We start from the raw sequence: 227,233 nt of genomic DNA, 5'->3' as shown, positions 1-227,233 counted from the left end.
GATGATCTCTTTCGGGATTTCTTTGAAATAGGTGAAGAGCATCCAGATCACGATGGGCAGGTTGATCAGGCACAAGACAAGGATCAGCAGGAAATGCGTGTCAAAGATGCCCAGGAAGTTCTTGGTCAGGAATGTCATCGGATACAACACCGCAGCCGCCGGGAGCATCTTCGTGGACAGCATCCACATCAGGATATCCTTGGTGTGGCGGCTGGGGTTGAACGCCATGGCATAGGCCGCGGGCACGCCGACAAACAGCGCAAACAGTGTCGCAAAGGTCGAGGTGATGACCGAGTTGGTGGCAAAGCGCCAGTAGTCGTAATTTTCGGTCATGTTGGTGTAATTCTCCAGCGTGGGCGTGAAGAAGAACAGGAATTCAGGCTTCACCGCGTCTGCGTCCGTCTTGAAGCTGGTGAAAACCAACCAGAAGATCGGGAAGAAGAAGATGATTGCGATGATCCATGCCAAAGCGGGCCAGAGGATTGCGCCGACGCGGGATTGTTGTGCGATAGTTGCCATTGTTTTTGTCCCTTAATCCATCAAGCTTTTGCCGACCATCCGAAGAAGGAAGATGGCGATGATGTTGGCCAGAATGACGGCGAAGATGCCTGTCGCACTCGCGGCCCCGATGTTGTTGGAGGTGAACTCACCAATCAGATAGGGCAGGTTCTTGTTGCCGTTGCCCCGGCTGACGATTTCGATTTCCGCATAGAGCGAGAGGTGAAAGATCGACTGGATCATCACAACAATCGCGATGGGGCGGGCAAGGTGCGGCACGGTCAGATTGATGAACTGTGACCATGCGCTTGCCCCGTCGAGTGTGGCGGCTTCCTTCTGGCTTTCGTCCTCGGATTGCAGCGAGGTCATGAAAATCAGCACGGCGAAGGGCGTCCACTGCCACGCGACCATCATGATCACGGCATAGGCCGAGGTTTGTGTGGCCCGGAACGAGATCGGCTCAAGCCGCGGCCACAGGTCAAAGAATGCGCCCAGAACGGGGAAGTCGCGCAACCCGTCGATCAGGTTGTTCAGCCCGCCCACGGCGATGCCTTGCAGGCCCAGTACGGGATCAAGGATCATGTTGATCCATAGCACCGCGTTGACCGCCGGCATCACAAAGAAAGGCGAAATAAGCAGAACACGCACAATGCCGCGCCCCGGAAAGCTGCGGTTGATCAGCACCGCAATCCCAAGGCCCAAGACCACCGTGAGGATCAGAATGCTGCTCACGATCAGGACCGAGTTCTGGATCGCGAACCAGAAGTCCTTGGCATTGAGAACATACTCGTAGTTGCCGAAACCGCGCCAGTTGCTCAGCGATGGCGTCATCCACTCGGGACGGCGCGTGCTGGCCAGCACATAGCGGATGAACGAGAAATACAGCGTCATGCTGAGCGGGACCAGCATCCAGATCAGCAGCAATACAACTGCGGGGGTCTGGAGGATGCGGGGGAGCGTTCTTTTGGACATGGCTCGAGTCACCTATGGCTGCGGTTATCTTTGAATTCGAATTCGGGCGGGGCTTCATCACGCGAGGGTCAAGCGACACCATCTAGCGGAATGAGGATAAAAAGAGGGGGGTGTCGGGTCCGACAAAACGATGCCGGACCCAAACGTTAGTCAGTCAAAGCGGTTTAGTAGTAGCCCGCTTCGGACATGATGGCGTCTGCTGCGGATTGAGCCGCTTCCAGAGCTTCATCAACCGATTTCGCACCGGACAAGGCTGCTGCGATTTCTTGTGCAACGGCTGTGCCGACTTCGGGGAATTCGGGGATCGCTGCGAACTGAACACCTACGTATGGCTTGATGTCTGTGGCCGCTGGTGCCGCTGAATCAATCGCTGCTTTCTCGGCTGCTGCAAATTTTGCAACGGCTTGGAATTCAGGGATGTCATATGTGGATGCACGTGTACCTGTTGGAACAGAGCCCCAGCCGAAGTCAGGGTGGTTGCCGACAGCTTGGATGTACTCTTTGGATGTGGCCCACTCGATGAATGCTTTTGCTTCATCTGTGTTGTCTGTGCCTGTTGGTACAGCCATTGCCCACGCCCAGAGCCAGTTCGCGCCAACAGGGTTACCTGCGTTGGGCGACTGTGCGTAGGCTACGCCGTCAACTTCCAGGAAGGACGCCGCGATTGTGGCGTCGATCCACATGCCGCATTTGCCTTCGTTGTACAGAGCGAGGATTTCGTTGAAGGAGTTACCTTCGGAGCCGGGAGGGCCGTATGTGCCCAGCAGATCCACGTAGAAGTTGATCGCAGCTTTCCACTCGTCTGAATCAAGCGCTGGTTTCATGTCTTTGTCGAACCATGCACCACCGAAAGAGTTCACGACAGTTGTCACGAACGCCATGTTGTCGCCCCAGCCCGGCTTGCCGCGCAGGCAGGCACCGTAGACGCCCGCGTCAGGGTCGTGCATCGCAGCCGCTGCGGCCTTGATGTTGTCCCAGCTGTCGTTGTCGGCGATTGTCACGCCGGCCGCGTCTGCCAGATCCTTGCGGTACATAACCATCGAGGATTCACCGTAGAAAGGTGCCGCATACAGCGTACCATCGGCGGACAGACCGTTGCGCATTGCTGGCAGCATGTCGTCGACGTCGTACTCGGCGCCGAACTCAAGCGGTTCGATCCAGCCTGCCGCGCCCCAGATGGGTGCTTCTTGCATGCCGATGTTGATGATGTCGTACTGGCCGCCACCGGTTGCTGTGTCGGATGTGACCTGCTCGCGCAGAACGCCTTCTTCCAGCGATACCCAGTTCAGCTTTACACCGGTTTCTTCGGTATAGGCTTCGGCAACTTTTTGCATGTTGATCATGTGACCGTTGTTCACGATCGCAATTGTCAATTCTTTGGCGTGCCCATCAGCAGACGCAGATGTGACGGCAGCAATGCCGAGTGCAAGGCCCAAAGCCGTGTTACGTAGAGATTTCATTATCTTCCTCCCAGAAGTCACAGAATCATGTTGACTGTGCAATCACACTGCGAAATTCGTACAAGTGTCTCAAATACTATACCGACAAATAAGCGTACGATTTTATCATTTTGGGTGGGTGGGGGCAAAAATAGTGAGGTTATTCGAAGCATTTTGCACAAGCCGCACTGCAATCCGTGATTGATTCCCGTCGCAAATGCCCGCGCAATGCGTGCGTAAGGGTCGTATTCATATCGCTACAAAACAATTTTGGCGCAGCCGGTAAGCGCGGCCAGATCATCGGCAATGGCCCAGACAGGCGTGTCCTTATGCACCAGAATACTGCGCGGCGCGCCAAAGGTGTCAAAGCATGGCTGCCGTGCGGTAGACAGGACCGACCGTGCCACACTGCCCGCCAGATACAGTCCGCCCAACGGCATATAGGCCAGCGATAAATCTTGCAGCAGATGGCCAAGCAAGGCGGCGTATGCGTCGACAGCCTTGGTAACCTTTGGCTGTGCTGGGTCGCTATAGGCGCCGATCGCCTCGGGACCGGTCATATCGGGTTGGCCTGTAAGCTGCTGGCAAAAAGCGGCAAAGCCACGACCTGAAAACAGCGTCTCGATTGTCCCGAAACTCTGCGGGTCGCATCCAAGCCGGGGCAATCTGGTGCTGACGCTGTGGGGCATGCTGATATGGCCTGCCTCAACGGCAGGGCAGATGACTGTGTTCATGTGTTGCAAGACGGGGCTCACGTTAAAGCCGGTGCCGATGCCCACGACCAAAGACTGCTGGACGGGCCCACCTTTGGGCTGGCCTTCCCTCAGAAGGGTCAGCTGGTCTGTGCGCAACTGCGGCACGGCATAGCCAAGGGCGGTCAGATCATTCAACAGATGTACCTTGCCTGCACCAGTCAGGTCAGAGAGCGCCTCGGCGCCGATCTGCCAATCGTAATTTGTCAATTCGGCCCGCGTGCCCTGTACAGGCCCCGCCAAAGCGATCACGACTTCGGTAAGCGCGGGCATCTGCGGCAGTGACAAAAAGTCGTCCACAACCTCATAAAGGCTGCCCCACTTCGCATTGGTATAGCTGCGCGTGCTGCCTGCCACGATCTGCCCCGCCTCGCTCAGCGCGAGGCGTGCGTTCGTGCCGCCAATGTCGGCAATCAGCCGCATCAGCGCAGCCCGTCTAATGCAGTTGAAGGGGAGGCTATCATCACAGGTACCGGTTCACCAGATTTTCCAACCGCTCTTGTCGGCCCGACTGCGGTTGCGGGTCAAGGTCACGGGCCACAACATCATCGTGGATGCTGGTCAGATCGCTGGACAGCAACCCTTTGCCTGCCTCCGTTTCCCAGCCAGCATAACGCGCATCGCGGGCGGCCTCCAGCTTGCCGTCTTGCAGCATCGCGGCGGCGGCCTTCAGTCCTGCGGCGCAGGCGTCCATGCCACCGACATGGGCAAGGATCAGGTCCTCGGCATCCAGCGACTGGCGGCGCAGCTTGGCGTCAAAGTTTGTGCCGCCTGTGGTAAACCCGCCCGCGCGCAGGACCTCGTAGAAGGCCAGTGTCATCTCTGGCACGTTATTTGGGAACTGGTCGGTGTCCCAACCCGATTGATAGTCATTGCGGTTCATGTCGATGGACCCGAAAATCCCCAACTCCCGCGCCAATGCCAGCTCATGCTCGAACGAATGGCCCGCAAGGATCGCGTGGCCCTGCTCGATGTTGACCTGCACTTCGTTCTCCAGCCCAAAGTCCTTGAGGAAGCCGTAAACCGTTGCCACGTCAAAGTCGTACTGGTGTTTGGTCGGCTCCTGCGGCTTTGGCTCGATCAGGATCGCGCCTTTGAAGCCGGTCTTGTGTTTGTAATCGACAACCATTTGCAGCATCCGCCCCGCCTGCGCCCGCTCGCGGCCCATGTCGGTGTTCAGCAGCGTCTCGTAGCCTTCGCGCCCGCCCCACAGCACGTAGTTTTCTCCGCCCAGTTTGATGGTGGCATCCATGCAGGTTTTGATCGTCGCGGCGGAATAGGCAAAGATATCGGGGTCGGGGTTGGTGGCGGCCCCGCCCATGAAGCGGCGATGCGAGAACAGGTTCGCCGTCCCCCACAACAGCTTGGTGCCTGTCTCTTCCATCTTCTCGCCGAAATAGTCGACGATGGTCTCAAGGTTGCGGGTCGTCTCGGCAAAGCTGGCACCTTCGGGGCGCACGTCCGCATCGTGGAAGCAAAAGTATGGCACGCCCAGCAGGCCGAACATCTCAAAGGCGACATCGGCCTTGGCCTTGGCGTGGGCGATGGTGTCGCCGAACCACGGCCGCTCAAACGTCTCGCCGCCGAACGGGTCACCGCCGGGCCATGCGAAGGAGTGCCAATAGGCGGCGGCAAAGCGCAGGTGGTCCTTCATCGGTTTGCCCATCACCATCTCGTCCGCGTCATAGTGGCGGAAGGCGAATTCATTATCGCTGTCCGGACCTTCAAAACGGATTGCGGGGATACCTTTGAAAAATTCGGTCATATTATAGGTCCTTTAGGGCGTGATAGGCAGCGCGGTAGCGCGCATGGGCATCGGTAAATGCGGAGGCAAGCGATGTGTCGGGGTCGATGGTTTCTGCGATAGGGGGAAGGCTGGCCACATCGCGGCCAGCACCCGTTGTGGCCATGATCGCCAGTCGCGCCGCACCCAGTGCCGCGCCAAAGTCACCGCCCGCAGGCCGCATCAGCGGGATGTTCAAAGTGGTGGCGATGACCTGCAGCCAGTAGTCGGATTTTGCACCGCCGCCCAAGGCCACGGCGCGGGTGATCTGGGTACCTGTCGCCTGCAGCGCAGCCTGACAATCGGCAAAGGCAAAAGCGACCCCTTCCAGAACCGCACGCGCTGCGGCGCGGGCATCGGTGCTGTGATCCAGATGCAGGAACTGGCCGCGCATGGCTGTGTTGTTGTGGGGCGTCCGCTCTCCGCCCAGATAGGGCAGGAACAGCGTGCGGTCGGGGGCGCTTAGCTGTCCCAGATCGCGGGTCAGCGCCTCGGCTGTCTGACCGCTCAGACGGCAGAGCCACTCAAGCGCATCTGTCGCGGCGAGGATCACGCCCATCTGGTGCCACGTGTCCGGCAGTGCATGACAGAAAGTATGTACCGCCGTGGCGGGATCAGGCTGATAGGCATCAGAGGCAGCAAACAAAACGCCCGACGTCCCGAGCGAGACAAACGCGTCGCCCTTTGCCACCACGCCCGCGCCGATGGCCGAGGCCGCGTTGTCCCCGCCGCCGCCCGCGACGATCACGCCTTTGGGCAGGCCCCATTCATCGGCCAAAGTGTCGCGCAGGGTGCCGGAGGCGTCCGAGCCTTCAACCAGGCGCGGCATGTGGCTGCGGTCCAACCCCGTTGCGGCCAGCAGGTCGTCCGACCAATCGCGGCGCGCCACATCCAGCCATGCCGTGCCTGCCGCATCCGACATCTCGGCCACATGCTCGCCTGTCAGGGTCAGACGCAGGTAGTCTTTGGGCAAAAGCACTTTGGCGGTTTGATCAAAAATGTCGGGCAAGTGGGTTTTGACCCACGCCAGCTTGGGAGCGGTGAAACCCGCAAAGACGATATTTCCCGTGAGGGCGCGAAACTGCGGGTCTGCGTCCATCTGCGCCGCCTCTTGCGCGGCGCGTGTGTCGTTCCACAAGATGCACGGGGTCAGCACCGCATCCGATTTGTCCAGCAAGGTCGCGCCGTGCATATGGCCCGACAAGCCGATCCCGCGCACGCCCGACAGGTCCGTCTGTTCGCCCAAAGCCCGCATGGCGGTATCAAGGGCGGCGACCCAAGTTGCGGGGTCCTGCTCGGACCACCCCGCGTGCGGGCGCGACACCGTCAGCGGCACGGCATGTTCGGCCAGCACGCGCTGGGCATCGTCCACCGCGATCACCTTCAGCGACGAGGTGCCAAGATCAATGCCAAGGTAACTCACGCGGCTGCATCCTTGGGGTTTTTACCGAGGATAATCATCGACAGGATGTCGTCTTCGGTCACGTCCTCGACCCGCTCACTGCCGACCAGCTGGCCGTTCTTCATCACGGCGACGCGGTCACACAACTCCATCATCTCGCGGGTGTCGTGGCTGATCAGGAAGATGCCGAGGCCTTGTTTCTTCAGCTCGCCAATCAGCTCGGCCACCATTGCGGTTTCGTGCACGCCCAAGGCGGCTGTCGGCTCATCCATGATCAGGATTTTCGCGTTGAAATAGACGGCGCGGGCGATGGCGACAGATTGGCGTTGCCCCCCAGACAGGGCCGCGACAGGCTCTTTGAGTTTTTTGAAGTTCGGGTTGAGGCGCGCCATGATCTTGCGGGTTTCGGCCTCCATCCGGCTGTCATCGACAAAGCCCAAAGGCGTTGTCAATTCGCGTCCCAAAAACAGGTTCGAGGCCGCATCAAGATTATCGGCCAGCGCCAGCGTCTGGTAGATCGTCTCGATGTTATAATCGCGGCTGTCGCGGGGGGAGTTGATGGTGGCGCGCTTGCCTTCGATCCAGATTTCGCCTGAGTCCATTTTGTAGGCCCCTGACAGCATCTTGATCAGCGTCGATTTGCCGGCGCCGTTGTGACCCAGCAGGCCGACGACCTCGCCTGCGTGCAGATTGATGCTCACGTTATCGACGGCGCGGACGCCGCCAAAGGCGATGGAGACGTTTTTCATTTCAACAAGAGGTGCGGTCATGATTTCGCTCCCAATCTTTTACGGTATTGCATGTCGATCCAGACGGCGAGGACAAGGACCGCGCCGACGACGATGTTCTGGTAAGGGGCGTCAACGCCGACCATCGCCATGCCCGATTGCAGCGACTGCATGATAAGCGCCCCGATGATTGCGCCATAGATCGTGCCGACGCCGCCGGATAGCGCCGTGCCACCGATCACAGCGGCGGCGATCACGCGCAGCTCGTCCAGCGTGCCGATGTCATTGGTGTGATAGCCCAGGCGGGCCGACGCGACGACACCACCGATGGCGGACAAAACGCCAACCATGGCAAAAATCTTGACCGTCAGCAGGCGCGTGTTGATGCCCGACAGCTCTGCCGCGTCGGGGTTGCCGCCCGTTGCAAAGATGTAGCGGCCCAGCCGTGTGCGCAGGGCGATCACGGTCATCACAATCGCCACGGCGATCAGAACCAACACCGAGTATGGCAGCCCGTAAGCGGCGACACAGCCCTCGGCTTGCTCACAGCCGAAAAGGGCAGGGTTGCGGGCGATGACGCGGGCCGGCACCGTATAGGCGTTCAGGATCGCGACAAAGCCAAGGATGCTGCCTGCGACAACAGTCATCATGGTAGCCTCTGCCCAGACGGGCTTTACGGGAAACCCGTGGCCTGTTTTGGCGCGGCGGCTGGAGGCCATGGCAAGCACGGCAAGCGCGGCCGCGATGATTCCGACGATCCAGCTGGGGCCCGCGCCCAACGTGCCTGTGATGCCGCCAAACAGAACGAATGTTTTATCCAGCGGGCCAATGGTGGCCCCGTCCGTCAGGTGCCAGCCCACGTTGCGCCAAACCAGCAATCCGCCAAGTGTGACGATAAAGGCGGGGATGGCCTGATACCCGATCAGCCAGCCTTGGGCCGCACCGATGGCGGCACCTGTGATCAGGCCCACAGCGATGGTGATCCACGGGATCATCGGGTGGCCCAGCTCTAGCCCGAAGACCTGCGGCAGCCAGGCGGTTTGGGTCATGCCCATGACCGCCGTACAGGTTGCCAGCAGCGCGCCCACGGACAGGTCGATGTGGCGGGTGACGATCACGAACACCATCCCCGTCGCCATGATCGCAACCGATACGGTCTGGATCGTCAGGTTGAATATATTGCGGGGCGTTAGAAAACGCCCTTCGGTCAGGAAGTTAAAGATCAGACAGATGCACAGAAACGCCCCGACCATGCCCAACAGGCGCAGATCAACCTCGAGCGATTGCAGAAAGCTACGCTTGGGGGGGTGTGAATTGGCGGATTGATCAGACATGGCGTGTCTCCCGTTGAGGGTAGGGCAGGGCCCTTTCTGCGGCCAGAGCCGATGGGGCAGAAAGTGCAAAGTGAAAGGGGGGAGTAAGGCCCCGCCGCAGTGGGCGGAGCCTGTCGTGAGGCCGAACTGGCCTGTTAGCTGTGTTTAGTTACAAGGCGCAGGACCGTCGGTCACGCCTTGGCACAGTGCCTCAACCGTGATCCAGCCCGCGTCTGTCACAACAGTCAGGTTTTCGGCAGTCACGGGAATAGGCGCGAGGAACTGTGACGTCATCTCGGTTCCTGCTGGCGATGTCCATTTGGCAGAGCCTTCGATCATGGTGTTTTCATCCGCAGCCAACGCTACGGCGATTTCGCCTGCGGCCTTGCCCAGCTCGCGTGCGTCTTTCCAGACGGACACGGTTTGAGTACCCAATGCGACGCGGTTCAGCGCGGCGTGATCTCCGTCCTGACCCGATACTGCGATGCCTTCCATGCCTTGCGCTGTCAGTGCTGCAACCACACCACCCGCAGTCCCGTCATTCGAGGCGACAACAGCGTCTACTTTGTTGTCATTTGCGGTCAGGATCTGCTCCATGTTGCGCTGGGCATTCGCGGGCAGCCAGCCATCGGTATAGGCTTCGTCTACGATGGTGATCGCACCGGAATCGATGGCCTCTTGCAGCACTTCTTGCTGGCCGCCGCGCAGGAAGTCGGCGTTTGGATCGGTGGGCGAGCCTTTGATCATCACGTAGTTGCCGGTGGGCTGGGCCGCGAAAACGGCGCGTGCCTGCATGCGGCCAACTTCGACGTTGTCGAAAGTCAGGTAAAAGGCGCGGGCGTCTTCGATCAGGCGGTCATAGGCCACGACCGGAATGCCTTCGGCGTCGGCTGCATCAACGGCGGGGCCGATGGCGGCGGTGTCTTGCGCCAGAATGATCAACGCGTCGGCACCTTGAGCGATCAGGCTTTCAACGTCTGACAACTGCTTGGCCGAAGAAGATTGCGCATCGGACGAGATGTATTTCGCGCCTGCTGCCTCTAGGGCTGCCTTGATCGCGGCTTCGTCTGTTTTCCAGCGCTCTTCCTGAAAGTTTGACCAGCTTACGCCGACTGTGACGCCATGGCCGTCGGCAAATGCGGATGTGCTGAAGCCTGCCGCGGCGATTGCCGCTGCGATAATATACTTGTTCATTTTAGTCCTCCCAAAAGTGGCCCCCGCTTTGATGCGGGGCTGGAGCCTGCTGACTCGAATACTATCGTGCCTTATTTATTTTACTTTGCAAAATAAAAAATGACGTTTTGCGAAAATTTGTGTTCTCAGGTCGTGATTTTCGACCTATAATTTGCTGGATGGCATCGATATGCACGCTTGGGTTTGGATTAATTTTAGATGTTGAAATATATAGAAGACGCCCAGATTCCAAAGGGATGCGGCCCCTTACTGGCGGGTGATCACGTCAGTGGCGCCACGCTCCCCACGCTCCCCCTGCGCCAACAGGTGTTCGAGCATGTGCGGGCCAGCGGGCAGGCTGCGCGGGCCGATATTACCCGTGCGCTGCACATCAGCGCGGGCAGTGCGACCACGCTGGTCGCGGATCTGATTGCTTCGGGGTTGCTTCGCGAGGTGGCGGCCGACCCGCTTGCGCCCGCGCGGGATGTAGGGCGTGGCCGCCCCCGTGTGGCGCTGGAGGTGGTCGGCGAGGCCGCCTTTGTGATCGGCATCAAGCTGGAATTCAAACGCCACAGCGCAGTGCTGTGTGATTTTGCGGGGCAGGTCGTGGGGGCCGTCAGCGTGCCCGCGTCAGAGCGGCGGCGCAGCACAGATCACCTGCTGGACGAGGTGATGAGCCTGATCGACAAAGTTGTCGCCGACAGCGGGCGCACTGCGCAAGAAATCCGTGCTGTTGGTCTGGGTCTTCCGGGTATTGTGGATGCAGATAGTGGGCTGGTCAGGTGGAGCTCGCTTTTGCATGACGGCAACGTCGATCTGGTGGCTGCCTTTGCCAGCCGTTTCCATGCGCCCCTGTTTACCGACAATGACACCAACATGCTGACCTTGGCCGAACTGTGGTTCGGGGGCGGGCGGCAAAAGGCGGATTTCGCGGTGGTCACCATCGAGAACGGTGTGGGCATGGGGTTGGTCGTGAATAACCAGCTGTACCGCGGCACCCACGGCATGGGGCTGGAACTGGGTCACACCAAGGTTCATCTGGACGGCGCGCTGTGCCGCTGTGGCCAGCGCGGCTGTCTTGAGGCGTATCTGGGTGATTATGCCATCAGCCGCGAGGCCGCGACGGCGCTGGATGTCGAAGAGACAGGCCCGCGGGGGCAGGACGCAGTGCTGCACCATTTGCATGACGCCGCAAAGACCGGACATGCGGGCGCACAGGCGGTCTTCCAGCGGGCGGGCCGCTATCTGGCGGTTGGGCTGTCCAACATTATACAGTTGTTTGACCCGCCGCTGATCATCCTGTCAGGCAAGCTGACGCAGTCCGACTATTACTCGGACGAGGTGTTGGCCGAGATGGAAAAGCTGACCCTGTCTGACGGCCGAAGACGCTGCGTGGTTGAATTGCGTCATTGGGACGATCTGGAATGGGCGCGGGGCGCTGCGGTGCCTGCGCTTACCGCGCTCACGGCGCAGATGGCAGGGGCTGCGTGATCCGCCTTCTGTGCGGTGCGATGGCCTTTGCTGCGGGTATCGCGCAGGCCGCGCCGAAGTTTGAGGATATGTCAGACCGCTTGCCGCCTCACGTTTACGGCGGCGGATGGGAGCATTTCGTCGGCGGTGGCGTTGCGGTCTTTGACTGCAACAATGATGCGCTGCCCGACATCTTTGCCGCTGGCGGCGCGAACCCCGCCACCTTGATCCGCAACACAGGTGATTTCGTGTTCGACCCTGTGGCCATTAAACCGATGACGGGGGTTACGGGCGCATACCCGATCGACATAGATGCGGACGGGTTGATCGATCTGTTTGTCATGCGGGCGGGTGCCAATGTCATTCTGCGCGGTACAGGCGCCTGCGGGTTCGAGGACGTGACGCAAGACTGGATGCCTGCACAGGCAAACGCATGGACCACCGCCTTTACCGCGTGGTGGGAAGGGGGCGCACGGCCCGTCTTTGCGCTGGGCAATTATGTGGACCGCGCTGACCCCGATGGCCCGTTTGAAGCCTGTGACGACAACCGCATTCTGCGGTGGGAGGGGGCGGCCTATGTCGCGGAGGACCTGACCCCTGGTTTTTGCCCGCTTTCCATTCTCGCCGCCCGCGATGCACGGGGGCGCATGGCGCTGCGTCTTTCGAACGACCGTCATTACTATGTCAAAGGCGGATACGAGCAGATGTGGAACATCGCCGAGCGTCGGTTTCTAGGGCAGGATGACGGCTGGCCGCGGGTCTCTCTTTGGGGGATGGGCATTGCCAGCCGCGATCTGAACGGAGACGGGCGCGATGACGTCATGCTGACTTCGATGGGAGATCAGGTGCTGCACTTCGGGCAGGCAGATGGCGGATACCGTGCGGCGGATTTCAGTCTTGGCACCTACGCGCAGCGGCCGCATGTGGGGGGCGATGGGCGTCCCTCGACGGGCTGGCATGCGGAATTCGGTGATGTGGACAATGATGGCCGCGCTGATCTGTTTATTGCGAAGGGCAACGTGGACCAGATGCCGGGTATGGCGATGGATGACCCCAACAACCTGTTGATGCAGCGCAGTGATGGCCGCTTTGAAGAAGTGTCAGCGAATGCAGGCGTGGCCAGCTTAACGCGGTCGCGTGGGGCTGCGTTGGTTGATTTTGATCTGGACGGGCGGTTGGATCTGATCGTCTCGAACCGCCGCGCACCCCTGGAGCTTTACCGGAATGTGACGCCCGAAACGGGCAAATGGATCACAGTTGAAGTGCGGCAGGCAGGTGGCAACCGCAACGCCATCGGCGCAGTGATTTCCGTGCAATCAGGCGACAGGTCGCAAAGCATACAGCAGGTCATTGGCGGCGGTCACGCAGGCGGACAATTGCTGCCGCGCCATTTCGGTTTGGGCGACGCAGCCACGGCCCGTATCACAGTCGCATGGCCGGACGGGACCATGACGCAGGTGCAAGCCGCTGCCGGCGCACGGGTGGTGGTTGAAAAACCCTAGTCTACGGTTGCGATTTCTCCGCCGCTGGGAACTGCATTTGGTACGCCAAGCCGCCCCGCGATACTGATCGGATCGGTGAGCGTGTGCAAAAACGCCACGATTGCATCAATTTCATCGTTCTCCAAAGAAACAGCAGGGGTTCGCACAGCATCCGCGATTGCATGGACCTGCGCGGGGTCGTTCAGAACCATGAAGTCATCGGAGGTATAGGGGGGCAGGATTGCTTGGGTACGGTCATATGCGGCCAGCCCCTGCACAGGGTCGGCGTGTGCCGCGACAAAGGCCGCAAGATTGGCATGCCCGCCCGCATGACCGTAAGGCGCGGTAAGCGCCACATTGCGCAAAGACGGCGTGCGAAAGGCGTAAAGATCATCGGCGTTGCCTGTCACGCGAAAGCGGCCTTCGTCACGGGTGTGATCCTGAAATGTGGCCGCTTTGCCAGGTCCGATTTGCGGCGCGGCCATTGCGTGAAACTTGTGATCCGTCTGGAACGGGCCGCTGTGGCAGGCGCTGCATCCAGCGGAGCCATAGAACAGCTGAAGGCCCGATTGCGCAGGCGATGGCAGCGTGCCGCCGCGCAGATAGGCATCAAACGGCGAGGTGTCAGAGCGCCATTCATAGGCAACAAAGGCCGCAATCGCGTTCGAGATGTCGGTGAAGGAGATGTCATCGGGCGTCTGGATGTGCGGGTAAAGGCGTGTGAACTCTTGTGCATAGGCGGGAATGTCGGCAACGCGGCGCGACAGCACATCCCACGCGCCGCCCTTTCCCGTGATGCGCCCCTGACGGACCAACGCTCCTATCGGGTTTTCATTGTACGAGCCCGCCATCTCGTCGCGGCTGAGCACGGGAAACATCGTTTGCGCGGATAGGACCGAGGCAAAGCCCACCTCCATATCTGCGCCCATCGGTGTGCGGATGCCGCTGGGGCGGGTGGGGTCGGCCTCTAGCCTGCCGTCGTGGAACAGCACGGTGAATTCTTCCGCGCCAAGGTTGAACAGCGCGGGCGAGTTTCGGGGGATACGCTTTTCCGGCAGGTTGTCGGGGTCGGCGCTGCGGGCGCGGCCCATCCCGATGCCGCCATCGCCAAACGACAGCGATACCGCGTCCGAGGTGCCAAGCGCGGGATAATGACAGGTGGCGCAGGCCGTCTGTTTGTTGCCTGACAGGATGGGATCATAGAATAGCAACTGCCCCAACTTGGCCTCTTGCAGATCAACAGGAAGAAAGTCGTCATCCGTGACCGCTGTGGGCGTTTGTTGTGCGGCTGTCGCGGTTGCGAACAAAAGGCAAAAGAGGGCTGCGTATTTCATGTTCGCGACAGTAGGCGCGAGACGTATGGCAAACAAGGGACCTTGCGTGCGGGGCGCCCCCCCTCCGCCAATGTGGGCGGAGGGGGGGGGCCGAAAGGGTCAGACCACCAGATCACCGAACAGTTGTGCGGCTGTCATATTCTCGACCACCAGCGTGTCGCCATTGCCAAAATCAAACACCAGATCGTTGCCCGATTGTGTGGCATTGGCCATGGCTGCGGTCTTGTTGTTGAAACCATATGCGCTCAGATCCAGCGTATCGATATCGTCTTCGAAATCCGTGATCACGTCAGTGTCGTAGTTGGGGGCGAAGACAAAAGTATCGGCTGCCGCGCCACCATCAAGGATGTCGTCACCGGACCCGCCGTACAGCGTGTCCTGATTGCCGCCGCCCAGCAGGGTGTCGTCACCCGTGCCGCCGAAAAGCCGGTCATTGCCGCTGTCGCCAAAGATAAAGTCATCATCCCCGCCACCGTTCAGCAAGTCACCCGCGCCACCCCCGTTGAGGGAATCCTGACCTGCCTGACCATAGAGGCTGTCCGCATTCGCGCCGCCCTCCATCACATCGTTGCCGTCATTGCCCCGCAACGTGTCGGAACCGCCGTCGCCTTGCAAAAAGTCGCCGCCTGTCCCGCCCTCAAGCATATCGTTGCCGCCGCCACCGCTGAGCGTATCGCTGCCCGCCCCGCCATTAAGTGTGTCCAAGCCGCTGCTCCCGATCAGGTAGTCTTCGCCACCATCGCCGCTAAGGCTGTCGTTGCCATTGGCACCGTCAAGCAGATCGTTGTCGTTGCCGCCGTTGAGCGTGTCGAATCCGTCACCACCAAGCAGGAAGTCGTTGCCGCTGCCGCCGTTCAGCTCGTCCCCCTGGGCAAGGCCCAACAGCACGTCCGCACCGGCACCGCCATCGAGAGTGTCGGCACCTGTTGCGCCGTTGATTGAATCGTCGCCGCCATCGCCGCTCAGTTCATCGCCGCCCTGACCGCCGGTGATGATGTCATTGCCGAAGCCGCCGAAGATGGTGTCGGCCTGCCCGTTGCCTGTGATGGTGTCGTCATCATTACCGCCATACAAAAGGTCACGGCCCTGACCGCCCAGAATCGAGTCCTCGCCATTCGCGCCGTTGATTGTGTCACCCATGCCGCCGCCGCGCAGGATATCGCCCGATCCGCCGCCAAAGATGCTGTCGCTGCCGCCAAGCCCGTTCAGGACATCTGCGGCGCTGGTGCCATTAAAGGTTTCGTTCGCGGCAGAGCCTGTGGTGTTCTGCCCGTTTGCGTCATCGTTCAGGATAATGGCCACACCCGAAGCATCTGCCGTACTGAACACATTGGCCGCGCCATTCACATTGAGCGAGAAAGTCTCGGCACCTTCAATCAACGTGTCCTCGATGATGTCGACCACCACATGCACCACCGTCTGGCCCGGCCGGAAGGTCGCAAAGCCCGCGTTGGCGACATAATCGGTGCCCGCCGTGGCAGAGCCGTCTGCGGTGCCGTAGAACAGGTTGATCGTGCTGTCCGCAGGTTCCGACAAACGGATTTCGAACACGGCTTGGGTGTTTCCACCGTCCCCCTCGCGGAAGATCGGGTCCGAGACAAAGACGGCGCGGTCTTCCGCAGTGCCATCGTTATCTAGGATCACACCTGTTGCGGTCAGACGCGCCTCGCCTCCGGCCAAGACGGCGTTGGTGGGGTTGCTCAGCTCGATCGTGAAGTTTTCGTCGCCGTCATCAGGGCTATCGCCAAAGGTTGTGTAGCTGATGGTGGCAACGGTCTGTCCTGCGGGGATGGTGAGCGTGCCGCTGCCGCCGCTCATATCGGCGGCACTTGCCGAGCCGTCAAAGATGGATTGGAAGGCGATGGTCACATCGGCCAACGAGGGCTGCGACAGGGTCACGGTAAAGCGCACCGGCTCTCCCTCAAGCGCGTCAGCGGACTGGATCGAGACAACGGGCAGGCCCGTTTCGGAATCGTCGGCAAGGATCGTAGCAGTGCCCGAGGCATCGCGGACACCGTCGACGATGGGAAGGGCGGGTGTGACGACAAGGCCGAAAGTCTCCATCACTTCGGCGCTGGCATCGGGTTCCAGATCGACATGCACATGGGCAACGGTTTGCCCCGGCAAGAAGGTCAATGTGCCCATCGCGGGGATATAGTCAAAGGCCGACAAGGGCGCATCGTTGGGCAGGTTGTTGAAGTTCGTGGCCGAACCATCAAAGGTCGCATAGCTGAGCACGACTTGCGTTGGCGATGCCTCCGACAGGCGCACCTCGAACACCGCTTGCTGTGCGCCGCCATCCGTTTCCAGAATGGTCGGGTCCGAAACAAACAGCGCCAGATCGGAGGTAGAGCCGTCGTTGTCCGAGATAACACCCGTTGCCGTCAGCGTAGGCTGTGCCCCCGCAAGCACCGCGTTAACGGGATCGCTGATTTCGAGCGTGAGGTTCTCGTCGCGGTCATCGGGGCTGTCGTTGTAGGTCGTGACCGCAAGGCGGATGTAGGTCTGGCCCGCCGGAATGGTCGCGTTGGCCAGTACCTCGTCATAGTCGATGTCTGACAGGGCAGAGCCATCGGCCACGGTTCGGTAGGTAAAGGTGATGTCGGCCAAGGACGGCTCGGACAGGGTGACGTCAAAATGAAGGGCTTCGCCTTCTGTCGCTGTTGCCGCTTCGATTGACAGGACGGGCAGGTTCGTTTCGGTGTCGTCATCGCGGATCGTTGCGATGCCTGCGCCGTCACGGATGCCGTTCACGATGGGCGCATCCGAGGCCACAACAAGCGAGAATGTCTCCATCATCTCAACATCTGTGTCGCCCAGGATGTCAACGGCGACAAAGGCTACCGTCTGACCTGCGAGGAAGGTGATCGTGCCGCTTGTCGCGGTATAGTCGCGCCCTGCAAGTGCAGAGCCATCTGCCGTGGTATAGCTGACGGTGATGTCTGTCGGGGAAGGTGCGGACAGGCGCACCTCGAACACGGCTTGGGTTTCGCCGCTGTCTTGTTCCTCAATCGAGGGGTCGGAAACAAACAGCGCGAGGTCTGAATCGGGGCTGTCGTTGTCCAGAATTACGCCCGTCACGCTGAGCGTGGTTTCCCCGCCCGCCAATGTCGCGTTTGTCGGGTTCGCGATCAGCAAGGTCAGGTTTTCATCCCCGTCGCTGGGGCTGTCATTGTATGTGGAAAAGGACAGGAAGCTGACGGTATTGCCAGCCGGAATTGTGTGGGTGAAATACCCTTCGTCATAATCGATGTCTGCTTCGGCTGATCCGCTTTGCACTGTGCGGAAGACGAACGTCACATCGGCAAGCGATAGCTCTGACAGAACAACGGTAAACCGCAGGGATTCACCCTCTAATGTGGTGTCGGGCAGCACGGAAATGATGGGCATCCCGCTGCCTGTATCGTCATCAACGATTGTCGCCATGCCCGTCGAATCCCGTGCACCGTCAAAGATGGTCGCACCCGGTGTCACCACAAGCGAGAAAGTCTCCATCGTCTCGGAGGTGATGTCGCCAAGGATATCGACGGCAACAGACGCAACCGTCTGGCCGGGTCGGAAATTGATCGTGCCTGTGGACGCGGCATAGTCCTGCCCCGCGAGAGCGCTGCCATCTGCGGTGGTGTAGTTCAGAATAAGATTGGTTGCCGACGGAGCGGACAGGCGCACCTCGAACACGGCTTGCACACCGCCGCTGTCGTTTTCAACAACGATCGGATCGCTGACAGACAGCGCACGATCCTGAACCGAGCCGTCATTATCCAGAACAACGCCTGTCGCGGTAAGAGTTGGCCCACCCCCTGCAAGGGTGGCGTTGACAGGATCGCTCAGCTGTACCGAGAAGTTCTCGTCGCCGTCATCAGGAGTGTCGTTGAAAGAATTAAACGACAGTGCCACAACAGTTTGACCTGCCGGTATCGTAAGGGTGCCAAACGATTCATCAACGTCAATATCCAGCAATGCAGACCCATCGGACAAAGTGCGGTAGTAGACCGTAACGTCTGCCAAAGAGGGTTCCGACAGGATCACCTCAAACCTTACCGGCTCTCCCTCCAGCGCCTCTGCGGCGAGGACAGAGATGACAGGCAGGTTGTTGTCCCCGTCGTCCGCGATGATCGTAGCGACACCCGTTGAATCGCCAACTCCGCCTGCGATCCCGATGTTCGGTGTCACAACAAGGTTAAAGGTCTCCATCTGTTCATGATCGAAGTCGCCGATAACATCCACCGCGACCGAGGCCACAGTTTGCGTAGCGCCAAAGGTCACAGTGCCCGAAGTCGCGACATAGTCCTGCCCTGCGATGGCTGTGCCATCGGCGGTGGTGAACGACAAGGTTTGCGAGCTGCCGAAGGCTTCTGACAGGCGGATTTCAAACACCGCCTGGGTGACACCGCTATCGCTTTCGAGGATCTGCGGGTCGGAGACAAACAGCCCGCGATCAAAGGTTGATCCGTCCTGATCAAGGATCACCCCTGTCGCGCTGAGCGTGGGCTGTCCGCCCGAAAACATGCCGTTTACAGGATCGCTCAGTTGAAGTGTCAGGTTCTCGTCACCGTCATTCGGACTGTCGTTGTAGGCCGAGACAAAAATTGTCGCGGTCGTATCATTCGGAGCAATCGTGACCGTGTTGAACACTTCACCATAGTCGACATCGCTGGTGGCCGTGCCGTTTTGCACGGTGCGATAGGTAATTTCGACAGGCGCCAGTGACGGTTGTGAAAGGGTGATTACAAAAGCAAGCGAAGAACCTTCGTTGGCGACGGCAGGCGATAGAGAGATGATAGGAAGCATAATGACCTCGGAAAAAATGTAAAATAAATTAGCCGCAAGGGAACAGGGTCTTTGGTTTTCAGTCAAGTGTCATCATGCGCGGGTGCAATTCAGGGCGTTAGGGGCAGCGAGCTGAAAAAGTAGCGGCCGCGCTGAATGGCGTGGGGTGGACCGACGTCTCGTCTGTATCGTTAAAAATGGAGATTAATTGATGATGCCAGTGAAGGTTTTGATCGGGTCAAACGCTTTTGATTGTGGCGCATTCTAGCGTGGTTTAAAACTTTTGCGCCTCAGATAGGTCGGCTGACATCAAGTTTTAGCAGCCTGTTTATGCTGAGGAAGTTGATTTTGAAGGTTCCATGGGCGGGCTGTCGGCGGTTTTTTCGGGTTCGATCGTGGCATCTGGTATAATTGCCAGTTTGTATTCGTTGCCGTCATTCGAAACGGCGGATGACGGTGTATTAACCTCTGTGTCCGTGCAGGATGGAAGAAGCTTTTGTGAAAATAGGGCTACCTTTTGAATGAATTCCACTTTTCAGGCTTTTCGTCACTCGCTGGGCTAAACGGTTCTATTTGCGAATTCGCTGTGTGCTCTGGTGGGCCGGATGAGTTGAAACCGCTCTTGAAAGAATAAGGTTTCAATATTGTTCACGTAATTTCACGGTCCAAAAATACTATGGCCGCTTGCGGCTATTCTGGTAGCGGATTTTTGAGCGCTGCCAGAATGAAACGGAAGGGCGACTCTCTTCCTCTCGGCTTTTGGTTTCTCTTAAGAACCGATGGCTCCGTGCTTGACGTGGAATCGGGTTTCGGATGTTCATAGGAGTTACAGAGGACACAGCTTTTTCCAGCATCGAATTATGCATTTGCGACGCGGGGTCTACCGGGCAACGGTCTGTGAACGGTAGGACAGGAGCGGGATTACGGTTCCAACACCACTGACTATCTCGACGACACGCTTTATGCGCGGGTCGAGAATGATGTAGGGCCAGACCGCGATGTTGAGGAGGCGCTTTATGCCCACGGTGACGTGATCGAGGCGGCGGTGCGGGTGCGCGAAGGCTCGGTGCTCTCTGGTGCGGTGATGATCGCGCTACGCACACAGAAACTGGGCGCTTTCAAAACGCCTGATCGCATCGACTTCCTGCCCGAACTGCCGAAAGGGCCGTCTGGCAAAATCCGGCGGCTGAAGCTGTTGGAGCTGACCTAACGGCGGCCCTCAAAAGTTTGGACCGCGATGCCTGCGCCCTCCAGCGAAGTGCGGACCGATGCTGCGATTTGCACCGCTGTTGGCGTGTCACCGTGCAAACAGATGGTATCAATCGCGGCGGGGATATGCTTGCCACTCTCGGTTATGATCGCGCCTGCTTTGACCATCTCGACCATCCGTTTGCCCGCCACATCGGGGTCATGGATCACGGCGCCGTCAATGCTACGGTCCACCAATGTGGCGTCGTCGTTATAGGCGCGGTCGGCAAAAATCTCGCCCGCCCAAGCACAGCCCAACTCCTCTACCGCTTGTTGGTGCGCAGTCGCGGCAAGGATCATCACGATCAGGTCAGGGTCAACCGACAGGGCTGCTTCATACAGATCACGGGCCAGTACGGGGTCTTCGGAGGCCATGTTGGACAGGGCACCGTGCAGTTTTAAGTGCCGAACCTTTGCGCCCATGCTACGGGCCATCCCGACGCTGGCGGCGACTTGGAACCGGATCTGGTTTTGCAGCGTGGCGCGTGGCACCGACATGCGGTTGCGGCCAAAGCCTGCAATATCCATAAAGCCCGGGTGCGCGCCGATGCCCACACCGTTGCTATGGGCCAGCGTCATGGTCGCCGCCATCACATCCGCATCGCCCGCATGACCGCCACAGGCGATATTGGCCGAGCTCACGGTTTGCAGCAGCGCGGCATCATCGCCCATGCGCCACGGGCCAAAGCTTTCGCCCATATCGGCATTCAAATCTACACGCATGTCAGCTTCCTTTTGTGAACGGGTCCGAGGTGGCAGAGATCGCGCCGCTGATCAACTGATAGGATAACAGATCGCGGATGTCGCGTGGGTTGCGCAGCAGCGGGACAAGGGCGCTGGCGAGCGTCGCTCGCTCGGACGTTGCGCGGGTCTGAATGGCGCGGGCTTCTTCAAACGGGACGAACTCGAACGTTACGGACGCCCCTGCGGCGGCTTGGGCCACGCGGGGCATGTCGCAGGGCAGGACAGACCCGATACGCGGGTAGCCGCCCGTGGTCTGGCATTCGCACATCAGTACAAAGGGGGCGCCATCGCCCGCGATCTGGATGTCACCGGGCACGATCACATCGGACACAATGGTGAGCTGGTCTGCGGCCACAAAGGGCGCGCCGTCATGATCCATCCGCACGCCCATCCGGTTGCCCCGCGCATCGCGGCGAAAGGCGGTCGCGGTAAAGCGTTCCTGGGTGGCCCCGTCGAACTGCTCGGTTTGCATGGAGGCGGTGATGCGAATGCGCCCGCCCTCAAAGCGGTCCGCGACGGGCAGGGTCATGCCGACAGTGTCGCCTTTGTCTGGACCGATGGGCAGGGTAACGCCCGCGCTGAGCGCAGCGCCCAACCCCGCGCTCAGATGTGCGCCGCGTGCGCCCATCATTACGGGTGTGTCGATCCCGCCGCCGAGATGCAAATAGCCGTATGTCCCTTTGCGCGCTCCGCCGATGTTCAGGGTGGCCCCCGCAGGCAGCAGATGGCTGGCGTTCCACGCAAGCGGCGCGTTGTCCAGCAGGGCGGTCATCGGTGCGCCTGTCAGGGCAATGCGGGTGTCCGTAGTCACACGAAAGCTGCCGCCCATGCCCACCATCTCAAGCGCGGCCAGATCGGGCGACTGTCCCAGCAGGGCAGCCCCCTCATAAAGCGCCAGATCATCGGCGGCACCGCCACGGGTCATCCCTTGGGCCAGAAAGCCCGTGCGCCCGCGGTCTTGTACCGTCACCGCAGGACCGCAGGAGAGGATTTCGATCACGTCGCTCATTTCAACACCACGCGCTGTGCGCCGCCATCGCCGCTGGTATCTTGTGCGGTGATGCGGGTGTATTCAGCCTCGCTCACCGAAGGAAAGCACATCTCGTCTCCGGGTGTCAGGGCGATGGGCGTGGCGCTGTCGGGGCGGAAGTTGCGAAAGGCGGTTTGCCCCACATGCCGCCACCCCGTGGGCGAGGCATTGGTGAAAACGATCAACTGCCGGATCGCCACAACCAAAGCGCCCGAGGGCACGGATTTGGTCAGTGCCTGTTGGCGGGGGATGTCCCAATGGGGCGGCAGTTCTCCGGTGTAGGGTTGTCCGGGGGCGAACCCGATAGTGAGGACGCGGACGCGGGCCTGCGACAGCTCGGCAATGGCGGTGTCGGGATCGACACCTGCGGCGGTGGCAGCTTCCTCCAGTTGCGGTGCGGCGTCGGTGCCATAGAGCGTGGGGATTTCCCACAGCGTGCGGCCTGCGGGCAGGGGCGCGCTGTACCAGTCTTGGGTGTGCAACAGCTCGGTGAGGGCGTCTGTAATCTGCTCGGGCGGGGTTGCGGCCAGATCGACGCTCAGGAAGGTCGAGACAAGCGAGGTCGAGGTCTCGCGCACTTGTGGCCAGTTCTGCGCATCCACGGCGGCGCGAAAGGCGATGGCGGCGCGGTTTGCCGGCTCGGACATGGCATCGCCGAACTGCACCAGCAGACCTTGCAGGCCGACGCGGCGGATGCGGGGTGTGTCAGTCATTGCTCAGTGCCTTTTGGTAGAGGTCGGGCAGCAGCACGGGTGTGAGGTACATGGGCAGCTGCCAGCAGCCAATAAAGATCAGGATGGGGCCCAATGTCTCGGGCGGGAGGGCGACGAGGAAGAGCGCGATGTTGCGGTTGCCCGCGCCAATGGCCAGCGGCCCTGCGACGGGGTGCAGCCGCGTGCGGCGCAGAACCAGCAGCGTGGCCAGTTGCAACCCATAGCTGATCGCGAACGCCAGCAGCGTCCAAAGCAGCACCTGTTCGGGTGTGGTGTGAATGGCGGCGTTCAGCGGGGCCATCAGCCCGATCACGATCACGGAAAAGGCAAGGACGGATGCGCCATCAAGGGTGCTGATCTGGGCAGGCGTGGGTTCGGGAAACAGCTTTTCGCGCAGGAAAAACCCGACCGCTGTGGCCGTCATAATCACGGCAAGCATCAGCGCGGCAGAGGCCGCGACCTGCGGGAACGCGCCGATCTGCGGCATGGCGATCAGAACAGGCAAAACCGTCAGTGGAAAAGCGGCGGTGCCCAGCACCATAATCTGCATCATCCGCCCCGCATCGAGGCCCAGCAGCAGCGCAAGGTTCGTGCTGCCCGATATAGCCGGAGCAGCAGTTGCAAGGACCAGCGCCAGTGCTGCGGGCGTGTCGGCCAGCCCCGCAAAGCTCAGCACTGTGACACAGGCCAGCGGTACCGCCATTTGCAGCACCACAACCGCACCCAATCCCCAAGTCAGGTCGCGCACGGCCCCGCGGGCAGCGCGGTGGCCGATGCGCAGGGCGGTGATGCACAAAAGGCCTGCCACCATAAACGGCAGCCACGGCGCCATGGCCCCCGCCAGCGCTGGCAATAACAGCCCCGCCGCCAACCCCAACATCAGGCAGGCGCGGGAATGACGTGAGACAAGGCGGAGCATCACCCATAACACCGCTGATCAGACTGTTTCATGGCACGCCTCCTGTGTGCCAAACAGACCAGAGCATCACGCCAAAGGCAATGGTTTGCGTCCGTCTGATCGCGCCTTAGGCGGGGTTGTCTTCCAGCACCAGATCGCTGGCCTTTTCGCCGATCATAATTGCAGGGGCGTTGGTGTTGCCCGACACGATTTCGGGCATGATCGAACAATCCGCCACCCGCAGCCCCGCGACGCCATGCACCCGGAGACGCGCATCGACAACCGCGCCCGCATCATCGCCCATCTTGCAGGTGCCCGTCGGGTGATAGATCGAGGCCGTGTTGTTGCGCGCCCAGTCCAGCGTGGCGTCATAGTCTTCCATGTCCAGATCGGGGTGGGGGCGGAACTCGGCCGAGATTTTCGAGGTGAGCGGTGCGTGACGTGCGATGCGCCGCGCGATGTTCACGCCCTCGACGATGGTGTCGCAATCGGTTTTGGTCGACAGGTAGTTGGGGATGATCTTGGGGTAGGCGCGCCCGTTGGCCGAGGCAAGGCGGATCTCGCCCTTACTCTCGGGGCGCAGCTGGCACACGGACATGGTGAAGGCCGAGAATTTGTCCGCCCCTTTGCCGGGGTTCTCGGCCGAGAGCGGCTGGACGTGAAACTGGATGTCCGGTGTCTCAAGATCCTTGCGCGTCTTGAGGAAACCAGTGGCAAGGCTGGCAGCCATGGTCATCGGGCCGCTGCGTTGGGTGATGTATTTCAGGCCTATCTTGGCTTGGCCAAACAGGCTCGAGACTTCGTTGTTCAGGGTCGGCTCATGGGTTTTATAGACCAACCGCGCTTGCAGGTGGTCTTGCATGTTTTTGCCCACGCCCGACAGATCGGTATGCACGTCGATACCGTGCTCTTGCAGCTGCGCCGCCTCGCCGATGCCCGACAGCATCAATAGCTGGGGCGAGTTGATGGAACCGCCGCTCAGGATGATCTCTTTGGTGGCCGCCACCGTGTGCAGGGTGCCTGATCGGTCTTTGTATTGCACGCCCGTGGCGCGCTTGCCGTCCAATACGATCTTTTCGACCTGCGCGTGGGTGATGATTTGAAGGTTGGCGCGTTTGCGTGCAGGGTTCAGATACGCTACCGCAGTTGAACACCGCAGCCCGTTGCGTGCCGTCAGTTGGAAAAAGCTCACGCCTTCTTGGTCGGCGCCATTGTAGTCGGGGTTGAACTTGTAACCCGCCGCCTGCGCCGCCTCGACCCATGCGTTGGTGATGGGGCGCTCAATCCGCATGTTAGAGACGGATAACGGTCCCTGATCGCCGTGAAACGCGTCTGCGCCGCGCTCGTTATTCTCGGCGCGTTTGAACAGGGGCAGCACATCGTCCCAGCCCCATCCGGTGTTCCCCATCTGCCGCCAGCGGTCATAGTCTTGGGATTGCCCGCGTACGTAAAGCAATCCGTTGAGCGATGATGACCCGCCCAGCACCTTGCCACGCGGCCACTCGATCGAGCGGCCATTCAGTCCGGGGTCAGGCTCGGTCTTGTAGCACCAGTCGACCGACGGGTTATGCATCGTTTTGAAATAGCCCACGGGAATGTGAATCCACGGATTCCAGTCGCGCCCGCCCGCTTCTAACAACACAACATTGTTGCGCGGATCAGCGCTCAGACGGTTGGCCAGGACACATCCGGCAGAGCCTGCGCCCACGACGATGAAGTCGGCGTTCATAGTGAATTCTCCCTAGTGGTGAAGAAAACAGTATACAGGTGGCCGGTTTCAAGCTAGCCTTTTTTGAAACAAAAAGTCTCAAAAAACGGCAAACACTTACGGGAGGAACCAAAATGAGTGTACAAAACAAACTTAATGGAATTTCGCGTCGCGATCTTTTCCGAGTAGCGGGTCGCTACGGGATGAGCTCGACTCTGATGGCTGCGGGTGGCTTTGGCGGCGCGATGAGCCTTGCAAACCTGGCTTCTGCGGCCGAGTCGACCTATGACAAGCGTTTCGCAAAAGAAGCAAAGCACACGTTCAAATTCGGTGCTGCGGGCTTTAACGCACGCAACCTTTTGATCGAACGCGCAGGCGCTCTGGAATTCGCCCGCGACCTCGAAGCACGCACCGATGGTGAGATTCGCATCGAGTTTATTGGCGACAACCAGATCTGTGGCCAGACGTCCTGCGTCGAGAAATGTCAGCAGGGCATCGTCGATTTCTACGCCGCTTCCACGCAGAACTCGGCCGGTGGTGCGCCGTACCTCAACGTGCTCGACTATGCGTATATGTTCCGTAACCGTGCGGATCAGTACCACTTCTTGTACTCTCCCGCGTCGGCAAAGCTGCTGCGCGAACCCTATGAAAAGCGTCACGGTCTGAAGCTGCTCTTCTCGCACGCGGAACTGCGCGGCATCCAGTTGGGTCTGGCATGGGAAGACAAAGAGACTGTCACATCTGTTGACCAGTTGGCGGGCACCAAGAACCGCGTCACGGGCACGCAGCTGGGTCGCATCGCGATGGAAGCGTTGAATCTGAACCCCGTTCCCGTTGCATGGGAAGAGACCCTTGATGGTCTGAAGCAGGGCCTGATCGACGGTGCCGAAACATGGGCATCCGCCGTGGCCTACGCCAACATGTCGCCGGTTGTGTCCCAGTCGGTTCACCTGAACTTCTTCTGCGGGACAGAAGCGACATCCATGAACGCCTCCGTCTTCGACAGCCTGTCGGGTGAGCTGCAAGACGCGGTTCTGGAATCGTCCTACTGGGCGCAAACACACGTACAAGCCGCAAACGAGGCCGCATTGGTGAAAACTGTGGGTCAGTCCGATCCGCAACTGCCCGGCACAATCTTTGCCGAGAACAACGTGCGCAACGCGTTCCTGTCGGATGCCGAGATCAAGAAAGCCGAAGAAATGTGCTCGCCCGAGTTCCAACCACAGCTGTGGGAAGAATGGCGCGAGCGTCTGAACAAGTGGCAAGGTGGCGCCGACACGTATCAGGAAATCTACGACGAAGTCCGCACAATCGATGCGAACACGTTGCCTGAAAACGTAGAGCCACGCCGCTGGTGGAAAGGCTAATCCATCCGGATTGACGACTGGCCGATCCGCACCTCGCGGGTCGGCCTTTTCTATTGCATTTGTCTGCGTTGAACGTCTGTAATAAAGACGCGCGCTGCGCTTTTGAGGGGGGATTTTTTGATGTCGATTTGGTCCGAGGCATGGTCGGTGATACCTGCCATTTTGTCCGCCGATCCGTGGGAGATGAAAACCGCTTTTTACTCTGACGGCATGTGGGTCTTTGGCGTCGTGATTACGCTGTTGGGCGGCATTCTGGCGCATCTGCTGTTCAAAGCGGTCCCGTTCATCGAACGGCATCTGGAGCGCGGCGTATCGGTCATCGCCTATCTGATGATTGCGGGTATTATTTTCTGGGGCGTGATCGACCGCTTTGTGTTCTCGAACCAATGGTCCGGCTCTACCACGGTGCCGCCATTCCTGTTTATGATCATGGCGTGGTTCGGCTGTTCGTATAACGTCAAGCTGCGCACGCATCTCAGCTTTAGCGAATTCCGCTCAAAGATGAGCCCGCCGCGCCAGATGGCCGCCCTGACGATGGATACGGTTTTGTGGTTCGGCTTTTGCTTGCTGGCGATCGTGACGTCGCTGCGTTTTACCGCCTATTCCGCCGATAACTTCCAAATGGTCGACGGGGTCGATGATGTGATGAAGTGGTGGTTCTACATCACTGTGCCCATCGCCTTTACGCTGATGGCGGGCCGTGTTGTGGGCAACTGGTTGGAAGACTGGAGCAATTTCAAGTCGGGCAATCCGATTATCAAACAAGCCGTAATCGGGGGGGATGTCTGATGACAGACGCAACATGGATCACGCTGATCTCTATCGGCGTTACGATGTTCTTTATGCTTGGCACGCCCGTGCTGCTGGTGATTTTCTACTGGGTTGTCGGGTGTAGTTTTGTGATCGACCTGCCGCTGAACAACACAGGCAACGAGTTGCTGAACGTCTTTAACAAGGGCTTTGCCCTGCTGGCGATGCCGCTGTTTATTCTGACGGGCGACTTGATTAACCAGTCGGGCATCGCAAGGCGATTATCCGACTTTGCCTATTCATGTCTGGGCTGGCTGCGCGGTGGCTTGTCCATGGCCTCTATCGCGGCGTGCGGGTTGTTCGCGGCGATCTCTGGCTCGAACTCGGCCACAACGGCGACGATTGGGTCAATGCTGCACCCCGAGATGGTCAAGGGCGGCTATGACGAGCGGTTCTCGGCGGCGACTGCGGCTGCGGGTGGTACGGTGGGGATCATCATCCCGCCGTCGATCATCTTTATCGTCTATGGCTTTTTGCTGAACCTGCCGATCTCGGACCTGTTTATCGCTGGTATTGTGCCTGGTGCACTGATGGTTCTGGCGATGATGACGGCGGCGTTCATCATCTGCACGATCAACGGCTGGGGCTATCTGATCCGCCTGTCACCCATGCGTGTCATCAAGACGGCAATCGGTGCGTGGTTGGGTTTCTTTGCCATCGGGCTGGTGCTTTGGGGCATCTACTCGGGCAAATTCTCCCCGACCGAGGCCGCGGGTGTGACCGTTGGGTTCTGTATCATTGTGGGCATGATCAGCTACCCACTGAACAAGATCATGGGCGACAGCACCGAAAAACCTGTTGAGGAAAAATCGGTTGCCTCAATGTTTGTGGTCGAGGGGTTCACCCTGCTTAATCTCCCCAGCATCGTGTCACGTTCGGCACAGATTACGGGCATCCTTGTGCCGCTGATTGCGGTGTCCGTGGCCATGCAGCAAGTCATGTCATCGCTGGGGGCGAAAGACTTTATCGGTGATTTTGTGACGGGAATGGGCGGTTATCATGCGGTTCTGTTCACCTCGATGGCGATTGTGTTCGTGACGGGGATGATCCTTGAATCGCTGCCCGTGACAATCATTCTGGCGCCGATTTTGGCCCCAATCGCCGCCTCTGTCGGGATTGATCCAATCCACTTCTCGGTGATCTTTCTGGTGGGCGCGTCGATCGGGTTTATCACGCCGCCCTACGGGCTGAACCTGTATGTTGCCAGCGGCGTGACGGGTGTGCCGTATTTCCGTCTGCTGCGGTATACTGTACCTTATCTCATCGCTTTGATAAGTGTCTGGTTTATTGTCGCTTTGACGCCTGATTTGGCGCTGATGCTGCTGCCGAACAGATAAGGACCGCCCCGACCTATGCCAGATAAGACCAGCACCGAAGAAAGATCGATCCCGACTAACTTGAGGTTGCTCTTTCTGCTGGAAGAACTGGCAAAGGTCGGGGTCCCTATCACCCCCACCACCGCGAACGAGGTCTTGCGCCTGCCCAAACCCACCATCCACCGCCTGTTCCACACGCTGGAGGAAGAGGGGTTTTTGCAGCGCGACATCGACGGCCGCTCCTATGCGCCGGGGCAGCGGCTGCGGCGGTTGGCGGCGTCGGTTCTGTCAACGTCGCGTATCCGCATGGTGCGCCAGACCGTCCTGACCAAGCTGGCCGAAGAGGTCGGCGAGACCTGCAACATCGCCATGCCAGAGCGGCACTCGATGGTGTATCTCGACCGTGTCGAGACGAAATGGCCGCTGCGCATCCAGCTGCCTGTGGGGACCGAAGTGCCGTTCCATTGCACGGCGAGTGGCAAGATGTACCTAAGCTCGCTCAAGCCGCGGCTGTTTGCCAAATACCTTGGGATCGCCACGCTAGAGGCGCAAACAGATCACACAATCACCGACCCCGCTGCACTGCGGGCCGAAGTGGAGGCAATCCGCGATCGTGGTTTTTCCACCGACAACGAAGAGTTCATGGAGGGTATGGTAGCCGTGGCGGTGCCGTTGCTGGACCCCCAAGGGCGATTGATGTCCACTTTGTCGATCCACGCACCGATGCAGCGGGTCGATCTGAGCGCACTTCAGGCCCATCTGCCCACGCTTCAGGCCGCCGCGATCGAGTTAGCCGAACTCGTGATGGACTGAGGGCCGCAGCCAGTCGTCTTCGAACGCGATTTGGCTGACACCCGCGAGGCGCTTGATCCGGTCCAGTTCAGCCTCGAATGCGGCCTGCCGCCCCTTGCCCCATGCGACGCCCTGTTCCGGCCAAAGGGCGCGGATGCGCAGGGTGTCTTCGTTGCGGTAGGCCTTCATATCGACACGACCCACCAGACGTTCGCCCTGCATCAGGGGGAATACATAGTAGCCGAAGATGCGTTTGGGGGCGGGGACGAACACCTCGATCCGGTAGTCAAAACCGAACAACAGCTTGGCCCGCTTGCGGTCGCGCAATGCGGGGTCAAAGGGGCTGAGCACGCGCAGACGGGCGGGGGCGGCTTGCTGAACCGCGGGGTCGCGTGCGAGGTTCGGGCGGGCAAAGCACCGTTTGATCTGCCCCTGCGCGCCGGTGATCTCGACCTCCTCGATCTCGCCTGCCGCTAGCGCCTGCGCGCACCATGCCCGCGCCTCTGTCGCGCTGACATGCGCCCAGAAGGCCGCGATCTCGCCCGAGGTGGCAAAGCCCAAGCGGTCGAGCGCGCCGTTGCAGCACCAGTTGATCGTCTCACCCTCGGTCGGTTGCGCATTGGCGGCCCATACCTGCGGATCAAGCGCCCGTTCGGTCAGGTCATAGCGCTTGCGAAAGTTGTCGCGCCCCACCACATGCAACGCCCCGCTGCGCCACAGATACTCCAGCGCGGTCTTGGACGGGTGCCAGTCCCACCATCCGCCCGAGCCTTTCTTTTCGCCCTTGCCCACATCGGAGGTTCCGCAGGCACCGTGGTCGCGGATATGATCCAGTACGGTCTGGAACTGCGCCTCGAACCCGTCGCGGCGCCAGTTGCGCCACTGGCCCTTCAGCTTGGCCGCGTCGCGGGTGCGGCGCATGTGCCACTGCGGATAAAACGCCAGCGGGATGACCGCGGCATCGTGGGTCCAGTGTTCAAACAGGGCTTTGTCACGCTCGTACAGGTTTTGCAGATCATGCGGACGATAGCGCGGCCTGCGGGCAAATAGCGTCAGGTCATGCGCACGGGCCAGCGTGTTGATACTGTCGAGTTGCACAAAGCCCAAACGCTCGATCAAGGTCAGTAAATCCGCGCCATCGGGCGCGCCTTGTGGCGTCTCCAACAAGGCATGGCGGTCCAGAAAAATCCGCCGCGCCGCGCTGTTGGTCAGGCGCGGCAGGGTCATCCGCGTTGTCTGCGCCGCAATGTGTCACCCAGCGACAGCGTCGGTTTCATGGTGATTTTCTTCGGGGTGTCTGGCGCTGTTTCGGGGTTGGAGGCTTCCAGAATAATCTTGGCCGCTTCTTGCCCGATTTCGCGGCGGCAGGCATCCGTCGTCGCCAACTGCCGCGGCAGCCCCGCCAACAGCTCAACCCCGTTGAACCCCGCCAATCCGACCTGTCCCGGCACGTCGATGCCCGCATCCAGCAGGTGCAGCAACCCGCCCGCGCCGATCATGTCATTCGAATAATAGAGGAAATCCAGATCAGGCGAGCGTTCCAGCATCTCCTGCGTCATCTCGCGCCCTTTCAGCAGGGCAGAGCCGCCAGAGTAAAACGCGCGGTCCTCGATCTCTATCCCTTCTTTCGCAAGCGCCTCGGTGAACCCCTCAAACCTTTTGCGGGCGCGGTGGTCCAACGGCATCTTTGTGCCCAGAAAGCCGATCCGCTCATAGCCTTCGCGCAGGATCGCCTTGGCCATGTCGCGCCCTGCCTGACGGTGCGATATGCCGACCATCGCATCGACGGGGTTGCCGTCCACATCCATAATCTCGACCACGGGGATGCCGGAATTCATCAGCATGGCCCGCGTCGCTTCCGAATGCTCGAGCCCCGCGATGATCACGCCCGAAGGCCGCCACGAGAGCATCTCGTACAAGACTTGTTCTTCCTTTTCGGGGCGGTAATCGGTGACGCCGACAACGGGCTGAAGCGGCGTGTCGTCGAACGCTTCATTCACCCCGTTCAGGACTTCGGGAAACACCATATTGCTGAGCGAGGGGATGATGACCGCGACCAGATTGACCCGCTGGGACGCCAGCGATCCTGCGATCTGGTTCGGGACATAGCCCAACTCCTTAGCCGCCGCCAAAACCCGCTCCCGCGTGGTGGCCGAGACATCGCCGCTTTTGCGTAAAACGCGGCTCACGGTCATTTCCGACACGCCACACGCCTCAGAGACATCGCGTAGAGTGAGCGGGCGTTTGGGTGTTTGTGACAAGGCGTTTATCCTGCTGGTTCGTAATATGCCTCTAAGACTAGAGGTTCACCGCATTACAGGCAATCAACGATCTGTTTTCACAGGCTGGATCAGCGCGGAAATTTACGGTATTCGATCCGAACGGCCCCGTGGCTCAACTGGATAGAGCAGCCCCCTCCTAAGGGGCAGGTTATTGGTTCGAATCCAATCGGGGTCACCACAAACGGTTTTGCTGAAAAAGCAAAACCTCGCTTTCAGGCTGAGATCGGGATTCGTAAATCCACGAGTTCGCTTGTGAGCTACGGGGGTATGCCGGACGCATCTATTGATCGGAAAATGCATGTCTACGTGCGATTGATTGTTTATCGGACCATTGGCACAGCTTGCCCCTCTGTCGGGCTTGCAGCCTCCGCGATCTTTCAGGCTAGCTACATCACGGTCTCTGAGCGGTTGTGCTATGCGTTGAAGCGAGACGCCTTTGGGGCGCGGCAAAAGCAATTTGGAGCCGTCATCGTGCAGGGGCGGTTTGGGTAGGGCGTTGTTTGCGTCCTTCCTAGCGTGTTGTGCCAACCTTTCTGTTCCATTTGTAACTGTCTGTGGATAGGGCGCGGCTTTGTCAGGATTGCTGCGATATCGATTTTCTAATTTATTGAAATTTAATTCCCAATTTATGAGAAGGTATATTCAAATCTTGTAGAAATACCGAATCTGCTGCTCTGTTCAGTGCATCAATTCATTGGGGGCGAACATGAAATCACGGACGAAGGTTGTGGTCATCGGAGGCGGGATCGCTGGATGCTCGACTCTGTACCATTTGACCCAAGAAGGGTGGTCCGACGTTGTTCTTATTGAGCGCGACGAGCTGACTTCGGGCACCACGTGGCACTCGGCTGCGCAGGTGACGAACTTTGGCATGAACCAGACGATGGTGGGTCTGAAGACCCACTCGATCAACCTGTATAAAAAGCTGCGTGACGATCCCGAGTATCCTGTAGGCTATCACCACGGCGATGGTGGCATCCGCTTGGCCAATACGCCGGAACAGATGCAGGCGTACCGCCACTTTGCCTCTATGGCGCGGGGCATGGGTACAACGTTTGAAGTCATTGATGCCGAGGAATGCGCGCGCCGCCACCCGCTGATCTCGACCGAGAACCTGCTGGGCGGTTTGTGGGACGGTGAAGACGGTGATATTGACCCGGCACAATTGTGTCAGGCGCTGGCGTTTCACGCCCGCAAAGCGGGGGCAGAGGTCTACCGACACACCAATGTGACCTCGCTGACCCAGCACAAAGACGACACATGGACGGTCGAGACGAACAAGGGCAGCATCGACGCGGATATCGTCGTGAACGCCTGCGGGTACCGCGTGAACGAGGTGGGCGGCATGATGGGCGTGCATCATCCCGTCGCCTCGATGGAGCATCAGTATTTCGTCACCGAGGACATCCCCGCCATTGTCGAGGCAGGCCACCGTATGCCGCTGCTGCGCTGCCCGATCAGCGACTACTATTCGCGGCAGGAAAAGAACGGCCTGTTGGTGGGGTTCTACGAGCAGGAATGCAAAACATGGGGCATGGACGGGATCAGCCCCAGCTTTGCAAATGATTTGTGCCCCGACGATCTGGAGCGCGTCATGGACGTGCTGGAAGGCGCGTTTGAACGGATGCCCGCCCTGACCGAGGTTGGCATCAAGCGGGTCGTGAACGGCCCCATCACCTATACCATCGACGGCGCCCCACTGGTTGGCCCGATCCCCGGCAAGCGGAACGCGTTTTGCATCATCGGCCTGCGGGCGGGTGTTGGCGAAGGCGGCGGCCACGGCTGGTTGCTGGCTCAGCAAATCGTGCATGGCGAGGCGCAATATGACACGTGGTGCATCGATCCGCGCCGCTTTACCGGTCATACGAATGTCGAGCTGACGGCGCTGAAAGCCATCGAAGACTACCAGAACGAATTCCGCTTCCACTTCCCGCATGAACACCGCCCCGCGGGGCGCAACGCCAAAACGACGCCCCTGACGCCGATCATGGCCGCAGAGGGTGCCGAGTTCACGGTTGTGAACGGGTGGGAGCGTGTCGACTACATCAAGCCCAGCAGGGATTTCCACCCCACGCTCAGTTTCAACTTCGACGAAGCCTTCGATATCATCGGTGAAGAAGTCCGCAATGTGCGCGAAAACGTCGGCCTGTGTGAGGTCAACGGCTTTAACCGTTTCGAGATTACGGGCGCAGACCGCCACAGTTTCCTTGATCGGATGTTCTGCGGTGCGGTGACAAAAAAGGAAGGATGCGTGGGTCTTGGCTATCTGCTCAACCACCACGGCATGGTGAAGGGCGAGGCGACGGTTGCCAATATCCCCGCCTCTGATCGCGGCCCGGCGCGGGTTTGGTACGGGTCGGCGGCAGCGTCTGAATATCACGACATGGATTGGCTGACACAGCACCTCGGGCCTAACGAAGACGTGCAAATCCGCAGCCTGACCAACGACCAGACGATCCTTGTCCTTGCTGGCCCCAAAGCCCGCGATGTGCTGAGTGCGTGTGCGCGTGGTGATTGGTCCAAGGCCGCGTTCCCGTGGCTGTCTGTGCGCGAATGTTTCATCGGGTTCTCGCCCGTGACAGTGCTGGGTGTCAGCTTCTCTGGCGAGCTGGCCTATGAAATCCACGCGCCGAACGCATCGCTTTATGCGGTCTACCTTGCCCTGCGCGAAGCAGGTGACGCGCACGGCATGAAGCTGTTCGGGGCGCGTGCGGTTGATTCCATGCGTTTGGAAAAAGGGTTCATGCATTGGAAGGCCGATTTGCTGACCGAATTCGACCCGCTTGAGACAGGGTTGGACCGCTTTGTGAAACCTGAAAAGGGAGCGTTCATTGGGCAGGACGCGCTGAAAAAGCGGATGGCAAACGGGCCGACCCGCAAACTGGTCACCCTCAAGATCGACAGCACGACAGCACCCGCACATGGCGGTGCATCGTTGATGCAGGGGGATACGGTTGTTGGCACCATCTCGTCGGGTGAATGGGGGTACCGCGTCGGGATGAATTTGGCCTATGCGTTTGTGATGCCCGAGCTGTCTGATATCGGCACGGTGATGCAGCTGGACCTGTGCGGTGATCTGGTCGCGGCCGAGGTCATTGCGCCCTCACCCTATGATCCTGAATATGCGCGCATGCGGGCGTAAGACGGGATTACCGACCTGATCTAACGAAGCGATGGCAGCTCCTGCGCTCTCGTCGATATGTCGTTAGACGTCCTCGCCTTTGGCGACTTGGGCTTGGACAGCCGCGATGTCGTCAGCGCTTAGGCCGTAGTCTGCGGCGGCTGTCTGTGCCGTGATATACCCGCGTGCAAGGTCGCGTTTGACGGCAGCGGCGTCGCGGTCACTGGCCGCGCCGTAGCCCGCGCCGCCTGGAAAGGCCATCATCACACGCCGCCCGTGCGCCACAAACTGCTTGCCCTTGCCGTTCATAGCGGTGCCGTCATCCTGCACAATTGTGGTGGGCGCACCGGCACCCCCACCGCGCCGCCCTAACGCGGGATGGTTCACGCGGTCGAACATGGCTTGGATGTCGAACTCATGCCCTTCGCGTGCGCCGACTTCCATGAATTGGCCAAGGCCACCGCGTTGCTGGCCTGCACCGCCTGAATCGGGCCGCAGCTCTTTGCGCCAGATGATGACGGGGCCTGCATGTTCGGTCGCCTCGATCGGCATGGTCATCACGCCCGACGGGAAGGCCGTGGCATTCAGCCCGTCATGCGCAGGACGCGCACCGGAACCGCCAGAGTTGAACGTCAGCACTTCGGAGCGCCGCGCATGGGCGGGGGCAGGCGCATCACTGCGCGGGCGTAGCGACACTTGGAAATTGCACAGGCACGCCGCCCCTTCGGCAGGAACAAGGCCCGGCACGATCTGATCAAAGGCGTTGAACACTGCGTCTGGCACGAAGTGGCCAACGATATGGCGCAGCGCCACGGGGGCGGGATGCACGGCGTTCACGATAGTGTTCACGGGCGCCTCAATCTCGAACGGGGCGAGGGATGCTGCGTTGTTGGGAATTTCGGGCGCGATGGCGACTTTGAGCGCGTAGCACGCATAGGCTTTGGCATAGACCAGCGGGCAGTTGATGCCCTTTTTGTCGACGCCGGAGGAGCCTGTGAAATCCGACACGATGCGATCGTCATGCACGCTCACTTTGACGCGCAGGGTGATCGTCGTGTCGAATCCGTCCATCGTAATCTCACCCACGGCCGAGGTGCGCGGCAGGGCCGCAATCCGCTCCAGCGTGGCGCGGCGGGAGTTGTCGAGGATGAAGGTGGCGATGCCGCCAAGGTCGTCGAGGGCGAATTCCTCCATCATCTCGATCAGGCGGCGGTGGCCGATCTCGTTACAGGTGGCCAGCGCGTACATGTCACCGATCAGCTGATCGGGCTCACGCACGTTGCCGCGCACGATACGGATCAGGGTTTGGTCCACGGTGCCGCGTTCCGCGAATTTCATGATGGGGAGGTAGAGACCTTCCTCGTACACGCTCGCCGCGTCGGCCCCAAAACCACGCCCGCCGATGTCGACGATATGCGCGGTGCAGGCGAAGAACCCGACCAGCTTGCCGTTGTGAAAGGACGGCGTGACCATGGTGATGTCATGCAGGTGGCCGGTGCCTTCCCACGGGTCGTTGGTGATGTAGATGTCACCCTCGAATATATTCTCGCGCCCGATACGGCGAATGAAATGCGCCACGGCATCGGCCATTGCGTTGACGTGACCGGGTGTGCCGGTGACCGCTTGGGCCAGCATCTGCCCTTGCAGATCATAGACCCCCGCCGACAGATCGCCCGCTTCGCGCACCGAGGTGGAAAAGGCGGTGCGCACCAAAGCCTGCGCCTGTTCCTCAACGACCGAGATCAGTCGGTTCCACATGACCTGATAGGCGACGTTCATGTCCTTGGCTGTCATGTGCTTGCTCCCTCGCTGCCACGGTATTGTGGTGGTGCTGTTTGTGCGTCGTCGTCGCGCAACACGATGTCGATACAGCCATCGGGCTGGCAGATGGCCGCACGGCTTTGCGGGACGATGATCGTGGTCTCGGCTTCGGTAATTTGCGCGGCGCCTCGGATCACCGTGCCTGTCTTGAACGCGGCGCGGTCATAGCGGTAGCTCGACAGCACCTTGCCTGCGGCGGGATCAAAGATCGCACATTTGCCGCTGATCACGGCGGTCTTGTACGGCGCGGAGATTTCTTTGCTGCGGGCGACCTGCTCGGGCGGGGTGGTGGCATTGACGGACCAGACGGTGATCTCGATGTCCATGCCCTCGACGGCGCGGCCAAAGAGCTTGACGTAGTCCTCGGTGAAGCGTGCCTCAAACGTTGCCACATCGGGGTTCATCGCCTGTTCCTGCGTCAAGGTGATGGGTATTTCCCAACCCTGACCAGAATAGCGCATGTAGACTTTGAACTCGGACAAAATCTCGCTGTTGGCATCGCAATTGCGGACAAAGCCTGTGGCCTCGGCCTGCAACTCGGCCAGCAGGGTCTTGATCCGCTCGGGGTCGAACCCCGCCAGCGTCATATAGACCGAGCGGTTGGCCTCAAAGCTGAACGGCGCCCGCAGGAACCCGATGGCAGAGCCGACACCCGCCCCCGGTGGCACCAACAAACGGTCCACGCCCAGCTTTTCACACAGACGTCCCGCGTGTAGCGGGGCGGCCCCGCCGAAAGCGATCATGGTATACTCCGACAGGTCTTCACCATTCTCGACGGCATGCACGCGGGCGGCATTTGCCATGTTCTCGTCCACCACCTCGGCCAATCCGAAGGCGGCTGTGCGGGCATCCATGTCCAGCACATCGCCCAAAACGGATTTCAGCGCCTTCTTCGAGGCTTCGTGGTCCAGCTGCATCGTGCCACCGGCAAAGTTATCGGGGTCGAGTTTGCCCAGAACCACATCGGCATCGGTCACCGCAGGCTTGTCACCACCGCGTCCGTAACAGGCGGGTCCAGGCTCGGACCCTGCGCTCTCTGGCCCCACGCGGATCTGGCGCATCGCATCCACATGGGCCAGTGACCCGCCGCCTGCGCCAATCTCGACCATGTCGATCACGGGGATCGAGATGGGCATGCCAGAGCCTTTTTTGAAACGGTAGGTGCGGGCAACTTCGAACACGCGGGATGTCTTTGGCGTCTGGTTTTTGATCAGGCAAATCTTGGCCGTGGTGCCGCCCATGTCGAATGACAGCACCTTGTCCAAGCCATAGCGTGCCGCGATGTTGGCGGCGAAAACCGCGCCTCCTGCAGGGCCACTCTCGACCAGTCGCACGGGAAACTCCGCCGCACTCTCGATCGAGATGATGCCCCCGCCCGAGTGCATGAGAAAGATGTTGCAGCGCACGCCTTCGTCGCGCAAGCGCCCCTCAAGACGGCCCAGATAGGACTTCATCAACGGCTTGATATAGGCGTTGGCGACCACGGTGTTGAACCGCTCGTATTCGCGCATCTGTGGCGAGACTTCGCAGGACAGCGACACCATCGCGTCCGGCATCATCTCGGCCAGAACCTCGCCGACTAGCCGCTCGTGCGCGTCGTTGAGATAGGAGTGGATGAGGCCAACTGCGACGCTCTCAAAGCCTGCTGCGATGATCCGCTCGACCACAGGCACGATGTCCTCGCGGGTCAGGGGCAGCAGCTCTGCCCCCGTCGCGTCCATCCGGCCCGGCACGGTAAAACGCATCTGCCGGGGCAGCAAAGGTTCGGGCAGGGTGAGGTTCAGGTCATATTGCTCAAACCGCGATTCGGTCCGCATCTCGATCACATCGCGGAACCCTTCGGTGGTGATGAGCGCGGTCTTCGCGCCCCGCCGCTCGATCAGGGCGTTGGTGGCGAGGGTGGTGCCATGGATGATCTGGTCAATCTCGACGGGTGCGATGCCTGCCTTCTCACAGACCTGCTGCATCCCGTCGATGATCGCATTTTCGGGGGCCACATAGGTGGTCAGAACTTTGGTCGAAAAGGACGTGGTGCCGACCTCCAGAACGACGTCGGTGAACGTCCCGCCGATGTCGACGCCCAAGCGCACGGATTGTTTGGTCATGGTGGCCCCTCAATTCCAGTTTGAGGCACGGTAGCGGAGAGGGGGGCATAGGCACAAATTATTTATCTGTATCTGGGCGATCGCAAATATTTATCCTGCGGGAGTGGCCTGATGAAACTCGGCCACGGCTTGGAGCGCGAGAAGGGCGCATTTGTCCAGATGCAAAGCCGCGGTTTCAGATTGGTAGCGCGCGGCAAAGTGTAATGGTGTGGGAAGCCAGTCGACGTCCACATTGATTAGGGCGCCCCGCGCAACCTCTGGCGCAACCAGCGCCTTTGGCAGCAGCGTCACGCCCATTCCGTCAGCAGCCATCTGCACGCAGGACGCCATGCTGCTGGAGGACATGAAATGCGCCGTGGGCAGGCCGCAGTCTTGCGCGTGTTCAACCAGCTCGACATAGGCTTGGGTGTGTCGTGCATGGGTGAGGATGGAATAGGGCAGCAGGTCGGCAACGGTGACTTTGCCGCGCAAAGCATCCGCAAAGTCGGGTGCTGCGACCCAGACATAGGCGAAATCCCCCAATGCGATGGCTCCGCTTGTCGGTGTGGTAAACGGCGCGGTTTGGATAGCAAGGTCCAGGCGGTTCGCCCGCAATTCGCTGTCCAGATTGCGTGACAGATCAACAGTGAGCTCGACGTTCAGCGCAGGGTAGGCCGCCTTGATGCGGCGCAGGTAGGCGTGCAGCCACGTGCAGGCAACCAGTTCGGTGACGCCAAGACGCAGCTTGTCTGTCACCAGATCACGCCGCTGCGCGATTTCGACGATGCGTTCTGCGGTCCGCAGGGTGTCATGGGCCGTGGCCAGAATTTCGGCTCCCTTGTCGGTCAGCACGACCGACCCCGCGTCCCGCTGCATCAGAACCACATCAAGCGTCTTTTCCAACCCCGCAATGCGCGACGAGATATTTGGCTGGGTTGTTCCCAGATGCTGCGCAGCCTTGCGGAAGCTACCCAGTTCGGCCACCCAAACCAGCGCCTCCAGCTGTTTGAGGGTCAGGACATTGCCGATCACGGGGGCGGCTCAGCTGTACCGCTCGGGGCCGACCCATTGCGCGGCGGAGTAGCGATCACCATGCGCCCACCCTACGGGTAGAACGGCCTCGATGCGGGCGATGTCATCCGCGGTCAGATCAAGGCTGCCGCCGTCGGCCAGCTCTTTCAGGTGGTCGATGTTGCGGGTGCCGGGAATGGCGATGACGCTGTCATCCCTGTGCAGCACCCAGGCGACCGCAAGCGTGGCGGCCGCAACGCCCATGTCAGCGGCCAAGGCGCGGAATTTGGCGTTGTATTGCAGGTTCACGCTCAGGTTCGGTTCCATGAAACGCGGGTTTTCCGTGAGGAACGGCATGTGCAGCACGCTTGCGGCGCTGTGTGGTCTGTCGGTCAGCAGGGCGCGCCCTACGGGCGAGAATGCAACCAGTGATGTCCCCAGCTCTGCGCAGGTTTGCACCAATCCCATCTCGGGTGCGCGGGTGGAAAGGGAGTATTCGGACTGCACGGCGGCGATGGGATGCACCGCATGGGCGCGGCGCAGGGAGGAAGGCGCGATTTCGGAAAAGCCAATCGCCTTGATCTTGCCCGCCTTTACAAAGCCGGCCATTGTTTCGGTCACTTCTTCGATCTCGAAACGCGGATCGCGGCGGTGGATGTAATAGAGGTCAAGCGCCTCAACCCCCAGCCGCGTCAGGCTCTCGTCCAGACATTGCGCCAGATGTTCGGGCGAGTTGTTAAAGCGGTGTTCGGGGTCGCGTGTGATCCCCGCCTTGGAGGCGATAGTGACAGGGCAATCACCGCCACGCGATTTCAGCCAGTTGCCGATCACCGTCTCGGAACGGCCCATGCCATAGACGTTGGACGTGTCGAGGTGATCCAGCCCCATCTCAACGCAGGCGTCCAGCACACGGGGGCCGTGGGCGTCATCGGCGGGCCCGTAAAAATCGGTCAGTGACATGGCACCATAGCCAACGGCGCTGATGGTCGGGCCGCTTTGGCCAAGCGTGCGTGTCTTCATGTCGGATCCCCTTGTCAGATTTAAGCTGTGCCCAAACGCACGTTGAAATCGCCGCGCAGCGCGACCTCCAGCAGCTCGATGTCGTGTGACGGGTTGCGGTATTCGACCACCATATCGGGCGGAATGACAAAGGCGTCACCCGCAGCCAGATCGCGGTCGGGGTGGTCTGCGGTGTGCAGCGTCATGGCGCCTTCCAGCACGAAGGTGAAATAGATGCCCGCGTCGTGGCGGAAAGGTTGCGGCGTTCCCGCGCCTTTGCGGACGACCTGAATGCCGGCGATGCCCTTGGTCCCTGCCGTTATCCCTGTGTCGCGTGCGTCAAACCCCGGGACGCGGAAGGGTGCCCATGTTGCGGTGTCTTTGGTGTGGTGCACAAAGGTCTGCCCGTCCCATTCGCGCAGCGGATCGCCCTTGCCGTTGGGCAAAGTAAAGTCGTGGTCGATCGTAGTGATATGTTCTGCCGGCACGCCGATTTCGATGACTTCGATGTTGGGCGAAGCCTCAACCACGCGGTGGCGGATGCCGGGGGGTTGGGTCACGCAGTCGCCTGCGTGCAGGCGGATCATGTCACCTTGGTCTTCGTACAGGACATCCACCCAGCCGCGGTAGCAATAGATCAGCTGAAACCCGACCGTGTGGTAATGCACCATGTCGGGCACAGGGCCGCCATCGGGGATGCGGATATGGCTGGCGATGATCGACCCTCCAAGGCGCGAGGGGATCAGATCGCGGTAGTGCATGCCCGCACGGCCAATCACCCACGGCGCCTCATCCGCGAGGCGGCGCACGGCGAATTCACGGGTGGGGGTAATATGGTCAACCTGCGGGGTCAGCGGCACGATCGAGATGCGGGTGCCGTTGGGGGCGGTCAGCTCGCGTGCGCCATCTGCGAAACCCTCTATATCGTCGGTAAGGATGCGTAGGTGCCCCGCTGCCACATCCGCCCCTTTTTCGATCCGCACGCGCAGGCCGTGACCTGAAAAGCTGGCCACACTTGGATCATCGGCAGGAAAGATATTCTCGAGCTGCATGCCAAGCGTCTTGGTGAAGAACGGCAGGTCATCGCGCAGCTCGGACGTGGGCAACAGCACTTCGGCAAGGATCGGAGGGGTGGTCATGGTGGCAACATCCTGTGGCAATATCACCGCAGAGCGTGCCAGCTTTTGCACGCAGGCTCAATCCGCAAAGGGCGTCCTTAGTCTTGCCATAATTGTCGCGAAGGCTGCGAGGGGCAAAATGTGAGGCGCTTTATGACCGATGCAGAATTGAAAACTTTCAGCCGCGATCTGATCCGTAAAAACGGCTATCGCGCCCACCGCGTGTTGGCGGTGCGCCCCACCGACCTGCCCGATATCTTTACGGTATCTTGCATGGCCGACGGGGCGATGGATGCGCTTGTTATGTACCGGATGGATGCGCGTACCGGTGAGGTCTCTCGCGGTTGATCAGACGCTTGCATCAAGCGCGGCAAGGATCGCATCGCCCATGTCCGAGGTCGAGATCGGCGTGCCGCCTTCCTCGCCCATCAGGTCGGCTGTGCGGGCACCACCGGCCAGAACGGCTTCGACTGCTTGCTCCAGACGCGTTGCCTCATCACCCTGATCAAACGAATAGCGCAGCGCCATCGCAAAGCTGAGGATACAGGCGATGGGGTTGGCTTTGCCCTGACCTGTGATGTCAGGGGCAGAACCGTGCACGGGCTCATAGAGCGCTTTCGGACGGCCTTCGGCATTCGGCGCACCGAGGCTGGCCGAGGGGAGCATCCCCAGAGAGCCGGTCAGCATCGCTGCGCAATCCGACAGGATATCGCCAAAGAGGTTGTCGGTCAGGATGACGTCAAACTGCTTGGGGGCGCGGACCAGCTGCATCGCACCGTTGTCGGCGTACATGTGCGACAGCTCGACATCAGGGTAATCTTCGTCATGCACCTTTTGCACGACTTCGCGCCACAAGATGCCGCTTTCCATCACGTTGGCTTTTTCCATCGAGCAAACCTTGTTGCCGCGGCGGCGGGCCAGCTCGAACGCAGAGCGGGCAACGCGGTCGATCTCTGACTCTGTGTAACGCTGGGTGTTGATGCCCACACGCTCGTTGCCTTCTTCAAAGATGCCACGCGGCTCTCCGAAATAGACGCCCGAAGTCAGCTCGCGCACGATCATGATGTCGAGGCCCGCAACCAGTTCGGGCTTGAGTGAGGAGAAATCGGCCAGCGCGTCAAAACACTGCGCGGGGCGCAGGTTGGAAAACAGGTCCATTTCCTTGCGCAGGCGCAGCAGGCCGCGCTCTGGCTTTACGCTGAAATCGAGATCGTCGTATTTGGGGCCGCCCACAGCGCCCAGCAGCACCGCGTCTACCTCTAGCGCGCGCGCCATTGTATCGTCATGCAGCGGCGTGCCGTGTTTGTCATAGGCGGCGCCGCCGACCAGATCATGCTCGACATCAAAGGCCAGATCACGCTTGGCACCGAACCAGTCGATGACGCGGGTCACTTGCCCCATAACTTCGGGGCCGATGCCGTCACCGGCGAGGATCAAAAGAGTTGGGTTTGCCATGGGAAATGCTCCTGAAATTGTTACCTGCGGGCGTAGCGTGCAGGCGGTCAGGCGTCAAGGATTGGCGCGGGTAATATCCACCCAGAGCAGGACGTGACGGCTGGCTTCGGGGTCGGCAAGGGTGCCGTGATCCACCACGCGCCAATGGGTCGAGGGCAAAAGGTAGTCCACACGCAAGTCACCTGGCAGGGGGTCCTTAAAGTCTGCCGTCGGGCTGTCGTCAAAGGGGTTTTGCAAAAGCGGGTTGGCCAGCAGTGCGTCGATGGCCTCGCGCCGCCCGCTGCCACGCTCGGGGTCGATATTGGCGGTGCCAAGGATGGCGAAGGGCGTGTTTGTGGTATCGCGTGAAAGGTAGTCGCTCCAAAAGGCGACCTCGTCGTGGTTGCGGCGGCCATTGCGGTCTTCTGGACCGTCATAGACGGGCGGGGTTGCGTGGAATGTCATCAGGCGGATCGGTCCGTCAGGTGTTTCAATCGGGACAACCCAATGACCGCGTGAAGACAGGCGATGGATGTCAAACACCTCTTGGCCGCCGAAGGGGGCACCTTTGGCCGTGGGGTAGATGTGCCCGGGTAGATCCCGCCACAGCAGGGTGGTGTAATCCTCGACCGCCTCAAGGCTGACGGGATAGCGCGACAGGATCGCCATACCGCCGTTGCCATTGAACCTGCCATAGCCATGCGCATCGTCTGCATCCCCGCGCCTGCCATTTCCATTCAGGTCCAGCCCTGTGAATTGCCCTGCATTGGGGGCGGCGGAAAAACGGTGCGGATAGCCGAGGCCAGCCTGCGCTAAATCATCGGCCAACGCGTTGAGCGCGGTCAGCCGCATGTCAAAGTCGATCCCTTGCAGGGCGATGATGTCGGGGCGGGCCTTGATCAACAGGGCGCGGAAGGCGGCGATTTGCGGATCTTTGCCCCGCGTTATATCCCGCAGCAAAAGGCCGGGGCCTTTGCGGATCAGCTCTGCGTTGAAGGTGGCAATGCGCAGGGTGTCGGCGTGGGCACCCGAACAGGCCGCGACCAGAATCGCGGCCAGTAAAACGCGGATCAGGCGGGCTGCATGATGCGCTGTTCTTCGCGCTCGGCCTCGGCATAAGCGCGGCGGCGTTTGTCCTCGATCATGTCGGCGATCTTGCCCATTGCGATGCCGCGCATGATGATGCTTGCCGGAAGGAAGGCCCATGCTGAAATCGTCCAAATCAGGGTTTGCGGATTCTGCAGTGTGATCGGGTCTATCAGATCCGCGGCCATCTTGACCACCGCTGGCACCAAGAAGGGCAGCAGAAAGCCAAGCGCGATGTTGATCCGTGCGTCACGCTGCAACCGTTCAAGCACGTCGCCACCCGCGGTGGGGTCGAACAGCGGCAGGTTCACCCAGACGTTGAACGCGCCGGAACGCGCAGGCCAGTTCAGCACCCGCACCAGCACCAGAAACGCAGTCATCGCGATCAGCGAGATCATATAGGCAAGGCCCGCGGCCGTGCGCACAAAACTTACGGTTTCATAGGTCGCATCGGACGGCAGCATCAGCACCACAAGGCGCACGGGCGAATAGGGGAAATCAATGGCGTTGCCTATAACGGTCCCGATCGCGGTCATCGCGGTTGTCATGGTTGTCGGGGCGGAAATTCCTTTGAGGATCGCGCTAAGCAGGAAAACAGTTGCCAGCAGGGCGGTGAACCGCAGGCGGTTGAAAGGGGCCGCATCGCGGAATTCAACGATGCTTGGAAAAACCGAGTTATATTCGACAAAGGTCAGGACAGCGGCCAGCAGGGCCACAAGCAATACAATCTGCGTTGAATCGCTCGACAGGCCGGGCAGCAAAAGCGCCGGTGTCATAATTAGGGTCGCAACCAAAAGTCCACGCGCCGCAGCGCTGGTCATACGTACTATCAACGTTCTATCCCTTTCAAACTGGCCAGCCGCGTTTTTCGCGTGCTTGTCCCAACTTGATGCCTTCGGGTCGAGAAGGCCTGCCTCATTGTTGTCACAATCGTGCCTTCTTTCGCCTTAGTTCTCAAGACTATTGCGTCAGATAATCGGATGGGTAGGGCGTTTTGAGGGAGCGGGTGGTGCGTTCTTGCATCATTTGCGGGGCGCAAATGTGGCAGGGGCAACATCTTGTGGGCGCGACGGACGCGCCCACAAGTATTTTGGTCTAAATTTGAGCAAAGTTTAAAATGAAGTTAAACCCAAGGACGGCTTTGCGAGGCGGCGGCCTCGAAACTGTCGATGGAGGCTGCTTTCTCCATTGTCAGGCCGATGTCGTCCAAGCCATTCATAAGGCAGTGCTTTTTGAAGGCGTCTACCTCGAATGAGAAGATATCGCCGTCCGAGGATGTGATGCTCTGTTTTTCCAGATCGATCTCGATCCGCGCATTGGCGCCTTTTTCTGCGTCCTTCATCAGCACGTCTACCTGCTCTTGTGGCAGGACGATGGGCAGGATGCCGTTCTTGAAGCAGTTGTTGTAAAAGATGTCCGCAAACGAGGGCGCAATCACGCAGGTGATGCCGAAATCCGCGATGGCCCATGGCGCGTGTTCGCGTGAAGAGCCGCAGCCGAAGTTGTCGCCCGCCACGATGATTTGCGCATCGCGGTACTGGGGTTTGTTCAGCACAAACTCGGGGATCTCGTTGCGGTCGTCGTCATAGCGCATCTCGTCAAACAGGTTCACGCCAAGGCCGGAGCGCTTGATCGTTTTCAAGAACTGTTTGGGGATGATCATGTCGGTGTCGATGTTGATCAGGGGCATGGGGGCTGCGATGCCGCTGAGGGTGGTGAACTTGTTCATTGGGGTGGTCCTTTCGGAAGGTGTCGGACGGGTTGTGCGTTTGGGCGTGCGTGTCGCGGCAGAGGAGCGGCGGGTGGCGCGGTCAAACCCGAACATGTCCGGTTTTGTGATTGTGCTTGTGGCGCGCATCTTTGCGCTGCCCATAACGGGCTTGATGAATTTGGCGTCGATCATTTCGCCCATCATGGCTTCGGCTTGAGGGAGCGATACTTTGAGACGGTGCGCAATGCCCGCGGCACTGATGTCGGTGCGGGTGCGGGCGTGAAAGACGGCAAGTCCATATTGATAGCGGTTGTATGCGGCTGCTTTTGCCACAGGTGCGCCGATGGCCGGCAGAACCGGCGCAAGGGCGGTGGCCCCCATCATGGTCAGGAAATTGCGTCTTTGCATCGTCTTCTCCGCAGGGGCGCTCTTCGGTCCACTTTGGTCCCTCATCGCTACTGTGACGCAAGCGAGGAGGGACCAAAGGAACCGAGGAGCGGCCCGCCTACATCATATCCCGCACGTCGGTCAGCTTGCCTGTGATCGCTGCTGCCGCCGCCATCGCGGGTGACATCAGGTGGGTGCGTCCGCCACGGCCCTGACGGCCCTCAAAGTTGCGGTTGGACGTCGCCGCACAACGCTCGCCGGGGGCCAGCTGATCAGGGTTCATCGCCAGACACATGGAACAACCCGCAAGACGCCACTCAAAACCGGCCTCTTTAAAGATATCGGCAAGGCCTTCTTCCTCGGCCTGCGCCCGCACCAGACCAGAGCCCGGCACGATCATCGCACGCTTCACGGCAATCTTCTTGCCCTTCAGGATCTCTGCTGCGGCCCGCAGGTCCTCGATGCGCCCATTGGTGCAGGATCCGATAAAGACGGTGTCAATCTCGACATCTGCCAGCGGCGTACCCGCGGTCAGACCCATATAGTCGAGCGAGCGTTGGGCCGCGTCGACCTTGCCGCCCTCAAAATCGGTAGGGGCAGGTACGTTTGATGTGATCGGCAGCACGTCCTCGGGCGAGGTGCCCCATGTTACCACAGGTGCGATGTCTTCGCCTTTGAGCGTGATCACTTCGTCCCAATGCGCGTCGTCATCAGAATAAAGCGTCTTCCACCACGCAAGGGCTGCTTCCCACTGTGCGCCCTTCGGTGCGTGAGGGCGGCCCATGCAGTATTCAAACGTCTTCTCGTCCGGTGCGATCAGGCCCGCGCGTGCGCCGCCCTCGATCGCCATGTTGCAGACGGTCATGCGGCCCTCCATCGACAGATCGCGGATCGCTTCGCCGCAATACTCGATCACATAGCCGGTGCCGCCCGCCGTGCCGGTCACACCGATCACCGACAGGGTGATGTCCTTGGCCGTAACGCCGGGGCGCAGTTTGCCCGTGATCTCGACCTTCATGTTTTTCGACTTCTTCTGGATCAGCGTTTGCGTGGCCAGGACATGCTCGACCTCCGATGTGCCGATGCCGTGGGCCAGTGCGCCGAACGCACCGTGGGTCGCGGTGTGGCTGTCGCCACATACCACGGTCATGCCGGGCAGGGTCCAGCCTTGCTCGGGGCCTACGATATGCACGATACCTTGGCGCACGTCCGAGACGGGGTAGTAGTGGATGCCGAAATCTTTGGCGTTCTTATCGAGCGCTTCGACCTGAATGCGGCTGTCTTCGGTCATGGTGGCCGCATCCGCACGGTCCAGCGTGGTGGGTACGTTGTGATCGGGCACCGCGATGGTCTTGTCTGGTGCGCGCACGGTGCGGCCCGTCATGCGCAGCCCTTCAAAGGCCTGCGGGCTGGTCACTTCGTGGACCAGATGGCGGTCGATATACAGAAGGCAGGTGCCGTCGTCGGCTTCATGGGCCAGATGGGCATCCCAGATTTTGTCGTAAAGCGTTTTGGGGGACATTGGGGTCCTCTCCCGTCGGTTGGAGTTGTGAAGGGTAGAATATCAGAAAGCCTGCGCAGCCGTCAGGCGCGCAGAGTTGGCGTCAGCCGTGTAGTCGGGCGACCACCGTGCGGGTGGCCCCGAAAAATCGTTCGCGCAAGCGGTCGCGGTCGCCGATGTTCAGGTGTGCTGTCATGCTCAGGGGGATACACCCCCAGCAGGCGTGCTGCAAGCGTCTCGGAAAGTGGCGCGGGTGGCGGAGGGGCGTTGCGGTTGCACCTATGGGCGCTATCGTGCGACGATTCCGTTGATAAGGACACCCTATGACACCAAACACCGATCCCTTCGCCGACTTTCTAACCTCGCTTGAGGCATTCTGGGCGGGCGCGCTTACCTTTATCGCAGGCGTGCTTCAGCCGGGTTGGCGGCAGAACCAGATTTTCATCATCCTGTTGCTTGCGCTGGTAGCGTGGGCGCTGCACCTGCGTAGCGGTGCCGCGTTGCAAAACTGGGTGCGGTCGCGGGAGGGCTGGGAGAAATGGCAGCTGCGTTTTGTGGTGCAGGTCAAACGGCGCTTGGGGTTGATCTGGTTTTCGGTGCTGGGCGGAATCACCTATCTGGTAATGCAGAACGTCACATGGCCGTCACGCTCTTACCTGATTGGCCTTGCGGTCACGCTGTGCGTGGTGTGGGTCTGTATCGCGCTGGCTGCGCAGTTGGTGCGTAACCGCCCGTTGCGGCGGATCGTGACCTGGGCGCTTTGGGTTTACGCAACACTCTATCTGCTCAATGTTTCGGATGATGTGGCGGCCTTTCTGGATGGTGTCGCGCTCGAGCTGGGCGACTTTCGTCTATCGGTCATGACCCTGATCACGGCAATCGTCGTCATTGGCGTCTTGCTCACGCTGGCGCGGATCGGTGCCCAAGCCACGTCCAGCACGATCCGCCGTAACGAGGATATCAGCCCCTCCATGCAGGTGCTTGCGGTCAAAGGTGTGCAGCTGGCGATGTATGGCTTTGCCTTCTACATGGGCGTGAAGGCTGTCGGAATTGATCTGACGGGGCTGGCGGTGCTGTCGGGGGCGATCGGCGTGGGCCTTGGCTTTGGTCTGCAAAAGGTGGTGTCGAACCTTGTGTCGGGGGTGATCATCCTGCTCGATAAATCGATCAAGCCGGGGGATGTGATCTCGCTCGGTGAGACGTTCGGCTGGATTCAGACGCTGGGCGCGCGCTATGCCTCGGTGGTGACGCGGGACGGTAAGGAGTATCTGATCCCGAACGAGGATTTGATTACGGGGCAGGTGGTCAACTGGTCACACTCCAACGACTTTGTCCGCCTCGATATCTATTTTGGCACGGCCTATAACGACGACCCGCACCTTGTCCGCAAGCTGGCAATTGCGGCAGCATCAAGTGTCGACCGCGTGCTTAGCCACCGTGCGCCTGTGTGTCACGTCGTGGGGTTCGGTGACAGCTCGGTCGATTACATCCTGCGGTTCTGGATCAAAGACCCGACAGGCGGGCTGACCAATATTCGGGGTAATGTCTATCTGGCGCTGTGGGATACGTTCAAGGAAAACGATATTTCGATCCCCTTCCCGCAGCGCGAAGTGCGGATGTTGGGCGAAGATTAACCTACATCTGCCGATAAAATCGCCACAGGGGCGTGGCGCATCGCCGCTTTGATCACGCTGCTCATTGAATTGTGGGGGCGGCGTTGCTAATTTAAGACATTCCCCAGCGTCGGGGGTCCGGCGGCGCGCTTAAAGGAGGACAATGTCCTGTCTACTCAAATTCACGCAGGCTCCCCTGCGCACGGCGGCGCGGTTGTAATGGCGGGCCAAACCAAAGCGACCAGCGATCTGCTGCTGGAAACCGTTCTTTCCTCGTTGGATGACGACAAAGCCGAAGATATCGTGCAGATCGACCTGCGCGGCAAAACCGAGATTGGCGACCATATGGTCATCTGTACCGGACGTTCGACCCGTCAGGTTGCGGCCATTTCAGAGAAGCTGGCGCAGCGGATCAAGGACGAATTCGGCCATGCGGTCCGTACCGAAGGCAAGGAATCAGGCGACTGGGTCCTGATCGACACGGGCGATGTGATCGTACACGTCTTCCGCCCCGAAGTGCGCGAGTTCTACCAGCTTGAGAAAATGTGGCTGCCACAGGCAGACGCCCCCGCTTCCTGAGCGATTAGCCGTGAAGGTACATATCTGTGCCGTGGGTCGGCTGCGTGCCGGCCCGGAAAAGACACTGCTGGATGATTATCTGTCACGTTTCGACAAAACCGGCCGGGGGCTTTCCCTTGCGCCGGTCTCTGTGTTGGAGGTCGATGACCGCAAAAGCGGTGGCATGACAGCCCAGGCGCCGCTGCTGCGGCGGATGATCCCGCAAGGTGCGATTATCTGCGCATTGGACGAGCGTGGCGTGGTCGAAACCTCACCGAAATTCGCCAACCGTATCGCGAATTGGCGCGATGCAGGCACGCGGGACCTCGCCTTTGTGATTGGCGGGGCCGATGGCATCGACAAGTCACTGCGGCAAGAGGCCGATCACCTGCTGTCTTTCGGCGCGATGGTCTGGCCGCATATGATGGTGAGGGTGATGCTGGGCGAACAGCTTTACCGTGCCGCCTCGATCCTGTCGGGCGGGCCGTATCACCGCGTTTAGCGCAGGGATACCTTTGTGTCGCCCGAGGCCCAGCCGTTCACGGTATCATGGGCGTCGACCCATACCGTATCAATGTCAGGCGAAATTTTCACACCCGACAAAGAGCGTGTGAAGGGTTGTTCCTCCACATGGGGATGGGCCAGCTTGCGCTCTCCCAGCACGTTGCCGTCCGCGTCCTTGATGCGCCATGCGTCGGCGTAGTCATCCCAGCCCGTATCGGTGTGCTTCAAGGTCACGGTGAATGTGAACGTGTCGCCGCTTTTCTTAAAGGTGACATGTTCGACCGTGGCCGGATCGGCAAAGACGGGAGCCGCCAGAATAGAGAAAAGCGCAATGGTTCGTTTGATCATATTCTTTGTCCAATAATAGAGTCCAAAGATAGGGGCTCAGCCCTGATCTTCCAAGAGCACCTTGCGCGAGAAGGAAGCGAATTCCCGCCGCCAGATCACACCACATGTAACAAAAGCCGCTATAATAAGCGGTATGGCCCCCGCAAGCCACGCCACAGCGGCCAGCCCGAAATAAATCGCCCGCAGCCCACGGTTAAAGCTGCGCGCGGCTGCGATGTTCAGCTCGGCTGCTTTGCGGGCAAACGACGGGGCGGTGGGGTCTGCAGGGTCGTTCGGCGCGGCACCCACCATGACCGAGCAGTAGCCGAACAAGCGGTTCGACCAGACGAATTTCAAGAATGCGTTGGTCAGGAACCCGACGATCACGAGAAGTTTCATTTCCCAGACAATTGTAGGCGCGGCCTTTTCCGTGAGGTCCTGCGCCACACCGGCAAGCTGGTCGGCATTCCCGATCAGGGCAAGCGTGCCGCCGATCGCGATCACGCAGGTCGAGGCAAAGAACGATGTCCCCTGCCGCAATGTCCCCATGGTCTGTGCATCGAAAATCCGCACTTCGCGGGCGATCATCTGTGTCATCCACTCCCGCCGGTAATTGGCCATGATCGACGAGGTTGACGGCTTGGCCGGGTTGGAATGTTCGATCCGCCAGCCGATTGCACACCATAGCAAGATCAGCACAGCAAAACCTGCAACATCAAGGGGCGTAAAGAACGCAAGATCGCCAAATCTGTTCATGCGTTCTGTTTAAGTCGCCATGGGTGGTTTATCCAGTGCTGTCTATTGCGGGCTCAGATCTTTGAAGACGCCGATAATCTTGGTGACGCGGCCTGTTTCGTCCTGAACGGCGCGGCCATGGCTTTCTACCGGAATCTCGTGGCCATCGGCCGAGATGATCCGCTTTTCGAAGCGGAATTCTCCGCCATTGTCGATGGCGTCCTCTACAATTTTGGCCACGGCTTCGCGGTCGTCAGGGTGGTAAAAGTTGATCGCGTCCCCCAGATTCGGGGTAGGCTGGTTGGCGTCGATACCATGGATGCGGTACACTTCTCTGGACCAATGCACTTCCTCGTTTTCCAGATCAACGCGCCAGTAACCAACGTGCGCCACGTCTTGTAGCAGGGTCAATTGCTGCACCAGCATTTCGGCATCTTGCTTGCCTTTGACCACATCAGAGATGTCGACGCCTACGGAATAAATCGTCGGTTTGTTTTCGCCCTGATGTTCATAGGCGATTTTATCAACGCTCAGCCATACGGGCGGGGCGTCGTCGCGGTCTACCTTATAGGTTGCTTGCACCACGCCGCGGTTGTTGTCGATCAGATCGGCCTCGATGACCTGAATTTGTGCGGTTGTCTCGGGGGAGTAGAGATCAAAGATGCTTTTGCCCAACACGTCTTCACGACTGTACCCCAGCAGTTTGGCCGAACTTTCAGAGGCGCGCAGCAAGGTCCCGTCAAGCGCGTGATGGGTCGCGAACAACATCGAGTTATTGAGCAACAGCTCCATCTCGCGGGCGAGGCCGGGGAATTCGGTGACCACCATCGTGACGCCCAAAATCTGGCCATGCACGTTGAAGTAGGGTGAACACGTCAACAAAACGCGGGTGTCGTTCGAGTTGAACTCGGTCGTGACGGTTTCGCCCACTTTCAAGGCTTCCGAGCACAAGGGCGCAAGGCTGGGGTAGCCTTTGGGCAGCACGCATTGGCTGATGTGCGGGCTAGAGATCGGGCGGCGGATTGCAAAGCGGTTGGCGGCGGCATTGGTCGCCTGCGAGATTTGCAGCGCGTTGTCCATTACGATGATCGCCAGCGGGGTGCTTTCGATGACCGAGGTCAGCTCCCCTGTACGACCCGACAGTTCGGCCGCCGTGACCTGTAGTTCTTCGTTGACGGTGATCAGTTCTTCGTTGGTGGATTGCAGTTCTTCGTTCGAGGTTTCCAGCTCTTCGTTGGTGGCTTGCAGTTCCTCGTTGGTGGATTGCAGCTCTTCGTTCAACGATTGCAGTTCCTCGTTCGAGGTCTCCAGCTCTTCGATGGTTTGTTGTAGCGCCTCGCGGGTGGTTGCGATCTCATGTTCCAGCGCGCGGATTTGTTCTGCATTGCCGCCACTTTCGACCGTGGAAGAAGAGATGACCGCCATTCTCGTGTGGTCGATCTCGAGCGCGTTGAACACAACGAGGGCTGCTTTTTCGCTGATGTCCTTGGCGATGATCGGATAGACATCTATGCGGGTTTCGGTATCCGCGTCATCGGCCAGCAGGTGGCGCACGCCGGCGCGGTGGGCGTTGTTGCGCAAAGCAATCGTGACAAGGCTGCGGGCTTCTTCGCGCAGCGGGCTGCGCAGCAGCTCCAGATGCATTTTGAGCGAGCTTGAAGACTTGATCTCGATATATTTGCTCATGTCGCCGTAGACACGCGCGATCGAGAAATCTTCCGTCACCAGAAGCGAGTTTTCACCCAGCGAGGCGGCCAGCGCCTCAAACAGGTGGCGGTCGGCGGATTGTGCGCGTTCGGCTGGGGCGACGGGGCGGGTGACGTAGGGGTTTCGTTGCCCGATAAAGGTCGGCTTGCTTTGTCCCCGCAAGCGGCGTTTGCGGAAGATATGCGCCGATTGCCGTTCGGGCGTGAACATGTCATCCGCGCCTGCCACGCTTTCTGCGGTGCCAAGGAACAGCAGGCCGTCGCTTGCCAGTGAATAGTGGAAACGGGACATGACTTTGTGCTGTAGCGCATTGCCGAAATAAATCAGCAGGTTGCGGCAGCACAGCAGGTCAATCTTCTGAAATGGCGGATCCTGACAGACGTTGTGATCCGAGAACAGGATGGCCGCACGCAGACTGTCGACAACCCGCACGCCCTCGCTTTGCCGGATCAGGTATTTATCGGCCAGCTTTTTGGGGATTTCGTTCAACGCCGACAGGCTATAGACGCCGCGCCGCGCCACTTGCAATGCGTCCTTGTCGATGTCAGTGGCAAAAATCTGCACAATGTCTTTGAGCGGGCGACCGTCCTCGGCCAAGGCCTCTGACAGCATCATCGCGATGGAATAGGCTTCCTCGCCTGTGGCGCAGCCCGCGATCCAGATTCGCATCGGGGCGCCGTTGCGGCCCTCAACCAGTTGGGGGAGGAGCTCGCTAAGCTGGTTGAACTCGTCTTTGTCGCGGAAAAACCGCGTGACCGAGATCAGCAAGTCTTTGAACAACGCGTCCAGCGCGTGCGGATTGGTGCGGCAGAACTGGGTGTATTCTTCCTGCGTGCCAATCCCCAAGGCGACCATCCGCCGTTCAATCCGGCGGTTGATTGTCGCCTGTTTATATTCGCGGAAATCCACGCGGGTACGGGCCAGCAGAATTTGCAGCAGGTCCGACACAGGGCTTTCATTCAGCGCGCCTTTGCGGAACTCCCCGAAATCACGTTTCGAGGTGAGGATCTTTTGCAGATGCGTGCCGATGTCGCTGGGGGGCAGGATCAGATCAACACATCCTGTCTGCACCGCACTATAGGGCATACCATCGTATTTTGCAGTCTCATTGTCCTGCGCGATGGTGATGCCGCCCGCTTCGCGGATGGCTTGCACGCCATACGACCCGTCACTGCCTGTCCCTGACAAAATGATCGCAACGGACTTTTCACCGTAGGAATCGGCAAGGCTGGTCAGGAAGCGGTCAACAGACGGCTTGGGCGAGGCCAATTCGGGGCTGGGATCGGTCAGGCGCAGCTTGCCGTCTTCAAACAGAATATCCGTTCGCGGCGGCGTGATATGTATCACGTTGCGCTCTGGCACCATGCCATCAACCACATCGCGCACCACCAAAGTGGTCTGGCGTGCGACCAGCTCTGTCATCAGGCTTTTGTGGTGGGGGGACATGTGCTGCACCACGACATAGGAAACAGGCAGATCCAAGGGCAGCGTGTTGACCAATTCGCGAATCGCTTCAAGCCCGCCAGCGGATGAGCCAATGGCAATGAGTGTCAGATCATCCTCAGACATATGTCCCTTTCAGCGCCTCGGCTGCGTGGCGCAGTAATCGTTGTACACGCTTAGGTTATATCGGTTTTTTGCTAAATGATAGGATAGGTTGCACTGTAATACCCGAATTGCAGAAGCCACATCCCCACGCGAAGCAGCGTGACGTTTACCATCCGTAAATAAGTTTTTCCTAACTCTAAATGAAATCACGCAAACTCTACGGGTGTTTAAATGAAAACAGAATGTTTCGACGGTGAACAAAATAGCAACTCGGGGCCGATGCGCTTTTTGATCAATATCTTTGTGCCGCACCGCGGCCCGGCCGAAGTACGTTCGTGCGAAATGGCGGGCAACAAGTGGCGCAATCGGACGTCCTTTACCAATGCGCGAAAAGTCGAAGACGTATTCTCACCCGATATTGCAAACGGGCTGTACCGGTTGCTTGGCAAGATTTCGGCGAAGACGCGGATATTGTCCGTGCCCGATCATCTGGTCGAGGTGACGGGCCTTGTTATGGGTGGCATTCAGTTGGTCACAAACTTTGCCGAAGACGGCAGCGCGGTGGTGATCATGCGGTTCAAGCACATCATCGGCGGTATCCAGAACGCCTTTGTCTCGGCCTTTGGTCTTTCTGATCCTGTGGCTGAACTGCGTGATGATCTTGCGATTGAGGTGCTGGCTGATCTGTCCATGCCCTTGCTTGATATTTGCAGCTACGTTGAGGCCTTGGGCGTGACCGAGGATCAGCTGGAACATCCGGTGCTGTGGAGTGTCGCGAAACACGCGGGCGAAATCCGGTTTCAGGTTGAGTTGATCAAACGCTACCTTGACCGGCTGGAGGCAGAGCCGGTCGCGGTGCCTGTCATGGCGCAGCCTGAACCGCACGCCTTGCGCCTAGTGTTGCGTTAACGGCGGGCGTTCGGAAGTCTCTCTTGTTCTCGGGGCGGAAGATTGGTAATATTATTTTACCAATATTTTCCGCGCCGCTGGGATGGGAGTATTCCTAATGCAAATGCCGACACCGGACCCGACGATTCTTGCCCGTAAGGCACGTATTGTTCAGCGGCTTGGGGCCGTGTTGCCCGAGGATGCGATTATCCATGAGGAGGCGGAGACCCGTGCGTATGAATGTGACGCGCTGACGGCCTATCGCTGTGCGCCGATGCTGGCCGTGCTTCCTGCGACGACGCAAGAGGTCTCGGACGTTCTGCGGATTTGCCATGAGGAAGGCGTGCCCGTTGTCCCGCGTGGGTCGGGGACTTCGCTGGCGGGTGGCGCGTTGCCCACGGCGGATTGCGTTATCCTTGGCGTGGCGCGGATGAATGACGTGCTCGAAACCGACTATGACAACAGGTTTATCCGCGTACAGACGGGTCGCACCAACCTGAGCGTGACCGGCGCTGTTGAGGAGGACGGATTTTTCTACGCGCCCGACCCCTCCAGCCAGTTGGCCTGCGCGATTGCAGGCAATATCGCTATGAACTCTGGCGGGGCGCATTGCCTGAAATACGGCGTGACCACCAACAACCTGATGGGCGTGAAGATGGTTCTGATGGACGGCGAGGTTGTCGATATCGGGGGCACATATCTGGACGCGGGCGGGTTGGACCTGTTGGGGGTGATCTGCGGCTCTGAGGGGCAGCTGGGTGTCGTCACCGAAGCCACTTTGCGTATTCTGCACAAACCCGAAGGTGCGCGGCCTGTCCTGATGGGCTTTGACGACAATGAAATCGCGGGTGCCTGTGTTTCCGACATCATCAAGGCAGGTGTCCTGCCCGTTGCGATCGAGTTCATGGACCGCCCCTGCATCGAGGCGACCGAGGCGTTTGCCAAGGCGGGCTATCCCATGTGCGAGGCGCTGCTGATCGTCGAGGTCGAAGGCTCGGACGCCGAGATTGATCACCAGCTGGATTTGATCATGAAGATCGCCCGCAAGCATAACCCCGTTGAGCTGCGCCAAAGTAAATCCGCCGAAGAAAGCGCTGCCATCTGGCTGGGCCGTAAAAGTGCGTTCGGCGCAATGGGGCAGATCAACGACTACATGTGTCTCGACGGCACGATCCCTGTGTCGAGCCTGCCTTTCGTGCTCCGCCGCATTGGCGAGATGTCGGACGAATATGGTTTGAAAGTCGGCAACGTTTTTCACGCAGGCGACGGCAATATGCATCCGCTGATCCTGTTTGATGCAAACAAGCCCGGTGATCTGGAGCTGTGTGAGGCATTCGGCGCGGACATCCTGAAGCTTTGCGTGGAAGTGGGTGGATGTTTGACAGGCGAGCATGGTGTCGGCATCGAGAAACGTGACCTGATGCATGTGCAATATGCGCCTGCCGATCTTGAGGCGCAGATGGCCGTTAAGGACGTGTTTGACTCAAGTTGGTTGTTGAACCCCGCAAAGGTATTCCCGCTTGATGCTTCTGACGCGCGTCGTCAACTGTCGGTTGCTGCGGAATAGATGTTTGACTTGGGAGGCTAGCCTCCCAAACCCTCCAGAGGATTTATGGCCAGAAAAAATATGCATATGCCAGCGGATGAAGCCGAACTGGCCGAGGTGATTGCTGCGACGGCGGTGCCGCTTGCGGTTGTTGGTGGCGGAACGCGTGGCGTTATCTGTGCGGGCGAGGGACTGAGCACTTCGGCGATTAGCGGGATCACGCTGTATGAGCCGGGGGCGATGACCGTTGTGGCCAAGGCAGGAACGCCGGTAGCCGAGATTGAAGCGGCCTTGGCTGCGGAGAACCAGCGGCTTGCGTTCGAGCCTATGGACCACCGCGTGCTGATGGGAACCACCGGTGCGCCGACGATTGGCGGTGTGATGGCCGCGAACGTGAGCGGGCCGCGGCGGATATCTGTCGGAGCAGCGCGGGACTTCCTGTTGGGTGTGCGGTTTGTTGATGGCGTCGGCACTGTCGTCAAAAACGGCGGGCGGGTGATGAAGAACGTGACCGGCTATGATCTTGTGAAGTTGATGGCGGGGGCGCACGGAACGCTTGGTGTGTTGAGTGAGGTATCGCTGAAGGCGCTGCCGTGTCCCGAGACGCAGGCGACATTGGTTCTGCACGGGTTGGACGATGCGGCTGCGGTCGCGGCTTTGGCATCGGCGCTGGGCAGCCCCTATGAAGTGTCCGCTGCGGCCCATGATCCGCAAACGCGGGAGACATTGTTGCGGGTTGAGGGGTTTGAGGCGTCTGTTGCCTACCGGATCCAATCGCTGCGCGACCTGTTGGGCGGTGAAGCAACAGTCGAGCAAGACCCCACAGCCCGTTGGGATGCGTGGCGCGATGTCGACGGGTTTGCAGAGAATGATCGTGATGTATGGCGGGTGTCATGCAAGCCGTCAGATGCGCCCGATCTGGTGGCGCGGGTGGATGCGGATGCTGTGCGCTATGACTGGGCAGGCGGGTTGATTTGGCTGGCTGTGGCGCGGGGCTATGACCTACGGGCGGCGTTGGGTGCTTATGACGGGCACGCAACGCTGGTGCGGGGCAATGGCTTTGCCCGGTTTGAGCAGGAGGCCGCGGGTGTTGCGCGGTTAACGGCAGGCGTGCGTGCGCGGTTCGATCCGCGTGGCGTGTTGAATGCAGGTCTGATGGGATGACCTATGCTGCGCTTTTTGTGATTGTGTTCGTCGGTGGCCCGTTGGCCTTTCGCGCCTTGACGCAGGGCGGCCCGTCGCCCGCGGCCTTTCGCAGGCTTGCCTTGTTCACCGCGCTGTGTGCCGCGATTGGATTGACGCTGCGCTTTGGGTTTGCGGAGCTTTGGGGGCGCAACCTTTTGGTGACGGGATCGGGCCTTGCGTTTATTTGGGGCGGCTGGATTGGCGTTCTGGCCTATGGCGCACAGGCGTTGCGGCGGATGGATGGCGGGCGGCGCATGCGGCGCTGGACCGCTGTGATAGGAGCAATGGGCACAACGGTGCCGTGGTTCGGTTTGGCGAGCGCCAATTTGCTGGCCACCTGAGGGGATAATATGCAAACGACTTTCACTGACGACCAGCTCAAAGAGCCAGGCACCGCCCGCGCAAACGAGATTTTGCGCGCCTGCGTGCATTGCGGGTTTTGCACGGCGACTTGCCCCACCTATCAAGTGTTGGGGGACGAGTTGGACAGCCCGCGGGGGCGTATCTATCTGATCAAGGACATGCTTGAAAACGAGCGGGTGCCTGATGAGAAAACAGTGAAACACATAGACCGCTGCCTGAGCTGTCTGGCCTGTATGACGACCTGCCCGTCGGGGGTGCATTATATGCATCTGGTGGATCATGCCCGCGACTATATCGAGCAGAAGTACAAGCGCCCCTTTTCGGACCGTGCCTTGCGCTGGGTGCTGGCGCGGATTTTGCCCTATCCGATGCGGTTCCGCGTGGCGCTGTTGGGGGCCAAAATCGGGCGACCGTTTGCGCGGTTCATGCCCGATGACCGCCTGCGGGCGATGCTAGAGATGGCGCCGAAACATATCCCGCCCGTCAGCCGCAATGACGATCCGCAGACTTTCGCCCCGAAAGCTACAAAACGGATGCGCGTGGCGCTGATGACAGGCTGTGCACAAAAGGCGCTGAATACTGATATCAACGATGCAACGATCCGCTTGTTGACCCGATTGGGGGCCGAGGTGGTGGTGGCCGAAGGCGCAGGGTGCTGTGGCGCGCTGACCCATCACATGGGCAAAACCAGTGAGAGCCACGACACAGCGGCCAAGAATATCCGCGCTTGGGCGGCCGAGATGGATGGCGGCGGCTTGGATGCGATTGTGATCAACACTTCCGGCTGCGGCACCACGGTCAAGGACTACGGCCATATGTTCCGCAACGATCCGCTGGCCGACGATGCGGCGCGTGTAGCGGGCATTGCCCGCGATGTCTCGGAGGTGCTGATGAAGCTTACGGGCGGTGACTGGTCCTATTCCGAGGCGCAGCCCACGCGTGAGCTGCCCGAAAAAGGCACCGTTGTCGCCTATCACGCTGCCTGTTCTTTGCAGCATGGCCAACAGATCAAAACGCACCCCAAGACACTGCTGAGGAAGGCGGGCTTTACCATTGTCGAGCCTGCGGATCCGCACCTTTGTTGTGGCTCTGCCGGCACCTATAACCTGATGCAGCCCGAGATTTCGGCGCAGTTAAAAGATCGTAAGGTCAAGACGTTAGAGGCCAAGAACCCCGACATCATCGCGGCAGGGAACATCGGTTGTATGATGCAGATCGGCTCGGCGGCGCAAACGCCGATTGTGCATTCGGTCGAGCTGTTGGATTGGGCGTGGGGCGGGCCAAAGCCGCCTGCGCTGGACGGGGTGGATCGGCAAAAAGACAACATTCCGCGTCTTCGCTGACACACTGCCCTAATTTTGCCGCATCTTGCAGGTACGCGCTGAAGGCTATGGGGTACAGTTGGGGGCTATTCATTTGCGGCGTTGGATTTCTCTGACCGTTATCGGCCTATTCCTCACCTCTGGTGCTATGGCGAAAGACGTGCAGCTCAAACGGCTGGATAACGGGGACGATGCAAAAGCATGGCAGGCCGTCGGGCGGTTGGACATTGAGGGCAAAGGGTTTTGCACAGGAACGCTGATCGCGCCCAAATTGGTGCTGACGGCGGCGCATTGCCTTTTTGATGGTGAAACCGGCACGCGTATCGACGAAGGCCATATCGAATTCCTTGCCGGTTGGCGCAATGGCCGCGCAGGCGCCTACCGTGATGTGGCCCGCGTAGTTGTGCACCCCGAGTATGAATTTCACGAGACGCTATCGTCAGAGCGGGTGCGCAATGATCTGGCGCTGCTAGAGCTGGCCCAACCCATCCGCAACACTTCCATCCCACCGTTCCAGACCGCGGCCCAGCCCCGCACAGGGGACCGCGTAGGCGTTGTCAGCTATGCGCTGGACCGTGCCGAGGCACCGTCATTGCAAGAAGTCTGCGCCGTGCTGGCCCGTCAGGACGGGGTGCTTGTCACGTCATGTTCGGTCGATTTCGGTTCCAGCGGGGCGCCGATTTTTGTGGTCCAAGACGGCAAAGCCCAGATCGTTTCAGTCGTATCGGCCAAGGCCGAGGTCCACGGCGAGGAAGTCTCGCTTGGGACCGCGCTGGGCCAGCCATTGGCCGAGCTTCAGGCAGAGCTGGTTGCGGGGCGCGCCGTTTATCTGGGGGCAAAACCGGGTCAAAAGCGTATCCGGGTAGGCGATGCAAAAACTGGCAATGGTGCAAAGTTCATCAAGCCATAGGGCCAGGCCTCCGCCCCCTCTTGAAATGAGAATTCAGCGCCCCCACATCGGTTGGGTCAGGACGCCTATGCAGGGTTCTGACGGAACCAAAACGGGCCTGTCCGCTGATGGAAGGCCCATATGACAATCGCTCAAGATATGAGGATGACTCTATGCGTAATTATGATTTTGCACCGCTTTACCGCTCCACCGTTGGTTTCGACCAGATCGCCAATATGATGGACCGCGTGCTGACAACCGAGACAAGCACACCCAGCTATCCGCCCTATAACATCGAAAAGCTGAACGATGACGCCTACCGCATTTCCATTGCGGCTGCGGGCTTTTCCGATACCGATCTAAGCGTCGAGGTGCGTGAGAAATCGCTGATCGTCTCTGCACGCAAAGCGGATGAGGCCGAGGACAAGACCTATCTGCACCGTGGCATCGCCACCCGCGCGTTCGAGCGCCGCTTCCATCTGGCCGACCACGTTGTCGTCACAGGGGCGACCCATGCCGACGGTATGCTGCACATCGAGCTGGAGCGTCAGGTGCCCGACGCGCTGAAACCGCGCCAGATCCAGATCACATCGGACAGCGCCGCGCTGACAAAAGATGTGGTTGATGCGAAATCGGTGAACTAACCCTTCACTCGAATGCTTGAAACGAAGGTCCGGCGCATCCCTGCGCCGGACTTTTTTGCATTCGGCCTTCCGCGCATCACCAAATATCAACCTGTCGCTGGCACACTCCTTTTTATCCGACGGAAAAAGGAGTTTCAGGGATGAGCAATTGGTCATGGTGCGCGGGCGCAATCGCAGGGGTCTTCACAGCAACAAGCCTATGCGCAGGGGCGGTGTCCCTGTTTGAGCCAGCCCCTCGTGCCGCGCTGATCCAACCCACCGCTGCATCCCTTGGCCGCACACAGGCCAGCGCCCCCGCCAGCCTGTTCGTCGGCCGCGCAGGGGCAAGCCTGTTCGCCCCCGCCAAACCGCGGGAGGTCATTGGCAAGCATCGCGGCATGACCAGCAATGCCGCACAGGTCATTCGCCAGATCATCCAGCAGGCGGAATCGCGCCGCGATGGCTATGACGCCGTGCAACATGGGGCGCGGATCAAACCGCCACGCAAGCCCACGCAAATGACCGTGGCCGAGATTTACAAATGGATCGCAGACACACCGGGCCAGCCCCACGCGATTGGGCGCTACCAATTCATTCCGCCCACGCTGCGCCATGTGATGCAGCAGGTCGGTGCCTCACCTTCGCAACGCTTCAGTCCCGATTTGCAGGACCAGCTTGCCGATGTGCTGCTGGCCGAGGCAGGGTACCACAAGGCCAAGGCCGGCAAGATGAGCCGCCGCACGTTTATGAATAATCTGGCAAAAATCTGGGCGGGTTTACCCAATGATACAGGCCAATCCCACTATCACGGATATGCGGGCAACAAGGCCTCGATGTCGTGGGCCAAGTTCGACGCGCAAATGGCCCGCGTTTTTGTGAATTGAATGCGCCGCCGCCCAAAGGGAGCCTTGGGCGGCGGCAAAACGATCAGACGCTCATGCAAATGTATTTCATTTCCAGATAGTCTTCGATGCCGTGGTGGCTGCCTTCGCGGCCAAGGCCGGATTGCTTGACGCCGCCAAACGGGGCCACCTCGGTCGAGATGAGGCCGGTGTTCACACCGACGATCCCGTATTCCAGCGCCTCGGCGACTTTGTAGACGCGGCTCAGGTCCTTGGCATAGAAATAGCTGGCCAGACCAAAGATCGTGTCATTCGCCATGCCGATCACATCATCCACAGTGTCGAATTTGAACAAAGGCGCCAGCGGGCCGAATGTCTCTTCCTGCGCCACAACCATGTCCTGCGTCACGCCCGTCAGGATAGTGGGCGCAAGGAAGTTGCCGTCCATCACGCCACCGTCACCCAACAATACGGTCGCCCCTTTGGCGGTCGCATCGTCGATATGCTCTTTGACCTTCTCGCCGGCCTCGGGGTTAATCAGCGGGCCGAGGGCCACGCCGTCCTCGAACCCGTCACCGACTTTCAGCTTTTCAACAGCCGTCTTCAGCTTGGCCGCGAAGGCGTCATAGACACCCGCCTGCACATAGATGCGGTTGGCGCAAACGCAGGTCTGGCCGTTGTTGCGGAACTTGCACAGGATCGCGCCTTCGACCGCCGCATCCAGATCGGCATCGTCAAACACGATGAACGGCGCGTTGCCACCCAACTCCATCGAGCATTTCATGACCTGCTCGGCGGCTTGCTTCATCAGGATGCGACCCACTTCGGTAGAGCCTGTGAAGGTGAGCTTGCGCACGGCTGGGTTCTCGCAGAACTCTTTGCCCACTTCGGACGAGGATGACGAAGGCACAACGTTGAACACGCCCGCAGGAATGCCGGCACGCTCGGCCAGCACGCCCATGACAATGGCAGACAGCGGAGTCTCTGCTGCGGGGCGGGCAACAAAGGAACAGCCAGCGGCCAGCGCGGGCGCGGCCTTGCGGGTGATCATCGCGTTCGGAAAATTCCAAGGCGTGATGGATGCGGCAACGCCGATAGGCTGTTTGATTACCGTGATGCGCTTATCACGCTGGTGGCCGGGGATCGTCTCGCCGTAGATGCGCTTGGCCTCTTCGCCGAAGAACTCGATGAAGGACGCGCCATAGGCGATCTCGCCCTTGGCTTCGGCCAGTGGTTTGCCCTGTTCAGCGGTCAGGATCGTGCCCAGATCGTCCTGGTTCTCCATCATCAGGTCGAACCATTTGCGCAACACGGCTGCGCGTTCCTTGCCCGTCCAAGCGGCCCATTCTTTTTGCGCGGCTTCGGCCTGTGCAACCGCGCCCGCGACCTGAGCGCGACTCAGGTCGGCGACTTTTGCGACCACATCGCCGCGTGCAGGGTTGATCACGTCGAATGTGCCATCTTCGCCCTCGACCCACTTGCCGCCGATAAAGGCGCGTGTTTCCAAAAGGCTAGGGTCTTTGAGCATCGACTTGAGGTCGGTAACAGAAGCGGTCATGCAGCGTCTCCTTGACGGTAAAGGCAAATCGTTCTGGGCACCCAAAGCAAGTCTGGATATGTTTGTCCAGTTCACAAGGAGAGGAACACCACGATGAAGCTAGATGATGCTTATGCCAATGGTGCGCATATTGAGGGTGCCGATGCCTATCCGCCACGCTGGCAGCAACAGGCGCAGGCGTTTCGCGATGAACTTGGTGCGCGGGCGCAATTGGGTGTCAAATACGGGTCCAGCCCGCGACAGGCGTTCGATATGTTCCTGCCCGAAGGCGTGTCACGGGGCACGGTGATCTTTGTGCATGGCGGCTATTGGAAAGCGTTCGATGCGTCCACGTGGTCGCATCTGGCGGCGGGGGCGCTGGCGCGGGGGTGGGCCGTTGCAATGCCCAGCTATGATCTGTGCCCTGACGTGACCATCGATGAGATCACCCGCCAGATCGCAGCCGCCGTGACCCGTGTGGCGGACCGCACTTTCGGCAAACTGGCCTTGGCGGGCCATTCTGCGGGCGGCCATCTGGTGTGCCGCATGACCGACCCGCTTGTCCTGCCGTCGGAAATCCGCGACCGCATCACCGCCGTGATCCCCATCTCTCCCGTGGCCGATCTGGCCCCGTTGATGGAGACGAGCATGAACGAGGTCTTGCAGATCGACGCCGCCACAGCCCAGGCCGAAAGCCCTGTGAACATGCAGCCGCCACACGGTCTGGACGTGACCATTTGGGTCGGCGCCGATGAGCGTCCCGCGTTTCTGGAGCAGGCCGAACAGCTGTCCCGCGCATGGGGTGCGCGCCGCGTGGTTGCCGAAGACGCGCACCACTTTGACGTCATCGACGCGCTGACCGACCCCGAAAGCGCCATGATAAAGGCTTTGCTGAGCCTTAAATAATCCGGCCCGCAGGGGTTAAGGTATCTGTGACTTGACTGTGAAACCCGCTTCCCTTTGAGCTACGGGTTTGCAACACTTCGCAAAACGGGAATGTGGAGGGGATGTAAATCCCCTTAACATTACCTATATAACCGATAAGACGTTTTTGACCGGAGGTATTTATGGCAAATCTTGATGCGCAGGTGCGCGAATCCCAAACGCAGGTGGCCGAGGCCCAAAGCAAAATCGCCGAGCTGACAAGCCGGATTGAAACCGCGCGTGCCAAGCTGAAAACAGGCGACGCGGCCGAGATCGATATCGAGAACGCCTCGCTTGAAGATGTGCATGCCCATACGGATGTGATGAATGCCAATATCGCCGAGCTGATTATGGGCCTCGACGATGTGACCGCGGGCTTCAGCCGCGACTTTGACGAGATGCGCTCCAAGACCGGTTGGGAAAGCGTCATCGGCATCTTCTCGTCGGCCAAGGCCGACAGCATGCGGCAGGAACGCGTGCGCAGCGCCTCGATCGATGACAAGTTGCAGGACCTGATTGCCAAGTCCGATACGATTGTTCAACTTCTCGAAGGGCAGCTGGCTGTTTTGGAAGAGCAGAAGACCAAGGTTGAGGGCAATCTGGTTGAGACGCTTGATGATCGCGAAATGACCGTGGCCGAGCTGGAGGCGCTGCGCGCCGACATCGGCGCGATGGACCCCGAGATTATCAAGCTGGAAAACGCCATTGCCTCCGAGACGGACGCGGCGAAGCGCACTGCGCTTGAGACGCAACTGGCCGACGCAAACAGCCGCTATAACGCGATGGTGCAGGAGGAGCAGGTCAAGCTCGCCAAGTCCCAAACGCTGGAACGCTATATCGACAAAGGCAAGACCTGGGTTGATTCACTGCAAAATCAGGCGGCAACGCAGATGGTGCTGATCAACAAGTTGCAGACCGACACGAAACAACGTGTCGTGCTGTATGATGCGCTGACCAAGTCGTTGAAAACTGCGCAGCAGCAGGACGTGGCCCACCGCATCAACGAGATTGGTGTGAAAACGGACCAAGAGGCACAATCGGCAATGGCGGGGATCGGCTCTGCCACCAATGCGCGTATGGCCGAGATGATGGAGAAGCACGAGGATCATATGGTCTTTGCCCGTGATGTGCTGGAGCAGAAGGCGAAAGCGGATGAACGCTTTGCCCGTCGGTTTGCGGCGATTATCGAAAAGCATGACAGCAATGCGTATGGGGAGTAAGCGGGCGCTCATCGTGCGTTGGGCCTGCGGCCCTGCCGTACTCTTCGCTTGCGGGGGGTGACATGACGGACCCGACCGCCGGCCACTATGACCTGAAGGACACCTTCGCCAGCCGCAGGTATTTCGCCAAGTTCCAAGGCATCATGCAGCACATGCTGCGTGTTGCGGGCGTGATGGAGGCCGAAGGCCAGCTGTCGCGCGACGAGGTGGATATTCTTGCGACTTACGCGACCAAACTGACCTACACGTTTCAGGCGCTCAGCTGGAAGTATCTGCTGGTCGGCCGCGAGACGGGGCGGTTTTTCGGCTCGCTCACGGTGGACGGGCAAGACAGCGGATTTCCCGTTGCCGAAGAGCTGATGACCATGGCCAATGACGCGCAGCAAGCGCAGGTGCATCTGGCCGCGCTGCCCTCGGTTGAGGCGCACAAAGACCAGATGGTACAGGCGATCCTGAGCGATCGGAAAGTGCCGACCAAGCTGCAATTTAGTCTCTCGCAAAGGCTCTATTACGAGGAATTGTTGAAGGGCGATCTGTTTTGGGTGCGCAATGATCCGCAGGCCAAATGGGTGCAGGATGTGGACGGGCGCCGCCGCTATCGGGTGCATTGGGCGACTTATGACAGTCAGGTGAATCTGCCGGTGATCTATTTGATGGATCTTGACGATTCCGGCGATACGCCGTTGCTGCGCGACACCCGCCGTTGGCCAGAAGTGCAGGCCCACCTGAGCGCGCAGGCGCTGGGCGGGCTGCAACTGGTCACAATCGCGCGCGGATTCGACGAAGACTTTGACGACCTGCATCCCAAACGCCTGCGGCGGTTTCATCTGGGGCCGATGTACAGCCACCAATACACCCGCCAGAACGGCCCGCTGCGCGATGTATTGGCCGAGGCGAAAGCCCCCGAAGGACAGGATTGGGCGATGGTCTGGACCGAAGAGGACCTCGTGTCGGACCGCGTGATCGAAGAGAAGGCAGGGTGGTTTTCCACGGTAGAGCGCGAGATATTCTCGATTGATCCGATGGGCCGGCAATCAACAATACTGGGGGCGACCCGCACACAGCGCAGCATCATCTTGCCGCAGCGCCCCTATCAGGTGTTGGAAGAGCACGACCCGCCAGGGTTCAACGGTGTGCGCAAATTTGTTGTCAGCCCTAAGGGGCGTGTTTTGCAGTATTGAACGCAGGCGTTTGCGCGGTTTGTGGCTGTGGGATTGAGTATTTTTGGCCAGAAAAAACAGGGCCGGTATGTATTTAGAGAGGGGTGGAGATGAGCCAGACATCTGATCAGATGGAGCTTCGGGAAGAAGATATTGCCAAGCATGTGGGCGTGGCGCAGGCGTTGATTGAAGGCTTCGATCATGCGCCCCGTATTGGCAAGGCGGCGAATGCGCCTGCGGCGGAGCGGTCCAGCGGGATTGGCACGCGGCGGCGGTTCCGCTCAACCACGCCGGGGTTAGTGACGCAGCGGCGAGTGGCCACGGGTGCGGTGCAGTTGCTGGCGCGGGTTGAGGGGGCGGATGGCGACGATGCCTTGATGTCGCCGTTGCAGGCGACGGTGCTGCATGCTGTTCGGCGCGCCATTGCGATTGCTTTGGCGGTGGCCGAGAATGTGGCGGAGCAGTCGGGGCTGGGCGACCTGAAACGCGCCAATCTGGAGGGGTCTTTGCCCGCCTCGCGCAAGGCGGAGTTTGGCGAGTTGCTGGCGGCGGAGGCTTTGGTGACGCTCTATGTCTTTGGCAATGCCACGGCCTATCTGTTGTCGTCGCATCTGCCCGAGGCGGCTGTTGAGGTCGGCGACGTGGATGAGGTGTTGACCGACAATGGGCAGACCGCGTTGCACGGCGCGTTGTGGGAGCTGGATCAGGACATTGCCGCCCATGCCAGTGATGATGCGCGTCTGGTTACAACGGTCAGTGCGTTTGCCGAGAGCCTGATGGAGAAGGTCGCCTTGCGGGCCGCCACTGCGCCGCGGCTTGAGGCGTTTGCCGCCGCCGCGTGGCATGTGGAGGCGGATGATTTCACGGTGCGCGGGTTCAGTCCTGCGTCGGCGGCGAAATCCACTACGCTGACCATGACGTTCAAGAAACCCAACGAGGTGGTGGGCAACCACATCGCGAAATACCAGTCGATGAAGCTGGCCAAGATGTTGATGGCCTATGACTTTGACCGCAGGCTCAATCCGTTTGCGGAGCTGGGCGGGTTTATCTTTACCTTCATGGGCGACGGCGCGCCGGGGACGGGGAAGACGACGCTGATCCAGATGATGGCGGGGCTGATCTCGGAGTATTGCGGCGTGGCGGGTTATCCCTTCCGCTATCAGAACCTATCGACCGATAACATCGACAGCTATCAGGGTAAGTCGGGGCAGAACGCCAAGGCGTTTATCAACAATGTGATTGATCCATCGGTTATCGGCTTTGGCACCATTGATGACATCGACCAGCTTGCGGGCAAGCGTGGCGATCGGCAGTCCAGCGCGGGCCAGCTGGAAATCACGGCTGTGTTGATGGAGAGTTTTGCGGGCGCTAATACCGTTGTGCGCGGGAATTGCACCTTCGGCATGTTCTCGAACTACCCCGAGAATGTGGACGACGCCCTGCGGCAACGGGCCGGGGCGCGGTTCTTGGTCGACGGGCCGCAGACGCGGGAGGACTACGTTGATATCCTCTATCTGCTGATGGGCAAGAACCACGATATTCCGCTGGGCGATCATACGGTGTTCGAGGCGCAGGCGATCAAAAAGGCAGTTGCCGCCAGTTTCGAGAGCCACGGCAAGCCGCATGAGGCGGGGCTGCTGGAGGTCTATGATGCCGTGCGCGGGCAGGTGGGCGAACTGGATACGATCAACAAGCTGGGCACGTACCTGAAGGGCATCCAAGAGGCCGACCCCCGCTTTACCGGCCGCGCGATCAAGAACATCACCGATGCGGTAAAGGTGCGCGCGATGGATTTCGAGCTGCCGGATGAATGGATGGAGGAGCCCGACCTGTTCCTGTTCAAAGACTACGACACCAAGAAGGCGATGATCGAGGAGATGCGCCAGCCCATCACGGTGGAGATGGTGGTGCAAGAGATCAACCGCTACGCGGATTCAGAGTTCCGCTATGCCGATAAGTCGGATGAGGTGGCGATTGACGCGATGGTGCGGGATATGGGGCGCAATGTTGAGGCGAAGAAGCGGTTTTTGGGGGAGATATAGAAAGCATGGATTTAGTGCTCACCGAACTTGATGAGGTAATTTCAGCCCGAAAGGCATTGCATGGAGGTGGGGTGGGGGCACCAGTCCGGCTATCTGATGGTAGCCATCAGGGAGCAGCATTAAATAAGGCCAGCGTTGTTTTACTTTCAGCTGTCTTACAGGCGTTCGTCGAGGAGGTGTTTTGGGATTGTTCAAGGCACTTATTCGGAACCTTTAATCCTTCACAAAGCAAAAATTACCGTGAATCATGGTCCACATGGGGTAATCCAAATCCGAAAAATATTACTAGATTGTTTAGAAGAATAGGTGTGGATGATATTTTTGAAGGTTTGAGCTGGCGGGGGCAATCGACAATTCAGTTTAAGAACAACCTCAATCAGATTAATGAGGTGCGCAATACTATTGCGCACGGGGCTCCAATAATTATTGACGGAAAGCCTTTCAATTTGACGCTGTCCAAAATTGAAAGTTGGCGTGCTCTTTCAATCACATTTGGGCAGAAATTTCCTGATCATGCGAGGCGTAAAATTATGAGGCAATCGGAAATTCTTTACGGCACACAGGACAGCAAATGAACCGCCTCATCCGCGCCGGTCTGATGTTCGGCAATCTCTTCCACGTCCATTCGCCCGCCTTGGTGGAGCGGTATAACCGTGCGCTGCATCATCTGACGGGCAAGCGGACGGAGCTGGACGATTTCTACATCGACATCTCCGGTTACTCGCCCGAGGTGGGGGATGAGTTGGGTGATCCGCTCTACCTCAACCACAAGGGCGTGAACCGGCAGTTTATCTTGTTGAGTGTGGAGCAGCGGACAGCGCCTTTGTTGGGGGCGAAGTTCTCGACCTCGAAGGGGGTGCTGATTGAGTTTATTCAGCAAAATGAAGCAGCCCTTTTCGCGCTGACCGCCAAGGACGCGGTGGCGGGGGAGTTGGTGAATTCGGTGTTTGATGTGTCGGAGGCCAAGCGCCTGTTCGATATTCGCCGCATCACGATTGAGGCCGATACCACGGGCGGCACGGTGCAGGATGCTGAAAAACTGACGCAGATGGTGGACCAGTTCCGCGATACCGAAGGCGGCTGGTACGACGATGTGCTGATCGCGCAGATGATTGATCTGGCGGGCAAGACCGGCGATGTGGTCCGCAATCCGGTCAAGTTGCAGACCATGAGTTTCGATCAGCGCAACTTCTGGACCGCGCATTTTGGCGGACTGTACGTGTTTCAGGACCTCGCGCACCCTGCGGTGATTGCGCCTGCGGGCAAAGCGGGGCTGGACGATATTCCGATGGACTATGTCTTTGACGCGACACAGCGCAACCGCATCGCGCAGTTCTTTCAGCTCAACGGCCTGACCGAGACCATTCTGGAGGCGCGGGGCATCGCCTCGGCGGCGATCTTGCGGCAGAAGATGGACTTTATCCTGATCGACGCCGTGGCCGCAGAGGCGGGCGATCTGTCGGACCTGTCGCGGGGCGATCTGCGCAGGCTGGCGCGGCGGCACGCGGACCTGCTGCCGCCCGAGTTCCACACGCTGGGGCAGTTGGTGAACTGGGCCGAGAATGGCGGCGCGTTCCCGAACATCGACAGCGCCGATCCTGTGTATTTCTACACGTTGCGGGCTGCGGATACGCCCGATGCGGCGCTGGTGAACATGCTGCTCGCGCAGCTTGCCCCCAAGGATATTCGCCAGCTTTTCATCTGCCACAAAGACCTGTTTTACGATACCTACGCCGCGTGGCCCGAGGCGAAAAAGGCCTATGTTGCGGAGTTTCTTGAGCGCGAGTATCTTAAGGATAAATCCGGTGTGCGCGATGCGCTGTTCGGCCATGCGCCCGAACTGGTTGTCCCGCCCCTGCCACGAAGACGCAAAAAGCCGCCCCCCCTGCCTGATATGATCGAGGCAGTCGGCCCTTGGGGCGCTGTAAAAAGGAGATAGGCCATGGCCGCACTTGCCCGCCTGATGGTGATTGGCTTCATCGTGCTGACGGTGATCTACGTCTGTCTGTCGCTCTATTCGCGTGCCGTGCGCAAGGGAAAGCTGCGCGCGGAATGGCACGAGGGGCCGCAGGATCAGACGCTGGATGCCTTTGTGGACGAGGGGCTGGAGGACTATGACAAGTCGCTGCGCCGCAAATTGATTCTCTCTGTCTATGTTATTCCTGTGATCCTTGTGTCAGTGGTCATTTACCTTACGAATTTTGCCTGAAGCGAGGTCACGCATGTTTGCTCTTATCCGTTGGACGTTCTGGATTGCCGTTTGGGTGCTGGTGGCGGCCGTGTTCCATTATACGCTGCCGCAGACCGATATTGTGCGGATCACGGACACCTACGAAAAGCGGATTGATCCGGGTGAGAATTCGCTGTTCTGGGCGCAGGCCGATGTCGGCTCGGACGGGACGCTGGCGAACCGCGATGTGTTTTTTATCCAGTCGCGGCGCGTGGGCGGCGATGTGATGGTCTACCGCAACGAGGATACGGGATGGGGCTGGCCGCCGTATTTCAAATTCGACACCTCGAACCTTCAGGCAGAGGCTGGTGATCTAAAATCGACCGAGGCTGATCCGCGCTATGTCGCGATCAAGCATTATGGCTGGCGCAACGAATTCCTGACGATCTTTCCCAACGCCATCTCGGTGCGGGCGGTGGACGGGCCAGATGCGTCAAAGGGCATCCCGTGGCTGAATATCATTGTCCTGCTGACCTTTGCCGCGATTGTCTGGGGCGTCTGGGTGCGCTGGCGCAGGTTCCGCATGGCCAAGATCGACCCGACAATGGAAGCGATCGAGGATGATCTGGCCGAGGCATCGGGTGCTGTCACAGGCTGGCTAGGGTCGTGGCGCAAGAAGACCTGAGCGGGACCCGAATTTTTCAAAAATTCGGCCGGAATTTTCGAAAATTCCGCGCCTGTCTCTAGCCTTCGGTCTTTTGAACCATGCGGCCCATGTGACGGCCACCCAGGATGTGGACATGCAGATGGGGCACCTCTTGGACACCGTGCGCGCCTGCGTTGCTGATCATGCGGAAGCCCTCGTTGCCATCAATGGCCACGCCTTCCATGCGGCAGACCTGACCTATAGCGCGGATATAGTCGACAATCTCGGCATCGGACGCCTCTGCTGCGAAGTGGTCATAGCTCACGTAAGCGCCTTTGGGGATCACCAGCACATGGGTCGGCGCCTGCGGGTATAGATCGCGGAAAGCCAGCGCATGTTCGGTCTCCAGAACCGTGGTGTTCGGGATCTCTCCGCGCAGGATTTTGGCAAAAATATTCTGGTCGTCATAGGCATAGGCCATGTCGGTTCTTCCTTAGTCTGCAAACAGATAGTCGGTGCTGGTGATTTCCTGCGCCTTATCGGCGGTAATGCCAAGGAACTTGGCCAGCTCATCGGCGTTTTCCTCGCTTGAGGCAACTTCGCGCATCCGGCAATGGTTTTCGAAATCCGCATCGCGGATCGCGTCGCTTTCAAAAATCATATCGTTGCGGATTGTGGGCAGCAGACGGTCCAGCGTCTCTTGCGAGGTCTGCTCCCCCGCCAGCCCCACGCGCATGGCGTGGCCGATCAGATAGTCTTCGGAGAAGCTACATTCGATCTCAAGTATCCGCGTGACCGAGCGGTCAGAGGCGAAATCCTCCAGCAAGTCCAGATTGCTGGGGTCCATGCAGACGATCAGGCGGTCCGTCTCGAAGTAGTCGAACAGCATCCGCATCAGGGCACGGCGGTGGCGCGTGCGTTTGCCCAAAGTCTTTTCGATCCCGCCAAGCGCGGGCAGGGGCGTGTCTTCTTCGTTAAAGACATATTCAATCGCGGGCACATTGGTCGTCTGGCGGATACGCTCCAGCACACGCTTGGCCACATGCCACTTTTTGCAGACAACAATCAGCAACTCACGCTCACGGCCCAGCGTGCTTTCGGTTTCCCAAAAACGGGTCGAGAACCTGCGCCCGATCCGCCCGCGCCCCGTCAGGAACTTGAACAGGCTGCGCCCCTCGTTGCTGATTTGGAACCGCACCCCCTGCGCAGCATAAAGCAGCCCAAGGCGGCGTTTGAGGTCTTGGGCATCGGGGCTGATCTTGCGGGCAAACAGATAGTCCTGGCTCAGCAACAGATCGTAGTGATCGTTGTAGAACGTCACCGGCATCCCGTAGTCCGTGAACATCAGAAACGTCAGCGTGCGGGCGCGAATTTCATTCTCGGGCACCAGATGGCGTACGAGCGTCTGAAAGAACGTCTCGTCCGGAATCCATGTCGAGCGGAAAAACTTGATCACATCGCGGCGTTCTTTGCAGAAATCCAGCACCCATTCGATGGTTTGTCGCCGCAGGCACCACCACTGGCTGCCGATTTGCACCTGAATATCTGCTGGAATTTCCCGCGTCAGCCCGAACTTTTTCTGAAAGTTGAACATCGCATAAAACAGTTTTTTCTGCGTCCGTTCATTGAACCAGTGGCGATAGATCAGCCGCTCTTCTGTCCAGCCTGTCTTGATCCAGTCGCTCTCGAAGTAGTCAAAGCTTTCGATGAAATCGGCGTCGTTGTTGTCCAGAAAGCGGTGTGTGTATTCGGCGGATTTGATCGCCATGCAATCGCCCGACAGCATGTAGAAATGCGTGGCCCGCGGAAAGGCTTCTACCGCGGCCTCAACCGCATAAAGCGTCGCCTGCACCAACGACCATTCCCCCCAACCACAGCGGATACGCTTGGTCGCGAAACTGACGTTCGGGTTGTCCTTAAGCGCGGTCTTGATCGCTTTGAAATGGGCAGGATCCGCGCTCGCGTCAAAGTGGATCGACATATAGTCGCCCACAGCCGTCAACCGCTCTGCCTGCTTGATGATGGCATCGGGGTCTTTGTGACACAGAAGGATGTAGGCAATTTTTGCCATCTAGAAACAATTCACCAGTTTTTACTCGATTGTTTATATAGATAATGGTGAACACAGATTGAATAAACAGCAATTATTTGCTTTTGTAGATCAAAAGCGGCCCCAAGAGGCTGCAAGCAGTAAATGAGCAGGAGTGGTGCGGTATGGGTTTTCCCGGCACATGGATGACAGAGAGCGAAAGCGTGGTGTATCGGGTTGTGCCCAAATGCGCGTGCTCGACCATCGGACAAATCATGTATTACTCTGATCATGGGGCGTTTTTTGACGGTGATATCCATGATGCAAAGGGCGGTATGCACAAATGGGCCATGGACGAGAGTCAGGATTTGATCACCAAGAACGTGCAAAACCACAGCTCTTATGCCTTCACCTGCGTGCGCAATCCCTACACCAGAATTCTTAGCTCTTTCTTTGATAAAATCTGCGGCATCCAGCGCAATGGTAAAAGATACCGTGGCAATTTGGTCCCACTCTTGGTCCAGAAATACGGGATCGAGGTTGGCGGCGATGACGGCAAGCAGGAATTCGATCAAATCGCCAGCTTCCGCCGCTTTTTGCTGTTCGCCCGCGACACCATCCGCTGGCGCCGCCCGATGGACCCCGACATCCATTGGTCCGCTATGTCCGGCCACGTCAGCACCTTTATCGTCAACGGCGGCACCTACGATAAAATCGTCTGGACCGAGAGCTTTAACGAAGGCATGCAGGACGTCCTGAATGCAATCGAAACGCCCCACGCCGTCGATCTGGCCACAATCCCCCGCTTCAACGAAAGCGAAGGCCACGGCCCCAAACGCGCCCACCCTGTCGAGGACTACTTCGACGATCTGTCGATGCACCTCGTGTACGAGATCTACAAGCGCGATTTCAATCTGTTCAAATATGACTTCGAGAACCCCGGTAACAAGATGCCTGTTGGCGAGATTGACCTTGATGAAGTGCATGCCAAACTTGGCGACTGATCTGCAAACAGCAGGTTAATAAAGTAGATAAAATTCAACTGGTCGTTTCGTGCGCGAAACGCCCGACGCAAAAGGCATAGCCCATGACCTACGTCTTCGACGCCCCACCACAGGCCAGCCTCGCTGTGCAAAACAGCACCGCCCGCTTTCCTGTGCGCCGTATCTTCTGCGTGGGCCGTAATTACGAGGCACACGCCCGCGAGATGGGCAATGACCCCGACCGTGAACCGCCATTCTTCTTCACCAAACCCGCAGATGCGGCAATTGATACGCCTTGCACGATCCCCTATCCGCCCCTCACCAATGACCTCCATCACGAGATCGAGCTGGTCATCGCCATCGGCAAAGGCGGCGCAAACATCGCGCCCGCGAATGTCGCGGATCACATCTGGGGCGCGTCCGTAGGCATCGACTTTACCCGCCGCGACCTGCAGGCCGAGGCCAAGAAAACCCGCCGCCCGTGGGACTGGTCAAAAGCCTTTGATAACTCGGCGCCCATCGCGCCGCTCAAACCCATCGCAGATGTCCCCAGCCTGACAAACGGCCGCATCTGGCTCGCCGTGAACGGTGAGGTTAGGCAGGATGCCGACATCGCCGATCTCATCTGGTCCGTCGCCGATCACATCGCGACTCTCAGTCAGGGGATGACCCTTGCCCCCGGTGATCTGGTCATGACAGGGACCCCCGCAGGTGTCGCCGCCACAGTTCCGGGTGACATCATCACCGGCGGCGTTGACGGCATCGCCGAGCTAAGCGTGACACTCGCCCCGCCCGCCTGATGCCCCTATTTTTTCTGGCCCAAAATCCTCTGGGGAAATTGGCCCCACGGCCCAATGGGGGCTAGCCCCCCAAACATCCTAAAAACAGGGCTCAGCGCCGCGGCGGCGCACCCCATTGGTTCACCGCCTCTTCGCTTTTGGTACATCCAAACACAATAAGAACGATTGACCCAATCAGCGGTACAAGCTGGATCAACACCCACCAGCCCGTGCGCCCGATATCATGCAGCCGCCTGATCGTCACCGCAAGGACAGGCAGCAACAGCACCACAAGAGCAAGCAGCCCAATAGGCCCGTCTTCCCCAAAGCCAAGGGCGCTATCAACGGCCAAGGCTGCAATATTGAAAATCACAGACCACAGCATAAACCACCAGAATTGCGATCTGGTCGACCGCGTCTTGAAGTCCACAAACCGCGCAAACCCGTCTTTCAGAGCGCCCACGAAGGTGTTCGCATCGCTGCGTGCGGGGTCTGCGGTGTCGTTCTGCGGGGCGCGGGGCGGGGCTGCAAATGGCGCGCCGGCGGGTGCTGCACGGCCGTAGGGCAACCAGTCTTCCATGCCGTCCTGCCAAACCAGCGTATCATTGCGGATCGTTCCCGCCGACACCAATGCGTCAAATTCATCTTGGCCTACAGGCCCGACAGAGCTGCCCTCGATTGCATAATACCATTGCGTGTCCATCACGGGGCTCCTCGGTTTCTTGTGTTCATGTACATGCTAGACGCGCGCCGTGCAGGGCGCAACGGGATCAGCCCGATTGCGTGGCCAAAGTACGGGCCGCACGTGCCCGCGCCTCAGATGCAAGGTCCGGCAGGCCAGATGTTTCATAGATATCCCCCAGCAACAGGTTCAGCGGCACACCGTCGGGGTCATAGGTGCGGCGCATCTCCAACACCTGCTGCGCGGCAGAGGCACGGCCGTCCTGCACAAGCGCATCCAGATGGATCTGTTCGAACAGATCACGCTGCGCATGGCTGCCGCCACATTCCGACATCCGCGGCAAAGCACGCGCCATCTGCGCGACCGCGGTGTCCCAATCCCCCGTCGCATGGGCCATGATCCCCTGCGCCGCAGGCAGTGCCACATCGCGCCATGCAACGTGATCGAACTGACTAACATCCAGCGCCCGCGCCTCGATTGCGGCCATCATGGCCTGCGTTTCGGGCCGACCTGTACGGGCCAGCGCATACAGATATTGCAGCGTCAAAAACGGGTTCACCGTGTCGGCTCCGCGCAGGGCCACGTGATCCGCCACATCCGCCCAACGCTCGCCGACATCAACGCCCGCGAACTCCATCCGTGCCAGCAGCGATGCCGCCCCGACCTGATCTTGCGAATACTCTTTGGCCAGCCCCCAGACATGGGTGTCATAGGCATGGCGCACGTCGTCGTGCCGCCCGAGGCTGATGTAGAACAGCGCCAGATGCCACCAGTTGTGGCTACGCATAAAGCTGTTGAGCCCGCTCCACGTCTCGGCCACGCTCTCCAGAAACGCAGCCCCTTCGGCCACGCGGCCTTGGGTTAGCATCACGTGGGCGATGGCGTGATGGGCCCATGCCTCGTCGGGTTGCAGGGACATGGCGTGGCGGGCGGCGTCCTCGGCGCGGGTCAGCAGGTGGCACTGCTCATAGCCGAAGGCGATCATGCCGTGGGCATAGGCGATGTCGCCCGCCTCGGGCAGAGCCTTCAGCGCCATGCGCAGCATCCCCGCAGCGTCGCCCAGGTTGAACAGATGGTATTGCGCCAGTTTCAGCACCGCCATGTCACGCGGGTGGTCGGTTGTGATCTCGTCACACAGGCGCAGCAATTCCGGCACGTCGCCACGGGTCCATGCCGCTGCCGCATCAATGACCAGCGCTTCGCGGGGGGTGACACCGCCCCGCGCCGCCTGCGCACGGGCCACATAAGGCGCGGCCTTTTGCGGGGCGACAGGGGCTTCCAGAAACATCCACAGCAGCGCGGCATAGGCATTGGCCAACCCACATTCAGGGTCCGCATCTGCGGCCTCAATGATCCCCGTTGCTTTAGGTTGATAACTCAGAAAGCCGTGGATGAAGTCGTTGATCCCCTCCAGCGTCGCCTCGGATTGGATGGTGACGGGCAGGCCGTACAGGTCATGGGTCATCGGGGGGGCTCCTCATGCTTGGTGATGAAATCAACAAGGTGGCGGGCCACGGCCTCGGGTGCGTCCCAATGGATGGAATGGCCTGCCCCAGCGATGTGGTGCACGGGCGTATCGCCTAATGTGGGCAGAGCCAATGCGGTTGGCAGCAGCATGTCGCCGTCGGCCAGCAACGCCTGAACGGGGCAGCGCAACGTGGCGATGTCGTCGGGTGTGTAGCTGTCCAAGGCCGCAATCTGGTGGGCCATCGCCTCGGTTGTTTGAGCAAACGGATAGGCAAGTGATGCTGCCGCGGCCATCTCGATCGCGTCTGGCGTGTCATACAGCGTGGGCGAGAACAGCCAAAGGAACAGCGCCCGCAGCCACGCATCAGGGGGCGCATCGCTACGCCGGATCGCCAGAATGGAGTCGAACAGTGCGATGTTGCGCGCCAGTCGCAGCGGGGCAGAGGCCGCAAGCGTTAGTGTCTTCACACAGTCAGGCCGCGCACTGGCCAAATGCATCGCAATCATCCCGCCCAGCGAATGGCCCATCACATGACATGGCCCCAACCCCAGATGATCCACCAGCGCCGCAAGGTCCTGCGCAAAAAGGGGGACCGAGGCAGGCGCGTCCCATGGCACTGTGCGCCCTGTGGTACGGTTGTCGGGGCGGATCACGGTGAAATGCGGCTCTAACAGAGGCAAAAGCGGCGCCCAACTCGCGCTATCGCTCATCATGCCAGCAACCAGTATCAGAGGCGGGCCGCCGCCCGTGACCTCGTAATGCTGCTGGATGCCGCTGTGTTCAAGCGTCGGCATTGGCAGTCCTCCAACAAGGCATGATGTCGCCGTCCGCAGGGGTGGCGGCATAGACAGCGCGGGCAATGGCACGCGACAGGCACAAGGCCGCCGCGTGTCCCGTCAGGAAAACATCGGCGGCAGGTTTCGCACCCGTGGTGAGGGCAAAGACCAGATCACCGTCCATCGGGGTATGGGCAGGCACACAAGCGCGGCCGATCCCGTCATGGGCGGCAGTGGCGACGCGGTGGCATTCGGCCTTGGTTAGGGTCGCATTGGTGGCGACAATGGCGATGGTGGTGTTGGCGCGGGCCGAGGCGGCGTTCATCTTGCGGCTCTCCATGCTCAGGCCGAGACCGCCCGCAGTGTCGGGGCCCAGCCCGCCGAACTCCTCGCCCATCTCGAAGGGGGCGGCATAGAAATGGCGATCCCCCGGCGTGGTCACAGCGCCCACAGGATTGGCCGCCACAAGGGCCGCGACCGTGCTGCCATCGGGCAGTTCCAGCGACGCCGTGCCGATCCCGCCTTTGAGCATCGCCGTCAGCGCGCCCGTGCCTGCACCCACGGTGCCGATCTCGAACTTGGGCGCCGCCGCGTCATACGCCGCACGTCCCAAAGCGCGGTAGGGGTTTTCATCCCAATCCTTGGCCCCGCCATTCAGCAGATCAAACAGGATTGCGCCGGGCACCAGCGGGATTTGCGCATCCCCCACACGGAATCCACGCCCGTCGGCGCGCAATCCGTCCACCACACCCGAACACGCATCCAGCCCGTAGGCAGAGCCGCCCGACAGCACCAGCGCATCGACGGCGGCCACGGATTTGTCAGGGGCCAGCAGGTCCGTCTCCCGCGTGCCGGGGGCACCGCCCATCACGACGACAGAGGCGACAAAGGGCGCATCGCCCACCACGACAGTCGCACCTGATTTAAGGGCATGGTCCTGCGCGTGACCGACCCGCAGGCCGCCCACATCACAAAGGCTGTTTGTCGGGCCGGGCTGCATCATATTTAAATCCTTGGCTTGGCGCTGGCGGTTTCCGCGTCGCCTGTATTGGGGGTGCCTACAGGTTCGATCAGCAGGACATGGCATTCGTCTACCGCACGCGGGCGGTGGGTCACGCCGCGTGGCACGATGAACAGCTCGCCTGCTTTGACGGTGTGAGAGTGTGTATCGATGTCCATCGTCATTTCACCGCTAAGCACGAGAAAGAAGTCGTCTGTGTCTTCGTGTAGGTGATAGGGGAACTCGCCCGCGAATTTGACGACCATCACTTCGTTGTCGTTGTAATCGCCGATCACATGCGGGTCCCAATGGGTTGTGATCTGCGCCAGCTTTTCGGTCAGGTTGATCGTCTTCATGCGGATACCCCTTTGAGGTCAGGTAGCACGGGTGCCGCCTTGATGAGTGATTTTGTGTAAGCGTGGCGCGGGGCGGTAAAGACTTGCTCGGTCTCGCCCTGTTCGACGATCTGGCCCGCCTGCATCACCAGCACACGGTCGGTGATCGTGCGCACAACGCTCAGGTCATGGCTGATAAACAGATAGCTGAGGTCATATGCGCCGCACAGCTCTGCCAGCAGGTCCAGCACTTGGGCGCGGACCGAGACATCGAGCGCGCTGACCGCCTCGTCAAAGATGATCAGATCGGGGCGGATGATAAGGGCGCGGGCGATGGCGATGCGCTGGCGCTGCCCGCCCGAGAATTCGTGGATGTATTTGCCCGCGTCTGACGGGTGCAGGCCCACGGCGGTCAGCGCCTCGTCAATGGCTTCTTGGCGGGCTTTGCCTGTGGGAGGCGCGTCGAGTTGGTGGAACGGCTCGGTTATCTGGCGGGCGACTTTGTGGCGTGGGTTGAAGCTGCCGAAGGGGTCTTGGAACACGACCTGCATGTGGCTGCGGGCGGCTTTGTTCGCGGCGGCGGTGCCATGCACGGACACGCCGTTCAGCATGACACTGCCCGCCTGTATATCCTCCAACCCCAGCAATGCGCGGGTGAGGGTGGATTTCCCGCAACCGCTTTCGCCGACCAGCCCCAGACGCTCGCCCTTATGGAGGGTAAAGCTCACGTCGTTCACGGCGCGGAAGCTGCCCGGTTTGCCAAACAGCGTTTTGCGCGGGGTGCGGTAGTCGCGGCTGACCGATTGCACCTCCAGCAGGGGGGCGGTGGCGGGCGTGTCGGGCAGGGCGACGCGGTGGGCAGAGGCCGCGAACAGCATTTGCGTATAGGGGTGTTGCGGGTTGTGCAGCAGGGCTTGTGTCTCGCCCTGCTCCAGAATCTCGCCGTGGCGCATGACGGTGATGCGGTCGGCCATGTCGGCGACCACGGCCAGATCATGGGTGATCATCATCAGCCCCATCCCGTCCTCGCGAGCAAGCTTGGTCAGCAGGTCAAGGATTTGCGCCTGCGTGGTCACGTCCAGTGCGGTCGTCGGCTCATCCGCGATCAACAGGCGGGGGCGCAGGGCGATGGCCATGGCGATGACAACGCGCTGGCGCTGCCCGCCCGACAGCTCGTGCGGGTAGCGGGTGAGGGGAAAGGCGTCTTGGGGCAGGCCGACGCGGGTGAGGGTTTCGGCCGCGCGGGCCATGGCGTCTGCTTTGCTGGTGTCTTCGTGTACCCTGATCGTTTCGGCCACTTGGTCGCCGATGGTTTTGACGGGGTTCAGCGCGGTCATCGGTTCCTGAAACACCATGCCGATGTCATTGCCGCGCATGGCACATAGCGCGTTCTCGTCCAGTTGTGTCAGGTCCTGGTCCCCCAGCATGATCCGGCCAGAGGTGCGCCCGCCCGCAGGCAACAGCTGCATCGTGGCCAGCGCTGTCATGGACTTGCCCGACCCGCTTTCGCCCGTGATCGCGACAATCTCGCCCGCGTGGATGGTCAGGCTCACGTCCTTGAGGATGTCGAAGCTGTGGATCGACAGGCTCAGGTTCTGGATGCTGAGAAGGCTGCTCATGTGCGCACCCTGCGCAGGCGCGGGTCAAGGTAGTCGCGCAATCCGTCGCCCATGAGGTTGAGGCCAAGCACCGCGAGGATGATCGCACAGCCGGGCATCAGTGCCATATGCGGTGCGATGCTCACCATCGTTTGCGCGTCTGCCAACATGCGCCCCCACGAGGGCAGTGGCGGCTGCGCACCAAGGCCCACATAGCTGAGGCCTGCTTCGGCCAGAATGCCAAGGCTGAACTGGATGGTGCCCTGCACGATCAGCAGATTGGTGAGGTTGGGCAGGATATGCTCGGCCGAGATGCGCAGGCGCGATTTGCCTGCGACACGGGCGGCAAGGATGAACTCCCGCTCCCACAGGCTCAGCGCAGCGCCGCGGGTGATGCGGGCGAAGACGGGGATGTTGAAGATGCCGATGGCGATGATGGCGTTGATGGCGCCTGCGCCGAAGACGGCGGTAATGAGGATCGCGATGACAAGGCTGGGGAAGGCGAAGACCAGATCGTTGCCGCGCATGATCACTTCGTCCAGCAGGCTACCCCTCCGCGCCGCTGCCCAAAGGCCCAGCGGAATGCCCAGCCCCATGCCGATGCCCACCGCCACCAAAGCCACCGCAAGCGAGGTGCGCGCGCCGACCATGATCAGGCTCAGGATGTCGCGGCCAAAGTGGTCGGTGCCCAGCAGGTGGGTCAGGGAGGGGGATTGCAAACGGTCAGGGATGCTGAGCGCGGCGTGATCGAAGGGGGTATAGATGAACGACAGCAAAGCCGCAGCGATGAAGATCGCAGACAGGATTCCGCCAAGGATGAGGTTACGGATCATGCGCGTGCCCTCAGCCTTGGGTCAATGGCCGCATAGGCCAGATCAACCGCAAAGTTCACAAAGATCACGGCAAAGACCAGCAGCATCGTCACACTTTCCACCACGATCAGATCGCGAGCCGAGATGGACTGGAAAATGAGCCGCCCGAGACCGGGGAGGTAGAACACCTGCTCGATAATAATCGCCCCCGCCAGCAGGAAGGAGAATTGCAGCCCGATGATGGTCAGCACAGGGATCATCGCGTTGCGCAGCCCGTGGCGCCACAGTGCTTGGCGTGCGCTTAACCCCTTGGCGCGGGCGGTGCGCATGAAATCCTCGCCCAGTACATCGAGCAGGGAAGAGCGCATGACCCGCGCAAGGATCGCCGCTTGCGGCAGGGCCAGCGCAATCGCGGGCAGGGTGAGGGAGTGGAGCCCCGCAAACAGCCCTTCGTCCCAACCGATAAAACCACCCGCCGAAAACCACCGCAGCTTGATCGCGAACAGCAAGACCAGCATCATCGCGAACCAGAAATTCGGGATCGCTACGCCCAGTTGCGTGGCCCCCATGACGCCAATATCTCCCATGCGCCCACGACGCGAGGCCGCGTAAATTCCTGCGGGAAAGGCAATGAGCGTTGACAGCGTCAGCGCATAAAGCGCCAGCGGCAGCGACACCCACAACCGCTGGGCCACCATATCCGCCACCGGCGTGCGGTAGGTATAGGACGTCCCGAAATCCCCTGTCAGCATACCCGTGACCCACGATACATACCGCTGGGATTTGGTCTGATCCAAGCCAAGCTCGGTGCGCAATGCTGCAAGCGTCTCGGGCTGCGCGTTCATCCCCAGCATAAAGGACGCAGGATCGCCGGGGGCCACCTCGATCACGGTAAAGATCACCAGTGAGGCCACAGCGAGGCTGATCACAAGGGAAAGAAATCTTTTGAGAGTATAACGCAGCATCGGCCACAGGTTAGGCTTTGGTGGAGGGGCGGTCCAGCGGGATTTGCGTCTCTGAGCGGCGCAGCAAACACCTTTGGACGCAAAAAGTTCCCTAAAAATACATTGGCTTTTTGTCGGAACGGTTTCACCGGGCTTTGCATTGATTCCCCATACAAGACAGCGCAAAGGCGCTTAACTGAAAGGGAATAACAAAATGACAACGTTTAAAAAATCCGCAGCTATCACCGCACTGACACTGACCACAGCTTTGGCTGCACCATTCGCCGCCTCTGCCGCGCCGATGTCCGATCTGAATTCCATGACATGCTCGGAGTATAACGATCTGTCTGTTGCCGAGCAGAATGCGGTCGCCATCGCAGCTGTAGCGGAACTAAGTGACAACGCAGCTGCCACAATCGAGGACAACAACGGCGTCGCAAAAGCGACAGATCCGCTGGTGGGTGAAAAGGCCGAGGAAAGCCCATCAGGCTCAGCAAACACCATTGCAGACAGCGATGGCACCGCGACCGCTACAAGCACAGTGCCCGCCGGCAATGATGAGGTGCGCTTTGCCGAAGAGATCAAGATTCTGAACCTCACCTGCGAGCGTAACGGTGATGCAATGATCCTCGAGGCCGCCGCTGGCATGTCAGGTACCCGTTAAGACGTCCGACAATCGCGCCTTAGCGGCGTGACCATGAAGGGGGCCGCATCGCGCGGGCCCCTTTTCTTTTGTGCAGTGACGACTAGCTGGTGGGCAATGGGACACCCTTTATTTATCGGGCACGAAATTTTTCGCGGCTCCAGCTATGGCACACATCACCCGTTGCGGGTGCCAAGAGTGTCAACGGTCATAGACCTGAGCCGCGCGATGGGGTGGTTGCCGGCCGATCAATATATCTCATCGCCGCGCGCCAAGCCCCACGCGCTGCATGCGTGGCATGACCCTGCCTATGTCGCGGCGCTACAGCGGGTCGAGGCGGCGCAAGAGACTGAGGAGGGCGACAAGGAACGCTTTGGCATCGGGACGCATAGCAACCCCGTATTCCCCGAGATTTTCCGCCGTCCCGCCACGGCGGCGGGTGGCTCGATCCTTGCGGGGGAGCTGTTGGCGAAGGGCGGCGTGATCTACAACCCTGCGGGGGGTACGCACCACGGGATGCGGGGCCGCGCTAACGGGTTTTGCTATCTGAACGATCCCGTGCTGGCGATGCTGTCGCTGCGCCACCACGGCGCGCAACGGATCGCCTATGTCGATATTGATGCGCATCATTGTGACGGTGTGGCGACGGGGTTTGCGGGCGATCCCGATTGCCTCATGATCTCGGTCCATGAGGAAGGGCTGTGGCCGCGTACGGGGCAGATTGATGATGATGCGGGCGGCAATGCGGTGAACCTGCCAGTGCCGCGTGGGCTGCGTGACGTAGATATGGCGCATATCGCGCAAGCGCTGATCCTGCCGCTGGTGGCGGATTTCGCGCCCGATGCAATCGTGTTCCTATGTGGCGCGGACGGGGTCGAGGACGATCCGCTGGCGCATCTGAGCCTCAGCAACAACGCGCATTTCGAGGTGCTGCGCGGGATTATGGCGCTGGGCGCGCCGCGTCTGCTGGTGCTGGGCGGCGGCGGCTATAACCCGTGGACCGTAGGGCGGCTTTGGACGGGCGTTTGGGGTATCCTCAACGGTCACACCCCGTCCGAGGAGGTGACGCAGGAAGCCGAGGAGGTGCTGCGCGCGCTTGAGTTTGTAGGGAACAGTCGCGGGCGCAATCCGCCCGGGCATTGGTTCACCGCGCTGCGCGATAGGCCGCAGGAGGCCGCAGAGATATCACCGGTGGTGCGCCAGCGGGTGCGCTTGCTTGCGCAGCGGTCAGGGTTGGGGCGGTAGACGGCGATGCGGCTGGCCAGAGGGCCAGGAAGCCGAGAACCAGAACAACAGTTGCCGTTGTCATCGCGTGCTTGACGCCGATCAGGTTCAGCTGGCTGCGAAAGGGTTCTTTGGAGCTTTTGTGCCGCAGCTTTTGTTGCGCATATTTTGCGCCTGCCCAGCCGCCGATCGCTGCCCACCACAAAAGCGTGGCCTCTGGTGTGCGTTGGTCTTTTGCAATGGCGGCCTGTTTGTCGGACGCAAACTGACGGTACGTCGCGAGGTTCACCAAAACCAGATAGGCAATGAAAGCCAAGAGTATCAAAAATATCGTCACGCTAAAATGTCCGTCAGCTCACTCTTGGAGCTACAATAACGCGAAAAGGCCCCGCTGTGTGGGGCCTTTTCTTGGTCGTATGATGGCAGGTCGTGCAGGGCGGATTAGTCCGCCCAGCTGACCGCTGTAAGGTCGTTGGCTTGGGTCGGCGCATTGGCCCAGAGACCTTGCACATCTGCCTTCGCCACTGACAGGGCCGCCAGCTGGAACAGGTAGCCGTTCACGTAATCCTGCGCGATCATCTCTTGGGCGGTGCCCAACATTTTTGTGCGCATGTCGGGGTCCGTGGTGCTGTTGAGGGTGGTCATCAGTTCTTGGAAACCGGGGTTGTCGTATTGGAAGTAATAGTCGGGGTTGGCGTAGATGCCGATGTCCATCGGCTCTGTGTGGCTGACGATGGTCAGGCCAAAGTTCTTGCCCTTGAAAACCGATTCCAGCCACTGCGCCCATTCGACATTGATGATCTCGGCCTTGATGCCCACCTCGGCCAGTTGCGAGGCGATGATCTCTCCGCCGCGGCGCGCGTAGGAGGGGGGTGGCAGGTAGAGCGTTGTCTCGAACCCGTCGGCAAAGCCTGCTTCGGCCAGAAGGGCGCGGGATTGATCGGGGTTATAGGCGCTGCCCGCAGTCAGATCGACATAGGCCGGATTGTGCGGGGCGAAATGCGTGCCGATGGGCGTGCCATAGCCGAACATTGCGCCGTCGATGATGGCCTGACGGTCAATGGCGTGGGCCAGTGCTTCGCGTACCTTCGGGTTGTCGAAGGGCGGCATTTTGTTGTTGGTCGACAGGATCGTCTCACCCTCGGTCGAGCCTACGAGGACTTGGAACCGCGGGTCGGCCTCGAACTGGGGCAGGTTTTCGGGGGCGGGAAAGCCCGAGAAGACGTCGATGTCTTCCGCCATCATCGCACCCAAAGCTGCCGTAGGGTCGGAGATGAACTTGAACGTGGCAGAGGTCAGCACCGCAGGCGTGCCCCAGTAGTTCTCGTTGCGCGAAAGCTCGATCTTGTCGCCTTGGGTCCAGCTGTCGAATTTGAACGCGCCCGTGCCGATGGGGGTCTGTTTGATGGTGTCGATGCTTTCGGGCGCGACAATCACCGCGTCGCCCCATGCGAGATTGAACAGCATGTTGCCGTTCGGCTCTGACAGATTGATCTCGACCGTGGCGGCGTCGATGACGTTGACCTCTTTGATTGCAGCGTACAGCGCCTTTTGCGCGTTTGTGCTGTCTTCGGCCAAGATACGGTCGAGCGAGAATTTCACGTCTTCCGCATCCATTGTGGTGCCGTCATGGAAGGTGACGTTGTCGTTCAGGATGAAGATATAGTTCAGCCCGTCTTCCGAGATGTCCCAGCTTTTGGCCAAACCGGGGATGACGGCACCGGTGCTGTCAAAGCGGGTCAGACCTTCGAAGACGTTTGAATAGAGCACGCTATCAATGGCTCCGGCGGCGGCGCTGGTCGGGTCCAGATGCGGCGGCTCAAGCTGGATCGCGATGGTGATATCGTCTTTTGCACTGGCGGCACCGGCCAGAAGGGCGGCAGTGCTCACGCCGAGCAGAAATGTGCGGAGGTGGTTCATGGTAGGCTCCCAAAGGGTTTTCGTTGAGCGCAACGTAGGCGACAGGCCCGCTAGGGGGCAAGGAGAAACCTTGCGGCAACTATGGCGGTGGGGTAGGCGGATGACCTTGGATTATTTGGAAAGGCGCAGGGCATGGCGGTATTAGGCGTGGATTTCGGGACGTCGAATTCGGCGGCGGGGGTGGCGCGGGATGGTGCGCCACATCTGATTGCGCTGGAGGCGGGGCAGATGACGCTGCCGACGGCTGTGTTCTTTGATTTCGACCGCAAGAAGATGGTGATCGGCAGTGCGGCGGGTGAGGCGCTTCTTGCGGGGGAAGAGGGGCGCTATATGCGGGCGCTCAAGAGCCTGCTGGGTGCGCCGCTGATGCGCGAGAAGCGCAACCTTCTGGGCGAAAAGCTGGATTTCATTGACATTGTAGCGCGGTTTTTGACGCGGATTAAAAGCGCGGCAGAGGCGCAGAGCGGTCAGGTCTTTGACCGTGCGCTGTCTGGACGTCCTGTGCGGTTTCATCCGGACGAGGCGCGCAATGCGCAGGCGCAGGTCGATCTGCGCGAGGCGTATATGCGCGCAGGATTTAGCGATGTCGCCTTTATGTACGAGCCAGAGGCCGCAGCACTGTCGAACCGTGCTGTGTTGGGCGCAGGCGATCTGGGCTTGATCGTGGATATTGGCGGCGGGACCTCGGATTTTACGCTGTTTCGCAACGGGGCTGCAGGGATAGATATTCTGACCAGCCATGGTGTGCGTCTGGGCGGGACGGACTTTGACCGCGCGTTGAGCCTTGAAACGGTGATGCCATTGCTGGGGCGGGGCAGCCAGATACGCCATGCCTTCGGCTCTGATACCCATGTAGCGCCTGCCACCATATTCAACGATCTGGCGACATGGCAGAAGATTCCGTTTCTTTATGCGCCCGACAGCCGGCGTCTGGCGGCGGATTTGCTGAAATATGCAGCCGAGCCTGACAAGCTGGAGCGGTTGGTTTCAGTATTGGGTGACGAATTGGGGCATGACGTTGCCTTTGCCGTTGAGGCGGGCAAGATCGGGGCCAACACGGGCGGTGCGGGCGAGATTGACCTGCGGGTCGTCGAGCGTAAGTTGGCGGTGTCTTTGGAGGCCGCGCAGGTGGGCGCAATCCTTTCGCCAATGACGGGTGATATGGCGCGGGCTGCCCTGACCACAGTCGCGCAGGCGGGTGTTGAGCCGCAGGCGGTCACGCATCTGGTCTTTGTTGGCGGGTCGAGCCTGATGCAGGTGACGCGGGACGCGTTGTGTGATGTTTTCCCGCAGGCGAAGGTACATGCGGGGTCGGCGTTGACGGCGATTGTGGATGGGCTGGGATTGGCCGCCGAGGATGCTTTTGACTGATATGGCAGAACGGGGGCCAGCCCCCTTGGCCCCGATGGGGCCAATCCCCCCGAAGGATTTAGGGCCAGAAAAACAGGGGTCTAGGATTTGGGCAGGAGAAGTGTCTCTAGCGCGGCGGCCATGACGCAGGCGCTATCGAGCATGTCGTCGACGCCGATCCACTCGTCGGGTTTGTGGGCGAGTTCCAGCACGCCGGGCCCGTATGCGATGCAGTTTTTCAGCGTGCCGATGCGGTCGATGTGTTTTTGGTCATAGGTGCCGGGTGAGGCGACGTATTCGGGGGGCTTGCCCATCACGTCCTCGATGGCGCGGGCGATGGTTCGGACCACGGGGGCGTCGCGGTCCGTCATGGAGGGCAGGACCGAGTTTATCTCGGTCAGCTCGTAGTCGAAATCGGGGCGGGTGGTGCGCAGCCCTTCGAGCAGCTCGGTGACTTCGGCGCGGACATCGTCGAGCGGTTCTTCGACCAGAAAGCGGCGGTCGATGGTGATGCGGCAGGTGTCGGGGACGCAGTGGGCGGGCAGGCCGGTAAAGTCGTCGTTTTGTTCGCGTTGGCCGCCGTGAATGGAGTTGATATTCATCGTGGAGCTGCGCGCGCCCTCTGGCACGACGGGCATGTCGGTGGTGCGTTTGGCCATGGCGGGAAAGAGTTTGTCCTCGAACTCGGACAGGACCGCGCCCATGTGGCGCACGGCGCAATCGCCCAAGAAGGGCATGGAGCCATGGGCGATTTCGCCTTTTGTCTCGATCTCGGCCCACCAGCCGCCGCGGTGGCCAAGGCAAATGCGGTCCTTGTTCAGCGGCTCGGGGATGATGACGTGTTGGACGCGGGCGGGATTGAAGTAGCCTTGTTCTGCAAGGTAGGCGACGCCGCCGTAGCCGCCTGATTCCTCATCCGCAGTGCCTGATATTTCGATGCTGCCTGCGAAGTCGGGGTGAACCTCGATGAAGGTTTCTGCGGCGATGATGGAGGCGGCGAGCCCGCCTTTCATATCGCAGGCGCCACGGCCGTAGATTTTGCCATCGTGTAAGGTGGCGGCGAAGGGGTCGAAGGTCCAGCCGTTGCCGACCTCGACCACGTCTGTGTGGCTGTTGAAATGCACGCATTCGCCTGCGTGTGTGCCCTCGCGTCGTGCGATGATGTTCCAGCGGGGATATTTTGAGCTGTCGCCCGGTGTGCCGTGGGCGCGGATCAGCTGCGTCTCGAACCCGTGGGCCTTCAGGCGGGTATCGAGGTATTCGCAGATCGCGAGATAGTCCTGACCGGGCGGGTTGAGCGTGGGGATGCGGATGAGGTCTTGGGTCAAAGCGACAAGGTCGTCGCGCTTGGCGTGGATGGCGGTGGAGAGCGGCGTTTGCATTGCAGACCTCTTTGCGGTGAAGGGCTGCGCCCCTATGGGCGGCATACCCTTGGCCAAGTGATTGTGATTTAGGTCTATCATTGCGGAACATGCCCCAAGCGCAAGGGGCTTGTGTTGGCGGGGGGGCTGCGCGACACATTGGGTGCGGAATGTAGGGAAGCAGATGAGCAAAGCACAGAGCGTGAACACAGGGCGCAAAATATGGCAGGCGGTGCGCGGCGGTGTTGCGCAGATTACGGATACCAACCTTGCGCTTGTTTCGGCAGGCGTCGGGTTTTTCGGGATGCTGTCGATCTTTCCCGCGATTGCGGCGCTGATTGCGGTGCTGAGCCTCGTATCGGATGCCGATGTGGTCATCGAGCAGTTGCAGCAGATGAGGGGTTTTTTGCCCAAGGACGTCTATGATATTTTCTACGCGCAGATTTTGACGCTTGTGACCACCAGTCCGGACCGATTGGGATGGGCGGGGGCGATTTCGATCGTGGCGGCGCTATGGTCTGCGCGGGCGGGCGTTGCGGCGATGATGACAGGCTTGAACGCGGTTCACGGTGAGAAGAACCGCGCCACGGCCTCGCACTACTTTCGGGCTGTGATGCTGACACTGGCGCTGGTCGGGGTTGGGGTTGTCGCGCTGACTGCGCTGGTGGTGGCGCCTGTCGTGCTGGCCTTTGTTCCGCTGGGCGGGGTGGCTACCGTGGTGGCCGAGACGTTGCGCTGGACCATTGCGGTGACTGTATTGCTGGCGGGGGTCAGCGTGCTGTACCGTTTCGGGCCGAACCGCGGCAAGATGAGTAACCGCCGCGCTGTGCGGATCGGGGCGGCTGTGGCCGTGGCCAGTTGGGCGCTGCTGTCGGTAGGGTTTTCGTACTATGTGGCCAACTTCGGCAATTACAATCAGGTCTATGGCTCTATCGGGGCGGTGATTGCGATGCTGATCTGGCTGTGGCTCAGCAGTTTTCTGATCCTGCTGGGCGCCGTTGTGAACGCCCAGATCGAGCGGCACTTCTACGGGCTTATCACGCCCGACGGTGCCTCCCCGTTCGATGAGAGCGGGAAGGCATAGCGGTTACGCGTGCAGCGTTTCTGTGGATGAGAAGAACATCGCCTGACTGACCGCCGAGATGACCTGATCTTCGGTATAGGGTTTGGAAATCAGGAATGCGGGCTCTGGCTTGTCGCCCGTCAGCAGGCGTTCGGGGAACGCAGTGATAAAGATCACCGGACGCATCCCCAACTCGGCCAGCATGTCGTTGACCGCGTCGATCCCCGAGGAGTTATCGGCAAGCTGGATGTCGGCAAGGATGAGATCGGGCACATCGGCGCGGGCAAGTGCTGTGGCCTCGTCGCGTGTGCGGGCGATGCCCGTAACGCGGTGGCCCATGTCGGCCACGATGCTTTCGATGTCCATCGCGATGATGGCCTCATCTTCGATGATCATAACCGATCCGGTGACCGCATCCGCCATTTCACGGCGGGCGATGGCGACCAGTTCTTCTGCCTCTGACTTGTCCACGTTCAGGATGGTGGCGATGTTGTCATAGGAGAACCCCTCGATCGTGTAGAGAAGCAGCGCCTCGCGGCTGTTGTTGGTCAGTGTTGCCAGATGTTTCTGTGCTTTGGCGCGGGGGCCTTGCTCGCCATCTTCGACCGGTGCGCCTGCGCTGGACCAGATACCATAAAGCACGCGGAACAGCCCCGTCTTCACATCCGTGCCGTCCAGCACGGAGCGGTCTGCAAGGATCGCCTCAAGCGTTGCTGCAGCGAATGTATCGCCACTGGTCTGGCTGCCCGTGAGGGCGCGGGCGTAGCGGCGCAAATAAGGGATGAAAGTCCCGAGCTGGTCGCTTAGGTTCGGGGTGGTTTTTGCATCACTCATTATGGCGAGTCCTTATTTTTTGATATATTGGGAACCAAACGCTCGTGAGCTGCGTTAGGTTCCGTGAGCCAACAAATATTTAGTTTACGTGATCGGGAATAGATGTCGAGAGAAGATGATAACAAGAACCACGAGGAGGTTATCGACGAAAACCTGCGCCGTGTGTTTCAGGAAAAGGTGGATGAAGGTATCCCTGACCGGTTTATGTCTTTGCTTGAACAGCTCAAGCAGCAAGACAGCGATCAAGGCAAGCAGGGATGAGCGCAGCTGATCCGCGCGACGAGTTGGTGGATCACCTTCCGGCGATGCGTGCTTTTGCCATATCCCTGACCCGCAACAGCGCTGTGGCTGACGATATGGTGCAGGACACGCTGGTAAAGGCGTGGACGAATATTGATAAATTCCACGTAGGCTCCAACATGCGGGCGTGGCTTTTTACGATTCTGCGGAACACGTATTATTCCTCGCGGCGCAAGTCGAAGCGCGAAGTGGCCGACGTCGATGGTGCCTTTACCGAAAGCCTTGCGGAAAAGCCTGCCCATGACGGGCATCTGCAAATGAACGACTTTCGCGCCGCCCTTGCCAAGCTGAAGGACGAGCAGCGCGAGGCACTGTTGTTGGTCGGCGCATCCGGCTTCTCCTATGAAGAAGCGGCAGAGATGTGTGGCGTGGCGATCGGCACGATGAAAAGCCGCACCAATCGGGCGCGCAAGCAACTGGCCGAATTAATGGGCCTGAACGAAGACGAGGCGATGGAGATGACAGATGACGCAACCATGTCCGTTATTTCAGCCTCCAGAGGATCAAGTTTCTAGGCCATGACCTCAGGTTTCTTGCGCAGTGGGTTGTTCGGTGGCCTTGCCTTTCGCGTCCTTTTGTTTCTGTCGCTGACCTTGTTGCCCATCGGTCTTGTGGCTGTGCTGCAAACCCAGCAAATTTCGCAACAAAGCAAACGCGCCGCCGAGCTGTCGTTGCTGGGGGTGACCGATCAGGTCGTCGCGACCCAGCGCACGATGTTGCAAGAGGCGCTGGGCGCGGGGCGGGCATTGGCGACTGTTGTCGGTCTGGTGCAGGATGACCCGCGGCAATGCTCGGACTTTCTGGACAGCTATAGACGTGAAGTGCGCAAATATCTGTTGGTGGGGTTTGTACGTGCTGACGGGATGATGGAGTGTTCTTCCGACTTCAAAACCTATGATCTGTCTGCACGGCCAGCGGTGCAAGCCGCGCTGGCAGGTGGGGTGCGCACCGTCACAGCCATCGAAGACGCGCCTGTATCGGGCGAGGATGTGGTGGTCGTCACCGTTCCTGTGCTGAGAAAAGAGGAGCCGAACGGCTTTGTCTTTATCTCGATCCCGCAATCCGAGCTGATGCCTGACCAGATCGAGAAACATCAAGCGGCACCGCAGTCGATGATCACGTTTAATGCCCTTGGCGAAATTGTAATTGCAGACGGCGACAAAGGTATCGCGGCATCCGAGCTGCCTGCGAGCTATATGCTGGAGCAGCTTGCCGGTGATGCACGTCAGGTATTCACAGATGTTAATCAAAACGGCGTCGCCCGGGTCTATGCCATGACGCAGATCGTGCCAAAGGCTGTGTTCGCGCTCAGCGTTTGGCCAGTGGATACGCCGATGTTGGAGACGGATTTTACAGGGCGTTTATCGGCGCTTTTGCCGATTGCTATGTGGGTGGCCAGTCTTGTGGTGGCGTTTTGGGCGCTGAACCGGCTGGCGATCACGCATATTCGCAAATTGGGCCGCCAAATGCGCCACTTTGCCCTGAACCGCACGCTGCCGCGCAAACCCTTGGGGGAAAACCTGCCCGTCGAGATTGTCGCGATGGAGAAATCCTTCCTCGGGATGGCGGGATCGATCCTGCAAGACGAAGCCCGCCAAGAGGACAGCCTGCGCGAAAAAAACATCTTGCTGAAAGAAGTGCATCACCGCGTCAAAAACAACCTGCAACTTATTTCGTCGATTATGAACATGCAGATCCGCCAAGCGCCGACCGAGGCGAACCGCCGCGTGCTGCAACGGCTTCAGGATCGCATCCTCAGCTTGGCGACCGTTCACAAGAGCCTGTATCAGGACAATGAGATGACCCGCGTGGATGCGGGGATATTGCTGCGCGAAATTGTGGCCCGCAGTCTGGCTGTCGGGATGGAGCCAAAGGCGGGTATCCGCGTGACCGAAGACTATGACGACATCATCGTCGCCCCCGATGATGCCGCCCCGTTGACCTTGCTGGTGTCCGAGGCTGTGACAAATGCGCTCAAATACGTGCCGCAGGACCAGCCGGGGAAGGCCGAGTTGGGCATTTACCTGAAGTATACCGGCCCTGAGATGGCGATGCTGCGGGTGGTAAACACCGCAGGTGGCGCCGCGCTGGAAGAGGGCACGGGCCTTGGGTCGCGTCTGATCCAGGCTTTTGCACGGCAGTTGAACGGCAACCTCGAACTGGTCGAGGAAGACGACAAGTATGTGCTGGAGCTGTCATTCCCCGTGCCCAAAACGGACAAGGCAACCAACGACTTCTGAGTGTAACACCACACTTAAACTACGGCAGGGCGGGAACTTTTTATTCCGCATCGCCGTTGAGGCAGTGAACCTGTTATGAATGGAGGCAGAAAATGACAATTGAGATTTTCTTTGGCAGCCTCGCTGCGCTTTTGGTTGTTGCTGCGATTGTGCTCGTGATGACATCACAAAGCGGTATGAACCTGATCTCGCCCGGTCGGCAACGTGGCGACAAGCAATCGGCGCGTGAGCGGCAAAAGAATTGACCTGTATCTAAAAGACGGGCGGCGTGAGTGCGCTGACGATCTCGCAGGGGACGTCGCCGATGTTTCGGAAACGATGCGGCTGTTTGCTGTCGAACAGATAACCATCGCCCTGTCGCAATACGGCCACCGCATCCCCCACCGTCAACTCGATCTCGCCTTTGGTGATGATTCCCGCCTCTTCGCCGTCATGGGCCAGAAATTCGGGGCCCGTGTCGGCGCCCGAGGGATATGTTTCATGCAAAACTTGCAGAGTATGGTCGCGTGCGTTGCCAAGTTGGCGCAAGGATACCTGACCCGGCCCTGAGGGGGCGACTTGGGTAAATTCGGTGGCGCGGTAAAACACTTTGGGGCTATCTGCGTCTTCGATTGCGCCAAAAAACTCCGCCATGGAAATCGGGATCGCGTCCAGCAGACTTTTGAGCGAGGCGACAGAGGGCGAGGTTTTATCCGTTTCGATCAACGAAATAGTGCCGTTGGTCAGCCCCGCACGCGCCGCCAACTCACGCTGCGACAGGCCGCGTTCTGTCCGGATGTTTCTAAGCCGTTGTCCAATATCCAAAGGGTTCGTCCTGTCGTTATCCGTGCCCGCCTCAGGGCGGCGGTATTTTGCGCGACATGACCACTGTGCGGTTAAAAATACAAGTCGCGGAAGTATGGTGATTGACAATTATATTAAACGCGCAGAATGGTTTTATTAAACGCGGACTGCCCGCGTACGGTTTTCACACTCATTCAGGATTATTTCATGGCCAGCACCGCCAAACGCACGCCCCGCAAAAGCGCAAAAAAAAAGCCGCAGATCGCTGTCGTCGCAGAGCCGACACCGGTAACCTATACCAACGCCGATCTGGTTGCGCGTCGCGAGGCCGCTGTGCCACGCGGTGTGGCCTCGGCCGCGCCCGTCTATGCGGCCTATGCCGAGAACGCAGAGCTGTGGGACGTCGACGGCAAACGCTTTATTGATTTTGTGGGCGGCATTGGTGTGCTGAACACAGGCCACCGTCATGCGGGCGTTGTTGCGGCTGCCAAGGCGCAGGAAGATCTGTACACGCATACCTCTTTTCAGGTCGTGCCCTACGCGCCCTATATCGAGTTGGCGGAAAAGCTGAACGCGCTGGCGCCGGGTGATGCGCCCAAAAAGTCCTTGCTGGTCACCACTGGCGCCGAAGCGGTTGAGAACGCGGTCAAGATTGCGCGTGCCGCCACTGGCCGCCCCGGTGTGATCGCCTTTACAGGTGGCTACCATGGCCGCACGCTGCTGACACTGGGCATGACGGGCAAAGTCAGCCCCTACAAAAAGGGCGTCGGCCCGTTCCCTGCCGATGTCTTCCGCGCGCCGTTCCCCTCTGTGCGCGATGGCATCACGGTGGATGACGCGATCACGGGCCTGAAGAACCTGTTCCTCACGGATGCAGAGCCAAGCCGCATTGCCTGCATGATCATCGAGCCTGTCTTGGGCGAGGGCGGCTATACGCCAGTGCCGTTCGAGATGATGACCCAGCTTCGCGATATTTGTGACGAACATGGCATCTTGCTGATTGCGGATGAGGTTCAGGCTGGTTTTGGCCGTACGGGCACATGGTTCGCGATCGAACATTCGGGCGTTGAGCCTGACCTGATCACTGTGGCGAAATCCATGGCGGGTGGCTATCCGCTGGCGGGTGTGATTGGCCGCGCCGATGTGATGGACGCGATGGAGCCCGGTGGCCTTGGTGGCACTTATGGCGGCAACCCTGTGGCTTGTGCTGCGGCTTTGGCGGCGATCACCGCGATTGAGGACGAGGGCCTGCTGGCGAAATCCATCGCGATGGGTGACAAGCTCAAGGCGCGCTTTGCCGAGATCGGTGCCCGTGCTGCCCCCTACCGCATGTGGGACATTCGCGGCCTCGGCGCGATGGTCGCGGTCGAGTTTGTGACCGACTTTAACACCGTCACCCCTGACGCGGCGCTGACCAAGCGCGTGATTGCCCACGCGATGGAGCGTGGCCTGCTGTTGCTGAGCTGTGGCATGCACGGCAATGCAATCCGCGTGATGGTGCCGCTGACAGCGCCGGACGAGATCGTAGACGAAGGTCTGGCGATTTTCGAGGAATCGCTGGCGGCGGCAGTGGCCGAGCTGGGCTGAGCCCTGCTTCAAATCTTGAGATGAAGGGACGCGTAGGGGGAAACCTCTGCGCGTTTTTTCTTTGGGGTGGTTTGGTTTTGTCGCTATGCACGGCGGCGAGGGAGATAGGGAATGATGCGCCTTTTGGTGGTGATGTTAGCCGTGTTCTGGGCGGCGGCTGCGCTGGCCCAGGATGCGGTGCGCGTCGGGCTGTTCGGCATGGTTGAGCAGGTCGCGCCCTTGGTCGTTGCGGGACGCGAAGTGGCGGTGGCTGACGGCGTGCCGGTGATCAGCCCGCTGGGGCGGGGCCAAAAGCTGGCTGTGGGTGATACGGTTGCGATCACGGCGGGGGTGATGGACGGGACGCTCACGGCGGTCCGCATTCTGGAGGTATATCCCGTTGTCGGGCCGGTGAGTTCTGTGTCTGAAGGCCGCGCCGTGATCATGGGCAGTGCGGTGCATGTGCCGCCTGATGTCACGTTCAAAAAAGGGCGCTGGGCGGCGCTCAGCGGGTTCTGGAGCGGGACGACCGTAATCACCACCAACATCCGCCGCGTTGATGGGGCCGGGTTTGCGCAGCTGACTGGGGCGGTGGACCCGCAGGCGTTTGCGATTGGGGGCAGTACGTTGCACGGGGTGGTGCCACCTGTTGATAGCTTTGGCGACGCTCCGTGGATGATCAGCGGGACGGCTGTCTTGGACGGGGTGCAGGTGCAGTTGATGTCGAAGGGGTTGTTCGGGAACGGGGCCGAGGTTGTCTTGTGGCAGGGCCATGCATCGGCCCCTGTGGCTTCGCAGACCTATATGATTCACGGGACGGGGGTGATGGGCACAGCGCGCGATGCGCAGATGCCCGCCCCCGGCGTTTTGGTCGCACGCTGTGCGCAAGAGGGCCGTGTTTTGCGCAAGGCCCCCGACGGGATGCAAGCGGCGTTTGACGCGCTAGACTGCGCTAGTCATATTCCGGCGGACTGAACGTTTGCGCGCTGGCCCGTGACCAGCGGTCTTTATAGCCGTGGTGGTCGGGCGCATCGGCGTCCACCAGAAACCCGATAGGCAGATAGGGAAACGCCTTGTTGCCCTGCACCATCGAGCGGTCGGATTGCCGCTGCATCAGGTGGTGGGGCATAAATCCGCTGGGGTTGGACAGGCCCGCCGCGCCCGTCATCTCACCCAAGGCAAACAGCGTTTCGCGGTGGAAGCGGGCAACACGTTTTGATTTATGTTCGGGGTCAAGGGCGGCCGCACGCAACGGGTCTTGGGTCGCGACGCCGACGGGGCAGTGGTTGGTGTGGCAGGCCTGCGCCTGAATGCACCCGATCGAAAACATGAACCCGCGGGCCGAGTTGCACCAATCCGCCCCCAGCGCCAGTGCGCGGGCGATGTCGAAGGCCGATACGATCTTGCCCGCCGCGCCCAGTTTGATCTGATCGCGGATGCCCGCGCCGCGAAGGGTGTTATGCACAAATGTCAGCCCCTCGACCATGGGCATGCCGACGTGGTTGGCAAATTCCAAGGGGGCTGCCCCCGTGCCGCCTTCGGCACCATCGACGACGATGAAATCAGGCGTGATGCCTGTCTCAAGCATGGCTTTGACCATGCACATGAATTCACGTTGGTGGCCGATACACAGCTTGAAACCCACAGGCTTGCCGCCCGACAAATCGCGCAATTGGCCGATGAATTCGCACATCTCGATGGGCGTGGAAAAGGCGGAGTGGGCAGGAGGCGAGATGCAATCCTCTCCCATAGGAATGCCGCGGGCTTCGGCGATTTCCTCGGTGATCTTGCCCGCGGGCAGCATACCGCCATGGCCCGGCTTGGCACCTTGGCTCAGCTTCAGCTCGATCATTTTGACCTGCGGCAGTTGCGCGGTCTTGGCGAATTTTTCGGGATCAAAGCTGCCATCCTCTGCCCGCGCCCCGAAATAGCCTGATGCCACCTGATAGATCAGGTCCCCGCCGCCTTCCTTGTGGTAGCGGCTGACCGATCCTTCGCCCGTGTCATGGGCAAAGCCGCCTTCCTTTGCGCCCATGTTCAGCGCCTTGATCGCATTGCCCGACAGGGAGCCAAAGCTCATCGCGGAGATGTTGTAGATGGACGCGCTATAGGGCTGCGTGCAGGCATCGCCGCCGATGTCGATGCGGAAGTCGGTATTGTCGATGTGTTTGGGATACACCGAATGTGTCACCCAGCTATAGCCGCCGTCATAGACCCGCTTTTTCGTGCCGAAGGGGCGCGAATCTTCCTGACCCTTGGCGCGTTGATAGACAAGGCTGCGCTGATCGCGGCTGAATGGCTCTTCTTCTTGGTCGTCTTCCAGCAGGTATTGCCTAATTTCCGGGCGGATCATCTCCATCAAAAAGCGGATGTGGCCCAACACCGGATAGTTGCGCAGCACCGAGTGTGCGGTCTGGCGGACATCGTGCAGGCCGACCAGCGACAGATAGGCAAAGACCACAAAAGGCACCCAAAACCATGCGGACCATACAAAAATGGCAACCACGCTTAGCACGGTAAGGACCACCACAGCGGCAAAGGTGCTGTAGCGGGTGAGTTCGGACAGTTTGTGCATGGGGTTCTCCGGCAGTTTCAAGCGTGGCTAGCGTGCAAATATGTAGAGCCGATTAAGGCAGGGCTTTGCAAGGGCACCCTTTTACTGCTGATGTGGTTGTGATGTGTGCGTGCCTGTGTAAGGATTAACAAAGGGTTGAACGCCGCATCTGGAAAACCACGCGGTTTGCGGTTTTGTTTAAAAGGGGACGCAGTATATCACATTCGGACACGCTATGTTGGAAGACCGCCTTTATGACGCAGTATTTGTGCTGTTTCCACGGGCTTTCAATGGGCGTAAGGGAGGCTGTAAATGGCCTGTGCCGCAAGTTTAAGAGTGAGCTGATATGACCCCCTTCGCAATTGCCGGCGTGCAGATGTACGTCAATGCCCTGCAACCCAATGTCGATGGTATGATCCAACGGCTGGATATCCTGATGGCGCGGTTTCCGTGGACCCAGATGGTGCTGTTTTCCGAATTGGCGCCCTTTGGCCCGCTGGACCAGTATTCACTGCCGCCCCAGAACGACGCGCTGGAAAAGTTTCAGGCAGCGGCGGTCAAGCACAAGGTCTGGCTGATCCCGGGGTCCTTGTTCATCACCGACCCCGAAGACGGGCGCATCTACAACACCTCCGTTGTGATCAACCCCGAGGGTGAGATCATCCGCCGCTATGCCAAGATGTTTCCCTTCCGCCCGTACGAGTCCGGCATCGCGGCAGGGTCCGAGTTTTGTATCTTCGACGTGCCGGAGGTGGGCCGCTTTGGTCTGTCGATCTGCTATGATATGTGGTTCCCCGAAACCACGCGCCAGTTGACCAGTCAGGGCGTTGAGGTGCTGTTGCACCCTGTGCTGACAGGCACCACCGACCGCGATGCAGAGCTGGCGATTGCACGCGCCACCGCCGCGCAGTTCCAGTGTTATGTCTTTGACGTGAACGGGCTTGGCGCGGGCGGTGTGGGTAAATCCTGCGTGGTCGATCCGACCTCGATGGTGCTGCACCAGTCGGCGGGGCAGGAAGACATGTTCCCGATCGAGATTGATCTGGACATGGTGCGCCGCCAGCGTGAGACGGGGATGAAAGGCTTGGGTCAAGTGCTCAAGAGTTTCCGCGACCGGTCGACCGACTTTTCCGTTTATGACCGCACCAGCGGCACGGACGCCTTTTTGCAAACGCTGGGGCCGCTGGCGGTCCCGCAGCAGGGCACGACGGCGGGCCTTGATACCACAACGCCCGCGATGCGCGTGCCCTATACGCCCGACAGCGAAGGGCAGGACAGCCTGCCTGCCTTTGCCCACAAAACGCCGCCCGCCTTTGCCGAGGAACCATTGCCGAACCCCTCAGCCGGCACCGCGGTGCCTGTTGCACCAAAACCGATCGCCAAACCCGGCGTTATGACGGGCACGGCGCCAAACGATACATCCAGCGGCTAGAGGCCCCTGACAGGCGTAGGCAGGGTGTTGTGCCCTGCCTGTCGCGCCTTACCGGATGCCTTGTCGCGCAATATTTTGCGGAGAACGACGCATGCATTCGATGAGAGACTATTCATCAGCGATCCAGTTACGGTCTGACAGGTGGAGCGCCCTGCGCGAGGCCACAAGCGCGCTGACCCGCTCGCCCAATGCCTCGGAAATGGCGCAGCTGCGCGACGCGGTAGAGCAACTTTTTGATTCGCTGGGAATGATGGAGGGGTATTGGGCCTTTCCGGGCAAGGCCGCGTTCTCGTTGATCCGCCGTCATTTTGAGCAGGGCAAGCTGGACGATGTCAGCTTTGCCGTGAACCGGATCAGCCGCGCGCTGACCACAGGCGCGTATCGCCGCCGCTCGATCCCGTTGGAGCGCGACAGCGTGGATCAGGATGAAAAGGACGACGATGCCCACCAAAGCCCCGAAATGCGGGCATTGGCGAAACCCTATTTCGAAGTGCTGATCGTCGACAGCGTGAACGAACACAAGGAACGCTGGCTTAAATCCAACGTGACCAGCATGCGCCGCCCCGAGGATGCCTTTATCTATGAGGCGGTTGTGGTGTCGTCGATCGAGGATGCGCTGATTGCGGTGCTGTTCAATCACAACATTCAGGCCATCGTGGTGCGCCCCGGTCTGGTGCTGCACTCAGACAGCGTAGAGGAGATTTTGACGTACTATCTGGCCCGCGCCGGTGGCCGCCAAGAGATCGACGCAATTCCGCCTGAAAACTACGGACCGGAGCTGTGCCGCATGATCGCCCGCGTCCGTCCCGAGCTGGACGCCTATCTGGTGACCGAACGGTCGGTCGAGGACATCGCGGGCCTTGATTTGGGGATTTGCCGGCGGGTTTTCTATAACTCCGAAGACTTTATGGAGCTGCATCTGAACATCTTGCGCGGGGTGCAGGCCCGCAACAAGACGCCCTTCTTTAACGCGCTGGTCGAGTATTCCAAACAGCCGACAGGCGTGTTTCACGCGATGCCCATCAGCCGCGGGAAATCCATCACCCGCAGCCACTGGATTCAGGATATGGGCGCGTTCTACGGCCCCAATATCTTTCTGGCCGAAACCTCTGCTACGTCAGGGGGGCTTGATAGTCTGCTAGAGCCGAGCGGCCCCATCAAGGAAGCACAGGAACTGGCGGCGCGGGCGTTCGGGTCCAAACAAACGTTCTTTGCCACCAATGGCACCTCGACCTGTAACAAGATCGTCGTGCAGGCGCTATTGCAGCCCGGTGACATCGTGCTGGTGGACCGTGATTGCCACAAATCGCACCACTACGGCATGGTGCTGGCGGGCGCGCAGGTCAGCTATCTCGATAGCTATCCGCTCAGTAAATACTCGATGTACGGCGCGGTGCCTTTGTCCGAGATCAAAGAGCGCCTGTTAGAGATGAAACAGCAGGGCAAGCTGGACCGCGTGCGGATGCTGCTGCTGACCAACTGCACCTTTGACGGGCTGGTCTATAACGTCGAGCGCGTGATGCAGGAGTGTCTGGCGATCAAGCCTGATCTGATTTTCCTGTGGGACGAGGCGTGGTTCGCCTTTGGCCGCTTTAACCCGACCTACCGCCAGCGCACAGCGATGAATGCCGCCAATGTGCTGCGTGCCAGGTTCAAGACCGACAAACACGCCGCCGCCTATGCCGCCCAGCGCGAAGAGCTGAAGGACGCCGACGACGAGACATTGCTGGCTACCCGTCTGATCCCGCCGCCCGAGGCGCGGGTGCGGGCCTATTCCACCCAGTCCACGCACAAGACGCTGACCAGCCTGCGACAGGGCAGCATGATCCATGTCAACGATCAGGACTTTAAGGGCGAGGTCGAACAAGCTTTTCACGAGGCGTATATGACCCACACCTCGACCTCGCCCAACTACCAGATCATCGCGAGCCTCGACGTAGGCCGCCGTCAGGTCGAGCTGGAAGGCTTTGAATTCGTGCAGCGCCAGATCGAGGCGGCGATGTCCATGCGCCGTGCGATCAGCGACCACCCGCTGCTGCGCAAGTATTTCAAGGTTCTAACGGCGGGCGACATGATCCCCGAGGAGCACCGCGAAAGCGGCGTGACCAGCTATTACGACACCGAACAGGGCTGGACCGATATGTGGGACTGCTGGGAGCGTGACGAGTTTGTTCTGGATGCCAGCCGTGTGACGCTGCTGGTGGGCGGCACGGGGTGGGACGGTGATACGTTCAAGAACAAGGTTTTGATGGATAAATACGGCATCCAGATCAACAAAACCTCACGCAACACGGTTCTGTTTATGACCAACATCGGCACCACACGCTCCAGCGTGGCGTATCTGATCGAAGTGCTGGTCGAGATTGCAAAATCGCTGGACGAGCTGAACGACGATGCCTCTGGCATGGAAAAGCTGGGCTTTGACCGCCGCGTTAAAAACCTGCTGGAGGATTACCCTCCGCTGCCCGATTTCAGCCGCTTCCACCCTGCGTTTCTAGAAAGTGGCAATGGCCGTGAAGGCGACATCCGCAAGGCGTTCTTCCTCGCTTATGATGACAAGAACTGCGACTATCTCGAGCTGGACGGATCCATGAAAGAGGCAATGGAGCGGGGCGATACCCTGGTGTCTGCGGGCTTCATCATCCCTTATCCGCCCGGCTTTCCGATCCTTGTGCCGGGGCAGGTGATCAGTCAGGAAATCCTTAGCTTTATGCGGGCGTTGGACGTGAGCGAAATCCACGGCTACCGCCCAGATCTGGGGCTGCGGGTCTTTACCGATGAAGCGCTGAATGCGGCGATGCCTGCGGCGCTCAAAGCGGCTGAATAGAAATTTAACAGGAGAACGATATGGCGACTGTCCTCAAGAATATTTCCGAAATCCGGCGGTTCTTTCACCGCAACGAAGACCCTGTCTATTTCATTTCGGCAACCAACTTTAACCTGTTGGGGCTGGATGAATGGGTCAAGAATTTCAAATATATCTGCTATATTGATTGCTATGGCGGCAAACACCCCAATGTGTTCTGCCCGTCCGAACAGCCGCATGCGGAATTCCAGTCGATCGAGGACATCAACAACTACCTGCTGCAACACAAAGAGGTCATCGATTTCATCAAAAAGCGTGGCGGCAAGCCCAAGTTCGTCTTCCTGATGTTCGACGAAGAGACCGAGCGTTTGTCCAAAGAGCTGGGCGCGGATGTGTGGTTCCCCAAGGCGAAACTGCGCACCAAGATGGACAACAAGATCGAAACCGTGCGCATCGGCAACAAGGCAGGCGTGCCCAGCGTGCCGAATACGCTGGCCGAGGTGAAGTCATACGACGATCTGCGTAAAACCTGCGAGAAAGCAGGCATCGGGCATGATCTGGTGCTGCAATCGGCCTTTGGCGACAGTGGCCACACGACGTTTTTCATCAAAAACGAGGCCGACTTCCGCCGCCATCAGTCCGAGATCATCGGCGAGGGCGAGATCAAGATCATGAAGCGGATCAACTGTCGCGGCGCCGCGATTGAGGCGTGTGCTACCAAGGAAGGCACCATCGTTGGCCCGCTGATGACTGAACTTGTAGGCTTTAACGAGCTGACGCCCTATCGCGGTGGTTGGTGTGGCAATGAAATCCTCTCGACGGCCTTCCCGCCCAAGGTGCGCGAACAGGCGCGGGACCTGACGTTCAAATTCGGCGAACAGCTGCGCAAAGAAGGCTACCGCGGCTATTTCGAGCTTGATTTCCTGATCGACAAAAAGACAGGCGATCTGTGGTTGGGTGAGCTGAATCCCCGCATCACCGGCGCGTCCTCCATGACCAATCACGCAGCCTTTGCCCATGCGGATGCGCCCTTGTTCCTGTTCCACCTGCTGGAGTTCTCGAAGAAGAAATTCAATCTGGATGTGGACGAGCTGAACGCGCGCTGGGCCGATCCCGAGAATATCGACAGCTGGAGCCAGATGGTCATCAAACACACCAAAGACAGCGTGGATATCTGCTCTGAGGCGCCCGAGACAGGCATCTACCGTATGCGCGAGGATGGCACGGTTATCTGGGACCGCTTTGATTATCACCGCCGCGCGGTAGAGAGCGAGAACGAGGCGTTCTTCCTGCGCATCCTGCAACCGGGCGACTACCGTTATGAGGGGGCCGACATTGGCATCCTTGTGACGCGGGGGCGGTCGATGACAAAAAGCTTCCAACTGAACGAGCGGGCCAAGAAGTGGATCCACGGTATCAAGAGCAAGGTCGAGGGCAAGCCGTTGCCCGTGGCCGCCGCCGATCCGCAGCTGTCTGATCCGGCGTTCAAGATATTGTAAGGCACAAGCCCTAGAAAGGCCGCCCATGTACTGGCGCGCAATCTCCGAGGATACGCCCGGCCCCAAGTGGGCCGGGCTTTTCCGCGAATACTGGTCCGATTATCGGGCGTGGTGGCTCAAAGAAGGAGAGACCGCCCGCCCGACCTATGCGGCCAGCCTAAAGGCGTTGCGGACGCATATGCCCGAGATTGTCCCTCTGTATGAAGAGCTGTGCGAGCTGGCAGGCGGCGGCGATCATGCGGCGCGGTTCCTGAGTTTTTACACCCCGCCCGCCTATCTGGCAGGTTGTTCGCAGGCGATCTGGTCGGGCAAGCAACCCGTGATGGTGCGCAATTACGATTACGATCCAAAGGCTTTCGATAGTCTGGTTTTGCGCACCAAATGGATGGGGCGGGCCGTGATGGGGACGTCGGACGGGCTGTTTGGTTTGGTCGACGGGGTCAACGACAAGGGGTTGTCGATCTCGCTCACCTTCGGGGGGCGGCGTGTTGTGGGCGAAGGGTTCGGCGTGCCGCTGATCCTGCGTTATGTCCTGCAAACCTGCGAGACGGCAAAGGAGGCGGGCGCGGTGCTGGCCCGCGTACCGACGCATATGAGCTATAACGTCACCGTACTGGACCGCAAACGGAATTACCTCACGGTGATGATGGCCCCTGACCGCCCCGCGATCATAACGCAGCGGGCGGTGGCGACGAACCATCAGGAAAACGTCGAATGGATCAGTCACGCGCGGTTCACCGCCACGGTTGAGCGGGAGCGGTTCTTGCTCCAACGGATGCGGTTGCACAGCGACCCCGAAGAAAAGTTCATCGGTGCGTTCATGCGCCCGCCGCTCTATTCGACGGCGTTCGCGCAGGGGTTTGGCACGCTCTTCACTGCCGTGTATCGTCCGCGAAAGCGCGAGATGGAGCTGCGGTGGCCCGGTGTCGTCTGGCCGCTGTCGTTGAATGAATTCGTAGAGGGCGCACGCGAGGTCGTGCTGCCGGGAGTGGCATGATGGCAGGGCCTTTGGCATCGTTGAAAGTGGTTGAGTTTTCGGGGCTGGGGCCTGCGCCTTTGGCGGGGCAATTGCTGGCTGATCTGGGGGCGGATGTGATCACTGTGGACCGCAAGGCCGCACCCGCCGACCCTACGGATGTAAACCGGCGGGGAAAACGCTCATGCGTGCTGGATTTGAAATCAGACGCGGGGTTGGAGGCGGCGCAGCGATTGATCGCCGCCAGTGACGTGTTGATAGAAGGCTTCCGTCCGCAGGTGATGGAGCGGTTGGGGTTGGGGCCGCAGGCCTGTCCTGACAGCTTGATCTATGCGCGGATGACCGGCTGGGGACAGGACGGGCCGCTGGCGCAGACGGCGGGGCATGACATCAACTATCTCGCGCTGACGGGCGCGTTGCATGCGATGGGCGATGCAGACCGTGCGCCCGTGCCGCCGCTCAACATGGTGGCGGATTACGGGGGCGGGACGATGTTCCTGCTGCTGGGGATCCTCAGCGCGGTGATCGAGCGGGGCGTTTCGGGTAAGGGGCAGGTTGTGGATGCGGCTATGGTTGATGGCGTGCCCGCGATGATGGGCCTGATCCACGCGATGCTGGCCCGCGGCACATGGAGCGAGACGCGCGGGGCAAACTGGCTGGACGGAGCAGCGCCGTTTTATCGTTGCTATACCTGTGCGTGCGGCGGCTATATCTCGGTCGGCGCGTTGGAGCCGCAGTTTCACGCGCTGTTGTTGGAACACGCGGGCCTGCCTGCCGCGCATCAGGCTACACAGAATGACACGGCGCAATGGGCGGACCGCACGGCGCATTATGCCGATGCCTTTGCAGGCAAAACCCGCGATGAGTGGGCTGCGATATTTGACGGCACCGACGCTTGCGTGGCTCCTGTGCTCACGTTCAGCGAGGCGCAGTTTCATCCGCATATGGCTGCACGCGGAACCTTTGTGCAGGTCGGCGGCGTTCAACAGGCCGCCCCTGCGCCAAGGTTCAGCCGCACGCCATCTGTCGCCGTCACGCCGCCAACAGCGATCGGTGCAGACACGGATGCGGTGCTGGAGGCGCTGGGATATGACGCGCAAACCCGCCGCGCCTTGATGGGTTGAGACCTGCCATGCAGCCGCAATTGGGTGTGTTAACTGCTGTGGTTCACCTCTATATATAGGGGATGACGTCTGCTCCTGCCCTTACCGATGCTCCGCTTGAGGAACTGATCGTGTGCCCTGTGTGTGACGCAACCTACCGGTTGCAGCGCCCCGAAAAGGGCGAGCAGGCGGTTTGTACCCGCTGCCATAAGGTGCTGATCGCGCCGCGTGCCAAGGCGGGGATGCAGATTATTGCGCTGTCGGTTGCGACAGTGGTGTTGATCATCGCGGCAAGCGTTTTCCCGTTTTTGCAGATTTCGGCAGCGGGGCGCAGCAATGCAGTTTCGATCTTGGATGCGGCGCTGACGTTTGCCGATGGGCCGCTGTTGGTGCTGGCGTTGTTCACGGCGGCGTTCATTATATTTGTGCCGTTGCTGCGGATGTTGCTGACGCTGTATGTGTTGATCCCCGTTGTGCGCGACCGCCCGCCTGCGCGTCACGCCATCGCGGCGTTTCGTTTGTCCGAGGCGATGCGCCCGTGGTCCATGGCCGAGATTTTTGCAATTGGTTGCGCCGTAGCCTTGGTAAAGGTGGCGGATTTGGCGACGGTCAATTTCGGGCCGGCGTTTTGGATGTTTGGTGTCTTGGTGGTGCTGGTCATCGCGCAAGACGGATTTATGTGTAGATGGTCTGTATGGAACTCGCTGGAACATCCGAAGAAACAGTAACCGCCCGTGCGGCGGGGTTGGTGGCGTGTACGCGCTGCACGCGGGCGTGGCCCATCGAAACAGCGCGTTGCGGGCGCTGCGGGGCAAAGCTTGTCTCACGCGATCATCACAGCCTGCAACGGGTTTGGGCGCTGTGGCTGGTCGGGTTGATGACCTACATCCCTGCGAATCTTTATCCGATGCTGCGCACCCAACAGCTGTTTACGGTGGACGAAAGCACCATCATCGGCGGCGCGGTTGAACTGGCGCATTATGGCTCCTACGGGATTGCGGCGATCATCCTCTTCGCGTCCGTAGTGATTCCGCTCGGCAAATTCTGGGCCATTGCCTTTTTGGCGATCAGCGTGCGGCAGCACGAAGGTTTTGCGGCGCACAAACGGTTGGTGATCTACGAAGTGGTTGAGTATATCGGCCGATGGTCCATGATCGACATCTTTGTTGTTGCGATTCTGTCTGCACTGGTCCACCTCGAAGGTCTTGTTTCTATCACGCCGGGTCCAGCCGCTTTCTTCTTTGCGCTTTCGGTTATATTCACCATGTTGTCCGCACAAGCTTTTGACCCCCGTATGATCTGGGATGCGCAGGCGGAAGACGATGAGGCAGCTGACCATGACTGATACGCCCCCGACCGTAAAAATTAAATCTGCAGGTAAACGCGGCCCGCGGGGCGCGTCGCTGATCTGGTTGATCCCGATCCTGGCGATGGTCGTGGCCTTCGGTGTCGCATGGCAAAGCTTTGTCATGCGCGGCCCGCTGATTGTTGTCGAATTTCTTGACGGGGCTGGCATTGCCGCAGGGGAGACAAAGCTGAAATACCGCGACATCGAAGTAGGCGAGGTCGAAGAGGTCACCTTTGGTAATGGGTTGGAAAAGGTGCAGGTGCATATCCGCCTCAAAAAAGATATCGCACCCTATGTCGATGACACCTCTGTCTTCTGGATCGTTGAACCCGAAGTGACCGCCCAAGGCGTCACAGGCCTAAGCACCGTTTTGAGCGGTGTTTATATCGAAGGGTCATGGGACAGCGAGATTGGCGATTATACGACGGTTTTCCGTGGCTCCGAGGAGGCGCCGCTGATCAAACCCGGCGATAGCGGTTTGCAAATTGCGTTTCGCACCACCACTAACGGTTCGCTTACCGATAACGCCCCGATTATGTTTCGCGGTATTCAGGTGGGGCAGGTCGGGCGGGCGCAGATCGCCCGCAGTGGCGCTTTTGCGATCACCGAAGGCTTGATCTATGAAGAGCACCGGCACCTCATCAACTCCTCCACGCGGTTTTGGGAAGAGTCGGGGTTTACTTTCTCGGTCAGCGCACAGGGCGCCGAGATCGACTTTTCCTCACTGGCGACATTGCTGGGCGGTGGGATTACCTTTGATACCTTTGTGTCGGGCGGCGATACCGTGCGCGATGGCGAAGTCTTTGAGGTGTTCGAGGAGAAAGAGGCCGCGCGCAGCAGCCTGTTCACCACATCCGCAGTGGACCCTTTGCAGCTGAGCGTGATCTTCGAGGAGAATATCTCAGGCCTCGCCGTCGGCGCGCCTGTTGAGCTGAGCGGTTTTCGCATCGGCTCGGTCGAAAGCCTGTCGGGGCTTGTGGATTTTAACCAGTTTGGCGACAGCCGTGTGCGGTTGAATGTGATCTTGTCATTGCAGCCTGCGCGTTTGGGGTTGCCCGGCGATGTGTCGGCAGAAACAGCGCTGCGCTTTTTGCAGAGCAAGGTGGCCGACGGGCTGCGGGCGCGACTGGCCTCGGCCAGTTTGCTGACGGGCGGGTTGAAGGTTGAATTCGTCGAAGTCGAAGATGCGCCGCCTGCGCGTCTGACGGCTGTCGGGGCGCAGTTGCCGGTGATGCCCACAACGGCTGGCGATACTGCGGGCTCTACCGCGACCGTCGAGGGGGTGTTCAACCGCATCAACGAGCTGCCGATCGAAGAGCTTCTCAATTCGGCCATCGGGGTGATGAATTCGGCCAATGCGCTGATCTCGAACGGGGATTTGCAGGATACGCCGGGTGATCTGCGGGCGCTGCTGGGGGATCTTTCGGCTTTGGTGACGTCTGAAGACGTGCAGAACATCCCCGTATCTCTCAACGCGACCTTGTCGCGGGTAGAGGAGTTGGTGGCCCAGCTTGAGCAGCAACAGATTGCCGTGACCTTGGGCGAGACATTGAAATCGGCCTCGGATGCGGCGGCGGCGGTGACCACGTCAATGGAAGGCGTGCCTGCGCTGATCGCCGAGTTGGAGACGGTTGCGGGCAATGCGGCCAAACTGGACCTTGAAGCATTGATGGTTCAGGTCACGGGGCTGACCACCTCGGCGCAGACCTTGCTGGCCAGCAACGATGTGCAGCAAATGCCTGCTGATGTGCGCAAGCTGTTGTCGGATTTGTCGGGGCTTGTCAGCTCGGACGCAGTGCAAAGCATCCCGACCACCGTGAACGGCACGCTAACCCGCGTCGACGGAATGTTGTCCGAGCTTGAGCAACAGCGCGTTACGGAAAAACTTGGCAAGGCGCTGGCCTCAGCGGCGGAAGCGGCTGACGCGGTGAGCGCGTCTGTCGAGGGTGTGCCAGCCCTTGTGACCGAAATCCAGAGTGTCGCCAGCCGTGCGGCCGAATTGGAATTCGATACGTTGATCAAGGAGCTGACGACGCTGACCACCTCTGCCGAAGCCTTGGTGAGCAGCCCTGAAACCGCGCAGCTGCCCGCGGCGCTGTCGGGCGCATTGGACCAGTTGAACGCCACGCTGCGCGAATTGCGCGAAGGCGGGGCGGTTGCGAATGTGAACCAAACGCTGGCCTCCGCACGGACGGCGGCCGATAGCATCGCCTCATCCGCCAATGACCTGCCGCAGGTCATCGCGCGTCTCAACACGTTGTTTGTGCAGGCAGGCCGCACGATTGAAGGCTATAATCAGGGTGAACAACTCAGCCGCTCTGCCGATGCGGCATTGCGCGAGATACAACAAGCTGCCAAAGCGCTGGAAAAACTGGCGCGCACGATAGAGCGTAACCCCAATTCTCTGCTGCTGGGAAGATAACATGACACTGATCAAATCCATCGCCACCGCTGTCACGCTGGCTCTTTTGTCCGCCTGTGGCGCACCGCAAAGTATTGCGGTCAAATCGCCGCCCATCACCGAGACTCTGCGCATCGGGTTCTCCTCGGTTGAGGTCAAGGACGTGTCGCTGCCCAGCTATGCCGCTGCGGACGAGATTGCGCAGCAGGCCCCCGACGGGACCATGATCACGTCTGATGTGCTGTGGGCCGACGCGCCCGAACGCGCCATCGGGCTGGAGCTGAGCCGCAACCTTGCACGTCTGACCCACAAGCGCGTCGCCGCCGAGCCGTGGCCCTTTGAGGAAGACGCCGCCGCCACCTTGGCCGTGCGGTTCACCGATCTGGTGGGGGGCACCGATGGCATCTACCGCGCAACGGGGCAGTATTTTGTCGGCGTCTACGAGGGGCGCGAACGATCTGGTCTGTTTGATCTGGAATTGCCCTATGACGCAGAAGGCGGCCCTACGGCAATTGCTGCGGCGCGGGGCCAGATCATCCTGAACCTGACAAAATATCTGGCCCGCAAGGGGCTGCAATAGCGCGCTCTCTTGCACGCGCGCCGCTGAACGCATACATCACCTGTCATGGCACAGGTAAAATCATCGTCCAAATCCGACCCGAACTATAAGGTCATCGCAGAAAACCGCCGCGCGCGGTTTGATTACGCGATCGAGGAAGACGTGGAATGTGGCATCATGCTGGAAGGCTCCGAAGTGAAGTCCCTGCGCATGGGCGGCTCCAACATCGCCGAAAGCTATGCCGCGGTCGAGGACGGCGAGTTGTGGTTGGTGAACAGCTATATCGCGCCCTACAAACAGGCCAAGACATTCGGTCACGAAGAGCGCCGCCGCCGCAAGCTGTTGGTCAGCCGCAAGCAGTTGGCCGAGATGTGGAACAGCACCCAGCGCAAAGGCATGACGCTGGTCCCGATGGTGATGTATTTCAACCACCGCGGCATGGCCAAGATCAAGATCGGCATCGCCAAGGGTAAGAAGCTGCATGACAAGCGTGAAGACGCGGCCAAACGTGATTGGTCACGCCAGAAGTCCCGGCTTCTCAAAGATCACGGATAAACGCCGCCGCATTGCCTGTGGCGTATATGCAATATAATTCCCCATGTTGCGTAGCCCCCCAGAGGGCAGGGTAGGCGCGCCCCACCCTTTGGTCACAAGGGTCGGCGTGAATATCTTTATGCGTGGCTGATAGGGAAGAATAATATGGAACTCATTCTTGGTTTGCTGTCCGGCGCTGTTGGTGGGAACGTTGCGGGCAAGTTGCTTGGCAATCTGGATCAGGGGACGCTGATCAACTCGTTGTCCGGTATTGTGGGTGGCGGTCTTGGTGGCACGATCCTTAGCGCGATGGGCGTTGGTGGTGCCGAAGGTATGGATGTTGCGGGTATTCTGGCGCAGGTCGCCGGTGGCGGTGTAGGCGGCTGTGTCGTTCTTGCTATCGTGGGTGCCGTGCGCAACATGATGTCCAAATAACCGATTTGCAGGCGGCGCCAGCGTGCCGCCTGCTCTTGCCAGACACCGGTCATAGCGGTAGGCGTGAAACACCTGCTGAAGAGGGGCGCCTTATGACCGATGATCCAAAGACACTCGTATCAACCCAATGGCTTGCGCAGCACCTGAAAGATCCGGACCTGCGCGTTCTGGATGCGTCATGGTATCTGCCCGATGCGGGCCGTGATCCCAAGGCCGAGTATGACGCCGCCCACATTCCGGGCGCGCGGTTCTTCGACATAGACGAAATTTCGGACGCCCGCTCCAGCCTGCCGCATATGGCCCCCCCGATCGAGAAATTCATGTCACGGATGCGGGCAATGGGTGTGGGCGATGGCCATCAGATTGTTGTCTATGACGGGGCAGGTATCATGTCCGCCCCCCGCGTTTGGTGGCTGTTCAAACTGATGGGGCAGGAAAACGTTGCCGTTCTTGATGGTGGCCTGCCAAAGTGGGTTGCCGAAGGGCGCGACGTCGAAGACATGCCGCCCATCCCCCGTGACCGCCACATGACCGTGCGGTTCCAGAACCATCTGGTGCGTGATGTCACGCAAGTGGCCCATGCGTCGAAACTCGGTTCACCGCAAATTGTGGATGCCCGCGCTGCCGCCCGCTTTCGCGGGGACGCGCCCGAACCACGCGAAGGCCTGCGCAGCGGACACATCCCGAAGGCCCGCAATGTGCCCTTCGCAACCCTGTTGAACGACGATCAAACCCTCAAATCTGCCGATGAAACCCGCGCCATCTTCGAGGCCGCAGGCGTTGATCTTGGCAAGCCTATCGTGACCTCCTGCGGCTCTGGCGTCACCGCCGCCGTGCTCGCCCTCGCGCTTGAGCGGATGGGCCACAGCGACTGGGCGCTATACGATGGATCATGGGCCGAGTGGGGGATGTTCCCCACCGTGCCAATCGCAACCGGAGACGCGTGATGTTCGAGACCCTACAACAACAACCTGCTGATAAAATCCTGGAACTGGTCGCGATGTACCGCGAAGATCCGCGTGCGGATAAGGTCGACCTTGGCGTCGGCGTCTACAAGGATGCCACTGGCCTCACACCCGTCATGCGTGCCGTCAAAGCGGCTGAGCATACCCTGTGGGAAACCCAAGACAGCAAAGTTTACACCGGCCTCGCAGGGGACCCTGCCTTTGCCGATGCGATGATTGATCTAGTGCTCTCGGGTGCTGTGCCGCGGGCCAATGTGGCGGCGGCCGCCACGCCGGGAGGTACAGGTGCTGTGCGCCAGTCGTTCGAGTTGATCCAGATGGCCAACGCGGGTGCGCGTGTCTTTGTGTCCAACCCGACATGGCCCAACCACATCTCGATGCTCAATTACCTCGGCATTGAAATGGTCCCCTACCGCTATTTTGACGAAGAGACACGCGGCGTTGATTTCGACGGTATGCTGGCCGACCTGAAAACCGCCCGCAAAGGCGATGTGGTTCTGCTGCACGGCTGCTGCCACAACCCGACGGGCGCGAACCTCAACAGCGCCGAATGGGATGCGGTGATTGGCGTCCTGCTCGAAACAGGTGCGACCCCGATGATCGACATCGCCTATCAGGGGTTCGGCGATGGTCTGGACGCGGACGCGGCCGCCACACGCAAGCTGGTGGCTGCCGTGCCCGAATGCATCATCGCGGCCAGCTGCTCCAAGAACTTCGGCATCTACCGCGAACGTACGGGCCTTCTGATGGTGGTCAACAATGCGGGCGATGCAACGGCCCTTAATCAAAGTACACTGGCCTACCTCAACCGCCAGAACTTCAGCTTCCCGCCAGACCACGGCGCGCGCCTCGTCACCATGATCCTGACAGACCCCGCCCTGCGTGCGGATTGGCAATCCGAGCTGGAGGACGTTCGCCAATCCATGCTGGGCTTGCGAACCGCCCTCGCAGATGAACTCCAGCGCCTGTCGAACTCCGACCGCTTCGGCTTTCTGGCCCAGCACCGCGGCATGTTCTCGCGCTTGGGCACCACGCCTGAGATGGTCGAGAAACTCCGCAAAGACCACGGCATCTATATGGTCGGTGACAGCCGCATGAACATCGCAGGCCTAAATGCCCAAACTGTCCCGATCCTTGCAAAAGCCATCATCGACGCAGGCATCTAGCCCCTATCTTTTCTGGCCATAAATCCTCTGGGGGAATTGGCCCTTCAGGGGCAAGGGGCTGGCCCCCAAACCGACATCACACCAAAAAGCCCCGCACCTTACAGTGCGGGGCTTTTCTGTATCACATGGTGCGCAGCGGGCGGGGGGAGGACCCGACCGCTGCGCAGGGATGTTACCCGCGTGTGAACTCTGGGTAGGCGTCCATGCCCAGCTCGGATGTATCCAGGCCCATGATCTCGGCTTCTTCGCTCACGCGAATACCCATGGTGGCTTTCAGGATGAACCAGACCACACCAGAGACAACGAAGGTGAAGATACCGACCACAAGGATGGAATAAAGCTGTGTGCCAAGGTTCGCGTCACCGTTGGTCAGGACAACCGCGATGGTGCCCCAGATGCCGCAAAAGAGGTGCACAGGGATCGCGCCAACGACATCGTCGATCTTCAGCTTGTCGAGGAACGGAACCGCGAAGACCACGATTACACCACCAATAGCACCGATCAGCGTCGCCATGCCAAGCGTTGGCGTCAGCGGCTCTGCCGTGATGGACACAAGGCCCGCCAGTGCGCCGTTCAGGATCATCGTAAGGTCAGCCTTCTTGAACAGAATTTGCGTCAGGATCAGCGCGGATACCGCACCACCAGCCGCAGCTGCGTTCGTGTTGGCAAAGATACGCGAGACGTCTGCGATGTCGCCGACTGACCCCATCGCCAGCTGCGAGCCGCCGTTAAAGCCGAACCAGCCGAGCCACAGGATGAACATACCCAAAGTCGCCAGAGCAAGGTTGGAACCAGGCATCGGGTTCACACGGCCATCTTTGTATTTGCCGATACGCGGCCCAAGGATCAGCGCGCCTGCCAAAGCGGCCCAGCCACCCACAGAGTGCACAACAGTAGAGCCCGCAAAATCAAGGAAGCCCATCTCGTCAAGGAAGCCGCCGCCCCATTTCCAGCTGGCTTGCAGCGGATAGATGATGCCCGTCAGGATGATTACGAAGATCAGGAAGGGCCACAGTTTGATACGCTCGGCCAAGGCACCCGACACGATCGAGGCTGTTGCCGCACAGAACATCAACTGGAAGAAAAAGTCGGACCCGGTCGAGGCATATTCGCCATCATCCGCACCGGCCAGATCAATGCCAACGGCTTCCAGAACGCCGACGCCGAACACGCCCGACAGCACGCCCTCGACGGACCATGTGCCCAGCGGGTACATCAGGTTATAGCCGAAGGCCCAGTAGGCGATGGTGGCCAGCGAAAAGAGGGATACGTTTTTGGTCATCTGCATGGTCACGTTCTTGGAACGCACCAGACCACCTTCAAGCATCGCAAAACCTGCGGCCATGAAGAAAACCAAAAAGCCACCGATCAAGAACAGCAGCGTGTTCATGATCCAGACCATTTCGGCTGTCACAGCAGCCGCATCTTGCGCCAGCGCGACGGAGGGCAGCAGAACTGCGGCACCGGCGGCTGGGAGGATATATTTATTGTTCATCATATCGTCCTTTAGTTTAGATAGCGTCTTCGCCGGTTTCGCCTGTGCGCACGCGCACGGCCTGTTCGACGTCGAGTACAAAAATCTTGCCGTCACCGATTTTGCCGGTTTGGGCGGTTTTGGAGATCACTTCGACCATCTGGTCAGCGACGCTGTCGGCGACGACCAGTTCCAGTTTGACCTTTGGTACAAAGTTCACGACGTATTCCGCGCCGCGGTAGATTTCTGTGTGGCCCGACTGTGCGCCGAAGCCTTTGATTTCTGTGACCATCAAACCGCGCACGCCCGCTTCGGTCAGCGCTTCGCGCACCTCTTCGAGCTTGAATGGTTTGATCGTTGCAATGATGAGTTTCACCGAGTTGTCCCCTCTGAAGCGCAGGAATCCCTGCATGTTATGCGGACAGCAAAAGAGACAGGCGGCGGCCAAGGGAAGCGGGCACAGCCGATTCAGACCCCGCCAATCGAAGGTGTTGCCTAATTTTTGAACATTTGGAAATTTGCGCCTAAAAAATAGGCGGCAATTGAAGGGTGGCAGGTGCATGAAACGCTAAACAATCTGCCCGGCTCCGTTTATGCTGCGTCAAAACAATAGCCGAGCAGGCCGGATAACATGACGAACAAACCTACACGTGGACGCCCTTTGGTGGCCGAAAACCGCTATGGCGGAAAAGCGAAGGCTGCCAAGCCTGCGACCAAACCGCGTGCAAAGCCAAAACCGAAAGCGAAACGCACCCGCAAACCCGCACGGCCCCGTCGTGGCGGCGTGCTGGGGTTTTTCTCGGCGCTGGCGCGGTGGATTTTGCGGCTGATCTGGGTGATCACGTCGCGCTCTGTGCTGGTGGGTTGTGTTGTGCTGGGGCTGATCGTCGGGTACTTTTATACCACGCTGCCCGAGGTTGAGGACCTGCTGGACGGGCGGGCCAATGGCTCGGTCACGATGTTGGACTATACGGGCGATGTGTTTGCGTGGCGCGGGGACCAGTTTGGCGGCGCCGTTCGCGCATCGACCGTCTCGCCGCATCTGAAAAACGCGGTCATCGCGACCGAGGACAAGCGCTTTTACAAACATTTCGGCCTGTCGCCGCGTGGTATCGCATCTGCCGTCCGCATCAACATGAGCGAGGGGCGCGGCCCGTTGTCGGGTCACGGTGGCTCGACCATCACGCAACAGACGGCCAAGCTGCTGTGTCTGGGCGAACCGTTCGATCCCTCCAAGGGGCAGACCGAGGCGCAGTATGAGGCAGAGTGCCGCCGCGGCTCGATCAAGCGGAAAGCCAAAGAGGCGGTTTATGCCATGGCGATGGAGGCCAAATACTCCAAGAACGATATTCTGTCGATCTACTTGAACCGCGCCTATATGGGCGGTGGCGCCTATGGGGCCGAGGCCGCAGCGCAGCGGTTTTTTGCAAAGTCTGCGGCTGAGCTCAGCGCGCCAGAGGCGGCGATGATTGCGGGCTTGCTGACCGCGCCCAGCACGCTGTCGCCTACCTCCAATCTGGAGCGGTCGCAGAACCGTGCGGCTACTGTCCTTCGGTTGATGAACGAACAGGGGTATCTGTCGAACGAAGAGGCGGCCATTGCCCAAGCCTCCCCTGCGGAGCTGTCCGAGGCGGCAGAGGCGCGGGCAGGCGGGTATTTCGCGGATTGGGTGATGTCGACGGGACCAGAGTTTTTTACCCGCAAGACCACCGAAGATGTGATCATCCGCACCACGCTGGATCAGCGGATGCAAAAGGCGGCCGAAGACGGGCTGAACTGGGTGTTCGATAACAAGGTGCGCGCAGGCTCCAAGGCGCAGGCCGCGATTGTCGTGATGAGCGCGGACGGCGCGGTGCGTGCGATGGTCGGCGGGCGCAAGACCAAAGTTTCGGGGGCGTTCAACCGCGCAACCCAAGCCTTGCGGCAGACAGGATCGGCATTCAAGCCATTCGTCTACGCCGCGGCGCTTGATCTGGGGTATTCACCAAATGATCTGGTCGATGACAGCCCTTATTGCCTGAATATTCCCGGGTCGGGGGAATGGTGTCCGAAGAACTACACCAACAACTTCAAAGGCAAGGTGACGATGACCACGTCGCTTGCGCAATCGCTTAATATCCCTGCGGTGAAAATATCCGAGCAAGTGGGCCGCGAGACGGTCAGCGCGGTTGCTTCGCAGTTCGGGATCAAAAGCGATCTGGCCGCTGGCCCTGCGCTGGCGCTGGGTGCATCTGAAAGCACACTGATCGAGATGACGGGAGCTTTTGCGGGCATCCTGAACGGCGGCTCGTCCGTGACGCCTTATGGTCTGATCGATCTGCGTTTGCGCGGCGATGCAGAGCCGTTGATGGGCACGGGCGGCGGTATCGGAGAACGTGTCATTCAGGACAACGCGGCTGGTCAGCTGATCTATATGATGGAGAAGGTCGTCTCGGAAGGGACGGGACAGCGGGCGCAATTTGGCGGGCGGCAGTTGGCGGGCAAGACGGGCACGACATCGGCTGCGAAAGACGCATGGTTCATCGGCTTCTCGGCGGATTACGTCGCGGGCGTCTGGATGGGCTATGACGACAACACCCCGCTAAAGGGTGTGACGGGCGGTGGTCTGCCCGCCGAAATTTTCCGCGAAGCCATGAAGCGTGTGCATGAGGGCGTGCCGGTCAAGGCGCTGCCGATGATTTTGCCGCAACCTGCGCAAGTGGTCTTTGAGGGTGACGTGAACGAAGTGGCTCCTGCGCCCACTGAAACGCAACAGCCCAGCCAGCCCAGAAAGCCGACCAACATCATTGATCAGGTGTTGCAGGACATCTTTGGCGGCGGTGGCGGTGGAAGCGGCACAGCAAACCCCGGCGGGGGCGATCGGTAGCATATCTGCCACGCAGCTCGCGGTGTTGTCGCGAAATCTCTTGTGATGGGCCGCGGTGCTGGACTAGTCTGCCGGACGAGTTTTCAAAAGCTAAACGATTTGACTGGGCAGACGCGTGGGGCAGCTATTTCGCCTGTATATCCCGCGCCGGAAAGGGACAGATGCAAACCGATGTAGTAAAGATCGGCCGTGAGGAATTGCGACAAGTGCGCAAACGTAGTCGCGGTCTTTATTGGTCGGTTGGCTTGTTTTCGGCCTTTGCGAATCTTCTGATGCTGACGGGTCCGATGTACATGCTGCAGGTCTATGATCGCGTGTTGGGGTCAGGCAGTCAGGAAACGCTGGTGGCGCTTTCGCTGTTGGTGGTGTTCTTGTACGGCATCATGGGCATTCTGGACTACACACGCGGGCGTATCATGGCGCGTGTCGGGGCGCGGTTTCAGGATGATCTGGACCGCCGCGTGTTTGATGCCGTCGTGCGCAAGTCTGCTGTGGCACCTGATGACAAAACGAATGCCGGCCTTGCTGATCTGGAGGCGGTGCAGCGGACGATCACTTCACCCGTATTGATGGCGGCGTTTGACCTGCCGTGGACGCCGATCTTTTTCGCGGGGATCTTCGTGTTCCACGCGTATCTGGGGTATATGGCGCTGGCGGGTGGTGCCGTTCTGGTCGTGATCGCAATCGCGAACCAATATTTGTCGCGGGGCGCACAGGCGCGGGCGGCCATCGCAGGCCAGCAGGCCGCGGGCATGGCGGACCAAATCCGCACCGAAGCCGAGATGGTTCAGGCTATGGGGATGCGAGACGCAGCCTTTACCCGCTGGCAAAAAGCCCGCGTCGAGACATTGGAGGGGCAGGTCCGCGCCGCAGATGTGGGTGGCACGTTCACCTCAATGACCAAGACCATTCGCCTTTTCTTGCAATCTGCGATGCTGGGCATGGGCGCGTATCTGGTCCTTAAAAACGAATTGACGCCCGGTGCGATGATTGCGGGGTCGATCCTTCTGGGGCGTGCGTTGGCACCGGTTGAAATGGGGTTGAATCAATGGCCTGTGGTACAGCGTGGCATGACGGGCTGGGCCAATCTGGCAGAGCTGTTGGGCCTTGTGCAGCCCGAAGGCCCGCGTACCGAATTGCCCAAACCGCGTGCCCATCTGGTTGCCAAAAACCTGACTGTCGTCCCACCGGGGGAAAAGCAGGCATCGCTCAAGTCCATCTCGTTCAAGGTTGAACCGGGGCAGGCCGTGGGCGTGATCGGGCCGTCAGGTTCGGGTAAGTCCACGCTGGCGCGGACGCTGACGGGCGTGTGGCGTCCTGCGGGTGGGTCGGTCCGTTTGGACGGTGCAGCACTTGAGCATTACGGAAGCGAGACGCTGGGCAAGCATATAGGCTATCTGCCGCAGCGCGTATCGCTGTTTGACGGCACCATCGCGCAGAATATCGCACGCCTGTCTGGCACGCCTGACGCGGGCAAGGTTGTGGCCGCAGCCAAAACTGCCGCCGCGCATGAGATGATCTTGGAACTGCCCGACGGCTATGACACCATGATCAACGCGGGGCAGGTGCGGCTGTCGGGTGGGCAGATGCAACGCATCGGCCTTGCGCGGGCGCTCTATGATGATCCTGTCATTCTGGTTCTGGACGAGCCGAACTCGAACCTCGATAACGTCGGATCCCAAGCGTTGAACCAAGCGATCCGTGCGATGAAAGCGTCAGACCGCTCTGTGCTGATCATGGCGCACCGTCCCGCCGCTATTCAGGAATGTGACACGCTGCTGGTGTTGGATGGCGGGATGCGTATGGCCTTTGGCCCCAAAGACGAGGTGCTTAAAGGGATGGTCAAGAACCATCAGGAAATCCAGAAAGCGCCGACAGACGCAGGAGGCGTGACATGAGCAACACCAACAAAAAGTGGAGCGCTGCGCGCCCACTGTTCATCGGCTTTCTGGGGCTCTCGGTCCTTGTTGGCGGTTTTGGTGTGTGGTCTGTTATGTCCAACATCGCGGGCGCCATCATCGCCTCTGGCCGGATCGAGGTAGACCGCAACCGTCAGGTCGTGCAGCATGATACGGGCGGAACGGTCGCGGAAATCCATGTGGACGAGGGCGATCTTGTCAGCGCGGGTGATCTGTTGATCACACTTGATCCCCAGCAGGCCCGCTCCGAGCTGACCCTGATAGAGGGACAACTGTTTGAATTGATGGCCCGCCGTGGCCGTCTGCAAGCGCAACGCGACGAGAGCGACGAGATAGAGTTTCCCGCAGCGTTGGTGGAGGCAGGTGCCAGCAATCCGGACGCGCAGGAATTGATGGACGGCCAGTCCAACCTGTTCGAGGCCCGCCGCAACAGCATCGACCGCGAGATCGAGCAGTTGGGCAAGCAACGTAACCAGATCGAGGACCAGATTGAGGGTATCCGCGCACAGGAAGCCTCCCTTGTTGCGCAACTGGAATTGATCGAGCCGCAGTTGGTCAATCAGCAAAAACTGCTGGATGACGGGTTGGCGCAAGCGGCGTCTGTGCTGCGTTTGCAGCAGGAAAAAGCAAGCCTGACAGGCGATGTCGGGCGATTGATCGCAAGCCGTGCGCAGGCCGAGGGCCGCATCACCGAGATCGAGATTATTGGCCTTAAACTTGGCACCTCCGGCCGTGAAGAAGCGATCACGCAGCTTCGCGAAATCCGCTACCGCGAATTGTCATTGGTCGAACAACGCCGCGCCTTGCTGGCCCAGATTGACCGTTTGGACGTGCGCGCGCCCGTGTCGGGCATCGTCTATGCGATGCAGGTCACCACCCCGCGTTCGGTCATTCGTGCGGCAGAGCCGCTGTTGTATCTGGTGCCTCAGGACCGCCCGCTGGTGATCGCAGCACAGGTGAATCCGACCAATGTTGACGAAATCTCGGTCGGGCAGGAAGTGAACCTGCGCCTGTCGTCGCTGGACCAGCGCACGACCCCCGAACTCAAAGGGCAGATCCTTGTCATCTCGGCCGATGCGCTGGATGACGAGACAACGGGCGCCAGCTATTTCCGCGCTGAAATTGCCCTATCCCCGGGTGAGATTGACCGCCTGCCCGCAGGCACGCAATTGGTGCCGGGTATGCCGGTGGATGCGTTCATCAAAACAGGCGACCGTTCGCCCATGACCTATCTGCTGAAACCGGTCACGGATTATTTCGTGAAGTCGTGGCGCGAAAGCTGATGCAGGGGCTTTTACGCGGCCGCTATCGGCGCTAGCGTGCGGGCAAATCAACCCCATCCGAGGATACCTGACATGAGCCACGCAAAACGTCTTTCCGATCTGGGCATTACATTGCCTGACGCCTCTGCCCCTGCGGCCAACTATGTGCCGTTCGTTCAGGTGGGCAATACGCTGTATGTGTCGGGTCAGATTTCACGCGACGACAGCGGGCTGATTACGGGCGTTTTGGGCGATAATATGAGCGTGGAAGACGGTGCCGCAGCGGCCCAGACCTGCGCTCTGCAATTGCTGGCGCAAGTGGCCGCTGCCTGTGGTGGCGACATTGACCGCATGAAGCGTGTGGTGAAACTGACGGGCTTCGTAAACTCGACCAAAGACTTCACCGACCAGCCCAAAGTCATCAACGGCTGTTCTGACTGGCTGGTCGAGGCATTGGGCGATGCGGGCCGTCATGCACGCTCGGCCGTGTCGGCGGGGGCGTTGCCTTTGGGCGTCGCGGTCGAAATCGAAGGCATCTTCGAAATCGAATGAGCCACCCCCGTCTGCCGCGCAGCTTCATCACGACCCCTCTGGCACATCGTGCTTTGCATGATGTCACCGACGGCCGCCCCGAAAACTCGCGGGCGGCCATTCGGGCGGCCATTGCCGCAGGTTACGGGATCGAGATTGACGTCCAGCTTAGCCGTGATGGCGCGGCGATGGTGTTCCATGACTACGCGTTGGAACGGTTGGCCCATGGCAAGGGGGCTGTGCGCCTGCTGGATGCAGACGCGCTGCGTGCCACGCCTTTGCGTGGTGGGGATGAAGGTATCCCCGACCTTGATGAAATTTTGCAGATCGTTGCGGGCCAAGTGCCCTTGGTGGTTGAGCTAAAGGATCAGGACGGCGGCATGGGGCCCGATGTCGGCCCGTTGGAGCACGCGACCGCCGCGGCGTTGGACGGCTACAGGGGCGACATTGCGGTCATGTCGTTCAACCCCCACTCGGTCGCGATGATGCAACAGCTCTCTCCGCAGATCGCGCGGGGGATCACCACGTCGTCTTACAAGCCCGAAGACTGGCCGCTGACCGAGCGCCGCTGTGCCGAGCTGCGCGAGATCCCCGATTATGACCGCGTTGGCGCCAGCTTTATCAGCCACGAAGTGGATGATCTGGACCGCCCCCGGGTGGCCGCGTTGAAGGGGGCAGGTGCTGATGTGTGCTGTTGGACCGTGCGCAGTGCCGCGCAAGAAGCCGTTGCACGCAAGGTTGCCGATACAATCACTTTTGAGGGGTATCTTGCGGCGCTTCGCGCTTGAACATCGCGCATTTCGGGCCACCTATAGCGGGTAAGATGAACCGAAAGGCACCGTGACCATGAGCGCGCAGGAAGTCGAGATTTCAATTGTCGCATCGCTGTCAGAAATTGACGCGGCCGATTGGGATGCCTGCGCCTGTCCAGAGGCCGCAGCGGGTGCGCGGCCCAACGATCCTTTCACCACCCACCGTTTCCTGAAGGCGCTTGAGGACAGCGGCAGTGTCGGCCCCGGCACGGGCTGGCAGCCGCAATACCTCGTTGCGCGGATTGCAGGGCAGATCATCGGCGTGGCCCCGCTTTATGCCAAGTCGCACTCGCAGGGCGAATACATCTTTGACCACGCGTGGGCGCATGCCTACGAGCGGGCAGGCGGGCGGTACTATCCCAAGCTACAGATTGCAGTCCCACATACACCCGCAACGGGGCGGCGGTTTCTGACCCGCGAAGGGTTTGAAGAAGTCGGGTTCAACGCGCTGGTGCAGGGCGCCGTGCAGCTGACCGAGAATAACAACCTTAGTTCTTTGAACGTGACCTTTTGCACGGAAGACGAGGCGACGCGGGCCGAGCAAATTGGCCTGATGGCTCGCAAGAGCCAGCAGTTTCATTGGCGCAATCAAGGCTATGCGGATTTTGACGCCTTCCTTGCCGGCCTCAGCTCGCGCAAGCGCAAGAACCTGCGCAAGGAGCGGGCGACAGCGAATGACTTTGGCGGCACGATTGAGGTGTTTACCGGCGATGACCTGCGCCCCGAACATTGGGATGCGTTCTGGGAGTTTTACCAAGATACCGGCGCACGTAAATGGGGGACGCCTTACCTGACCCGTGCGTTCTTCGACATCGCCCAAGAGGTGTTGCGCGATGACATGGCGCTGGTGTTGGCCAAACGCGACGGTCGCTGGATCGCGGGGGCGCTGAATTTCATCGGGACCGATGCGCTTTATGGCCGCTACTGGGGCTGCGCCGAGCATCACTCCTGCCTGCATTTCGAGCTGTGCTATTACCGCGCCATCGACATCGCGATCGAGATGGGCCTTGGCACAGTCGAGGCGGGGGCGCAGGGCGAGCACAAGCTGGCACGCGGCTATCTGCCCACGGCGACATGGTCGCTGCACTGGATGCGCGACGCAGGGTTCGGGCGTGCGGTGGCCGATTATCTGGATGCCGAGCGGGCCGCCGTTGAAGAAGAGATAGAGGTGCTGACCGACTATGGCCCCTTCAAACAAACCCAAATCGAGGAACAGCAATGACAGAGAAACTCAGCGCCGAAACACGCGGCCCCGTTCTGGACCCGCTTTTTAAAAACGGCTGGGCCATGGTCGAGGGGCGCGATGCGATCACCAAGACCTATGAGTTCGATGACTTCGTAGAGGCTTTTGGCTGGATGACCCGCGCCGCAATCTGGGCGGAAAAGTGGGGGCATCATCCCGAATGGGAGAACGTCTATAACAAGGTCGTGGTCACGATGACGACTCATGATGTGGGCGGGCTCAGCACCCTTGATGCCAAGCTGGCGCGTAAAATGGACGGACTTTAGCCCATGTCGCGCATCGGAATTTTCAAAATTCCGGCCGGAAAATTCGAATTTTCCGATCCCTGACTTAGACGGGGTCGCACCAACTGCAACCCCGTCTGGTGTCTTACATGGAGGCCAGAAGACCTTCGCCGCCTGACACGTCGCAAACGCCGGGGCTTTCTTCTTCTTGCAACAGCGTGACTTTGCCGTCGTCGACCAGCATCGCATAGCGTTTGGAGCGGGCAACCAGCCCTGCGGGTGCGGCGTCAAAATCCATGCCGATGGCCTTTGTGAACTCGGACGAGGCATCGCCCAACATGGTGATCCCTGCGGCTGTGGCGCCTGTCGCTTCGCCCCACGCCTGCATTACGAAGGGGTCGTTGCAGGACACGCAGATGATCTCGTCCACGCCTTTTGCGTCGAACTGGTCTTTGGTGCGGACAAAGCTGGGGACGTGGGCGGAATGGCATGTCGGCGTGAAGGCGCCCGGCACGGCGAAGACGACGACTTTGCGGCCTTTTGTCAGGTCGCTCATCTTGACGGGGGCGGGGCCTTCGCTGCCCATCCGCACCAAAGTTGCATCGGGGAGGGTATCGCCTTGGGAAATGGGCATGGGGTCACCTTTCATGTGATTGTAATTGTCTCTTTCCCAGATATAGAGTTCGCCCAGCCCAAGGGCCAGTGCAGGAGTGGAGTTATTCTATGCGTCATATCGTAGTGATCGGAGCAGGGCAGGCGGGATCGTCTTGTGTGGTCAAGCTGCGCAATGCAGGGTTTGACGGGAAAATCACTCTGATCGGAGCGGAAGGCCAGCCGCCCTATCAGCGCCCGCCCCTGTCCAAGGCTTATCTGATGGGGGACATGGCGCTGGAGCGGTTGTACCTGCGGCCCGAGAGTTTTTACGCCGAGCAGGGCATTGATCTGATACTGGATACGCAGGTCGACGCGATTGATACGGCCAATCACCAGATTGCCGTGCAGGGCGGCATGATGTCTTACGATGCGTTGGTGCTGACCACAGGATCGGTCCCCCACCGTTTGCCTGCGGCCATTGGCGGCACGCTAGAGGGCGTGCATGTGGTCCGCGGGTTGGCGGATGTGGATGCAATGGTGCCCCGCTTTGTCAAAGGGGCGCGGGTGCTGATCGTGGGCGGCGGCTATATCGGGCTTGAGGCGGCATCGGTCGCAGCCAAGCTGGGGCTTGAGGTGACGCTGGTCGAGATGGCACCGCGTATCCTGCAACGTGTTGCCGCGCCCGAGACATCGGCGTTCTTCCGTGATCTGCATGGGGGCCACGGCGTTGATCTGCGCGAAGGGATCGGCCTTGAGCGGCTGACCGGTGAGGGTGCTGTCAGCGGTGCGGTGCTGACGGACGGCACGCAGCTGGAAGTGGATTTTGTGATTGTCGGCGTGGGCGTGGCCCCCGGCACGGCGCTGGCCGAAGCGGGGGGGATCGCGCTTGATAACGGCATCGCGGTGGATGCGCAGGGCCGGACCAGTGCGCCTGATGTCTGGGCGGCGGGCGATTGCGCCTCGTTCCCATATCGCGATACGCGGATCAGGCTGGAGAGCGTGCCAAACGCGATTGAGCAAGCCGAGGTGGTGGCCGAGAACCTGTTGGGCGCCGAGAAGGACTATGTCGCGAAGCCGTGGTTCTGGTCGGACCAATATGATGTGAAACTGCAAATCGCGGGGCTGAACACAGGCTATGACCGCGTGGTCACACGCGGGGCTGCACCCGGACCGGTTTCGTTTTGGTACTACGCGGGGGAGACGCTGTTGGCCGTGGATGCGGCCAATGACCCGCGCGGCTACATGGTGGGCAAGCGCCTGATCGAGGCAGGGAAATCTCCCGCACCAGAGGTTGTTGCGGATGTGGACACCGACCTCAAGGCGTTGTTGAAACCGTGAGGATCATCGCAGGCAAATCGCGCGGCACACAATTGGCCGATGTCGGGCGCGGCGATGCAGAGGCGCATCTGCGGCCCACGTCGGACCGCGTGCGCGAAAGCCTGTTTTCGATGCTGACCCATATGGGCGTTATCCATAATGCCCGCGTGCTGGACCTGTTTGCGGGCACTGGCGCGCTGGGACTTGAGGCGCTGTCGCGGGGCGCAGCCCATGCGACTTTTGTCGAGAACGGGCGCGTGGGGCAAAAGCTGATCGCGCAGAACATTGCGAAGATGCGGGTGGATGAACAGACCGCGCTGCTGCGTCTGGATGCGACCGCTTTAGGTGCCTCTGCCGCGCCCTTTGATCTGGTCTTTCTTGATCCGCCTTATGGCAAATCACTGGGGCAGGACGCCTTGGCCAGTGCGGCCGCGGGCGGCTGGCTGGCGCAAGGCGCTGTGATCGTCTGGGAGGAAAGTACGCCCATGCACGCCCCCCAAGGGTTCACCCGCACCGACCGCCGCAAATACGGCGATACCCATGTGACCATGCTGCGCTTTGGCTAAAGCGGCCAGTGCGCGATCCGCTGGGACTTTTTGGCCATCAGGCCCATAACAGGCGCCATAAATAGCACGATACGACCCGTGAACGCAGGTTTCCCCGTTTCGGCCATGGCCTTGAGGTTGGATGCGATAAAGCCTTGTGCGCCGACCATTTCCTTACGCAACTTCGACCCTTCGACAGTTTTTGACAAGACGAGATCAAATTCGGTCCCACCATCTTTTTCCCGCAACTCGTAGGTGACGGTGCAGGGCGGTTCGTCAATGTTCGTCATCTGGAAGGTATGGGCATAACGGTGCGGCGGGTCGAAAACGAGCACCTCGCTACCACCATTGCGACCTTGCCGTTCGGGTTGATCATGCGCATTTTAGCGCCTTGCTTAAGGCCATCGGCTGTCTGGCAGACAGAGCCGAAGAAGAACGGCAGAGGCGTGTCGGTGGCCACCAGCGTGGACCAGACGGTTTCGATCGGGGCTTCGATGAAAGTGCGGCTGATGGAATCAGGGGCGTATTGGGTCATTTGGCGTTTTCCTTTTTAGCGATTGCTTCGGCGGTGGCTTTGATCAGGCTCATCCGGTCCAGCCAGTGGGCGGAATAGCCGTCGATCCAGCGCTCGTAGATCAGTTGCAGGGGAAGGGCATTGAGGTAGAGGCGGCGGCTGCGGCCGTCCTGTTGGCTGGTGACCAGCCCCGCATCGGTGAGGACGCGCAAGTGGTTCATAACCGCGACACGTGACACATCGAACTGCGCAGCAAGCTCGCCCACGGCCATTCCGGGGCGGGTGCGCAAGTGGTCCAGAATTGCGCGGCGGGTTTCATGGGCGAGGGCCTGAAACACCGAATCCATATCTGCATTAGTAAAAATGTAATTACATCATTACGTATAAAGCGTGTGCCAACCTCTTTAGGAAACGCTTCAGACGCGGCGGGGATCGGAAAATTCGAATTTTCCGGCCGGAATTTTTGAAAATTCCAACGCCGGCCGCGATCTTGGGGTTAGTATGTGGGGTGGAACTTGCCTGCGGGAGAGAGAGTGAAAATCTCGTATCCGTTCTCTGTCACGCCGATCGAGTGTTCGAATTGTGCCGACAGTGATTTGTCGCGGGTGACCGCGGTCCAGTCGTCGGCCAGCGTCTTCGTCTCGGCGCGGCCAAGGTTTACCATCGGCTCGATGGTAAAGAACATGCCGGGCTCCAACACAGACTTCGTGCCGGGCTTGCCGTAGTGCAGCACGTTTGGCGGTGCGTGGAACACGCGGCCCAAGCCGTGGCCGCAAAAGTCGGTGACCACGGACATGCGGTGCCCTTCGACAAAGCTCTGAATGGCGTGGCCGATGTCACCGAAGGTATTGCCGGGTTTTACCGCTTCTATCCCCTTCATCAGGGCCTCATGAGTGATGTCGATCAGACGCTCGGCCCGTTTGGCGGGGCGGCCTGCGACATACATGCGGCTGCTGTCTCCGAACCAACCATCCAGCACAACTGTCACGTCGATGTTGACGATATCCCCGTCTTCGAGCGCGTCACTGTCGCGGCGTTTCTCCAGATCGCGGCTCACGCTTTTAAGCTTGGGGATCGGCGCGCCTGGGATGCCGTGGCAGACCACGTGGTTCACGCTGATGCAGCTGGCGTGTTTATAGCCCTTATAGCCGATGGTTGCAGAGGTCGCGCCTGCTTCCTCCACCATCGCCTCGATCAGCGCGTCGATTTGGCCAGTGGTCTGGCCTACTGTCACGTGTTCGGCGATCTTGTCCAAAATGGTAGCGGTCAAGCGGCCTGCCGCGTGCATCCCTGCAAAATCAGCAGCCTCGTGGATGCGGATACCGTCTTTTGTCGTGCGACCTTTATGGGTGTCTGTCACCGGTCTCTCCATCATTGTGTTGGGGCTGTTTAGCGTGCAGGGCGGCCAAGGGCCAGAGGGGTGGCGATGTCTATTCCCTCAGGCGTGATGTGGGTGCCGATGCAGAGGGTTTCAACACCCGCCTTTGTGGCCTCGGCGTGGGCGGCGGCATATTTGGGGTCGATATCGGCGGCGATGTCCACATGGGTGCAGTCCGTGCGCTGCACCAGATACAGCAGCACGGCGCGGTGGCCCATGCCTGCGACAGCCGCCAGATCGTTCATATGCTTGGTGCCGCGTGCGGTGACCGAGTCCGGGAATTCCGCCAGTGCAGGCGAACGGCACAGCGTCACCGACTTCACTTCGACATAAGCGTCGGGCAGGCCGTCACCGCTCAGCAAAAAATCCACGCGGGAGTTGGTCCCGTATTTCACCTCTGGGCGCACGGTGGTGTAGGCGGCCAGCGCCTCGATCTGGCGCGCCTCTAGTGCGGCGCGCAGCACGCGGTTGGGCAGGGAAGTATCTACGCCCGTCAGATGCCCGTTCTCGTGATCGACCAGCCGCAACCCGTATTTCAGCTTTTTCTTGGGGTCGTCATTCGGCTCCAGCCAGACTTTTGTGCCTTCCTCGGCCAGCCCCATCATCGAGCCGGGGTTGGCGCAGTGGGCCACAATTTCCCGACCGTCCTCCAGCGTGCAATCGGCCAGAAACCGTTTGTAGCGGCGGATAAGGCGAGCGGGGACAAGATCGGTTTGAAAGCGCATGGCAAGGGGCTATACCGTAACGGACACAGGCTCAAGGAGAGGCACCATGGCGAATCCCACAGCGGCAATGCTGGTTATCGGAGACGAGATCCTTTCGGGGCGCACGCGGGATGCGAATATGCATTACCTCGCGGGGGAATTGACGGCGGCGGGTATCACGCTGGCCGAAGTGCGGATCGTCTCGGACGACCGCGAGGCGATTATTACGGCGGTGCAGGCGCTGGCGGCGGGCCATGATACGGTGTTCACCTCGGGCGGGATCGGCCCCACACATGATGACATCACCGCCGATTGCATGGCAGCGGCATTCGGGCAAAGCATTGATGTGCGCGATGATGCCCGCGCCATCCTGCAGGCGCATTACGACAAAGCAGGCACCGACCTGAACGAAGCGCGCCTTCGCATGGCCCGCATCCCTGCGGATGCGGCGTTGATCGACAATCCCGTCTCTTCCGCTCCGGGGTTCACGATTGAAAATGTGCACGTCATGGCCGGCGTCCCCAGCGTGTTCAAAGCGATGGTGGCCAGTGTGTTGCCGACCCTCACAGGGGGCGCACCTTTGATTAGCAAAACGCTGACCGTGCATCGCGGCGAAGGCGATATCGCTGGCCCTCTGGGCACGCTGGCCGAGGCCTATCCAGACCTGTCCATGGGCAGCTATCCGTTCCAGCGTGACGGCAGATACGGCTCTAACATTGTGGTGCGCGGCCCTGATGAGGGCCGTCTGGACGCGGCAATGGCAGCACTTGAGGCTGCATTCACATGATGCCCGATGCCGCCACACTTTATGAGGTGTGCGAACGCACATGGCCGCCGGCCAAAACCGTAACATCAGGCGCATGGACCCTGCGGGACGGCGCGCAGGGGGGCAAGCGTGTCTCGGCGGCGACTGCCTTGGGGGTGCCTGATGGCGCAGATATTGCGCAGGCAGAAGAGGCGATGCGCGGCATGGGCCAGACGCCGCTGTTCATGATCCGCGAAGGGGATGACGCGCTGGATGCGCAGCTTGCAACACGCGGCTATGACCTGATTGACGAGGTGATGCTTTATACCGCGCCGATCGAGGCGCTGACCGATCTGCCGATCCCGCGGGTCACGTGTTTTTCCATCTGGGAGCCGCTGGCGATCATGAAGGAAATCTGGGCGCAGGGGGGCGTTGGCCCCGCACGTCTGGACGTGATGGAGCGTGCAGCGGTCAAGACGGGCATCCTGTCACGCTGGAACGAAAAGCCCGCAGGCGTGGCCTTCGCCGCGATCCACGGCACCACTGCTATGGTGCACGCCGTTGAGGTGTTGCCGCATCAGCGCCGCATGGGCGTGGCCGACTGGATGATGCGGGCCGCTGCGATCTGGGCAGCCGAACAGGGGGCCACCCATATCTCGGTCCTGTGTGTGACTGCGAATAAACCTGCAAACGCGCTCTATACCAAGCTGGGCTTTACGCCCGTTGGCACGTACCATTACCGCCAAGAACCGAAATAGGAAGGAGCCAACAATGGCTGACGACGCCCCAACCGCCCTTGACCTGCCAATGGTCGATCCGCTGCCAGAAGCGACGCAAAAGTATTTCGACATTTGCACCGACAAGCTGGGCATGATCCCGAACGTCCTGCAGGCCTATGCCTTTGACATCGACAAGCTGAACACATTCACGGCGATGTACAATGACCTGATGCTGGGCGACAGCAACCTGACCAAGCTTGAGCGTGAAATGATCGCGGTTGTCGTCTCGGCTGTGAACCGCTGTTTCTACTGCCTCACGGCGCATGGCGCGGCGGTGCGCGAATTGTCGGGTGATCCGCTGCTGGGCGAGGCGTTGGTGATGAATTACCGCGTGGCCGACGTGGACCCCAAGACGCGCATGATGCTGGATTTCGCGGTCAAACTGACCGAAGCGCCAGAGATCATTGAAGAAGAGGACCGCGAAGCCTTGCGGGCGGCGGGGTTCTCGGATCGTGACATCTGGGACATTGCCTCGGTCACGGGGTTTTTCAACATGACCAACCGTGTGGCCAGTGCCTCGGATATGCGGCCCAACAAAGAATACCACGCGCAAAACAGATGAAACGCTGGCTGGCTGTCTTGATGGTGGTGGCGGCAGGGGCGGCCCATGGGGCCGAGCTGTCGCTACCGTCCACCGCGCAGCAGGTCATTGCGCGGGACACCAGCAATGACAGGTATCTTGCGCCAACGGGGCCCGCCGTGAACGGTGTTGTGCCGACGCAGGTGATTGACGGGGCGGTGGCCCGCAGTGCGTGGCGGATCGACGTTGCAGGGATCACGCCTCTGCAACTTGTTGCGCCATTGCGCAGCCAGCTTGAAGATGCGGGCTACCGCATCGTTCTGGATTGTGCGGCTGAGGCCTGCGGCGGGTATGACTTTCGCTTCGCGACAGAGGTGCTGCCCGCGCCTGACATGTATGTGAACATCCGAAACTACCACATGCTGACAGCCCTGCGTCACGGGGCTGAAGGCGGGGCTGAGGCGGTGACGGTGCTTGCCAGCGGCTCCAGCGGGGCGTCGTTCTTGCAGATCATTCAGGCGGGCGCGCAGGCGCAGGTGTCGCAACTGCAAACAGTCGGGGATGCCCCGGCGCCAGATGCGCCGACCCGCACCGCCCCCGCAGGCCCATTGGGCGCGGCTTTGTCGGACGCGGGGCATGTGGTCTTGGAAGGGTTGGATTTCCAAAGCGGCACTTCTGATCTGGGCGAAGGGCCCTTTGCTGTCTTGCAGGAATTGCATGACGTTCTACGGGCCAACCCCGATATGCGTGTCGTTCTGGTCGGCCACACGGATAACATCGGCGGGCTGGAGGGCAATATCGCATTGTCGATCAACCGTGCGCGCGCCGTGCGCAACCGACTGATCGACCGCTATGGCATCCGGGCCTCGCGGCTGGAGGCGCAGGGCATGGGGTATTTGGCCCCGCATACCACCAACCAGTCCCGGCAGGGGCGCGAAGCGAACCGACGGGTCGAAGCCGTCCTGCTTGCGCTTTAGTCTGACGGCTCCGCCAGGGCTGCGTTTCATTTGGCCCAGACTGGTGCTTTGCGATGGGCAGATTTGTCATTTCCCAGATCGCGATACCGCGCCGAATACCTGACACCTGTGATTTGCGTGTTTTCGGAAAGAATGGCTACGCGGACATAGGAACGAAAAAGCCCCCGATAGGGCTTGCGCTCTACCGGAGGGAAGTCTCACCGAGGGGAGATGGTGTTTGGTGTCTGGCTTACCAGTCGCTGGGGCCTTTTTCGGCAAAAGCGTGGACCAGAAAGTCGATAAAGGCGCGAACCTTGGGCTGCGTGAAGCGGCCCGGAGGATAGACGGCGTAGATGCCTTGGGTCTCTTGCGGCAGATCGGGGATAGCGTCTTCGATCAGGCCTTGGGCCATGGCGTCCGCATAGAGGAAGCTGGGTAAGTAGGCGATGCCAAGCCCCGAGATGGCCGCGTTGAGCAGGGATTGTCCGTCATTGACCGAGAGCCAGCCTGCGGTGCGGACCTGACGCTTTTCGCCGGATGGCGCCGTGAGTTTCCACACATTCCCGCTGGATTGGTTTGAATAGTGCAGCAGCTTGTGATCGTTCAGGTCGTCGATCTTTTCGGGGCGGCCGTATTTCTCGAAATACTCGGGCGAGGCGATCATGCGTTTCGTCGTCTCGGTCAGTTTGCGGGCCCGCAGGGTGCTGTCTTCCAGCTCTCCGATGCGGACGGCCATGTCAAACCCTTCCGAGATGAGCTCAACGTAGCGGTTGTTGAGCACCATGTTGACCGTGATGTCAGGGAAGTCGCCCAAAAACTCGGACAAGGCCGGGCTGAGGTGGTTGACGCCAAAGTCGGTCGCGACCGAGATGCGCAGCAGCCCCGAGGGTGCCGATTGCATTGAGGTCACAAGCGCATCCGCTTCGCCTGCATCATTCAGAACGCGGCGTGCGCGGTCATAATATGCGAGGCCGATCTCTGTTGGAGAGACGCGGCGGGTTGTCCGGTTCAGAAGGCGCGCGCCGAGGCGAGCCTCAAGTGAGGAGACGTGCTTGCTGACGGCGGATTTTGAAATCCCCATCTTTTTGGCGGCGTCGGTAAAGCCCCCCTGATCCACCACTGTGGCGAATGCTTCCATTTCTGTAAGGCGGTCCATATGCCGTCCCTTTCCATCTTTATGTCGAGGATCGGTATGGCGGGCGAATGGGGCGCAAACGGGGCGGAGGTGGGACAGTAGCAAGGTAATTGCGCAACCGTTGCGTGTCGGGAAACAGGGGAACAGTGTGTTTCCGGCCGCCCGCTGCGGTTGTGTTCGGGGCTGGCGCGGTTGGAGCCAGCCCCTTTTTTGCCCTTGGCAAAAATTCCCCCGGAGGATTTAGGGCCAGAAAAAATAGGGGAAGGGTGCCAATGTTACAGTGTCGCGGCGAGGCGTGTCCCTTGGTCGATGGCGCGTTTGGCGTCAAGTTCGGCTGCGACGTCGGCGCCGCCGATGACGTGGCATGGCGTGCCTTTGGCCTCTAGCGCGTCAGCGAGAGAGCGGTCGGAGAGTTGCCCTGCGCATAGGACCACGGTGTCGGCGGGGATGACTTGCGGGTTTTCGCGGGTCTCGCCGAAGGTGATGTGTACGCCGTCGTCGTCGATGCGTTCATAGTTGACGCCCGCGATCATGTTGACCTCTTTCATCGTCAGGGATGCGCGGTGAATCCAGCCTGTGGTTTTGCCAAGACCTTTGCCAGGTTTGGAGGGTTTGCGCTGCATCATCGTGACCGTGCGGGCGGGTTTGTGCGGTTGCGGTCCTTCGGGGGCGAGGCCCGCGCGGTGATCGGACGTGTCTGCAACGCCCCATTCGCGCATCCATTCGGGCAGGTTCAGCGTTGTGCTTTCACCGTCGTGGACAAGATGTTCGGAGACGTCAAAGCCGATGCCGCCTGCGCCGATCACCGCCACGTGTTCGCCGATTTCGGCGGTGCCGTTCAGCACGTCGGTATAGCTGTGCACATTTGCGCGGTTCGCGCCTTCGATCTGCGGGTCGCGGGGCACCACGCCTGTGGCGATGATAACTTCGTCAAACCCGTCCAGATCGTTGGCCGAGACTTCGGTGTTGAGGTGCACGGTAATGCCGTGGTGGGCGACCATGGTGCGGTACCAATCGACAAAGCCCCAGAACTCTTCCTTGCCCGCGACCTGTTTGGCGAGGTTAAGCTGGCCGCCGATCTCGCTTGCGCGGTCGAAGACGGTAACTTTGTGCCCGCGCTCTGCCGAGGCGATGGCGGTCGAGAGGCCAGCGGGGCCTGCGCCGACGACGGCGATGTTTTTGGGCGTGGTGACGGGGTCCAGCACCAGCTCTGTCTCGTAACAGGCGCGGGGGTTCACGAGGCACGAGGAGATTTTGCCGCCGAATGTGTGGTCGAGGCAGGCTTGGTTACAGCCGATGCACGGGGCGATGTGGGACGCGTTACCGTTGGCCGCTTTGTTCACGAACTCCGCGTCGGCCAGCATGGGTCGCGCCATCGACACCATATCGGCGCATCCTGTTGAGAGGACTTCTTCGGCCACCTCTGGTGTGTTGATGCGGTTGGAAGCGATGAGCGGGATCGAGACTTTGCCCATCAGTTTCTTTGTGACCCACGCGAATGCCGCGCGCGGAACAGAGGTGGCGATGGTGGGGATGCGGGCCTCGTGCCAGCCGATGCCGGTGTTGATGATGGTGGCCCCCGCTTTTTCGATCTCGACCGCCAGCTGCACGACCTCGTCGTAGGTGGAGCCGTTGGGCACGAGGTCGATCATCGACAAACGGTAGATCACGATGAAATCGGGGCCGACGGTTTCGCGTACGCGTTTCACCACCTCGATCGGCAGGCGCATACGGTTCTCGTAAGAGCCGCCCCACTCATCCGTGCGTTTGTTCGTGTGGGTCACAAGGAATTGGTTGAGGAAGTACCCTTCGGAGCCCATCACCTCGACCCCGTCGTAACCCGCCTCTTTTGCGCGGCCTGCACAGGCGGCAATGTCGGCGATCTGTTTCTCGATGCCTGCGGCGTCCAGCTCGGTTGGCGGAAAGGGGGAGATGGGCGATTTGATCGCCGAAGGTGCCACACATTTAGGGCCGTAAGCATAGCGGCCAGCGTGCAGGATTTGCATGGCGATTTTGCCGTCTGCTTCATGCACGCGGTCGGTGACGATTTTGTGGTTGGCGACATCTTCGTCCGACACCATCATTGCCGCACCGGGCAGGACCGAGCCTTCCATGTTGGGGCCAATGCCGCCTGTCACCATCAGCGCCACACCGCCGCGTGCGCGGGCAGCATAAAACTCGGCCACACGGTTCCAGTCTTTCGTCTCTTCCAGCCCCGTGTGCATCGAGCCCATGAGAACGCGGTTTTTGAGCGTCGTGAAGCCCAGATCGAGAGGGGCAAGCATGTTGGGGAAATTTGACATCGGTAGACCCTTTTTGGGAAAGACAATTTGCAAGCAGAATGGCGGCAGTGCGTCACCTTGTCACCTGAAACGCCGCGTCAGCCTGTGGGTGCTGTTCTGTGTGTGTCAGGTGATGTAGACTAGGATCGAGTAGGTTCAATGAGTATGGATATGGTGATGACGCCTGAAGAGATTGCAAAACTGCCCTACCGTCCGTGTGTCGGCGTGATGCTGCTGAACAGGGACGGGGATGTGTTTGTGGGCCAGCGGCTGGACCGCGACTATGACGCGTGGCAAATGCCGCAAGGCGGGGTCGACCCCGGCGAAGAGCCCTCGGCCGCTGCCCTGCGCGAGCTGGAGGAAGAGACAGGCATCACAGCGGATCTGGTGCAAATCGAGGCGCAGACAGAAGACTGGCTGCCGTATGAGCTGCCTCGTGAGCTGGTGCCAAAGCTGTGGAACGGCAAATACCGCGGTCAGGAGCAAAAGTGGTTTTTGCTGCGGTTCACCGGATCGGATGACGATGTGAACATTGAAACAGCCCAGCCCGAGTTCTCAAGCTGGCGCTGGATCCCCACCGCCGAGATGCTGGACGGGATCGTGCCGTTCAAACGTGACGTCTATGCGCGCGTTGTGCGTGAATTTTCCGCGCTGTTGTGAAGGTCGCCCTTATCATCGCGGCGCTGTTGTGTGTGCCACAAATCGCCACTGCCCTGTCGTGCAGGCCGCATTCCGTAGAGGCGGCATTTGCGCAGGCCGATGAGGCAGACGCGCGGTTTGTGATTGTGCAGGGGCGGCTTGACTTCGACGCGGGGCAACTGCCGAAACGCTCGAACACGCAAGCGCCGCAGCACAGGGTGATCAAAGCGCGGCTGACAGGTCATGCTTTGTCGCGGGCGGGGTTCAAGACACCTTATAACAAGGCAGTCGACGTTTATGTCGCTTGCTATGGTCCGTGGTGCGCGAATGTGCAGCGGGGCGGCAAGGTGCTTGCCTTTGTTGAAAGCGGGCCGCAGGGGCGCGTGATCGCGACCAACCCGTGCGGCGGATATTTGTTTGGCAACCCGACGCCCCGCATGTTGACGGCGGTTCAGCAATGTATGGCGGGACAGCGTTGCGAGGCGCTTAGATAACCGGCACCGCCGCAGCTGCCGTGCGCGGCAGTATGCCCGTCACGCGGGGGTCATCGTCAATCTCGATGCTGCGTTTGTAGGCGGCAAACCCCGAGCGGACGTAAAAGTCCACCGCCTGCGGACTGTCGAGCGTGCAGGTGTGAACGTGGAAACGCGTGATGTCCGCGCCCCATGCCCGCGCAATCGCTTCGTTCATCAGATAGCGGCCCGCGCCGCTGCCGATCAGTGCGGGGGTCAGGCCAAAGTATGCCAGCTCGCACTCACCTGACTGGCGGAAATCCAGCTCCAGCAGCGCCTCGTCGCGCCCGTCTTTTTGCAGGGTATAGATGTGGACGTCGGGATTGTTCAGGATGGCGGACAAATCGACGTCTGTCATTTTGAGCCGACCATACCACAGCCAGTCTTGCCCGCCGACGCGGGTGAACACATCGCGGTACCAGTCCAGCGTGGGTGTGACTTTGCGAAACGTCACACCCTCTGCCAACGTCACAGGCCGTGTAGGGGCGGGCGCGTGCATCTCCAGATAGGTGACAACCATAGCGAGCTTGCCCGCAGGGACATCGTGATAGCCGTCTCCCAGCATCAGACCAGCCCGGCGGCGCGGAACTGTGCCATCATGTCCGCTTCGGGGCGGGGGCCGACGTGTGCGATGACTTCGGCGCCGCACAGGTTCCCCATGCGGCCGCAAGTCTCAAGGCTTTGCCCCGTGGCGAGGCCATAGATGAAACCGGCGGCGAATTGATCGCCCGCGCCTGTGGCATCGACAGGTGTGATGCGTTCGGGGGCGGGCAGGTCCACACGCTCGGACCCGCGGATCAGCGTCACGCCGTCACCGCCACGGGTGCATACCATGATGGGGCAGATGTCAGAGGTGCGCGTCATCGCGTCCTCAAGGTCTTCGGTCTGGAACAGGGATTTGATCTCGGCCTCGTTGCCGATCACGAAATCAAGCTCGTGCTCGATCATTTGCAGGAAATCGGCGCGGTGGCGTTCTACGCAGAAAGGGTCGGAGATGGTGATGCCCGCCATGCCGCCGCCTGCCTTGGCGGCGCGTGCGGCCTCGCGGAAGGCGGTCTTGCCTGCGTCCTCGTCGAACAGATACCCCTCAAGGAACATGATCTTGGCGTTGCCCGCCACGTCCTGCGGTACGTCGTCTGACGACAACCCCGTCGAGACACCCAGATAGGTGTTCATCGACCGCTCCCCGTCAGGGGTGACAAAGATCATCGAGCGTGACGTGGGGCGGTCGGCGCCTGCAACGGGCGGGTTTACAAAATCAATCCCGTTGTCTGTCATCGCGTCGGCGTAGAACTGGCCCAAGCCATCGTCGCGCACCCGTCCGATGAACGCCGTGTTCAGGCCCAGCGCGCCCACGCCTGCAACCGTATTTGCAACGGCCCCGCCCGGGGTCTGCAACCGATCGCCCATCGCACCATACAGTTGCTCTGCGCGGTCTTGCTCGATCAACTGCATGATGCCTTTTTCGATGCCCATATTGTCCAGAAACGCATCATCCGAGTGGCTGATTACATCCACCACGGCATTGCCGATCCCAACGAGGTCATAGGTCTTCATTCGGTCTTATCCTTGTATTGGCACAGGTCTTTGATGATGCAGGTGCGACATTGGGGTTTGCGGGCTTTGCAGTGATAGCGTCCATGCAGGATCAACCAATGGTGCGCGTGCAGTTGGAAATCGGCGGGGATGTTGTCTTCGACCGCCCGTTCAACCGCGTCGACGGTTTTGCCCGGCGCGATGCCCGTGCGGTTGCCTACGCGAAAGATATGTGTGTCCACGGCTTGGGCGGGCTGGCCCCACCACATGTTCAGCACCACATTGGCGGTCTTGCGCCCCACACCGGGCAGGCTTTGTAGCGCGGCGCGGGAGTTGGGGACGATGCCGCCGTAGTCATCCACCAATATCTGGCTGAGCTTGATGACGTTCTTTGCTTTTTGGCGAAACAGGCCGATGGTTTTGATATGCTCGGTCAGACCTTCCAGCCCCAGATCCAGCATCTTTTGCGGCGTGTCCGCAATCTGGAACAGCGCACGGGTGGCCTTGTTCACGCCTGCATCGGTGGCCTGCGCGGACAGGGCCACGGCGACCACCAGCGTATAGACGTTCACATGCTCCAACTCGCCCTTCGGCTCGGGCTCGGCCGCGTGGAAGCGTTCCATGATGGCGCGGATGGTATGATAATCGAGTTGTTTGGAAGGTTTGCTCATGGGGCAAGGGTATGCGCAGGTTTCGGGTCGCGTGCAAGCGGGCGGCGGCATATTGTGGTGCCATGACACAGATGAGCGAACATCCCGACAAGACCGACAGCGCCTATCACTACGGTGTAATCGCCCGCGCTATTGCGGCCATCGACGCGGCGGATGCGCCGCTGGGCCTTGAGGCGCTGGCGGCAGAGATGGGGATGAGTGCAGCGCATTTCCAGCGGGTGTTCTCGGCTTGGGTCGGCGTGTCGCCGAAACGCTATCAGCAGTATCTGACGCTGGGCCACGCAAAAGCATTGCTGCGCGGACAGGCCACCACATTGCAGGCGGCCCATTCTGCGGGCCTGTCCGGCACAGGCCGCCTGCACGATCTGTTTGTCCGCTGGGAAGCGATGAGCCCCGGAGAGTTCGCAGCAGGCGGCGCGGGTCTGGTGATTGACTGGGGCTGGTTCGACAGCCCCTTTGGCCGCATCTTGGTGATGGGCACGCAAAAGGGCATTTGCGGGCTGTCACTGGCGCATGGGATGGGGGCAGAGGCGGCAATGGCAGATCTGCGCGCCCGCTGGCCTGCGGCCACCTACCGCGAGAACTCCGCTCAGCTGGCCCCGTGGGTTGCGACCGCCTTTGGGCAAGGCCCGCAGGGCGAGACTGCGCCGCTTTATCTGATGGGGGCGCCTTTCCAGTTGAAGGTATGGGAGGCGCTGTTGCATCTGCCTGAGGGGGGCGTGACGACCTATGGTGAGATCGCCGGCTTGATCGGGAACCCCAAAGCGGTGCGTGCTGTGGGCACGGCGGTGGGGCGCAACCCGATCGGATACCTGATCCCGTGCCACCGGGTTTTGCGAAAATCGGGGGCTTTGGGGGGCTATCACTGGGGCTTGCCGATGAAACGCGCCATGCTGGGGTATGAAGCAGCGCGGCGCGACAGCCGCACGGATGCGCAAAATGCCGCTTATTCCGCCTAGGGGGGCATTTTGTCGGCAACCATTCCCGCCTATATTGCGTTTACCAATAGACGCTTCGCCCGAACGGAGCCGAAACAAGTAAGGCAGTAAGACTATGACATTTGTGAAATTCCCTATGATCGCCGCAGTGGCGGGCGTTTTTGCGCTGGGCGCATGTACCGATCCAAACGGCTCGGTTCTGGCACCGAATGGTGATCCGAACCAGCGGACCAAGAACGGCGTGCTGATCGGTGCCGCCGCTGGTGCAGTTGTGGGTGCGTTGTCCAAGGGCGACGGCAACCGTGACAAAGGTGCCATCAAAGGCGCGATTATCGGTGGTGCTTTGGGCGCTGGCGCGGGTGCGCTGTTGGACCGTCAGGAGCGCGATCTGCGCCAGAGCCTTGGCAATGACAATGTTACGATCAACAACACGGGCGACCGTCTGATTGTGACATTGCCGCAGGATATTCTGTTCGCCACAGGCTCCAGCGCGGTACGCCCTGACCTGCAAAGCGATCTGGCCGCGGTGGCCAGCAACCTGCAGGCCTATCCCGACACCACTGTGCAGATCGTCGGCCACACCGACAGCGACGGCGATGCGGCGTTTAACCAGCAACTGTCGAATGATCGCGCCAACGCGGTGGCCTCTGTGCTGATCAACAACGGCGTCTCAGGCGGGCGCGTGCAGGCCTTTGGCCGTGGTGAGGCGCAGCCCGTGGCAAGCAACCTCAACGCTGCTGGCAAAGCGCAAAACCGACGTGTCGAGATTGTGATCCTGCCGAACGCAGCCTGATCCCAAGACCCGACAATTTCCAGACCAGCCCCGGTGCATCGCTGCGCCGGGGTTTTTCTATGCCGCGTGCATTAGTGCTGCGCGTAGATGCACAGCAGGTGTTGACAGCCGCCCCCTTGAGGTTGCCCGCCTTTGCGCCACATTGCGTTTCAACAGATGTAAATAAGGAATAGACCCATGACACATCCAAAACTCGTCGGTATCTCAGGCTCTTTGCGCAAGGGCAGCCACAACAGGTTGCTGTTGGCCGAGGCCGTGCGCCTGTTCGGCGATGCCGACTATACCGAGCTGGATATCAACCTGCCGCTATACAACGGGGACGACGAAGAGGCGGACGGCGTGCCTGCGGCGGTTGAGGCATTGGCCCGTCAGATCGCGGATGCCGATGCGGTCCTGATCTCGACACCAGAGTATAACAAAGGGCCTTCAGGGGTTCTCAAAAACGCGCTGGACTGGATCAGCCGTGCGCAGGTCAAGCCGTGGGGCGACAAGCCCGTGGCGGTGATGTCTGCGGCAGCGGGCCGCGCAGGAGGCGAGCGTGCGCAGATGGTGTTGCGCGGGTTCATGGTGCCTTTCCGTCCACGCATTTTGCAGGGGCCTGAAATCCACCTTGCCGCCAGCTATGAGGCATTTGACGATGCGGGCCAGTTGACGGGCGAGATGTATATCAAAGACCTCACCGACCTGATGACGGCCCTGCGGGCAGATATTACGCGCTAGGCAGGTATCGCGACCTCGATCAGGTTGCCATCGGGGTCGCGGATATAAAGCGATGTGATCGGGCCGGTTGCCCCCGTGCGGGGGACTGGCCCGTCTATGATCGGTGTATCTGTTGCCGCCAGATGTGCCTGCCATTGGGGCAGGGGTGTCTGTGTGAGAAAGCACAGATCGGCAGAGCCTGCGGTGACGGCCTGCGCCTTCGGCTCGAACTCTGCCCCTTGCTGGTGCAGGTTGATTTTTATGTCGCCAAAGCGCAGCGCATGTCGCGTGGTGCCGTCTGCGACCACAAAGGGGGCGTGTGTCATGCCTAGAACCGTGACGTAGAATTGAACCGTCTTCTCCAAATCCGCGACAGTCAGGACAAGATGGTCGAGTGTGGTCAGGGTCGGGGTCACAGGTTGTCTTCCACCCGAAAACCATCGGGGATGGCATCGTGATCGTCCAGCATCAGGTCTGCCATGACCTGCGCGATTTTGGGGGCCATGCCAAAGCCGATCTTGAACCCTCCGTTCGCGATATAGTGGTCTGCGCGGTCGGGCCAGTGGCCCAGCATCGGCGCGCGGGTCCGCGCACGCGGGCGCACGCCTGCCCAACGGGCAATCACGGGAGCGTCTTGCAGGACGGGGACGGCAGCGCGGGCGGCCTCTATCACGGCATCCAGTTGCGGGTCGGTGGTGTCGGGGGTGCTATACTCCCGCTCGGAGGTGGAGCCGACGGCGACAGTGCCATCAAGATGCGGAATGATATGCACGCCGCCCGCAAATAGTTGCGGCGCACCAGATGCATCATAGCGCAGCAATGCGGCCTGTCCCTTCACCCCCGCGCCCATGCTGCGGGTGTGCGATCGGGTCAGCGTCTCTAGCCCCGCTACACCCGTGGCCCACAGAACGCGCCCGCGATCGGGCGCATCGGCCTGCACAATAACACCTTTGGCACCAAGGGCCGCGACCAGTGCCGCGCAGGCCTTGCGCGGATGCAAATGCGCGCTGAGCGTGTCGTGGATAAGCTGCCCGCTGGGGCTGTGCGGTTGCCACGTTGTTTCGGGGGCGGCGATCACCTGCCACTGCGCATTGTCTTGCCACAGATCGGCTGCGGTTTGCGTGCGGCGGCTGGCGAGGGCAAGGGCGGCCTCGTCCGCGACGGGTTGCAGCCGCCCCGCACGGACATAGCCTGCGTTTGTGCCGCCTTGTTCCGATACCGCGTGCCAAAAGGCTTCGGCCATTAGCAAACTGTCGAGTTGGAATGCTTTCTTTGCGTTCCAATTTTCGGGTACATGGGGCGCCAATGCGCCGACGATGCCGCCGCTGCTGCCTGCGCCTGCGCCATTGGGATCCACGACCTGTACCCGCGCGCCGCGCTGCACGCAGGCCCACGCCACCGACAGGCCAAAAATTCCCGCGCCGCGAATGGTGATATCGATCATTGCTCTGGCCCTTGATTGCGCGCTAACTGCGATTAAAACTCAGGATATAGGGTAGCAGCGTGCAGGACCAGACGGCACAAATAGAATGGCGCGACGGCAAGGTGCCTGTCAGCACGCGGTTTGACGATCCTTATTTCAGCCTCGAAAACGGTATGGACGAGACGCGCCATGTGTTTCTGGCAGGCAACGATCTGCCTGCGCGGTTCAGGGACGGGTTCCACGTGGCCGAGCTGGGCTTTGGCACGGGGTTGAACTTTTTGGTGGCGCTGCAAGCCTTCCGTGATGCGGGCTGTGGCGGGCGGCTGTATTTCACCAGCTTTGAGGCGTTTCCCATGGCGATGCCCGATCTGCACGCGGCCCTGTCGGCCTTTGACGGGTTGCCCGATGATCTGGCCCGCGCGCCGGCCTTTCCCGAAGTGCTGGATGGTCCCGATTTTGCCCTGCAGGTGATTGTGGGCGATGCTCGCGATACGTTGCCCGCGTGGGAGGGCCGTGCCGATGCATGGTTCCTTGACGGGTTTTCGCCCGCCAAAAACCCCGAGCTTTGGTCGCCAGAGCTGATGGCACAGGTCGGCACGCATACGGCCACAGGCGGCACAGCCGCGACCTATACGGCGGCGGGGTTTGTGCGGCGCGGGCTGGCGGATGCGGGCTTTGTCGTGGAGCGGGTCGCGGGCTATGGCCGCAAACGACATATGACACGGGCGGTGCGGATATGACGCAAAGCAATAATATCCCGCTGGGCATCATCCTGATGATCGCGACGACCTTTGTCTTTGCCATTCAGGACGGGCTGTCACGGCATCTGGCGGGCGAATATAACGTGCTGATGATCGTGATGATCCGCTATTGGTTCTTTGCCGCCTTTGTCATGGCAATCGCAAAGCGGCAGGCGGGCGGCTTGCGGGCGGCGGCGAAAACAAGCCAACCTCTGGTTCAGATCACCCGCGGCATCACGCTGGCGCTGGAGATCTGCATTATGGTCGCAGCCTTCACCCTGTTAGGACTGGTCGAGAGCCACGCTGTCTTCACCTGCTACCCCCTGCTGGTCGCCGCCTTGTCGGGACCCGTGCTGGGGGAGCATGTCGGCTGGCGGCGGTGGGCCGCAATCGGTGTGGGGTTTGTGGGGGTGGTTATCATCCTGAAGCCCGGTGTGGGCGTGTTTGATGTCCGCGCTTTGATCCCGCTTGCGGCGGCGCTGATGTTTGCCTTTTACGGGCTGCTGACCCGCTATGCGGCGCGGCGCGACAGTTCGGCGACCAGCTTCTTTTGGACGGGCACCGTCGGCGGGCTGACCATGACCGCGATCGGCCTGTGGTATTGGGAGCCGATGACCGCAGTCGATTGGGGCTGGATGATATGCTTGTGCCTCACAGGCGTAACGGGACACTGGCTTCTCATCCGCTGTTACGAGGCGGCAGAGGCCAGCGCGGTACAGCCCTTTGCCTATCTGCAACTGGTCTTTGCATCGCTGATCGGGATCAGCCTGTTCGGTGAGAAGATCAGCCCGAATGTCGCCATCGGCTGTGTGATCATCGTCGCGGCGGGTCTATTCACCTTTTGGCGCGAACGCCGACAGGGTTGAGCCGATAAGCTCTTCGTAGAACGGGATTGGCAGCGCCTCGCGGCCCAGACGGGCGCGGTAGACCGGCAGGCTTTCCGTGACGCGCATGATGTAGTTCTGCGTCTCGCGGAAGGGGACCATCTCGACCCAATCGACGATATAGATGTCGCCATCACGCGGATCGCCGTAGGTGTCCATCCAGCGGATAGGGCGGCTGGGGCCTGCGTTATAGCCTGCCGACATCATCACGACATTGCCGTCAAACTGGCCTGCCAGCTCGGACAGATATTGCGAGCCCAGGCGGGCGTTATAGACGGGATCAGCGGTCAGGCGGTCGGTTGAATGTTCGGACCGCAGGCCCAGCTTGCCCGCGACTTCCTGCGCTGTGGCGGGCATCAGCTGCATCAGGCCGCGCGCGCCAACGCCCGATTGCACTACAGGGTCAAATTCGCTCTCGCGGCGTGCGATGGCCAGCGACATTTCGGGGGCCATGGGCAGGTCGGCATCCTTGAGAGGGTGGAGCGCATAGTAAGGTGCCGCGATCTCGAGGCCACGACGTGCGGCGCGTTTGCCGATCATCACAGCGATATGGGGTTGGCCCACGTCAATCGCCGCTTGGCCCAGCAGGTGCAGATCAGGCTCTAGCAACTGCTCGGCCAGATGGGTCCAGAACCGCTCGGCCAAATTCATCTCGCCCGAGGCTTGCAGCAACATTCCCGCCTCGAACAGCGGGGCGGTGGCCAGTGCGCTGGTGCGCCAATCGGTGGCGGGGGCTGGTCCTTTGAGCTTGTCCGGAAAGGGGATGCGGGCGCGTTCAGCGGCAAGCAAACCGTAGAATGAGGTTTGGTAGTTCGCGCCCATTGTGTAGGCCGCTGTTGCGCCCTCGTTGTCGCCCGCCGCTTCCAATGCGCGGCCCTGCCAGTATCCTGCGCGGCCTTGGCTGATGGGCGATTCCACGGCGCTGTCGTGGTTGAGGAAATGCTGATGCGCGACCATCGGCTTTTTCAAAAACCGCAGTGCGATGTAGCCCGACAACCATTCCAGATCGGCATAGTCCGACCCTTCGGTCAGGTAGTGCTTTGACGCCATCGCATAGGCCCGCGCCGGATCGCCCGATCGCATCTCGCCCCGTGCCAGCGCACGGCGGCGGTTGCCCCATGCCGCCGGATTGCCCAGCCCCTCTAGGCTTTTGGAGGAGGCAAGCAGCAGGTCCTTGGCATCGCCCACACGATCCTTGCGGATACGCCATTCGAACCGCGCATGGTTCACCCCGCCGGTGTTTCTGAGTGTCGCGGGCAGTTTCTCAAACTGCTCCACGGCGTTGCCGGTGCGGCGGTAAAAGGCGATGCGGGATTCGGCGGCCTGCCGAGCGGAGGCGCTGGCGACCTCGTACATCTGCCGCGCCTCGTCATATTCGCGCTGCCAAACCATCGCGTCCAGCCGCGCATCGTGGTGGGGTTTCAGCAGGCTTGCGTGGGCGGCCAGAAACGCCGCTTGGGAATTGGCGTTCATGGGCATGGTGCGCCACGCCAGCACGACGTTGGCCTCTGCCTGACCGCCTTCGCCAGCGGCAGTCAGTGCCTTTGCATGGGCCAGTACGCCGAGCGGCGTTTGGGCGGGCACTTCGGCAAAGAACTTGAGGATCTCGGCGTCGGATTGTTCGATTACCACAGGCTCGGACCGGCGGCGCAGATAGGGCATACCGGGCCAGTCGGGGCGGCGGGTAATGAAATCCATGACCTGCGCATAGGTGCCTTCGCGGGCGCGCAAACGGTGCCACAAGATAACGTCCTGGGCGACTTTGCCGTCCCGTTCTGCGATCCGCTCGGCCCCGTCAAAGTCACCGCTGCGCATCGCATCCATCGCCCAACCCAGCGGGCGGGGGCGCTCTGACGCGGCGGGCAGCGCCATGGCACACAGCAGCAACAGGGTCCACAGAGTGCGTGTCATGGCTTGCATTTCCTATCATCCTCACAGTAGAGCCTTTGAGCATAGACCAAATGTGCGCGGGTTCAAATCACGGCTTCGCGGGCAGGCGGTCTTCCTCTTGCAGCGGTTGGCTGCTTCACCGGATGGCCGATCGGTCTCCAGCACATAAAGGAGCGTGCACATGTTTTCAGGTTCTTTGCCTGCCCTCGTCACGCCGTTTCGAGGCGGCGAGCTGGATATTGAAACGCTGAAGAAACTCGTGGAATGGCACGTGGGTGAAGGCTCGAACGGGCTGGTTCCTGTCGGCACCACGGGCGAATCGCCCACCCTGACCCACCGCGAGCATGAATTGGTTGTGGAAGAGGTCGTGAAGGCCGCCGCGGGCCGTATCCCCGTAATCGCGGGTGCGGGCAGCAACAACACGCTGGAAAGCATCCGGCTGGCCCAGCACGCGGAAAAAGTCGGCGCAGACGGCATCCTGCTGGTGACCCCTTACTATAACAAGCCCACGCAACGCGGGCTGATCGCGCATTTCACAGCCGTGCATGATTGCTGTGAGTTGCCGATCATTATTTATAACATCCCCGGCCGCTCGGTCGTGGATATGACGCCACAAACGATGGGCGAGCTGGCCAAGCTGCCGCGCATTGTAGGTGTCAAAGACGCCACAGGTGATCTGGCCCGTGTCTGCGACCAGCGCATGACCTGCGGCGCGGATTTCATCCAGCTGTCGGGTGAGGACGCGACAGCCCACGGGTTCAACGCCCAAGGCGGGGTTGGCTGTATCTCGGTCACGGCGAACGTCGCGCCCAAGTTGAGCGCGCAGTTGCAAGCGGCCTGTGCCGCGGGTGATTACGCCGCCGCGCTGGAGATTCAGGACCGCCTGATGCCCCTGCACAAGGCCATCTTTACCGAGCCGGGTCTTGTGGGCGTGAAATACGCCATGTCGCGGCTTGATCTATGCTCGGACGAGGTGCGCCTGCCGCTGACCTCGCTGAGCGACGAGACATGCGCGCTGGTCGATGCAGGGCTGCGTCACGCTGGTTTGATGACCTAAGAATTAGTGCGGGGTGGGTTTGTCCCACCCTACACAGCACGCGACTTTGGCCGTAGGGTGGGTGAAACCCACGCAACGCCGGAGCGCCGCCCCATGAACATCCTCCCGATTATTGACCAAAGCACAGACGAACTGGGCGCGATTTTTCGCGACCTGCACGCGCATCCTGAAATTGGTTTTACCGAAGAGCGCACAAGCGGGATCGTGGCGGACAAGCTGCGGGAATACGGGGTGGACGAGGTGTATACCGGTCTGGGCAAAACAGGCGTTGTCGGGCTGATCCACGGCAAGCAAAAGGGCAACCGCCGTGTGGGGCTGCGTGCCGATATGGACGCGCTGCCGATTCACGAGATTTCGGGCGTCGACTATACCTCAAAGAACGACGGGGTGATGCATGCCTGCGGGCACGACGGGCATACGACTATGCTGCTGGGCGCGGCCAAACATCTGGCGGCGACGCGGGACTTTGACGGCACCGCCGTGCTGGTGTTCCAACCCGCCGAAGAGGGGCTGGGGGGGGCGCGCCAGATGATCGCCGATGGTCTGTTTGAACAGTTTCCCTGTGACGAGATTTACGGAATGCACAATTGGCCCAGTGGCGAATTGGGGCAAGTGGGGATCTGCAAAGGCACCGCCATGGCGGGGGCGTCATTTATCGACATCACCGTAACGGGCAAGGGCAGCCATGCCGCACAGCCTTCCCAAGGCAAAGACGCGTTGATCATCGCGGCCAGCCTCGCGGTGGAGTTCCAGACAATCCTGAGCCGCAATGTCCCGCCGCTCGACACATGTGTTTTGTCGATCACCCAGATGCACGCGGGTGCCGCCTATAACGTGGTGCCGGAGGTTGCGACGCTGGCCGGTACGATCCGGTATTTCAAGGACGAGGTCTATGATCTGGCGGCATCGCGGATGCAGGCGATCTGTGACGGGTTTGCCGTGGCGCATGATGTGAAGATCGACCTCGCGCTGCGCAATGTCTTTGACGTGCTGATCAACGATGCCGACCTGTCGGACGCCTATATGGAGGCCGCGGCAGAGATTGTGGGCGCCGACAATATCACCCTTCGGACGGACCCTGCGACAGGTTCCGAGGATTTTGCGGATATGTTGAAGGTTGTGCCGGGGGCCTATTGCATTGTGGGGCATGGCGGGACGGTGCCGCTGCATAACCCGTCTTTCACGCTGGACCCTGGGATATTGCCGATTGGCGCATCGGTTATGGCGCGGATGGTTGAAAAACGTTTGCCGCTATAGGGGGCGTACAGGGTCAGAGCGTGGGCTCTGACCCGAAGCGTTAGCGTTTGCCGTAGTACAGGCCGACAACATGCTCGGCCTGCGCAAAGAACAACCAACGCGCGGTCAGCACGCCTGCGATATGCGCGACAACGGCAATCAGTGCGAACCAGTGGCTGAACGGCAAAAGCATCAGGATGATCGGCAGGACTGCCATCAGCACAATCGCGATGATCCGCAGCTTTTGCGCATGTTTGCGCCCGATGACGTGCACGAATTCGCGCAGCAGATAGTTGGTGCCTGTGTGCGGCGGCTCGAACGCGCGGACGGTGCCGATGTCGCCAAGGCCCGTGGCGGTTGCCATGTCTGTGCCGCTGCTCTCAAGCGCCGTGTCGCCGCGCAGCCATGTGGCGATCTGGATGCCACCTGCGATGGACAGCAAGATCAGGGTCAGGGTTCCTTGATCCGCCAAGAGCGCGCCGCCCGCAAGGCAAAGCGATATGAAGTTGGCGGGGGTCAGCGGGCTGTTCCAGCGCGGGATCGTCTTGAGCTGGGCATAGATCATCGAGGTGGTAAAGACGGTGGCAAGCGAGGCAACCGCGCCTAAAATGCCGATTAGGGTCCATTTTTGCGCCCAGAACACCAATCCTGCACCGTAGATCGCCATAAGAACGAGGGCGGCAACCGCGCACCATGCCTCACGCGACAGCCAGCTGCTGCGCCATTGAGTGAAGGCTTTGAGCGCGCGTTCGGGGCGGCCCAAGTGGAAGGTTGAGGAGATCAGACCGCCCACAGCCAATAGATAGGCCAGCGCGAAAAAGACAAAGGCGACCCAGCCGGTGGGCGCGTGCAAGCCGAGGCCCATAAAGACCAGCAGACCAAAGCCAAGGCCCGAGAAGGTCGAGAAGAAGATGACGGAAGGTGCGGGATGCATCAGAGTTTCTCCAGCGTTTTATCAAGCCAGCTCAGGAAGCCTTTGGCCTCGGTCGCCACGGGTTCAAGGAACGGGGCGAGGATGTCGATCTGTTCGTCCGCTGGCAGGGCCAGCTGGTCCTTGGGGCGCGGTGGGAGGTATTTGTTGACGGGCTTTGTGCCTTGCTCGGGCATCAGGTCCATGCCGCCACGCGCCGCAACCAATAGGCTGACGTCCGAGTCGGGGTCGCCCAGATCGCCAAAGTGGCGCGCGCCTGCGGGGCAGGTCCGCACGCAGGCAGGCTCCCGGTCTTCTTCGGGCAGGTTTTCGTTGTAGATGCGGTCAACGCAGAGGGTGCATTTCTTCATCACACCTTCGGCGAGGTCCAACTCACGCGCACCGTAGGGGCAGGCCCAAGCGCACAAGCCGCAGCCGATGCAGTCGCTTTCATTGACCAGCACGATGCCGTCTTCGACACGTTTGTAGCTGGCACCCGTCGGGCAGACGGTGACGCAGGGCGCGTCTTCGCAGTGCAGGCAGGACTTGGGGAAGTGGACCAGTTGCGCGTCGCCTGCGGGCTGGTTTCGCAACATCGGGGGCTGGACCTCAAAGCTGTGGACGCGGTTGAGGAACGTGCCCGAGGGGTCGGCGCCGTAAGGGTCTTGGTCGCTGAGCGGAGCGCCGTAGTTTTCGGTGTTCCAGCCCTTGCAGGAGATCACGCACGCATGGCAGCCGACGCAGGTGTCCAGATCGATGACAAGGCCGAGCTTTTTGTCGGTATGTGTGGGCAGTTGCGTCATTGGGTCTGCTCCTTGGCTGTTGGGGTTTGGGGGCTAGCCCCCTTTTTGCCAGAGGCAAAAATTCCCCCAGAGGATTTGGGGCCAGAAAAAATAGGCAGGCATGGTTGGGTCATTTGCCGAGCTTTCATTTGAGCTGGGACGGGCCTTTGCCTACCGGAGAGGCGATCGGGGGCATGTTGGGTTGGGATTGCGCGTCGGCGGGGGCGTCGACTTTGCGCAGGGCGACCTTGAGGTCGAACCATGCGGCCTGACCTGTGATGGGGTCGGAGTTGGCCCACCGCATACCGTCGCCTTTTTCGGGCATCAGTTCGTGAATGAGGTGGTTGAGCAGGAAGCCTTTGGTGGCCTCTGGCGCGTCCTCGTCCAGCGCCCATGCGCCTTTGCGTTTGCCGATGGCGTTCCATGTCCAGATCGTGTTTTCGTTCAGGGCGGCCATCTCCATTACCGGCACTGTGATCGCGCCGTGGGGGGAGGTGATCTCGGCCCAGTCGCCGTCTTGGAGGTCGTGGGCGCGCATTAGTTTGGTGGGCAGATACATCGGGTTGCGGCCGTGCAGCTGACGCAGCCACGCGTTCTGGCTGCCCCATGAGTGGTACATGGCCATCGGGCGTTGGGTCAGCGCGTTGATAGTGAAGCCTTCGTTGCCTTGTTGGTCCGTCTCGTACCAGATCGGCAGGGGGGACATTGTATCTTTGATCCGCGCGCGCAGGTGCTCTGGTGGCTGGCGGTCGCCGTGGCCTTCGGCGGCGAGCTGGAATTTACGCATGGGTTCCGCGTAGAGCGTAAACAGATAGGGCTGCGGGCTGTCGAAGAGGCCCATTTTCACGGCCCAATCCTGATAGGCGTTGTTCCACGGTTTGTAGTAGTTGGCGCCGTCTGGAATATGCTCGACGAAGAAGCCGCCGTTTTCGATGTAGTTGTCGAGTTGCGACTCATTAACGCCGCCACGCCCTGCTTGGGGGCCGTTTTCGCCCATGCGCCAACCCGCGAGGGGGCCGACACCGGGGCGGCGTTCGTGGTTGACGATATAGTCGGCGTAGTCCGCGTATTTCTGGGAGCCGTCATCATTGGTAAACGCAGGCAGGCCCAGCTTGGCGCCCAGATCACACAGGGCGGATTGGAAGCCTTTGACGTTCCTGTCAGGCTCAACCACGGGCCAGCGGATCGCATCGGCGGCGGCGTCTGCTTCGCAGATGGGCCGGTCGAGCAGGGAGATACAGTCGTGCCGTTCCAGATATGTTGTGTCGGGCAGGATCAGGTCGGAGTAGGCGACCATTTCCGAGCTATAGGCATCGGAATAGATGATGCGCGGGATGACGTAGTCGCCATTCTCATCCTTGTCCGTGAGCATCTCCATCACGCCCGTGGTGTTCATGGACGAGTTCCACGACATGTTGGCCATATACATGAACAGCGTGTCGATCTTGTAGGGATCGCCCGCATGGGCGTTCGAGATGACCATATGCATCAGCCCGTGGGCGGACATCGGGTTTTCCCATGTGAAGGCTTTGTCGATGCGCGCAGGCGTGCCGTCTTCTTTCAATGCGAGGTCTTCGGGGCCGTGCACAAAGCCGAGGTGCGGGCCGTTCAGGGCGAAGCCCGGGTTCACGCCGGTATGCGGTTTTGGATGCGCGGTGGCGGGTTTGGGGTAGGGCGGTTTAAAGCGGAACCCGCCCGGCACCTCGACAGTGCCAAGGATGATTTGCAGCGTGTGCAACGCGCGGCAGGTTTGAAAGCCGTTGGCGTGGGCCGAAATTCCGCGCATCGCGTGGAAGGACACAGGCCGGCCTGTCATCGAGGTGTGATGTTCACCACGGAAATCGGTCCATTCATGGGCCAGCTCGAAGGACTCGTCAAAGGCCACGCGGGCAAGCTCAGCTGCGATGGTGCGGATACGATCCGCCGAGATGCCGCAGCGGTCGGCCACGGCTTCGGGGGCGTATTGATCGTCCAGATACATCTCGGCCATCTGGTGGAACACGGGGCGGTGGGTCACGCCTGCAACGCGGTGGGTGGCGGCCAGATTGGGGCGCACGCCTTTTTGGTCATACGGCGTGGGCTTGCCTGTGTTGCGGTCGATGACCAGCTCCTTGCCGTTGTCGTCGCGCAGTTTCAGGCCGAACTCGGGGGACTTCTCGTCCCCGTTGATCAGCACGGCGGCGTCTGTGTATTGGGCCAGATAATGCAGGTCCATGCGGCCGGCTTTCATCAGGCAGTGGATCATCGACAGGATGAACAGCCCGTCCGTGCCGGGCGTGATGCCGACCCAGTCGTCCGCCACGGCGTTATAGCCGGTGCGGATGGGGTTCACGCCGATGACGCGTGCGCCGCGGGCTTTGATCTTGCCGATACCCATCTTGATGGGGTTGCTGTCGTGGTCTTCGGCGACGCCGAACAGCATGAAGAGCTTGGTGTGGTCCCAATCGGGTTGCCCGAACTCCCAAAACGCGCCGCCCATTGTGTAGATGCCCGCCGCAGCCATGTTGACAGAACAAAAGCCGCCGTGGGCTGCGTAGTTGGGCGTGCCAAAGGATTGTGCCCAGAGGGAGGTGAAGGATTGCGACTGGTCGCGGCCTGTGAAGAAGGCCAGCTTTTCGGGGTTTGTGTCGCGGATGGGTTTTAGCCAGCCTGCTGCGATCTCATACGCCTCGTCCCAGCTGATTTCCTCGAATTTGCCTTCGCCGCGTTCGCCGACGCGCTTCATCGGCGCCTTCAGGCGCGAGGGCGCGTTGTGCTGCATGATGCCCGCGCTGCCCTTGGCGCACAGGACGCCCTGATTGACGGGGTGGTCGCGGTTGCCCTCGATATAGGCGACCTTCAAATCGCCCAGCGGGTCTTTCTTCATGTGGACGTTAATGCCACAGCGACAGGCGCACATGTAACAGGTCGTCTTGCGGATCTCGTCAGAGACTTTGGGGCTCAGGTCCAGCGTGGGCTGTTTGTGGGTCATAGTCTCTCCTGACGGGAATTACGGGGCGGCCTGTAGGGCGGTGACGGCGATCATATTGGTAACATCTGCGGCGGTGCAGCCGCGTGACAGATCGTTGGCTGGCTTGGCGAGGCCTTGCAGCACGGGGCCGATGGCGTCACAGCCGCCAATACGTTGAGCGATTTTGTAGCCGATGTTGCCCGCATCAAGGTTGGGAAAAATCAGCACGTTTGCGTGGCCTGCAACGCCCGACTCCGGTGCTTTGGACGCGCCGACCTCGGGCACAAAGGCCGCGTCGAATTGCAATTCGCCGTCGGCGGGCAGGTCGGGGTGGTCGGTCTGCAACAGCGCCAGCGCGTCGGTAACTTTGGTCACGCGCTCATGGCGGGCCGATCCTTTGGTGGAGAAACTGAGCATGGCAACTTTGGGCGCATCGCCCAGCAATTGGGTGCAAGACGCAGCGGACTGTGCGGCAATCGCGGCAAGCTCGGCCGCATCGGGGTCGATCACCAGACCGCAATCGCCAAAGATCATGGCGCTGCGGCCAGAGGGGTGGTTTTCGGGCAGGGCCATCAGGAAAAACGACGAGACGAGTGCTGCGTCAGGTGCCTTGCCGATCATCGTCAGGGCGGCGCGTACGGTGTCGGATGTGGTAGCGACTGCGCCGCCAACGGTGCCGTCTGCATCGCCGTTGCGCACCATCAAGGCGGCGAACACCAGCGGATCGCGGGCTTGCTGTGCGGCGATGTCTTCGCTGATGCCTTTGTGTTTGCGCAGCTCATAGTAAAGCGCGGCATAGGTGGCGGTCAGCGGTGATGTTTCGGGGTCTTGGATGTTCAGCTTTTTCGAGCTGCTGCTATTGGCGCGGGCCAGTTGGCGGTTAATCTCGGCTGCGGGGCCGACAAGGGTGATGGGGCCAAGGCCCGCATCAAGGGCAGCAAGCGCGCCGGCCACGACCCGAGGGTCATGGCCTTCGCTTAGAACGATGTGGGCAGGCCGTGCGGCTGCGCGGGTTTGTAGGTCGCGCAGAACGCTCATATCGGCCTATCCCTTTGTTGTGTCGTTTTAGACAGATTGCTCACGCATGTCGGCAGCATCGATGCCTGCAACCTCGACGGGCTGCTTCATCGCGTCGCGGCGGAAGGGATCACCCAGTTCCTGGTTGATCATCGCCTCGATCAGCGTCGTCTTGCCGTGGTTCATCTGGTCATCCAGCGCTTTGGCCAATGCGGCTGTCAGCTCTTCCTGAGTGCGGGCAACAACGCCTTCCAGACCACATGCTTTGGCGATGCCGGCGTAGGAGACTTGCTCGTCCAGCTCGGTGCCGACGAAGTTGTCGTCGAACCACAGAGTCGAGTTACGCTTTTCCGCGCCCCACTGGTAGTTGCGGAAGACGATCTGCGTGACCGGAGGCCAGTCGCCGCGGCCAATCGCCGTCAGCTCGTTCACCGCGATGCCGAATGCGCCGTCGCCTGCAAAGCCCACAACCGGCACGTCAGGCTGGCCGATTTTCGCGCCAACGATGGCGGGCAGGCCATAACCACAGGGACCGAACAAGCCCGGTGCCAGATATTTGCGGCCTTTGTTGAAGGACGGGTAGGCGTTGCCGATGGCGCAGTTGTTGCCGATGTCGGACGAGATGATCGCTTCGACGGGCAAGGACGCCTGGATTGCGCGCCATGCCATGCGCGGCGACATCCAGTCAGGCTTGGCTGCGCGTGCGCGCACGTTCCAGTCTGTGCCCGGATCGTCGGCTTCGTCCGTCATGGAGGTCAGCTCCTGCGCCCATGCGGATTTGGTTTGCGCGATCAGCGCGGTGCGCTCTTTACGGCCTGCATCGCCTGCTGTGTCGGCAAGTTTGGCGGTGATGGCTTGCGCAACCTTGGCGGCGTCGCCCACGATACCCACGGTGACCTTTTTGGTCAGGCCGATGCGGTCGGGGTTGATGTCGACCTGAATGATTTTCGCGTCTGTGGGCCAATAGTCAATGCCGTAGCCCGGCAGGGTCGAGAAGGGGTTGAGGCGTGTGCCAAGGCACAACACAACGTCCGCCTTCGAGATCAGCTCCATCCCCGCCTTCGAGCCGTTATAGCCCAGAGGGCCAGCGAACAGGGGGTGGTTGCCGGGGAAGGCATCGTTGTGCTGGTAGCCCACGCAGACAGGCGCATCCAGCTTCTCGGCCAAAACGCGCGACGCCTCGATGCCGCCAGTGGCCAGAACAACGCCCGCGCCGTTCAGGATGACAGGAAATTTCGCAGTCGAAAGCATCTCGGCCGCTTTGGACACTGCGTTTTCGCCGCCCTGTGGCAGTTCGAATTCGACCACTTCGGGGATTTCGATGTCGATCACTTGGGTCCAGAAGTCACGCGGGATGTTGATCTGCGCAGGACCAGAGGCGCGTTTGGCCTGCATGATCACGCGGTTCAGTGTTTCTGCCACGCGGCTCGGGTCGCGGACTTCTTCCTGATACGCCACACAATCGGCGAACAGGTTCATTTGTTCCATTTCCTGAAAACCACCCTGACCGATGGTTTTGTTCGCGGCCTGCGGTGTCACCAGCAACAGCGGCGTGTGGTTCCAATAGGCGGTTTTGACAGCTGTGACGAAGTTCGTGATGCCGGGGCCGTTCTGCGCAATCATCATGGACATTTTGCCCGTGGCGCGGGTGTAGCCGTCGGACATCATGCCTGCGGACCCTTCGTGGGCGCAGTCCCAGAATTTGATCCCCGCCTTCGGGAAAATGTCAGAGATCGGCATCATGGCAGAGCCGATGATGCCAAAAGCGTGCTGGATGCCGTGGCGTTGCAGCGTTTTAACGAATGCTTCTTCGGTCGTCATTTTCATGAGAGGGGGTCCTTGATGTGAAGGTTTTTGCGAATCTGGTTATTTCGCAATTTAGGGTGTCTGTCGATAAAGGGTTAGGGCCAGTTTTTAGGCCCAAATAACGCCAATTTATGCCATGATGGCAAGTTCGGATGCAAGCGCTTGCATGCCGCCCGCAATCCGGTTGGTCGGGATGGATGAATACCCGAGGCGGTAGAAGTTTCGCGGCGGCTCTGTGCCTCCGAAAAAGGAGTGGCCCGGCTCGATCAGGACCCCCTTGCTGCGCAACCGATTGCTCAGCGTATGGGTGTCCACATCTTCAGGCGCACGCATCCAGAAGGAAGAGCCGCCATGCGCGCCTTGGCCTGCGACTGTTAGGCCGTGTTGGTCGATGGTTTGCTCCATCAGGGTGCGGCGTTCATGCAGGGCGTTGCCCATGCGGCGGATCAGCGCGTCATAGTGCCCGAGCGACAGGAAATAGGCGGCAGTGCGTTGGATGTGCCCCGGCGGGTGGCGCAGCACCGAGGCCCGCAGCGCGCGTGCTTCGCGGATAAACGGCGCGGATCCGACAAGGTAGCCAAGCCGCAGCCCGGGAAAGAGCGATTTGGAGAAACTGCCCACATAAATCACCCGCCCATCGGTATCAAGAGATTTGAGCGCGGGGGAGGGCGGGCGCAGAAAGGATGTCTCGAATTCGTAGTCATCCTCGACGATCAGCGCGTCGATCTCGCGGGCGCGGGTCAATAGCTCGCGGCGGCGGGCCATGGGCATGGTTGCGTTGGTCGGACACTGGTGGCTGGGGGTGGTAAAAACCACATCCGTGTCGGGCGGGATCGCCTCGGGGGGGAGGCCGTCATGATCAACGCGGACAGGCGTCACATGGCAGCGCGACTGCACCAGAATATCGCGCAGTGCGTGATAGCAAGGATCTTCGAGCGCGGCGCGACGGCGTTGGGTCAGCAAGACCTGCGCCGTCAGCCACAGCGCGTTTTGCGCGCCCATGGTGATGAGAATTTGGTCGGGGGCGGCGCTGATACCGCGGCGGGGCAGGGTGTGGCGGGCGATAAATTCGATCAGCTGCGGGTCGTCCTGATCGTAGTAATCGCTGGTCATCGGATAAAAGTCGCGCTGCCCCAAAGCCTGCAATGCGCACAGTCGCCAGTTGGCGTGATCAAACAGCGTCTGATCCGCCTGACCATAGATAAACGGATAGCGATAGCTGGACCAATCGGCGGGTTTTGTGGGCGTGATGCCTCCGCTGAACCGCTGCCCGATGGCGCGGGTCCAGTCGACCGCGTCCAGCGTGTCGGGACTGGCGGTGAACGACGGCGGGCTGGGCGCGTTCTCGGACACGTAATAGCCGGAGCGGCCTTTGGACATCAGATAGTCATTCGCCAAAAGCTCGGTATAGGCGATGGTCACGGTGATCCGGCTGACGCCCAGATGCACCGCGAGTTTGCGGGTTGAGGGCAGTTTTTCACCGCGTTGAAAGCGGCCCGACAGAATGCCTTGGGCGATCATCTGCTGGATCTGCGATTGCAGGGTGCCTTGGGCATCAGGCGACAAAAAGAATGTTTCTACAGGAAGGGCCATGCTGCTGTCTATACTGGCATTATCCGCAGGTCAAACTGGCATTAAATCCGTGCGAATTAGCGGCCCTAGCCTACTCACCATATCTAAATGGAAATGAATTGTAAATCAATAATGAGACTATTGGTTTCAATTTTGCTGACCTAACGGATTGCGCAGCAAGCGTTAGGCCCGCACCCGCGGTCAGGCCGCTTGTTGTGCAGTGGAGCGTGCTTCTTGGACAGGTAAGGCTGGGCCGCGCTTGTTCCGCAGGGTCGACCCTGACTTTCGCAAGCACCACATTCCCCGCATTTATGCCATTCATGGGGTGAGGTCCCTAAAAACGGCACCGTTGATCAATAAACAGCGCAAATCCACTGCCGCCGTGAGTCAATGGAACTACCTCATCAGTTGGCATGAGGTTGCCTCCACATCCCGTCGACCCTTCTGAAAATTAACCAAGATCGCATTCGGACGCTTCTGTGCAGGGCTGGCGTGCCGCCTGCTGTGATGGTGTGGAAAGAGAGCTGTTTTGCCTCTTATATGAGGGGCTCACATGTGAAAGGCCCCGACAGATGCGGGGCCTTCGCTTTGCGTCTCGTCAGATGCGTCAGGCCAGAACGCGACCCAATGCGCCATCCACGGCGGCGATGATCTGGTTGATGTCGTCCTTGGTGCAGATCAGCGCGGGCGAGAAGCACAGCGTGTTGTTTTTACCCGGAAGCGAGCGGTTGGTCGCGCCGATAATCACGCCTTGCTGCATACAATCCGCGACAACAGCGCCGACCAGCTTTTCGGGCATGGGCTCTTTCGTGGCGCGGTCTGTGACCAGCTCGGCGCCAAGGAACAGGCCCTTGCCGCGCACTTGGCCGATGGCGCGGTGCTTGTCCGACAGCTCTTCGAGTTGCTCCAGCATATAGTCGCCCATGGCGGTGCAGTTGCCCAACAGGTTCTCACGTTCGATGATCTTCATGTTTTCGATCGCCGCTGCGGGGCCTGCGGTGCAGCCGCCAAAGGTCGAGATGTCGCGGAAGTAGTTGAGGTGGTCCGACGCGTCATCCTTGAACATGTCGAACACGGCCTCCGTGGTGACAAGGCAGCTGATCGCGGCATAGCCCGAGGCCACACCTTTGGCCATGCTGACCATGTCGGGCTTGATGCCGTAATGCTGATAGCCGAACCATTCGCCCGTACGGCCCACGCCGCAGACGACCTCGTCGATGTGCAGCAGGATGTCGTATTGGTCGCAAATCTCGCGGATACGCTCCCAATAGCCGTCGGGAGGGGTGATGACCCCGCCGCCTGCGGTCACAGGTTCAAGGCAGAGCGCGCCGACGGTGTCGGGGCCTTCGCGCAGGATGACCTTTTCAATCTCGTTTGCGGCCCAGACGCCGTAGTTTTCCTCGGGCGCGCCGTCTTGTTCGTGTTTGCGGTATTCAAGGCAGTGCGGCACGCGGATGAAGCCATCGGTGAAGGGGCCGTATTGCGCGTTCCGCTCGTCCTGACCGCCAGCCGACAGGCAAGCGATTGTCGTGCCGTGGTAGTCGCGGTCACGGTACAGGATCTTGTGCTTTTTCCCGCCATAGCGTTTGTGCGCGATCTGGCGGACCATCTTGAAGCCCTTCTCGTTCGCTTCGGACCCGGAGGAGGCATAGTAGACGCGGCTCATACCGGGCATCTTGTCGATCAGCATTTCAGAGAAGATCGCACCGGGGATAGAGCCTGCGGTGCCGCCAAAGAAGTTTAGCTTCACCAATTGGTCACGCACAGCGTCGGCAATTGATTCGCGGCCGTAACCTACGTTGACGGTCCAGACACCGCCTGCAACGGCGTCGATGTGCTCTTTGCCGTGCTGGTCCCAGACGCGCAGGCCCTTGCCCTCGACGATGATGCGTGGGTCGTTGGTTTCATAGGGTTTATGCTGGCTCAGGTGATGCCAAACATGGGCGCGATCCGCCTCGACAACGCGGGAGATGTCATTTTCATTGAATGTACCGTCCATGGTGGCGACCTTTCATAATGCAGTAAATTGGGAATTGAGCGGTGTGCGTTTGATGCGTCAGTATAGTTGACAGGGTTTTTGGGCTGGAAAATAGGGCCAGTAGGTGTGGTTAATTAAGGCCACATCCATGACAGAATGCCAAGAAGCGCGGATTTTCAAGCATTTTCTGCGCGATGCATGGGGGCATCCACCGCTTACTGGACTTACCGCGACCTTCAAACTGGTTATTTGAATCCCAACACGTGCCGCCAAGGTGGGCATTGCAGATCTTGGTGTTCGACGGGTTGGTCGGACTTTGTGCAAGCTGCATAAAAGACAGGGCGACATGCCCCTATAAAGATGGAAATCTATTGCAAGTATTGAAACCATCACACAGGGTATGCGCGTTGCGCGTTCAACGATACGCGACGCCCCGTTTTCGGGGTTAAACCAAAACAAAGGGAGAGATCACAATGATCAACAAAACAGTAAGCGCATTCGTCGCAGGTGCCGTCCTGTCGATGACAGGTGCCACCGCATTCGCAGACGGTCACGAAGAAATTACCGTCGCCTACTTCCTCGAATGGCCAATGCCATTCCAGTTCGCAAAAGTGAACGGCACCTATGAGGAAGCGCTGGGCAAGAAAATCAACTGGGTCAGCTTTGACAGCGGCGTTGCAATGTCTGCCGCCATGGCGTCCGGCGATGTTCAGATTTCCGTAAGCCAGGGTGTGCCGCCTTTCGTGGTCGCAACATCGGGTGGTCAGGATCTTCAGATCGTTGACGTAGCTGTGTCTTACTCCGAGAACGACAACTGCGTTGTCGCCTCCGGTCTGGAAATCGACAAAACCTCCGCAGCCGAGCTGGCAGGCAAGAAAGTCGCCGTGCCACTGGGCACCGCCGCACACTACGGCTTCCTCAAGCAGATGGACCACTTTGGCGTAGATGTTGCGGGCATGTCCGTCGTTGACATGGCGCCAGCCGAAGGCGCTGCCGCGCTTAGCCAGGGTGCCGTTGATATGGCCTGTGGTTGGGGTGGTGCGCTGCGCCGCATGAAAGAATCAGGCAACATCCTGCTGACCGGTGCCGAGAAAGAAGAGCTGGGCATTCTGGTGTTCGACGTGACATCCGCTTCCGCGTCCTATGTTTCTGAAAACGGTGACGAGTTGGCCAAGTTCCTCAAAGTCACGGCAGATGCGAACGCAATGTGGAATGCAGGCGGCGACGATGCCGCGAAAATGCTGCCGGTGATCGCAAAAGACGCAGGCATGGACGAAGCAGCGACCGCCGAAACGCTGGCCGGTTTCACCTTCCCGTCAATAGACGAGCAGCTGGGCGAGAAATGGCTCGGTGGCGGCAGCCAGTCCTTCATGGGCGGCGTGGCGCAGGTCTTTGTTGAAAGCGGCTCTATCGACGGCGCGCTCGACAGCTATGTCGGCACTGTGAACACAGATCCGCTGACAGCCGCAAAAGGCATGTAATCCGGCTTTCGGGTTCTATCCGGTCTGGCGCGCTGATGTGCGCCAGACCATTTTCCAAAAACGAGACGGAGTGAACTCCGTCCTACGCAGGCCGCAATCTGTGGCCAGAAAGCAGGGACATGTCCGGACTTTCCATTGACAAAATTTCGATGCGATTTGATTTGCCCGGTGGCGGATCGGTGCAGGCGCTAAAAGATGTCTCGCTTGACCTCAAAGCGGGCGAGTTGTTGAGCGTGCTTGGCCCGTCGGGCTGCGGCAAGACGACGTTGCTCAACATTGTTGCGGGGTTTCTGGCACCGACAGGCGGCGTGATGACCCTGAACGGCCATGAGATTAAAGGCCCCGATGCCGAACGCGGCATGGTGTTCCAGCAAGGGGCGCTGTTTGAATGGATGAGCGTGCGTGACAACGTGGGCTTTGGTCCCTCGATGAAGGGGATGCCCAAGGCAGATAAGGCCAAGACCGTGAACCATCTTCTGGACGTGGTGGGGTTGCAGGACTTCAAGGAAAAGGCGGTTTACGAACTGTCTGGCGGGATGCAGCAGCGCGTGGCTTTGGCCCGCTGTCTGGCAAATGACCCCGATGTGATTTTAATGGATGAGCCGCTGGGCGCGTTGGATGCGCTGACGCGTGAAAAGATGCAGTCGCTGGTTCTGAAGCTGTGGAAAGAAACGGGCAAGACGATCATCCTGATCACCCACTCCGTTGAGGAGGCGCTGCTGTTGGGCGAACGTCTGATCGTGATGGCTCCGCGTCCTGGTCGCATCCACAAAGAATACCGCCTGCCCTTTGCAGAGCTTGGCGTGAACTCGGACCTGCGCGAGGTCAAGAAACACCCTGACTTTGCCATCAAGCGTGAGGAAATTCTGGGCATGATCTGGGATATGGAAGAAGAGATTATGGGCCGCACGGAGGAAAGCGCATGACCGGTATCATTCTGCTGGCGGTCTATGCTGGTATTTTTGCGGTTGCCGCATTCATCTTTACGCGGATCGGCGTCAAGAAAGACGGCTATACCGCGCTGAAAACAGTGACGTTTGGTGATGAGAGCGCTGTGCGCCCCAATCGCGCGGCGGGCATTATCTCGATCGCGACGCTGTTTTTGCTCTGGGGGATGTTTACGGGGTCTTCCCTCATCCCAAGCTTTTTGCATGCGCCTGCGCCGTTCAAGGGCGAGACGTCGTTTGAATATACCGTTGAGGCGAACGGCGAGACGGATACCGCAATCGTAAGCGTTCTGGTGCATGGTCGTGAAGAATCGCCCGCAGCCCCCGAGGTTGCGCCGGGCGAAGGCTTTGCCAAGAACGATAGCATCAAGGTCGCGCAGTACCGCAGCCAGTTGGTGTCGTTCGACAAGAACGACGACTTCAAAAAGGCGGACGGCGCCAAAGTGATCGCAATCAACGGCACCAAAGTCGCGCCGGGCAGCACGGTCGAAATCGCTGGCGGTTCTGTCACGATTTCGGATAAGGGCACGCCTAACTTCTCGCCCGACAACGGCTTGCAGATGGAACCGCTGTATCTGCCCTCCCCCGAAGCGGTGATTGAGCGGTCGGGCAAGGTTCTTGAGGAGGGGTTCCGCGGGACATCGCTGCTGGGGCACCTTGGCTGGTCGCTTTTCCGCGTTGTTGCGGGCTTTGTATGTGGTGCGGTTGTGGGGATTCCACTGGGCTATGCCATGGGGCTGAGCAATTGGTTCCGTGGTTGGTTTGACCCGATTGTGGAATTCATGCGCCCCGTGCCACCGCTTGCGCTGATCCCGCTGGTGATCATCTGGGCGGGTATTGGCGAGACGGGCAAGATTATCCTGCTGTTCCTTGCGGCCCTTTGGATCATGGCGATTGCGGCGCGGTCTGGCGTGTCGGGGGTGAATATCTCCAAGGTGCATGCGGCCTATTCGCTGGGCGCCAGCAAGTGGCAGATCATGCGGCATGTCATCATCCCCAACTCGCTGCCCGAGATTTTTACGGGCGCACGCGTGGCGATGGGCGTCTGCTGGGGCACTGTTGTTGCGGCTGAACTGGTCGCGGCGGAGCAGGGGGCCGGCATGATGATCATGGTCGCCTCCAAGTTCCAGAATACGGATATCGTGATTTTGGGTATCATCCTGATCGGCGTTATTGGTTTCGGCATTGATATGTTGATGCGCGGCGCCGAGCGGATTTTGGTGCCGTGGAAGGGCAAAGGGTAGCCCGACCTTCGGTCGGCAAACGCTCTGGTGGAGCGTTTGTACCCGTTGCGGGCGGAGCCTTACTGCGCATACAAAAAAGGCCAGAGCATTATGCTCTGGCCTTTTTTAGTCACCAACATCCACGTTAGACGCGATTTTTTCGAAAAAAATCGGCCGGGATTTTTGAAAATTCCGATCCCCGCCGCAGATGTTTTTACTTCTTCGGGCCTTTTGGTTTGCTTGGCCGTGCATCGCCGCCGCGTTGGGCGATCGGCTTGCCACCTTTCTTTGCCTTACCCGGAGGAGTAAAGCGTTTGGAGGTGTCTGACGCACGTTTAAAGCCGCCCTCGGGCTTTGCATCCCGTGCAGGTGCCGCGTCTTTGGACGGTTTTTTCCAGACTGCTTTTGCGCCTGATTTGGGCTTTGCACCTGCGTCTTTGGGCTTGTCGTTCCATGCGGGTTTTGACTTGGGCTTGTCGCCCGCTTTCATCGGCGAACGATCCGTCTTGTGAGACTTTGGCGGGCGGGTCGCATCGCGTTTGGATTTTGCGGGGGCCGATGTGCGTGGCTTGGGCGCTGCCGCAGGTGCGTCGTCACGCGGCGGGCGTGGCTTGCGAGCGGGCTTTGGCGCATCGGGATCATAGGCTGGCTTGCCACGGTGTGGCGGTTTGGGGCCACGGTCGGGGCCTTTTCCCTTGTTCTCGGGGCGTCCAGTGCGGGGACCAAACTCCGGCACGCCGTCAAGGCGGGTCAGGGTCACGCCGTCTTCGGCCTTCATATCCGCGCCAAGGGCACCGACCAGTTTTCCAACCGCGCCTTCGGCCACTTCCACGTAGGAGTGGCGCGGTTGTACGCGGATCGCCCCAATGTCGTCGCGGGTCAGATCGCCCACGCGGCACAGCATCGGCAGCAACGTGCGCGGCTCTGCCCCGTCATTGCGGCCCGTTGAAACAGTGAACCAGACGGATTTACCGAACTCGGCCCGTGGGGCGGCTTCCTTGCCATCACCGGGGGTGGACAGCTCTTCGGGGGCAGACCCACGCGAGCGGTGCAGGTTCACAAAGGCGGTGGCCAACTGCTCGGGTGTGTATTGCTCGACCAGTTTGCCGACAAATTCCACGGCATCTTCTGGGGCAGGGGTGCTCCATGCGTCGTCGTTCAGCAGGCGCTCTTGATCCGCTGCGTTCACCTCGGCAGCCGAGGGCGGCAGCGCCCATTCGGCCTTCAGCTTGGCCCAGCCCATCAGGCGCGTCGCCTTCGAGCGCATCTTGGGCGGTACGATCAACGCGGAGACACCTTTGCGCCCCGCACGCCCCGTCCGACCCGAGCGGTGCAGCAGCGTGTCCGCGTTGGTCGGCAGATCGGCGTGGATCACCAGCTCCAGATTGGGCAGGTCGATCCCGCGTGCGGCCACATCAGTCGCTACACAGACACGCGCACGCCCGTCGCGCAAAGATTGCAGGGCGTTTGTCCGCTCAGATTGCGTCAATTCACCCGACAGGGCCACGACCGAGAAGTTGCGGTTCGTCAGGCGTGAGGTCAATCGCGCCACAGCGGCACGTGTGTTGCAGAAGACGATGGCGTTCTTCGCCTCGTAAAAGCGCAGGATGTTCAGGATCGCGTTTTCCGTATCCCGCGGGTTCACCGTCAGGGCGCGGTATTCGATGTCAGAGTGCTGTTTGCCGTCCGACACAACCGACACGCGCTGTGCGTCGCGCTGATAGCTCTGTGCAAGTTTCGCAATCGCCGCAGGCACCGTGGCCGAGAACATCAGCGTGCGGCGGCTTTCGGGCGATTCGCCCAAGATGAATTCCAGATCCTCGCGAAAGCCGAGGTCGAGCATTTCGTCCGCTTCATCCAGCACCACGGCACGCAGATCGGCCAGATCAATGTTGTTGCGTTTGATGTGGTCGCAAAGGCGCCCCGGTGTGGCGACGACGATATGCGCCCCACGGTCCAGTGCGCGCCGCTCGGTCCGGGTGTCCATGCCGCCAACGCAGGTGGTCACGATGGCGCCGGCCTTGCCGTATAGCCACGTCAGCTCGCGGCTGACCTGCATGGCCAGCTCGCGCGTGGGCGCGATGACAAGCGCCAGAGGCGCGCCTGCACGGGGGAAATGTGTCTGGTCGCCCAGCAGCGTGGGCGCGATGGCAAGGCCAAAGGCCACCGTCTTGCCTGAGCCGGTCTGCGCCGAAACCAGAAGGTCTGCGCCGTCAAGTTCAGGCGCGATAACGGCCTCCTGAACGGGTGTCATTTTGTCATAGCCTTGGGCGGCCAGTGCGTCTGCGATCGTTTGAATCAAGGGATTTTTCCTGAGCGGATGTATAAGAGTTGGCCAGCCCCTACTGTGTTGTGCCCCGTTTGTATATGGGCGATTTCGCGCAGGCAGGGGTGCGCGTGGCGCAGGGCTGGCGGTTTTGCGGGTGCGAGGCTGCATAAAAAGGGGGTGTCAAAAAGAGGGGTTTCATATAGAACAAAAGAAGAACAAAATGGGGGAATGTATGATGAGCGATTCTTCTGGTGCGCAGTTGGTGAAGCTGGATGTGGCACGGGGCAAGGCAGATATGCCGGACCTTGGCACGCCGGTGCCTGTGCTCAAGGATGCGTTGTTGGCGCAGCCTTTCGATGCTGCCGCGACGGCTTTTGTACTGGGCTGTTTGCCGCGCAGCAAGCTGCCGGTGCTCTGGGTGCAGGACCGCGCCTCACGGCTGGAAAACGGGCGCGTTTACGGCCCCGCGCTGCAAGGCGTGCAACTGCTGCGCGTCGAGGTGAGCCATGCCCGCGATGTCCTTTGGGCGATGGAGGAAGGGGCGGCTTGTGCGGGCCTCTCTGCTGTGGTGGGCGAAGTACACGGTGCGCCACCCGTGCTGGATTTCACCGCGACCAAGCGGCTCGCGATGCGGGCGGAGGCGTCGGGCGTGCCTGTCTGGTTGATCCGCTCTGGCGCGGTCGAAGGGTTGTCGGCAGCCCGCGAACGCTGGCGCATAGGCTCCTTACCCTCAGAGACGCATCCCCACAACGCAGCCGCCCCCGGTGCGCCGGTGTGGGAGGCAGAGCTGTTTCGCGCACGCGGGCGCAGCCCCGGCACATGGGCAGTGTCCCATGACGATGCAGGGCACGGCGGCGGAGGCCAGAATAATCTCCGTTTTCTTCCCCGATCTGGCGATGGACCGCTGGAGGCGGATCACCGCCGCGCAGCGCACGCTGCCGGATGAGGCGGTGCCTGTGGTGCTGGCCGCTACGGGGGCGCACGGGCCTGTTGTGCATGCCGTGAACGCGGCGGGCAGTGGGCGTGGGATCACGGTAGGCGCACGCGTGGTTGATGTGCAGGCGATCCACCCTGATCTGCATGTGGAGCAAGCGGACCCGCAGGGCGATGTTGCTTTGCTGGAGCGGGTCGCACTTTGGGCGCGGCGCTGGTGCCCGTGGACGGTGGCCGAGGCGGACGGCATTGTGATGGACGTGCGCGGTGCGGCGCATCTGTTTGGCGGCGAGGCGCAGATGTTGCGCGACATGCACACGCGGTTTGTGATGCAGGGGCTGGGGGCGCGGTTGGCGTTGGCCCCCACACGCGGTGCGGCGCAGATGCTGGCGCGCTTTGGCGCACAAGGCGTGATTTGCGGGCCCGAGGATGTGGCGGATGCCTTGGCACCGCTGCCTGTGGTGGCCCTTCGTTTACCATCTGCAACGGTGCGGCTGCTTGAGCGGTTGGGCCTCAAGACGATTGGCGCGTTGGCGGATGTGCCGCGGGTCGGGCTGATGCGGCGGTTTGCGGGGCTGGCAGAGGCAGTCAATCCGCTGGTGTTGCTGGACCGTGCGCTGGGCCGCAGCGCCGACCCGTTGGACGCCCCGCCAGAGGCCGCGCATTGGATCGCCCGTGCGCGGATGGCCGAGCCTGTGATTGATCCCGTGCCGTGGCTGGAAGGGTTGTCGGAGGATCTGGCCGCGCAGCTGGCGGGGGCAGAATTGGGCGCACGACGGTTGCGGCTCACGATCTACCGCGTGGACGGGGAGTGGCGTTTCCGCGATGTCTCGACCGCCCGCGCCAGCCGTGATCCTGCGCATTTCATGCGGCTGGTTGCGCGTAAGCTGGAGGGGATCGATCCGGGCTTTGGCTTTGACCTGATGACGCTGGAGGCGCTGCGGGTTGAGCCGCTGTCGCTGCATCAGGACCGTCTGGACGGGGCGCGGGATGCAGGCGCGGATGTGGCCGCGCTGCTGGATCGGCTGACGGCAAAGCTGGGGCCGTCCAAGGTGACATGGGCTGCTTGGGTGCACAGCCACAAGCCCGAGCGGGTAGAGACGCGGGTGCCGGTGCTGGCTGGCGGGGCTGTCGATATGCTGGTGCTGCCAAGGGAACGCCCTTTGCGGTTGTTTGATCCAGCCGAGGAGATTGTGGTGCTTTACGCGGTGCCCGAAGGGCCGCCAGCACGGTTTTCATGGCGCAGGGTGGCGTTTTTGATGACGCGCTTCGAGGGGCCGGAGCGGATCGCGCCCGAGTGGTGGCGCGACCGTGCAGGCACGCGGCTGCGGGATTACTATAAAGTCGAGGTGACGGATGGGCGGCGGTTCTGGTTGTTTCGCGACGGCATCGTGGGCGATGCGCGGGGCGGTGATCCGCGGTGGTTTGTGCAAGGCGTGTTCGCCTGACGGCGCGCGCGTCCCGCGACGCCCCGCCCGCCGTCCCATTGTGCGCACCACCCGAACGAAGAGCGTTTTGCAAACGGGCCGCAGGCCTGTTTGAGCGATGAGTGTGATGACAGATGCCACAACAAGACGGACATAAACGCCGCGAGATCGAGGAAGGCGAAGACCCGTTCCACCGCAACCCGCCCGGTGCCTATGTCGAGCTTGGGTTGGCCACCTGCTTTTCCTTTCTGCGGGCTTCGTCTGATGCTGTGGACCTGTCGGTCACCGCCAATCTGCTGGGCTATGACGCAATCGGAGTTGCGGACCATAACACGCTTGCGGGTGTGGTGCGCCTCCATACCGAAGCACGCACGGCCAAGCTGCGCCCGCTTATCGGCGCGCGTCTGGTGCTGCTGTGCGGGGCCGAGTTTCTGGCCTATCCCCGCGACCGCGACGCCTATGCGCGTCTCAGCACTTTGCTCTCCAAAGGCAAGATGACGGACGCACATGGCGGCTGGCAAGCCAAGGGCGAGACGCATCTCACGCTTGAGATGCTGAGTGCGTGTAGCGAGGGCATCCAGTTGATCGCCATGCCGCCCGCCAATCTGGATGTATTCGCGGCGGGCCTTGGCCGTCTGTGCAACGCGCTGCCGACCCTGCGCCACATCGGGGTTGCCTATCTGTATCATGGGGATGACGTAGCGCGGATCAACCGGCTGGACCGCATCGCACGGGCGCATGGGCTGGGGATCCTTGCGACCAATGACGTGCTCTATCACACGCCCGCCCGCCGCCCGTTGCAGGATGTGATGACCTGCATCCGCCACGGCAAAACGATCGACACGGCGGGCTTCCTGCTGGAGGCCAACGCCGAGCGCTACCTCAAACCGCCCGCCGAGATGTGCCGCCTGTTCGCCCCTTGGCCCCACGCCATCCGCGCCACGCGGGAGGTGGCGGATGCCTGTGTCTTCAGCCTTGATGATCTGCGATACGAATACCCGCATGAGATTGTGCCCGAGGGCCGCAGCCCGATGGAGGAGCTGGAGCGGCTGACGTGGGAAGGGGCTGCGTGGCGCTACCCCGACGGCGTGACCGACCGTGTCAAAGCGATCATCGAGAAGGAATTCGACCTGATCCGCTCCAAGAAAATTGCGCGGTATTTCCTGACCATCAACGACATCGTCCGCTTCGCCCGTGAGGAGGCCAGCCCGCCGATCCTGTGTCAGGGTCGCGGGTCGGCCGCGAACTCGGTTGTGTGTTTCTGCCTTGGTATCACTGCCGTTGATCCCGAAGAGCATGACGTGCTGTTCGAGCGGTTTCTAAGCGAGGAACGCGACGAGCCGCCCGACATCGACGTGGATTTCGAGCATGAGCGCCGCGAGGAAGTCATCCAGTATATGTACGCCAAATACGGCCGCGACCGCGCGGGCCTTTGTGCCACCGTCATCCACTACCGTCCGCGCAGCGCCATCCGTGAGGTCGGCAAGGCCATGGGCTTGAGCGAGGATGTGACCAGCAAGCTGGCCAGCACAGTTTGGGGCAGTTTCGAGGGGCAGATGGGCGATGACCGCGTCAAGGACGCAGGCATGGATCTGTCGGATCCCTACCTGCGCCGTGTCATTGCGCTGGCGCGGCAAATGACGGGAATGCCGCGGCATCTGAGCCAGCACGTCGGCGGGTTCATCCTGACCGAACGCCCCCTGACCGAGATGGTGCCCATCGGCAATGGCGCCATGGCGGACCGCAGTTTTATCGAGTGGGACAAGGATGACATCGACGCATTGGGCATTTTCAAGGTTGATATTCTGGCGTTGGGGATGCTGACCTGCATCGCGAAAGTCTTTGACCTGTTGGGCGCACATTACGGGGTGAAGCATGATCTGGCGAGCGTGCCAAGCGACGACGAAGACACCTATGACATGCTGTGCGCGGGCGACAGTCTGGGCGTGTTTCAGGTGGAAAGCCGTGCGCAAATGGCGATGCTGCCCAAGCTGCGCCCGCGCCGTTTCTATGATCTGGTGATCGAGGTCGCCATCGTGCGCCCCGGCCCTATTCAGGGCGATATGGTGCATCCTTATTTGCGGCGTCGTCAGGGGATCGAGGGGGTCAGCTATCCCGCGCCTGGGCCGGAGTATCCGCAGGATGAGTTGCTGCGCATTCTGGGCCGCACCCTTGGTGTGCCGATCTTTCAGGAACAGGCGATGAAGATCGCGATTGATGCAGCACGGTTCAGCCCCAAGGAGGCGAACGAGCTGCGAAAGGCAATGGCGACCTTCCGCTCGCGCGGGACGATCGAGCTGTTGCAGCAAAAGATGGTCGGGCGGATGACCGAGCGCGGCTATGATCGCGACTTTGCCGAGCGGTGTTTTAACCAGATCAAGGGCTTTGGCGATTACGGGTTTCCCGAAAGCCACGCGGCGAGTTTCGCCAAGCTGGTTTATGTATCGAGCTGGATGAAGTGCCACTATCCAGCGGCTTTTGCCTGTGCGTTGCTCAACAGCCAGCCGATGGGGTTTTATGCCCCCGCGCAGATTGTGCGCGATGCCCGCGAGCACGGGGTCGAGGTGCGGGGCGTAGATGTGAATTATTCAGATTGGGATTGCACGTTGGAGCCCTGCGGGGCCGGGTTCGCTCTTCGCTTGGGATTGCGGCAGGTGGACGGGATGCAGCGCGAGGCCGCTCATCGCTTGGTCTCGGCGCGGGATGCTCCGTTTGTGGATGTGGGGGATGTGAAGGCGCGGGGGCGGTTGGACCGTGGTATCACGGGCAAACTGGCCGCGGCGGATGCCTTCAGGTCATGCGGAATAGACCGACGGCAAGCCCTTTGGCAGGCGCAAGGGCTGCGCGATGCGCCCGCACTTGCGCTCTTTGACCACGCGCAGACCAAGGGCGAGGGGGCAGAGCCCGAGGTTGCCCTGCCCGCCATGGCGCAGGCCGAGCATGTGGTGGCCGATTACCAAACCCTGCGCCTTTCACTCAAGGCGCATCCGATGGCGTTTTTCCGCAGCAGTTTGCGGAGCCAGGGGTTCTCCAGCAGTCACAACCTGATCCACATGGCGCACGGGCAGCGGGTGTCATTGGCGGGGCTGGTGCTGGTGCGGCAAAAGCCGGGCAGTGCCAAGGGCGTGTGTTTCATCACGCTGGAGGATGAGGACGGCGTGGCCAATCTGGTGATCTGGCCCAAGATGTTTGAGCACTACCGCGCCCTGATCATGACCGCCCGCCTACTGGTGGTGCATGGGCGGGTGCAGACCGATGGCCGCGTTATCCATGTGGTGGCCGACCGGCTGGAGAACCGGACCGAGCGGCTGGACACACTGGCCGACGACAAGGTGCCCGCGACGGATGTGCGCGGGGATCATGTGACCCATGCGCTGCCCTCTCAGGTAGGGGGCGGGCGGCGGCATCCGCGTGATGTGCGGGTGATACCCAAATCTCGTGATTTTCACTGACGCGATGCTGCGCTAAGGTATCCGAAACAACCGACAGGCACCTGAATGACCAACCCGCTTTACGACACGATGTTCGCTCCGCACGCAGGGCAGGAGACGCCGTTTCTGCATCTGCCGGATGGCAGCACGGTGACACATGCCGCTTTTATCAACCGCGCCGCACAGCTGGCCCATGCCTTGCAAGGCTACGGCGTGCGGGCGGGGGACCGTGTCGCTGTACAGGTCGGCAAATGCCCCGACATGCTGGCGCTTTATGCCGCTTGCGCACAGACAGGCGCGATTTTCCTGCCGCTCAACACCGCCTATACCGCGGCCGAGCTTTCCTATTTCGTGAGCGACAGTGGCGCGGCCTTGCTGGTCGGCGACCCTGCCCGCAGGGGCGAGTTGGAGGGCGTGGCCCACGCGGCGGGGGCGGCATTTGCCACGCTGGATGCCCAAGGCGGTAGCCTGTCCGACAGCGCCGATACGCAAGCCACACAGTTCGACACGGTCGCGCGGCACCGCGATGATCTGGCCGCTTTTCTCTATACCTCTGGCACCACGGGCCGCTCCAAGGGTGCGATGCTGAGCCAGCAAAACCTGATCTCGAATGCGCAGACGCTGACCGAGTTATGGCAGTTTACCCGCGATGACGTGCTGCTGCACGCGCTGCCGATTTTTCACACCCATGGCTTGTTTGTGGCGACCAATGTGATGCTGATCGCGGGCGGAGCAATGGTGTTCATGCCGAAGCTCGACACCGACCAGCTGATTGACGCAATGCCGCGTGCGACCTCGATGATGGGGGTGCCGACGTTCTACACCCGCTTGCTGGATGATCCGCGGTTTGACCGCGCCTGCACCGCGAATATGCGGCTGTTTATCTCTGGCTCTGCCCCTTTGCTGGCCGCGACCCATGTCGCCTTTGAGGAGCGGACCGGCCACCGTATTCTGGAACGCTATGGCATGACGGAAACGAATATGAACACCTCCAACCCCTACGCGGGAGAACGGCGTGCAGGCACAGTGGGTCTGCCCCTGCCGGATGTCGAATTGCGCATCGCGGATGCAGACGGAAGCGAGCTGCCGCGTGGCGAGACAGGCGTGGTCGAGGTGCGCGGCCCGAACGTGTTCCAAGGCTATTGGAACATGCCCGAGAAGACCGAGGAAGATATGCGCCCCGACGGGTTCTTTATCACCGGTGATCTGGGCGTGCAGGATGCCGACGGCTATGTCACAATCGTCGGGCGCGGCAAGGATATGATCATCTCGGGCGGGTACAACATCTACCCCAAAGAGCTGGAGTTGCTGCTGGATGCGCAACCCGGCGTGCTGGAAAGTGCCGTGATCGGCGTGGCGCATGCCGATATGGGCGAGGTCCCCTTGGCCGTGCTGGTGCAAGGCGACGGCCCGCAGATTGACGTGGCCGCGATCGAGGCCGCGATGGCCACCGCCGTGGCGCGGTTCAAACAGCCGCGCAGCTACCGTGTGGTAGATGCCTTGCCCCGCAACACGATGGGCAAAGTGCAAAAGGTCGCCCTGCGCAAGGAATACGGCACATGATTGATCCGGCCAAGCAAGCCTTCCTGACAGAGCTGTTCGAGGCGGCAGTCACCGCCGCTGACGCCCGCGCAGCCTTGGCCGCGAACCTACCCGCACGGCCAAAGGGGCGCACGGTTGTCATCGGCGCGGGCAAAGGCGCGGCACAGCTTGCCGCCGCGTTCGAGGACCTGTGGGGTGCGCCCGTCGAAGGTGTCGTCGTGACGCGCTATGGCTACAGCTGCCCGACCCGCTCCATCCGCGTGATGGAGGCGGCGCATCCCGTGCCCGACGCCGCTGGATTGGCTGCAAGCAAAGCGTTGTTTGACGCAGTCGCGGGGCTCGGCCCTGACGATCTGGTGGTGGCGCTTGTGTGTGGTGGTGGCTCTGCCCTGTTGCCCAGCCCGCCCGAGGGGTTGTCTTTGGAGGATGAGCAGGCGCTGAACGAGGCGCTGCTGGCCAGTGGCGCGCCCATCGGTGTGATGAATGCGATCCGCAAACACGCCAGCGGGATCAAGGGCGGCCGCCTTGCCGCCGCTGCCCATCCTGCACGGGTGGTGAGCCTTGTCGTCTCGGACGTGCCGGGGGATGATCCTGCGCAGGTGGCCTCTGGCCCCACGGTACCTGACGGGGTCACGCTGGCGGACGCGCGGGCGTTGATCGCGGCGCGGGGCATCGCGGTGCCGCCGCAGGTGTTAGCCGCTCTTGCCGATGCGCCGGACCCGCAAGACCCGGTGTTTGCGCATAACGAAGTCCACGTCATTGCCTCTGCCCGATTGTCGTTGGAGGCCGCCGCCGCCAAGGCGCAGGCCGCAGGTTGGCCCGCTGTGATCCTGTCTGACGCGATCGAGGGCGAGGCCGAAGTCATCGGCCAGATGCACGCCGCCATCGCCCGCGAAGTCATCGCCCAAGGCCGCCCGTTCAAAGCGCCGCTGGTGATCCTGTCAGGCGGGGAAACCACCGTCACCCTGCGCCACAAGGACGGGCGCGGCGGGCGCAATACCGCCTTCTTGCTGGGGTTCGCCCAACAGATCGACGGGGTAGCGGGGATCACCGCCCTTGCCGCTGACACGGACGGCATCGACGGGTCCGAGGATAACGCGGGCGCTTTCGCTGATCACAGCACAGCGGCGGTAATGCGGGCGGCGGGGGTGGACCCCGCAGATGCGCTGCGCCGCAATGATGCGTGGGGCGCGTTTGATGTGGTGGGTGCGATCTTTAAACCCGGTCCCACAGGCACCAACGTCAACGACTTCCGTGCGATCCTGATCGACGGTTAGCCGAGGGGCCAAGCGAGCGCGCCGTCCAAGGCTGCAAACTTGCCCGGCAGATCAATCATATCGGCTTGAAATTGCGCGATATTCGGAGCGGCGATGCCCCCTGCCATGGGGTATGAAGCACGGGACCACGGCTTCGCGGCGTGCGCCTCTGGCAAAGTTGTTGTGGTGCGGATCTAGGGTTGTGTGCGGGCGGCTTTGCGCCATTGGGATGGTGTCTGCCCCGTGACGCGGGAAAATTCGCGGTTGAAGTTGGATTTGGTGGCAAAGCCCACGTCCAGCGAGATACCCAGAACGGTGTCATCTGTATCGCGCAGCAGGGTGCAGGCGTCTTCGATGCGGTAGGTGTTCACGAATTGCGACACGCTCATCTGTCGGGTTTTGTTCACCGCATTCGATACGTGGCGGTCGGGTACGCCCAATCTGCGGGCAAGGCGGCGCAGGCTCAGGTCTTCGGTTTTGTGCAGCCCGTCACGGGTGAACAGCTTCTCCAGCCGCCGCATGATAACCTCGTCTTCCTGGGTGGTGCGGGGGGGCTGGGGCGCATCGGGCAGGTCCTTGTCGCCATGGTCTGCGGCTTTGCCAAAAAGGGCTGCGGTGCCGATGATAAGGATCAGCGCCGTTTGCGCAAAGCTGAGCAACAGGCCCGCGCTGCGCCCTTGGTTGGTGATGAAATCGTAGACAACGTAGATGTCGACCGCGGCAGAGGTGAGAAGTGCTGCGCCGGTCAGCCCCATCGCGGTCAGCGTCCCTTGCGCGCTGCCAAAGGGCGACAGGGTCAGTTGATCTGCACCGCGCCGATAAAGCATCAGCAGCAGGATGCCGAAGGCCAGATACGTCCCGATGATCATAGGATCGGCCAGTTCCGGTGCAGCGGCAAAAACGACCCAATTCGCGGCAACAACCGCCGAAGGCCAAAGCCGCAGACCCGTCTGGCGACCCGATAGCGCCTTATAGGCAATATAGGCCACTGCGGGCAGCAACGGGGCCAGTAGGGCCATCGGGGTGGCCAGTGCCTCCAGACCATACCCCCAGCGCAAAGACACCAGTAGCGATTGCACCGCATACAGCCCGATCAGGGCGGCGAACCGCAGATGCGGCAGCACGCGCATGTCACGTTGGGTGACAAAACGGATGAAAACGCCAGCCAGACAGAACGCGGCGAATAGGGGCAGGGGGACAAATACCATGACAGCGCTTTGATCGTTTCAGATGGGGCGACGGTATCCTTGAACGCGTATCAGGACGACCTTAATCGCGTTTCAGGACGCATGTTTCCGCGCTGCGTGACCCATCTGGCGGCATAACTTCATCAACGCAAGACGGAGGACGGACATGTCCAGACTTACAACCACATTCAAAGCGATTGCCTGCATCGGCGTATTGGGCCTGTCCGGCTGGGGCGCCTACGAGGTCTTGCGCCCCTCCTATGAGGGCAGCGCGGGCATCACCTATGGCGCAGCCTATGCACCTGACCGTGACCGCGACGTTGATTTCCACATCTGGTATCCCGCCACGTCAGGGGGCAAAGCGATCATCGTCGGCGGGAACGGCGTCTTTCATGGCACCCCCGCAGGCCGTCGTGCGCCGCACCAGCAGGGGCAATTCCCGCTGGTTGTGATGTCCCATGGTGCGGGCGGCAATGCAGGGCAGTTCGGCTGGATCGCGTCCGAGCTGGCGCAGGCTGGCTTTGTTGTTGTCTTGCCCAACCACCCCGGTACGACCACCGGCAACGCCTCGGCCGAGGCGGCGGTGCGGGTGTGGGAGCGGCCCAAAGACATCACCGCCGTTCTGGACGAGATTACGGCCAGCGCAGCCGCCTATCCCTTCATCGACACGGGCCGCATTTCGATGCTGGGGTTTTCGGCAGGGGGCTATACCGCGATGGCGTTGTCGGGGGCGCGGGTGGAACCTGATCGGTTGCAAGGGTTCTGCGACGAGACAGATCACGGCATGTCGGACTGTGCCTTCCTTGCGCATTTCGGCGTGGATTTGCACGCGATGGATTTGTCACCTGCGGCGCAGGATTTGCGCGATCCGCGTATCTCGAACGCGGTGATCGTTGACCCCGGTATTGTCAGCACCTTGACCGACGAAAGCCTCGCGGCAATCGACATCCCCGTTTTGATGATCAACCTCGGCGACGAGGACAAAGTGCCCGCGGGGGTTTATGCCCGCCCTGCGGCGGAGCAGATCGCGCAGGCGACCTATCGCATTGTGCCCGACGCCACGCACTTCAGCTTTTTGGCGCGGTGCAAGCCTGCGGGTGCGCGGATATTGGAAAACGAAGGAGAGCTGGACCCGCTGTGCGATGATGCAGGAGGCCAGTCGCGTCTGGATATTCACACCACGCTGGTCGGGCAGATCACGCAATATTTGCAGGCCGCTGTCGCGCAGTGACGCCAAAACAATGAAGGAGCCACTGCGGTACGACGCGGTGGCCCCTTTCGCATGTGCAAGTCTGCACGCGCCTATGTGATTTTGCGAAACGTCACTTCGAACGGCGCTGGGGTAAGAAAGGGCATTTGGGTGATCGCGGGCAACGTCTGTTGGTTGGTCTCCAGCCTGTGATGGCGCAGACTTCCCGCTATGATCGCCATCAATTGCTGCATCGCCATGCCTTGCGCCACGCAGTTGCGCGGCCCGTGTCCGAACGGGGCAAAGGAAGGGGAGCGCACAAGCGTGCCGTCCAGAAACCTTGTCGGATCAAATCTGTCGGGGTCGGTGAAGACGGCGGGATCACGGTGCATGTTGTAGAACGAATTGAAAACGTAGGTGCCCTTTGGCAGTTGGTGCCCCGCCAGTTCGACCCGCTTTTGCAAGACGCGTGGCTGATTGGCTGGCGCGGGCGGGCGCATACGCAACACCTCGCAGAGTGTCGCATTCAACAGCGCACAGCCGTGCAGGTCGCTAGCCTGTGATCCCTTTTGTGATAGCTCGGTTCTGATCTGGTTTTGCAGATCGGGGTGCTGCGCCAGAAAGGCCAAGACCCACGCAGCGGCGGCGGCGATGTTGTCTTGGGCACCCATCAAAAGCCCCACCAGAATGCTGTGCATCTCATCATCGTTGGAGGTGATGAAGTCGCCGTTCACATAGTGGTTCATCAAGCCATCGTTGGGGGCGTTGCTGGCACGCAGCGCATCGACGGCGTTTTGCACAATCGGGAAGACTTCGTTTTTGCGGCGGGTCAGTTCGCCGCGCCACGGGGCTTGCATCCAGTCGGGGCGCGCAAACAGCTGGCCAGACTCTACATTAAAGCGGTCAGCGGCGGCTTTGCTGAACGCGATCTGTTTGGCCGCTTCCTCCAGCGAAATCGCACGGCCCAGAATACCGCGGCTGGAGGTCACGGCCGCCAGCCGTCTTGCAATCGTCAGGGCCTGCTGCGGGGTGGCGGGCAGCCCTGTGATGTAGTCCTGCGTGACGGCGACTTGCCCCGCGCAGGAGGCTTCGACAGCGCTGCGCGAAAACAGGTTGTTGGCTTCTTTGCGTTTGGTGCGCCATGCCTCCCCGTGGGCGGTGGCCACGCTTTGACCTGCGGCAAACAAAAAGGTCTGGATCTGCGATGGCGATTTCCCCAACGCATCGGTGTTGCGCACAAACAGCTCGCGGTTCAGCGTGCTGTCGCTGATGAAGGCAAGGTTCACCATCCCCGCGAACATCCGCCAATGAACCAGATCGCCGTGGCGTGCCTGCACCTTGGACATTGTTCCGATATAGTCCTGTGGCAGGTCCCGCAGGAATTTGCGTAGGGGCCAGCCAAAGGCGTTTCCGGTAAGGACGTTAAAGCGCATTGGACAAAACCGATCTGACGATAAGCTGGTGAAATGGCGTGATGAGGGTGATGTAGCACCGCCCGAAAGTGTTGTGCCGCTGGACCAGCGTGGTGGCGCGGATGCGGTTTGTGCCTGCCGTCTGATGCCTGTCAACGACGATTCGAAAATCCAGATGCCTGTCATCCAGCCCCAGCACGATCTGTGTGTCGGTCTCGTGCAGGATCGGGAAGATCCCGATGCAGCCTGATTGGGGCGCAGCATCTTGCAGGCCGTCGGGCTTTAACCCGAAGGGGGCGACCACAATATTGCGGAGCCACAGCAACCCTTTGGCCCAGCGGGGCATGGTCCCGATTGTCTGCTGCGCAAGCGATCGCATGTCGGCGAAACTCCGCGATGTCTTTATCTCATAGGCATCGGCCCAATTCGCGTCGGGGAGGTGTGGGTCAGGTAAATGCGTGGCTACTGCAACAGGACCTGCGGTTTGGGAAGGGGTGTCAGACATGGGCGTGACCTTTCGCGTGTTGCACGCAATCTGGCATATCAAGGGCAGGCACTATAGAAGGAATGCGTCATCTGTTTAGAAAGGTGCCGCAGTGCCAGCGCATAGCGAATTGATACTCCCGCCCAGAAAACTCGCGAGTTGTGTTGTCGGCGGGGTGGTGCGCGACACGCGCGGCACGCAGTTGTCTGACGCGGACCGGATGAACTTTTTCCCTGCATCGCCATTGTTCACTGTGACGGTCACACTGGTGGGGCAGCTACAGATCGCGCCAAGGATCATGCCCCTTGATGCGTTGCACGACCTGCCCGTCGCACCCCGTCATCTGTTTATGCTCCCGCAAAGCACCCCTCAAACGAGTTTGAACGCAGGGCCGGTATGCGCCCTGATAATCGCGTTTTTTCCCGATGCATGGCAACGGTTGGGGGGCGCGTTGGATGGCACGCCGCCTGACTTGCTGCACGCCCCCCTGTCGTTGCTTGAAGGGTTTCCGCTGGCGGAGGCATGGCCAAAGTTCTGGGACGCGCTGGCGTGCCTTTGGACACAAAGCGCGGGCAAGCGTCAGGCAGCAGATTGGCGCGGCTCGGATCGGCTGAAGGATTGGACCTATCATCTTTTGGGGCAGTTGGCGCAAACGGGCGCGGGGCGCGGGGCGCGGTCTGCGCACGGCGCAACGGCGGCTGGAGCGCTGGACCGGCACGAATCGCCAGACGCTGGAATTTTTCGCCAAGGTCGAGGAAGTGCACAGGCTCGTCACGACAGAGCAGGCGACCACGCCTGCCGAGCTGGCTGTTGATGCGGGATTCGCGGATCAGTCCCCCATGGGACGCGCGCTCAAACGTGCAACGGGGTTCTCTCCGGTTTGTCTGAACCGAAAGATCACAACCGAGGAGCCGTTCTGGTGCTATCGCGTGATGGGGCAGCGTTTCTGACGCAAAGGGCGCCCGTTTCGTTGAAATATCGGGGGCGGTCCGGCGTGGCACCAGTGCGGCGCAAAGTACCTGTCCGAGCGTTCTATCAATGGATTTAGAAGAACGCTTGGTGGAGCATAGCGGGATCGAACCGCTGACCTCCTGCATGCCATGCAGGCGCTCTCCCAGCTGAGCTAATGCCCCAAATCACGCAAGCGTGGATTGGTTGCCCCGTGAGGGGCCTGAGGTCGGCACCGAAGTACCGTTGCGCCGTGTACTAGGCACAAGCGGCGGCGGGATCAAGCATAAAACGCATCCCCGCCGCCACCGTTTTTACGAATCGTCGTCTTCCGATGCCACATCCGCAATTTCTTCAAGCGGAACAGTGTCATCATCGTCTTCGTCGTCGTCCAGCAGATCGTCATCCAGATCTACGTCAACGTCTTCGTCATCCACCAGATCGTCTTCGTCTTTGACTTCGGTGGCTTTTGCTTTGGTTGTTGCAGCGTCTTCGGCGTCAGCGGCGATCATACGTGACTTGGACTGATCGACCTCAACCACTTCGCCCGTGTAGGGGCTGATGATCGGGTCTTTGTTCAGGTCATAGAAACGCTTGCCCGTGGTGGGGCACAGGCGCTTGGTTCCCCATTCTTCGTTGGGCATGTATTTCCCCTTTGATACTTGGTGTTGTGACAGGATGATGAGTATTTTGTTTCAGGGGCAATTGACATATGCAAGGCAGGCTGTCCAGTGCAAAGCCTCTTTCATGCCCCTATTCAAGAGCCGCCCCATGTCCGATCCGCACCTGCCAGGTGATCCGCCTGTCCCGCTGACCTTGCGCCGATCCGCGCAGGCCAAGCGTATTTCGCTGCGGATCAGCCAGCTGGACGGGCGGGTGACGCTGACCATGCCAAAACGGCTGGCGACGCGCGAAGCGATGGATTTTGCGCGCAGCAAGGAGGCGTGGATTCGCAAACATCTGGCGGCGCGTGGTGAAGATGTCGCGGTGGGAATCGGGTCAGAGCTGCCATTGGGCGGGCAGATGGTTGCGGTGCAATCAGGACATGGTCGGCGGGTGGAGATCTCGCCCGAGGCGATCATGGTCCCCGGCCCGCCCGAGCGGGCAGGAAAACGCCTTGCCGCGCACCTGAAGGAACTGGCGCGGGACCGTCTGGCTGGCGCGAGCGATGATTATGCCGACCGTTTGGGCCGCAGCTATGCGCGGATTACCCTGCGCGACACCCGTTCGCGGTGGGGTTCGTGCACCAGCGATGGCGGGCTGATGTACTCATGGCGGTTGATTATGGCGCCGCCAGAGGTGCTGGATTACGTCGCCGCCCACGAAGTGGCGCATCTGGCGGAGATGAACCATTCGGCCGCGTTCTGGGCGCAGGTGACGCGGATTTATGGTGACTATGCCGCGCCCCGCCAATGGCTGCGCCGCCACGGCAGCACGCTACACCGCTACAAGTTCTAGGCCATCTTGAGTGCTGCAATCCCCGCCGCCACCAGCGCGATACCGCCAAGGCGCAAAGGGGTGATCGCGTCTCCGAAATAGATGATACCAACCAGTGCCGCACCGATCGCGCCGATACCGACCCAGACCACATAGGCCGTGCCCAATGGCAGTTCCTTCATCGCCATGGCCAGCAACCAGAAGCTCAGGAACGCGGCCACGCCGGTGGTCACGCTGGGCAACATTTTGCTGAACCCATCCGAGGCTTTCATCGTGCTGGCCCAGACAACTTCGAGCAGGCCAGCGGCGACCAGAATGATCCAAGGGTTCATAGCGTATCCTTTTCTTTGTGAGGGAGTTGAAAGAGGTCATGCACACTGACGCCCAACACGCGGGCAAGGGTTAGGGCGAGGGTGGTTGAGGGAATGAAAACACCGTTCTCGACCGTGTTGATCGTTTTGCGCGACACGCCTGCTTTCGCGGCCAGCCCGGCCTGCGTAAGACCTGCTTTTTTGCGGTGGTGCTGTAGGTGGACGATGAGACTCATCTGCGGCCCAACAGGTCAAGAGCGGATTGGACCAGCAGGAAGACGGCTGCGGCGCTGGTGAGTGTGATGGCCAATTGCAGGTCGCCGCCTGCTTGGGTCAACCAAAGGAGAGTGCCGCTAGTGATGGCACCCCCAGAAACCGGCGAAGGCGGCGGTGCGCCTGTCTGCGCGATAGCTTTCATCAAATGCCGCGATAGTCGCTGACGCATTGGCGAGCAAGTTGACACCGAACACCACCGCGGCGGCAACCGCGCCCGCCGTGATCGGCGCCCAATGCGGGAGCGCCTCTGGTGGAATGCCCAGAGTGGCGGCGCAGGCATAAGCAGCGCAAATAACTACAGCGATGCCAAAGGTGATCATGCGGATTAGGGTCAGGGAATCAGTCGAGATCATCTTGGTGTCCTGCTTAGGTAACTTAAGGGTGACATAATTGAACCAAGAGGTAACTTCAAGGTTACATACTGATGGAGTGAACGTTGTTCTCTTGACGCCGCTGCTGCTTGTGATCACAAAAAGCCATGTCCCTTGCCCCCCGTCCCGTTGACCCCGCTCCGCTGACCCATGACCGCGTTTACCGCGACCTGCGCACGCGGGTGATGCATGGGGATATTCCACCTGGCCACGCGCTGACGCTGCGCGGGATCGGGAAGGAATACGAGGTGTCGATGACGCCCGCACGTGAGGCGGTGCGCAGGCTGGTGGCCGAGGGCGCACTGAGCATGAGTAATTCGGGCCGTATCGCGACGCCTGCGCTGAGCAATGAGCGGATTGAGGAGTTGGCTGCTTTGCGGGCGTTGATCGAGGTCGAGCTTGCCTCGCGGGCGCTGCCACGGGCGCATCTGGCCCTGATCGAGCGATTGCAGAACATCAACGCCAAAGTGGCAGAGGCCGTCGCGCACCGTGATGCGGTCAGCTACATCCGCACCAACCTCGAGTTTCACCGAACGCTTTATCTACGTGCCCAAGCGCCAGCGATGTTGGCGATGGCCGAGACGGTCTGGTTGCAGATGGGCCCCACGATGCGTGCGCTTTACGGGCGTCTGCGCCGCACCGAGCCGCCGCAGTTCCACCGTTTGATTATTGCTGCTTTGCGGGCGGGGGACGAGCCGGGGTTGCGATTGGCGGTGCGGTCGGATGTGACGCAGGGCTTGCGCATGTTGGCGAGCTGACGGGGCTTGGCCCGCGCGTGCTTTGTGTCTGCCGGTGCAAGTGCAATTTGGCGTGCGGGGGTGGGGCTGAAACGCTACTGGTGTGCGTGTCGAGGGTTGGGGATTGAGTTTAAGGGCAAAATAAAGAAGGCGAATGTGGTGTGTCTTCAAGCCTGTTTTTCCATGATTTTATGGATGAAGGCGGTTTGCTGGGGTGTGTCTGGCACGTGAGTGCCGCGCTTTTTGCTGACGTGGGTGAGTGCTGTGGCCGAGGTGTAGCCGAAGTGGCCCAGAACGGCGCAGGCAAGCATACCCGAACGGCCGATGCTGGCGTGGCAATGAATGGCGATTTTGTCGGATGCTTGCAGTCGTGCCGCAAGGGCGGCGGCGAAGGACCGGAACTGCGCTGCGTCGGGCAGGTGCATGTCGCGGATCGGGTGGTTGAGGAAGTCGATGCCGATGTCGGCGCAGGTTTGGGCCTGTGTTTCGAGGCCCACTGCGGCTGCCTCTTGCGGCTCTTGTAGGGAGACGAGTGTTTGGATGCCCGCGGCTTTGAGGGCGGCCAGATCATCGGGCAGGACGCGGGGGCGTGTGGTGATCGACAACGCCCCCGGCAGATTTATAGCAATCGGGTAGAGCGTGATCAGGCTGCCAGCCCCCGATCGCCGAGGTCGAGGTATTTCTCACGGCGGTCTTTGATCAGGGCCTTGGCGTCTTTGCCTTCAAGCGAGGCGAGCATCTCGGAAATTGTTTCCGCGACAGAAGCGATAGCGGTTGCGGGGTCGCGGTGTGCGCCGCCGCGGGGCTCTGGGATGATGCGGTCATTGACGCCCAGTTGCTTGAGGTCTTGGGCCGTGAGGCGCAGTGCTTCGGCGGCTTCGCGCATTTTCTCGGCGTCTTTCCACAGGATTGACGCGCAGCCTTCGGGCGAGATCACGGAATAGACCGAGTGTTCCAGCATCGCGACGCGATTGGCCGTAGCGAATGCCACCGCGCCGCCAGAGCCGCCTTCACCAATGATGACGCTGACCAGTGGCACGCCGATTTCGAGACATTTTTGCGTGGCGCGGGCGATGGCTTCGGACTGGCCGCGCTCTTCCGCGCCTTTGCCGGGATAGGCGCCCGGTGTATCGACGAGGGTGATGACAGGCAGGCCAAAGCGGTGGGCCATTTCCATCAGGCGGACCGCTTTGCGGTAGCCTTCGGGGCGGGCCATGCCAAAGTTACGCTCGATCCGTGATTTGGTGTCATTGCCTTTTTCATGGCCGATCACCATCACCGGCCTGTCGTTAAAGCGGGCGAGGCCGCCCATCACCGCGTGGTCGTCGGCGAAATTTCGATCACCAGCCAGCGGTGTGTATTCGGTAAAGAGCGCTTCGATATAGTCTTTGCAATGGGGGCGGTCGGGGTGGCGGGCGACCTGACATTTGCGCCAGGGCGTCAGGCTTTTATACAGATCATCCAGCATTTTGGCGGCTTTTGCGTCCAGTGCCTTTGCCTCTTCGGTCACATCGGTATCGGGGTCGCGCCGCGCCATGGCGCGCAGCTCTTCCGCTTTGCCTTCGATCTCGGCCAAGGGTTTTTCGAAATCCATATACTGGGTCATCTGTCTGCTCCGCACTGGTGTTGGGCTTTATATGGCGATGATTTGGGCGTGATGCAACGCTGCTCAGAGTCCCAGCACGGGATAGAGGGATGCGATGAGCAAGGCGGCCATGGTCCAATTGTACGCACGCAGGCGGCGCGGGTTGGTCAGGATGCGCTGCAATTGCTGGCCTGCGATCGTCCAGATAGACACCGACGGCAGGTTGACCACGGCAAAAAGCAGCGCCGCAAGGGCCAGCCACCACAGCGATGCCTCGCCCACATAAACAGTGACCGCCGTCAGGGCCATTGCCCATGCCTTGGGGTTGACCCATTGAAAGCCCGCGGCCTGTAGAAATGTCATAGGCGCGCCTGCTGTGTCGTTCTTGCTGATGGGGGCGGCATTGGCGATCTTCCACGCCAGCCAGAGCATGTAGATGACGCTGGCGATTTTGAGGATGTCATAGATCACGGGAAAGCGGTCGAATATCTGGACCAGCCCAGCGCCTACGCTGAACAGCATCACCATGAACCCGATGGAAATGCCCATCATATGCGGAATCGTCCGCGCGAAGCCGAAGTTCGCGCCCGAGGCCATGAGCATCAGGTTATTCGGCCCCGGTGTGGCCGAGCTGACAAATGCAAAAATTGCGAGGGCGGTAAGGGTCTCGAACGTCATGTGCAGTGTTTGGGCGAAACGGGGCGGGAAGGGAACAGGCGTTTTGGGCGCAATGGAAACAGAGTGTTTCCCTTTTGGCTTCTTGCGCTTGTCTTTTCGCGATGGGCAGAATGTGGCAAGAACTTGTCCAAAAGGTGGCGCATTGTGAGCTTGGTAAATTATGTACTGATCGGATTGCTGGGGACGATACTGGCCATTGCGCTGTATTCTGCACGCATGGACATGTCGGGCAGCAATACGCCAGATCAGGGGCAGGTGACCGTTGTGGTCTAATTCTTCTTGATCGGTAAAACGCAAGCGGGCGCGCCATTCACTGGCGCGCCCGTTGCTGTTTAAAGGCGGACAGATCAGCCCGAGATCATCTCGGACTGGCGCACGATGACTTCGGCCTGTTTGATCGAGGCAATGTCGACAAGGCGGCCTTTGTAGACTGTGGCTCCTTCGCCATTGGCCTTTGCCGTTTCCATCGCGGCAAGGATTTCGCGGGCCTCGGATACGGCTTCATCCGAGGGGGTGAAGACCTCGTTGCTGATGGCGATCTGTTTGGGGTGGATGGCCCATTTGCCAACCATGCCAAGTGTGGCCGAGCGGCGCGCTTGCGCACGGCACCCCTCATCATCGGAAAAGTCGCCGAACGGGCCATCAACGGGCAGGATGCCGTGCGTGCGGCAGGCCGCAACGATGGCCGTCTGCGCCCAGTGCCACGGGTCGGACCAGTGTTTCTGGCCTTCGTGCAGCATGTAGTAGTTTTCCTGCGTTCCGCCGATGCCCGTGGTCTGCATCCCCATCGAGGCAGCAAAGTCAGCGGCACCCAGGCTCATCGCTTCCAGACGCGGCGAGGCAGCGGCGATCTCTTCCACATGGGCGATGCCTGCGGCGCTTTCGATGATGACCTCAAAGGCGATGCGCTTTGTACGGCCTTTCGCGGCCTCGATCGCAGAGACAAGCGCGTCCACGGCATAGATGTCGGCGGCACAACCGACTTTGGGGATCATGATCTGGTCCAGACGCTCGGACGATTGTTCGAGCAGGTCCACCACATCGCGGTACCAGTAGGGCGTATCAAGGCTGTTGATCCGCACGGAGAGGGTCTTGTTTCCCCAATCGACGGTGTTGATCGCCTCGATCACATTGGCGCGGGCAATGTCTTTGTCATTGGGGGCGACGCTGTCCTCGAGATCAAGGTTGATCACATCCGCCGCCGATGCGGCCATTTTAGCAAAGAGCTTGGTGTTGGAGCCGGGGCCGAACAGCTGGCAGCGGTTGGGACGGGCAGGCGGGGTTGGCTGGATGCGGAAGCTCATATCAGGTGATCCTTTCGAGACATAAAATGTCGAATAATTGCCATGACGGGTTATAAAATTGCGCAGCTCGCCGCAAGCGGCTTTTTGCATGCGCAGCATTGAATACTGTGCAAAAATCGTGCGCTAATTTGAGGGATTTTCGAATTTCCTTGCGCGCAAATGGGTGCATGGGCTGCATACGCGATTGAATTTCGTGCAGGATGTCGCAAACTGCGCGAAACACTTATACTTTTCGGAGAATCGCGACATGATCCAAACACCTTATCTGCTGTTTCTGGGCGATGCCCCTGACCGTCTTGCTGCGAAAGTGGCGCAAGGGATCAAAGACTGGCGTCCTGAAAATGCTGTTGGCCAGTTCCGTCTGCCTGCGTGCGGCACGACTGTGGATTTGCAGGACATGACGCTGGCCGAGGGGCTTGCGGCGGGTGCCAAAACGCTGGTGATCGGTGTTGCCAACCGCGGCGGTGTGATTTCCGCCGCATGGAAAGAGGTGCTGATCGAGGCGCTGGCGATGGGGTATGATCTGGCCTCTGGGCTGCACAACCTGCTGAGCGATGAGGCGGATCTGGTTGACGCCGCAGCGAAGCATGGCCGCAGCTTGCATGACGTGCGCATTCCTTCTGTGGATTATCCGATTGCGAACGGGGTCAAGCGGACTGGCAAACGTGTGCTGGCTGTTGGGACGGATTGCTCTGTCGGGAAGATGTATACGGGGCTGGCGCTGGATCGTGCCATGCGGGCACGCGGGATGAAAAGCACGTTTCGCCCCACGGGCCAGACAGGGATCCTGATTACCGGTGACGGCGTGCCGCTGGACGCGGTGGTTGCGGATTTCATGGCGGGTGCTGTGGAATATCTGACTCCTGACAATGATGCGGACCATTGGGACGTGATCGAGGGGCAGGGCAGCCTGCACCATGTCAGCTATTCCGGTGTGACAATGGCGTTGGTGCATGGCGGCCAGCCCGACGCCTTGATCGTTTGTCATGAGCCGACGCGAGAGCATATGCGCGGTCTGCCGACCTATAAAGTACCCGAGATGTCCGTGATCCGCGATGTGGCCTTGTCCTTGGCGAAGGTTGCGAACCCTGATTGTGTGGTGATCGGCTATTCCATCAATACGCAGCACATGGGTGAAGACGAAGCACGGGCATATTTGGCGAAGGTCGAGGCCGAGCTGGGTCTGCCGGCGGTTGATCCCTTCCGTTTTGATGCAGAGCCTTTGGTGGATGCTTTGGCGAAAATCTGATCTGTTGCGCGTGCATCTGATTGCGGGATTGAGTTTAAGGGCAAAATAAAGAAGAGCGGGTGCCGTGGTGCCCGTTCAAGAGGGGTTTGAATGCAGATTGAAGTGACGGCGGATGTGTTTCGTTTGGCGCAGGTGTTCACCATCTCTCGTGGGTCGCGAACCGAGGCGCAGGTGCTGACGGTGCGGATCAGCGATGGTGGTTTCGTTGGGATGGGCGAGTGTGTCCCATATGCGCGGTATGGCGAGACGTTGGAGAGCGTGACGGCGCAGATTGAAGGATTGGCGGGCGTTGTTACCCGTGACGCTTTGTATGATCTGTTGCCAGCGGGGGCGGCACGCAATGCAGTCGATTGCGCGTTGTGGGATCTCGAGGCCAAGCGGGCGGGCAAACCTGCGTGGGAGTTGGCGGGGTTGGCTCCGTTGGCACCGCAGATCACCGCCTATACGCTGTCGCTGGATACGCCCGAGAAGATGCAAGCGCAGGCGGCCGAGCACGCGCACCGCCCGCTTTTGAAGATCAAGCTGGGGACGCCGGACGACATGCCAAGGCTTGAGGCTGTTCGCGCTGGCGCGCCTGATAGCACCATAATTGTGGATGCGAATGAAGGGTGGTCCGCGCAGGTCTATGCTGATCTTGCGCCGCATCTGGTACGGCTTGGCGTCGCTTTGGTCGAGCAGCCGTTGCCTGCGGGGGAGGATGATGCGCTGATCGGGATGGCGCGGCCTGTGCCGGTGTGTGCGGACGAATCGTGCCACGACCGTGGCAGCCTGCCTGCGTTGGCGGGCAAGTATGATGTGGTGAACATCAAGCTGGACAAGACCGGCGGGTTGACCGAGGCCTTGGCCTTGCGCGATGCCGCACTTAAGGCGGGGTTTGATGTGATGGTTGGGTGTATGGTCGGATCGTCTTTGGCGATGGCACCTGCGATGTTGGTGGCGCAGGGGGCAAAGGTTGTGGACCTTGACGGGCCGCTCTTGTTGGCCGAAGACCGCGACACGCCTTTGAAATTCGATACAGCCGGGGTGCATCCGCCCGTGGCAGCACTTTGGGGATAATGACCATGCGGACAGTTTATGTGAACGGGCAGTATATGCCGGAAAACGAAGCCACGATCTCGATCTTTGATCGCGGGTTCCTGATGGCGGACGGGGTGTACGAAGTGACCTCGGTGCTGGATGGTAAGCTTATCGACTTTGACGGCCATGCGGTGCGGTTGAACCGCTCGCTGGGTGAGCTGGACATGCGCAACCCGATCTCCAAGGAGGATTTGCTGGAGGTCCACCGCGAATTGGTGCGCGCGAACGAGATTGACGAGGGGCTGATCTATCTGCAGATCACCCGCGGCTCGGACGGCGACCGCGATTTTGCTTTCCCAGACCCCGAGACGACGGAGCCGACGATTGTGCTGTTCACGCAGAACAAGCCCGGTCTGGCGGACAGTCCTGCGGCCAAGAAGGGCGCGAAGGTGATAAGCATTGACGACATCCGCTGGGGCCGTCGTGACATCAAGACCGTGCAGTTGTTGTATCCGAGCATGGGCAAGATGATGGCCAAGAAAGCGGGCTGCGACGATGCGTGGATGATCGAGGACGGGATGGTGACCGAGGGGACTTCGAACAACGCCTATATCGTGAAGGGCAACAAGATCATCACCCGCCATCTGGGCACGGAAATCCTTCACGGGATTACGCGTGCTGCCGTCCTGCGGTTTGCAAAAGAGGCGCAGATGGAGGTCGAGGAGCGGTCCTTTACCATCGAGGAGGCGCAGAAGGCGGATGAGGCGTTCACCACCTCGGCCAGTGCTTTTGTAATGCCTGTGGTTGAGATTGACGGCGTGGCGCTGGGCGATGGCGTGCCGGGCAAAGTGGCGCTGCGCCTACGCGAGATTTATCTGGACGAGATGCGCAAGGCGGCGGTTTAGGGACCAGCCGCCTTTGGCTGGCTTAGACGGTTAGGCGTGCGAGGTAGTCTGCATTGTCGAACACCGCGACCGAGATGTTTTCAATATCGTCTGCGCCCAGCCCGTTCAAAACAGCGATTTCAGCGCCGTTAAAGAATGCACTGACCGAGTTTTGGCCAGTGTTCGGTTCAAATGTGATGACGGGATCAGCCTCCGTTTCGTTAAAGCGCAGGACGGCAAAGCTGTCTTCGGCGACGTTGAAGTCTGTCAGGGTCACGACCTCTTGGGGCGCGGAGTCGTCTAGGGCGATGTAGAAGTCGTCGGCGCCAGCGCCGCCCGTCATCTCGTCGCCGTTGTCGCCGATCAGGTCGTCACTGCCAGCGCCGCCGCGCAGCACATCTGGCGTGCCTATTTCGCTTGCTGGTCCCCGCGTGCCGTCGTCGCGCAGCGCGTCGATAGCGGATAGAATATCATCGCCGCCGCTGCCCGTCAGGGTGTTAGCGCCCAGCAGGTCCACGATCACATCGTCACCTACGCCGCCATTGACGGTGTCATCGCCAATGTCGCGCTGCTCGGCTGCGGTGTCACCGGGGGTGTATTGGTCGGCGCCAGCGCCCAGAAACACCAGATCATCACCCGCGTCGCCGTTGACCGTGTCGTTGCCTGTCCCGCCATACAGCGTGTCGGCACCCGATCCTCCGTCAATCGCATCTGCACCTGCGTTGCTCGACACCACATCGTCACCGGCACCGCCGCGCAGGATATTGTCCAGATCGTTGCCGTTGATCCGCTCTGCATTGTCGGTGCCCGTGAACTCTGTATCGGTCTCGTTCAGGGCCGTTGTTTCAAGGCCGTCATCCGCCTCGGCTGTTGTTTCGTCGTCGTCAAACATCACGGCGAGGCCCAGAAGGGCGGGGATAAGGAGTAGGGCAAGCATCGGGTCCACCATCGGTTATTCATTCCGCCCGAGACTGGAGGCTTTTGACTGCTCGCGCATGGGGAAAAATCGGCGCGTTAACCACTGTTTCCCCCAACGAAGCAATGCCGGCGGCTTCGGCTATGCCTTGCCGACATTCTCGTCAAAAGCGGTTTTGAACGCCTCTTGCTGTGCGCCTGTTGCGTCGGTTTGATAGTTGGCTTTCCACTCTTCCATGCTCATCCCGTAGAAAAGCTCGCGGGCTTCCATCTTGCCGATCTCGATGCCGCGTTCGGCGGCGGCTTCCTGATACCAGCGCGACAGGCAATTGCGGCAAAACCCTGCGAGGTTCATCATGTCGATGTTCTGCACATCGGTGCGGTCCTGCATCAGGTGCTGTTGCAGGCGGCGGAAGGCGGCGGCTTGCAGTTCGATCTCTTGTTGGCTGTGGTCGGTCATGAAAACGTCCTGTTTTTGGGGCCTGTGGCGGTGAAGATGTGGTTGCTGTTATATGATTGTAATAGTTTTCGGGTTCAAGTTGCCACAATCACGCGGTAAGTAGGGAATGTGATCGCTAACATTCGCGCTCCGTGTACAGCAGAGGAACAGCAATATGAGACGCCAACGCAACGTAAAAATCGTGGCAACGCTTGGGCCTGCGTCTGACAGCCTTGAGATGATCACCGCTTTGCACACCACGGGCGCGGACGTCTTCCGCCTGAACATGAGCCACGGCAGCCATGAAGAGATCCGCGAAAAGCACGCGATGATCCGCAAGGTGGAAGAGCAGACAGGATCGACCATCAGTATCCTTGCGGATTTGCAGGGGCCAAAGCTGCGGGTTGGCGTCTTTGCAGGCGATAGCGAAGAATTGGTAGTTGGCGCTGACTTCCGCCTTGATCTGGATACGGCAGAGGGTGATGCCAGCCGCGTTTGCCTGCCCCACCCCGAGATTTTCGAGGTGCTGAAGGAAGGCGCCTCATTGCTGGTGAATGATGGCAAAATCCGCCTTCGGGTGAAGTCTTGTGGTGCCGATTTTGCGAATTGCGAAGTTGTGATTGGCGGGACGATTTCGAACCGCAAGGGCGTGAATGTGCCGGATGTTGTACTGCCGCTGGCCGCGCTCAGCGACAAGGACCGCGCTGATCTGGAGTTCGTCTGCGGCCTTGGCGTGGACTGGCTCGCCCTCAGCTTTGTGCAGCGGCCCGAGGATGTGGCCGAGGCGCGTACGCTTGCCAACGGGCGGGCGGCGATCCTGTCCAAAATCGAAAAGCCATCGGCGGTTGAGCGGTTTGATGATATTCTCGAGGTCAGCGACGGCATCATGGTCGCCCGTGGCGATCTGGGGGTTGAGCTGCCTGTTTCTGCGGTGCCGCCCATCCAGAAGCGTCTGGTGCGGCGCTGCCGTGCTGTGGGCAAGCCTGTGATTGTGGCCACGCAAATGTTGGAAAGCATGATTGAGAGCCCGATGCCTACCCGCGCCGAAGTCTCGGACGTGGCGACGGCGATCTACGAAGGGGCGGATGCTGTGATGCTGTCTGCAGAATCAGCCGCAGGCAGCTTCCCCCTTGAGGCGGTGACCACGATGGACAATGTCGCCATCGAGGTAGAGGCCGACCCGACCTACACCCAAATCATTGAAAGCAGCCGCACGGCGTCGCGTTCGGGTATTGCGGATGCGATGGTGTCGGCCGCACGCGAAATTGCCGAGACTACGGACGTGAAAGCAATCTGTTGCTTTACCCAATCGGGTGCCACCGCACTCCTCACGGCGCGCGAACGCCCCCGTGTGCCGATCATCGCGTTGACTCCGCTCAAGGATACGGCGCGGCGGCTTGCGCTCAGCTGGGGCGTGAACTGTGTTATGACCGGAGAGCTGGATCGCTTTAAGAAAGCGGTTGTAGGTGCGGCGCGTGCCGCCCGCGAGGAAGGCTTTGCCACCGAGGACGATTTTGTCGTTGTGACAGCAGGTGTGCCGTTCAACGTCCCCGGCAGTACCAACATCTTGCGTGTAGCCCCTTGTGATGAGCGTTTGATTTTCGCCTCCGATCCAGAGTAACGTTTCCTTGATAGAGTAAGGAGACCTGTCATGGATACCGATCTGGCGCTTGTTATCGGGCTGATTGTTGCTGCGTTCTCAATCCCGTCGATCTTGTCGGCCATATCGGACCGCCGCGCACCGCGGGCCTCTGCGATTACGGTTCTGATCGCGGGCGGGCTGATCGTTTTTGCGATTCAGGGCAAGCCGGGCGGCTACCAGCTGGCGCAGATACCGGACGTTTTTGTAAACGTCATTGCGCGGTTTATGCCATAGCATTTGCGCAGGCGCGGTTTCCCCTCTTGCGTAAATCTGCCCTGCATTCTATAGCCCACTCTCATTCCTGCGCGGCCGGCCTCAAGTGGCATGCCGAGTCGTGCGTAAACTGTAGACTTAATAGGAGACAGAAATGCCCAAGATGAAGACGAAATCGAGCGCTAAAAAGCGCTTTAAGATCTCGGCGACCGGCAAGGTCATCGGTGGCCAGGCTGGTAAGCAGCACGGCATGATCAAGCGGAGCAAGAAATTCATCCGTAACGCACGCGGCACGACAGCATTGTCCGAGCCAGATGCCAAGATCATCAAGGGCTTCATGCCCTACGACCGCTAAGGAGAGCCGAGATGTCCCGTACAAAAGGTGGTGTGGTCACTCACGCCCGTCATAAAAAAGTTATCAAGGCAGCCAAAGGTTACTACGGCCGTCGTAAAAATACGTTCAAAGTTGCGCGTCAGGCCGTCGATAAGGCGAACCAATACGCAACCCGCGACCGCAAAAACCGCAAGCGCAACTTCCGCGCCCTGTGGATCCAGCGGATCAACGCGGCTGTGCGCGCCCATGACGCCGAGCTGACGTATTCCCGCTTCATCAACGGCCTGAACCTGGCCGGTATCGAAGTGGACCGCAAAGTTCTTGCTGATTTGGCCGTGAACGAGCCCGAAGCATTTACTGCTATCGTAAAGCAAGCGCAGGCGTCTTTGGCTGCTTGAGCCCGACCCTGAGCTAAAATTGTGAAAAGCCGCGCCCATCATAGCGCGGCTTTTTGCTGTCTGGGGTGTGGGGGTCCGATTCGAAGTTTCGCCAATGTCCCATCATGTTGCGCGTGCCATAGCTGGCTGGCAGGGCGCGGATGCGATTTGGTGCTGCGCGGGTGATGACCCGCTTTTGCCCTGTCCTGCGACGCCCTGATCGGGCAAATCAGCCGTTTCCGCCTTTGCGCACCCGCCGGCTGGCGTTGCTGTGTGGCCTTGTGATGCTTGCACCGCTGCCGCACTCGGGGTAGCAGGGCAGGGATGACAAAAGGGGCGATAGCGTGGACGATCTCAAGCAAAAATACCTGACACGGATTGCAGATGCGGGCGACGAATCCGCGCTGGAAGATATTCGCATCGCTGCTGTTGGTAAAAAAGGCGAGGTTGCGCTGAAAATGCGCGAGCTTGGCAAGATGACTCCGGAAGAGCGGCAGGTCGCTGGCCCCGCGCTGAATGCGCTGAAGGATGAGATAAACTCGGCACTGGCGGCAAAGAAGGCCGCGTTGGGCGATGCCGCGCTGGACGAGCGGTTGCGCAGCGAATGGCTCGACGTGACGCTGCCATCCCGCGTGCGCCCCGCAGGCACCTTGCACCCTGTGTCTCAGGTCACCGAAGAACTGACCGCGATCTTTGCCGAGATGGGGTTCTCCGTTGCCGAAGGCCCGCGCATTGATACCGATTGGTACAACTTTGACGCGCTCAACATCCCCGGCCATCACCCCGCGCGGGCCGAGATGGACACATTCTATATGGCGCGTGCTGCGGATGATGACCGCCCGCCGCACGTCTTGCGCACCCACACCAGCCCCGTGCAAATCCGCACGATGGAGGCCGAAGGCGCACCCCTGCGCATCATCTGCCCCGGCGGTGTCTACCGCGCCGATTACGACCAAACGCACACGCCGATGTTCCACCAAGTCGAAGGCTTGGCGATCGACAAAGACATCTCCATGGCGAACCTCAAATGGGTGCTGGAAGAGTTCTTTTCCGCGTTCTTCGAGATCGACGGCATCAAAACCCGCTTCCGCGCCTCGCACTTCCCGTTCACGGAGCCTTCGGCCGAGGTGGATATCCAGTGCTCGTGGGTCGACGGACAGCTGCGCATCGGTGAGGGTGACGGTTGGATGGAAGTACTCGGCTCTGGCATGGTGCACCCTAAAGTACTTCACGCTGGCGGGATTGATCCCGACATCTGGCAGGGCTTTGCCTTTGGCATGGGGATCGACCGCATTGCGATGCTGAAATACGGGATACCCGATTTGCGGGCGTTTTTTGATTCAGACCTGCGCTGGCTGCGGCATTATGGGTTTGCCAGCTTGGATCAGCCGAATTTGCATGGTGGGCTTTCAAGATGATCCCTTCTTCTATCAAACTTTCAAGCGTTGCCAGTGTACTTCTTTTTAGCTGTTGTTTCGCGGTGTCTGCACAAGAAAAGATAACTCTTGAGGAGTTCGTTTCTTCTGTGGATCGAACACCAATTACCTTTGTTGGCAGTGTTACTTACGATGAAATGAACAGTGCATTTCGGTTCATTAGTCAGGCGGAAGACTGGTTTGGACTATCCGTTGATGCCGGCAGAGATGTTCGTGAAAAGATGGAGAGTGGTTGTACGAAAGCAAACCTTTTTCAGTCCTATGAGGATCTTTGCAAAATTAGCGCGACTGGAACCGTAGAAATACGCGGAGGTAACGTGTTTCTTAGTATCGAAACACTGGATGCTTTCACGCCACAAAAAGGAAGCTGAGTCTTATGAAATTCACACTCTCTTGGCTCAAAGAGCACCTCGACACCACGGCTTCGGTCGATGAGATCACCTATGCCCTGACCGATCTGGGTCTGGAAGTGGAGGGGGTCGAGGACCGTGGTGCCAAGCTGCGAGACTTCACCCTTGGCTTTGTGAAATCCGCCGAGAAGCATCCCGATGCGGACCGCTTGCGCGTGTGTCAGGTTGAGACGGATGAGGGCCTCCAGCAGATCATCTGCGGTGCGCCCAATGCGCGCGAAGGGATCACGGTCGTGATCGCCAAGCCCGGTGTTTATGTCCCCGGCATCGACACCACCATCGGCGTCGGCAAAATCCGCGGGATCGAAAGCTTTGGCATGATGGCCTCCGAGCGGGAGCTGGAGCTGTCCGAAGAGCATGACGGGATTATCGAGCTGCCCTCGGGCAACGTGGGCGACAGCTTTGTCGATTGGCTGGCCGAGAATGACCCCTCCAAAGTGGACCCTGTGATCGAGATCGCGATTACGCCGAACCGCCCCGATGCGCTGGGCGTACGCGGGATTGCGCGTGATCTGGCGGCCCGTGGTTTGGGCAAGCTGAAATCGCGGGATGTGGACGCGGTGGAGGGGAGCTTTGCCTGCCCTGTCAGCGTCACGATTGACGACGATACGACTGATCAATGCCCCGTCTTTTATGGCCGCCTTATTCGCGGTGTGAAAAACGGCCCCAGCCCTGCGTGGTTGCAGGACAAGCTGCGTGCGATTGGCCTGCGGCCGATCAGCTTTTTGGTGGATGTCACCAACTTCTTCACCTTTGACCGCAACCGCCCGCTGCACGTCTTCGACGCGGACAAGATTGCCGGCAACACTCTGCGCGTTCACCGCGCCAAGGGGGGGGAGACCTTGGTGGGGTTGGACGAGAAAGAATACACCTTTGACGAAGGTATGACGCTGATCTCGGATGGCGAAGGTGTTCAGAGCATCGGCGGCGTCATGGGTGGCCTGCCCACCGGCGTGAGCGAAGAGACGGTGAATGTTTTCCTTGAGGCGGCGTATTTCGACCGCGTGCGCACGGCCTATACGGGCCGCGCGCTCAAGATCAACTCGGATGCGCGGTATCGGTTCGAGCGCGGGATTGATCCAGAGTGGACGCCCTACGGGATCGAACATGCAACGCGGATGATCATGGATCACGCGGGCGGCGAGGCGTCAGAGGTCGTTGTGGCGGGTGCTGTGCCAGATACGGCGCGGGCCTATAAGCTGGACGCGAAGCGGGTGATCTCGCTGGTGGGGATGGACATCCCCGAGGCGACGCAGCGCCAGTCGCTGACCGCTTTGGGTTTCCGTCTGGAAGGCGATATGGCCCATGTGCCCAGCTGGCGCCCCGACGTGCAGGGCGAGGCCGATCTGGTGGAAGAAGTGGCGCGGATCGCATCCCTGACCAAGCTGGAAGGCGTGCCTTTGCCGCGTCTGAGCGCAGGCGTGCCACGCCCGATCATGTCACCGATGCAGCGGCGTGAAGTCACTGCACGGCGCACGGCGGCGGCGCTTGGCTACCACGAATGTGTGACCTACAGCTTCATCGACCAACCTTCGGCCGCGCTGTTTGGCGGCGGCACCGATGCGACGCGTCTGGAAAATCCGATCAGCAATGATATGAGCCATATGCGCCCCGCGCTGTTGCCTGGTCTGTTGCAAGCGGCGGCGCGCAATCAGGCGCGTGGGTTCGCGGACATGGCCTTGTTCGAGGTTGGCCCTGCGTTCAGCGGCGGAGAGCCGGGTGAGCAGCAGCTGATGGTGAGTGGCCTTTTGGTGGGGCGCACGGGTCCCAAGGACGTGCTGGGCGCGGCGCGTGATGTTGATGTGTTCGACGTCAAAGCGGACGCCGAGGCGATCCTGTCGGCTATTGGTGCGCCTGCAAAAGTGCAGATCCTGCGCGGTGCCGATGACTGCTGGCATCCGGGGCGTCACGGCAAGATCTGTCTGGGGCCGAAGAAGGTTTTGGGCATCTACGGCGAGGTGCACCCGCGGATCCTGGCCGCGATGGATGTGAAGGGGCCCGTTATGGCCTTTACCCTGTGGCCAGCCGAAGTGCCGCTGAAGCGCAAGGCAGGCGCGACACGTCCCGCGCTGAAGGTCAGCGACTTGCAGGCGGTCGAGCGTGACTTTGCCTTTGTCGTTGATGAAGGCGTCGAGGCGCTGACACTGGTGAATGCTGCGATGGGGGCGGATAAGACCCTGATCGAGGATGTGCGGGTATTCGACGAGTTCGTCGGCGGCAGTCTGGGCGAGGGCAAGAAATCCCTTGCGTTGACGGTGCGCTTGCAGCCCGCAGACGTGACGTTAAAGGACGCGGATATCGAAGCGGTTGGTGCCAAGGTCGTAGAAAAAGTGACAAAGGCGACAGGCGGCGTGCTGCGGGGGTGAACTCGGGCGTCTGCGCCCGTGGAGGCTGCGGGATTGAGTTTATTGGCAAAATAAAGAAGCGCGGGCTGCGTGTAATCAGGAACGGGAGCGTAAGATGTTGAAGGTCTATTTGTCGGGTGAGATTCACACGGATTGGCGTGAGCAGATTACCGAAGGGGCAGCGGCCCTTGACGTTGTGTTTTCGGGGCCTGTGACGGATCACGCGGCCAGCGATGATTGTGGTGTGGCGATTTTGGGCGCTGAGGCGGACAAGTTCTGGCATGACCGCAAGGGAGCGCAGATAAATGCGATCCGCACGCGAAAGGGAATTGCAGATGCGGATGTGGTCGTTGTGCGTTTCGGCGAGCAGTACAAGCAGTGGAACGCTGCCTTTGATGCGGGCTATGCCGCGGCGCTGGGCAAGTCGTTGATTATTCTGCACGGGGCGGATCATGCGCATGCGTTGAAGGAAGTTGATGCGGCGGCTTTGGCCGTGGCGTCGGAGCCTGCGCAGGTGGTTGATATTTTGCGCTATGTGCTGACGGCGCAGTTGCCGTGATGCTCGGGCTTGCGTTGGCGGCGGGGTTTGTTGCCCTATCTGTTGGCGGGGCCAGCGCGCAATCCTATTAAAAGGCGGCGCAGTATTTGATTGCGCAAGAGATCAAGGCTGCATGCCCCTCTGGCGGACGGTTCAAGCGGGCGGGGGCGGTTGAGCGGGATCTGACGGGCGACGGGCGCAGGGACTTGGTCTTGGCGCATGGGGGGCTGACCTGCATTGGGGGCAACCCGATCAGTCGCCGATGTGGGATGCAGGTCTGCACGGTGAAGCTGTTTGTGCGTGAGGAGCAGCTGCTGAAGCTCAAGTCCGACTTTTTGGGTGGCGGCGTCACGTTGGGGCCGACCTCTGTTCCCGTTATTTCCGGATATGCGCATGGTGGGGCCGCATGGGCGATCCGCTGGAACGGGCGGAATTTTCGCTGACGTCAGGCGGGGACGGGCGTTTGATGCCTCAACTTTGACGCGCGCGGCGCGGCGTGTTTTGCCCGCATAGGGCTATCTGTTTGTGAACGCTCGGGAATTTTTCGATTTGGTTTTACGGGACCTCAAAGCTGTCGTTTCCCCATAAAAACAAGCTGTCTCGTGATGGTTGCTGTGTTAGTTCCTGATGCAACGGTACTCAGGGTGGGAAATTCTGCGACCGACAACAAAAGTAAGGGACAAGCACATGCTTAACGAATTTAAAGACTTTATCGCCAAGGGCAACGTCATGGACATGGCCGTTGGTATCATCATCGGTGCCGCGTTTACCGCCATCGTTGGTTCACTGGTTGCAGACATGATTAATCCGCTGATTGGCCTGTTTATGGGTGGCGTTGATTTCTCTGGTCTGTCTGCATCGGTTGGCGAAGCAGAGTTCACCTATGGTAACTTCATCATGGCGATCATCAACTTCCTGATCATCGCGTTTGTTGTGTTCATGCTGGTTCGCACAGTGAACAAAATGAAGAAAGAGGAAGAAGCAGCACCAGAGGCCCCTGCAGGTCCCACACAAGAAGAACTGCTGGCCCAGATTCTGGTTGCTCTGAAGAAGTAAGTCCTGCGTTTGCAGTGATGGAAGGCCCGCCTGCGATGGCGGGCCTTTTGCGTTTTCGGTTTTGGGTATGATTGCGCACGGGGTGGTGTAAATAGCGTCATATCTTGCGTAGAAGGTACGGGTTACGCAAAGAGGATGCGCTCATGCTCGATTCTATTGATAAAAAGTTGCTGGCCGCGTTGCAGCGGCGCGGGCGTATGTCTAACGCAGGGCTGAGCGAGCAGGTGAACCTGTCGCCCTCGGCCTGTCACAGGCGGGTGCAGCGGTTGGAGGCGGAAGGGTATATTCGCGATTATGTCGCGTTATTGGACCCTCGTAAAATCGGGGTGCCGACGACTGTTTTCGTCGAGATTACCTTGCAGGGCCAAGCTGACGAAGTGCTGGATGCGTTCGAGAAGTCCGTGGCGCGGATACCCGATGTGTTGGAGTGTCACCTGATGGCGGGGTCTGCCGACTATCTGCTAAAGGTCGTGGCCGAGGATACAGAGGATTTCGCCCGCATTCACCGGCAGTATCTTGCGCGGTTGCCGGGCGTGGGGCAGATGCAGAGCAGTTTTGCCTTGCGGACGGTGTTCAAAACGACGGCGCTGCCGGTTTAGCGCATCAATCGTCGCGGCCTGCCTCGTCAGGGTTTGCCGAGAATAGTGCGATCTTGTTGCCTTGTGGGTCGCGCAGGTAGCTGACGTAGAAATGTGGGCCGTAGGCAGGGCGAAAGCCCGGTTTGCCGTCGTCTGTGCCACCTGCGATCAGGGCGGCGGCGTGGAGGTCGCGCACCTGCGATTGGGACGGGGCCTCGAATGCGGTCATCGTGCCGTTGCCTGCTGTGGCGGGTTCCCCGTTAAAGGTGGGTTTGACGTAGAAATCGGGCAGCGTTGCGCGTTGTCCGTCAGGGACGGGCAGGGCAAAGCTCAGCCCCTCCACTCCCTCCGACAGCTCGTACCCCAGCGCGGGCAGGAAGGCGCAGTAGAACCGTTTGGCACGGGGGATGTCATCGGCCCCGACGGTGACATAGGCGATCATGTTTGTGTCCTTCTTCGCGGGGAGGGATGCGGTGACCTGATTATAGGGGCCGCGGGCAAATAAAAAACCCCGCAACCACAGGGGCCACGGGGTAATCTATTCTCAAAGCATGGAGGGGATGATTTACATCATACCTTCGCGCTGTGCTTTCTTGCGTGCCAGTTTACGGGCACGGCGGATCGCTTCGGCTTTCTCGCGTGCTTTTTTCTCGGAAGGTTTCTCGAAATGTTGCTTGAGCTTCATTTCACGAAACACACCCTCGCGCTGAAGTTTTTTCTTCAGGGCGCGCAGCGCTTGATCGACGTTGTTATCGCGAACACTAACCTGCATGTGGTTTTCACCACCTTTCTAGTTTGAAGTTGCAAGGATTTGCAGGAAGTGGCCGTTTAGCAAAGATGTGCTATAATGTCCAGTGTTCAGGTCATCCCGAGGAGACACCCCATGCAGGAAACGCACAGCACCCCCAAAGAGCAGCTTTTGGAAGCGGCATTGATGCATGTCCCCTTTGACGGGTGGTCGCAGGCGACGTTCGACGCGGCAATTGCCGATTCGGGGGTGGAGCCGACAGTCGCGCACAGCATTTGCCCAAGGGGCGCTGTTGATCTGGCATTGGCGTATCATGCGCAGGGCGATGCTATGATGCTGGCGCAGATGGCGCAGGCGGATCTGGACGCGATGAAATACAGCGACCGTGTGGCCGCCGCTGTGCGGTTTCGCCTTGAGGCTGCCGAGGACAAAGAGGCCGTGCGCCGTGGCACAACGCTGTTTGCATTGCCGATGTATGCGCCCGACGGGGCACGCGCAATCTGGGGCACAGCTGACGCGATCTGGACCGCGCTTGGGGATACTTCGGAGGATGTGAACTGGTACACCAAACGCGCCACGCTGAGCGGGGTATATTCCTCCACCGTGCTGTTCTGGCTGGGTGATACCAGCGACAATCACGAAGACACTTGGGCGTTTCTGGACCGCCGCATCGGGGATGTGATGCAGATCGAAAAGTTCAAGGCACAGGTCAAGGCGAGCCCTGTTTTGAGCAAGCTGATGGCAGGCCCGAACTGGCTGCTGAGCCACGTCAAAGCGCCGCAGCGAATGCCTGCGAATGACCTGCCGGGGCGCTGGACGCGGCCTTAAGCCTGCTACGACAGCGCGACGAGGGTGGGCGGCGCGCCTTCTGCTGCTTAGATCAAGGTGCGCAGGTCAGGATGGCACGCGCTGGCGTGACAGGACCAAGGGCGCCCTCATCTTCGGCGCGTCACTTAACAGGCCGGCGCAGACAAACACAAAATTACGACATTGGCGGTGTGGGAGAGGTAGCGCTTCGGCCAGACGCGAGGCTGGATGCCGTGCGATCAAGTTTCGCGCTTTTCGCGCTGCGGCGTGACTGGTAAGCCCCTGCCAATGATGCTTCCGCCCAAAGGTTTATTTTGACACATCCGCGCCCTCTTATCGATGTAAACGCCGCTGGTTTGTTGATCGACGACCGTGCAATCCTGCGCGACGTCACGGTGCAAACCGATGCGCGGCGGGTGGCGGTGTTGGGGCGCAACGGCTCTGGCAAGTCGACGCTGGCGCGGGTGATGGCGGGCTTAGTGCTGTTGGATACTGGCACGGTGCATCTTGCGGGCGTCGATGTGGCGCGCGACAGGCGCGGCGCTTTGTCTGCTGTGGGTATCCTGTTCCAGAACCCCGATCATCAGATCATCTTTCCCACGGTGGCAGAGGAGCTTGGCTTTGGCCTGTCGCAGATGGGCATGGACAAGCCTGCCGTGACGCGCCGCGTGGCGCAGACTCTCGCGGATTTCGGCAAGGCAACGTGGGCCGAGGCCGCCGTGCATGAACTCTCCCAAGGGCAGCGGCAGTTGGTCTGCCTGATGGCGATTATCGCGATGCAGCCAGAGGTGATCATTCTGGACGAGCCTTTCTCGGGGCTGGATATTCCTACCGCGATGCATCTGGCGCGGGTGTTGGAGCGGACGCAGACGGCGTTGATCCACATCACCCACGATCCGCGCATGGTTGCAGGCTATGACCACGCCGTCTGGATCGAGCGCGGCGCGGTGGCGAATCAAGGCGCGGTTGCGGACGTGGTTCCCGCCTTTACGGCTGCGATGCAGGAACTGGGGGCGCGTGATGATCTCACTGACCTCACCGGTTAGAACCCGTGCCCACGGCTGGCCCGCGGGGGCAAAGCTGGGCGCGTTATGCGTGGCCTCTGTGGGGTTGTTCTGGGTGTCGGACCTTCGGATAATGCTGCTGGCGGCTGTGCTTACGGCGGTTTTGTATGCGCTGCCAGGGCGCGGGTTTTTGCGCTTTGGTCTGCGCAGGCTTTGGCCGCTTTGGCCTTTCGTCGTCCTGATCCTTGCCTGGCATCTGGTGACAGGGGGCTTGGCGCAAGGGCTGCACATCACGGTGCGAATGCTGACCGCTGTGGCTTTGGCCAATCTGGTCACGATGACCACAACCCTGACCGATATGATGCAGGTGGTGCGTTGGCTTTTGCACCCGCTCACCCGCGTCGGCCTGAATTTACGTGCGGTACAACTTGCATCCGCGATGGTGATCCGCTTTACGCCCGTATTGGCACACAAGGGTGGCGCATTGGCGATGGCGTGGCGGGCAAGGTCGCGCAAGCGAGCGGGCTGGCGTGTGATTGTGCCGTTTATGGTGCTTGCACTGGATGATGCCGACCACGTAGCCCAAGCGCTGCGTGCGCGCGGCGGTATAGAAATGGATAGATTATCATGACAACAGAACGGACCGTTGCGCAGGTTGCGCTTTTTGCTGCACTGATCGCGGCCCTTGGGCTGATCCCGCAATTAACGCTGGCCTTTGGTGTGCCGATCACGGCGCAAAGCCTTGGGGTGATGCTGTGTGGCACCGTGCTGGGGGCCAAGCGCGGCGGCTATGCGGCGTTGCTGTTTGTCGGGCTGGTGGCGATTGGCCTGCCGCTTTTGGCAGGCGGGCGCGGCGGTCTTGGGTTGTTTTCCGCCCCCGCAGCAGGGTTTTTGATCGGCTTTCCCTTTGCGGCTTTTGCAACGGGCTGGATGATGGAGCGGTTGGGCCATCTTGCGGTCGCTTGGGCTGCGGGACTGGCAGCGATCTTTGGCGGGGTTATCGTGCTGTATATCTTTGGCATCGGGGGGCTTGCGATTATTCTCGAGCGTTCAGTCGTTGATGCGGCCCTGATGGTCACGGCATTCATCCCCGGCGACATGATCAAAGCGGTATTGGCGGCGTTGATCACCGCGGCGTTGTTCCGTGCGCGGCCCGCGCATGTTGTTTCACGCAGCTAGGATCAGCGCGGTTGCGATCCCGCCGGCTGCCGCAATTGCGGCAAGGCCGGTGCCGCCTGTGCCGTGTAGCTGGTGAAACAGCCGCACGGCATTTACGGTTCCCGACGCGCCAATCGGATGGCCCCGCGCCAAAGCACCGCCACCTGTGTTGACGCAGATCGGGTCCAGCCCCACCCCCTCGACGCAGGCGATGGCCTGCACGGCAAAGGCCTCCATGATTTCGGCATGGGTGATCTGATCCGCTGACAGGCCCGTCTGCGCAAAGGCGGCTTTGATCGCAGCCAGTGGCGCAATGCCGGGCAGTTCCGGCCTGTCCCCCTTGGTCGCGCCGCCGAGGATCTCTACCCCGTCCAAGCCCGATCGCCGCCGCATTCTGTCTGATACAATGACGCAGAACGCTGCCCCGTCTGCGGCCACTGCCATATTCGCAGCCGTTATTGTGCCGCTGATCTGCTTGGCCCGTGCGGCCAGTGCGGGTGTCATACGGCGGGCAAAAGGGTCGCTGCACTGACCCTCTATCGCGGTGATTTCTCTTGGCGGGAGGGGCTGCGCCAAAGCTTTGCGGTGGCTCTCAACGGCCCACATATCCTGCGCCTCACGCGTGATGCCATAGACACGGGCCAGCGTATCTGCGGCGTTTGCCATGTCGGGGTCGCGGGCAGGCCATGGGGCAAAGGGCGGTTGGTCATAGCCTTCGGGCGGGCGGCCGTCGGCAAAGGTACGCAAGCGCTGCGGCCTGCGCGAATAGCTTTCAACCCCGCCCGCGACGACCACATCGGCGGCACCGCTGGCGATCATCGCACGGGCAAGCAACAGCGCGTCCAGCCCGCCCGCACATTGGCGGTCAATGCTCAGCCCTGCGACATGTTCGGGCAGGCCCGCGGCAAGAGACACCAAGCGCGCAGGATTACCGCCACCGCCGATGGCATTCGACACGATGACCTCGTCTACTTGGTGCGCGCTCACCCCCGCTTGGGCCAAGGCCGCACGCAAGACCGGCGCGCCAAGCGCGTCCAGTGACAGTGCGGCAAACACGCCGCCGCGTGGCACCACGGCAGAGCGGCAGGCGCCGATGATATGGGCGCTCATACCTGCGCTCCGGTCAGGGTTGCGATCTGTTGCAGGTCGGGTTTGCCCGAGGGGAGTATCGGAAAGGGCTCAAGGAAGAGGACCTCTCGCGGGGGGTGCAGGCCGCGTGTGGTGCAGGCGCGGGGTAAAGTTTGGCGCAGGCCCGCATCCTCGGGTCCCGGCAGCACGGCAATGATGTGCTGCCCGCGCAGGGTGTCGGCCCGCGCCATCACCGCGCAGTAGGGCGCATGGGTCAGTGCGCAAATCGCGGCCTCCAGTTCCTCTGGGTAGACCGTCTGGTCCGCGACGTTCATCACGCGCCCTGCGCGGCCTTTGAGAAACAGATTGCCCTGCGGGTCCAGATGTCCGCGCTCTCCTACGGTGGTCCAGTCGCCGTTGCGGCGGGTGTGGGGGCTGTCGCCTTGCAGGTAGTGATCAAACAGATAGGGGCTGCGGACCCAGACGCTGCCGATGCCCTGCGCATCCTTGTCCCGCACCGCGATGTCGGCATTTGGATAGGCACGCCCGACGGACCCTTCGGGTGTGGAGGCATCGCCCAGCGTGACAAAGCTGGTTTCCGCCGCGCCGTAAAAGACATGCAAGGCGGCGTTGGGGCACAGGCGTGCGATATGGTCTTGAGTGGCCGCGTCAAGCGCACCGCCACCGCAAAGGATCAGACGAAGCGCGGGTAGGGGCTGCGCAGCGGGAAACAGGCGCAACTGGGTCGGTGTCGCATAGAGGATTGCGCATTTGTGATCGTGCAATTGCGTGCTTTGGGCGCGGGGGCCAAGGTCTGACAGTGCGTGAATGTCCATCCCCAGATGCAGCGCCTCTAGCACACCGTAAAGGGCGAGTGAGTGGCTGAGCGCACCCAAGACCGCGATGCTGTCGCCACGGCCATAGTCAAACAGAGCGGCGTTTGTCTCGAAACTGGCGGTCCATGATGCTTGGCTGCGGGCGATGACTTTGGGAGCGCCAGAAGTGCCTCCGGTCAGGGTGGCAAAGTGCGACGGGGGCAGAGCGCACAGATCAACGGTGGCGCTATCGGTGACACAAAAAGGCACGGTGCCAAAGGCATTGGCCAGCCCCGAAAACGCAGCAGCCAGAGGCGTAGGCGGGATCTGCGCAGTGGCGGCCTGCATGCAAGGCGTCACCTGCACGCCTGCCACGAATGCGCGGGCAGAGGGGTGCCATTGGAACTGTGCATCTGGCATTTTCGGTCCCTGTCCCCTTTTGCTGTGGGGGTGCTTTAACAAACGTCTCCCGCGCTGACCATATGGGGGTGTACTCCCTTCGTGCCTGATTTACAGTGACCGCAAAACGAGACACCCCGAAAGGACCCCCCCGATGACCCAGATGATGCGCGCAGTTGAGATCACCAAACCCGGTGGGCCGGACGTTCTACAGATGACCCAGCGGGAGATGCCGCAGGCTGCACATGGTCAGGTCGTTCTCAAGGTCGCGTGGGCGGGGGTGAACCGGCCTGATGCGCTGCAACGCGCGGGCGCCTATGCACCGCCCCCCACCGCCAGCGATCTGCCGGGGCTGGAGGCCTCGGGCGAGGTTGTAGCCATCGGCGCAGGTGTTTCTGGCCTCGCGCTGGGCGACAAGGTCTGTGCGTTGCTGCCCGGTGGCGGTTATGCCGAATATGTGGCTACCCCTGCTGCCCATTGCCTGCCCGTCCCTGCGGGCATGGGCATGAAGGAAGCGGCCTGCCTGCCCGAGACGTTCTTTACCGTGTGGTCCAACGTTTTCATGCGCGGCGGGCTGAAGGCGGGCGAGCGGTTCTTGATCCACGGCGGCTCAAGCGGGATCGGCACGACAGCGATCCAGCTGGCCCATGCGTTCGGGGCGCGGGTGTTTGTGACCGCGGGCAATGCCGAGAAATGCGCCGCCTGTGTGGCGCTGGGCGCCGAGCGGGCAATCAATTACCGCGAGGAGGACTTTGTCGAGGTGATGGAGGCCGAGGGCGGCGCGGATGTGATCCTCGACATGGTCGGTGGCGACTATATCGCACGCAACCTCAAGGCGCTGGATTTTGAGGGGCGGTTGGTGCAGATCGCGTTCCTTGGCGGGCCGAAGGCGGACATCAACTTTGCGCCGCTGATGATGAAGCGCTTGACGATGACAGGCTCGACCCTGCGGCCGCAATCGGATTTGGCCAAAGCCGGTATCGCGACCGAGCTGCGCGAGGCCGTGTGGCCGCTGCTGGACGCGGGGCGCGTGGTACCCGTGATGGACAGCGATTTCGACATGGAAGACGCCGCCGCCGCACACGCGCATATGGAGGCGAGCCAGCATATCGGGAAAATTGTGCTGAAGATCGGCGGCTAGAGGGCGGCGATTTCGGGGATTGAAGGCGAAAAGGCGGTGATTAAAGACTGGATGCGGCTATGGTGCCATTCAATCGCTTTTGCCTGATTGCCAATCTCTGTTGTGTCCAGTTCAAGCTTCGAGACAATGCGGCACAGCCTTGCATCCGGTAAGTCACGCCATTCGAGCGGTGCGCCGAACCGGTCTTCAAACACGGCGCGATTATCTTTGAGATGTTGGAATATCCGCAAGTTTCGCGCCTTGTCCGGCGTATCAATGATGAATTCTACCCTGACTTCTGTCTTGAGAAGAATGAGCGTGAAATGCAGGCCGCTTTTGCCTGACGCGATATTCATCCAATTTTCTTGAGTCGCGGTTCTGTTGTCCAACAAAGGTGTGTTATGCAGTGCAAGGTACTCCATAACAGCTTCCCAATATGTGCGTCGCCTTATGTGACGCTCTGCTTTTCCTATGCTTGCGGTTTCCTCCACCGCTGATTTCTCTGCCAGTTGGATCATATAATCCGATGTTTCAGGCGGGGGAATGATTTGGTCTACGGTGAGGAACAGCTCGTCTCCGCTAGAGAAGGGCGAGACTTGAAAGCAGGTGATGCTGACGCCTTTGCCCAGCAGCCAGAGGGCTGTCGCCGTGATCTCTGGGCGGAAGCTGGCGGCGACAAAGATGATGCGTTGACTGTTGGCGGTGTTGAGCGATAGCTCCTCGCTGTCGCCTGCGTCTATGAATTCGGTGATTGCCTCGCGGGCGGTGTCGATCGGCTGGCCCAGATAGCGGCTGTAGATTTCGACGATTTGCGCGGTCTTGAGGGTCGAGCAATAGGCCGCGTATTTGAGCGCCTGCCAGATCACATCGCGGCCCGAATCGTCGAGTTTGTTCTCAATCACCACGATGCGGCCCTGACGGTCGAGGGCCAGCAGGTCGAGCCGTTCGCGGGTGTTGTCGAAGCCGTCGAACTCTTTCTGGATAATCAGCAGATCGCCCAAGGCTTCGGGGTGCTGGGCGAGCCATTCTTGCAGGTGTTTGCGCTCGGTGAAGCCGAGGTCTTTGAAGCTGTGCTTTTGCAGCGGTGTGATCTGGTTGGTGGAGCGGTTGATTGAGTACATGGGTTGAACTCTTCGGTTTGCGTGCGGGGCTGATTGCGGGAATGAGTTTATTGGCAAAATAAAGAAGCGGTGGTGCCGTGGTCGGGGCCTAGCGCAGGGGGGTGAAGACGGCGTCTTTTAGGGTGCAGTCCTTTATCACGTCGCGGCCGCAGGGGACGGGGGTGAGGTCACGCGAGAGGCAGATGCGGGCCTCTTGGATGTAGCCTTGGCGGCAGGTGATGGTGATGCTGTCGCGGGTGAGGTGTGGGTTTTCTTTGATAAAGGCGTCCTCGACCACGGAGGCGGGGAGTTTGACGGTGCGGTCGAGTTTGCGGAAGACCGAAGGCCGTGTGACCGTGGCGTAGGCGCGGCGCGACAACTCATAGTAATCGGGCGCGCTGAGGTTGGTGCAGGTGCCGTGTTTGTTCCATTGGTGCCACGCCAGGCCGCCTGTGCCCATGATGTCGGCCATGTCGCCCGTCATGCTGCGACTGGGTGCGCGTTTGGCGGTTTTGCAAAACGACGGGTAGCCGCGGTGGAATTGCGGCCAGAGCCCATGCAGGATCCATCCGTGGTCTTCGGATGTGTCGCATTGCGGAGAGTTGCGCGCATCGCCTTCCAGTGCGCACCAGTTTGCCGACCAGCTGAGCGCCATGACGTAATAGTCGAAATCGCCTGCGCGTTCTCCCTTGGCGGTGGCGGCGAGGGGGGTGAGGCACAAAGCGAGGGTGAGCAAAATACGGCGCATCTGGGGTCTTTCCTTATGGCGGGTCCTTGGCTATATAAGCCACAAGTTCCCCCAAATTGGAAACGGTTCTGGCCCGCCAGGACAGCCTAATTCAGGCGACGGGGAAGGTGCGTTTATAGGAGAGAGACATGGCAAAACCGATTATGGCAAAAGCCACCGCTGTTTGGTTGGTCGACAACACCACCATCAACTTCAAGCAGATTGCCGATTTCGTCGGCATGCACGAGTTGGAGGTGCAAGGCATTGCGGATGGCGATGTAGCGGCTGGTGTCAAAGGCTTTGACCCGATCACCAACAACCAGTTGACTCAAGAAGAGATCGACAAGGCGCAAGCCAACCCGCTGCACAAGCTGACGCTCAAGTTCAACGCCGCTGCCAGCGGTGAGGAAAAGCGCCGTGGCCCACGCTATACGCCGCTGTCAAAGCGTCAGGACCGCCCTGCCTCGATCTTGTGGTTGGTCAAGTTCCACCCAGAGCTGACCGACGCGCAGGTGAGCAAGCTGGTCGGCACGACCAAGCCGACCATTCAGGCGATCCGCGAGCGGACGCATTGGAACATCGCGAACATCCAGCCGATTGATCCTGTGGCGCTTGGCCTGTGTAAGCAGTCCGAACTGGATGCCGCTGTGCAAAAAGCTGCGGCCAAAAAGGCCAAAGAAGGCGACGTGATGACCGACGACGAGCGTCGCAAGCTGGTCAGCACCGAGCAGAGCCTTGGCATGGAGGCAGAGCCGAAAATGCCCGCAGCGATCGAAGGGCTTGAGACCTTCTCCCTTTCCACGAATGACGACGAGGAAGACGACAAGAAAGACAGCGATTTCTCTGACGCTGAAAGCTTCTTTAACTTGCCTGACGGCGACGAGAGCGACGAAGACGCAAAATAACGCGCTTGCCGTTCTTCACGGCAGCGATGTTTTGCGAGTGCAAGCTTGAAGAGGCGTCCGGTCTCGGGCGCCTTTTTTCGTTCGGGGAGTGCTGTGACTGGAGTGCTGCGGGCAATGTGGTCGCGGTCGGGGCGTATCGGTGTGGGCCGTTTTCGAGTTTGTTTGATTAGGCGCTTGCGGCAAAGGCATGGCAAAGCGCTGTTGGTGCCAGATGAGATGACGTCGAGCGGAGGATCACAGCCGAATAAGGCCTGACCGGACCGCGATTGACGGCTAGAGCTGTTTGCGCGCCCGCATCGCGGCAGTGATTGTGCCATCGTCGAGATAGTCGAGCTCTCCGCCGATGGGGACGCCTTGGGCTAGGGAGGTGAGGGTCACGCTGCCCTCAAGCTGGTCGGCGATGTAGTGGGCGGTGGTTTGCCCGTCGATAGTGGCGTTCAGGGCGAGGATGACTTCGTTTATGCCTTCGCTTTGGACGCGGTCGATTAGGCGGGGGATGCGCAGCTCTTGCGGGCCGATGGCATCGAGGGCCGAGAGCGTGCCGCCGAGCACGTGGTAGCGACCTTTGAATACGCCCGAGCGTTCCATCGCCCAGAGGTCGGCCACGTCTTCGACAACGCAAAGCTCTCCGTTGGCGCGTTTTTCGTTTTCGCACAGATCGCAGATGTCAGAGGTGCCGACGTTGCCGCAGTTGAGGCATTCGCGGGCGGTGGCTGCGACCTGTTGCATCGTGTCGGCCAATGGCGACAGCAGCAGGGCGCGTTTGCGAATGAGATGCAGGACCGCACGGCGTGCAGAACGGGGACCAAACCCGGGGAGTTTGGCCATCAGTTCGATCAGCGCGTCGATGTCGCGGGTTGAACTCATCTGTGGGTGCCTGTTGCGCGTATGGGATTGAGTTTAAGGGCAAAATAAAGAAGGGCAGCAGAGAGGTCGTGCTGCCCTGTCCTTTGTGTGCTTGGTGCGGCGTGGTTTAGAAGGGGAGCTTCATGCCAGCGGGCAGGCCCATGCCTTCGGTCAGTTTGCCCATCTCTTCCTGTGCGCGGTCTGAGGCTTTGCCTTGTGCGTCCTTGATCGCGGCGAGGATCAGGTCTTCGACGACTTCTTTGTCGTCGCCGTTGAAGATCGACGGATCGATGTCGAGTGCCTTAAGCTCGCCCTTGGCGGAGCAGGTTGCTTTGACGAGGCCTGCGCCGGATTCGCCTGTGACCATGATGTTGTGCATTTCTTCCTGCATCTCGGCCATTTTGCCCTGCATCTCCTGGGCTTTCTTCATCATTCCGGCCATATCGCCGAGACCGCTTAGTCCTTTGAACATGTCATATCCTTTTGGGTTTGCGCCGTTTGAGGGCGGTGTATGTGCTGAGGATAGATATGGCAGCACAGATGCTGTTCGACAAGTAGGGCAGCCCTATGCAGCCTTCTTGTTGCATGAGCGTAAAGAAGGGCGTGTCGGGGTCATCAAGTTGGGGTAATTAATTAGCCGCCCATGCTGTGAGTGCTGCGATTGCGGCGCAGAGCAGCCAAAGCCAGCGGCGGTGGAGGATCAGTGCGAGCATCAGGGGCCACCCTGCGGGGGGGGGGGGGGGAGCGCCTCTTCCCAAGCGGAAACTGGTGTCCCATCGCCCAAGGGGTGCTCATTGTTGCAGACTTCTGCTGCTGCTGCGGTGGGGATTGCCGTCAGGCAGAGCCACAGGCGCCGCGTTAGCTGTCCTCGAAGGGGTCCCATTCATCTTCGACCTCTGGCAGCGCCTCGCTTACGGCGGCGGCGGCGATGTCTTCGGGGGTGCGAATGGCGGTGATCTTGGCTTGCGGGAATTGCACAAGCACGGCTTGCATCAGGGGGTGCGCCTCGGCATCCTCACGCAGGGCGTTGTCTTTTGCGTCGCGGATGGAGGCGATGGTGGGCGCGCCGCCTTCGTTCACCACGGTGACGGCCCATCGGTTGCCTGTCCAAAGCTGGAGCTTGCCGCTGAGCCGTTGGGCAAGGTCACGGGGAGCTGCGTTTGTGGGCACAAACTCGATCCGGCCGGGTTGGTAAGCGGCGAGTTGTAGGGATGTTTCGACCTCGACCAGCAATTTGACGTCGCGGTTGTGGCGGATCAGTTCGAGGACGTGTTCAAACGTGGGATAATGGGCCAGTGCTTCGGCGGGATCACGGGCGAGGGCGGTGGTTTGGCCACCTGCGGTCGGGTTTGCTTCCATCCGACTTTGTGCTTGGCTTACGGCTTGCGCACCGTTGCCCGAGGGCGAGGAGCGCCCGGAGGGTAGCGAGGAGCCGCCCGTCGGGGTAGGGGTGTTTTGCAGTTTTGCCACCAGCTCGGACGGGGTGGGCAGGTCGGCCACATGGGTGAGCCGGATGATCGCCATTTCGGCGGCCATCATCGCGTTGGGCGCGGTTGCCACCTCGTCCAGTGCTTTGAGCAGCATTTGCCACAGCCGTGTCAGTACGCGGATCGGCAGCGCGTCGGCCATAGTGCGGCCGCGGTCACGCTCTTCCGGCGATATTGTCGGGTCCTCGGCCGCGTCGGGTGTGATTTTGACAACGCTGATCCAATGGGTGATCTCGGCCAGATCCCGCAGCACGGCCAACGGATCGGCACCTTCGGCGTATTGGGCGCCAATCTCGGTCAGGGCCGCGGCGGCGTCACCGCGCAGGACCATGTCGAGCAGGTCCAGCACGCGGGCACGGTCGGCGAGGCCGAGCATGGCGCGCACCTGCATCGCTGTCGTCTCGCCTGCGCCGTGGCTGATGGCTTGGTCCAGCAGCGATGTCGCGTCGCGGGCCGAGCCTTCGGCGGCGCGGGTGATAAGGGCAAGGGCGTCATCGGCAATTTGTGCGTTCTCTGCACCAGCGATTTTTTGCAGCAGGGCGATCATCACCTCAGGCTCGATCCGGCGCAGGTCAAAGCGCTGGCAGCGCGACAGGACCGTGACCGGAACCTTGCGGATTTCCGTTGTGGCGAAGATAAATTTGACGTGCTCTGGCGGCTCTTCGAGGGTTTTGAGCAGGGCGTTGAACGCGCCTGTGGACAGCATGTGCACTTCGTCGATGATGTAGACTTTGTACCGTGCCGATGCTGCGCGGTAGTGGACGGAATCGATGATCTCTCGGATGTTGGCGACGCCTGTGTTGGAGGCAGCGTCCATTTCGATCACGTCGACGTGGCGGCCTTCCATAATAGCGGTGCAGTGTTCGCACACGCCGCAGGGGTCGGTTGTTGCGCCAGAGGTGCCATCGGTGCCGATGCAGTTCATGCCTTTTGCGATGATCCGCGCCGTGGTGGTTTTGCCCGTGCCGCGGATGCCTGTCATGATAAAGGCTTGCGCAATGCGGTCTGCCTCGAACGCGTTTTTCAGGGTGCGCACCATTGCCTCCTGACCGACAAGATCGGCAAAGGTTTCAGGGCGGTATTTACGTGCAAGTACGCGGTAGGCGGTAGCGTCTGACATGGGCATCCTGTCGGGTGGGATTCGGGTGTTAGCCGCAGGGTATGCGTTGGCGCAGGCAGGGGCAACGGCGCAGTGTGCTGCGATTCGCAGCAGCGTCATTGTTTGATGCATTGAACCAAAGCCGTACTATTGTGTTATGGTATTGGAAAATATGGTTAGGGGAAGATGCCATGCGGCTCAGAGGAATTAAGCGCAGTAGCAATGTCGAGATGCGCGGCGGCTCGCGGCGCAGTGCCGGCGCCAAGGGCGGATTGGGCGTGGTCGGGGTGCTTGCTGTGCTTGCGATTGGCTATTTCACGGGGATTGATGTCTCGCCTTTGTTGCAAGGTGGCAGTGTGCAGCAGCAAGAGCAGTCAGGCGGCAGTGCGGGTGACGAGGCGGCAGCCGAGTTTAGCGCACAGGTGCTGACCACGACCGAGGCGGTTTGGACAAAAGTGTTTCAAGAACAGTTGGGGCGGACGTATACGCCGCCGACCTTGGTGATCTTCAATGGCGTGACGCAAAGCCCCTGCGGCGGGGCAAGTGGTGCTACAGGGCCGTTTTATTGCCCGGCCGATAGCAAAGCCTATCTGGACACCCAGTTTTTCACCGCTTTGGATCAGCAGATGGGCGCAGGGGGCGACTTTGCGGCGGCGTATGTGATTGCACACGAGGTCGCGCATCATGTGCAGAACGAATTGGGGATTTTGCCAAAGGTGAACGCGGCACGGCAGCGCAGCTCAAAGACCGAAGCAAACAGGCTGACGGTTCGGCTGGAGCTGATGGCGGATTGCTTGTCTGGGATTTGGGCACGCAATGTGCAAGGATTGATGGAGCGCGGTGATCTGGAAGAGGCGCTGAATGCGGCGCGGATGATTGGGGACGACCATCTGCAATCGCAAGCGGGTCGCGTGCCGCAACCACATACCTTTACCCATGGCACATCCGAGCAGCGCGCAGGCTGGTTCGCGCGTGGCTACGATAGTGGCGATGTGGGGCAGTGCGATACGTTTTCGTAAGTCTCTAGCGGCCGCTCTTCGCTGCCTTTGGACGCTCATCGCTGGGGGTGGGCCGCAAAGGCAGCGACGTTGGCGTGAGGTTTGCATCTCAGGATATGGGCCTTTTGCGACCTTTGCTGCGCAAAGGCACTTTCGGCTGTCACAACCTGCTGCGCAGCCTGTGACGAGGTGAGAGATTGATAACGACCCAAGCGGGACTCGTTGTGGCTGCTTCCTTCCGGACCTGACCAGGTTGGCGAGGCGCCTGCCCGCACCAACCTCTCGAGCGTTGATATAGGCAATGATGCGCTCTGCTGCAAGACTAGAGCGTGATGCCAATCTGTATAAAACCGTCAGAGGTTTCGCCAAGCGGTGTTGGATGCAGGTGTGCGATGTCTTCCAGACAGGCCACAGCCTGCGGGTGGCTGAGGAAAGTCGCCTCGACGCCGAGGTGCGGCGCGAATCGCCATGGCGGGGTATATTCCTTCAGGACAGGGGCATTGCTGGTGAGCAGGTTGATCATGCTGTCATTGAGAGGTTGCTCGAACCCGATGACAATCTTGTCGGTGGCGGCTGCCGAATAGCCCCCGCCGCCGCGGGCGCGAAAATAGCTGGTGGCCAGAATGAATTCCTGATCCGGCTCTACAGGGGTGCCTTCGTGCCGGAAGTTCCGGATGCGGTGGCCCGCTGGAGCCGTCGGGTCAATAAGATAGGTCAGGCCGAAGATCGTATCGAACTGGAACGCAGGCACATCAGGATTTGTCAGCGTTTGCCGTTTGTTTTTTGCTGTTAGTTGGCTGAAGATCAGCGCCGAATGCTCCAGCCAGTTGCGCATTTCAGTTCCGGTCGTGCGGATGCCGACGGTTTGGTTCGCGAAGGGGTTGAGGCCTGCAATATGGCGCCGCAACACAGGGCCGTTCGGGATGCAGGTGTAATTGCTCAGCCCGTCGCGACCCCCAGCGCCATGCGCAGGCGCTGTTGCAAGTACGGGCAGATGGCCAAGCGACGTACCCGCCAGTGCATCCGCGACCAATGCGCGTTTGCTTTGCGCAACCAGATTTTGCGTTGGCGCGGGCGACACAAGGGAGAAATAGCTGTGCATTGACTGCGCGCTGGTGGCGACATGGGCATCCAGGTGGTTCACGACCTGTGCATGTGCGGTTTGCGCAAAGCCACGTATGGCTGGATCGGGTTTGATCGCGGGGCCGTTCGGCCGCAAGGCGCTGTGATGGCTCGTGACCTTCCAGCCGTCCGGGGCCGTATGTTCAAGCCCGAGGTCAAGGACGCCCAGATCAGAGCCCGCATGGCCTGCCATGACCGCAGGAACGCCGCCGACCGTACACTTGTCCAGATCGACACCGGCACGGCTGGCGTAATCCGCAGAGGGCAGCCTGCGGTGCGTGTGACCCAAGATAAGCGCATCAATATGCGCACTTTCCAGAATCCCCTGAGCAGCCCGCGTGTCGTTATTTGCACCGTCCTTGTGGCCCACGCCCATATGCGCCAGCACAACCACAATGTCTGCGCCCGATTGCTTGAGGTCGGATGCAACACGGGCGACAGTTTCGGCGGGTTTTTCAAGCGACGCACCGGGGTCCAGATGATGGCCCTGCCACAATTGGGTGTTCTCGGGCAGCACAGACATTACCCCCACGGTGAGCGGCGCAGGCGCGCCTTGCGGCATCTCGACGGAGAGCAACGCGTAGCTGGCCAATGGGGCGACCCGCGGTGATACAAGGTTGGAACAGACAAGCGGCATATCAAGCGCCTCTGCCACGGCCCTCAGATAGGGCATGCCGTGGTCCAGATCATGGTTGCCCACGCCTAAAGCATCATACCGCAGATGGTTCAGGCTTGCCACGATGGGGTGGTCGGGGGTCACTTCCTGTTCTGCCAGATGCGTGGCCAAGGGCGTTCCCTGAAATGTGTCCCCGTTATCAAGCAGTAAGACGGGCGTATCGTCCGCCTCCGCCTCGGCGCGCGCTTCTTTGATAAGGCGTGCTACACCGGCAAGGCTGCCGCCTTGCGTCGACCGACCTTTGATGTAGTCATAGGCCACGAGATGACCGTGTAAATCGGTCGTTGTGAGAAGGCGAAGAAGCACGGCGGTCCGCTTTTTATCGAGGGTGGTGGGGGCAACGGGGTCCCCATGTCATACGCTAACACCCCTGGTAGATAGGGCCAACCGAATTGTAACGGATGCGTGTGCAGATCATAACCGCTATCACGACCAAAGACAGGAACGGGACACAAAGATGAAAAACGCAGAGCAGGTGACTTTTGGGGGCTCGGGTCTGGACCGTGCGGGCGAAGTGCGCGGCGATGCGCAGGCTTTGGCCGCGATGGCGGCGGACCCTACGGCGCGGGCAATCGTCTTTTGGCGTGGCAAACCATTGATGAGCACGGAACGCCCTGCGGGCCTGATCCGCTTGGCGATGGACCATGCCGTGCTGCGCGATGCGGTGTCGGCGCCTATCCTGTTGGGCCGTGAGGAAGGCGGCCCTACCTTCGCGGTTGATGTGTCTGCCTGGACACCTGCCGACCTTGACGAAAGCAGCCTTGGCGGGTTTCTGGACCCCTCCGAGCAACGCCACCCCGCGCTGCCCGACTGGATGGTGTTTGCCGAACTGCGGCGCGTGATGACGTGGCTGTCGCCCCGCGATGCCGAGCTTGCCGCGTCGGGCAGGGCGATCTTTGGCTGGCATGACATTCACCGGTTCTGCGCGCGATGCGGGGACAAGACCGAAATGACCCAAGGCGGTTGGCAACGCAGTTGTGGCAGCTGTGGCGCGTCGCATTTTCCGCGCACTGACCCTGTCGTAATTATGCTGATTACCCATGAGAATTCCGTGCTTGTCGGGCGCTCGCCCGGGTGGCCGAAGGGGATGTATTCGCTGCTGGCCGGATTTGTTGAGCCGGGCGAGACGCTGGAGGCGGCAGTGCGCCGCGAGGTGTTCGAGGAGGCGGGTGTGCGCGTGGGTGAGGTCGGCTATCTGGCCAGCCAGCCGTGGCCTTTTCCTGCATCGCTCATGTTTGGGTGCTGGGGCCATGCCACGACCCGCGAGATCACGATAGACCCTACCGAGATCGAGGACGCACGCTGGATCAGCCGCGAGGAAATGATGGAGATCAGCCAAGGGCACCATCCCGAAGTCCTGCCTGCCCGCAAAGGCGCCATCGCGCATTTCCTGATTGAGCGTTGGCTGCAAGACACGCTCGACTAAAGGGCATTTAACATTTGTTAACGAATGATCCGTTCGGGCAGTTGACCCTTTCGGGGCGGGCCTTAAAATGGCGCCACGTGGCGCAAAGACCAAACCCAAGAGGCGAAAATGAAATTCTCGACGAAGGAAGATGTGGAAGCGCCGATTGATGCGGTTTTCGCAATGATGTGCGATTTCGAGACATTCGAGCGTGCAGCGATGCGTCGCGGCGCCGAGGTGCAGCGCACGGACACAATGACCGCGCCGGGCGTGGGGTTGTCATGGCGCGCCGCCTTTATGCTGCGCGGCAAGCGCCGTCAGGTCGAATTGGAAATCGTGACATTCGACAAGCCTAACGAGATCGTGATCGAGTGTCGTTCGCAGGGGTTGCTGACGCTGGTCACGATGGAGCTGGTCGCGCTGTCCAAAAACCGGACGCGGATCATGATGTCGTTTGACATAAAGCCGCTGAACCTGTCGGCACGCCTGTTGGTGCAATCGCTCAAGCTGGCAAAAACGTCACTGACCAAAAAGTACAAGCTGCGGGTTGCAGAGTTCGCGAAATCGCTTGAGGATCGTTATAAAAACGCCTGATCGAGACGCTACTTTGCGCTATCCCAACGGCCCGGATGGGCCGGATAGACGCCCAGAATATCCAGAACATTTGTGAAATAACCCAACTCCTCCAGTGCGCGCTGCACGGCCGGATCATCGGGGTGCCCTTCGATGTCGGCGTAAAATCGGGTGGCGGTGAAGGCCCCGCCGACCATATAGCTTTCCAGCTTGGTCATGTTCACGCCATTGGTCGCAAAGCCGCCCATCGCTTTGTAAAGCGCGGCGGGGATGTTGCGGACCTCGAACACGAATGTCGTCATCATCCGTTGCCCGCGTGGGGTCATGTCAATCTCGGGGGCCATTAGCAAAAAGCGGGTGGTGTTGTGGTCCAGATCCTCGATCCCGTCGGCCAGGACGTCCAGTCCGTGGATTTGCGCGGCGACTGCACTGGCCAGCACACCTTCGTGCAGGGGGCCACCTTCCGCCAGTTCTTCTGCGGCACCTGCGCTGTCGGCGGCGGGTTCCGAGGTGATGCCGCGGGCCTCAAGGTAGGAGCGTGCCTGCGGCAGTAATACCAGATGGGCGCGGACGTGTTTTATATCCTCCAGCGCCACACCGGGCCGCGCCATCAGCGCGATGCGCACCCGTACGAATGCTTCTTCTATGATGTGCATCCCGCTTTCGGGCAGCAAGCGGTGGATGTCTGCGACGCGGCCGTAGGTGGTGTTTTCAACAGGCAGCATGGCCAGATCGGCGCGGCCCTCGCGCACGGCGCGCAGGACGCCCTCGAAGGTGGTGCAGGGGACGGGGATTCCGTCGGGGCGCGCCTGTAGGCAGGCTTCGTGGCTGTAGGCGCCCAAGGCGCCCTGAAAGGCGATGCGCGGTGCGATATTGGCGGTCATTACGCGTGTCCTTTGCAAAAACCTGTCAAATTGGTCGTTTGGTCGCGGTAACTACACCTTGCTTGCGGTAAGGGAAAGCAATAGATAGCGCGGGAACAATTGATCAAACTAAAGCGATGGACAGACCCATGGATACAATGATGCTCACGAAAGTTGCCGCCGGTGTGCTTGGCGCATGGTTGGTTTTGTTGCTTGGTAAATGGGGTGCCGAGGAAATGTACCACGCCTCGTTGCACGGCGACGCATCCTATGTGATCGAAGTTGAAGGCGCGGCCGGCTCTGAGCCCGAGCCCGAAGTGCCATTCGAGGAAATCATGGCGTCTGCCGACGCGGGTGCCGGTGCAAAAGTGTTCCGTAAGTGTACCGCCTGTCACAAGGTTGAAGCCGGCGCGAACGCTGCGGGCCCTTACCTGTACGGTGTTGTAGGCCGCAATGTCGCCGCTGCCGAGGGCTTTGAGTACTCAGGCAGCCTTGCTGCGCAGGCAGATGTCTGGACGCCCGAGACACTAAACGCGTTTCTGGAAAAGCCAAGCACCTGGGCTCCTGGCACGACAATGGGTTTCGCGGGTCTGGGCAAGCCTGAAGACCGCGCAAACGTGATCGCGTATCTCGACAGCCTCGACGACTAAGACGCAGCTGCACGTCCGGAATTTTAGAAAGGTCGCCCGCAACGGCGGCCTTTTTGCCGTTTACCGCCGGATTTCAACCAGATCACAGGTTTGCAACTTGTATCTTGGCGGACGGCAGCATTAGCTTACATATGCTGTTGTAGAGCATGTTGTTCCGAGGAGTTTGCCGATGTTGTCATTTGCCCGCCGCCCGTTTTCCCGATTTTGCGCAGTTTTTGCGATGGGGGCTTTTGCCGGCCTGTCAGCTTTGCCTGCCCATGCGGATGACGATGCGCCGTTGATCACCAGCCACGGATATTCCTTTTACGGCGATCTCAGCTATCCTGCGGATTACCCGCATTTCAACTATGTGAACCCCGAAGCACCCAAGGGGGGCGAAATCTCGATTGCGCGCCTTGGTACGTTTGATTCGATGAACCCCTATTCGCGCAAAGGGCGCGGCGGTTTGCTCAGCACCGTTATGTACGAAAGCCTTTTGGGCGAGGGGACAGGAGGCGAGGCCGCACCCGCCGACGTTTATTCCGAATATTATTGCCTGCTGTGCGAAAGCCTTGAATACCCCGAGACGAAAGACTGGGTGATTTTTCGTATGCGCCCCGAGGCGCGGTTTTCCAACGGTGATCCAGTGACGGCGCATGACATCGCCTTTTCGCACAACCTGCTGTTGGAGCAAGGGCTGAAGTCCTATGCCGATTATGTCCGTCGCCAGATCCCCAAGGTTGAAGTGCTGGATGACCACACGATCAAATTCTACTTCACCGAAGGCATCTCGCGCCGCAGTCTGATTGAGCAGGTGGGCGGCGTGCCTGCGTGGTCGAAGAAATGGTACGAAGAATCAGGTGCGCGGCTGGATGAAAGCCGTCTTGAGGTCTCGCCAGGGTCGGGGCCGTATATGATCGACGATGTCGATGTGAACCGCCGCATCGTCTACAAACGCAATCCCGACTATTGGGGGAATGATCTGCCCTTCAACGTGGGCCGCAACAACTTTGACGCCATTCGGGTGGAATATTTCGGCGATGAAAACGCAGCCTTCGAGGCGTTTAAATCGGGCGAATACACCTTCCGCGACGAGGGCAATTCAAAGCAATGGGCAACGGGATATGATTTTCCCAAGGTCACGGACGGCTACGTGGTCAAAGACGAAATCGCGGATGGTGCGCCTGCAACGCCCAATGGGATTATCTTCAACCTCGGGCGCGAGGTGCTGCAGGACAAACGTGTGCGTGAGGCGATCGCGCTGGCGTATAACTTTGAATGGACCAACGAGTCCCTGCAATACGGGCTGTTCAAGCAGCGCGCTTCATTCACCCAAGACACGCCGTTGATGGCAACGGGCACCCCGCAAGGTGCCGAATTGGCGCTGTTGCAGCGGTTGGGCGATGTGGTGGACCCTGCGATGCTGACGGATGAGGTGCGTATGCCGCACACGTCGAAACCTGAACGTCTTCTGGACCGCCGCAATGCACGCGCAGCGTCCAAGCTGCTGGATGCGGCGGGCTGGACCGTGGGCGATAACGGCAAACGTGTGAATGCCGATGGCGTGCCTCTGAAAATCACCTTCCTGCTCAACTCCTCGGGCTCGGCCACCCTGTCCGCAACGGTTGAGAACTTCATGTCCAACCTTGAGGCCTTCGGCATTGAGGCGGTGCTGGAGAAGGTGGACAGCTCGCAGTACACAGCGCGTGAGCGGGACCGCGACTATGATCTGGTTTACGACCAATATGCCGCCTTCCTTGGCACGGGCACAGGGTTGTCGCAGCGCTATGGCTCTGAGGCGGCAGAGTTTTCCCTGTTTAACCCCGCAGGTTTGGCCAGCCCGATGGTAGACGCGATCATCGAGGCCTCCCTGCGCGCCGAAACCCGCGAAGAAGAGCGTGCCGCGATGACCGCACTTGACCGTGCATTGCGCCATGAATTCATTATGATCCCGCTGTGGTATAAAGATGTCTACTGGACCGCTTATTACGATCAATACGCCCATCCCGAAGAGCAACCCGCCTACGCGCTGGGCTATCTTGATTTCTGGTGGTACGACGCCGACAAAGCAGAAAAATTGCGCACGTCAGGTGCGTTGAGGTAAAATATGGGCGCCTATATTCTCAGACGGTTGTTGCTGATCCCCGTAACTTTGTTCGGGATCATGCTGGTCAACTTTGCACTGGTGCAATTTGTGCCGGGTGGTCCTGTTGAGCAAGCGATTGCGCGGATTCAGGGGGGCGGCGATGTGTTCGGCGGCTTCGCGGGCTCAGGCTCGGATGCGGATACGGGCGATCTGGGCGGTTCCGAGAATTACGTAGGCTCACGCGGGTTGCCGCCGGAATTCATCGCTGAGTTGGAGAAAGAGTTCGGCTTTGACAAGCCGCCCGTGGCGCGGTTCTTCAACATGCTGTGGAATTATATGCAGTTCGATTTCGGAGAGAGTTACTTCCGCTCGATTTCGGTCATTGATCTGATCAAGGAAAAGCTGCCCGTGTCGATCACGCTTGGGCTTTGGTCGACGTTGATTGCCTATATGATCTCGATCCCGCTGGGGATCAAAAAGGCGGTGCGCGATGGATCGCGGTTTGACACATGGACATCGGGTGCGATTATCGCGGCCTATGCGATCCCCGGCTTTCTGTTTGCGATCTTGTTGCTGGTGCTATTCGTGCCTGCAAACTGTTTCCGTATCCCCGGTTTGTCGGATGTCTGGGAAAACGGCGCGACCTTTAACCCCACCTGTTATGAGCTCTTCCCCCTGCGGGGGCTGACATCGGATAATTTCGACCAGCTCAGCGCGTGGGGCAAGGTCAAAGACTACTTCTGGCACATCACCCTGCCTGTACTGGCCTCGACCATTTCGGCCTTCGCCACGCTGACGCTGCTGACAAAGAACAGTTTCCTCGACGAGATCAAGAAGCACTATGTCATGACCGCCCGCGCCAAGGGCCTGTCCGAACGCAAGGTGCTGTATGGCCACGTTTTCCGCAACGCCATGCTGATCGTGATCGCGGGCTTTCCTGCGGTGTTCATCGGCGTCTTCTTCGGCTCGTCGCTGATTATCGAGACGATCTTCTCGCTCGACGGGTTGGGGCGTTTGGGGTTCGAGGCGGCAGTGGCGCGCGATTACCCGATTGTGTTCGGAACGCTGTTCATCTTTGGTCTGATCGGGCTGATCGTGAGCATCATCTCGGACCTGATGTACGTGCTGGTCGATCCGCGCATTGATTTCGAGAAGAGGGAAGGCTGATGGCGTTGTCCCCCCTGAACCAGCGCCGCTGGCGTAATTTCACCCGCAACCGCCGCGCCTTCTGGTCGCTGTGGATTTTCGCGGTGGTGTTCACGCTGTCGCTGTTCGCCGAGTTTTTGGCAAACGACAAGCCGATCCTCGTGAACTACCGCGGCGACTACTATATGCCGATCTTTAACTTCTACGCCGAAACAGAGTTTGGCGGCGATTTCCAGACCGAGGCCGCCTACCGCGATCCAGAGGTGAAATGCCTGATCGCCAGCGGCGGGCTTGAGGCGTGTTTTGACGACCCTGAAGGCATGGTCGCGCAGATTGCTGATGGCAGTTTTGACGCCACCACTGAAGGCTTCGACAAGGGCTGGGCCATTTGGCCGCCCATCCCGTACAGCTATGACACCGCAGTCGACCGCCCGGGCGCCGCCCCCCTGCCGCCCAACGGCGAGAACCTGTTGGGTACAGACGGTACCAAGCGTGACGTGCTGGCCCGCGTCATCCACGGCTTCCGCCTGAGCATCGTTTTCACGCTGCTCGTCACCGGCCTCAGCACCATCATCGGCATTGCGGCGGGTGCGGTGCAGGGCTTCTTTGGTGGCTGGCTTGATCTGATTTTCCAGCGCGTGATCGAAATCTGGACATCGACTCCCTCGCTTTATGTCATCATCATCATGTTCGCGATATTGGGGCGAAGTTTCTGGCTACTGGTGTTCCTGTTGGTGCTGTTCAGTTGGACGGCGCTGGTGGGCGTGGTGCGGGCCGAGTTCCTGCGCGCCCGCAACCTTGAGTACGTGCGCGCAGCGCGGGCCTTGGGCGTGGGTAATACCACGATCATGTTCCGCCATATGCTGCCAAACGCGATGGTTGCCACCCTGACGATGCTGCCGTTTCTGATCACCGGCACAATTTCGTCTCTCGCGGTGCTCGATTTCCTTGGCTTTGGTCTGCCGTCCTCGGCCCCGTCCTTGGGGGAGCTGACTTTGCAAGCCAAGCAGAACCTGCAAGCGCCTTGGCTTGCCTTCACCGCCTTCTTCACCTTTGCGATCATGCTGTCGCTGCTGGTTTTCATATTCGAAGGGATCCGCGATGCGTTTGATCCCAGAAAGACGTTTCAATAATGGCGCCGCTTCTGGATGTTCAAAACCTGCGTGTGTCCTTTCGCCAAGACGGGGGGCTGACGGCCGCTGTCAAAGGCATATCGTTCCACGTCGAGCGGGGGGAGACTGTGGCGCTGGTGGGCGAGAGCGGTTCGGGCAAATCCGTCTCGGCGCTCAGCACGGTGAGCCTGCTGGGAGAGACGGCCCATGTGGAAGGCTCCGTCACCTATGACGGGCAGCAGATGATCGGGGCCAATGACGCCCTGCTGCGCAAAGTGCGCGGCAATGACATCAGCTTTATCTTCCAAGAACCGATGACCTCGCTCAACCCGCTGCACACGATCGACAAACAGCTGGCGGAATCGCTGTCGTTGCATCAGGGGCTGTCGGGCGATGCGCTGAAGGCGCGAATACTCGAGCTGTTGGTCAAGGTCGGTATCAACGATGCTGAAAGCCGCCTTGGCAGCTATCCGCACCAGTTGTCGGGCGGGCAGCGCCAGCGCGTGATGATCGCGATGGCCTTGGCCAACAAGCCCGACGTGCTGATCGCGGATGAGCCGACGACCGCGCTGGATGTGACCATTCAAGCGCAAATCCTTGACCTGCTCAAAGAGCTGAAAGACAGCGAAGGCATGGGCCTGCTGTTCATCACCCACGACCTTGGCGTGGTGCGACGCATCGCGGACCGCGTCTGTGTCATGCAGCAGGGCGAGATTGTCGAGCAGGGGCCAACGGCGCAGATTTTCGACAACCCGCAGCACCCTTACACACAAAAGCTTTTGGGCGCTGAACCTACCGGCCGTCCGGCCCCCGTGCCGGATGACGCGGAGGTGATCGCGCAGACTGAGAACCTCAAAATCTGGTTCCCGATCCAGCAGGGATTGCTGCGCCGCACCGCGGGCCATGTGAAGGCCGTGAATGACGCGAGCCTGAGCGTGCGGGCGGGCGAGACGATTGGCATCGTTGGCGAAAGTGGCTCTGGCAAGACCACGCTGGCGCTGGCCGTGATGCGGCTGATTGCGTCCGAGGGTAAGATCACCTTTATGGGCAACGACGTGCGCCAATGGTCGACTAAGGAGTTGCGCCGTTTGCGCAAGGACATGCAGATCGTGTTCCAGGACCCCTTCGGCAGCCTGTCCCCGCGCATGACCTGCATGCAGATCATCGCCGAGGGGCTGAGCATCCACAAGGTCGACCCGGACCGGAACCCCCGCGAGTTGGTGCATGACGTGATGATCGAAGTGGGCCTCGACCCCGCTACGATGGACCGTTATCCGCATGAATTCTCGGGCGGGCAGCGGCAGCGGATCGCGATTGCCCGCGCCATGGTGCTGCGCCCGCGCTTGCTGGTGCTGGATGAGCCGACCTCCGCGCTTGATATGACAGTTCAAGTGCAGATCGTCGACTTGCTGCGCGAGTTGCAGGTGAAATACGGGCTGGCCTATCTGTTCATTAGCCACGACCTGAAAGTCGTGCGCGCCATGTCGCACCGCGTCATGGTGATGAAGCGCGGTGATGTCGTGGAATACGGCGATGTGGACGCGCTTTATGATAATCCACAGACGGAATATACCCGCACACTGTTGCAAGCTGCGACATAGGCCCGAGAGGGGCCTATGTGCATAAATCTTACAGGTTTTTGGCGTTAATCATGCGTGTCTTGCGGCGCGTGAACCAACGATGGCGCTTTGTCTCGGGGATCGATGGGACGTCAAGGACGCGAATGTAGTCGTTCCGCGTAGCGTTCAGGTAGGTCTGTGCGTAGATGTAAATCATGGTCTGTCTCCTGTGTGTGCCATCATCCTTGACCAATCGCCGCTGTGATGCGACTCATGGAAATTAAGCATATGTAAGCAGGAGTATCATATGGACTGGCGCGCTCTGCCTCCGCTATCCGCTTTGCGGGCGTTTGCAGCCTTTGCGCAATGCGGCAGCGTTGTTGCGGCGGGCGACGCGTTGGGGGTGTCTCATGCTGCGATCAGCCAGCAGTTGCGCGTGTTAGAGGACCATTTGGGCACGGCATTGCTTGACCGTTCTGGCCGTGCCTTGGTCCTGACGGGGGAGGGTGCGCAATTGGCCAGCGCATTGCGCGGCGGTTTTGCCCTGATGGGGGAGGGGGTGGCCGCGTTGACAAGGGCACGCGATTCGCGGCCCTTGCATATCTCGGTCACGCCCACCTTTGCGGCCTCTTGGTTGATGCCCCGAATGGCGGGGTTTCGTGCCGCCCATCCGCAGATTGATTTGATGATCGATCCCACGGCGGATATTGTCACGCTAAGCCCTGACGGGATCGACCTTGCGATCAGATTCGGGAAGGGCGACTGGGCAGGGGTGGAGTCGACCCTGTTGTGGGAAAGCACGATGGTCGTCGTTGGCGCGCCTGCGCTGGTGGGCGACATGGCGTGCGACGATGTGGACGCGCTTGCGCAATTCCCGTGGATGGAAGAGTTCGGCAATTCCGAATCGACAAGTTGGCTAAAACGTCACGGGGTGAGCAAGCCCGCAGGCGGTATGCTGCGACTGCCTGGCAACC

Annotated in this window: 215 protein-coding genes, 2 tRNA genes and 1 other RNA gene (2 of these 218 running past the window's edge); 119 read left to right on the top strand and 99 right to left on the bottom strand. The window is 60.3% G+C overall.

Going from position 1 to position 227,233, the window contains the following annotated elements; all coding sequences use genetic code 11:
* The 9 genes from ABMC88_RS03990 to xylF form a co-directional block, all read right to left on the bottom strand.
* Positions 1–519, bottom strand: the 5' portion of a protein-coding gene (locus ABMC88_RS03990; protein WP_349575523.1) for a carbohydrate ABC transporter permease. It extends 318 nt beyond the left edge of the window; only the first 519 of its 837 coding nucleotides appear in the window; its start codon is at positions 517–519; its stop codon lies beyond the left edge, outside the window.
* 12 nt (positions 520–531) lie between these two features.
* The gene (locus ABMC88_RS03985) at positions 532–1,470 is read right to left on the bottom strand and encodes a carbohydrate ABC transporter permease (RefSeq protein WP_349575522.1); all 939 of its coding nucleotides are present in this window, start codon (positions 1,468–1,470) and stop codon (positions 532–534) included.
* Positions 1,471–1,634: 164 nt separating this feature from the next.
* Entirely contained in the window at positions 1,635–2,930 is a 1,296-nt protein-coding gene (locus ABMC88_RS03980; protein ID WP_349575521.1) for an ABC transporter substrate-binding protein, read from the bottom strand.
* Positions 2,931–3,166: 236 nt separating this feature from the next.
* On the bottom strand, positions 3,167–4,084 hold the full coding sequence (locus ABMC88_RS03975; RefSeq protein ID WP_349575520.1) for a glucokinase: 918 nt from the start codon (positions 4,082–4,084) through the stop codon (positions 3,167–3,169).
* Between the two features lie 40 nt (positions 4,085–4,124).
* Positions 4,125–5,426, bottom strand: coding sequence for a xylose isomerase (xylA, locus tag ABMC88_RS03970; RefSeq protein ID WP_349575519.1), 1,302 nt, complete (start codon positions 5,424–5,426; stop codon positions 4,125–4,127).
* Between the two features lies 1 nt (position 5,427).
* A complete protein-coding gene (gene xylB, locus ABMC88_RS03965; protein ID WP_349575518.1) occupies positions 5,428–6,867 on the bottom strand; it encodes a xylulokinase in 1,440 nt (479 codons plus the stop codon).
* Positions 6,864–7,616 carry an ATP-binding cassette domain-containing protein gene (locus ABMC88_RS03960; protein WP_349575517.1) on the bottom strand — a complete coding sequence of 251 codons (753 nt, stop codon included), beginning with the start codon at positions 7,614–7,616 and terminating at the stop codon, positions 6,864–6,866. The genes xylB and ABMC88_RS03960 overlap by 4 nt, the downstream gene beginning before the upstream one ends.
* Positions 7,613–8,908 carry a sugar ABC transporter permease gene (locus ABMC88_RS03955; protein WP_349575516.1) on the bottom strand — a complete coding sequence of 432 codons (1,296 nt, stop codon included), beginning with the start codon at positions 8,906–8,908 and terminating at the stop codon, positions 7,613–7,615. Before ABMC88_RS03955 ends, ABMC88_RS03960 begins: the two co-directional genes overlap by 4 nt.
* 144 nt (positions 8,909–9,052) lie before the next feature.
* Positions 9,053–10,081, bottom strand: a complete 1,029-nt coding sequence (gene xylF / locus ABMC88_RS03950) for a D-xylose ABC transporter substrate-binding protein (protein WP_349575515.1) — start codon at positions 10,079–10,081, stop codon at positions 9,053–9,055.
* 198 nt (positions 10,082–10,279) lie between these two features.
* Between xylF and ABMC88_RS03945 the strand changes: the two genes are divergently transcribed.
* Entirely contained in the window at positions 10,280–11,551 is a 1,272-nt protein-coding gene (locus ABMC88_RS03945) for an ROK family protein (RefSeq protein ID WP_349575514.1), read from the top strand.
* A 20-nt stretch (positions 11,552–11,571) separates the two neighbouring features.
* Entirely contained in the window at positions 11,572–13,032 is a 1,461-nt protein-coding gene (locus tag ABMC88_RS03940; RefSeq protein WP_349575572.1) for a CRTAC1 family protein, read from the top strand.
* On the opposite strand, the gene ABMC88_RS03935 is transcribed toward ABMC88_RS03940, so the two are convergent.
* Both ABMC88_RS03935 and ABMC88_RS03930 read right to left on the bottom strand, forming a co-directional pair.
* Positions 13,029–14,345, bottom strand: coding sequence for a cytochrome-c peroxidase (locus ABMC88_RS03935; RefSeq protein WP_349575513.1), 1,317 nt, complete (start codon positions 14,343–14,345; stop codon positions 13,029–13,031). The genes ABMC88_RS03940 and ABMC88_RS03935 overlap by 4 nt on opposite strands.
* A 99-nt stretch (positions 14,346–14,444) precedes the next feature.
* Positions 14,445–19,136, bottom strand: a complete 4,692-nt coding sequence (locus ABMC88_RS03930; protein WP_349575512.1) for a Calx-beta domain-containing protein — start codon at positions 19,134–19,136, stop codon at positions 14,445–14,447.
* 1,009 nt (positions 19,137–20,145) lie between these two features.
* Here ABMC88_RS03930 and ABMC88_RS03925 point away from each other — a divergent pair.
* Positions 20,146–20,325, top strand: coding sequence for a hypothetical protein (locus ABMC88_RS03925; protein WP_349575511.1), 180 nt, complete (start codon positions 20,146–20,148; stop codon positions 20,323–20,325).
* On the opposite strand, the gene ABMC88_RS03920 is transcribed toward ABMC88_RS03925, so the two are convergent.
* From ABMC88_RS03920 to ABMC88_RS03900, 5 genes are all read right to left on the bottom strand, one after another.
* Entirely contained in the window at positions 20,322–21,086 is a 765-nt protein-coding gene (locus ABMC88_RS03920; protein ID WP_349575510.1) for a LamB/YcsF family protein, read from the bottom strand. The two genes, ABMC88_RS03925 and ABMC88_RS03920, sit on opposite strands and share 4 nt — an antisense overlap.
* Position 21,087: 1 nt before the next feature.
* Entirely contained in the window at positions 21,088–22,116 is a 1,029-nt protein-coding gene (locus tag ABMC88_RS03915) for a 5-oxoprolinase subunit C family protein (protein ID WP_349575509.1), read from the bottom strand.
* Positions 22,113–22,850, bottom strand: coding sequence for a 5-oxoprolinase subunit B family protein (locus ABMC88_RS03910; RefSeq protein ID WP_349575508.1), 738 nt, complete (start codon positions 22,848–22,850; stop codon positions 22,113–22,115). The genes ABMC88_RS03915 and ABMC88_RS03910 overlap by 4 nt, the downstream gene beginning before the upstream one ends.
* Positions 22,843–23,769, bottom strand: coding sequence for a hypothetical protein (locus ABMC88_RS03905; RefSeq protein WP_349575507.1), 927 nt, complete (start codon positions 23,767–23,769; stop codon positions 22,843–22,845). Before ABMC88_RS03905 ends, ABMC88_RS03910 begins: the two co-directional genes overlap by 8 nt.
* Before the next feature lie 106 nt (positions 23,770–23,875).
* The gene (locus ABMC88_RS03900) at positions 23,876–25,477 is read right to left on the bottom strand and encodes a GMC family oxidoreductase (RefSeq protein WP_349575506.1); all 1,602 of its coding nucleotides are present in this window, start codon (positions 25,475–25,477) and stop codon (positions 23,876–23,878) included.
* Positions 25,478–25,590: 113 nt separating this feature from the next.
* Between ABMC88_RS03900 and ABMC88_RS03895 the strand changes: the two genes are divergently transcribed.
* The 4 genes from ABMC88_RS03895 (at position 25,591) to ABMC88_RS03880 (ending at position 29,762) form a co-directional block, all read left to right on the top strand.
* Positions 25,591–26,823, top strand: coding sequence for a TRAP transporter substrate-binding protein (locus tag ABMC88_RS03895; RefSeq protein ID WP_349575505.1), 1,233 nt, complete (start codon positions 25,591–25,593; stop codon positions 26,821–26,823).
* A gap of 120 nt (positions 26,824–26,943) precedes the next feature.
* Positions 26,944–27,612, top strand: a complete 669-nt coding sequence (locus tag ABMC88_RS03890) for a TRAP transporter small permease (protein WP_349575504.1) — start codon at positions 26,944–26,946, stop codon at positions 27,610–27,612.
* Positions 27,612–28,970: a TRAP transporter large permease gene (locus tag ABMC88_RS03885; RefSeq protein ID WP_349575503.1), complete on the top strand. Its 1,359-nt coding sequence runs from the start codon at positions 27,612–27,614 to the stop codon at positions 28,968–28,970. Before ABMC88_RS03890 ends, ABMC88_RS03885 begins: the two co-directional genes overlap by 1 nt.
* A 15-nt stretch (positions 28,971–28,985) precedes the next feature.
* Positions 28,986–29,762, top strand: coding sequence for an IclR family transcriptional regulator (locus ABMC88_RS03880; protein WP_349575502.1), 777 nt, complete (start codon positions 28,986–28,988; stop codon positions 29,760–29,762).
* Here the strand turns inward: ABMC88_RS03880 and ABMC88_RS03875 are convergent.
* Together ABMC88_RS03875 and ABMC88_RS03870 are read right to left on the bottom strand one after the other, a co-directional pair.
* The gene (locus ABMC88_RS03875; protein WP_349575501.1) at positions 29,739–30,968 is read right to left on the bottom strand and encodes a winged helix-turn-helix domain-containing protein; all 1,230 of its coding nucleotides are present in this window, start codon (positions 30,966–30,968) and stop codon (positions 29,739–29,741) included. The two genes, ABMC88_RS03880 and ABMC88_RS03875, sit on opposite strands and share 24 nt — an antisense overlap.
* On the bottom strand, positions 30,965–32,002 hold the full coding sequence (locus tag ABMC88_RS03870) for a LacI family DNA-binding transcriptional regulator (RefSeq protein ID WP_349575500.1): 1,038 nt from the start codon (positions 32,000–32,002) through the stop codon (positions 30,965–30,967). Before ABMC88_RS03870 ends, ABMC88_RS03875 begins: the two co-directional genes overlap by 4 nt.
* Positions 32,003–32,124: 122 nt before the next feature.
* On the opposite strand from ABMC88_RS03870, the gene ABMC88_RS03865 reads away from it, so the two are divergent.
* Both ABMC88_RS03865 and ABMC88_RS03860 read left to right on the top strand, forming a co-directional pair.
* A tRNA-Arg gene (locus ABMC88_RS03865) sits at positions 32,125–32,201 on the top strand.
* Positions 32,202–32,729: 528 nt separating this feature from the next.
* On the top strand, positions 32,730–35,165 hold the full coding sequence (locus ABMC88_RS03860; RefSeq protein WP_349575499.1) for a GcvT family protein: 2,436 nt from the start codon (positions 32,730–32,732) through the stop codon (positions 35,163–35,165).
* A gap of 63 nt (positions 35,166–35,228) precedes the next feature.
* On the opposite strand, the gene ABMC88_RS03855 is transcribed toward ABMC88_RS03860, so the two are convergent.
* The 5 genes from ABMC88_RS03855 to ABMC88_RS03835 all read right to left on the bottom strand — a co-directional run bounded on the left by ABMC88_RS03855 (position 35,229) and on the right by ABMC88_RS03835 (position 42,198).
* Positions 35,229–36,938 (bottom strand): hydantoinase B/oxoprolinase family protein, encoded by a 1,710-nt coding sequence (locus tag ABMC88_RS03855; RefSeq protein ID WP_349575498.1) that lies wholly within the window; start codon positions 36,936–36,938, stop codon positions 35,229–35,231.
* Positions 36,935–39,070, bottom strand: a complete 2,136-nt coding sequence (locus ABMC88_RS03850; protein ID WP_349575497.1) for a hydantoinase/oxoprolinase family protein — start codon at positions 39,068–39,070, stop codon at positions 36,935–36,937. The genes ABMC88_RS03855 and ABMC88_RS03850 overlap by 4 nt, the downstream gene beginning before the upstream one ends.
* A gap of 90 nt (positions 39,071–39,160) precedes the next feature.
* Positions 39,161–40,081, bottom strand: coding sequence for a LysR family transcriptional regulator (locus ABMC88_RS03845; protein ID WP_349575496.1), 921 nt, complete (start codon positions 40,079–40,081; stop codon positions 39,161–39,163).
* A gap of 9 nt (positions 40,082–40,090) precedes the next feature.
* Complete coding sequence (locus ABMC88_RS03840; protein ID WP_349575495.1) at positions 40,091–41,080, bottom strand: aldo/keto reductase; 990 nt, start codon at positions 41,078–41,080, stop codon at positions 40,091–40,093.
* 20 nt (positions 41,081–41,100) lie between these two features.
* Positions 41,101–42,198: a cupin domain-containing protein gene (locus ABMC88_RS03835; protein ID WP_349575494.1), complete on the bottom strand. Its 1,098-nt coding sequence runs from the start codon at positions 42,196–42,198 to the stop codon at positions 41,101–41,103.
* Between the two features lie 132 nt (positions 42,199–42,330).
* Between ABMC88_RS03835 and ABMC88_RS03830 the strand changes: the two genes are divergently transcribed.
* Positions 42,331–42,525 carry a hypothetical protein gene (locus ABMC88_RS03830; RefSeq protein ID WP_349575493.1) on the top strand — a complete coding sequence of 65 codons (195 nt, stop codon included), beginning with the start codon at positions 42,331–42,333 and terminating at the stop codon, positions 42,523–42,525.
* On the opposite strand, the gene leuB is transcribed toward ABMC88_RS03830, so the two are convergent.
* The 5 genes from leuB to leuC all read right to left on the bottom strand — a co-directional run bounded on the left by leuB (position 42,526) and on the right by leuC (position 48,317).
* Positions 42,526–43,632: a 3-isopropylmalate dehydrogenase gene (gene leuB, locus ABMC88_RS03825; RefSeq protein WP_349575492.1), complete on the bottom strand. Its 1,107-nt coding sequence runs from the start codon at positions 43,630–43,632 to the stop codon at positions 42,526–42,528.
* Between the two features lie 54 nt (positions 43,633–43,686).
* Positions 43,687–44,616 carry an endonuclease/exonuclease/phosphatase family protein gene (locus ABMC88_RS03820; protein WP_349575571.1) on the bottom strand — a complete coding sequence of 310 codons (930 nt, stop codon included), beginning with the start codon at positions 44,614–44,616 and terminating at the stop codon, positions 43,687–43,689.
* Between the two features lie 65 nt (positions 44,617–44,681).
* On the bottom strand, positions 44,682–45,530 hold the full coding sequence (locus tag ABMC88_RS03815; protein ID WP_349575491.1) for a hypothetical protein: 849 nt from the start codon (positions 45,528–45,530) through the stop codon (positions 44,682–44,684).
* A gap of 290 nt (positions 45,531–45,820) precedes the next feature.
* Positions 45,821–46,426: a 3-isopropylmalate dehydratase small subunit gene (gene leuD, locus ABMC88_RS03810; protein ID WP_349575570.1), complete on the bottom strand. Its 606-nt coding sequence runs from the start codon at positions 46,424–46,426 to the stop codon at positions 45,821–45,823.
* 487 nt (positions 46,427–46,913) lie between these two features.
* Complete coding sequence (gene leuC / locus ABMC88_RS03805) at positions 46,914–48,317, bottom strand: 3-isopropylmalate dehydratase large subunit (RefSeq protein WP_349575490.1); 1,404 nt, start codon at positions 48,315–48,317, stop codon at positions 46,914–46,916.
* A 302-nt stretch (positions 48,318–48,619) separates the two neighbouring features.
* Between leuC and ABMC88_RS03800 the strand changes: the two genes are divergently transcribed.
* From ABMC88_RS03800 to rlmH, 3 genes are all read left to right on the top strand, one after another.
* On the top strand, positions 48,620–49,930 hold the full coding sequence (locus ABMC88_RS03800) for a mechanosensitive ion channel family protein (protein WP_349575489.1): 1,311 nt from the start codon (positions 48,620–48,622) through the stop codon (positions 49,928–49,930).
* A 198-nt stretch (positions 49,931–50,128) separates the two neighbouring features.
* A complete protein-coding gene (rsfS, locus tag ABMC88_RS03795) occupies positions 50,129–50,488 on the top strand; it encodes a ribosome silencing factor (RefSeq protein WP_349575488.1) in 360 nt (119 codons plus the stop codon).
* Positions 50,489–50,498: 10 nt separating this feature from the next.
* Positions 50,499–50,969: a 23S rRNA (pseudouridine(1915)-N(3))-methyltransferase RlmH gene (gene rlmH, locus ABMC88_RS03790; protein ID WP_349575487.1), complete on the top strand. Its 471-nt coding sequence runs from the start codon at positions 50,499–50,501 to the stop codon at positions 50,967–50,969.
* Here the strand turns inward: rlmH and ABMC88_RS03785 are convergent.
* From ABMC88_RS03785 to ABMC88_RS03775, 3 genes are read right to left on the bottom strand one after another with little or no spacing between them, the layout of a single operon-like run.
* The gene (locus tag ABMC88_RS03785) at positions 50,966–51,319 is read right to left on the bottom strand and encodes a hypothetical protein (RefSeq protein ID WP_349575486.1); all 354 of its coding nucleotides are present in this window, start codon (positions 51,317–51,319) and stop codon (positions 50,966–50,968) included. The two genes, rlmH and ABMC88_RS03785, sit on opposite strands and share 4 nt — an antisense overlap.
* Positions 51,320–51,355: 36 nt before the next feature.
* The gene (locus ABMC88_RS03780) at positions 51,356–52,054 is read right to left on the bottom strand and encodes a DUF599 domain-containing protein (RefSeq protein WP_349575485.1); all 699 of its coding nucleotides are present in this window, start codon (positions 52,052–52,054) and stop codon (positions 51,356–51,358) included.
* A 42-nt stretch (positions 52,055–52,096) separates the two neighbouring features.
* Complete coding sequence (locus tag ABMC88_RS03775) at positions 52,097–55,309, bottom strand: chemotaxis protein CheB (protein ID WP_349575484.1); 3,213 nt, start codon at positions 55,307–55,309, stop codon at positions 52,097–52,099.
* A 210-nt stretch (positions 55,310–55,519) separates the two neighbouring features.
* Between ABMC88_RS03775 and ABMC88_RS03770 the strand changes: the two genes are divergently transcribed.
* The 8 genes from ABMC88_RS03770 (at position 55,520) to ABMC88_RS03735 (ending at position 62,988) form a co-directional block, all read left to right on the top strand.
* On the top strand, positions 55,520–56,197 hold the full coding sequence (locus ABMC88_RS03770) for a hypothetical protein (protein ID WP_349575483.1): 678 nt from the start codon (positions 55,520–55,522) through the stop codon (positions 56,195–56,197).
* Positions 56,198–56,294: 97 nt separating this feature from the next.
* Complete coding sequence (locus ABMC88_RS03765; protein ID WP_349575482.1) at positions 56,295–57,743, top strand: FAD-linked oxidase C-terminal domain-containing protein; 1,449 nt, start codon at positions 56,295–56,297, stop codon at positions 57,741–57,743.
* A 60-nt stretch (positions 57,744–57,803) separates the two neighbouring features.
* Entirely contained in the window at positions 57,804–58,886 is a 1,083-nt protein-coding gene (locus ABMC88_RS03760) for an FAD-binding protein (protein WP_349575569.1), read from the top strand.
* The gene (locus ABMC88_RS03755) at positions 58,883–59,248 is read left to right on the top strand and encodes a hypothetical protein (protein WP_349575481.1); all 366 of its coding nucleotides are present in this window, start codon (positions 58,883–58,885) and stop codon (positions 59,246–59,248) included. Before ABMC88_RS03760 ends, ABMC88_RS03755 begins: the two co-directional genes overlap by 4 nt.
* 9 nt (positions 59,249–59,257) lie before the next feature.
* Positions 59,258–60,613, top strand: a complete 1,356-nt coding sequence (gene glcF, locus ABMC88_RS03750) for a glycolate oxidase subunit GlcF (RefSeq protein ID WP_349575480.1) — start codon at positions 59,258–59,260, stop codon at positions 60,611–60,613.
* Between the two features lie 127 nt (positions 60,614–60,740).
* Positions 60,741–61,502 (top strand): trypsin-like serine peptidase, encoded by a 762-nt coding sequence (locus tag ABMC88_RS03745; RefSeq protein ID WP_349575568.1) that lies wholly within the window; start codon positions 60,741–60,743, stop codon positions 61,500–61,502.
* 152 nt (positions 61,503–61,654) lie between these two features.
* A complete protein-coding gene (locus ABMC88_RS03740; RefSeq protein ID WP_349575479.1) occupies positions 61,655–62,125 on the top strand; it encodes an Hsp20 family protein in 471 nt (156 codons plus the stop codon).
* A 140-nt stretch (positions 62,126–62,265) separates the two neighbouring features.
* A complete protein-coding gene (locus ABMC88_RS03735; protein ID WP_349575478.1) occupies positions 62,266–62,988 on the top strand; it encodes a hypothetical protein in 723 nt (240 codons plus the stop codon).
* Positions 62,989–63,031: 43 nt separating this feature from the next.
* Here ABMC88_RS03735 and ABMC88_RS03730 read toward each other — a convergent pair whose 3' ends face one another.
* Positions 63,032–64,504: an NAD-dependent succinate-semialdehyde dehydrogenase gene (locus ABMC88_RS03730; RefSeq protein WP_349575477.1), complete on the bottom strand. Its 1,473-nt coding sequence runs from the start codon at positions 64,502–64,504 to the stop codon at positions 63,032–63,034.
* Between the two features lie 93 nt (positions 64,505–64,597).
* Between ABMC88_RS03730 and ABMC88_RS03725 the strand changes: the two genes are divergently transcribed.
* The 8 genes from ABMC88_RS03725 (at position 64,598) to ABMC88_RS03690 (ending at position 72,684) form a co-directional block, all read left to right on the top strand.
* Positions 64,598–65,389, top strand: a complete 792-nt coding sequence (locus ABMC88_RS03725; protein ID WP_349575476.1) for a hormone-sensitive lipase — start codon at positions 64,598–64,600, stop codon at positions 65,387–65,389.
* Positions 65,390–65,550: 161 nt separating this feature from the next.
* On the top strand, positions 65,551–66,627 hold the full coding sequence (locus ABMC88_RS03720) for a coiled-coil domain-containing protein (protein ID WP_349575475.1): 1,077 nt from the start codon (positions 65,551–65,553) through the stop codon (positions 66,625–66,627).
* A 62-nt stretch (positions 66,628–66,689) separates the two neighbouring features.
* A complete protein-coding gene (locus ABMC88_RS03715; RefSeq protein ID WP_349575474.1) occupies positions 66,690–67,808 on the top strand; it encodes a hypothetical protein in 1,119 nt (372 codons plus the stop codon).
* An 89-nt stretch (positions 67,809–67,897) separates the two neighbouring features.
* The gene (locus ABMC88_RS03710) at positions 67,898–69,829 is read left to right on the top strand and encodes an AAA family ATPase (protein ID WP_349575473.1); all 1,932 of its coding nucleotides are present in this window, start codon (positions 67,898–67,900) and stop codon (positions 69,827–69,829) included.
* A gap of 5 nt (positions 69,830–69,834) precedes the next feature.
* The gene (locus ABMC88_RS03705) at positions 69,835–70,404 is read left to right on the top strand and encodes a HEPN domain-containing protein (RefSeq protein ID WP_349575472.1); all 570 of its coding nucleotides are present in this window, start codon (positions 69,835–69,837) and stop codon (positions 70,402–70,404) included.
* Entirely contained in the window at positions 70,401–71,768 is a 1,368-nt protein-coding gene (locus tag ABMC88_RS03700; protein WP_349575471.1) for a DUF6638 family protein, read from the top strand. The genes ABMC88_RS03705 and ABMC88_RS03700 overlap by 4 nt, the downstream gene beginning before the upstream one ends.
* A gap of 3 nt (positions 71,769–71,771) precedes the next feature.
* Positions 71,772–72,038, top strand: coding sequence for a hypothetical protein (locus ABMC88_RS03695; protein ID WP_349575470.1), 267 nt, complete (start codon positions 71,772–71,774; stop codon positions 72,036–72,038).
* Between the two features lie 13 nt (positions 72,039–72,051).
* Complete coding sequence (locus ABMC88_RS03690; protein WP_349575469.1) at positions 72,052–72,684, top strand: DUF1523 family protein; 633 nt, start codon at positions 72,052–72,054, stop codon at positions 72,682–72,684.
* Between the two features lie 58 nt (positions 72,685–72,742).
* On the opposite strand, the gene ABMC88_RS03685 is transcribed toward ABMC88_RS03690, so the two are convergent.
* Together ABMC88_RS03685 and ABMC88_RS03680 are read right to left on the bottom strand one after the other, a co-directional pair.
* Positions 72,743–73,126, bottom strand: a complete 384-nt coding sequence (locus ABMC88_RS03685) for an HIT domain-containing protein (protein WP_349575468.1) — start codon at positions 73,124–73,126, stop codon at positions 72,743–72,745.
* Positions 73,127–73,138: 12 nt separating this feature from the next.
* A complete protein-coding gene (locus ABMC88_RS03680) occupies positions 73,139–74,716 on the bottom strand; it encodes a DUF5928 domain-containing protein (protein WP_349575467.1) in 1,578 nt (525 codons plus the stop codon).
* Positions 74,717–74,859: 143 nt separating this feature from the next.
* On the opposite strand from ABMC88_RS03680, the gene ABMC88_RS03675 reads away from it, so the two are divergent.
* Positions 74,860–75,678, top strand: coding sequence for a sulfotransferase family protein (locus tag ABMC88_RS03675; protein ID WP_349575466.1), 819 nt, complete (start codon positions 74,860–74,862; stop codon positions 75,676–75,678).
* Positions 75,679–75,761: 83 nt separating this feature from the next.
* A complete protein-coding gene (locus ABMC88_RS03670; protein ID WP_349575465.1) occupies positions 75,762–76,457 on the top strand; it encodes a fumarylacetoacetate hydrolase family protein in 696 nt (231 codons plus the stop codon).
* Between the two features lie 91 nt (positions 76,458–76,548).
* Here the strand turns inward: ABMC88_RS03670 and ABMC88_RS03665 are convergent, their stop codons facing one another.
* From ABMC88_RS03665 to ABMC88_RS03630, 8 genes are all read right to left on the bottom strand, one after another.
* The gene (locus ABMC88_RS03665) at positions 76,549–77,139 is read right to left on the bottom strand and encodes a DUF805 domain-containing protein (protein WP_349575464.1); all 591 of its coding nucleotides are present in this window, start codon (positions 77,137–77,139) and stop codon (positions 76,549–76,551) included.
* Positions 77,140–77,206: 67 nt separating this feature from the next.
* Positions 77,207–78,583, bottom strand: coding sequence for a tetratricopeptide repeat protein (locus ABMC88_RS03660; RefSeq protein WP_349575463.1), 1,377 nt, complete (start codon positions 78,581–78,583; stop codon positions 77,207–77,209).
* Complete coding sequence (locus tag ABMC88_RS03655; RefSeq protein ID WP_349575462.1) at positions 78,580–79,380, bottom strand: alpha/beta fold hydrolase; 801 nt, start codon at positions 79,378–79,380, stop codon at positions 78,580–78,582. Before ABMC88_RS03655 ends, ABMC88_RS03660 begins: the two co-directional genes overlap by 4 nt.
* Complete coding sequence (locus ABMC88_RS03650) at positions 79,367–80,362, bottom strand: P1 family peptidase (RefSeq protein WP_349575567.1); 996 nt, start codon at positions 80,360–80,362, stop codon at positions 79,367–79,369. The genes ABMC88_RS03655 and ABMC88_RS03650 overlap by 14 nt, the downstream gene beginning before the upstream one ends.
* A gap of 5 nt (positions 80,363–80,367) precedes the next feature.
* Positions 80,368–80,718, bottom strand: a complete 351-nt coding sequence (locus ABMC88_RS03645) for a cupin domain-containing protein (RefSeq protein ID WP_349575461.1) — start codon at positions 80,716–80,718, stop codon at positions 80,368–80,370.
* On the bottom strand, positions 80,715–82,316 hold the full coding sequence (locus ABMC88_RS03640; protein WP_349575459.1) for an ABC transporter ATP-binding protein: 1,602 nt from the start codon (positions 82,314–82,316) through the stop codon (positions 80,715–80,717). Before ABMC88_RS03640 ends, ABMC88_RS03645 begins: the two co-directional genes overlap by 4 nt.
* On the bottom strand, positions 82,313–83,128 hold the full coding sequence (locus tag ABMC88_RS03635) for an ABC transporter permease (RefSeq protein WP_349575458.1): 816 nt from the start codon (positions 83,126–83,128) through the stop codon (positions 82,313–82,315). The genes ABMC88_RS03640 and ABMC88_RS03635 overlap by 4 nt, the downstream gene beginning before the upstream one ends.
* Positions 83,125–84,072: an ABC transporter permease gene (locus ABMC88_RS03630; protein ID WP_349575457.1), complete on the bottom strand. Its 948-nt coding sequence runs from the start codon at positions 84,070–84,072 to the stop codon at positions 83,125–83,127. Before ABMC88_RS03630 ends, ABMC88_RS03635 begins: the two co-directional genes overlap by 4 nt.
* Before the next feature lie 193 nt (positions 84,073–84,265).
* Between ABMC88_RS03630 and ABMC88_RS03625 the strand changes: the two genes are divergently transcribed.
* Both ABMC88_RS03625 and ABMC88_RS03620 read left to right on the top strand, forming a co-directional pair.
* Positions 84,266–84,715: an HdeA/HdeB family chaperone gene (locus ABMC88_RS03625; protein WP_349575456.1), complete on the top strand. Its 450-nt coding sequence runs from the start codon at positions 84,266–84,268 to the stop codon at positions 84,713–84,715.
* 96 nt (positions 84,716–84,811) lie between these two features.
* Positions 84,812–85,939 (top strand): acetoin utilization protein AcuC, encoded by a 1,128-nt coding sequence (locus ABMC88_RS03620; RefSeq protein ID WP_349575455.1) that lies wholly within the window; start codon positions 84,812–84,814, stop codon positions 85,937–85,939.
* Here the strand turns inward: ABMC88_RS03620 and ABMC88_RS18515 are convergent.
* Positions 85,839–86,207, bottom strand: coding sequence for a DUF1294 domain-containing protein (locus tag ABMC88_RS18515; RefSeq protein ID WP_439655571.1), 369 nt, complete (start codon positions 86,205–86,207; stop codon positions 85,839–85,841). The two genes, ABMC88_RS03620 and ABMC88_RS18515, sit on opposite strands and share 101 nt — an antisense overlap.
* 152 nt (positions 86,208–86,359) lie before the next feature.
* Entirely contained in the window at positions 86,360–87,838 is a 1,479-nt protein-coding gene (locus tag ABMC88_RS03615) for an ABC transporter substrate-binding protein (protein ID WP_349575454.1), read from the bottom strand.
* A 132-nt stretch (positions 87,839–87,970) separates the two neighbouring features.
* Between ABMC88_RS03615 and ABMC88_RS03610 the strand changes: the two genes are divergently transcribed.
* Positions 87,971–89,209 (top strand): Hsp70 family protein, encoded by a 1,239-nt coding sequence (locus ABMC88_RS03610; RefSeq protein ID WP_349575453.1) that lies wholly within the window; start codon positions 87,971–87,973, stop codon positions 89,207–89,209.
* Positions 89,210–89,289: 80 nt separating this feature from the next.
* Here ABMC88_RS03610 and ABMC88_RS03605 read toward each other — a convergent pair whose 3' ends face one another.
* Entirely contained in the window at positions 89,290–90,570 is a 1,281-nt protein-coding gene (locus ABMC88_RS03605; RefSeq protein ID WP_349575452.1) for an acetylornithine deacetylase/succinyl-diaminopimelate desuccinylase family protein, read from the bottom strand.
* A 163-nt stretch (positions 90,571–90,733) separates the two neighbouring features.
* On the opposite strand from ABMC88_RS03605, the gene ABMC88_RS03600 reads away from it, so the two are divergent.
* The gene (locus ABMC88_RS03600) at positions 90,734–91,633 is read left to right on the top strand and encodes a YihY/virulence factor BrkB family protein (protein WP_349575451.1); all 900 of its coding nucleotides are present in this window, start codon (positions 90,734–90,736) and stop codon (positions 91,631–91,633) included.
* 3 nt (positions 91,634–91,636) lie between these two features.
* Here the strand turns inward: ABMC88_RS03600 and ABMC88_RS03595 are convergent, their stop codons facing one another.
* The gene (locus tag ABMC88_RS03595; protein ID WP_349575450.1) at positions 91,637–92,446 is read right to left on the bottom strand and encodes a response regulator; all 810 of its coding nucleotides are present in this window, start codon (positions 92,444–92,446) and stop codon (positions 91,637–91,639) included.
* A gap of 102 nt (positions 92,447–92,548) precedes the next feature.
* Here ABMC88_RS03595 and ABMC88_RS03590 point away from each other — a divergent pair, with 102 nt between their 5' ends.
* From ABMC88_RS03590 to ABMC88_RS03575, 4 genes are all read left to right on the top strand, one after another.
* Complete coding sequence (locus tag ABMC88_RS03590; RefSeq protein WP_349575449.1) at positions 92,549–92,707, top strand: NepR family anti-sigma factor; 159 nt, start codon at positions 92,549–92,551, stop codon at positions 92,705–92,707.
* Positions 92,704–93,261, top strand: coding sequence for an RNA polymerase sigma factor (locus tag ABMC88_RS03585; protein ID WP_349575448.1), 558 nt, complete (start codon positions 92,704–92,706; stop codon positions 93,259–93,261). The genes ABMC88_RS03590 and ABMC88_RS03585 overlap by 4 nt, the downstream gene beginning before the upstream one ends.
* A 3-nt stretch (positions 93,262–93,264) precedes the next feature.
* Complete coding sequence (locus tag ABMC88_RS03580) at positions 93,265–94,986, top strand: sensor histidine kinase (protein WP_349575447.1); 1,722 nt, start codon at positions 93,265–93,267, stop codon at positions 94,984–94,986.
* A gap of 92 nt (positions 94,987–95,078) precedes the next feature.
* Entirely contained in the window at positions 95,079–95,231 is a 153-nt protein-coding gene (locus ABMC88_RS03575; protein WP_349575446.1) for a hypothetical protein, read from the top strand.
* Positions 95,232–95,238: 7 nt separating this feature from the next.
* On the opposite strand, the gene ABMC88_RS03570 is transcribed toward ABMC88_RS03575, so the two are convergent.
* Positions 95,239–95,790, bottom strand: coding sequence for a cupin domain-containing protein (locus tag ABMC88_RS03570; protein WP_349575445.1), 552 nt, complete (start codon positions 95,788–95,790; stop codon positions 95,239–95,241).
* 186 nt (positions 95,791–95,976) lie between these two features.
* Here ABMC88_RS03570 and gabT point away from each other — a divergent pair, with 186 nt between their 5' ends.
* Both gabT and ABMC88_RS03560 read left to right on the top strand, forming a co-directional pair.
* A complete protein-coding gene (gabT, locus tag ABMC88_RS03565) occupies positions 95,977–97,356 on the top strand; it encodes a 4-aminobutyrate--2-oxoglutarate transaminase (protein WP_349575444.1) in 1,380 nt (459 codons plus the stop codon).
* 111 nt (positions 97,357–97,467) lie between these two features.
* A complete protein-coding gene (locus ABMC88_RS03560; RefSeq protein ID WP_349575443.1) occupies positions 97,468–98,310 on the top strand; it encodes a hypothetical protein in 843 nt (280 codons plus the stop codon).
* Here ABMC88_RS03560 and ABMC88_RS03555 read toward each other — a convergent pair.
* Positions 98,288–99,910, bottom strand: a complete 1,623-nt coding sequence (locus ABMC88_RS03555; protein ID WP_349575442.1) for an FMN-binding glutamate synthase family protein — start codon at positions 99,908–99,910, stop codon at positions 98,288–98,290. The genes ABMC88_RS03560 and ABMC88_RS03555 overlap by 23 nt on opposite strands.
* A gap of 325 nt (positions 99,911–100,235) precedes the next feature.
* Here ABMC88_RS03555 and ABMC88_RS03550 point away from each other — a divergent pair, with 325 nt between their 5' ends.
* From ABMC88_RS03550 to ABMC88_RS03490, 13 genes are all read left to right on the top strand, one after another.
* The gene (locus tag ABMC88_RS03550; RefSeq protein ID WP_349575441.1) at positions 100,236–101,321 is read left to right on the top strand and encodes a carbon-nitrogen hydrolase family protein; all 1,086 of its coding nucleotides are present in this window, start codon (positions 100,236–100,238) and stop codon (positions 101,319–101,321) included.
* A gap of 91 nt (positions 101,322–101,412) precedes the next feature.
* A complete protein-coding gene (locus ABMC88_RS03545) occupies positions 101,413–104,148 on the top strand; it encodes an aminotransferase class I/II-fold pyridoxal phosphate-dependent enzyme (protein ID WP_349575440.1) in 2,736 nt (911 codons plus the stop codon).
* 20 nt (positions 104,149–104,168) lie between these two features.
* Entirely contained in the window at positions 104,169–105,626 is a 1,458-nt protein-coding gene (locus tag ABMC88_RS03540) for a biotin carboxylase (protein ID WP_349575439.1), read from the top strand.
* A 25-nt stretch (positions 105,627–105,651) separates the two neighbouring features.
* A complete protein-coding gene (locus tag ABMC88_RS03535; protein ID WP_349575438.1) occupies positions 105,652–106,623 on the top strand; it encodes a C45 family autoproteolytic acyltransferase/hydrolase in 972 nt (323 codons plus the stop codon).
* The gene (locus ABMC88_RS03530) at positions 106,620–107,726 is read left to right on the top strand and encodes a CaiB/BaiF CoA transferase family protein (RefSeq protein WP_349575437.1); all 1,107 of its coding nucleotides are present in this window, start codon (positions 106,620–106,622) and stop codon (positions 107,724–107,726) included. Before ABMC88_RS03535 ends, ABMC88_RS03530 begins: the two co-directional genes overlap by 4 nt.
* Before the next feature lie 62 nt (positions 107,727–107,788).
* Positions 107,789–108,433, top strand: a complete 645-nt coding sequence (locus ABMC88_RS03525; protein WP_349575436.1) for a paraquat-inducible protein A — start codon at positions 107,789–107,791, stop codon at positions 108,431–108,433.
* Positions 108,391–109,050, top strand: a complete 660-nt coding sequence (locus tag ABMC88_RS03520) for a paraquat-inducible protein A (RefSeq protein WP_349575435.1) — start codon at positions 108,391–108,393, stop codon at positions 109,048–109,050. Before ABMC88_RS03525 ends, ABMC88_RS03520 begins: the two co-directional genes overlap by 43 nt.
* On the top strand, positions 109,043–111,475 hold the full coding sequence (locus tag ABMC88_RS03515) for an MlaD family protein (RefSeq protein ID WP_349575434.1): 2,433 nt from the start codon (positions 109,043–109,045) through the stop codon (positions 111,473–111,475). The genes ABMC88_RS03520 and ABMC88_RS03515 overlap by 8 nt, the downstream gene beginning before the upstream one ends.
* 1 nt (position 111,476) lies before the next feature.
* Positions 111,477–112,034, top strand: coding sequence for a PqiC family protein (locus tag ABMC88_RS03510; RefSeq protein WP_349575433.1), 558 nt, complete (start codon positions 111,477–111,479; stop codon positions 112,032–112,034).
* Positions 112,035–112,079: 45 nt separating this feature from the next.
* Entirely contained in the window at positions 112,080–112,568 is a 489-nt protein-coding gene (smpB, locus tag ABMC88_RS03505; protein ID WP_349575432.1) for an SsrA-binding protein SmpB, read from the top strand.
* Positions 112,569–112,712: 144 nt separating this feature from the next.
* Positions 112,713–112,982, top strand: a complete 270-nt coding sequence (locus ABMC88_RS03500) for a hypothetical protein (protein ID WP_349575431.1) — start codon at positions 112,713–112,715, stop codon at positions 112,980–112,982.
* A gap of 92 nt (positions 112,983–113,074) precedes the next feature.
* Complete coding sequence (sseA, locus tag ABMC88_RS03495; protein ID WP_349575430.1) at positions 113,075–113,929, top strand: 3-mercaptopyruvate sulfurtransferase; 855 nt, start codon at positions 113,075–113,077, stop codon at positions 113,927–113,929.
* Complete coding sequence (locus tag ABMC88_RS03490) at positions 113,929–115,113, top strand: amino acid aminotransferase (RefSeq protein WP_349575429.1); 1,185 nt, start codon at positions 113,929–113,931, stop codon at positions 115,111–115,113. The genes sseA and ABMC88_RS03490 overlap by 1 nt, the downstream gene beginning before the upstream one ends.
* Positions 115,114–115,285: 172 nt before the next feature.
* Here the strand turns inward: ABMC88_RS03490 and ABMC88_RS03485 are convergent, their stop codons facing one another.
* The gene (locus ABMC88_RS03485) at positions 115,286–116,608 is read right to left on the bottom strand and encodes an ammonium transporter (protein WP_439655570.1); all 1,323 of its coding nucleotides are present in this window, start codon (positions 116,606–116,608) and stop codon (positions 115,286–115,288) included.
* A gap of 16 nt (positions 116,609–116,624) precedes the next feature.
* Positions 116,625–116,963: a P-II family nitrogen regulator gene (locus ABMC88_RS03480; protein ID WP_067288315.1), complete on the bottom strand. Its 339-nt coding sequence runs from the start codon at positions 116,961–116,963 to the stop codon at positions 116,625–116,627.
* Between the two features lie 255 nt (positions 116,964–117,218).
* On the opposite strand from ABMC88_RS03480, the gene ABMC88_RS03475 reads away from it, so the two are divergent.
* From ABMC88_RS03475 to ABMC88_RS03445, 7 genes are all read left to right on the top strand, one after another.
* Complete coding sequence (locus ABMC88_RS03475) at positions 117,219–119,453, top strand: transglycosylase domain-containing protein (protein ID WP_349575427.1); 2,235 nt, start codon at positions 117,219–117,221, stop codon at positions 119,451–119,453.
* Between the two features lie 161 nt (positions 119,454–119,614).
* Positions 119,615–121,351, top strand: a complete 1,737-nt coding sequence (locus tag ABMC88_RS03470) for a type I secretion system permease/ATPase (RefSeq protein ID WP_349575426.1) — start codon at positions 119,615–119,617, stop codon at positions 121,349–121,351.
* Positions 121,348–122,655, top strand: coding sequence for an HlyD family type I secretion periplasmic adaptor subunit (locus ABMC88_RS03465; protein ID WP_349575425.1), 1,308 nt, complete (start codon positions 121,348–121,350; stop codon positions 122,653–122,655). The genes ABMC88_RS03470 and ABMC88_RS03465 overlap by 4 nt, the downstream gene beginning before the upstream one ends.
* Positions 122,656–122,727: 72 nt before the next feature.
* A complete protein-coding gene (locus ABMC88_RS03460; RefSeq protein WP_349575424.1) occupies positions 122,728–123,186 on the top strand; it encodes a RidA family protein in 459 nt (152 codons plus the stop codon).
* The gene (locus ABMC88_RS03455) at positions 123,183–123,953 is read left to right on the top strand and encodes a glycerophosphodiester phosphodiesterase family protein (RefSeq protein ID WP_349575423.1); all 771 of its coding nucleotides are present in this window, start codon (positions 123,183–123,185) and stop codon (positions 123,951–123,953) included. The genes ABMC88_RS03460 and ABMC88_RS03455 overlap by 4 nt, the downstream gene beginning before the upstream one ends.
* Positions 123,954–124,011: 58 nt before the next feature.
* A complete protein-coding gene (locus ABMC88_RS03450; RefSeq protein WP_349575422.1) occupies positions 124,012–125,199 on the top strand; it encodes a GNAT family N-acetyltransferase in 1,188 nt (395 codons plus the stop codon).
* A complete protein-coding gene (locus ABMC88_RS03445; RefSeq protein WP_349575421.1) occupies positions 125,196–125,486 on the top strand; it encodes a 4a-hydroxytetrahydrobiopterin dehydratase in 291 nt (96 codons plus the stop codon). The genes ABMC88_RS03450 and ABMC88_RS03445 overlap by 4 nt, the downstream gene beginning before the upstream one ends.
* 103 nt (positions 125,487–125,589) lie before the next feature.
* Here the strand turns inward: ABMC88_RS03445 and ABMC88_RS03440 are convergent, their stop codons facing one another.
* Positions 125,590–126,078, bottom strand: a complete 489-nt coding sequence (locus ABMC88_RS03440) for a peroxiredoxin (RefSeq protein WP_349575420.1) — start codon at positions 126,076–126,078, stop codon at positions 125,590–125,592.
* An 89-nt stretch (positions 126,079–126,167) separates the two neighbouring features.
* On the opposite strand from ABMC88_RS03440, the gene ABMC88_RS03435 reads away from it, so the two are divergent.
* Positions 126,168–127,376, top strand: coding sequence for an NAD(P)/FAD-dependent oxidoreductase (locus tag ABMC88_RS03435; RefSeq protein ID WP_349575419.1), 1,209 nt, complete (start codon positions 126,168–126,170; stop codon positions 127,374–127,376).
* The gene (gene rsmD / locus ABMC88_RS03430; RefSeq protein ID WP_349575418.1) at positions 127,373–127,921 is read left to right on the top strand and encodes a 16S rRNA (guanine(966)-N(2))-methyltransferase RsmD; all 549 of its coding nucleotides are present in this window, start codon (positions 127,373–127,375) and stop codon (positions 127,919–127,921) included. Before ABMC88_RS03435 ends, rsmD begins: the two co-directional genes overlap by 4 nt.
* Here rsmD and ABMC88_RS03425 read toward each other — a convergent pair.
* The 5 genes from ABMC88_RS03425 to sfsA all read right to left on the bottom strand — a co-directional run bounded on the left by ABMC88_RS03425 (position 127,918) and on the right by sfsA (position 130,517).
* Positions 127,918–128,235, bottom strand: a complete 318-nt coding sequence (locus tag ABMC88_RS03425; protein ID WP_349575417.1) for an SRPBCC family protein — start codon at positions 128,233–128,235, stop codon at positions 127,918–127,920. The genes rsmD and ABMC88_RS03425 overlap by 4 nt on opposite strands.
* Positions 128,187–128,435 (bottom strand): hypothetical protein, encoded by a 249-nt coding sequence (locus ABMC88_RS03420; RefSeq protein WP_349575416.1) that lies wholly within the window; start codon positions 128,433–128,435, stop codon positions 128,187–128,189. The genes ABMC88_RS03425 and ABMC88_RS03420 overlap by 49 nt, the downstream gene beginning before the upstream one ends.
* Positions 128,432–128,761 carry an ArsR/SmtB family transcription factor gene (locus ABMC88_RS03415; RefSeq protein WP_349575415.1) on the bottom strand — a complete coding sequence of 110 codons (330 nt, stop codon included), beginning with the start codon at positions 128,759–128,761 and terminating at the stop codon, positions 128,432–128,434. Before ABMC88_RS03415 ends, ABMC88_RS03420 begins: the two co-directional genes overlap by 4 nt.
* A 149-nt stretch (positions 128,762–128,910) precedes the next feature.
* Positions 128,911–129,789 (bottom strand): type I methionyl aminopeptidase, encoded by an 879-nt coding sequence (gene map / locus ABMC88_RS03410; RefSeq protein WP_349575414.1) that lies wholly within the window; start codon positions 129,787–129,789, stop codon positions 128,911–128,913.
* 14 nt (positions 129,790–129,803) lie between these two features.
* Positions 129,804–130,517 carry a DNA/RNA nuclease SfsA gene (sfsA, locus tag ABMC88_RS03405; RefSeq protein ID WP_349575413.1) on the bottom strand — a complete coding sequence of 238 codons (714 nt, stop codon included), beginning with the start codon at positions 130,515–130,517 and terminating at the stop codon, positions 129,804–129,806.
* A gap of 46 nt (positions 130,518–130,563) precedes the next feature.
* Between sfsA and ABMC88_RS03400 the strand changes: the two genes are divergently transcribed.
* Genes ABMC88_RS03400 through ABMC88_RS03385 form a run of 4 tightly spaced genes read left to right on the top strand, consistent with a single transcriptional unit; the run spans position 130,564 to position 133,517 of the window.
* Positions 130,564–131,283 carry a competence/damage-inducible protein A gene (locus tag ABMC88_RS03400; protein ID WP_349575412.1) on the top strand — a complete coding sequence of 240 codons (720 nt, stop codon included), beginning with the start codon at positions 130,564–130,566 and terminating at the stop codon, positions 131,281–131,283.
* Positions 131,283–131,999, top strand: a complete 717-nt coding sequence (locus tag ABMC88_RS03395) for a GNAT family N-acetyltransferase (RefSeq protein ID WP_349575566.1) — start codon at positions 131,283–131,285, stop codon at positions 131,997–131,999. The genes ABMC88_RS03400 and ABMC88_RS03395 overlap by 1 nt, the downstream gene beginning before the upstream one ends.
* Before the next feature lie 13 nt (positions 132,000–132,012).
* A complete protein-coding gene (locus ABMC88_RS03390; protein WP_349575411.1) occupies positions 132,013–132,582 on the top strand; it encodes a peroxidase-related enzyme in 570 nt (189 codons plus the stop codon).
* On the top strand, positions 132,579–133,517 hold the full coding sequence (locus ABMC88_RS03385) for an OmpA family protein (RefSeq protein WP_349575410.1): 939 nt from the start codon (positions 132,579–132,581) through the stop codon (positions 133,515–133,517). The genes ABMC88_RS03390 and ABMC88_RS03385 overlap by 4 nt, the downstream gene beginning before the upstream one ends.
* Positions 133,518–133,746: 229 nt before the next feature.
* On the opposite strand, the gene ABMC88_RS03380 is transcribed toward ABMC88_RS03385, so the two are convergent.
* A complete protein-coding gene (locus ABMC88_RS03380; protein ID WP_349575409.1) occupies positions 133,747–134,652 on the bottom strand; it encodes a LysR family transcriptional regulator in 906 nt (301 codons plus the stop codon).
* Positions 134,653–134,906: 254 nt separating this feature from the next.
* Positions 134,907–136,934: an FAD-dependent oxidoreductase gene (locus ABMC88_RS03375; protein ID WP_349575408.1), complete on the bottom strand. Its 2,028-nt coding sequence runs from the start codon at positions 136,932–136,934 to the stop codon at positions 134,907–134,909.
* A 156-nt stretch (positions 136,935–137,090) separates the two neighbouring features.
* Here ABMC88_RS03375 and ABMC88_RS03370 point away from each other — a divergent pair, with 156 nt between their 5' ends.
* A complete protein-coding gene (locus ABMC88_RS03370; RefSeq protein ID WP_349575565.1) occupies positions 137,091–137,573 on the top strand; it encodes an RNA pyrophosphohydrolase in 483 nt (160 codons plus the stop codon).
* A complete protein-coding gene (locus tag ABMC88_RS03365; RefSeq protein ID WP_349575407.1) occupies positions 137,570–138,046 on the top strand; it encodes a hypothetical protein in 477 nt (158 codons plus the stop codon). Before ABMC88_RS03370 ends, ABMC88_RS03365 begins: the two co-directional genes overlap by 4 nt.
* On the opposite strand, the gene ABMC88_RS03360 is transcribed toward ABMC88_RS03365, so the two are convergent.
* The 3 genes from ABMC88_RS03360 to nth are packed head-to-tail and all read right to left on the bottom strand — an operon-like array spanning position 138,039 to position 140,271.
* On the bottom strand, positions 138,039–138,629 hold the full coding sequence (locus tag ABMC88_RS03360; RefSeq protein ID WP_349575406.1) for a GNAT family N-acetyltransferase: 591 nt from the start codon (positions 138,627–138,629) through the stop codon (positions 138,039–138,041). The genes ABMC88_RS03365 and ABMC88_RS03360 overlap by 8 nt on opposite strands.
* Positions 138,629–139,621: an adenosine kinase gene (locus tag ABMC88_RS03355; protein ID WP_349575405.1), complete on the bottom strand. Its 993-nt coding sequence runs from the start codon at positions 139,619–139,621 to the stop codon at positions 138,629–138,631. Before ABMC88_RS03355 ends, ABMC88_RS03360 begins: the two co-directional genes overlap by 1 nt.
* Positions 139,618–140,271, bottom strand: coding sequence for an endonuclease III (gene nth, locus ABMC88_RS03350; RefSeq protein ID WP_349575404.1), 654 nt, complete (start codon positions 140,269–140,271; stop codon positions 139,618–139,620). The genes ABMC88_RS03355 and nth overlap by 4 nt, the downstream gene beginning before the upstream one ends.
* Before the next feature lie 62 nt (positions 140,272–140,333).
* Here nth and ABMC88_RS03345 point away from each other — a divergent pair, with 62 nt between their 5' ends.
* The 3 genes from ABMC88_RS03345 to ABMC88_RS03335 all read left to right on the top strand — a co-directional run bounded on the left by ABMC88_RS03345 (position 140,334) and on the right by ABMC88_RS03335 (position 142,722).
* Positions 140,334–141,230, top strand: a complete 897-nt coding sequence (locus tag ABMC88_RS03345; protein ID WP_349575403.1) for a methylated-DNA--[protein]-cysteine S-methyltransferase — start codon at positions 140,334–140,336, stop codon at positions 141,228–141,230.
* Between the two features lie 94 nt (positions 141,231–141,324).
* Positions 141,325–142,002 carry a YiaD family glycine zipper/OmpA-like lipoprotein gene (locus tag ABMC88_RS03340; RefSeq protein ID WP_349575402.1) on the top strand — a complete coding sequence of 226 codons (678 nt, stop codon included), beginning with the start codon at positions 141,325–141,327 and terminating at the stop codon, positions 142,000–142,002.
* 177 nt (positions 142,003–142,179) lie between these two features.
* Positions 142,180–142,722, top strand: coding sequence for an NADPH-dependent FMN reductase (locus ABMC88_RS03335; protein ID WP_349575401.1), 543 nt, complete (start codon positions 142,180–142,182; stop codon positions 142,720–142,722).
* On the opposite strand, the gene ABMC88_RS03330 is transcribed toward ABMC88_RS03335, so the two are convergent.
* Positions 142,719–143,117 (bottom strand): VOC family protein, encoded by a 399-nt coding sequence (locus tag ABMC88_RS03330; protein ID WP_349575400.1) that lies wholly within the window; start codon positions 143,115–143,117, stop codon positions 142,719–142,721. The genes ABMC88_RS03335 and ABMC88_RS03330 overlap by 4 nt on opposite strands.
* On the bottom strand, positions 143,114–144,145 hold the full coding sequence (locus tag ABMC88_RS03325) for an NAD(P)/FAD-dependent oxidoreductase (protein WP_349575399.1): 1,032 nt from the start codon (positions 144,143–144,145) through the stop codon (positions 143,114–143,116). The genes ABMC88_RS03330 and ABMC88_RS03325 overlap by 4 nt, the downstream gene beginning before the upstream one ends.
* A 59-nt stretch (positions 144,146–144,204) precedes the next feature.
* On the opposite strand from ABMC88_RS03325, the gene mnmC2 reads away from it, so the two are divergent.
* Positions 144,205–144,864: a tRNA (5-methylaminomethyl-2-thiouridine)(34)-methyltransferase MnmC2 gene (mnmC2, locus tag ABMC88_RS03320; RefSeq protein ID WP_349575398.1), complete on the top strand. Its 660-nt coding sequence runs from the start codon at positions 144,205–144,207 to the stop codon at positions 144,862–144,864.
* Positions 144,861–145,730 (top strand): DMT family transporter, encoded by an 870-nt coding sequence (locus ABMC88_RS03315; RefSeq protein WP_349575397.1) that lies wholly within the window; start codon positions 144,861–144,863, stop codon positions 145,728–145,730. Before mnmC2 ends, ABMC88_RS03315 begins: the two co-directional genes overlap by 4 nt.
* Here ABMC88_RS03315 and ABMC88_RS03310 read toward each other — a convergent pair.
* The gene (locus tag ABMC88_RS03310; RefSeq protein WP_439655563.1) at positions 145,695–147,668 is read right to left on the bottom strand and encodes a lytic transglycosylase domain-containing protein; all 1,974 of its coding nucleotides are present in this window, start codon (positions 147,666–147,668) and stop codon (positions 145,695–145,697) included. The two genes, ABMC88_RS03315 and ABMC88_RS03310, sit on opposite strands and share 36 nt — an antisense overlap.
* A 151-nt stretch (positions 147,669–147,819) precedes the next feature.
* Between ABMC88_RS03310 and dapA the strand changes: the two genes are divergently transcribed.
* Together dapA and ABMC88_RS03300 are read left to right on the top strand one after the other, a co-directional pair.
* Positions 147,820–148,695: a 4-hydroxy-tetrahydrodipicolinate synthase gene (dapA, locus tag ABMC88_RS03305; protein WP_349575395.1), complete on the top strand. Its 876-nt coding sequence runs from the start codon at positions 147,820–147,822 to the stop codon at positions 148,693–148,695.
* 93 nt (positions 148,696–148,788) lie between these two features.
* The gene (locus tag ABMC88_RS03300) at positions 148,789–149,952 is read left to right on the top strand and encodes a M20 aminoacylase family protein (protein WP_349575394.1); all 1,164 of its coding nucleotides are present in this window, start codon (positions 148,789–148,791) and stop codon (positions 149,950–149,952) included.
* 40 nt (positions 149,953–149,992) lie between these two features.
* Here the strand turns inward: ABMC88_RS03300 and ABMC88_RS03295 are convergent, their stop codons facing one another.
* From ABMC88_RS03295 to ABMC88_RS03265, 7 genes are all read right to left on the bottom strand, one after another.
* Positions 149,993–150,865, bottom strand: a complete 873-nt coding sequence (locus ABMC88_RS03295; protein WP_349575393.1) for a dimethyl sulfoxide reductase anchor subunit family protein — start codon at positions 150,863–150,865, stop codon at positions 149,993–149,995.
* Complete coding sequence (locus ABMC88_RS03290; RefSeq protein ID WP_349575392.1) at positions 150,865–151,644, bottom strand: 4Fe-4S dicluster domain-containing protein; 780 nt, start codon at positions 151,642–151,644, stop codon at positions 150,865–150,867. The genes ABMC88_RS03295 and ABMC88_RS03290 overlap by 1 nt, the downstream gene beginning before the upstream one ends.
* Before the next feature lie 124 nt (positions 151,645–151,768).
* Positions 151,769–154,594: a molybdopterin oxidoreductase family protein gene (locus tag ABMC88_RS03285; RefSeq protein WP_349575391.1), complete on the bottom strand. Its 2,826-nt coding sequence runs from the start codon at positions 154,592–154,594 to the stop codon at positions 151,769–151,771.
* 18 nt (positions 154,595–154,612) lie between these two features.
* Positions 154,613–155,611 carry a phosphate acetyltransferase gene (gene pta, locus ABMC88_RS03280; protein WP_349575390.1) on the bottom strand — a complete coding sequence of 333 codons (999 nt, stop codon included), beginning with the start codon at positions 155,609–155,611 and terminating at the stop codon, positions 154,613–154,615.
* Positions 155,612–155,638: 27 nt separating this feature from the next.
* Complete coding sequence (gene xsc / locus ABMC88_RS03275; protein WP_349575389.1) at positions 155,639–157,417, bottom strand: sulfoacetaldehyde acetyltransferase; 1,779 nt, start codon at positions 157,415–157,417, stop codon at positions 155,639–155,641.
* Between the two features lie 108 nt (positions 157,418–157,525).
* Positions 157,526–158,989, bottom strand: a complete 1,464-nt coding sequence (gene pdxR, locus ABMC88_RS03270; RefSeq protein ID WP_349575388.1) for a MocR-like pyridoxine biosynthesis transcription factor PdxR — start codon at positions 158,987–158,989, stop codon at positions 157,526–157,528.
* A gap of 586 nt (positions 158,990–159,575) precedes the next feature.
* Positions 159,576–160,967, bottom strand: coding sequence for an aminotransferase family protein (locus ABMC88_RS03265; RefSeq protein ID WP_349575387.1), 1,392 nt, complete (start codon positions 160,965–160,967; stop codon positions 159,576–159,578).
* Positions 160,968–161,419: 452 nt separating this feature from the next.
* Between ABMC88_RS03265 and ABMC88_RS03260 the strand changes: the two genes are divergently transcribed.
* The 3 genes from ABMC88_RS03260 to ABMC88_RS03250 all read left to right on the top strand — a co-directional run bounded on the left by ABMC88_RS03260 (position 161,420) and on the right by ABMC88_RS03250 (position 164,618).
* On the top strand, positions 161,420–162,427 hold the full coding sequence (locus tag ABMC88_RS03260; RefSeq protein WP_349575386.1) for a taurine ABC transporter substrate-binding protein: 1,008 nt from the start codon (positions 161,420–161,422) through the stop codon (positions 162,425–162,427).
* A 119-nt stretch (positions 162,428–162,546) separates the two neighbouring features.
* Positions 162,547–163,353 carry a taurine ABC transporter ATP-binding protein gene (locus tag ABMC88_RS03255; RefSeq protein ID WP_349575385.1) on the top strand — a complete coding sequence of 269 codons (807 nt, stop codon included), beginning with the start codon at positions 162,547–162,549 and terminating at the stop codon, positions 163,351–163,353.
* Positions 163,354–163,358: 5 nt separating this feature from the next.
* Entirely contained in the window at positions 163,359–164,618 is a 1,260-nt protein-coding gene (locus ABMC88_RS03250) for an ABC transporter permease (RefSeq protein ID WP_349575564.1), read from the top strand.
* A gap of 193 nt (positions 164,619–164,811) precedes the next feature.
* Here ABMC88_RS03250 and ABMC88_RS03245 read toward each other — a convergent pair whose 3' ends face one another.
* The gene (locus ABMC88_RS03245; protein WP_349575384.1) at positions 164,812–166,899 is read right to left on the bottom strand and encodes a DEAD/DEAH box helicase; all 2,088 of its coding nucleotides are present in this window, start codon (positions 166,897–166,899) and stop codon (positions 164,812–164,814) included.
* A 199-nt stretch (positions 166,900–167,098) separates the two neighbouring features.
* Between ABMC88_RS03245 and ABMC88_RS03240 the strand changes: the two genes are divergently transcribed.
* The 5 genes from ABMC88_RS03240 (at position 167,099) to ABMC88_RS03220 (ending at position 175,476) form a co-directional block, all read left to right on the top strand.
* Complete coding sequence (locus ABMC88_RS03240; RefSeq protein WP_349575383.1) at positions 167,099–167,812, top strand: ImuA family protein; 714 nt, start codon at positions 167,099–167,101, stop codon at positions 167,810–167,812.
* Entirely contained in the window at positions 167,700–169,247 is a 1,548-nt protein-coding gene (locus ABMC88_RS03235; RefSeq protein WP_349575382.1) for a Y-family DNA polymerase, read from the top strand. Before ABMC88_RS03240 ends, ABMC88_RS03235 begins: the two co-directional genes overlap by 113 nt.
* A gap of 113 nt (positions 169,248–169,360) precedes the next feature.
* Entirely contained in the window at positions 169,361–172,678 is a 3,318-nt protein-coding gene (locus ABMC88_RS03230; RefSeq protein WP_349575381.1) for an error-prone DNA polymerase, read from the top strand.
* A 45-nt stretch (positions 172,679–172,723) separates the two neighbouring features.
* A complete protein-coding gene (locus tag ABMC88_RS03225; RefSeq protein ID WP_349575380.1) occupies positions 172,724–174,220 on the top strand; it encodes a malonate--CoA ligase in 1,497 nt (498 codons plus the stop codon).
* Positions 174,217–175,476, top strand: coding sequence for a glycerate kinase type-2 family protein (locus ABMC88_RS03220; RefSeq protein ID WP_349575379.1), 1,260 nt, complete (start codon positions 174,217–174,219; stop codon positions 175,474–175,476). Before ABMC88_RS03225 ends, ABMC88_RS03220 begins: the two co-directional genes overlap by 4 nt.
* A gap of 173 nt (positions 175,477–175,649) precedes the next feature.
* On the opposite strand, the gene ABMC88_RS03215 is transcribed toward ABMC88_RS03220, so the two are convergent.
* Entirely contained in the window at positions 175,650–176,663 is a 1,014-nt protein-coding gene (locus tag ABMC88_RS03215) for a helix-turn-helix domain-containing protein (RefSeq protein ID WP_349575378.1), read from the bottom strand.
* A gap of 145 nt (positions 176,664–176,808) precedes the next feature.
* Between ABMC88_RS03215 and ABMC88_RS03210 the strand changes: the two genes are divergently transcribed.
* On the top strand, positions 176,809–177,873 hold the full coding sequence (locus tag ABMC88_RS03210) for an alpha/beta hydrolase family protein (protein WP_349575377.1): 1,065 nt from the start codon (positions 176,809–176,811) through the stop codon (positions 177,871–177,873).
* 71 nt (positions 177,874–177,944) lie between these two features.
* Here ABMC88_RS03210 and ABMC88_RS03205 read toward each other — a convergent pair whose 3' ends face one another.
* Positions 177,945–179,264: a cytochrome P450 gene (locus ABMC88_RS03205; RefSeq protein ID WP_349575376.1), complete on the bottom strand. Its 1,320-nt coding sequence runs from the start codon at positions 179,262–179,264 to the stop codon at positions 177,945–177,947.
* Entirely contained in the window at positions 179,254–179,748 is a 495-nt protein-coding gene (locus tag ABMC88_RS03200; RefSeq protein WP_349575375.1) for a DUF2867 domain-containing protein, read from the bottom strand. Before ABMC88_RS03200 ends, ABMC88_RS03205 begins: the two co-directional genes overlap by 11 nt.
* A gap of 157 nt (positions 179,749–179,905) precedes the next feature.
* On the opposite strand from ABMC88_RS03200, the gene ABMC88_RS03195 reads away from it, so the two are divergent.
* Both ABMC88_RS03195 and ABMC88_RS18510 read left to right on the top strand, forming a co-directional pair.
* Positions 179,906–180,541 carry a hypothetical protein gene (locus ABMC88_RS03195; protein ID WP_349575374.1) on the top strand — a complete coding sequence of 212 codons (636 nt, stop codon included), beginning with the start codon at positions 179,906–179,908 and terminating at the stop codon, positions 180,539–180,541.
* Positions 180,426–180,677: a helix-turn-helix domain-containing protein gene (locus ABMC88_RS18510; RefSeq protein ID WP_439655569.1), complete on the top strand. Its 252-nt coding sequence runs from the start codon at positions 180,426–180,428 to the stop codon at positions 180,675–180,677. The genes ABMC88_RS03195 and ABMC88_RS18510 overlap by 116 nt, the downstream gene beginning before the upstream one ends.
* Before the next feature lie 107 nt (positions 180,678–180,784).
* Here the strand turns inward: ABMC88_RS18510 and ABMC88_RS03190 are convergent.
* Together ABMC88_RS03190 and ABMC88_RS03185 are read right to left on the bottom strand one after the other, a co-directional pair.
* Positions 180,785–180,860, bottom strand: a tRNA-Ala gene (locus tag ABMC88_RS03190).
* 129 nt (positions 180,861–180,989) lie between these two features.
* Entirely contained in the window at positions 180,990–181,319 is a 330-nt protein-coding gene (locus ABMC88_RS03185) for a TIGR02300 family protein (RefSeq protein ID WP_349575373.1), read from the bottom strand.
* A 127-nt stretch (positions 181,320–181,446) separates the two neighbouring features.
* Here ABMC88_RS03185 and ABMC88_RS03180 point away from each other — a divergent pair, with 127 nt between their 5' ends.
* Positions 181,447–182,133: a M48 family metallopeptidase gene (locus tag ABMC88_RS03180; protein ID WP_349575372.1), complete on the top strand. Its 687-nt coding sequence runs from the start codon at positions 181,447–181,449 to the stop codon at positions 182,131–182,133.
* On the opposite strand, the gene ABMC88_RS03175 is transcribed toward ABMC88_RS03180, so the two are convergent.
* The 3 genes from ABMC88_RS03175 to ABMC88_RS03165 all read right to left on the bottom strand — a co-directional run bounded on the left by ABMC88_RS03175 (position 182,130) and on the right by ABMC88_RS03165 (position 183,169).
* On the bottom strand, positions 182,130–182,444 hold the full coding sequence (locus tag ABMC88_RS03175) for a DMT family transporter (protein ID WP_349575371.1): 315 nt from the start codon (positions 182,442–182,444) through the stop codon (positions 182,130–182,132). The two genes, ABMC88_RS03180 and ABMC88_RS03175, sit on opposite strands and share 4 nt — an antisense overlap.
* Positions 182,441–182,659: a helix-turn-helix transcriptional regulator gene (locus tag ABMC88_RS03170; RefSeq protein ID WP_349575370.1), complete on the bottom strand. Its 219-nt coding sequence runs from the start codon at positions 182,657–182,659 to the stop codon at positions 182,441–182,443. The genes ABMC88_RS03175 and ABMC88_RS03170 overlap by 4 nt, the downstream gene beginning before the upstream one ends.
* 117 nt (positions 182,660–182,776) lie before the next feature.
* Positions 182,777–183,169 carry a hypothetical protein gene (locus ABMC88_RS03165; RefSeq protein ID WP_349575369.1) on the bottom strand — a complete coding sequence of 131 codons (393 nt, stop codon included), beginning with the start codon at positions 183,167–183,169 and terminating at the stop codon, positions 182,777–182,779.
* Between the two features lie 8 nt (positions 183,170–183,177).
* Here ABMC88_RS03165 and ABMC88_RS03160 point away from each other — a divergent pair, with 8 nt between their 5' ends.
* Entirely contained in the window at positions 183,178–183,828 is a 651-nt protein-coding gene (locus ABMC88_RS03160; protein WP_349575368.1) for a GntR family transcriptional regulator, read from the top strand.
* Positions 183,829–183,974: 146 nt separating this feature from the next.
* Here ABMC88_RS03160 and ABMC88_RS03155 read toward each other — a convergent pair whose 3' ends face one another.
* From ABMC88_RS03155 to ABMC88_RS03145, 3 genes are all read right to left on the bottom strand, one after another.
* The gene (locus tag ABMC88_RS03155) at positions 183,975–184,412 is read right to left on the bottom strand and encodes a protein-tyrosine phosphatase family protein (RefSeq protein WP_349575367.1); all 438 of its coding nucleotides are present in this window, start codon (positions 184,410–184,412) and stop codon (positions 183,975–183,977) included.
* Between the two features lie 38 nt (positions 184,413–184,450).
* Positions 184,451–185,413, bottom strand: a complete 963-nt coding sequence (locus ABMC88_RS03150) for an acetyl-CoA carboxylase carboxyltransferase subunit alpha (protein WP_349575366.1) — start codon at positions 185,411–185,413, stop codon at positions 184,451–184,453.
* 63 nt (positions 185,414–185,476) lie between these two features.
* The gene (locus tag ABMC88_RS03145) at positions 185,477–186,070 is read right to left on the bottom strand and encodes a LysE family translocator (protein WP_349575365.1); all 594 of its coding nucleotides are present in this window, start codon (positions 186,068–186,070) and stop codon (positions 185,477–185,479) included.
* 144 nt (positions 186,071–186,214) lie between these two features.
* Between ABMC88_RS03145 and ABMC88_RS03140 the strand changes: the two genes are divergently transcribed.
* Positions 186,215–186,343, top strand: coding sequence for a hypothetical protein (locus ABMC88_RS03140; protein ID WP_349575364.1), 129 nt, complete (start codon positions 186,215–186,217; stop codon positions 186,341–186,343).
* Between the two features lie 74 nt (positions 186,344–186,417).
* Here ABMC88_RS03140 and ABMC88_RS03135 read toward each other — a convergent pair whose 3' ends face one another.
* Positions 186,418–187,374 (bottom strand): L-malyl-CoA/beta-methylmalyl-CoA lyase, encoded by a 957-nt coding sequence (locus ABMC88_RS03135; protein ID WP_349575363.1) that lies wholly within the window; start codon positions 187,372–187,374, stop codon positions 186,418–186,420.
* A gap of 247 nt (positions 187,375–187,621) precedes the next feature.
* Here ABMC88_RS03135 and dgcN point away from each other — a divergent pair, with 247 nt between their 5' ends.
* The 3 genes from dgcN (at position 187,622) to ABMC88_RS03120 (ending at position 190,545) form a co-directional block, all read left to right on the top strand.
* Entirely contained in the window at positions 187,622–188,623 is a 1,002-nt protein-coding gene (dgcN, locus tag ABMC88_RS03130; protein WP_349575362.1) for an N-acetyltransferase DgcN, read from the top strand.
* Positions 188,624–188,713: 90 nt separating this feature from the next.
* Positions 188,714–189,679: an N-acetyl-D-Glu racemase DgcA gene (gene dgcA / locus ABMC88_RS03125; RefSeq protein WP_349575361.1), complete on the top strand. Its 966-nt coding sequence runs from the start codon at positions 188,714–188,716 to the stop codon at positions 189,677–189,679.
* Positions 189,679–190,545, top strand: coding sequence for a D-amino-acid transaminase (locus ABMC88_RS03120; RefSeq protein ID WP_349575360.1), 867 nt, complete (start codon positions 189,679–189,681; stop codon positions 190,543–190,545). Before dgcA ends, ABMC88_RS03120 begins: the two co-directional genes overlap by 1 nt.
* 22 nt (positions 190,546–190,567) lie before the next feature.
* Here the strand turns inward: ABMC88_RS03120 and ABMC88_RS03115 are convergent, their stop codons facing one another.
* Both ABMC88_RS03115 and ABMC88_RS03110 read right to left on the bottom strand, forming a co-directional pair.
* Complete coding sequence (locus ABMC88_RS03115; protein ID WP_349575359.1) at positions 190,568–191,461, bottom strand: calcium-binding protein; 894 nt, start codon at positions 191,459–191,461, stop codon at positions 190,568–190,570.
* Positions 191,462–191,581: 120 nt separating this feature from the next.
* A complete protein-coding gene (locus tag ABMC88_RS03110) occupies positions 191,582–191,899 on the bottom strand; it encodes a DUF1244 domain-containing protein (protein ID WP_349575358.1) in 318 nt (105 codons plus the stop codon).
* Between the two features lie 154 nt (positions 191,900–192,053).
* Here ABMC88_RS03110 and pyk point away from each other — a divergent pair, with 154 nt between their 5' ends.
* From pyk to ABMC88_RS03055, 11 genes are all read left to right on the top strand, one after another.
* Positions 192,054–193,499: a pyruvate kinase gene (pyk, locus tag ABMC88_RS03105; RefSeq protein WP_349575357.1), complete on the top strand. Its 1,446-nt coding sequence runs from the start codon at positions 192,054–192,056 to the stop codon at positions 193,497–193,499.
* Between the two features lie 30 nt (positions 193,500–193,529).
* On the top strand, positions 193,530–193,754 hold the full coding sequence (locus ABMC88_RS03100) for a hypothetical protein (RefSeq protein WP_349575356.1): 225 nt from the start codon (positions 193,530–193,532) through the stop codon (positions 193,752–193,754).
* A gap of 133 nt (positions 193,755–193,887) precedes the next feature.
* Complete coding sequence (gene rpmI / locus ABMC88_RS03095; RefSeq protein ID WP_349575355.1) at positions 193,888–194,088, top strand: 50S ribosomal protein L35; 201 nt, start codon at positions 193,888–193,890, stop codon at positions 194,086–194,088.
* 11 nt (positions 194,089–194,099) lie between these two features.
* Positions 194,100–194,465: a 50S ribosomal protein L20 gene (gene rplT / locus ABMC88_RS03090; RefSeq protein ID WP_349575354.1), complete on the top strand. Its 366-nt coding sequence runs from the start codon at positions 194,100–194,102 to the stop codon at positions 194,463–194,465.
* Between the two features lie 323 nt (positions 194,466–194,788).
* A complete protein-coding gene (gene pheS / locus ABMC88_RS03085) occupies positions 194,789–195,862 on the top strand; it encodes a phenylalanine--tRNA ligase subunit alpha (protein WP_349575353.1) in 1,074 nt (357 codons plus the stop codon).
* The gene (locus ABMC88_RS03080; protein ID WP_349575352.1) at positions 195,859–196,251 is read left to right on the top strand and encodes a hypothetical protein; all 393 of its coding nucleotides are present in this window, start codon (positions 195,859–195,861) and stop codon (positions 196,249–196,251) included. Before pheS ends, ABMC88_RS03080 begins: the two co-directional genes overlap by 4 nt.
* A gap of 5 nt (positions 196,252–196,256) precedes the next feature.
* Positions 196,257–198,656: a phenylalanine--tRNA ligase subunit beta gene (gene pheT / locus ABMC88_RS03075; RefSeq protein ID WP_349575351.1), complete on the top strand. Its 2,400-nt coding sequence runs from the start codon at positions 196,257–196,259 to the stop codon at positions 198,654–198,656.
* 94 nt (positions 198,657–198,750) lie between these two features.
* Positions 198,751–199,194, top strand: coding sequence for a YtoQ family protein (locus ABMC88_RS03070; protein WP_349575350.1), 444 nt, complete (start codon positions 198,751–198,753; stop codon positions 199,192–199,194).
* An 86-nt stretch (positions 199,195–199,280) separates the two neighbouring features.
* A complete protein-coding gene (locus tag ABMC88_RS03065) occupies positions 199,281–199,616 on the top strand; it encodes a hypothetical protein (protein WP_349575349.1) in 336 nt (111 codons plus the stop codon).
* Between the two features lie 244 nt (positions 199,617–199,860).
* Complete coding sequence (mscL, locus tag ABMC88_RS03060) at positions 199,861–200,229, top strand: large-conductance mechanosensitive channel protein MscL (RefSeq protein WP_349575348.1); 369 nt, start codon at positions 199,861–199,863, stop codon at positions 200,227–200,229.
* A gap of 143 nt (positions 200,230–200,372) precedes the next feature.
* Complete coding sequence (locus ABMC88_RS03055) at positions 200,373–200,828, top strand: Lrp/AsnC family transcriptional regulator (RefSeq protein ID WP_349575347.1); 456 nt, start codon at positions 200,373–200,375, stop codon at positions 200,826–200,828.
* Positions 200,829–200,832: 4 nt separating this feature from the next.
* Here the strand turns inward: ABMC88_RS03055 and ABMC88_RS03050 are convergent, their stop codons facing one another.
* Both ABMC88_RS03050 and rpsU read right to left on the bottom strand, forming a co-directional pair.
* Positions 200,833–201,249: a VOC family protein gene (locus ABMC88_RS03050; protein WP_349575346.1), complete on the bottom strand. Its 417-nt coding sequence runs from the start codon at positions 201,247–201,249 to the stop codon at positions 200,833–200,835.
* A 123-nt stretch (positions 201,250–201,372) separates the two neighbouring features.
* The gene (gene rpsU / locus ABMC88_RS03045; protein WP_007118112.1) at positions 201,373–201,579 is read right to left on the bottom strand and encodes a 30S ribosomal protein S21; all 207 of its coding nucleotides are present in this window, start codon (positions 201,577–201,579) and stop codon (positions 201,373–201,375) included.
* Between the two features lie 111 nt (positions 201,580–201,690).
* On the opposite strand from rpsU, the gene ABMC88_RS03040 reads away from it, so the two are divergent.
* The 4 genes from ABMC88_RS03040 (at position 201,691) to ABMC88_RS03025 (ending at position 204,545) form a co-directional block, all read left to right on the top strand.
* Complete coding sequence (locus ABMC88_RS03040; protein ID WP_349575345.1) at positions 201,691–202,383, top strand: COQ9 family protein; 693 nt, start codon at positions 201,691–201,693, stop codon at positions 202,381–202,383.
* Between the two features lie 293 nt (positions 202,384–202,676).
* Positions 202,677–203,408, top strand: a complete 732-nt coding sequence (locus ABMC88_RS03035; protein ID WP_349575344.1) for an energy-coupling factor ABC transporter ATP-binding protein — start codon at positions 202,677–202,679, stop codon at positions 203,406–203,408.
* Positions 203,383–203,997: a CbiQ family ECF transporter T component gene (locus tag ABMC88_RS03030; RefSeq protein WP_349575343.1), complete on the top strand. Its 615-nt coding sequence runs from the start codon at positions 203,383–203,385 to the stop codon at positions 203,995–203,997. The genes ABMC88_RS03035 and ABMC88_RS03030 overlap by 26 nt, the downstream gene beginning before the upstream one ends.
* On the top strand, positions 203,994–204,545 hold the full coding sequence (locus tag ABMC88_RS03025; RefSeq protein ID WP_349575342.1) for a biotin transporter BioY: 552 nt from the start codon (positions 203,994–203,996) through the stop codon (positions 204,543–204,545). Before ABMC88_RS03030 ends, ABMC88_RS03025 begins: the two co-directional genes overlap by 4 nt.
* Here the strand turns inward: ABMC88_RS03025 and ABMC88_RS03020 are convergent.
* Positions 204,534–205,634 carry a thiolase family protein gene (locus ABMC88_RS03020; protein WP_349575341.1) on the bottom strand — a complete coding sequence of 367 codons (1,101 nt, stop codon included), beginning with the start codon at positions 205,632–205,634 and terminating at the stop codon, positions 204,534–204,536. The genes ABMC88_RS03025 and ABMC88_RS03020 overlap by 12 nt on opposite strands.
* Complete coding sequence (locus ABMC88_RS03015) at positions 205,631–206,827, bottom strand: AMP-binding protein (RefSeq protein WP_349575340.1); 1,197 nt, start codon at positions 206,825–206,827, stop codon at positions 205,631–205,633. Before ABMC88_RS03015 ends, ABMC88_RS03020 begins: the two co-directional genes overlap by 4 nt.
* A 133-nt stretch (positions 206,828–206,960) precedes the next feature.
* Between ABMC88_RS03015 and ABMC88_RS03010 the strand changes: the two genes are divergently transcribed.
* Positions 206,961–207,947: an NAD(P)H-quinone oxidoreductase gene (locus ABMC88_RS03010; protein WP_349575339.1), complete on the top strand. Its 987-nt coding sequence runs from the start codon at positions 206,961–206,963 to the stop codon at positions 207,945–207,947.
* Here the strand turns inward: ABMC88_RS03010 and ABMC88_RS03005 are convergent.
* A complete protein-coding gene (locus ABMC88_RS03005) occupies positions 207,944–209,047 on the bottom strand; it encodes a DUF4268 domain-containing protein (protein ID WP_349575338.1) in 1,104 nt (367 codons plus the stop codon). The genes ABMC88_RS03010 and ABMC88_RS03005 overlap by 4 nt on opposite strands.
* Positions 209,048–209,135: 88 nt before the next feature.
* The gene (locus ABMC88_RS03000) at positions 209,136–209,774 is read right to left on the bottom strand and encodes a ribonuclease T2 family protein (RefSeq protein WP_349575337.1); all 639 of its coding nucleotides are present in this window, start codon (positions 209,772–209,774) and stop codon (positions 209,136–209,138) included.
* Between the two features lie 128 nt (positions 209,775–209,902).
* On the opposite strand from ABMC88_RS03000, the gene ABMC88_RS02995 reads away from it, so the two are divergent.
* Positions 209,903–210,658, top strand: a complete 756-nt coding sequence (locus tag ABMC88_RS02995) for a DUF1013 domain-containing protein (protein ID WP_349575336.1) — start codon at positions 209,903–209,905, stop codon at positions 210,656–210,658.
* Positions 210,659–210,931: 273 nt separating this feature from the next.
* Here ABMC88_RS02995 and recR read toward each other — a convergent pair whose 3' ends face one another.
* From recR to ABMC88_RS02980, 3 genes are all read right to left on the bottom strand, one after another.
* Positions 210,932–211,525 (bottom strand): recombination mediator RecR, encoded by a 594-nt coding sequence (recR, locus tag ABMC88_RS02990; RefSeq protein WP_349575335.1) that lies wholly within the window; start codon positions 211,523–211,525, stop codon positions 210,932–210,934.
* 106 nt (positions 211,526–211,631) lie between these two features.
* Complete coding sequence (locus tag ABMC88_RS02985; protein ID WP_349575334.1) at positions 211,632–211,976, bottom strand: YbaB/EbfC family nucleoid-associated protein; 345 nt, start codon at positions 211,974–211,976, stop codon at positions 211,632–211,634.
* Positions 211,977–212,362: 386 nt separating this feature from the next.
* The gene (locus ABMC88_RS02980) at positions 212,363–214,111 is read right to left on the bottom strand and encodes a DNA polymerase III subunit gamma/tau (protein ID WP_439655562.1); all 1,749 of its coding nucleotides are present in this window, start codon (positions 214,109–214,111) and stop codon (positions 212,363–212,365) included.
* Positions 214,112–214,281: 170 nt separating this feature from the next.
* Here ABMC88_RS02980 and ypfJ point away from each other — a divergent pair, with 170 nt between their 5' ends.
* Positions 214,282–215,109: a KPN_02809 family neutral zinc metallopeptidase gene (gene ypfJ, locus ABMC88_RS02975; protein WP_349575333.1), complete on the top strand. Its 828-nt coding sequence runs from the start codon at positions 214,282–214,284 to the stop codon at positions 215,107–215,109.
* Between the two features lie 166 nt (positions 215,110–215,275).
* Here ypfJ and ffs read toward each other — a convergent pair.
* Both ffs and ABMC88_RS02965 read right to left on the bottom strand, forming a co-directional pair.
* Positions 215,276–215,373, bottom strand: an RNA gene (gene ffs / locus ABMC88_RS02970) — signal recognition particle sRNA small type.
* A gap of 37 nt (positions 215,374–215,410) precedes the next feature.
* Positions 215,411–217,192 carry a 5'-nucleotidase C-terminal domain-containing protein gene (locus tag ABMC88_RS02965; RefSeq protein WP_349575332.1) on the bottom strand — a complete coding sequence of 594 codons (1,782 nt, stop codon included), beginning with the start codon at positions 217,190–217,192 and terminating at the stop codon, positions 215,411–215,413.
* Positions 217,193–217,343: 151 nt separating this feature from the next.
* Between ABMC88_RS02965 and nudC the strand changes: the two genes are divergently transcribed.
* Together nudC and ABMC88_RS02955 are read left to right on the top strand one after the other, a co-directional pair.
* Positions 217,344–218,312: an NAD(+) diphosphatase gene (gene nudC / locus ABMC88_RS02960; protein WP_349575331.1), complete on the top strand. Its 969-nt coding sequence runs from the start codon at positions 217,344–217,346 to the stop codon at positions 218,310–218,312.
* Between the two features lie 108 nt (positions 218,313–218,420).
* Positions 218,421–218,885 carry an SRPBCC family protein gene (locus ABMC88_RS02955; protein ID WP_349575330.1) on the top strand — a complete coding sequence of 155 codons (465 nt, stop codon included), beginning with the start codon at positions 218,421–218,423 and terminating at the stop codon, positions 218,883–218,885.
* Between the two features lie 8 nt (positions 218,886–218,893).
* On the opposite strand, the gene ABMC88_RS02950 is transcribed toward ABMC88_RS02955, so the two are convergent.
* Complete coding sequence (locus ABMC88_RS02950) at positions 218,894–219,748, bottom strand: prephenate dehydratase (RefSeq protein WP_349575329.1); 855 nt, start codon at positions 219,746–219,748, stop codon at positions 218,894–218,896.
* Positions 219,749–219,876: 128 nt separating this feature from the next.
* On the opposite strand from ABMC88_RS02950, the gene ABMC88_RS02945 reads away from it, so the two are divergent.
* The 5 genes from ABMC88_RS02945 to ABMC88_RS02925 all read left to right on the top strand — a co-directional run bounded on the left by ABMC88_RS02945 (position 219,877) and on the right by ABMC88_RS02925 (position 226,301).
* A complete protein-coding gene (locus tag ABMC88_RS02945) occupies positions 219,877–220,377 on the top strand; it encodes a c-type cytochrome (RefSeq protein ID WP_349575328.1) in 501 nt (166 codons plus the stop codon).
* 220 nt (positions 220,378–220,597) lie between these two features.
* A complete protein-coding gene (locus ABMC88_RS02940) occupies positions 220,598–222,460 on the top strand; it encodes an extracellular solute-binding protein (RefSeq protein ID WP_349575562.1) in 1,863 nt (620 codons plus the stop codon).
* A 3-nt stretch (positions 222,461–222,463) separates the two neighbouring features.
* Complete coding sequence (locus ABMC88_RS02935) at positions 222,464–223,609, top strand: microcin C ABC transporter permease YejB (protein WP_349575327.1); 1,146 nt, start codon at positions 222,464–222,466, stop codon at positions 223,607–223,609.
* A complete protein-coding gene (locus ABMC88_RS02930) occupies positions 223,609–224,721 on the top strand; it encodes an ABC transporter permease (RefSeq protein ID WP_349575326.1) in 1,113 nt (370 codons plus the stop codon). Before ABMC88_RS02935 ends, ABMC88_RS02930 begins: the two co-directional genes overlap by 1 nt.
* On the top strand, positions 224,721–226,301 hold the full coding sequence (locus ABMC88_RS02925) for an ABC transporter ATP-binding protein (protein WP_349575325.1): 1,581 nt from the start codon (positions 224,721–224,723) through the stop codon (positions 226,299–226,301). The genes ABMC88_RS02930 and ABMC88_RS02925 overlap by 1 nt, the downstream gene beginning before the upstream one ends.
* A 28-nt stretch (positions 226,302–226,329) precedes the next feature.
* On the opposite strand, the gene ABMC88_RS02920 is transcribed toward ABMC88_RS02925, so the two are convergent.
* Positions 226,330–226,476, bottom strand: a complete 147-nt coding sequence (locus ABMC88_RS02920) for a hypothetical protein (protein ID WP_349575324.1) — start codon at positions 226,474–226,476, stop codon at positions 226,330–226,332.
* A gap of 90 nt (positions 226,477–226,566) precedes the next feature.
* Here ABMC88_RS02920 and ABMC88_RS02915 point away from each other — a divergent pair, with 90 nt between their 5' ends.
* Positions 226,567–227,233, top strand: the 5' portion of a protein-coding gene (locus ABMC88_RS02915; RefSeq protein WP_349575323.1) for a LysR substrate-binding domain-containing protein. 209 nt of this gene lie beyond the right edge of the window; only the first 667 of its 876 coding nucleotides appear in the window; its start codon is at positions 226,567–226,569; its stop codon lies off the right edge, out of view.

The organism is Sulfitobacter aquimarinus, assembly GCF_040149565.1.
Lineage (GTDB): Bacteria > Pseudomonadota > Alphaproteobacteria > Rhodobacterales > Rhodobacteraceae > Sulfitobacter > Sulfitobacter aquimarinus.
This window is presented reverse-complemented; position numbering and strand designations above follow the sequence as displayed.

Bases quoted from the DNA above. Each gene is read 5' to 3' on its own strand.
- ABMC88_RS03600 (WP_349575451.1), top strand. From the start codon at position 90,734: ATGAGCAAAGCACAGAGCGTGAACACAGGGCGCAAAATATGGCAGGCG.
- ABMC88_RS03590 (WP_349575449.1), top strand. From the start codon at position 92,549: ATGTCGAGAGAAGATGATAACAAGAACCACGAGGAGGTTATCGACGAA.
- ABMC88_RS03625 (WP_349575456.1), top strand. From the start codon at position 84,266: ATGACAACGTTTAAAAAATCCGCAGCTATCACCGCACTGACACTGACC.
- ABMC88_RS03910 (WP_349575508.1), bottom strand. From the start codon at position 22,850: ATGACTGACACACCCCGCATCCGCCGCGTCGGCCTGCAAGGTCTGCTG.
- ABMC88_RS03555 (WP_349575442.1), bottom strand. From the start codon at position 99,910: ATGCACAAACTGTCCGAACTCACCCGCTACAGCACCTTTGCCGCTGTG.
- ABMC88_RS02950 (WP_349575329.1), bottom strand. From the start codon at position 219,748: ATGACCGCCAATATCGCACCGCGCATCGCCTTTCAGGGCGCCTTGGGC.
- ABMC88_RS03890 (WP_349575504.1), top strand. From the start codon at position 26,944: ATGTCGATTTGGTCCGAGGCATGGTCGGTGATACCTGCCATTTTGTCC.
- xylA (WP_349575519.1), bottom strand. From the start codon at position 5,426: ATGACCGAATTTTTCAAAGGTATCCCCGCAATCCGTTTTGAAGGTCCG.
- ABMC88_RS03935 (WP_349575513.1), bottom strand. From the start codon at position 14,345: ATGAAATACGCAGCCCTCTTTTGCCTTTTGTTCGCAACCGCGACAGCC.
- ABMC88_RS03830 (WP_349575493.1), top strand. From the start codon at position 42,331: ATGACCGATGCAGAATTGAAAACTTTCAGCCGCGATCTGATCCGTAAA.
- ABMC88_RS03605 (WP_349575452.1), bottom strand. From the start codon at position 90,570: ATGCAAACGCCGCTCTCCACCGCCATCCACGCCAAGCGCGACGACCTT.
- ABMC88_RS03660 (WP_349575463.1), bottom strand. From the start codon at position 78,583: ATGACCCATGACCTGTACGGCCTGCCCGTCACCATCCAATCCGAGGCG.
- ABMC88_RS03675 (WP_349575466.1), top strand. From the start codon at position 74,860: ATGGGTTTTCCCGGCACATGGATGACAGAGAGCGAAAGCGTGGTGTAT.
- gabT (WP_349575444.1), top strand. From the start codon at position 95,977: ATGGCCAGCACCGCCAAACGCACGCCCCGCAAAAGCGCAAAAAAAAAG.
- ABMC88_RS03780 (WP_349575485.1), bottom strand. From the start codon at position 52,054: ATGAACAGATTTGGCGATCTTGCGTTCTTTACGCCCCTTGATGTTGCA.
- rplT (WP_349575354.1), top strand. From the start codon at position 194,100: ATGTCCCGTACAAAAGGTGGTGTGGTCACTCACGCCCGTCATAAAAAA.
- ABMC88_RS02980 (WP_439655562.1), bottom strand. From the start codon at position 214,111: ATGTCAGACGCTACCGCCTACCGCGTACTTGCACGTAAATACCGCCCT.
- xylF (WP_349575515.1), bottom strand. From the start codon at position 10,081: ATGAACAAGTATATTATCGCAGCGGCAATCGCCGCGGCAGGCTTCAGC.
- ABMC88_RS03550 (WP_349575441.1), top strand. From the start codon at position 100,236: ATGACCCCCTTCGCAATTGCCGGCGTGCAGATGTACGTCAATGCCCTG.
- ABMC88_RS03620 (WP_349575455.1), top strand. From the start codon at position 84,812: ATGGGACACCCTTTATTTATCGGGCACGAAATTTTTCGCGGCTCCAGC.
- ABMC88_RS03310 (WP_439655563.1), bottom strand. From the start codon at position 147,668: ATGCAAGCCATGACACGCACTCTGTGGACCCTGTTGCTGCTGTGTGCC.
- ABMC88_RS03415 (WP_349575415.1), bottom strand. From the start codon at position 128,761: ATGGATTCGGTGTTTCAGGCCCTCGCCCATGAAACCCGCCGCGCAATT.
- ABMC88_RS03585 (WP_349575448.1), top strand. From the start codon at position 92,704: ATGAGCGCAGCTGATCCGCGCGACGAGTTGGTGGATCACCTTCCGGCG.
- ABMC88_RS03160 (WP_349575368.1), top strand. From the start codon at position 183,178: ATGTCCCTTGCCCCCCGTCCCGTTGACCCCGCTCCGCTGACCCATGAC.
- ypfJ (WP_349575333.1), top strand. From the start codon at position 214,282: ATGCGGCTCAGAGGAATTAAGCGCAGTAGCAATGTCGAGATGCGCGGC.
- ABMC88_RS03645 (WP_349575461.1), bottom strand. From the start codon at position 80,718: ATGAAGACGATCAACCTGACCGAAAAGCTGGCGCAGATCACAACCCAT.
- ABMC88_RS03000 (WP_349575337.1), bottom strand. From the start codon at position 209,774: ATGCGCCGTATTTTGCTCACCCTCGCTTTGTGCCTCACCCCCCTCGCC.
- ABMC88_RS03670 (WP_349575465.1), top strand. From the start codon at position 75,762: ATGACCTACGTCTTCGACGCCCCACCACAGGCCAGCCTCGCTGTGCAA.
- ABMC88_RS03240 (WP_349575383.1), top strand. From the start codon at position 167,099: ATGATGAGCGATTCTTCTGGTGCGCAGTTGGTGAAGCTGGATGTGGCA.
- ABMC88_RS03395 (WP_349575566.1), top strand. From the start codon at position 131,283: ATGCCCGATGCCGCCACACTTTATGAGGTGTGCGAACGCACATGGCCG.
- pheT (WP_349575351.1), top strand. From the start codon at position 196,257: ATGAAATTCACACTCTCTTGGCTCAAAGAGCACCTCGACACCACGGCT.
- ABMC88_RS03285 (WP_349575391.1), bottom strand. From the start codon at position 154,594: ATGACCCACAAACAGCCCACGCTGGACCTGAGCCCCAAAGTCTCTGAC.
- glcF (WP_349575480.1), top strand. From the start codon at position 59,258: ATGCAAACGACTTTCACTGACGACCAGCTCAAAGAGCCAGGCACCGCC.
- ABMC88_RS03465 (WP_349575425.1), top strand. From the start codon at position 121,348: ATGAGCAACACCAACAAAAAGTGGAGCGCTGCGCGCCCACTGTTCATC.
- pyk (WP_349575357.1), top strand. From the start codon at position 192,054: ATGAGACGCCAACGCAACGTAAAAATCGTGGCAACGCTTGGGCCTGCG.
- ABMC88_RS03290 (WP_349575392.1), bottom strand. From the start codon at position 151,644: ATGACGCAACTGCCCACACATACCGACAAAAAGCTCGGCCTTGTCATC.
- ABMC88_RS03225 (WP_349575380.1), top strand. From the start codon at position 172,724: ATGACCAACCCGCTTTACGACACGATGTTCGCTCCGCACGCAGGGCAG.
- mscL (WP_349575348.1), top strand. From the start codon at position 199,861: ATGCTTAACGAATTTAAAGACTTTATCGCCAAGGGCAACGTCATGGAC.
- ABMC88_RS03885 (WP_349575503.1), top strand. From the start codon at position 27,612: ATGACAGACGCAACATGGATCACGCTGATCTCTATCGGCGTTACGATG.
- ABMC88_RS02985 (WP_349575334.1), bottom strand. From the start codon at position 211,976: ATGTTCAAAGGACTAAGCGGTCTCGGCGATATGGCCGGAATGATGAAG.
- ABMC88_RS03455 (WP_349575423.1), top strand. From the start codon at position 123,183: ATGAGCCACCCCCGTCTGCCGCGCAGCTTCATCACGACCCCTCTGGCA.
- ABMC88_RS03325 (WP_349575399.1), bottom strand. From the start codon at position 144,145: ATGATCGATATCACCATTCGCGGCGCGGGAATTTTTGGCCTGTCGGTG.
- ABMC88_RS03580 (WP_349575447.1), top strand. From the start codon at position 93,265: ATGACCTCAGGTTTCTTGCGCAGTGGGTTGTTCGGTGGCCTTGCCTTT.
- ABMC88_RS03615 (WP_349575454.1), bottom strand. From the start codon at position 87,838: ATGAACCACCTCCGCACATTTCTGCTCGGCGTGAGCACTGCCGCCCTT.
- ABMC88_RS03150 (WP_349575366.1), bottom strand. From the start codon at position 185,413: ATGACCCAGTATATGGATTTCGAAAAACCCTTGGCCGAGATCGAAGGC.
- ABMC88_RS03655 (WP_349575462.1), bottom strand. From the start codon at position 79,380: ATGCCGACGCTTGAACACAGCGGCATCCAGCAGCATTACGAGGTCACG.
- ABMC88_RS02920 (WP_349575324.1), bottom strand. From the start codon at position 226,476: ATGATTTACATCTACGCACAGACCTACCTGAACGCTACGCGGAACGAC.
- ABMC88_RS03680 (WP_349575467.1), bottom strand. From the start codon at position 74,716: ATGGCAAAAATTGCCTACATCCTTCTGTGTCACAAAGACCCCGATGCC.
- nudC (WP_349575331.1), top strand. From the start codon at position 217,344: ATGAAAAACGCAGAGCAGGTGACTTTTGGGGGCTCGGGTCTGGACCGT.
- ABMC88_RS03135 (WP_349575363.1), bottom strand. From the start codon at position 187,374: ATGAGCTTCCGCATCCAGCCAACCCCGCCTGCCCGTCCCAACCGCTGC.
- ABMC88_RS03955 (WP_349575516.1), bottom strand. From the start codon at position 8,908: ATGTCTGATCAATCCGCCAATTCACACCCCCCCAAGCGTAGCTTTCTG.
- ABMC88_RS03980 (WP_349575521.1), bottom strand. From the start codon at position 2,930: ATGAAATCTCTACGTAACACGGCTTTGGGCCTTGCACTCGGCATTGCT.
- ABMC88_RS03360 (WP_349575406.1), bottom strand. From the start codon at position 138,629: ATGCTGGGAGACGGCTATCACGATGTCCCTGCGGGCAAGCTCGCTATG.
- ABMC88_RS03420 (WP_349575416.1), bottom strand. From the start codon at position 128,435: ATGACCCAATACGCCCCTGATTCCATCAGCCGCACTTTCATCGAAGCC.
- ABMC88_RS03345 (WP_349575403.1), top strand. From the start codon at position 140,334: ATGACACAGATGAGCGAACATCCCGACAAGACCGACAGCGCCTATCAC.
- pdxR (WP_349575388.1), bottom strand. From the start codon at position 158,989: ATGGCCCTTCCTGTAGAAACATTCTTTTTGTCGCCTGATGCCCAAGGC.
- ABMC88_RS03435 (WP_349575419.1), top strand. From the start codon at position 126,168: ATGCGTCATATCGTAGTGATCGGAGCAGGGCAGGCGGGATCGTCTTGT.
- ABMC88_RS03040 (WP_349575345.1), top strand. From the start codon at position 201,691: ATGCAGGAAACGCACAGCACCCCCAAAGAGCAGCTTTTGGAAGCGGCA.
- smpB (WP_349575432.1), top strand. From the start codon at position 112,080: ATGGCACAGGTAAAATCATCGTCCAAATCCGACCCGAACTATAAGGTC.
- ABMC88_RS03920 (WP_349575510.1), bottom strand. From the start codon at position 21,086: ATGCGTGTAGATTTGAATGCCGATATGGGCGAAAGCTTTGGCCCGTGG.
- ABMC88_RS03875 (WP_349575501.1), bottom strand. From the start codon at position 30,968: ATGACCCTGCCGCGCCTGACCAACAGCGCGGCGCGGCGGATTTTTCTG.
- ABMC88_RS03715 (WP_349575474.1), top strand. From the start codon at position 66,690: ATGACGGACCCGACCGCCGGCCACTATGACCTGAAGGACACCTTCGCC.
- ABMC88_RS03340 (WP_349575402.1), top strand. From the start codon at position 141,325: ATGACATTTGTGAAATTCCCTATGATCGCCGCAGTGGCGGGCGTTTTT.
- ABMC88_RS02925 (WP_349575325.1), top strand. From the start codon at position 224,721: ATGGCGCCGCTTCTGGATGTTCAAAACCTGCGTGTGTCCTTTCGCCAA.
- ABMC88_RS03215 (WP_349575378.1), bottom strand. From the start codon at position 176,663: ATGGTATTTGTCCCCCTGCCCCTATTCGCCGCGTTCTGTCTGGCTGGC.
- ABMC88_RS03445 (WP_349575421.1), top strand. From the start codon at position 125,196: ATGACAGAGAAACTCAGCGCCGAAACACGCGGCCCCGTTCTGGACCCG.
- ABMC88_RS03945 (WP_349575514.1), top strand. From the start codon at position 10,280: ATGTTGAAATATATAGAAGACGCCCAGATTCCAAAGGGATGCGGCCCC.
- ABMC88_RS03895 (WP_349575505.1), top strand. From the start codon at position 25,591: ATGAGTGTACAAAACAAACTTAATGGAATTTCGCGTCGCGATCTTTTC.
- ABMC88_RS03440 (WP_349575420.1), bottom strand. From the start codon at position 126,078: ATGCCCATTTCCCAAGGCGATACCCTCCCCGATGCAACTTTGGTGCGG.
- rpmI (WP_349575355.1), top strand. From the start codon at position 193,888: ATGCCCAAGATGAAGACGAAATCGAGCGCTAAAAAGCGCTTTAAGATC.
- ABMC88_RS03375 (WP_349575408.1), bottom strand. From the start codon at position 136,934: ATGTCAAATTTCCCCAACATGCTTGCCCCTCTCGATCTGGGCTTCACG.
- ABMC88_RS03690 (WP_349575469.1), top strand. From the start codon at position 72,052: ATGTTTGCTCTTATCCGTTGGACGTTCTGGATTGCCGTTTGGGTGCTG.
- ABMC88_RS03005 (WP_349575338.1), bottom strand. From the start codon at position 209,047: ATGTACTCAATCAACCGCTCCACCAACCAGATCACACCGCTGCAAAAG.
- ABMC88_RS03530 (WP_349575437.1), top strand. From the start codon at position 106,620: ATGATGGCAGGGCCTTTGGCATCGTTGAAAGTGGTTGAGTTTTCGGGG.
- ABMC88_RS03880 (WP_349575502.1), top strand. From the start codon at position 28,986: ATGCCAGATAAGACCAGCACCGAAGAAAGATCGATCCCGACTAACTTG.
- ABMC88_RS03960 (WP_349575517.1), bottom strand. From the start codon at position 7,616: ATGACCGCACCTCTTGTTGAAATGAAAAACGTCTCCATCGCCTTTGGC.
- ABMC88_RS03635 (WP_349575458.1), bottom strand. From the start codon at position 83,128: ATGATCCGTAACCTCATCCTTGGCGGAATCCTGTCTGCGATCTTCATC.
- ABMC88_RS02935 (WP_349575327.1), top strand. From the start codon at position 222,464: ATGGGCGCCTATATTCTCAGACGGTTGTTGCTGATCCCCGTAACTTTG.
- ABMC88_RS03110 (WP_349575358.1), bottom strand. From the start codon at position 191,899: ATGACCGACCACAGCCAACAAGAGATCGAACTGCAAGCCGCCGCCTTC.
- ABMC88_RS03800 (WP_349575489.1), top strand. From the start codon at position 48,620: ATGACACCAAACACCGATCCCTTCGCCGACTTTCTAACCTCGCTTGAG.
- ABMC88_RS03400 (WP_349575412.1), top strand. From the start codon at position 130,564: ATGGCGAATCCCACAGCGGCAATGCTGGTTATCGGAGACGAGATCCTT.
- ABMC88_RS03385 (WP_349575410.1), top strand. From the start codon at position 132,579: ATGAAACGCTGGCTGGCTGTCTTGATGGTGGTGGCGGCAGGGGCGGCC.
- ABMC88_RS03665 (WP_349575464.1), bottom strand. From the start codon at position 77,139: ATGGACACGCAATGGTATTATGCAATCGAGGGCAGCTCTGTCGGGCCT.
- ABMC88_RS03180 (WP_349575372.1), top strand. From the start codon at position 181,447: ATGTCCGATCCGCACCTGCCAGGTGATCCGCCTGTCCCGCTGACCTTG.
- ABMC88_RS03525 (WP_349575436.1), top strand. From the start codon at position 107,789: ATGACGTCTGCTCCTGCCCTTACCGATGCTCCGCTTGAGGAACTGATC.
- ABMC88_RS03930 (WP_349575512.1), bottom strand. From the start codon at position 19,136: ATGCTTCCTATCATCTCTCTATCGCCTGCCGTCGCCAACGAAGGTTCT.
- ABMC88_RS03260 (WP_349575386.1), top strand. From the start codon at position 161,420: ATGATCAACAAAACAGTAAGCGCATTCGTCGCAGGTGCCGTCCTGTCG.
- ABMC88_RS03020 (WP_349575341.1), bottom strand. From the start codon at position 205,634: ATGAGCGCCCATATCATCGGCGCCTGCCGCTCTGCCGTGGTGCCACGC.
- ABMC88_RS03175 (WP_349575371.1), bottom strand. From the start codon at position 182,444: ATGAACCCTTGGATCATTCTGGTCGCCGCTGGCCTGCTCGAAGTTGTC.
- ABMC88_RS03765 (WP_349575482.1), top strand. From the start codon at position 56,295: ATGCAAATGCCGACACCGGACCCGACGATTCTTGCCCGTAAGGCACGT.
- ABMC88_RS03470 (WP_349575426.1), top strand. From the start codon at position 119,615: ATGCAAACCGATGTAGTAAAGATCGGCCGTGAGGAATTGCGACAAGTG.
- ABMC88_RS03610 (WP_349575453.1), top strand. From the start codon at position 87,971: ATGGCGGTATTAGGCGTGGATTTCGGGACGTCGAATTCGGCGGCGGGG.
- ABMC88_RS03485 (WP_439655570.1), bottom strand. From the start codon at position 116,608: ATGAACAATAAATATATCCTCCCAGCCGCCGGTGCCGCAGTTCTGCTG.
- map (WP_349575414.1), bottom strand. From the start codon at position 129,789: ATGATGGAGAGACCGGTGACAGACACCCATAAAGGTCGCACGACAAAA.
- ABMC88_RS03100 (WP_349575356.1), top strand. From the start codon at position 193,530: ATGGATACCGATCTGGCGCTTGTTATCGGGCTGATTGTTGCTGCGTTC.
- ABMC88_RS03725 (WP_349575476.1), top strand. From the start codon at position 64,598: ATGAAGCTAGATGATGCTTATGCCAATGGTGCGCATATTGAGGGTGCC.
- ABMC88_RS03860 (WP_349575499.1), top strand. From the start codon at position 32,730: ATGAAATCACGGACGAAGGTTGTGGTCATCGGAGGCGGGATCGCTGGA.
- leuD (WP_349575570.1), bottom strand. From the start codon at position 46,426: ATGAACAAGTTCACCACCCTCAGCGGCATCGCAGCCCCCATGCCCCTG.
- ABMC88_RS03720 (WP_349575475.1), top strand. From the start codon at position 65,551: ATGGCAAATCTTGATGCGCAGGTGCGCGAATCCCAAACGCAGGTGGCC.
- ABMC88_RS03010 (WP_349575339.1), top strand. From the start codon at position 206,961: ATGACCCAGATGATGCGCGCAGTTGAGATCACCAAACCCGGTGGGCCG.
- ABMC88_RS03185 (WP_349575373.1), bottom strand. From the start codon at position 181,319: ATGCCCAACGAAGAATGGGGAACCAAGCGCCTGTGCCCCACCACGGGC.
- ABMC88_RS03475 (WP_349575427.1), top strand. From the start codon at position 117,219: ATGACGAACAAACCTACACGTGGACGCCCTTTGGTGGCCGAAAACCGC.
- ABMC88_RS03335 (WP_349575401.1), top strand. From the start codon at position 142,180: ATGACACATCCAAAACTCGTCGGTATCTCAGGCTCTTTGCGCAAGGGC.
- ABMC88_RS03145 (WP_349575365.1), bottom strand. From the start codon at position 186,070: ATGACGTTCGAGACCCTTACCGCCCTCGCAATTTTTGCATTTGTCAGC.
- ABMC88_RS03850 (WP_349575497.1), bottom strand. From the start codon at position 39,070: ATGACCAAACAATCCGTGCGCTTGGGCGTCGACATCGGCGGGACGTTC.
- ABMC88_RS03595 (WP_349575450.1), bottom strand. From the start codon at position 92,446: ATGAGTGATGCAAAAACCACCCCGAACCTAAGCGACCAGCTCGGGACT.
- ABMC88_RS03710 (WP_349575473.1), top strand. From the start codon at position 67,898: ATGAGCCAGACATCTGATCAGATGGAGCTTCGGGAAGAAGATATTGCC.
- ABMC88_RS03200 (WP_349575375.1), bottom strand. From the start codon at position 179,748: ATGTCTGACACCCCTTCCCAAACCGCAGGTCCTGTTGCAGTAGCCACG.
- ABMC88_RS03985 (WP_349575522.1), bottom strand. From the start codon at position 1,470: ATGTCCAAAAGAACGCTCCCCCGCATCCTCCAGACCCCCGCAGTTGTA.
- ABMC88_RS03770 (WP_349575483.1), top strand. From the start codon at position 55,520: ATGAAAACAGAATGTTTCGACGGTGAACAAAATAGCAACTCGGGGCCG.
- ABMC88_RS03745 (WP_349575568.1), top strand. From the start codon at position 60,741: ATGGCGAAAGACGTGCAGCTCAAACGGCTGGATAACGGGGACGATGCA.
- ABMC88_RS03490 (WP_349575429.1), top strand. From the start codon at position 113,929: ATGTTCGAGACCCTACAACAACAACCTGCTGATAAAATCCTGGAACTG.
- ABMC88_RS02995 (WP_349575336.1), top strand. From the start codon at position 209,903: ATGGCAAAACCGATTATGGCAAAAGCCACCGCTGTTTGGTTGGTCGAC.
- ABMC88_RS03265 (WP_349575387.1), bottom strand. From the start codon at position 160,967: ATGGACGGTACATTCAATGAAAATGACATCTCCCGCGTTGTCGAGGCG.
- ABMC88_RS03975 (WP_349575520.1), bottom strand. From the start codon at position 4,084: ATGCGGCTGATTGCCGACATTGGCGGCACGAACGCACGCCTCGCGCTG.
- ABMC88_RS03685 (WP_349575468.1), bottom strand. From the start codon at position 73,126: ATGGCCTATGCCTATGACGACCAGAATATTTTTGCCAAAATCCTGCGC.
- ABMC88_RS03025 (WP_349575342.1), top strand. From the start codon at position 203,994: ATGACAACAGAACGGACCGTTGCGCAGGTTGCGCTTTTTGCTGCACTG.
- ABMC88_RS03030 (WP_349575343.1), top strand. From the start codon at position 203,383: ATGATCTCACTGACCTCACCGGTTAGAACCCGTGCCCACGGCTGGCCC.
- ABMC88_RS03080 (WP_349575352.1), top strand. From the start codon at position 195,859: ATGATCCCTTCTTCTATCAAACTTTCAAGCGTTGCCAGTGTACTTCTT.
- ABMC88_RS03940 (WP_349575572.1), top strand. From the start codon at position 11,572: ATGGCCTTTGCTGCGGGTATCGCGCAGGCCGCGCCGAAGTTTGAGGAT.
- ABMC88_RS03640 (WP_349575459.1), bottom strand. From the start codon at position 82,316: ATGAGCAGCCTTCTCAGCATCCAGAACCTGAGCCTGTCGATCCACAGC.
- ABMC88_RS03115 (WP_349575359.1), bottom strand. From the start codon at position 191,461: ATGCTTGCCCTACTCCTTATCCCCGCCCTTCTGGGCCTCGCCGTGATG.
- ABMC88_RS03915 (WP_349575509.1), bottom strand. From the start codon at position 22,116: ATGAGCGACGTGATCGAAATCCTCTCCTGCGGTCCTGCGGTGACGGTA.
- ABMC88_RS03300 (WP_349575394.1), top strand. From the start codon at position 148,789: ATGAACATCCTCCCGATTATTGACCAAAGCACAGACGAACTGGGCGCG.
- ABMC88_RS03210 (WP_349575377.1), top strand. From the start codon at position 176,809: ATGTCCAGACTTACAACCACATTCAAAGCGATTGCCTGCATCGGCGTA.
- xsc (WP_349575389.1), bottom strand. From the start codon at position 157,417: ATGAAAATGACGACCGAAGAAGCATTCGTTAAAACGCTGCAACGCCAC.
- ABMC88_RS03730 (WP_349575477.1), bottom strand. From the start codon at position 64,504: ATGACCGCTTCTGTTACCGACCTCAAGTCGATGCTCAAAGACCCTAGC.
- ABMC88_RS03705 (WP_349575472.1), top strand. From the start codon at position 69,835: ATGGATTTAGTGCTCACCGAACTTGATGAGGTAATTTCAGCCCGAAAG.
- ABMC88_RS03170 (WP_349575370.1), bottom strand. From the start codon at position 182,659: ATGAGTCTCATCGTCCACCTACAGCACCACCGCAAAAAAGCAGGTCTT.
- ABMC88_RS03735 (WP_349575478.1), top strand. From the start codon at position 62,266: ATGAGCAATTGGTCATGGTGCGCGGGCGCAATCGCAGGGGTCTTCACA.
- nth (WP_349575404.1), bottom strand. From the start codon at position 140,271: ATGAGCAAACCTTCCAAACAACTCGATTATCATACCATCCGCGCCATC.
- pta (WP_349575390.1), bottom strand. From the start codon at position 155,611: ATGAGCGTTCTGCGCGACCTACAAACCCGCGCAGCCGCACGGCCTGCC.
- ABMC88_RS03050 (WP_349575346.1), bottom strand. From the start codon at position 201,249: ATGATCGCCTATGTCACCGTCGGGGCCGATGACATCCCCCGTGCCAAA.
- dgcN (WP_349575362.1), top strand. From the start codon at position 187,622: ATGATCCAAACACCTTATCTGCTGTTTCTGGGCGATGCCCCTGACCGT.
- sseA (WP_349575430.1), top strand. From the start codon at position 113,075: ATGACCGATGATCCAAAGACACTCGTATCAACCCAATGGCTTGCGCAG.
- ABMC88_RS03630 (WP_349575457.1), bottom strand. From the start codon at position 84,072: ATGCTGCGTTATACTCTCAAAAGATTTCTTTCCCTTGTGATCAGCCTC.
- ABMC88_RS03500 (WP_349575431.1), top strand. From the start codon at position 112,713: ATGGAACTCATTCTTGGTTTGCTGTCCGGCGCTGTTGGTGGGAACGTT.
- ABMC88_RS03545 (WP_349575440.1), top strand. From the start codon at position 101,413: ATGCATTCGATGAGAGACTATTCATCAGCGATCCAGTTACGGTCTGAC.
- ABMC88_RS03695 (WP_349575470.1), top strand. From the start codon at position 71,772: ATGGCCGCACTTGCCCGCCTGATGGTGATTGGCTTCATCGTGCTGACG.
- ABMC88_RS03785 (WP_349575486.1), bottom strand. From the start codon at position 51,319: ATGATCAAACGAACCATTGCGCTTTTCTCTATTCTGGCGGCTCCCGTC.
- ABMC88_RS03515 (WP_349575434.1), top strand. From the start codon at position 109,043: ATGACTGATACGCCCCCGACCGTAAAAATTAAATCTGCAGGTAAACGC.
- ABMC88_RS03220 (WP_349575379.1), top strand. From the start codon at position 174,217: ATGATTGATCCGGCCAAGCAAGCCTTCCTGACAGAGCTGTTCGAGGCG.
- ABMC88_RS03355 (WP_349575405.1), bottom strand. From the start codon at position 139,621: ATGAAGACCTATGACCTCGTTGGGATCGGCAATGCCGTGGTGGATGTA.
- rsfS (WP_349575488.1), top strand. From the start codon at position 50,129: ATGGCGGGCCAAACCAAAGCGACCAGCGATCTGCTGCTGGAAACCGTT.
- ABMC88_RS03560 (WP_349575443.1), top strand. From the start codon at position 97,468: ATGATGCGCCTTTTGGTGGTGATGTTAGCCGTGTTCTGGGCGGCGGCT.
- ABMC88_RS03755 (WP_349575481.1), top strand. From the start codon at position 58,883: ATGACCTATGCTGCGCTTTTTGTGATTGTGTTCGTCGGTGGCCCGTTG.
- ABMC88_RS03230 (WP_349575381.1), top strand. From the start codon at position 169,361: ATGCCACAACAAGACGGACATAAACGCCGCGAGATCGAGGAAGGCGAA.
- ABMC88_RS03390 (WP_349575411.1), top strand. From the start codon at position 132,013: ATGGCTGACGACGCCCCAACCGCCCTTGACCTGCCAATGGTCGATCCG.
- ABMC88_RS03070 (WP_349575350.1), top strand. From the start codon at position 198,751: ATGTTGAAGGTCTATTTGTCGGGTGAGATTCACACGGATTGGCGTGAG.
- ABMC88_RS03510 (WP_349575433.1), top strand. From the start codon at position 111,477: ATGACACTGATCAAATCCATCGCCACCGCTGTCACGCTGGCTCTTTTG.
- ABMC88_RS03700 (WP_349575471.1), top strand. From the start codon at position 70,401: ATGAACCGCCTCATCCGCGCCGGTCTGATGTTCGGCAATCTCTTCCAC.
- ABMC88_RS03380 (WP_349575409.1), bottom strand. From the start codon at position 134,652: ATGGACCGCCTTACAGAAATGGAAGCATTCGCCACAGTGGTGGATCAG.
- rpsU (WP_007118112.1), bottom strand. From the start codon at position 201,579: ATGCAGGTTAGTGTTCGCGATAACAACGTCGATCAAGCGCTGCGCGCC.
- ABMC88_RS03120 (WP_349575360.1), top strand. From the start codon at position 189,679: ATGACCATGCGGACAGTTTATGTGAACGGGCAGTATATGCCGGAAAAC.
- dgcA (WP_349575361.1), top strand. From the start codon at position 188,714: ATGCAGATTGAAGTGACGGCGGATGTGTTTCGTTTGGCGCAGGTGTTC.
- ABMC88_RS03840 (WP_349575495.1), bottom strand. From the start codon at position 41,080: ATGAAGACACGCACGCTTGGCCAAAGCGGCCCGACCATCAGCGCCGTT.
- ABMC88_RS03370 (WP_349575565.1), top strand. From the start codon at position 137,091: ATGACGCCTGAAGAGATTGCAAAACTGCCCTACCGTCCGTGTGTCGGC.
- ABMC88_RS03315 (WP_349575397.1), top strand. From the start codon at position 144,861: ATGACGCAAAGCAATAATATCCCGCTGGGCATCATCCTGATGATCGCG.
- ABMC88_RS03055 (WP_349575347.1), top strand. From the start codon at position 200,373: ATGCTCGATTCTATTGATAAAAAGTTGCTGGCCGCGTTGCAGCGGCGC.
- dapA (WP_349575395.1), top strand. From the start codon at position 147,820: ATGTTTTCAGGTTCTTTGCCTGCCCTCGTCACGCCGTTTCGAGGCGGC.
- ABMC88_RS02940 (WP_349575562.1), top strand. From the start codon at position 220,598: ATGGGGGCTTTTGCCGGCCTGTCAGCTTTGCCTGCCCATGCGGATGAC.
- ABMC88_RS02955 (WP_349575330.1), top strand. From the start codon at position 218,421: ATGAAATTCTCGACGAAGGAAGATGTGGAAGCGCCGATTGATGCGGTT.
- ABMC88_RS03015 (WP_349575340.1), bottom strand. From the start codon at position 206,827: ATGCCAGATGCACAGTTCCAATGGCACCCCTCTGCCCGCGCATTCGTG.
- ABMC88_RS03535 (WP_349575438.1), top strand. From the start codon at position 105,652: ATGTACTGGCGCGCAATCTCCGAGGATACGCCCGGCCCCAAGTGGGCC.
- ABMC88_RS03855 (WP_349575498.1), bottom strand. From the start codon at position 36,938: ATGACAGCCAAGGACATGAACGTCGCCTATCAGGTCATGTGGAACCGA.
- ABMC88_RS03520 (WP_349575435.1), top strand. From the start codon at position 108,391: ATGGTCTGTATGGAACTCGCTGGAACATCCGAAGAAACAGTAACCGCC.
- ABMC88_RS03450 (WP_349575422.1), top strand. From the start codon at position 124,012: ATGAGCGCGCAGGAAGTCGAGATTTCAATTGTCGCATCGCTGTCAGAA.
- ABMC88_RS03235 (WP_349575382.1), top strand. From the start codon at position 167,700: ATGACGATGCAGGGCACGGCGGCGGAGGCCAGAATAATCTCCGTTTTC.
- ABMC88_RS03255 (WP_349575385.1), top strand. From the start codon at position 162,547: ATGTCCGGACTTTCCATTGACAAAATTTCGATGCGATTTGATTTGCCC.
- ABMC88_RS03575 (WP_349575446.1), top strand. From the start codon at position 95,079: ATGACAATTGAGATTTTCTTTGGCAGCCTCGCTGCGCTTTTGGTTGTT.
- ABMC88_RS03295 (WP_349575393.1), bottom strand. From the start codon at position 150,865: ATGCATCCCGCACCTTCCGTCATCTTCTTCTCGACCTTCTCGGGCCTT.
- ABMC88_RS03760 (WP_349575569.1), top strand. From the start codon at position 57,804: ATGCATATGCCAGCGGATGAAGCCGAACTGGCCGAGGTGATTGCTGCG.
- ABMC88_RS03835 (WP_349575494.1), bottom strand. From the start codon at position 42,198: ATGACCACCCCTCCGATCCTTGCCGAAGTGCTGTTGCCCACGTCCGAG.
- recR (WP_349575335.1), bottom strand. From the start codon at position 211,525: ATGAGTTCAACCCGCGACATCGACGCGCTGATCGAACTGATGGCCAAA.
- sfsA (WP_349575413.1), bottom strand. From the start codon at position 130,517: ATGCGCTTTCAAACCGATCTTGTCCCCGCTCGCCTTATCCGCCGCTAC.
- ABMC88_RS02945 (WP_349575328.1), top strand. From the start codon at position 219,877: ATGGATACAATGATGCTCACGAAAGTTGCCGCCGGTGTGCTTGGCGCA.
- ABMC88_RS03460 (WP_349575424.1), top strand. From the start codon at position 122,728: ATGAGCCACGCAAAACGTCTTTCCGATCTGGGCATTACATTGCCTGAC.
- ABMC88_RS03740 (WP_349575479.1), top strand. From the start codon at position 61,655: ATGCGTAATTATGATTTTGCACCGCTTTACCGCTCCACCGTTGGTTTC.
- ABMC88_RS03205 (WP_349575376.1), bottom strand. From the start codon at position 179,264: ATGCGCTTTAACGTCCTTACCGGAAACGCCTTTGGCTGGCCCCTACGC.
- ABMC88_RS03650 (WP_349575567.1), bottom strand. From the start codon at position 80,362: ATGCAGCCCGGCCCGACAAACAGCCTTTGTGATGTGGGCGGCCTGCGG.
- ABMC88_RS03905 (WP_349575507.1), bottom strand. From the start codon at position 23,769: ATGCTCCGCCTTGTCTCACGTCATTCCCGCGCCTGCCTGATGTTGGGG.
- ABMC88_RS03900 (WP_349575506.1), bottom strand. From the start codon at position 25,477: ATGAACGCCGACTTCATCGTCGTGGGCGCAGGCTCTGCCGGATGTGTC.
- ABMC88_RS02930 (WP_349575326.1), top strand. From the start codon at position 223,609: ATGGCGTTGTCCCCCCTGAACCAGCGCCGCTGGCGTAATTTCACCCGC.
- ABMC88_RS03540 (WP_349575439.1), top strand. From the start codon at position 104,169: ATGGCGACTGTCCTCAAGAATATTTCCGAAATCCGGCGGTTCTTTCAC.
- ABMC88_RS03775 (WP_349575484.1), bottom strand. From the start codon at position 55,309: ATGTCTGAGGATGATCTGACACTCATTGCCATTGGCTCATCCGCTGGC.
- leuB (WP_349575492.1), bottom strand. From the start codon at position 43,632: ATGGCAAACCCAACTCTTTTGATCCTCGCCGGTGACGGCATCGGCCCC.
- leuC (WP_349575490.1), bottom strand. From the start codon at position 48,317: ATGTCCCCCAAAACGCTTTACGACAAAATCTGGGATGCCCATCTGGCC.